Genomic DNA, 230,686 nt, shown 5'->3' on the forward strand with positions numbered 1-230,686 from the left:
TTACCTTCGCCTTCGGGTGAAGCGCTCCCGGCATTTTTGACCTCATGCTGGAAGCCTTTTACCGCATCCGGGTTGGCATGGTCGAGGATCGCCTGTAGCGCCTGCTGGGCTTCCTGCTCTGTATCGCGGGCGATGACGAAACCGTTAACACCGATTTTGACCTGATGCTGGTTCTCTTCCGCTTTCTGGCGGATATCATCTACCTGCTGGCGGATACCTTCGACAGTGTTGCCGTTGGTGAAGTACCAGTCAGATACCCGTGCCGCCATATCCCGGGCGGCGCGTGAACTCCCCCCCTGGAATATTTCCGGCAATGGATCGAGCGGTTTTGGCTTCATCGAATAGTCGCGATAGCGATAGAAATCGCCGGAAAAGTTGAAGACATCCTGTTGCCAGATACCACGCAGGCAGCGAATAAACTCTTCTGAACGCAGATAGCGCTCTTCATGATCCAGCCACGGCTCACCAATCGCCTTGAACTCCCCACGAAACCAGCCGCTGACCACATTCACGGCAATACGCGCATTCGACAGATGACTGATCGTCGCAATTTGTTTCGCAGCCAGCGTGGGATTCCACGGTCCGGGCAGCAAGGCGGCGATGACTTTCAGTTTTTCAGTCGCGCCGAGCAATGCCTGCGAGAAGCTGACCGACTCATGCTGATTATCTGCACCGTATCCGGCCGTAAAACGTATCTGCGTCAGCGCATAGTCAAAACCGGCTTTTTCCGCGATTTGTGCCAGCTTGCGGTTATAGTCAAAATCCCAGCCAGTACGCTGGGGAATGTTACTGATCACCAGCCCGCCAGAAACGTTAGGCACCCAGTAAGCAAACTGTATTGGTTGATGACTCATCGTTCTCTCCTCAGCTGGCGCTGCTGTTTTTCGCCGGACGGCGGTCGCCGCCGATCGTTTCACCAAATGGACCGGTATTGACCGTACGCTGACGTTTTTCCGCATTCGATGCCAGTGGCAGCAGCGGCATCACCAGTTCGGCAAAACGGTGGGCTTCTTCCAGATGCGGATAGCCCGACAGAATAAAGTTCTCAATGCCCAGCGCCTGATATTCGCGGATGCGGTCCGCCACCTGCTGCGGACTGCCCACCAGCGCCGTGCCTGCACCGCCACGGACCAGGCCAACACCGGCCCACAGGTTCGGGCCAATCACTAAGTCATCACGCGAACCGCTGTGCAGCGCACTCATGCGGGCCTGGCCGGTGGAGTCCATACGGGCAAAAATCTTTTGAGCCGCAGCGATGGTGTCTTCATCCAGATGAGAAATCAGACGGTCAGCGGCAGCCCAGGCCTCTTCTTCCGTTTCCCGCACAATGACGTGCAGACGGATGCCGTAGCTCAACTGGCGGCCTCGCTCTTCTGCACGTTTCCGTACTACCGCCAGCTTTTCAGCCACCTGCGCCACGGGCTCACCCCATGTGAGGTAGGTATCGATCTGGCTGGCGGCAACATCAATCGCCTCATCGGAAGACCCCCCAAAGTAGAGTGGCGGGCCATCTTCCTGCACGGGCGGGAACAGGATTTCCGATCCTTCCACGCGAATATGATCACCGTGGAAATCGACCTTTTCACCCTTCAGCAGGCGTGAATAGACTTCAAGGAATTCGCGCGTCACCTGGTAGCGGTCCGCATGGCTGAGGAAGATGCCGTCACCTTTGTTCTCCACCGGATCGCCCCCGGTCACCACGTTGATCAGCAGGCGCCCTTCGGACAGTCGGTCCAGCGTGGCGGCCATTCGTGCGGCAAGGCTGGGTGGTTGCAGGCCTGGACGCACGGCAACCAGATAGCGCAGTCGTTTGGTGATCGGTGCCAGCGCAGCAGCGACCAGCCAGGAGTCTTCACAGCTTTTTCCGGTCGGGATCAGCACGCCGTAATAGCCGAGGTTGTCGGCGGCCAGCGCCACCTGTTGCAGATACGGCAGGTCGACGGGACGCCCGCCTTCGGTGGTGCCGAGATAGCGGCCGTCTCCGTGGGTCGGGAGAAACCAAAATACGTTGATATTGTCCTGCGCTGACTCGCTCATTATCTGTTTCCTATATAACTATATCTGAATTTATTCGATACAAAATTACGCTTTGGTTATAAAACCATTAGCAGGAAGTGTGCCAACTGTTATCGGTGTAAAAATCGTTATTTATCATCGCATTGCCGTTCATAAAAATCGGCTTTCTCTGCTGCAAATGCAGCAGTCACTGACGGAAGTCTGTTGCATTTGCAGCAATCATGCCGGTTACCCCCTCGCCCCGGATGGCGCGCCAGGATACTCTTTTCCTCTCTTCTCTCGTCAGGAATACAGCATGTCGCATCCCGGCCCGTTACTGATTGATCCCGCCTCCATTGCGTTTCAAAGCGTACTGGATCGGCTGGCACCCACCGACGCCACGGTGCTGATTGTTGGTGAAACTGGCACCGGCAAAGAAGTGGTGGCGCGCTATCTGCACCATCACAGCCTGCGTCAGTCACAGCCCTTTGTGGCGGTGAACTGCGGGGCGTTGACCGAGAGCCTTGCGGAGTCGGAACTGTTCGGCCATGAGAAAGGGGCATTTACCGGGGCGACTGAACGTCATCAGGGCTGGTTTGAAGCGGCTGAGGGCGGCACGCTGTTGCTGGATGAGATCGGTGAGCTGAGCCTGCCGTTGCAGGTCAAACTGCTGCGTGTTTTGCAGGAGCGGGAGGTCACGCGCGTGGGTTCACGCCGCCCGGTGAAGGTCAACGTTCGGGTGATTGCTGCCACGCATGTCGACCTTGCCCATGCCATTCGCGAGCGCCGTTTCCGTGAAGACCTGTTTTATCGTCTTAATGTGGCAGCGGTCACCCTGCCCCCGCTGCGTCAGCGACGCGAAGATATTCCCCTGCTGGCCGACCACTTTCTGACGCTGTATGCCCGCCGTCTGGGGCGTCCGCAACTACGGCTGAGCGAAGAGAGCATCGCCACGTTGATGGATTATGCCTGGCCGGGCAATGTGCGTGAGCTGGAAAATACCCTGCATAACGCCGTACTGCTGAGTAAAGAGTCGCTGATCTCGCCGCATCAGCTCCGGCTGAACACCGAAAGACTCGAACCGCACCCCGTCAGCGAACAGGCGCTGGATACATTTCTGCGCCAGCAGTTACAGGGTGATGGCGGCCCCTTGTATCAACGGGTACTGAATGCGCTGGTGCGCAATGCATTTGAACTGAGCGGAGAAAATCAGCTGCAGGCCGCTGCGCTACTGGGGATCAGCCGTAATACCCTGCGCACTCACTTAGGCCATCTTGGCCTGATTAAAGCCCGCCGTAGCCTGGTCAGCACAGCAAGACACGATGCCTCACGCCAGGGCCAGCAGGATCGTGAACTGCGTATCGGCTATCAGAAGTTTGGCAATCTCGGCATCCTGAAAGCGCGCCAGAGCCTTGAAGCTGAATTTACCCAGCGAGGGATCAGCGTGCTGTGGAGCGAGTTTCCCGCCGGGCCACAGCTGTTACATGCGCTGGATAATCGCGAAATTGACTTTGGTACCACGGGTGAAGTGCCGCCTGTATTTGCCCAGGCGGGCAACAGCCCGCTGCTGTACGTTGCCTGGGAACCCGCGGCACCGCAGAGCGTCGCCCTGCTGGTGACACCGGACAGCCCAATCCAGACGATTGCCGATCTGCGTGGTAAGCGCATCGCGGTGAATAAAGGATCTAATGTGCATTACCTGCTGGTGCAGATGCTGGATGAAGCGGGTATGACATTGAATGATGTCCGTGTGCTGTACGCACCGCCCAAATATCCTCTGACCCCCAGCGATCATCATGCCGTGGATGCCTGGATGATGTGGGACCCGCTGCTGAGCGATGCGGAACTGAGCGGTCAGCTGCGCGTGATTGCCGATGGACGCGGACGGGTGAACAACCATCAGTTCTATCTGGCGCATCGCGATTTTGCCGCCCACTCCGCAGATTTGTTGCATCAGCTGCTGGCGGCGCTGGTACAAACTGGCAGCTACATTGATGCCCATCGCCCGGAGGCGGCCGCCCTGCTCTCTGCTGAGCTCGGCCTCTCCCCGCAGGCGGTGTCACATGCTTTACAGCGCCGCAGCCATCAAACCCGCCGCATGGATTTGTCGGTGATCCGCGCCCAGCAGGCGATTGCTGACCGTTTCTTTGCGCTGGGGTTACTGCCGAAAGCGGTGCATGTACGTGATGCCGTGTGGCGTGGATAAAGCCAATGATTAGCAAAGCTTACTTGTCACAAAATTTGTCTGAATAATTTCAACTTTCTGATAATGTTTCCAATGGTAACCGATAGCTTTATGTAAGATTATCGTTATAAATCAGAAAGATAATAATCGCCATTTCGGCGAGAAAACATCAAATAAACTGATAAATTAGTCATACCAAGCTAATGAGTTTATTCCGCCACCCTGCGAGTTATTCCTAAATACTTCCTGACAATAGTTTACCTTTGGAATTCATCTCCCTGTTGGAGTAAAGTTTATTCGCCGTAGCCTGTCAGATCGCCATGATCCGAGATGATATGCGGTTGCGCAATAACACCAGGGAATCGTTCCTCCATAGCAGACTTATAGAATTGGCTGTTATTAGCCCTCTTTTGCCTTAATTTTATTTAAGAAGATTAAATTTTACATCCTTGCTATTGAGTGATTCCTGGAAATTTAAAAATCCGAGGGGGTTGTCGGTGAAAACAAATATCCTGTCGATTACTTATCTACGGGCCATTGCCTGTATGCTGGTAGTCGTTTGTCATGCTGAAAGTTTTTCTGCCAAACTGAGTCCGGCTTATTTTTCCGGTCTGTTTGGTTACGGCGGCGCCGTGGGGAAACTCGGCGTATACCTGTTCTTTATGATCAGCGGTTACCTGATGGCCTGCGTGCACTGGGAGGACTTTGGTAAGGGCAAGATGGGGTTGTTTGTCAAAAAACGTCTCGTGCGTATTTTGCCAATGTACTATCTGTTCACCCTGCTGACGATTGTGGCCTGGGTCATTAATCCGGGTTGGTTCCCGTCGACGGTATTAACGCCGCTGGATGATATTCTCTCCTTGCTGTTTATTCCCTCTGTATATATTAAAGAACTGGACACACTGACACCGGTATTATCAGTAGGCTGGACATTGTGTTATGAAATGCTGTTCTATCTGGTGTTTGCCATTGGTATGTTATTCAATCGTCGCAGTGGAATGTGGTTTATTTTTATCACTATTTTCGCCTTGATTGCGATCGGATCAGTGGGCGATTCACAGCGGCCTTATTTCCAGTTTTATACCGATGAGATCATGCTTTATTTCCTCAGTGGCATTGTCTGTTTTATGCTGCAAAAACGATTCAGTCAACGTTATGCCCATAATGTTTTATCTCTTGCCGTGATTACTGGATTACTGGCGGTATCGACGCTGTGGTTGCAGGGCTATCCGCAATTACTGCTGCTGTCGCTCAGTTTCTTCATGCTCACCGGGATGGAGTTCGCCTCGCAGCGTCAGACCCACTTTACGCGTCTCGTTACTGGCATTGGCCTGGCCTCTTACTCTATCTATCTTTGCCACCGTCTGTTTATGGGCGCGCTGCAGAAGGTACTCCATGTATTGTTGCCGACCCCCAGTACTGCCACGATGTATCTGGCGATGGTGATCCTCAGCGCGGCGTCGGCCGTAGTCGGTTATCTGATTTACTGGATGATTGAGAAGCGTGCCACAATGACCTTCCGCGTTAAAACCAGCTAAAGCAAAAGGGCCGGATAATCCGGCCCTCTCGCAGCTTAACGCCCTACCCGGTACTGACTTTTAAACAGTGCCACCGCACTGAATACCGCCAGCAGCATCAGATAATAGCTCGGTGCCAGACTGGACCCCGTCATGCTAATCAACAGCGTACAAATCAGCGGGGCAAAACCACCAAACACCGTTACCGCAACGTTGTAGCTGATGGCCATGCCGCTTGCGCGGGTCGACATCGGGAACAGGTCAGCCATCATCGACGGCACGGTAGAGAAGTAGACCGATTTCAGTAAGGCCATCCAGCCAACCAACAGGATCAACGTTGTTGGCGTGGTGTTATCTACCACCATCTTAAAGGCAGGATAAATGGTCAGCGCCAGCAGAATAAGCGATCCCCACATCAGCGGCACGCGCCCCACTTTCTCGGCCCACAGCCCCATCAGCGGCGTGACCACCGTCAGAATAATCCCGGCGACCAGCGTGGCGGTAAAGGCCACTGAACCTGGCAGATGCAGCGTTTTCGTTGCATACGTTGGCACATAGTTGAGCATGTAGTTAACGCCCGTTGAGATCACCATCAGCCCGATGGCCAGCAGCAGCAATGTTTTCTGGCGCCCCATCAGGTCCTTCAGCGGGGCATGTGATTTAGGCTGGGCAACAAAGCTGGCTGGCTCATGCACATGACGGCGAATATACAGACCCACCGGACCAATCAGCAGACCAAACGCGAACGGAATGCGCCATCCCCAGTCCTGGATCTGTGCCTCTGTCAGCCAGGCGGTCAGCCCCAGGCCAAACGCCGACGCCATCAGGGTACTGGCACCCTGGGTAGCAAACTGCCAGCTGGCAATAAATGCGCGACGTTCCGGGAAATGCTCCACCAGGAAAGCCGTCGAACTGCCGAATTCCCCACCGGCCGAGAAACCCTGAATCAGACGCGCCAGCAGGATCATGATCGGTGCCAGCAGGCCAATGCTTTCATATGACGGCATCACGGTAATCATCAGACCCCCCAACATCATCAGGGTGATCGACATCAGCAACGCTTTTTTACGTCCGACTCTGTCCGCATACGCCCCCAGCACAACGGCCCCCAGAGGACGGATCAGGAACGCGACACCAAAGCTGCCGAAGGTCAGCAGCATGGAGACTGAGGCGTCCTCCGTCGGGAAAAAGGCATGGGAAATATAGTTGGCAAAAAAACCGTATACCGCGATATCAAACCACTCCAGCGCGTTACCGACGCAGGTGGCAAACAGGGTTTTATACAGGTTCGGTGTGACCGCCTGTTGTTGCTGTACGATAGTGCTCACTGGCATTCCCCCTGTGCGCGATGCGCACGATGACGGGCCAGCAACGTGCCGCCCTGTTCGCCTAAATCCCAGAACAGCCGGGTCATGATTTGTAATCCTTCGCGGGCAATGGATTTCAGCATATGTTCATCCACCGCATGCTGACCGCAGGCCGGATAGGAGTGCGGGATCCACAACGTCGGTAATCCCAGCGCGTGGGCGAAGACATCATTCGGCAGTGAACCGCCAAGATTCGGCAGCAGCGCCGGTTTTTTGCCACTGGTGTTGGCAATCACCTCCAGCGCCCAGTCCACCAGCGGGTCGCTCGGGTCAAGACGTGTCGCCGGGGAACCGCGCAGCACCTCCACCGTCACCTGCGGAAAACCGTGCGCATCCAGATGGTTGCGCAGATGCGTGGCAATATTTTGCCAGTCGGTGTCCACCACAAAACGCAGCTGGCAGACGGCGGTCGCTTTGCCGGGAATGGCATTCATTGGTCGTGCCGGATTTCCGGCGAGGAATGAGAGTACCTCAAGCGTGTTCCAGCCATACAGGCGCTCTGTTGGCGTCAGACCGGCTTCACCCCAGTTCGGATCAATCTGCGGGCCATTTTCATCGCCCACTTCAATGTCGCTGAGGATCGCTTTGACCGCCGCGCTGATCGCGGGCGGCTTCAGCGCTGACACCTGCAACTGGCCGTGCTGATTGACCAGGCAGGCCAGCGCACTGGCCAGTTGGGTGCCGGGGTTGGTCAGCAGGCCGCCCCAGTTGCCTGAGTGGTAGTCACGGTCGCGGGCCTGAATGCTGAGGCGGAAGTTCACCGCTCCCCGTGAGCCAAGGAACAGCGTGGGACGCACGGCGTTCAGGCGCGGGCCATCGGAGGCGATAAAGATATCGGCTTTCAACTGCTCGCCGTGGCGCTGGCAAAGCTCCATCAGGCCTGGGGAGCTGATCTCTTCGCCCATTTCAAACAGGAATTTACAGTTAAAGCCCAGCGTGCCGCCGCGCGCGGCTGCAACCTGCTCCAGCGCGGCGATATTCACCGAGTGCTGGCCTTTATTATCCGCGCTGCCACGTCCGTACCAGCGGTCGCCCTCTTCCACCAGTTCCCAGGGCGTCAGGCCGCTGCGCCAGTTTTCATCATCACCAAACACCACATCACCGTGGCCGTAGCAGAGCACGGTCGGCAGTTCCGGGTCTTCTATGCGGGTTGCCAACAGGAAAGGCCGTAACGGTGCCTGCGGGTTCGCCAGCTGTTGCGTGGTGAAGCCCAGCGCCTGCATCACTGGCGCCATCTCTTCATCAAGATAGCGCTGGATCACCTCATCGCGATCGTCACGCTGGCTTTCGCTGCGCAGGGCGACGCGGCGTGCCAGCACCTGTTTGAATTTGCCACTGTCAAAGTACGCCGTGGCCAGCGCTACCGCCTGTTCACCTGTCATATGTCGGTCCGTTTTTATTGTGTTTACTTTTTGTGTTTGCCCCTCCGTTTTAAGCTAGAATCGCTCTTTGCCACAATCATCAAATAATCAAGTTAGCGTTGCTTTAAAAGCAATGCTGTTCTGCACGATCAGTGAACATGCACCATAACGAGGCAGCCCGATGCACAGCAGTGAAATTCGCTATTTTCTTGCCGTCGCCAACAGTGGATCGCTGAGTGCCGCCAGTCAGCAGCTGTTTGTTGCCGTGTCGGCAATCAGCCGCCAGATCCAGCGTCTGGAGGCGCGGGTCGGCGCTCCGCTGTTTGAACGGCATGCACGGGGCATGGTGCTGAATGATGCCGGGCAGATTTTCGAAAACCACGTGCGCAAGAGCATGATGGATATGGAACATGCCATCGCCGAGATCAAAGGACTGAAAGCCATTCGCCGCACCGCGCTGCGGGTGGCCTGCACCGACGGCATGGCGTTCAGCCTGCTGCCTGTGCTGTGCACCCAGTTTCGTCAGTTGCATCCCGGCGTCAGTTTTCATCTGACGGTCGCCAGTGCCCTGGAGGTGGCCGAAATCATGCGGCGTGGCGAATGTGACGTGGCGTTTCAGTTCAGTCTTCACCCGGAACGCGGCGTGGAGGTGGTGGCCGCCTGGCCCGCCCCGGTGTTGCTGGTGATGCATGAAAGTCACCCGCTGGCGCAACAGCAGATACAGCTCAGTGACCTGATGGCGTACCCGCTGGCATTACCGGATGCGGGAACCACGGTACGCCAGCTGTTTGACCTCTCCTGCCGTATGAGCGGGACGTTTGTTGAACCTGTGCTGACCTGCAATAACTTCAGCACGCTGTATACGTTCCTGTTACAGACCCCCACGGCAATCACCATTTGCAGCCAGTTCACGGTGATGTACCAGGCGGTTGAACACGGATTGATGCTGAAATCGGTCGGTGCTGAGCAGCTCAGCCAGCGCTCATTGCAGGTTCAGACCGCCATTGGCCGTAAACCGGGGACGGCGCTGACGCTGTTTCTGGAATTTGTGCGGCATGAGTTGAAGCAGAAGGATGAGAGTATCCGGGCGGCGTTTGATTTTTAATGTGGCACGGGGTGTATTGGCTGACAGCCTGGCTTCAGGTCTGGGGCCAGTTTGAGCACGCCGGAGCGGCAACGGCCGCATCCCTGCGGGCCTCGGCACGCGGCGTCCCTGCCGCGTGACGTCCGGCTTACCTCAAACTGGCCCCATCCCCGCAAAAACTGTGCTCGCTGTGGGTTTTAAAATAGCGACAACATGATAATTTCTGTGGATTAATTTGAATTTGGTTTTGACCTGGGTTTTGACGTTGAGGCGGCATTCAGCAGCGCTGAGGAAGCGCAGTGAACCAGGACGAACCGCCAGGACGGCGGTGAGAGGGAGAGCCGGCACAGGGAGGTGCCGTCACGACCAGTCCGTCGGTGAACCGCGCTTGCGAAGGCATCCACGCAGTGGACGCAGCGCCTGCCGCAAAGCCCGGGTCCCCAGGGCGGCGGCGACTGGCCGCCCTGGGTCGCTCAGCCCGCGCAGCGGGTAAGCGAAACGCCCTTGACGTTGACGTTGACCTTGACGTTGACCTGGACAATCGCGCAGATCAGCATCACGGCGTTTTATTTCACATCCACCTGATAGAAGATGTGTTTGCCAAACGGGTCCACTTCATAACCCGTCACTTCTTTGCGTACCGGTTCAAAGATGGTCGAGTGGGCAATCATCACCGCTGGCGCCTGATCGTGCATGATCTGCTGCGCTTCGCGGTACATCACTACCCGCTTGTCGTGATCCTGTTCGGCACGCGCCTTGGTAATCAGCTGATCAAACGGCGCATAGCACCACTTCGCTGAGTTGGAACCGCCGTTGGCAGAGGTGCAGCTGAACAACGGGCCGAAGAAGTTATCCGGGTCGCCCGTTGCCGTGGTCCAGCCCATCAGTGCCGCCTGATGTTCGCCGTTTTTCACCCTTGAGAGATATTCGCCCCACTCAAAGCTGACGATATTGGCTTTGATGCCGACCTTCGCCCAGTCCGCCTGGATCATCTCCGCCATACGCCGTGCATTCGGGTTGTAAGGCCGCTGAACCGGCATCGCCCACAGGTCAATGGTGGTACCCGGTGCAATGCCCGCCTCTTTCAGCAAAGCCTTCGCCTGATCTGGCGCATAGTCGTAATCTTTCAGATCTTTATCCGCGCTCCATACGCCCGGCGGCAGCAGGTTTTTTGCTGCGGTGCCCGTCCCCTGGAATACCGCCTCGATAATCGCAGATTTGTTAATCGCCATGCTGAGTGCCTGACGCACTTTGACATTATCCAGCGGGGCTTTTTGCGTATTGAACGCGAGGAATCCGGTGTTCAGCCCTGCTTTTTGCATCATGGTGATATTCGGGTTTTCCTCCAGGCGCTTCAGATCGGCCGGATTCGGGAACGGCATCACCTGACACTCGTTTTTCTCCAGCTTGGCCGCGCGCACTGAGGCATCCGGCGTAATGGTGAAGATCAGACGGTCCAGCTTCGCCTTACCCTGCCAGTATTGCGGGAACGCACGGTACAGGATGCGCGAATCTTTCTGGTATTGCGCCAGTTCAAAGGGCCCGGTGCCGATCGGTTCACGATCCACTTTTTCCGGCGTGCCCGCTTTCAGCATCGCATCGGCATATTCGGCCGAGAGAATCGAGGCAAAGTACCAGCCGAGATCGGCGAGGAATGGCGCCTCCGCATGGGCAAGCGTAAAGCGCACGGTGTGATCGTCAATCTTATCGATGCCTTTCAGCAAGGTGCCGAACTCCAGGCTTTCGAAGTTGGTGTAACTGCCGTTAGACACCTTGTGATAAGGGTTGGCGGGATCTTTCTGGCGCATAAACGAGAAGATGACATCGTCGGCGTTAAAATCACGCGTTGGTTTGTAGTTTTTATTACTATGGAATTTCACGCCCTTACGCAAATGGAAGGTGTAAACCGTGCCGTCCGGGCTGATATCCCAGCTTTCGGCCAGCGAGGGGATCAACTGGGTGGTGCCGGGGCTAAAATCGACAAGCCGGTTATAAATCGGCACCGCGCTGGCATCCACGCTGGTGCCTGAGGTGTACAGCTGCGGGTTAAAGTTTTCTGGCGATCCCTCAGAGCAGAACACCAGCGTTTTTGCCGAAACCGCTGAAGTGACGGTCAGCGCCAGAGCCGCCAGAACCGTGCGTAATACCGCTTTCTTCATCTCCATCCTCGCTTTTTATTTGACATTATCAGGGGGTGGTGCGTAAACCTGTAAATAACCTGTTCATGAATAACATGATTTTGCACATTACCGAAATCATACCGCTCGAGACAAATAAGGAAAGCTTATGACTGATTTACTGGCACGTCAGCTGACTCAACGTTTTTACCGCTATCTGGCGGTCACCAGCCAGAGTGACGCCGCGTCCACCGTGCTGCCCAGCACGCCTGAACAACATGATATGGCACGGCTGCTGGCGGATGAACTGCGTCAGCTGGGGTTACACAACGTGGTGATTGATGAATTCGCCACCGTGACCGCCGTGAAACCCGGTAATCGCCCTGGCGCCCCGCGCATCGGTTTTATTACGCATATTGATACCGTGGATGTCGGCCTCTCGCCGCATATTCACCCGCAGACCCTGCGCTTCGAGGGCGAAGATCTGTGCCTGAATGCAGAACAGGATATCTGGCTGCGCCAGGCGCAACACCCGGAGATCGCCGCTTATCACGGGCAGGACATTATTTTCAGCGATGGTACCAGCGTGCTGGGTGCCGACAATAAAGCCGCCGTGACGGTGGTGATGACGCTGATGGAAAACCTGAACGATGCGCAGCCGCACGGCGATATTGTGGTGGCGTTTGTGCCGGATGAAGAGATCGGCCTGCGCGGCGCGAAAGCACTGGATCTGAAGACGCGCTTTGATGTGGACTTTGCTTATACCATCGACTGCTGCGAACTGGGCGAAGTGGTGTATGAGAACTTCAATGCCGCCGCCGCTGAGATCATCCTGACGGGCGTTACCGCCCACCCGATGTCAGGCAAAGGCGTACTGGTGAACCCGCTGCTGATGGCCTGGGACTTTATCGGCCACTTTGATCGCCAGCAGACGCCGGAACATACTGCCGGACGTGAAGGTTACACCTGGTTTAATGATATGCAGGCCAACGCCAGCGAAACGCGCCTGAAGGCCTCGATTCGTGATTTCGATCTGGCAAGCTTTGAGCAACGTAAACAGCAGATGCATCAGGTGGCGGAAATCATTCGCCAGGCGTATCCAACGGGCAAGGTGGAGGTCAGTATTTCGGATACCTACAGCAATATCAGCAACGCGATTGGCGCCGATAAGCGCCCGATTGACCTGATTTTTGCCGCGATGAAACAGCTGGATATTGAACCGAAGGTGATCCCGATGCGCGGCGGCACGGATGGTGCAGCGCTGTCTGCAAAAGGGTTATTAACGCCGAACTTCTTTACTGGCGCGCATAATTTCCACTCAAAGTTTGAGTTCCTGCCGATCCCGTCCTTTGTGAAGTCTTACCAGCTGGCTGAGAAAATCTGCCTGCTGGCAGCGGAGTAATTTCTAGTGGGCCTACCGGGAAATACGGCCTTCCGTGGGGCTCAAGAATCCCTTTTTTTGTGGCTGACAGTTTGGCTTCAGGTCTGAGGCCAGTTTGAGCACGCCGGATCGGCAAAGTCCGCATCCCTGCGGGCCTCGGCACGCGACGTCCTGTCGCGTGACGTCCGGCTTACCTCAAACTGGCCCCATCCCCGCAGCACCGTTGCACGCTGTCGGTTTTAAAACCGGCAACCCGATGTGCCGTTAACAACCGGTGCGTCGGTGAACGAAGCTGACGAAGGGATTCGCTGCAAGTGTACGATGTGCCTGACGCAAGCCCTCGACCGCTCCGCCCACTTCGGGTGAAAGCGAAACACCCTTGACGTTGACCTGCACCCGCGAGTACGCCTCACTCCTCATAAACATACACACGCAGACGATGCCCGTCCGGGTCGCAGGCGGTAAAGGTATATCCGAAATCCAGCGTTGCTGGTGGGTCGAGGCTCTCAACGCCCCACGCCTGCCATTGGCTGAAGAGACTATCCACCTCTTGACGACTTTCGGCAGTAAACACGAGCTCCGACTGGCTGGCTCCGGTATTCACCGGTGGCGTCACTCCTGATGTAAGCCACAACCCGAGACGACCGCCGGAAGGCAGGATAAACATCGCAAAGGTGGGCGAAAATTCGACGGCATCAACGTTCAGTATCCGCTGGTAAAAATCGGCGCTGTTAGCCGGGCTGGCAACATACAGAATGGTGAAATCAAGTGCTTTCATTTGGGGTTTCCCGTTTAGTGACTGGACGGGAACAGACTAGGCGATGCGACTGACAGTTTTTGTCAGTAGCCAAATCCCTGAGCAGAAATATTATGGCGTTCCCGCCACGCTTTCATCAGTTGTGTGCGAGCACGTGGATACCGCTGCGCGGTGACCTGCAGGTGGGTGAAACGATCAAGGCGAAAATGGCGGTAATCATCGCGTGTTTCGCACCAGGCTACGAGCACCTGAACAGAGTCAAAAAAACCAATCGCAATGGGCCAGACTCTGCGCCGGGAGCTAACGTCTTTCAGATCAAGGTAGTCGATTTCTATGATGTTCTGCCGGCTGATAGCCTGACGTAATGCGCCAACGTCGATACTGATAGCCAACTCCGCCTTCGCCGGGCCAACCATCAGCGGGGATAGTTCCAACTGCGAACGCAGTTCGGGTGGCAAAACGTCGGCAATCTTGCTTAATGCGGAGTGCGCCGCCGCCGCGAGTTCATTATCGGTCCGGCGCGCAACCCAACGGGAACCGAGTACCAGCGCCGCAATTTCCGCGGTGTTAAACATTAACGGCGGCAGGGTAAATCCGGGTCTTAAAACATAGCCCAATCCGGGTTCACCCACGATATCCGCCCCTTGTTGCTGCAAAGTGGCAATATCACGGTAAAGCGTTCGCGTACTGACACGCAATTCGCTGGCAAGTTGTTCAGCCGTAATGGGGAAACGGTGGTTACGCAAAAGTTGCAGCAGATCGAGCAGACGTTGAGCACGTGACATAGTGGCTTTCGGCGGTTTGGGGAGGATGTCAGGGGCGGCCAGCAGGGCTGGCCGCCGGAGTGGCGTAACGTTATTTCACTGCCACATCAATACCTGGGAAGAACTTCGCGGCCAGTTTGGTGACGGTGCCGTCGTTCTGCACTTTCACAATGGCGGCATCCAGCGCTTCTTTCAATTTGGCATCGTCTTTACGCAGACCAAAACCAATGCCGACGCCCAGTACTACCTGATCTTCCACGGCCTTACCGGCAAAGCTAAATTCCTTACCCTGCGGTTTTTCCAGGAAGCCAGACTGCCCGGCAGCCGACATCACCAGCGTACCGTCAAGGCGGCCCGCGACCATGTCGTTGTAAACCTGGTTCTGATCCTGGTAAGGCGTCACAGTCACACCCTGTGGCTCCCAGTGTTTTTTGGCGAAGGTTTCCTGAACGGAACCCTGCAACACACCAATGCTTTTGCCTTTCAGGCTGTCAACGGTTGGCAGCAGACCGGAACCGGTTTTCGCAATCAGCATGCTCGGGATACGGTAAATAGGATTGGTGAAACCGATGCTTTTCATACGCGCTTCGGTGATGTTCATCGCCGAGTTGATGGCATCGAATTTCTTCGCGGCCAGCGCCGGGATCAGGGCATCAAAACTGCTTTCCACCCAGCTGCATTTGAAATTTCCCACCTGGCAAATCGCTTTGCCCAGTTCGATATCAAACCCTTCCAGCTCGCCTGAGGCGTTGCGGCTTTCAAACGGTGGGTACTGTGACTCCAGACCGTAACGCAGTGTGTCCTGCGCCAGCGCTGACATGGACGTCAGCAACCCTACTGCCACAAACAACGCATTCAGTTTTTTCATTCATTTACCCTCAGAGTGGTGCTGTTAGCGAGGCTTGACCTGACAGAGTGCGCGCGCGCCCGCCTGCAAGGTGGCTTCGTCTTTTGCGAAAGAAAGACGGATTAATTTATTGTCGGTGCCATCGGTATAAAACGCCGACAGCGGAATGGTGGCCACACCGTGATCAACAATCAAACGTTTTACCATTTCACTGTCAGTCTCGTCACTGAAATCTGCATAACTGGCTAACATAAAGAACGATCCGGCCGAAGGCAGCAGCGTAAACGGTGAATCTTTCAGCAGGCTGGCCAGCGTATCGCGTTTACGCTGGTAAAATTCCCCCAGGCCCAGATAGTTAGCGGGCTGATGCAGATAGTCGGCAAACGCCACCTGCATGGGGGTGTCGGCGGAGAACATCATAAACTGATGCACTTTCACCACTTCATCCATCAACTCAGCCGGGGCCAGCAGATAACCGACGCGCCAGCCGGTCACATGGAAGGTTTTTCCAAAGGACGAAACAATCACACTGCGCTGCGCCAGCTCAGAGTGGGTTGCCATTCCGTGGTGTTGACGGCCATCAAACAGAATATGCTCATAGACTTCATCCGACAGCACCACGATATCCGTGTTGCGGGTCAGTAATGCCAGACGGTCGAGATCGTCACGGCTGAGGACCTGTGAACTCGGGTTATGCGGGGTATTGATAATGATCATGCGCGTTTTCGGCGTGATCGCCGCACTGACTTCATCCCAGTTGATGGCGAAATCAGGTACCTGTAATTTCAGGCCGATGGGCGTTGCACCTTGCAGACGCACAATAGGCGCATAGCTGTCGAACGCTGGTTCGAAGAAAATCACTTCATCACCCGGATGAACCAACCCGGCAATGGCCGAGTACAGCCCTTCGCTGGCGCTGGCGGTGATCAGCACTTCGCTGGCAACGTCATACTTCTGGCCGTACAGCGTTTCAACTTTTTTTGCCAGCACCTCACGCAGCGCCGCCAGGCCGGTCATCGGGGCGTACTGGTTATGACCCTGCTGCATGGCGCGGGTCACACCGTTCACCAACTGAGGATCACACGGGAAGTTAGGGGCGCCCTGCGACAGGTTAATCGCGTTGTACTGTGCAGAGAGCTGGCCGATCACCGAAAAAATCGTGGTACCGACATCGGGTAATTTAGAACGTTGCTGCACCGAAGAGGTGATGGTCATGGAAGCTCCAGGTCAGGACATTAGCCAAACAGGGTAAAATTCGTTAGCCCTATTCAACGCGGCGGCACTTGAGGCGACAAGCGAATTGTTGTCATAATAGCCATGACGTTTAATCATAGCTCAGAGAACCCCATGCCTCAGCGCCCGCTGCCGTTAAATGCCATCCATGCTTTTATTGTGACCGCCCGTCATCTCAATCTGACGCGTGCCGCCAGCGAACTCTGTATTACCCAGGGTGCCGTGAGCCGTAAAATTGCCGCGCTGGAAGCCTGGCTGGGTTTTGCGCTATTTGACCGCCATGCACGCGGTCTGACGCTGACCCCGCAGGGCGCCAGCCTGCTGCCCGCGCTGCAAAGTGGCTATCAGCAGATGCACGAAGCGGCGCAACAGGCCAGCAGGCAGAATGCGATGATCCGTCTGAAAGCCCCGACCTGCGCGATGCGCTGGCTGGTGCCAAAGCTGGTGGCGCTGGAGAAAGCACGCCCGGAACTGCACGTCTCCCTGACCACGACCGTGGATCACAGCAGCCAGCTGGATAACTTTGATGCGGCCATTCTGTATGGCAGCAGCCCGCGCAACAGCGTGTTGTTGTTTGAAGAGGCGCTGACACCGGTCATGGCCGCCTCCCTGCTCCCCGACGGGCCTGCGACAGCGACATCCCTGGCAGACATGACGTTTTTGCATCCCACTGCCGACAACCGCGACTGGCAACTGTGGTTACAGGCACAGCAACAGCCGCTGGCGATGAAACGGAATCAGCATTTTTCAACGATGGATTTGGCGATTAGCGCAGCCATTCAGGGGTTTGGCGTGACCGTGGCCGATGTCACACTGATAGCGGAAGATCTGACGATGCAGCGTCTGGTCGCGCCCTTTGCGGGCAGTGTAAAAACGGGCGCGGTCTACAGCCTGATCCGTCGCCCGCCTTCAGTATCGCCACCGCTGCTGGATGAGCTGGTGGCGTGGTTATGTGAACAGCCTTAAGCGGGTTTTTGGCGCGCCCTACCAGGCGTTTTGTCGGATCATTATATTTTAACTGCGTTTCCAATTTTGGGTTAACACGATGAAAAAATACGAATCGATAAGGATTTTTTTTCGGTTTTTTTTTGGCCCCGACTGGGGAGACAGTTACCAAGAAATCGTGGATACATATATTGACGATCAGGATGAGGTTGATAATAACTTGATTGAGGAAATTGACGACTTTCTAGAACACTATCCTGATGATGACTCTGCAAACCGGGCCCTTGAGCAAGTGTGCAGTGTGAGTATGGCTTTTTTACGCCCCTCCCCGGTAGCGTTCCTGTCCTGATTATCTCACTATCTAAAACAGCAACGCGACAGCCGCTGACAAAGAAGCGAAATTAACATTTTCGACGAAATATCTGGCGATTAGCACATGGTCACGCTGTTTGCGAACAATGTAAAAACGGGCGCGGTCTATAGCCTGAGCCGTCGCCCGCCTTCAGTATCGCCACCGCTGCTGGATGAGCGGGTGGCGTGGTTATGTGAACAGCCTTAGAAAGACACCCACTCGTCAGCAGAGGCGGCGCGGGTTTTTGGCGCACCCAGGGCTTTCAGCGGGCTTTTCAACGCTGCCGGTGCAGCGGCAGAATGACTGGCAGGGGCACTGTTGGCGGAAAGGCGGAACTTCGACACCGACCGCGTCAGCTCTTCCGTCTGGCGCTCCAGCGCGCTGGCTGCCGCAGAAACCTGTTCAACCAGCGAGGCGTTCTGCTGGGTGACGCTGTCCATTTCTGAAATCGCGGTGCCCACCTGAGAAATGCCTTTGCTCTGCTCTTCGGAAGCTGACGCGATCTGCTTCATGATTTCGGTAACTTCAGCCACCGATGTCAGGATGTCGCCCATCGTGCTTCCGGCTTCACCGACCAGTTTTGAACCGGTATCGACGCGGGAAACAGAGTCCGCAATCAGCGTTTCGATCTCTTTCGCTGCACCGGCACTACGCTGTGCCAGGTTGCGCACTTCGCTGGCCACCACGGCAAAACCACGCCCCTGCTCTCCGGCGCGGGCGGCTTCTACCGCTGCGTTCAGTGCAAGGATATTGGTCTGGAAGGCAATGCTGTTAATGACCGTGGTAATTTCGGCAATTTTCTTCGAGCTGCCGGCAATGCCCTGCATGGTGTTAACCACTTCATTGACCAGCTTGCCGCCTTTGCTGGCCGTTACAGAGGCAGTATCCGCCAGTGAGCTGGCCTGACGCGCGTTGTCGGCATTGAATTTCACCGTGGCGGTCAGTTGCTCCATGCTCGCTGCCGTCTGCTCCAGCGCCGAGGCCTGTTCTTCTGTTCGCGAGGAGAGATCATTGTTGCCGGAGGAGATTTCTGCCGCTCCGCGATGGATATTTTCCGTACCGCTGCGAATAGCGCTGACGGCGTCACGCAGGCTGTCCTGCATTGCCCGCAGCAGTGGCACCAGCTTGCCAACACAGTTACGGCCAAAGTCGTTGACCGGTTGGGTCAGATCCCCTTCGGCAATCACCCGGAAGTGTTCGCGGATGGTGTCCAGTGGGCGTACCAGCATCACCACCAGATAGCGGTCGGTAAACACCAGGATCAGCAATCCGGCAATCACCGCCAGTACCAGCACGGTTTTGGTGACGTGGGTCAGATGGTCGACCGTAACACGAGTCGCATCGAGTTTAGCCGCCGCCGCCACGTTGAATTTCTCCACGCTGGCGCCAAAATCACGGCTCAGGGCTGGCGTAATGCTGGCGGCATGGCGACGGTAGTCATCCGGTGAGCCCTGCTGCGCCAGTCGGACCTGCGGTTTAACACCGTCATCCAACAGTTTCTGCCAGCTGGCAATGGCGCCGGAAGCGTACTGCTGATCCAGCGGGCCCGGCGACTGTTGTTTGAACTCAGCCAACAGCGTGGTCATGTTATCCAGTGCTTTCTGCACCGACGCCATGTCTTCCGGTTTTTTGGAATCTATTGCACGCGTTAAACGGGTGATCACGCGGAAATACTGATCGTTACCTTTGCTTAATGTGCTCATCTGTCCGACCAGATGGCGATCGACGGCATTGCCGTCACTCAGTTGATCCAGTGAATACACGCTGTACGTACCGACAGCGCCCCAGAGCAGGCAGAAAAAGCCTAAGATCCACAGCAAAACTGCGCGGATGGTATAATTTTTTAATAATTTCATAATGACTCCGTGACCTGGTGATACCGATAAAAGTATTGTTATCTGGGGCTATCAGGCAAGTTATCGGCACGGAGACTTTAAAAAATTAAGAAATTAACACGATTTATATTGCTGCGTTTTATTACTCATACTTTCCATGGTAAATCATAAGTTATTGCTATGATGCCGTTTTCTGACGATTTAGGTCATTTAAAATACAGCAGTAAAAATTAACTATCCCCTGAGCAACCCTAATTAATCGTGTCTGAGATGCACAAATGCCCGCATCAGCAGACGAAACACCTGCATTCTGCGTCGCATAAAGCGTTTTTCAGGGGCAATACAGGCCAGGCCGTGACGACCAAAGCGTAGCGTGATGTCACTCCAGGGATGCCAGGCGGGCCAGTCGGTTTCCCCGTTTATCTGATGCGAGAATACCGTCGCATCGCGGGCAAAACGCAGCCAGTATTCGCTGACACGTTGGGAAAAATCATGGTCTCCCTCAGTGAAAGATCGTGCGGTGTCAACGGGATCTAACTGGCCCAGCGTGTTGAGGACGTACGGAATTTCATTGCCATGCCAGGTGCCATGAGGATAGAGATCATGCGCGTTTTCAGAGACATAATCAAAATAGTAGCGCCAGCCCGGCACACCAGCACGGTGCTGCGCCAGGGCGACAATGTACCCCTGCGTGGTGAAGGTCATGTCACGAGCCACCTGCCTGCCGAGTTCGCCATCATCCCAGACGTCCGGGTACAGCAGCTTGATCAGTCGGAGCGCCAGCGGATGCTTGCGGCGCATATCGGCAATCACCTTAGCCGCATCCACACCAAAATAAGCCAGTACGCTGGCTTCATCACTGTTGCTGCCAATCATCAACGGCAGGCGCTGCTGTCTGGCTGCGGCAAACACGCTGAGCATCGGCTGCGGCAGCACGCGGTCGCCGTGAATCGCCACCGGCCCGATGTTTAGCGCGCGATCCAGCGGCCAGAATGATTCAGCGGGTAAGGCACGTAGCTGTTCCGCGCTGGCATCAGGGAGATTAAAATGACTGGCCAGCGCCTGCCCTTTTTTGAGTGCCTCTGTACGTGACACATCCGGTACACCGTAGGCACTCTGGACAATGCCTTTATGGAATAACCCCTCGGCCAGCGGTGAGGCAAACAGCGAGAGTACGCTGCGGGCACCGGAGGACTCTCCCATCAGCGTGACGTTTTTCGGGTTTCCACCAAAGGCACGGATATTGCGCTGCACCCACTGCAAGGCGGCAATCTGATCGAGTAAGGCGAAGTTATTGACCACTTCACCGTCGGCATATTCGCGGTCCAGCGCCGGGTGAGCAAAAAAGCCCAGTTGGCCCAGGCGATAGTTTATCGTCACGATCACCGCACCACGCTGCGCCAGCGGTTCCCCCAGATACGGGGTTAATCCACCGGAGCCGACGGCGTAGCCGCCACCGTGAATCCACACCATGACCGGCAGCGGTGTTGCCGGGGCGATATCCGGGGTCCAGACATTGAGGTACAGGCAGTCTTCATGAAAACGGCCGGGGTCGCCGCCGCCTACCGCCAGGCAATACTCCCGACTCTGCCAGCTGGCCGGTCCCCAGTCTGTGGCGTCTTTATCTCCCTGCCAGGCATTCAGTGGTTTCGGCGCCTTCCAGCGAAGTTCGCCCACGGGCGGTGCCGCATAAGGAATCCCTTTGAAGACGAAAATCCCCTCTTCCACACTCCCAAGCAGGCTGCCTTCCGCCGTCATAATCCGTAATGATCGTTCGTTTCTCATAGGTTTTTCCACATCATCTCTGGGTTAATTATTTGCAGACGAAGGGAGAAAGTCCATCACGGCTTCTGATTTGCAGATTATGCTGATATGACGCGTATTTTACTCAGTGCGATGATCGACACACCGCTTCATGCGCATGCCGCCTTTACCTTCAAGGATTACGTTATGTTTACCGCGATTAATAATGGATTTTCCCGCCTCAGCGATCACCCGGATTTGGGCAAGCTGGTTTTACGCGTTTCGCTCGGTGCACTGCTGCTGTTTCATGGTGTGTTTAAAGTGCAGCACGGCGTTGGCTGGATCGCCAGACTGCTTCATGCGCATGGCATCCCCGGCTTTGTGGCTTATGGCGCTTATCTTGGTGAGGTGGTGGCACCGTTGATGATCATTATTGGCCTGATGACGCGCCCGGCGGCGTTCGTGATCGTCGTGAATCTGGCGGTGGCCACCCTGCTGGTGAAAACAGGCGCAGTGTGGGACCGCACTGGCGTGGGGGCCTGGGCACTGGAAGGGGAAGCGCTCTATTTCTTCGGCGCGCTGGCCGTGATGTTCCTGGGCGCGGGCCGTTTTACTGTGATCAGTAATAGTCAGTTGCAATAGTGTGCCTGGCGGGCTGGTGATCAGTTAATTTTCATGTTTTAAGGTCAACGGCCGGGTCAAAATAAAAAGAAAAACCAATCAAATAGACCAGACACAAAAAGCCTTTTTGGTTTTATTTAATCTTTTAGATTTTGGTTTTGATGTTGAGGCGGCAATTAAGCTGCGCTGAGAAAGTGATGTGAAACAGGATGAACCGCCAGGACGGCGGTGAAAGCTCGGGCCGGCACAGGGAAGTGCCGTCACGAGCGGTCCGTCGGTGAACGGAACTGACGAAGGCACCCGTGAAACGGGCGCGGCGCCTGCCGCAAGCGCGGGGTCAAGGGGCGGCGGCGACTGGCCGCCCCTTGTCGCTTCGCCCGCACAGCGGGAAAGCGAAACGCCCTTGACCTTAAGACGTTGACCTTAAGACCTTGACCTTAAGACCCTGGCCTTTCGGGTCGACCGCATACATCACGCCTCACGCTGATAACCATAACGGTATTTCGCCACCAGCATCAGAGTCGTCAGCACGGCCGGAATCGCCAGGAAAGAGAAAACATCCGTGATATTCCAGCCGAGCGACAGCATTTGTGCACCCGCGAACGCACTCAGGATGGCCCCGATACGCCCCACGCCGTGCATCCAACTGGAACCCGTGGCACGGGCATGGGTAGGATAGTAACTGGCTGACAGTGCATTCATGCCAGTATTCGCCCCGTTCAGACAAAAACCGCTGCAAAAGGCCACTGACCCCAGTACCCATACATCCGCTGGCGCATAGCCAATGCACACCGTGGCAATTGAGCCAGTGAAATAGATCGCCGCCAACGCCAGATTGGCGTTAAAACGATCCATCATCCAGCCCGCAAACAACGACCCTACGGTGCCACCCGCCTGATACATCGCCGTAACCAGCGCCGCCTGCGTCACCGTCATACCGACATCCTTCACCAGCGACGGCAGCCAGGAACCAATCAGATAGACCAGAAACAGCCCCATAAAATAACTGCCCCATAGCATCATGCTGCCGAAGAAGTAACGGCGCGACAGCACCACTTTTACCGCACCTTCACTGGTGGCGGCTTCGCTGCGCGTGAAGATGCACGCTTCTCCTATACTGCCGGGATGCATCTTCTCAACGATTTGCCGGATCTGCGCCGCCGGGGCGTTACGGGTGATCATAAAACGCACGGATTCCGGCAGCCAGCGCAGCAGCAAGGGCACCATCAGCAGCGGCAGAATACCGCCCATCACCAGCACCGCATGCCAGCCTAAGTTCGGGATTAACCATGAGGCGGCGAACCCACCGCTGGCGGCACCAAAGGTAAAGCCGCAGAACACCACGGTGATGAGAAAGGCACGTTTTCGTTCGGGAGAGTATTCCGCTACCAGCGTGCCGACATTGGGCATGGCAGCGCCCAGCCCAAGCCCTGTGAGAAAGCGGAACAACATGATCTGGTCAAGGTTTTGCGAAAAGGCGGTGGCCAGCGTCCATAAGCCAAAGAAGAACACGCTGCAAATGATGATCACCCGGCGGCCAAAGCGATCGGCCAGCGGCCCGGCAAACATCGCGCCTAGCGCCAGCCCGATCAGCGCGGCACTGATGACGGCACCTAACTGATGGTTCGTCACTCCCCATGCGCTTTTCAACGCCGGGGCAATGAAACCCATCAGGGCAATATCCATACCATCCATTGCCACCACGGCAAAACTCAGGGCGATGATGCGTTTTTGATAACGACTCAACGACCCCTGATTTATCAACGTACGGATATCGATCGCTGCGGTACTGTCCACTTCGCGCTCCATAACAGGCCAGTGTTAACCCCGCCCGGATGACAACGTTGCAGAGGTTTACAGAAAAAGTGCCGGCTATCATAACGGATTGTTATGGAATTCTCCTGGGAAAATATGTCCGTTTTATCCTGAAAAGTGACAGAAATGATCTCAATACGGTATTCAGGTATTCGCTCACTTTTTCAAAGGATTAATAATCTCTGCAATACCCTTTCGCTCTGTAGTCATACCAGAAGTAATGGATAACGTCGGAAAAGCGGTAAATGTTAATTAAATTTTGCAATAAGGTTAACAAAATACTCAGAGAAAACTTGCCAGTTTATCCGGGCCGTTATTATTCTGCGTAATGGATAAAAAATATCAGTTTAATCAGCGTATTCGTCTGCGCCATTTACATACCTTCGTCGCCGTTGCACAGCAAGGGACGCTGGGACGTGCCGCCGAAACGTTGTCACTCAGCCAGCCCGCTCTGTCGAAGACACTTAACGAGCTGGAGGATTTGGCGGGTGTGCGGCTGTTTGAACGCGGGCGTTTGGGTGCACAGCTAACCACAATGGGAGAACAGTTTCTCACGCACGCGGTACGTGTTCTTGATGCACTTAATCATGCCGGTCAGTCGTTTACATTACCGCACGAAAAATCCCCTGAAGTGATGCGCCTTGGCGTGCTGACCACTGTGGCGCTGGGAATGTTGCCGTCAATTCTCGATCGCTTTCACCAGCAACAGCCACAGGCGATTGTGCAAGTGGCAACGCTGCACAACAATGTACTGATCGCTGCGCTTAAAGCCGGAGAATTTGACGTTGGGATTGGGCGCATGGCCGATCCCGATTTGATGGCCGGGTTGACCTACGAACTGCTTTTTCTGGAGTCCTTGCGCCTGGTGGTACGGCCAGATCATCCACTATTAAGTGACAATGTCACGCTTTCTAAAGCGCTCTCCTGGCCCGTGGTCATTTCACCGGAGGGCACCGCCCCGCGTCGCATTGCCGAAGCCATGCTGAAAGAACAAGGTTGCACGTTGCCAGGCACCCTGGTGGAGACATCCTCAACGTCGCTGGCCCGCCAACTGGCGTTGCGTTACAACTATGTGTGGTTTGTGCCATCGGGCGCGATTAAAGAAGACTTGCTGCATAATGCGCTGGCTGCGCTGCCGATTGCCTCACATGGCCCCGGCGAAGCGGTCGGCATCATGACCCGCTCTGGTGCGCCTCTGACACTGAGTGCCGAGATCCTGCTGGCCACGATCCGAAAATCCCATTCAGGCTGACATATCATCGACTGCGTTTGGCATGACGTTCACGGTTTTCCAGCCGTGCCTGTTCATTCTTACGCAGCCCAACGTAGCAGGCCCCCGTGCCGCCATCCTGTGACCGGGCGCAGCAAAATGCCTGTACATCCTCAAACTGCGGCAGCCAGCGCATCAGATAGCTGCGCACGATATTGGCATGTGAGGCATCATCACGCCCTTTTCCATGCACGATCAACACATTGCGCAGACCATCCTGTACGCACTGCAACATAAACAGATACAGGGCCTGACGGCACTGTTCGACGGTGTAACGAATGAGATTCAGCGTGGCCTGCGGCGGGTATTTTCCCTGAAAGAGTTTGTCCAGCACGCCCTGTTGAATTCCTTCCGCTTTGTATTCCAGCGGCGTGGTCAACGGGACGATATCCAGCAGGCCAGTGGTCAGCGGATTATCCAGCTGTGGATCGAGCACCTGGCGCACTTTATTTTGTGAAGAAGGTAACCATAAGGTGCTGGAACAGGCTTTCAGTGGCTTAACGTCTCCCATCGCCTGTTTAAACAGCTCCAGCTCATCAGCGTTGTTGCTCATCACGTTATCCCCGATCAATACGCGCCCTGCGCGCGTTTTCTGCATTTTTCTACCGCTGTGAGTTTAGCAAAAAACGGACAGGCTTCATCCGGGTTGTGTTTGTCCGCTTATTGATACGGATCATGGAGGTGGATTCTGTGGTGAGCTTAACTAAAAAAATCGGATATCAAGCCTATTTGGCGGAGGTTAGCCTGCGAATCATCTGATTACAGATTGTTTTTCACACAACTTTTACAAAGATGACGATTATTAATAACGTCCACATATTTATTGTGCCTAAAACTGCTCAGATGAGTTCCCTTGTGTGCGGGAAAAATGGTAAATTGATGTCAGTCAATTATCATCGAGCGTACATTATGATTCCGGAAAAGCGAATTATCACTAGACGCATACAATCGGGTGGTTGCGCCATTCACTGCCAGGATTGCAGCATCAGTCAGCTCTGTATTCCCTTCACGCTTAACGAGCATGAGCTGGACCAGCTTGATAACATCATCGAGCGTAAAAAACCGATTCAGAAAGGACAAACGCTGTTTAAAGCGGGTGACGAACTGCGTTCACTGTACGCGATTCGCTCCGGGACCATTAAAAGCTACACCATCACCGAACAGGGTGATGAACAGATTACCGGCTTCCATCTGGCAGGTGACCTGGTCGGCTTTGATGCTATCAGCGGTAACCAGCACCCCAGCTTTGCTCAGGCGTTAGAAACCGCCATGGTTTGCGAAATTCCTTTCGAAACCCTCGACGACCTTTCCGGTAAAATGCCCAGCCTGCGTCAGCAGATGATGCGCCTGATGAGCGGCGAAATTAAGGGCGACCAGGAAATGATCCTGCTGTTGTCGAAGAAAAATGCGGAAGAACGTCTGGCCGCCTTTATTTACGGTCTGTCGCGCCGCTTCGGCCAGCGTGGTTTCTCACAGCGTGAATTCCGTCTGACCATGACCCGTGGTGATATTGGTAACTACCTTGGATTGACGGTAGAAACCATCAGCCGTCTGCTCGGTCGCTTCCAGAAAAGCGGCATGCTGGCGGTGAAAGGAAAATACATCACCATCGAAAATCATGAAATTCTGTCAGAACTGGCAGGCCAGAGCCGTGCCATCGCCTGACCCGTGCCGGATCGATATTTCTTATTTTATTGATCCGGCAACAACTTTTCCCCTTCTTCCTTTGCCTCGATTGGGCTATCTTTAAGCTGACACGCTCAGTGTAAGGAGAAACCGTTATGGCTCAATATCAAAACATTCTGGTGGCGATCGATCCGCAACAGGACGACCAGCCCGCACTTCGTCGTGCTGTTTACCTTAATCAGCGGCTTGGCGGTAAGATTACCTGTTTTCTTCCCATTTACGACTTCTCCTATGAGATGACCACGCTGCTTTCACCCGATGAACGCGTCACCATGCGTAAAGGGGTGATCAGCCAACGCACTGAGTGGATCCGTGAACAGGCGCAGGCCTATCTTGCGGCCGGCGTGCAGATTGATATCAAGGTGATTTGGCATAATCGTCCGTTCGAAGCGATTATCCAGGAAGTGCTGAACAGCAAACACGATCTGGTCATTAAGATGGCCCACCAGCATGACCGCTTACAGGCGGTGGTGTTTACCCCAACCGACTGGCACCTGCTGCGCAAATGCCCGTGCCCGGTCTGGATGGTGAAAGATCAGGCCTGGCCAGAAGGCGGCAAGGCGGTAGTCGCAGTAAACCTCGCCAGCGAAGAGCCACATCACGATCCGTTAAACAGCAAGCTGGTCAGAGAAACGCTGGAGCTGGCCGAACGGGTTAACCATACCGAAGTGCATCTGGTCGGCGCATACCCTGTTACACCAATCAATATCGCCATTGAGCTGCCAGACTTTGATCCGAGCGTTTATAACGATGCCATCCGTGGTCAGCATCTGGTGGCGATGAAGGCGCTGCGTCAGTCATTCTCCATTGATGAGAAGTTCACCCATGTGGAGAAAGGGCTGCCTGAAGAGGTGATACCAGAGCTGGCCGCACACCTTGATGCCGGTGTGGTGGTGCTCGGCACTATCGGCCGTACCGGGCTATCGGCAGCGTTCCTTGGGAATACCGCCGAGCAGGTTATTGACCACCTGCGCTGTGACCTGCTGGCGATCAAGCCTGACGGTTTCGCCTCTCCGGTCGAACTGGATGATGACGAAGACGATTAATGACCACGGGCGAGCCTGATCCCAGGCTCGCCCTCTCCCTTCCCTCCGCTATGATGACGTTGCCGTTTCCACCACGTCCTTTTTCAGGAACCACAGAATTAACGCCGTCAGCAGTGACCCTGCAGCAATAGCCAGCAGATACGCGGCCAGATTAGCGATCACATTCGGAATAAACATCACAAAAATACCGCCATGAGGTGCACGCGATGCACAACCCAGCGCCATCGATAACGCACCGGCCAGCCCAGAGCCCGCCACAATCGCCGGGATCACCCGTAGCGGATCGGACACCGCATAGGGAATAGCCCCTTCAGTAATAAACGACAGCCCCAGCACCCACGTCACTTTGCCCGTCTCACGTTCGCTGCGGCTGAATTTACGCCGGAACAGCACTGTGGCGAGCGCTATCCCCAGCGGCGGCACCATTCCGGCAGCCATACAAGCGGCAATCGGCCCGTAAATGCCGCTGGACATCAGGCCGATGGCAAACATACACACGGTTTTATTCAATGGCCCGCCCATATCAAAGGCTACCATCATGCCAAACAGCAGGCCAAGAATGGCCGAGTTGGTGTGCCCCAATGCATTGAGGAAGTCCGTCAACCAGCCAAGCAGTAATTTAATCGGCTCGCCAATCAGCCACACCATCAGCGCCCCGGTAATCAGCACGCTCAGTAACGGCACAATCAAAATCGGCTTCAGCCCGGCAATCACCTCTGGCAGACGAATGTAGCGGACAATCATCAGCGTGACGTAACCCGCTAAAAAACCCGCCAGCAGTGCGCCCAGAAAGCCCGACCCGGTGTGAATGGCCATCATGCCGCCCACCGCACCGGAGACAATCCCCATTTTCCCGCTGATGGACTGGCTGATTCCCAGTGACAGGATCGGCAGCATCAGGGCAAATGCCGATCCCCCGCCGATATCGGACAGCATTTTCGCCAGCGGGCTGAAGTTGGCATCACCCGGCGTGGCAGCGGTGATCCCAAATGAGAAACTGAGAGCAATCAGTATCCCTCCGGCAACCACGAATGGGATCATCAGATTGACCCCGGTAATAAGGTGGACATAGATGCTGGAATACCAGCTGTTGCCACTGACAACGGGCACCACATCACCCTCTTCGCTGGCAATCTCCAGCCGGTGTGGGGCTAATTCCCCGGCGGTGATGGCATTGAGCAGCCCTTCGGCGTCTCTTGCCGCCCGGGCTACCGGGACTTCGACGATGTTCTTGTTCTGAAAACGCGCCATATCAACTTTTTTATCGGCGGCGATCAGAACAATATCTGCGGCAGAAATATCATCAGGGCTGAGGATGTACTTGCTCTCAATAGCACCCTGAGTCTCCACTCGCAGGGAAAGGCCCAGCTTTCTGGCAGCTTTTTTCAAATTACTTTCGGCCAGATAAGTGTGGGCCACCCCGGTGGGACAGGCGGTGATGGCGATAATATTCATGGGTGTTCTCCGGTAACAATAAAATAACTGTCGGTTCCGGCCGGAGTCTTATCTAAACAGAGCCCGATGGGAAAAACACTACCAAACACTGTCCCACTGGCGGGACAAACCCTGTACTGTCACTCAACAGCACAGGCTATTTATCGCGGGTATTCACCCTGTAATGAGATTCATTAAAAAATAAAACAGCAAGAAGATGATTAATTAAATTTCCCATTAACATCGTGAATAAAAATCGCTACACTTCATCTATCTTTTCACTCTGCTATAGGTTGACTGTTGGTTTCTTTTTATCGCCTGTCGCAGCGTCGAATACCGGCATTTATCGCTATTATGGCGATCCTGCTGCTGTTCATTGCACCGGATGTCTCTCAACGTCTGGAACATCAGCGTGTATCAACACCGGATGCCTCTGCCCGTGAAGATCACTCATCGATGGTGTCGATGCATCATGGAGACATGAGCGGCATAACGATGGATGAGATGGCTACCCTGCACTCAGCGCCACCGTCGATGGCAGCAACGCCCCCGTCCGATTACGCTCAGCATCATGCGATGCCTGCCGGTATGGATATGATGGATGACGTTGCCTGCGGTTATTGCCAGCTGCTGGCACATTTCCCCGTACTGCTCATCGTCTTTATCCCGCTAGTTTGGCTACTGTACCGTCTGACGTTACGGATGCCACCCTCACGCTATGAATCCTGGCTCCCCTCCGCCTTCTTCCCGGGTATTGTACAACCGCGCGCACCGCCTGTTTTTTCATTCTCTTTCTAAGGTTGTTATTTTTATTTTAGTCACTGCTTACGCCTGAAATGAATATGCGACACTCGCAGGAATGTAATTTCAGCGCTTTCGGCCCGCGTGGAAGAAACGCTACAATGTCCACATCAGTCGGGCGGGTAACGTTGATGCCACTTGACGTTAAATTTTAGAAAACAGTAAAGGAGTACACATCATGTCACTATTCCCTCCGGGCAAAAAACGCCGGAATTTCTTTATCGCACAGGCCTGCCTGTGGGTGTGCGCCGCTATCGTGATGACCAAAGCGATCATCGGTGGTGCCATCGATGAATATAATATGCCCTTCTCTACCTGGCCGGTGGAGCTGTATGTTTCTGAGTTCTTTATGATCCTGATATACAGCTCGGTGTTTACCGTGCTGCTGTCTATCCCGCTGTGGTACTGGTTTATCGGCGAGCAGAACCCGGATAGCCGGGGCTAGATCACCGGCAAAAAAAAGAGCTGACCCGTATCAAGGGTCAGCTCTTGGTGTAGGGGGCCAAGTTGGTTCTGTCGCCCCACGGTTTGTTACAGCGCTTTCAGAATCGCTTCTACCGTTGCTTTCGCATCACCGAACAGCATCTGGGTGTTCTCTTTGAAGAACAGCGGGTTCTGCACACCGGCATAGCCGGTATTCATCGAACGCTTAAACACCACCACATTCTGCGCTTTCCACACCTCCAGCACGGGCATACCCGCGATTGGGCTGCGTGGGTCTTCCTGTGCCGCCGGGTTGACGGTGTCATTGGCGCCGATAACCAGTACGGTATCCGTATCGCTGAAATCATCGTTGATCTCATCCATTTCCAGCACGATGTCATACGGCACTTTGGCTTCGGCCAGCAGGACGTTCATGTGACCAGGCAGACGACCCGCTACCGGGTGAATACCGAAACGCACCTTGATGCCGCGCTCACGCAGTTTGGCGGTGATTTCTGCCACCGGATACTGAGCCTGCGCCACCGCCATGCCGTAGCCTGGGGTGATAACCACCGTGGTGGAGTTTTTCAGCAGTTCAGCGGTGCCCGCGGCATCGATTTCGCGATACTCGCCCATCTCTTCGCCTTCACCGGTTGAGCTGCTGTCAGTACCAAACCCGCCTGCAATCACGCTAAAGAATGAACGGTTCATCGCCTTACACATAATGTAAGAGAGGATGGCACCGCTCGAACCGACCAGCGCCCCGGTGACGATCAGCAGGTCGTTGCTGAGCATAAAGCCCGCCGCCGCCGCTGCCCAGCCCGAGTAGGAGTTCAGCATGGAGACCACGACAGGCATATCCGCACCGCCGATAGACGCCACCAGATGCCAGCCGAACGCCAGAGCGATCAGCGTCATTACCACCAACGCAAAGGCCTGGGTTCCGGTGCTGTCACTGCGCACAAACATAATCAACAGCGCCAGTGAAACCACCAGTGCCAGCAGGTTGAGCTTATGACGATGTGGCAACGCCAGCGGGCGGGAAGAAATTTTGCCGCACAGCTTACCAAAGGCCACGATAGAACCGGTAAAGGTCACCGCACCGATAAAGATACCGATGAAGATCTCGGTCAGATGGATGTTTTCCATCACCGGAAGCAGGCCCGGGCCGTGGTCCAGGTAGCTGTTAACACCGACCAACACGGCAGCCAGCCCCACAAAGCTGTGCAGCATGGCCACCAGTTCTGGCATTTCGGTCATTTCGACTTTCTTCGCCAGACGAACACCGATAGCACCGCCGATCACCATCGCCAGCAGGATCCAGGCAACGTTGCCCGTATCCGGACCGAAGATGGTTACCACCAGCGCCAGCGCCATTCCGCTTACGCCAAAAATATTCCCCTGCTTCGAGGTCTCATGTTTAGACAACCCGGCAAGGCTGCAAATAAACAGGATCGCAGCGATGATATAAGCTGCTGTCACTAATCCGCCAGACATGGACTTCCCCTCAGTTTTTACGGAACATTTTCAGCATGCGCTGGGTGACGGTAAAGCCACCAAAGATATTGATGCTGGCAATCAGCACCGCAACGAAGGACAGGAAGCTGACCCAGCCGCCATGACCAATCTGCAACACGGCACCGACGACGATAATGCCTGAAATGGCATTGGTCACCGACATCAGCGGCGTATGCAGAGCATGACTGACGTTCCACACCACGTAGTAACCCACCACGCAGGAGAGCGCAAAGACGGTGAAGTGCGAAAGGAACTCAGGTGGAGCCACATTGGCCAGCCAGCCAAACAGCACAATCGCCAGCACCAGCAGCCCGTATTTACGCAGCGGTGAGACAGGTTTTTCCACCGGTTTTTCGATCGGGGTTTCCACTTTGGCCGCTTTCGGCGCAGCAGACACCTGAATTGGCGGTGCAGGCCAGGTGATTTCGCCATCACGGATCACGGTCACACCGCGGATCACCACATCGTCAAAGTCGATGGTGATTTCACCGTTCTTCTCTTTGCACAGCAGCTTCATCAGGTTCACCAGATTGGTGCCATAAAGCTGAGAAGACTGAGTCGGCAGACGACTTGGCAGATCGGTGTAACCGATGATTTTCACCCCGTTCGGGCTGGTGGTGATGGTATCGGCCACGGTCAACTCACAGTTACCGCCGTTTTGCGCAGCCAGATCGACGATCACGCTGCCCGGTTTCATGGAGGCAACCATTTCTGCGGTGATCAGCGTCGGTGCCGGTTTGCCCGGGATCAGCGCGGTGGTGACAATGATGTCCACTTCTTCCGCCTGAGCCGCAAACAGCGCCATTTCGGCCTTAATAAAGGCTTCCGACATGACTTTGGCATAACCATCACCGCTGCCCGCTTCTTCCTCAAAATCAAGTTCGAGGAACTCCGCGCCCATACTCTGGACCTGCTCTTTCACTTCAGGGCGAGTATCAAAGGCACGTACGATAGCGCCCAGGCTGCGGCCTGCGCCGATAGCGGCCAGACCGGCCACTCCGGCACCAATCACCATCACTTTCGCAGGCGGCACTTTACCGGCGGCGGTAATCTGCCCGGTAAAGAATCGGCCAAATTCATGCGCAGCCTCAACAATCGCACGATAACCGGCGATGTTTGCCATCGAACTGAGCGCATCAAGAGACTGCGCACGCGAGATACGCGGCACGGCATCCATAGACATCACGGTGACGTTACGCGCGGCCAGTTTTGCCAGCAGTTCCGGGTTTTGCGCAGGCCAGATAAAGCTCACCAGCGTGCTTCCGGCACGCGTCAGAGCAATCTCTTCGTCGGTCGGCGCATTCACTTTTAATACGATATCGGACTGCCAGACATTCACCGAATCGGTAATGGTTGCGCCAGCCGCTTCAAAGGCCGCGTCTTCAAAACTGGCGAGTTTACCCGCGCCGCTTTCTACAGCGACGCTAAAACCCAGAGCTAATAACTGTTCAACCGTTTTTGGTGTCGCAGCAGCACGGGCTTCGTTGGGCAACCGCTCTTTGGTAATACCAATAAGCATAATCTTCCCTTTTCTTCAGAGAGTACGATGGTTTGTTCTCATCGTCCCGGCCCTTATGACCGAAACGTAACAGGTTCAAACTGGTTATAACCTACTGAAAATAAGTGTTCCGATCCACCCACAGTCAGTGTCTGGTGATGACTAACCGATAAAAAAGCAGTACAGACCCCCTCCAGCGATATATTGAGCCTGAATCAGGATGTAAAGAACGCATTATCTGCTACGATAAAATTTAACATTTACCGACAAACGTTATCAAAAAACATTGATTAACAATGTGTTAACGATATAAGTGTTAACAATTACCAGCTTAAGTGGTTAATGTTTGAAAAATGACACGATTCAGCCAGCTTTCTTCATTATTCTGAAAACGGGAATTGTACTGACATCAAATCCCCACAAAATGGCTGAGACAGCGAACATTATTACATGCAATAATCATCCGCTAATCTGTTACACATCAAGAGTCCAGCACGTTTTTGTACTCATTTTTTGCGTAAGGCGAAGGATTAATTTTTATGAAGCTGAAGAATACCATTCTTGCATCAGCCCTGTTGTCACTCACAGCATTGACCGCCCATGCGGCGCAGGAACTGACGCCGGAGAAAGCCGCTGCGCTGAAACCGTTTGATCGGATCACCATTAGCGGGCGTTTTAATGCCATCTACGAGGCCAGCGATGCCGTATCAAAACGTGCTGATGCGCTTGGTGCAGCCTCTTACTATATTCAGGGTATCAACGATACCAACGGCAACGGCGGCAACTGGAATGTGACGGCCGATCTCTATCATGCCGATGCGCCTGTTGCGCCGAAAAATAAAGATCGCATCATTAATGGCGTACGTGAGCTGACCAAAGCAGAAGCGTTTACTATTGAGCCTTACGACACCGTCAGTGCCAGCGGCTTTTTCCGCAGCCAACCTGATGTCAATGATGCCATTACCCGTGCAGCAAAAGAGAAAGGCGCAGAGTCTTTCTTTATCGTGCGTCAGATCGACACCAACAGCGGTGGCAATCAGATTATCACGGCTTACATCTATAAAGCCGATGCGCCTAAGCGTCAGGTGCAGTCTCCTAACCTGATCCCGGCGGATTCCGAAGCAGGTAAAGCCGCGCTGGCAGCGGGCGGTGCGGCAGCGAAAACGGTTGAACTACCGGGTGTGGCATCCAATGAAACCCCAAGCAACAAAGTGGGCCGTTTCTATGAAACCCAAAGCTCAACCGGTAAGCGTTACACCGTGACTCGCCCGGATGGCAAAAGTGTGCAGGAAGTGAATGCCATTACTGCGGCGCAGATGCAGCCGTACGATAGCGTGACCTTCACCGGCCACTACAGCACCCCGACTGAAGTGTCTGAAGAAGTGGGTCGCCGTGCGATCGCTAAAGGTGCCAAGTATTATCACGTCACCCGTCAGTGGTCGAATCAGAGCGGCGGTAACCTGACCGTCTCTGCGGATCTCTTTAAGTAACGTCTCTTTGCGGGGCAACTGCCTGGTTGCCCCGTCGTTATGAATAATTCCCGTCTCTTTTTGCATAGTAAGTCATTGCATCCTGCCGCCGCTATCCGTAAAATCCCCCGCCACTTTCAGGCGTTTCGTTGCTTTTTCCGGCCTCACATCCTGAGTTAAAACCAACATGGTCGTTACAACTGGTGTTTTATTCTGTAACCGGAGTTTTTCTTGGACAAAAAGTTAGGTCTCACCGCGCTGACGGCGCTTGTACTCAGTTCTATGTTAGGCGCGGGCGTGTTTAGCCTGCCACAAAATATGGCGGCGGTCGCCAGCCCGGCTGCCCTGCTGATTGGCTGGGCCATCACCGGTGTGGGGATCGTGCTACTGGCGCTGGCCATGCTGCTGCTGAGCCGCTTGAAACCCGAGTTAGATGGCGGCATTTTCACTTATGCAAAGGCGGGATTTGGCGAACTGATTGGCTTCTGTTCTGCCTGGGGTTACTGGCTGTGTGCCGTGATTGCCAATGTGTCCTACCTGGTGATCGTTTTCTCCGCCATGAGCTTCTTTACTGACTCTCCCGGCCATATCATTTTTGGCGATGGCAACACCTGGCAGGCCATGCTTGCAGCCTCAATCCTGCTGTGGCTGGTGCATGCGCTGGTGCTGCGCGGTGTGCAGACGGCGGCCAGCATTAATCTGATCGCAACGTTGGGCAAACTGCTGCCGTTGGGCTTATTTGTCCTGCTGGCCATTGCCGCGTTCCATTACGATCGTTTTCGCTTCGATTTCAGCGGCGTCGCACTGGGGAAACCGGTCTGGCAGCAGGTGAAAGACACCATGCTGATTACGCTGTGGGTATTTATCGGTATTGAAGGTGCGGTGGTCGTTTCATCGCGTGCGCGAAACCGTCATGACGTGGGACGTGCCACGCTGCTGGCGGTCACGGCGGCGCTGGCGATCTACCTGCTGGTGACGCTGCTGTCACTCGGGATCGTCCCGCGTGCCGAACTGGCTGAAATGCGCAATCCCTCAATGGCCGGATTGATGACCGCCCTGATCGGCCCCTGGGGCAACCTGGTGATTGTCAGCGGCCTGATTGTTTCTGTCTGCGGAGCTTATCTGAGCTGGACCATCATGGCAGCGGAAGTGCCGCTGGTGGCGGCACAGCATGGCGCGTTCCCACGCGGTCTGAGTCGGCAGAATGTACGGGGCGCTCCTTCTGCATCGCTGTGGCTGACCAATGGCTGTGTGCAGGTGTGTCTGATCCTGATCTGGCTGACCGGCTCCGATTACAACACATTGCTGACCATTGCTTCTGAGATGATTCTGGTGCCCTATCTGCTGGTCGGTGCTTATCTGTTTAAGGTCGCGCGTGAATTAAATAAACCCGGGGCGATGATGGTGGCGCTGGGTGCCAGCGTCTATGGTGTGTGGCTGCTGTACGCGTCGGGCCCGATGCATCTGCTGCTGTCGGTAGTGCTGTACGCGCCGGGGATGGTGTTGTTTCTGTTTGCCCGCCGTGGCGGCCGCGCCGGGACGTCATTGCACCGCGTTGAAAAATCGATCATGGTGCTGCTGGTGATCACCGCCCTGCCTGCCGTCTGGATGCTGACCCGTTAAGGGTCAGTGTGTCAGCTGCGGGAGTATCACGCTAAGGCGATCGTCGAGCTGCTCAAGCTTGAGCGGCCTGGCGTACTCCTGGCGAATAGCAACCAGCTGTGATTCGGACAAGGGGTAAGGCATCAGGATATCAAACTGCCCAATGTGCTGCTGTTGCGCCAGGGTGATCAGACGGGCGATATTGATTTCATCGCTGACCTGGGTCGAGATGATTTGCAGCGCGAGGTCTTTCAGCGGTTCGGATGATGAAGGCGGGCTGGTGGCTGACTTGCGGGTAATCATGCCAAAAAACGGGATCACACCATAGATGGCGTCAACAAAGCTCCAGCGTTTTTTACAGGATGCGGAGAGGAAATCGATATAGTTGAGGCAGATACGATCACTGTACTCTGCTGCAGCCAGCTTCTCTTCTGACACTCTTATCTCCTTATCCATTTCGACGCAAGAACAGCCCTGACCGGGCTCGACACCGCACACCCTTTCAGGCGCGGGATATAATGACATATTCGACTGAGTTTGTACTACATTCCCCCTAACATTTAGCGCTGATTAATGGTCGTTGCGACCAGGAAAGGATAAGCTACGGTTTCCAATAGCCTGATACCCGGCCCTATGAACAAAATTGTATTTGTCGAAGATGATAAAGATGTTGGTGAACTGATTGCTGCCTATCTGGGCCGGCATGACATTGACGTTATTGTAGAAAGCCGTGGCGATCGCGCGGAAGAGACTATTGCTGCCGCGAATCCTGACCTGGTGATGCTGGACATTATGCTGCCAGGCAAAGATGGCATGACGCTGTGCCGCGATTTGCGTACGCGTCACAGCTGGTCAGGCCCTATCGTGCTGCTGACGTCGCTGGACAGCGATATGAATCATATTCTGTCGCTGGAGATGGGGGCAAACGACTATATTCTCAAGACCACGCCGCCTGCGGTGCTCCTTGCACGTCTGCGGCTGCATCTGCGCCAGGCAGGGATCAATAGCCAGCATGAAGAGATAGCCCCTGGGATTGCGGGTCAGAAAGCCCTGCGGTTTGGCACCTTAAGCATCGATCCGATTAACCGTCAGGTCACGCTTTCCGATGAGATTGTCGCCCTCTCCACCGCCGATTTCGATCTGCTCTGGGAGCTGGCAACCCATGCAGGCACCATTCTTAATCGTGATGCGCTGCTAAAAACGCTGCGCGGCGTCAGTTATGACGGTATGGACCGCAGCATTGATGTAGCGATTTCTCGCCTGCGTAAGAAGCTGCTGGACAGCGCCACCGAGCCTTACCGGATTAAAACCATCCGTAATAAAGGCTATCTGTTTGCGCCGCACGCCTGGGATGCACAATGAAAAAACTGTTTATCCAGTTTTACCTGCTGCTGTTTGTCTGTTTCCTGGTGATGGCAATGCTGGTTGGGCTGGTGTACAAATTTACCGCCGAGCGCGCCGGGCGACAGTCGATGGACGATCTGATGAAAAGTTCGCTGTACCTGATGCGCAGTGAGCTGAGGGAGATCCCCCCGCGCGACTGGAATAAAACCATCGACAACCTCGACCTCAATTTGTCATTTAAGCTGCATATTGAGCCAATGAGCAAATACCAGCTAGACCCCGGGACGCTGCGCCGCCTGCGTTCGGGTGAGATCGTGGCGCTGGACGATGAATACACCTTCTTACAGCATATTCCGCGCAGCCACTATGTGCTGGCCGTCGGCCCCATTCCCTACCTGTTTTACCTGCATGAGATGCGCATTCTGGATATCGCGCTGCTGGCGTTTATCGGTATTTCACTGGCGTTGCCCGTGTTTATCTGGATGCGACCGCACTGGCAGGACATGTTAAAGCTGGAGAATGCCGCGCAACGCTTTGGTCAGGGGCACCTCGAGGAACGTATTCATTTCGACAGCACCTCCAGCCTGCTGCGCCTTGGCGTGGCATTTAACCAGATGGCCGATAATATCAACACGCTGGTCACCAGTAAGAAACAGCTGATTGACGGCATCGCGCATGAATTACGCACCCCGCTGGTTCGCCTGCGTTACCGCCTGGAAATGAGTGATAACCTGACGGAAGCCGAGTCTGCGGCGCTTAATCGCGATATCGGCCAGCTGGAGTCACTGATCGAAGAACTGTTAACCTATGCCCGCCTGGACCGTCCGCAGGTTAACCTGAATCTGCAAACACTCGATCTGGCCCAGTGGCTGCATGAACGACTGGACGATATCCGTTCGGTGAAGCCGGCGTTTGATATTGCGCTGGATACACCGCAGCGCGAGAATATTGGCGTTGCGGATACCCGTCTGATGGAGCGCGTGCTCGATAATCTGGTGAATAATGCCATGCGTTATGCCGATCAACGTCTGCGGGTCGGCCTGTGGTTTGATGGCGATATGGCGTTCTTGCAGGTTGAGGATGACGGTCCGGGGATCCCACTGGACGAACGTCAGCGGGTCTTTGAACCCTTTGTACGCCTTGATCCCAGCCGCGACCGCGCGACCGGAGGCTGTGGACTTGGTCTGGCCATTGTCCACTCGATCGCCCAGGCTTTTGGCGGCTATGTCATCATCGACAGCAGTCCGCTTGGGGGTGCCAGCGTGCGTTTTTGCTGGCCAGTGACCCCCACTCTGCACTCTTAAACTCTCAATAAGGAAATCTATGTCTTCTTCCTATGCACACCTGACACGTACCTTCCAGCGCCTTTCCCGCTTCGGCCATCTGTCGGCCATTGCAGGCTGGGATATGATGACCATGATGCCCGCGGGCGGCAGCCGCGCGCGCGGTGAAGCGCTGGCGGAGCTGAGCGTCCTGCGCCATGAAATCCTCACCGCGAAAGAGGTGGGTGTCTGGCTGCAACAGGCACAGCAGGAAGATCTGGATGATGTGGCACAGGCCAACCTGGCTGAAATGCAGCGCGCCTGGCAGCAGGCCTCGTTGCTGCCAGCTTCATTGGTAGAAGCCAAGTCTATTGTGGGATCGCGCTGTGAACATGCCTGGCGCCAGCAGCGTCCGGCCAATGACTGGACCGGGTTTTCCGCCAATCTGAAAGAAGTGGTAAAGCTGAGCCGTGAGGAGGCTGAAATCCGCGCTCAGGCCAGTGGAAAATCGCGTTACGATGCCCTGCTGGATGTGTTCGAACCCGGTATGACCAGCGCCAAACTGGATAAAACCTTTGGTGACCTGAAGCAGTGGCTGCCGAATCTGTTACAGCAGATCGTTGAACAGCAGGCTGGCGAAATTGTCGATCGCCCTGAAGCGCCTTTCCCCCAGGCATCACAGCAACAGCTGGGTCTGGCGATTATGCAACAGTTGGGTTTTGATTTTAACGCCGGGCGCCTTGATATCAGTGCGCATCCCTTCTGTGGTGGCGTACCCGAGGATGTACGTATCACCACGCGCTATAACGAAGCCGAGTTTATCAGCGCCATGATGGGAGTTATCCATGAAACCGGGCACGCGCGCTACGAGCAAAATCTGCCTAAGCAGTGGGCCAATCAACCCGTGGCGCTGGCGCGTTCAACCGCCATTCACGAATCGCAAAGCCTGTTCTTTGAAAAGCAGCTCGGCCGCAGCCCTGAATTCCTCAGCCTGATCCGCCCGCAGGTACAGTTGCTGCTGGGCGACCGCCCGGAACTCAATGAAGCGAACTTTATTGCTCTGAACCAGCGTGTGAAGCCTGGGTTGATCCGCGTGGATGCCGATGAGGTCAGCTATCCGGCACACATTATTCTGCGCTATGAAATTGAACGTGCCCTCATTAGCGGCGAGATTGAAGTCGAGGATATCCCGGCGCTGTGGGACGAGAAAATGCTGGCCTGGCTGGGCCTGGATACGCGTGGCAATTACCGTGACGGTTGTATGCAGGATATTCACTGGACGGACGGTGCATTCGGTTACTTCCCAACGTATACACTGGGCGCGATGTATGCTGCACAGTTGTTCCAGGCCGTGAAGCGGGCGATCCCGCAGGTTGATGAACAGATCCGTCAGGGTGACCTCCAGCCGGTGTTTGACTGGTTACAGCAGAATATCTGGCAGCATGGCAGCCGTTTCAGCACCCGCCAGTTGATTGAAAATGCCACCGGGGAAGATCTGAATCCGCACTATTTCCGCCAGCACCTGGAAAGCCGTTATTTGAAGTAACCTGCCTGTGGGTCAGGCGTGCCTGCCCCCTACACGTTCCTGCCCCTGGCCGAGGCATGCCTGACCCCTACACGTTTCTACCCCTGGTCGAGGCGTGCCTGACCCCTACACGTTTCTGCCCCTGGTCGAGGCATGCCTGACCCCTGCGCGTTTCTACCCCTGGCCGAGGCGTGCCTGACCCCTACACGTTTCTGCCCCTGGTCGAGGCATGACTGACCCCTGCGCGTTTCTACCCCTGGTCGAGGCATACCTCGACCTTTTTCTGCGTATCGCCCCTCTTGTACAATCGGTTACACGCCGATACCAATCACTCACGGAAAGCCCTCACTGATTCCCTTATAGTCTTTTCACCGGCCCCAGAGTGGGCTGACACCTGAACTAAAAACACCTTGAGGGTTTTGCAATGAAAAAATTATTTGCTCTGGTTGTCGCTGCTACAATGGGTCTGTCTTCTGTTGCTTTCGCGGCTGAAACAACGGCTGCTCCAGCTACCACCGCTGCACCGACTGTGGCTGCTGCTACCAACACCACCGCTGCTCCAGCACCAGTGAAAGCGTCTGTTAAGCATGTGAAAAAACACAAGAAAGCGGCTGTGCAGAAAGCCCAGGCCGCTAAAAAGCACCACAAAGCGAAAAAAGCAGCTGCACAGAAAGCTCAGGCGGCTAAAAAGCACCACAAAGCGGCTAAAAAACCTGTAGCTCAGAAAGCTCAGGCTGCTAAAAAACACCACAAAGCAGCAACCAAACCTGTAGCTCAGAAAGCCCAGGCTGCTAAAAAACACCACAAAGCAGCAACCAAACCTGTAGCTCAGAAAGCTCAGGCTGCTAAAAAGCACCATAAAGCAGCAACCAAACCTGCTGCTCAGAAAGCCCAGGCTGCTAAAAAACACCACAAAGCAGTGAAGAAAGCCGCTCCTAAAGCGTAATGACTGACGGCCGGGGTGTTATACCTCACGTACATTAGTTCACTCAAACACCCGGTTCTACCGGGTGTTTCTTTAAGGAGTTTCGGATGATGGTTCGTCGCTATTTATTCGAAATCATTCTGGCTGTGATGATCTTATGTGGCCTGGTAGCCGCCAGCTTTTACCTGTAATCAGGGTTGCTGTAGCGTGCTGATATTCCAAATTAATCTCCCTTTTCCAGCACTATCCGTCTATAGTTACTGCACTAGCATAATCACTGATATCAACGTTTTTCCAGCCTGAGAAAAATATGCGTCTGACCGCTGTGTTATTGATAGGTTTCCTTACCGTGTCCTGTTACACCCATGCCGAAGATCCCGAGCGGAGCGACGCTGACACGCAAACACTGTTTTTTGGTAAAGATGACCGCCAGCCCGTCAGCGAGACAGCTTCTGTACCCTGGGAAGCCATTGGCCAGCTGGAAACTGAAAGCGGCAACCTGTGCAGCGCGACGCTGATTGCTCCTCATCTTGCGCTGACCGCCGGACACTGCCTGCTTGCCCCACCGGGAAAACCCGACAAAGCCGTTGCCCTGCGTTTTATCTCCAGTGATAACGGCAGCTGGCGTTATGAGATCCACGATATTGAAGCGCGTGTTGATCCGGCCCTGGGGAAAAAACTGAAGGCTGATGGTGATGGCTGGATTGTCCCGGCTTCCGCTGCGCCTTATGATTTTGGCTTGATTATTCTGCGTAATCCCCCTTCCGGGATTGTCCCTATTCCATTGTTTTCCGGGTCGCGCAAAGATCTCACTGCCGCGTTAAAAATGACAGGTCGCCGCGTCACACAGGCGGGTTATCCGGAAGACCATCTCGATACGCTCTACTCTCACAACGACTGTCTGATCACCGGTTGGGCGCAAAAAAATGTGCTTTCACATCAGTGTGATACGTTACCGGGTGACAGCGGTTCACCGTTATTGTTAAAGGTTGATGGCAACTGGCAGCTGATCGCGGTGCAGAGTTCGGCCCCGGCGCCCAAAGATCGTTATCTGGCGGATAACCGGGCCATTGCTGTGACCGCATTTCGTGACAGCCTGGAAGCACTGGCACAATAAGGATGACACGGTAAAAAATGCGCTGGCATAGCATCGCCGTTTTTATCGCTATTTAGTGGATATTTCTATTTAAGTCCCTCGTCGATAATGTCACTGACTTTTCAGTGTTCAAGGATGAGGTATGAAAAAAATAGCGTTGATGAGCCTGATTTTCTTCATCGCAGGCTGCACCAAAAACCAAAGTCTTCCGCAATCAGGTAATCCGCTCCAACGGACGGGTTATCTGGTTAACATACAACACCCTTCCCAAAGCCAGAATGAGCGTGTGCGATTTCTGATCCTGCATTACACCGCCGCCAATGATATTGACTCAATGCGTCTGCTCACCCAGGGTAATGTCAGTGCACATTATCTCGTGCCCTCTGCCAACAACCCGTTACTGAGCAAAAATACGATTTATCAATTGGTTGCCGAAGATAAGCGCGCATGGCATGCCGGTGTTAGCGCCTGGAATGGTCGCACGAACCTGAATGACAGCGCTATTGGCGTCGAAAATGTGAATCTGGGCTATGAACAGAATTTAATGGAGCGGGAATGGTATGCGTGGGATGCCAGGCAAATCAAACTGCTTGCCCGCCTCGCCAGCGATATCATCAAACGCTATGATATTACGCCGGATAACGTGCTCGGTCACAGCGATGTGGCCCCCACACGAAAAGTTGATCCTGGCCCACTCTTTCCGTGGAAACAGTTAGCCGATGAAGGTATCGGTGCCTGGCCGGACAGCAGCACCGTACAGCAGTTTCTGGCGGGCCGTGCACCCAGTGATACCGGTTCACCCGTTAAAATTCAGGCTTATCTGGCCCGTTATGGTTATTCAATCCCGCAAACGGGCGTCATGGATACCACTACCCGACAGGTCATTGCGGTGTTTCAGATGCACTTTCGTCCGTCTGATTACAGCGGCATCGCCGATGCAGAAACCGAGGCCATTGCCGCTGCGCTGGTGGAAAAATATCGCGGCGATACGCAACGTATCGCTTCCCAGCAGGAGAGTAATACCGATTTATAACGTTGTCCCTGCCAGCATGAACCGGCTGGCAGGGTAATGATTACTCAACACCTCGTTACAACGTCACTTGCTCCATCGCCTGTAGGATACGTTTTTCCGAGATAGGGAAAGGCGTCCCTAACTGTTGAGCAAAGAAGCTGACACGCAGCTCTTCAATCATCCAGCGGATATCCTGCACTTCCTCATCATCTTTACGTTCCGGCGGCAGCTTGTTGAACCACTGTGTCCACGCCTGCTGAACGGATTCGACTTTAAGCATACGCGCACGATCGCTGTGCGGATCGACCGCCAGCTTTTCCATACGGCGTTCAATCGCCTGTAAATAACGTAAGGTATCAGCCAGGCGCTTCCAGCCGTTGCCCGTCACGAAGCCGCGATACACCAGGCCACTCATTTGCGCTTTGATATCCGACAGCGCCAGCGCCATCGTGATATCGACGCGCCCTTTCAGACGTTTATTGATATTGAATACCGAGGTCAGGATCTGCTCGACCTTTTTGGCGATGGCTACTACTGTGTCGTTCAGTTCAGCACGCACTTTATCATGCAGCTTCGCGTATCCCTGTTCCTGCCAGCTTGGGCCACCCGACTCAGCGATCAGTTTATCGACCCCACAGGCAATACAGTCATCAATTAAATCCAGCACCTTACCGTAAGGGTTAAAATACAGCCCCAGCTTGGCTTTATTCGGTAATTTTTCGTGCAGATACTTAATCGGTGAGGGAATATTCAGCAGCAGTAAACGCCGCTGCCCGCGCCACATCGCTTTTTGCTGTTCATGCTGAGAGTCAAACAGGCGGATCGCCACGCTGTCTTTCTCATCCACCAGCGCAGGCCAGGCTTTCACACTGTAATTGCCGCGCTTCTGCTCGAAATGGTCCGGCAGATCGCCAAAGCTCCAGATATGCAGCCCACTCTGTTCCAGTCCGTCATCGGCCACTTTAGACAGCGTTTCCTGAACCTTACCTTTGAGCTGCAGTTTCAGCGCAGAGAGATCTTTGCCTTCGGCCAGTTTGTGGTTATTTTCGTCAATAATGCGGAAGGTAATTTTAAGATGATCGGGCACCTGTTCCCATTGCCAGGCTTCGCGATCCAGCGTGACGCCCGACATGCGGCGGAACTCACGTTCCATCGACTCCAGCAGCGGCAGCTCCAGCGGCGTGGCTCGTCCGAGAAATGCTTCAGCGTAATTGGGCGCCGGGACAAAGTTACGACGCAGCGGTTTAGGCAGTGATTTGATCAGCGCAATCACCAGTTCCCGACGCACGCCCGGGATCTGCCACTCAAAGCCCTTCTCTTCAACCTGATTGAGCAGCGGCAGCGGAACATAAACCGTGACTCCATCCGCGTCGGCACCCGGTTCAAACTGATAGCTCAGACGCAGCTTCAGGTTGCCCTGATGCCAGAAGTTCGGATAGTCGAGCTTACTGACGTTCTCCGCGCCCTGCTTGATCAACATCTCGCGGGCAAAATTAAGGCGGTCCGGCTCTTCGCGACTGACGGTTCGCCACCAGCTGTCAAAATGCCGGGCAGAGACCACCTCGTGGCTAATGCGCTGGTCGTAAAAATCAAACAGCGTTTCGTCGTCAACCAGAATGTCGCGGCGGCGGGATTTGTGCTCCAGCTCTTCCACTTCCGTGCGCAGCTTGAGGTTGGCCTTGAAGAACGCATGGCGCGTTTGCCAGTCGCCTTCGACCAGCGCATGACGGATAAACAGCTCACGCGACAGCACCGGATCAATCTGGCCGTAATTCACCTTGCGCGCCGCGACAATCGGCAGCCCGTAAAGCGTCACTTTTTCATTGGCCATCACCGCGCCCTGGCCTTTTTCCCAGTGCGGTTCACTGTAGTTGCGTTTGAGCAGATGCTGTGCCACCGGCTCTATCCACTCCGGCTCAATACGGGCAGCAATGCGCCCCCACAGGCGGCTGGTTTCTACCAGTTCGGCCACCATCGTCCACTTGGGCGGCTTCTTAAACAGGCCAGAGCCAGGGAAAATGGCGAAACGCGCATTACGCGCACCGGTAAACTCCTGTTTATCAGCGTCTTTCTGGCCAATATGAGACAGTAATCCGGTGAGTAGCGCAGTATGGATCTCGCGAATTTCAGCGGGAGCACTGTTCACTGGCAGCCCCAGTTCACGCACCACCTGACGCAGTTGCGTGTAGATGTCCTGCCATTCGCGCACCCGCAGGTAGTTCAGGTAGTCCGTTTTACACTGACGGCGGAAATGGCTGGAAGACAGCGCTTTCTGCTGCTCCTGCACGTAGTTCCACAGGTTAACAAAGGCGATGAAATCAGAGTCTTTATCGGCAAATCGCTGGTGCTTTTCGTCTGATGCCTGCTTTTTCTCGGCCGGACGTTCACGCGGGTCCTGAATCGACAGCGCGGCGGTAATGATCATCACTTCACGCACGCAGCCATATTTCTGGGCTTCCAGCACCATTTTTGCCAGACGCGGGTCAACCGGGAGTTGGGCCAGCGCACGACCCGACGTCGTCAGTTGATAGTGCTGGCTCTCATTCAGAGTGATCGCACCCAGCTCTTCCAGCAGGCGCACACCGTCCTGAATATTGCGTTGGTCAGGGGCTTCCACAAACGGGAAGGCGGCAATATCACCCAGCCCCAGCGCAGTCATTTGCAGGATGACGGAGGCCAGGTTGGTACGCAGAATTTCCGGATCGGTGAAGGCCGGACGGCTGAGGAAATCATTTTCATCATACAGACGAATACAGATCCCTTCGGATACGCGCCCGCAACGCCCTTTACGCTGATTGGCTGACGCCTGTGATATCGGCTCAATCGGCAAGCGCTGCACTTTAGTACGGAAGCTATAGCGGCTAATACGCGCCGTACCCGGGTCAATCACATATTTAATGCCCGGCACCGTCAGTGACGTTTCGGCTACGTTAGTGGCCAGCACAATGCGCCGTCCAACGTGGGACTGGAACACACGGTTCTGTTCTGCATTCGACAGACGCGCGTAGAGCGGTAATACCTCAGTGTGCGGCAGGTCGCGTTTCATCAGGGCATCAGCGGTGTCGCGAATTTCGCGTTCGCCGCTCATGAAAATCAGGATATCGCCACGACTCTCTCTGCCCAGTTCATCCACCGCATCAAAAATAGCCTGAAGCTGATCGCGGTCAGTATCGTCAGCATCTTCCACCACCGGGCGGTAGCGTACTTCCACCGGGTAAGTGCGGCCAGAAACTTCAATCACGGGTGCGTTGTGGAAATGTCGGGAAAAACGCTGCGGGTCGATGGTCGCTGACGTGATGATCACTTTCAGATCAGGGCGTTTTGGCAGCAGCTCGCGCAGATAGCCCAACAGAAAATCGATATTCAGGCTGCGCTCGTGCGCTTCATCGATGATGATGGTGTCGTACTGCATCAGCAGGCGATCCTGCTGAATTTCAGCCAGCAGTATGCCGTCGGTCATCAGTTTGACCTGCGTGGTGTCGCCAACCTGATCGTTGAATCGCACCTTATAACCCACACAGCCACCCAGCGAGGTTTCCAGTTCGGCGGCGATACGATCGGCCACGGTACGCGCTGCCAGGCGGCGCGGCTGGGTGTGACCAATCAGCCCGCGAATACCGCGTCCCAGCTCCATGCAAATCTTCGGCAACTGCGTGGTTTTACCTGAACCGGTTTCCCCCGCCACAATCACCACCTGGTGATCGCGGATCGCGTCAGCAATATCCTGTTTCTTCTGGCTAACGGGTAAATTTTCCGGGTAGCGGATAGTTGGCCTGGCGGCAAGACGTGCACTGACCCGCAATTCTGAGGCCGCAATATCGCCACTCAGTTCCTCAATCAGCGCATTCAGCGCCGTTGGATTTTTAATTTTTTTTGCCCCCTGAAGGCGGCGCTGCAGACGCTGGCGGTCGCGCAGCATCAGCGAATCCAGCCGCGAATAAAGAGGCGTCAGGGCAGATTGTGGCGTATCAGACATGGTAGTAAAGCTCGCTTTGTCGCCGTGACATCGGGCGACATGGATTAAACAGGGGATAATAATTTTGCGTAGTGTAACACAGACAAGCACTTAGGGTTTTAATTGCCCGGCGCGTCTTATTCAAGATTTTCGAACATTGCTATCGAAAACTCGCACTTACACTGTCGGCAATTTATCCGTAAAGTGTTCCTTATTGAGCGGTATGTGATCCGCGTGACAAAACAGGAAAAAAGAACCATGAGCAAAGTATTAGTACTGAAATCAAGTATTCTTGCTGGTTATTCACAGTCTGGCCAGCTGGCAGACCACCTGGTTTCCGAATGGAAAGCGGCCCACCCTGGCGATGAAGTGACCGAGCGCGATCTGGCCGCTAACCCAATCCCGGTACTGGACGGTGAGCTGGTTGGCGCACTGCGTCCATCCGATGCCGCACTGACCCCGCGTCAGCAGGAAGCGCTGGATCTGTCCAACGAACTGATTGCTGAACTGCAGGCCCATGACACCATCGTGATCACGGCGCCAATGTACAACTTCAATATCCCCACTCAGCTGAAGAACTACTTCGACCTGGTGGCCCGTGCTGGCGTGACGTTCCGTTACACCGAACAGGGTCCTGAAGGCCTGATCAAAGGCAAAAAAGTCGTGGTTCTGTCAAGCCGTGGTGGTATCCATAAAGACACCCCAAGCGACCTGCTGACCCCTTACCTGACCCTGTTCCTTGGCTTCCTCGGTCTGACTGACGTGCAGTTCGTGTTTGCGGAAGGTATCGGTTACGGTCCTGAAGTGGCAGCGAAAGCCGCCAGCGATGCGAAAGCGGTGATTTCTCAGATCGTGACTGCCTGATTACCCGAAAAAACAGGTTGAGCTAACCCTCCTCAACCTGCGCGGTGGCACTGTGTCGGTGCCGCCGCTACTTCTTCAACCACTGACCGTTTATTCCTCGTACATATTCCCCTGATTTTGCTCTCTCAACCAGTTTGGAACCCGCAATACTGGCAACGTCGCGCGTGGTCATATTATTTTGCTGCGCCAGCAGCTGATATTGACGTGTACGCGCCTCATTAATCTGTTTAACCAGCGTGAGGGTTTCCGCATCCTGCTGAACCGCCGCAATGTAGCCATTCAGCGTTTCACCCACACGTCCCTGTTGGCGGGCTTCATCCAGCGTCAGCGCCATCACAGCAGGTGACAGCAGCAAACAACCCAGCAATATACCGCAGTTAAGTCGTTTCATATGCCCCGTCCTCAGAACAGACCACTCTGGGTTTTTAATAACGCTTCAACGTCCTTATCCACTTTGATATGAATTTCATGCTCGATTTTTACATTCATATTAATGGTGATCGGCTCTTTTGGGGCGGCCACTTCAATGCGCGGGATACACCCGCAAAGCAGCATCGTTCCACCCGTTATCCAAAGGCTACTGAGGGGTTTCATCACTGTTTTCCTTTTGCGACGGCAAGGTGGCATTCTGTTCCACCCAAGATTGCAGGTTATCGCCAAAGCGCAGACTGCGCCACAGTTGGAACAAATTTTCCTGCTGGCTGTAGTTCAGCGATACGCGTTGATTTCTGTTGCTGAAACGGCTGGTGCCATCGACTTTAGCGGTCATGTTCATCACGCCTAAATTATCGAGATCGATTGTTGCCCAGCTTCGGGAAATTTCCATATAACGCAGCCAGTCGATGGCAGCCCCGGCGGCAAAATTATTACGACTGATGGCATCGGCCATGTCTTTATCCATACGCACGGTGAGTGGCCCGCTGTTAGCAACCCAGCCCTCTTTCACCAGCCAGTGTGAATTATTCAGCCACAGCGGCAACGCACCGTTGATGTAGCCCGACATCGCCAGCTGTTTAAGCTTCATGGTGGTGACCAGTTCGGACAAGCTCAGATGCGTGACATGGATCGTGGCTGCCTCCGTTTGTGGCATCTGCAAGCTGGCCATACTCAACTGCCCGCCGAGCAGCTCAAGGTTCACGTTACTCAGTGTGAGCGGCTGCCTGTCACTCCAGGGATACCAGCCCTGAAGATCGGCCGTGACATTGTGCATCGCAAACTGGTTGTTAATCTTTTTTATCCGTAATGATACGGGCCCGTGAGCGCCGAAATACCAGCGATGAGATTCCAGGCGGAAAGGTAGCGAGAAGTCGATACCCTCAAATTCATTATCCGGCAGTAGCACGCTGCCATTGCTCACCAGCCAGTGACCACCGGCTTTCAGCCCCTGATCGCTGGCCGCAGAGAAAGCCACCTGAGCTTTTAACATGCCCCCCTGAATCGCCAGTTTCAGCTCCGGACTGATCAGCGGCTGAAACACGTTTAATGGCTGTTCCGGCCACCACATTTGACCACGCAGACGTTCTCCATCCCAGCGGCCCCGTACCTGAACCGGGCCAATTTTCTTCGCCTGCAGACTCCCCTTGTACAAAAACGCCTCCGGGTCGCGCCCTTTGACAGTCAGCGTCAGGGTCGATGGGGGCAAATAGCCGCCGCTACTGAAGTGCGTCTCCCTGGCGTTCAGGCTTAATTGCCCGTTGAATGAGGGTGACTCAGGGTCACGTTGCCAGCGAACAGGCTGGTCCAGCGTTAATCGTGGGGCATCCATCGTGACGCTGCCATAGGCAAGATGATCAAACCCGGTCGACAGCGAGGTTAATTCAATCAACCGATCCTGCCAGCGTCCCTGACCTTTGACATCCCATTTTGCGTTCAGCGGGGCCAGATAACCATCCCCCCAGTAACGCCATAACCACGTGCCTTTGTCCGGCCAGAAGTCACTGGCCCGTCCGTCCAGATGCAGGCGAAACCGCCCCATTTCGCGATCATGAGCACTGAGGATCGCCTGTAGGCGCCCATCAATACCGGCAGAAGAAAGCGAGACGCCCGCCAGCGGCCAGCGTGCTTCATCCACTTCCAGGGTGGAGAGCAACCGCCCTTTCATACGCAGTAATGCACCCGGCAGCATCACTATCTGTGGGTCAAGCATCGGCCCACGTAACTCTCCCGGCAAGCCGGCAAAGAATTGCAGGCTGTCGAGTTTGGTCTCTCCTGTCAGCCGGAACGGCAGCTGACTGTTCTGCCAGTCCAGATTTCCCGGTCCCAGCGTTAATACCACATTACCTTTCCCGCCACGTCCCTCGGTCAGCATATTAAAGCGGCCGTTTAGTTCCGTGGCGGGTAACCCCTGCTGCCAGCCTTTTGCCGTCAGCGCGAAACCACCAGAAAGCGGTTGCACCGCCCAGGGCCAGTTCCACTGCCCCTGTTGCACCACGATGTTCTCACGTGTGATGTTCCAGGGCAGCGTTAACAGCGGTTTTTTTTGATCCTTTGCGGTCACGACCAACGTGCCGACCTGCTGCTGCCAGTCAAGGCGCAGATGCAGCGGCTCAGGAACACTATCCAGCGCCAAATCGCCCTGTAATGCACCACCTTCAGGTAAGGAGTCAGGGATGCGCGGTAACGTCAGCGTGCCGCTCAGGCTCACGGGCTTCGGCACGCCAGGTGCCTGAATGTTCAATGATGTGAGCGTCAGCTGCTGTCCGTTGAGTTCGGCATCCAGTGACAGGTTTTTTCCCTGATAGTGCAGGTGCTGACGTTGAGGATCGAGATTAAGCTGAAGCTGCCCGGCCCAGTTCTGCCAGGGCGTAATCGTGAGTTGTCGGAGAGTGACGTTGGCGGCGGGAAGCATCTGCTGCCATTCTGCCAACGTACGTGGTGCATCGTGATTGTCGGCGCTGGTAAGGTTAGCTGCGCATGAAGTATCCACGGTGGCGTCATCGACAATCAGTTGCCAGCGGCTCTGGTGGTAACTGAGCGCCACGCCTTTTACGCTCGCCAGCTCGCAGTCTCCCACCCGATAATGCACACCCGGCAGGCGTAACGCGCCCTGATGCCAGCCGGGGTTACCGTCAAGGACGACGGAAGTTTTTGCGGGCAGCCAGAGGCCGGCCAGTCGCGGCAGCCACTGGGTAACAGTAAGAAGTATGCCGGTCAGCAGCAGGATAACTGCCATCAGCACAGCAAGCGCTATTTTCCAGCCCCGGTTCATGGCGGTGACATCCTGTTCATTCCGTGATTATCCCTGAATGATGGCATGGAATCCCTGAAGGGTGAAGTTTTTCGCCTGTAATCAATCGATTCGCTGCTTTTAACACCAGCTAAACAGCGGTCCTCTCCCGCGTAGGGATAAATTATTGTTACACTGCTTTATCACTGACGCACGGCGAAAGGAAAAGGCGATGAAACTTGCGGTATATAGCACCAAGCAGTATGACCGGAAATACCTCACACAGGTCAATGAGGACTTTGGTTTTGAACTGGAGTTTTTCGACTTTCTGTTGAGTGAACGTACGGCGAAAAACGCCGTGGGCTGCGATGGCGTTTGCATTTTCGTCAACGATGACGGCAGCCGCAAGGTGTTAGAGGAGCTGGCCGAACTGGGCGTGAAGTTTGTTGCGCTGCGCTGCGCGGGTTTCAATAACGTCGATCTCGACGCGGCGCGTGAACTGGGTATTCAGGTGGTACGTGTTCCTGCCTACTCACCGGAAGCGGTGGCTGAACATGCGGTCGGCATGATGATGACCCTGAACCGCCGTATTCATCGCGCCTACCAGCGTACGCGTGATGCGAACTTCTCCCTCGAAGGGCTGATTGGTTTCAACATGCACGGACGTACCGCCGGGGTGATCGGCACCGGGAAAATTGGTATCGCTGCGATGCGTATTCTGAAAGGCTTCGGTATGCGTCTGCTGGCGTTCGACCCTTATCCAAGCCCGCAGGCACTGGAGCTGGGTGCGGAATATGTCGACATTAAAACGCTGTTTAGCCAGTCCGATGTCATCACCCTGCACTGTCCACTGACGGCGGATAATCATCACCTGCTGAACAGCAGTGCGTTTGCACAGATGAAAGATGGCGTCATGGTGATCAACACCAGCCGGGGTGCTCTGATTGATTCCCAGGCAGCCATTGAGGCGCTGAAGCAGCAAAAAATCGGCGCACTGGGCATGGATGTTTACGAAAACGAACGTGATTTGTTCTTTGAGGATAAATCTAACGACGTGATCCAGGATGATGTGTTCCGTCGTTTATCAGCCTGCCATAACGTCCTGTTTACCGGCCACCAGGCTTTCCTGACTGCGGAAGCCCTGACCAGTATTTCTGAGACCACGCTGGAAAATCTGCGCCGCCTTGAGAAAGGTGAACCTTGTGACAATGTGCTGACCGTGTAATCCACACGCGTACCCTGCACAACCCCGGCATAGCCAACCTCCCCGGCTATGCCTTTTCGCCTTTTATCCTGTAGAAAAAAAAGAGCTCGGTGGTGCTGGCATCGTTTTTTTTCGCGCCATTAGTATGTTGTAACTAATGCGGGGTGAAGTAAGCCGTAACGCCCACGTATTACTGGCCGTCAAGACCACGAATAGGTTTAACGGAGGACCAGGCACGGCACGACGGGCAATGCCAGTAAAGCGCATGAGCCGTAAAGCCGCACTTGTGGCACCGATAACGAGGTTTGGTTCGGATCTGCTCGCCGACCATATCGCGCAGCACCATCAGGCTATCTTTCGCACGGCCATCCTCGGCTTCCTGCAAGTTGAAATCCATCAGCCGATGGAAAACACGCATCGTTGGATGGCGCTGAAGCTGGCGGGTAATATAAGTTTGTGCAACCTCGGCGCCCTCTTCACGGTCAAGGATCCCCGCCAGGTAGAGTTCGGCTGCAGCACCGGTATTTTCTTCCACGCAGCGTTTAAGGTATTCGGACCAGGCCTGAGGCTGATTAAGATGTTCATAACAGCCTTCCAGCATCTCAAGCGTTTCACTGACCAACTCTTTATCCTGTTCGATTACCCGCTGCAAATGCACCACGGCTTTGGCAAACTCATTCTTCGCCATATGGATGCGGCCCATCATAATGGAGACGCGGGCACTGTTGCGGTCGGCTGACTCCCCTTTCTTCAGCAGATTCATGGCACGATCGAGATCATCACTGCTGATAGCCTGCAAGGCCAGCTCACAGTAGAAATGCGCGATTTCCATCTTCAGGCGATCTTTGCCCTGTTTCACCAGTCGTTCAGCCACTTCAATGGCATTCGGCCAGTCACTGGTGGCCTGGTGGATAATCAGCAGTTGCTGCAAGGCGCTGATGCGGAAATCCGTTTCGTCCACCAGCTGACCGAACATCTGTTCAGCGCGATCGTAGAACCCCGCAGCCATATAATCGCGGCCCAGCTGTTGGATCGCCAGCAGGCGCTGGTCGTAAGTGAGGGAGGCGCTTTCCATCAGTGCCTGGTGAATGCGTATAGCGCGATCGACTTCACCTCGGGAGCGGAACAGATTGCCCAGTGTCAGGTGCGCTTCCACCGTGCCACTGTCCTCTTTTAACATATCGAGAAACAGGTCGACGGCTTTGTCCTGCTGGTTAGAGAGCAGGAAGTTCACCCCGGTCACATAGTCACGCGACAGGCGGCTGGCTTCCTGTTGCTTATCCTGTTGCGCACTTCTGCGCCCCATATACCAGCCATAGGCGGCAGCAATGGGAAGTAACAGAAACAGCAGTTCTAACATAAATGATTATTCCTTGACGGCAGGTGCCTGTGACGCTGTCACGGATGGCTCTGTCTGCCCCAGTTGCTGCTGAAGACGTTTAAGTTTACGTTGCGTATGTGCCAGTGATACCCGCACACGCAGCCAGAACAATCCACAAATCGCCCAGCCCAGTAAAAATCCAGCGGCAAACAGTGAAGCCAGCAACGTTGAAACACGGAACTCACCCTGCGCCAGCAGATAGTTAAACTTCACTACCTGGTCGTTGTGCGCGCCCAGCGTGACTGAAATGACGAAAATCGCCAGGACCACTAAAAAAATCAGCAAATATTTCACAGTTCATCCCATACCCTGGTGTTAACCAGATGAATTATGCCAAAAAAATCGGTCTGATGCTTGCATTGATGTCACGTGTTATTCCTCGCCCCATCACTTTTCCCTGCACTTCCTGCCATCAGGCAGCCATAAAAGAGCCGAACAAAAGATATGGGGACAGGATACCGTCTTTACAATCAGGAGGCCTCATTTTCCCGCTGCGCGATCTCCTGCTGCTCCTGCGGAGGCACCGTTAGAGGCCCACAGAACCGCTGAGCCAGCCAGGTTGCGAGGGTAATGAATAACCAGCTGATAAGCGTAGCGAAAACCAAATCACGCGGCCAGTGCATCCCCAGCACAAGGCGGCTACCCATTACCGCTATCGCCCAGCTCATCAGCAACACGATAGTGACGTAGCGCCTGCGTGGCCACAGCAGCCCCACGCCGAGCAACGCCCAACTGGCGGCAAACATGGTATGCCCCGAGGGGAAAGCAAAACCGGTTTCAAATGCCCAGTGTTTTTTTAGCCAGTCAGGTAACTGGCTATTCTTCGCAACGGCGGCGCTGACCATCTCACTGCGCTGTTTACGTTTCTGGTCATAGAATTGCTGCTCATTAATACCGTACGTTTTCTCCAGCCACAGAACATAGGGGCGCGGCTCCTGTACATGTTCTTTAATCAGGCTTTTGGTGTACTGCCCGGAGAGCAGTGTGGCAATAATGATCCCCAGAAGAAATACCGCGGGTTTCCAGCGAAAGCGCAGGCACCAGAGGAACCAGCCGCAAAGAATAGCACTGGTCAGCGTCCCCCAGGGGCTGGTGACTGTTTCGGTAAACCAGAAGAGCAGCTTGTGCCCCCATCCCATTGACACAGGCTGCCAGTGCCAGCCTGACAGCATCACCCCGAGTGGCATCATCAACAATACCAGCATGCCCAGGGTGGTACGTTTGAGGATCTCTGCCATTTATCTTCCTTTCGAACCGTTATGTTCACGAGTTTGTTATAAGATTATCTTAAAAAATAATAACATAAGGATTGTTATAGTGATAATTCTGCGTTATTAAAACAATCGCTCTAACGTGTTAACTGCCACGCGATATGTTGTGGCAAAATAGGCACAATTGTTTGCGTCAGGCAACTGACACAGCGATATCTGATGATAGCGCAACACCTGAAGTTTCTGGAGAGTCACATGCAGCTTAAACGGGTAGCAGAAGCCAATCTGCCCACGCCTTGGGGGGATTTCCTCATGGTTGGTTTTGAAGAACTCGCCACCGGGCACGATCATGTCGCCCTGGTGTTTGGCGATATTTCCGACAGCAAACCTGTGCTGTCACGCGTCCATTCTGAGTGTTTGACGGGCGATGCATTGTTCAGCCTGCGTTGCGATTGCGGGTTCCAGCTTGAAGCCGCCCTGGCGCAGATTGCTGAGCAGGGGCGCGGTATTCTGCTGTATCACCGTCAGGAAGGCCGTAATATCGGTCTGCTGAACAAGATCCGCGCTTATGCGCTGCAGGATAAAGGCTTTGATACGGTTGAAGCCAACAACCAGTTAGGTTTTGCGGCTGATGAGCGCGACTTCACCCTCTGCGCCGATATGTTCAAATTGCTGGGCATCCACGAAGTCCGCCTGCTGACCAATAACCCGCGCAAGGTTGAGATCCTCACTGAGGCGGGTATCAATATTGTTGAGCGTGTACCACTGATTGTGGGAAGAAACCCTAGCAATGCGCATTACCTGGATACGAAAGCCGCGAAAATGGGCCATCTGTTATCCAAATAGCCCTTCCGGGTTGACACTCTGGCGACCGGCATCATGCAGGTCGCCAGGGAAACACCGCGTGGGTTATTGCAACATATTGCGGATCACATAATGCAAGATGCCGTCATTCTGGTAGTACGTCAGCTCATTACCGGTATCGATACGGCAACGCGCTTCCATCACTTCCTGACGCCCATCAATGCGCGTCAACGTCACCTTCACCACGCATCCCGGTGTTAACTGCTTCAGATCCTGCACATCAATCTGCTCATCCCCGGTCAGCCCCAGCGTTTTACGCGTGACGCCTGATGGAAACTCCAGCGGCAAGATCCCCATACCAATAAGATTCGAGCGGTGAATACGTTCAAAGGATTCGGCAATCACCACCCTAACCCCTTGCAGACGTGGACCTTTCGCGGCCCAGTCGCGGCTGGAGCCCGAGCCGTACTCTTTCCCGGCGATCACCGCCAGCGGAATGCCAGCCTGCTGATAACGCATGGCGGCATCATAGATCGCCATCTGCTCATCGCCAGGAATGTAACGCGTCATTCCCCCTTCCACGCCCGGTACCATTTCGTTACGAATACGGATATTGGCAAAGGTGCCGCGCATCATCACTTCATGGTTACCACGGCGTGAGCCATAAGAGTTGAAATCCGTTCGCTCGACGCCGTGCTCCAGCAGGTAACGTCCGGCCGGACTGTCGGCTTTAATGCTCCCTGCCGGTGAGATATGGTCTGTGGTCACCGAATCACCGAGCATCGCCAGAATGCGTGCACCCTGAATGTCCTGAACTGGCTTCGGTTCTCTTTCCATATCATCGAAGAAAGGCGACAGCCGGATGTAGGTCGAACTGCCATCCCAGTCATAGGTCGCGGCTTCACTGACCTTGATCTGCTGCCATTCCGGGGTGCCCTCGAAGACTTCGGCATACTCTTTATGGAACATATCGGTAGAAACCATCTGCACGGCTTCGGCGATCTCTTCCGGCGAAGGCCAGATATCCTTGAGATACACTGGATGACCTGCTGCATCTTCGCCAAGTGGCTCCGTTTGCAGATTCAGGGTCATATTACCTGCCAGCGCATAGGCCACGACCAGCGGCGGTGACGCCAGCCAGTTGGTCTTCACATAGGGATGGATGCGTCCTTCGAAGTTTCGGTTTCCCGACAGCACCGCGCCGACGGTCAGATCGCCCTGTTTGATCGCGGATTCGATCTCATCCGGCAGCGGGCCGGAGTTACCGATACACGTCGTGCAACCATAACCGACCAGGTTAAAACCGAGTTTATCGAGATAAGGCGTCAGGCGCGCAGCGGCAAGATAGTCAGACACCACTTTGGAACCTGGCGCAAGAGACGCCTTTACCCAGGGCTTAGGAGCAAGCCCCAGATCCACCGCTTTTTTCGCCAGCAGACCCGCCGCCATTAATACACTGGGGTTGGAGGTATTGGTACAGGAGGTGATCGCGGCAATCACCACCGCGCCGTCATCCAGCTGATACTGTTGATGGGTTTTACTGTCCAGGTAGCTGACGGTTTTGTGGGCTTTCTGCGCGTGATTCACTTCCAGTTCATTACTGGCGCGGAAGGCCGCCGGGACGTCGCCCAATGCGACACGGTCCTGCGGGCGCTTCGGCCCGGCCAGGCTGGATTCGACTTCCCCCATATCCAACGCCAGCATGCTGGTAAAGACCGGTTCATCACCGGTATTGCGCCATAATCCCTGCGCTTTACTGTAAGCCTCAACAAGCGCTACCTGCTGCGTGCTGCGCCCGGTCAGTTTCATATAGCCCAGCGTTACGGCATCCACCGGGAAGAACCCGCAGGTCGCACCGTACTCCGGGGCCATATTGGCAATGGTGGCACGGTCGGCCAGCGGCAGATCATCCAGCCCGTCGCCGTAGAATTCAACAAATTTACCCACTACGCCGTGCTTACGCAGCATCTGCGTTACGGTCAGCACCAGGTCAGTGGCGGTGATACCCGCTTTCAGCTTACCGGTCAGTTTGAACCCGACCACATCCGGAATGAGCATTGACACCGGCTGTCCCAGCATCGCGGCTTCCGCTTCAATCCCGCCAACGCCCCAACCCAGCACGCCCAGCGCATTAATCATTGTGGTGTGTGAATCGGTCCCCACCAGCGTATCGGGGTAAGCCACCTCTTTTCCGCCCTGCTCTTCATGCCAGACGGCCTGACCCAGGTACTCCAGATTAACCTGGTGACAAATACCCGTCCCCGGTGGCACCACGCTAAAACGATTAAAGGCCTTCTGCCCCCAGCGCAGGAAGACGTAACGTTCATGGTTACGCTCCATTTCCAGACGCACGTTTTCTTCAAACGCATCGTCATCACCAAAGTGGTCAACCGTTACCGAGTGGTCAATGACCAGATCAACCGGCGACAGCGGGTTCACCCGGGCGACATCGCCACCCAGCCGTTTCACCGCCTCACGCATGGCGGCAAGATCAACCACAGCAGGCACGCCGGTAAAGTCCTGCATCAGGACACGTGCCGGGCGATAGGCAATTTCGCGGTCAGCATGCGCATTTTTCAGCCAGCCGGCCAGTGCATGGATGTCCTCATCGGTTACAGAGTCACCGTCCTGCCAGCGCAGTAGGTTTTCCAGCAACACTTTCATTGATTTCGGCAGGCGTGAAATATCGCCCAGTTCAGCCTCAGCCAGGTGAAGACTGTAATACTGGTAACGTTGCTCGTGGACAGACAGTACATCCTGACTGAGTTGGCGTAGGGTCGTCGACATTGCTCCTCCATTGCGTATTATTTTAACATTTACCTTAAGTCACCGGAGCCGTGCTGCGGGGATAAAAGGTAAAACCTTAGTAAGCACAAGGTTTGTTTAAACATAGCACAAGCGAATCGCAACGATTTGATAACAACACTAATTGACAACAGCTGAAACAAACTGAAATTAAAATACAAAAACGCCCCGCTGTACTGGCCAGCGAGGCGTTATTTGTTATTACGCGGGTGATGATTAAATAGTGCGATTAACGCACCATCATTCCAATCCATACCGCGCTGGTCCAGAACAATGCTGAGAATGTCCAGGTGCTGAACCAGGTAATTTGGGTTAAGTTCATGTTTATACTCCTGCAGGCCATCTCTGACCAAAACGTACCACATTAAACACTCTGCATTTAAAGCGAGGGTTTTACCGTTAAATGATGGGTTTAGCATCAAAAATGGGCGTCAAGATGCCCTGGCCAGTGAGTCGGCCTGAATGATAATTAACGCTGTTTTAATTTTGATTCTCAGCAAAACGCCGAGTGAATTTTAATAACTGCTTTATTTAACTTTCTTCTCTTCGAACATTGACTCAATAAAATTACGCTGCAGGTCATTCAAATCCCATGATGCCGGAATGGCGTCCTGAGTCTTGTTCTTGCCCTTACAGAAACGATCGTTCGTTTTGCGGACTTGCTGTGCTTTCTGCTCTGGCTGTCTCAGGTACATTGTTATCCCCATATACGCCATACGAATAAGCCAACCACTCCCCAAAACAGGGCTGAAGCAGCGAATACCGTCATCCAGGCTTTGCGTTTCAGATTGCTGTTACGCTCAACCTTGATGGTTTTGTCCCCGAAGCCGGGTTGTACAGATAATCTAGTCGCCATAGTTTTTGATAATCACTCTCATTAAAACGATTGTTTGAACCAATCAGAAATTAGGATGAATCCTAAACATTCTCTGTTGCAAAATCCAGTAATTTTTATTGAACAAAACGATTAACAGGATTAATCATCCATGAAGAAGATTAATTAAAAATGCTCACTCAACTCAGTCTCATTAATTATCACTTAACACAAATTAAGAACACCGAGTTCCATTACAGGTCCATTCTAAATTAGAGTTTTCTTTACTCCTCCTTTCGTTGCAGCTGTTCTCACCTGCTTTTAACTAGAGTATGAGAATCATCCTAACTGAGCGCAAAGGGGGACAATGAAAACTGTGTACTGTTTCTCATTTAAGAAATAACAATAGGAGAACATGTGATACATCTTTCATTTACGAAAAAATAATCAAAGGACATTAACGAATGGGGTGCCAACTGGCATCAATGGAAAAAAAAAGAGCCGCAAAGCGGCTCCGGACAGGTTTTTTCATCACCTGAGTGATTATTTTGCGGGCAATTTTATATCTTTAAACATCGCTTCAATATCTTCATTCGAACGCAAACCTACAGCAGTATCAACAACATCGCGCGTCAGATGTGGGGCAAAACGTTGAATAAAGTCATACATATAGCTGCGCAGGAATGTGCTGCGACGGAAACCGATTTTGGTCGTACTGAAGCTGAATACATCGGTTGCTTCGATACGCACCAGGTCCGGATCGGACACCGGATCGACCGCCATGCTGGCAATCACCCCAACGCCCAGTCCCAGCCGGACGTAGGTTTTGATCACGTCGGCATCGGTCGCAGTAAAGACAATACGCGGGGTCAGCCCGGCACGGTTGAATGCGGTATCCAGTTCTGAGCGGCCCGTAAAGCCGAAGGTGTAGGTCACTAATGGGTATTCTGCAAGTTCCTCAATGGAGACTTTGCTCTTCGCTGCGAGGGGATGATCGGGCGTGACGACGATGGCACGGTTCCAGTGGTAACACGGTAACATGATCAAATCGTCGTAAAGGTGCAGCGCTTCGGTGGCAATCGCGAAGTCGGCATTGCCTTTTGAAACCGCCTCTGCGATCTGCGTAGGCGATCCCTGATGCATATGCAGGGAGACGCGCGGATAGCGCTCAATAAACCCTTTAATCACATTGGGCAAAGCGTAACGTGCCTGCGTATGCGTAGTGGCAACGTACAGAGAACCCTTATCTGGCCAGGTGTGCTCTCCGGCGACAGATTTAATCGCATCCACTTTCGATAACACTTCTCGTGCAATGCGGATGATCTCCTGCCCGGCAGGCGTCACCTGAGTCAGATGTTTGCCACTACGGGCAAAAATCTGAATGCCAAGCTCATCTTCCAGCATACGTACTTGCTTACTGATGCCCGGTTGCGAGGTATACAGCCCTTCGGCCGTTGAAGAGACGTTGAGATTGTGATTCACCACTTCAACGATGTAGCGCAGCTGCTGCAATTTCATTTTTCGTTCCATCCAGGGTTTGAAACAATGCGCCGAAAACCGAGCAACAGTGTTCAACTCTGTGGCTGGCGCTCTAATCAGGCAATCGCTCTAATGCAATTAGATAATAAGAAAGGGGTTATCTATAACAACTATATCAAAAATGTGGGATATGTATAGCACAGCCAGGGGAATTCATCAGCGGGAACAGAAGAAAAGAAGGTGCGGGGGCAGCGATGACAGGCCGCCCCCGACGGGGATAATTCACGCAACGTTACTTCTTGGTGACTTCCCATTTACCATCAACAAAGAAAGCAGACCAGCCAGTGGCTTTTCCGTCTTTTTCTGTGCTGACGTACTGCTGTTTTGTTTTGCGACTGAAACGCACGACGGCTTTGTTACCTTCTTCATCGGTCGTTGGCGCATCGGCCAGGTAACGCAGTTTTTCCGGCAAACGGTCGCGGAAGCGTTGCAGCTCTTCCACCTGCGGCGCGCGGGTCTCACGCGATTTAGGGAACGTATTGGCCGCGAGGAATACACCAGCAGCACCATCACGTAGAACGAAATAAGCGTCTGACTTCTCACACGGCAACTCAGGTAACGGCACCGGATCTTCTTTCGGTGGCGCGACTTCGCCGCTGCGCAGAATTTTACGCGTATTTTTGCAATCGTCATTGGTGCAGGACATGTACTTACCAAAGCGACCCATTTTCAGGTGCATTTCGGAACCACATTTCTCACACTCAACGATCGGACCGTCATAACCCTTGATGCGGAACTCGCCCTGCTCGATCTCATAACCATCACATTCTGGGTTGTTACCACAGACGTGCAGCTTACGCTGAGGGTCGATCAGATAGCTGTCCATCGCAGTGCCACATTTCTGGCAGCGGCGACGGGCGCGCAGTGCGTTCGTTTCCGCGTCATCACCTTCGAGAATATTCAGTACTTCATTCTCAGGAATCAGGTTAATGGTCTGCTTACAACGCTCTTTCGGCGGCAACGCATAGCCAGAGCACCCGAGGAATACCCCGGTGCTGGCAGTACGGATACCCATCTGGCGGCTACAGGTTGGGCAGTCAATTGAAGTCAGGACCATCTGATTAGGCTGCATACCGCCTTCTTCAGGATCTTTCTCTGCCTGCGCCAGTTGATCGCTGAACTCACTGAAGAACTTATCCAGCACGGCTTTCCACTGGGCCTCATTCTTCGCGACTTTGTCGAGGTTGTCTTCCATGTGCGCGGTGAAGTCATAGTTCATCAGCTCACGGAAGCTCTCTTCCAGACGGTCGGTAACGATCTCACCCATTTTTTCCGCATAGAATCGACGGCTTTCTACCTTCACATATCCACGATCCTGAATGGTCGAGATAATAGAGGCATAGGTAGAAGGACGGCCGATACCGCGTTTTTCCAGCTCACGAACCAGCGAGGCTTCGCTGAAGCGGGCCGGTGGTTTGGTGAAGTGCTGGCTTGGCACCAGTTGCTGGAGACTGAGCTCACTCCCCACTTCCACAGCAGGCAGCACGCGATCTTCATCACCTTTACGCAGCGCAGCCATCACACGCGTCCAGCCGTCAAAGCGCAACGTGCGCCCTTTCGCCTTCAGTTTGAAATCGCCCGCTTCCACCGTCAGCGTGGTGGAATCGTATTGCGCCGGCATCATCTGGCAGGCAACAAATTGACGCCAGATCAGCTGATACAGCTTCTGCGCGTCGGTTTCCATATCTTTTAGCTGCTCAGACTGCACTTTCACATCCGATGGACGGATGGCTTCATGCGCTTCCTGGGAATTCTCTTTGCTGCTGTAGACGTTGGCGGCTTTCGGCAGGTATTTCGCGCCGAACTCATCTTCGATGTAGCCGCGCACCATGCCGACAGCATCCTGGCTCAGGTTGGTTGAGTCAGTACGCATATAGGTGATATGACCGGCTTCATACAGACGCTGGGCCATCATCATGGTTTTCTTCACGCCAAAGCCAAGACGGGTACTGGCCGCCTGCTGCAGCGTAGAGGTAATAAACGGTGCGCCGGGCTTGCTGCTGGTGGGCTTATCTTCACGATCGGCAACCACATAGCGGGCTTTCTCCAGCAGGCTGACAGCGGCGTAGGTCTGCTCGCGGTTTACCGGACGGAACGGTTTATCGCCCTGATGCGTCACCTGCATCGGCAAATCCACCCCTTTCGGCGTGGTCAGGTCTGCATTCAGATCCCAGTATTCTTCCGGAACAAACGCTTTGATTTCGCGCTCACGCTCAACCACCAGTCGAACGGCGACCGACTGAACACGGCCAGCGGAAAGACCACGTGCCACTTTTTTCCACAGCAGTGGAGACACCATGTAACCCACAACGCGGTCCATAAAGCGGCGCGCCTGCTGGGCATTAACACGGTCAATATTCAGTTCACCCGGCTTTTCAAATGCCTGGCGAATCGCATTCTTGGTGATTTCGTTAAACACCACGCGGCTGTAGCGCGATTCATCGCCACCGATCACTTCCCGCAGGTGCCAGGCAATGGCTTCCCCTTCGCGGTCAAGGTCCGTTGCGAGATAGATATGGTCAGCTTTCTCAGCCAGCGCCTTGAGTTCAGCGACAACTTTTTCCTTGCCCGGCAGGATCTGATAATTCGCATCCCAGCCGTGATAAGGGTCGACGCCCATACGGTTAACTAACGCCGTCTTTTCGTCTTTTTTGACCTTTTTGGTTGTTTTACTGGTTGTAGAGTCAGCGCTCTTTTTAACTGTTGATCCACTGGTCGGCAAATCACGGATATGGCCTACGCTGGATTTCACCACGAAGTCATTACCGAGATATTTATTGATCGTTTTGGCTTTTGCCGGGGACTCAACTATTACGAGAGCTTTTCCCATAGTTACCTTTACCTGATTAAAACATCCGAGAGTAAGTGTGCCGTTTTGCACTCGTCACATCGCGCACTAACGATAGGGTTATCGGGATAACAGATTCAACCCGGTTAACTTTTTATCCATTCCAACATAATAACGCACGTTGCAACCAGTTGATTAACGGTACTTTTTACCACCTGTTAAGCGAATCTCTAACAGAGCGTAAAGTCTGTTTTACGCCCGGAACCCGAAACGCCCACACTCTACCTGATAAAATCTGTTACGCAACTTAATTAGCATCAACCCCCCATTTACGCCAGGAAAGGCAGCAAAAAGAGATAAATTTGTGCTATTCGCCGCAACGCCCGGGCACCACGAAGCACAGCATTTGTTCACTGAGACGACTGCCTTATAAAGGAAGAAAAAAACGATTTGCCTGCGGATATGATATTTGGATAATCAACCGATTGATAAAAGCGAGATTTTTCCGCTTGAACCCCTTTCTGGCGTTGATTACATTGACCCACCGGTCTACCGCCGCTGCTGCAAAAAAAAAGTGACCGGAGGCAGAGAATCGCTTCTCTTTTACGGATATCGCTGCGCTATCGATGTCCTGTTCAACACAAATGGAAACCACATGACCACCTTGATTTATCAGGATGAAAAATCCCACAAATTCTGGACCATTGTACAAAAACAACAGGAACTCCATCTCAGTTGGGGACGTGTGGGAACTCAGGGGCAAAGCCAGATAAAAAGCTTTGATGATGATGAACAGGCCAGAAAAGCGTGCGAGAAGCTCATTAAAGAGAAGAGCCGCAAAGGCTATCTGGCAGCAGGTGAAGATAAACAACAGAGCATCGCTTCTGCTGGCAGTGCAGCCTCAGTCCAGGCCGTGCCACCCGCAGCCGTGGCGCCAGCCAGTCCGAAAAAAACACCGTCCGCCGCGCCAACGGCTGACGAGCCTCTCACCGCTTCCCCCGTAGCCGCTCCCCTCAGCGCCGTCGTCAACCCTGCGGCACCGCTGTGGCTGACAGAAGATGATGCCATTACGCTGCCGCAGAAGCTGTCGGTACTGGCACTCAGCCACCGTGACAGGCCACTCCCGACCATCGGTAAAGTCGAAGAACCCGCAGAACAGTTACGTCGTCTGAAGGTCTTGAGCCAGGAAACCAAAAAGAACGGCGGCATGGTCCTGGACGGCAGTCGCTGCGATAGCCGCTGGCAGCAGGCGTTCGCCATCGCGCAGGCCTGTCTCGCCGAGGCGAAACCGCTGCCGCAGGACTCCCCGATGGCCGCTGCGGCCCTGATGAAAATCAATCAGACCTATGCGGGGCGCGACACTTCGCTGCTGATCGATGCCATCGTGGCCAGCTATGGCCTGGAGTATGCCGTCGAGATGATCATCGCCAGCCTGCAGATTGGTCTCGACCGGGATTACCGCTCGCGCAACATCTCGTTTTATCCGGCGGATAACCCACCTGCGGGTTACCAGCAGAATATCGTTGATTATGAAATGCGTCTGCGCTGGCACCTCTCTGCGGCACAGCCAGACCTGTGGCAACGCTGCGCAGACCGCCTGGTCGCCGCCCTGCCGCTGATCCCACTCTGGCGTCAGCCGCTGGTGTCATTGCTGCTGCCGGAGCGCCCCGAACTGGCCGATGAAATCACCCTGCGTGCAGGACGCGACCAGGATCTGACGGCACTGGAGTGGCTGAAAATGACCGCGACGGATGCAGCGACCTTGCACGTGCTGGAGTATTACCAGGCGTTAGAACTGTTTGATAGCTGGTATTACGGCGAAATACTGACCAGCACTGTGCTGCTGGAGCAGGGTGTGTGCGCGCTACCGCGTCTGGCGCCCTATGCTCACGGCGATCGCTGTGGCGAAGTGCTGATGCACGTCAACCATCCGCAGGCACTCATGATGTTAATTGACGCTGCCGGTAAGGGAAAACGCAGCTATGAGCGCGCAGCAAAAGCCAGTAAACGCTTCCCTCACGCCGCGTTCGCGGCCCTGGTTCGCCTGCTAAACGGTAAAGAGGATGCGCTGTGGCGTAGTCAGCTTCATGCCCTGCTGCACACTCAGCCGCAGCTGGCTGCTGAGTGTGCCCCCTGGCTCTCCGCGGAGGAACGCGCTTTGGTGGAGAGCAGTCTTGCGCAGCTGAACGTTAAAACCGACTGCGCCAGCGCGGAGATGTTACCGGCGATCCTCGTGTCTCCGCCGTGGACCGTCAAAAAACAAGTCGGCACCATTCCGCAGTTGACGTTATCGGTGCAGCCTGTCGCGCCGCAGTTCGACGGCGTGCCAGAAGACCAGCTGTCGATGTGGTCGAATCATCGTAAGATCAAGGTGGAGGGTCTGAAGACAGAAGAGATCCTCGCGCGTTTTGGCTTCAATTCATGGAACCAGTCATTGCCAGACACAGCGGTGCAGGCCTATGACGAGGATAATTACAGTCAGCTTATTGCCGACTGGGCGACCAACCACTCGCATTACGCCAGTGACTGGAACCTCACTATTTTACCCGGGTTGCCGCGTGAAAAAGGCCTCAACCTGTGGAATGCGCTCAGTACGGAGCATCACACCGGTATTGCGCTGGTCATGGCACATTTCGGCCTGGACGGACTGCCCGGCTTTATCAACAGTGTTGGCCGCCAGCCGCAGGAAGCGCTGCCCGTCGCACTCTGCGTGGGTAGCACCGACCTCGCACCGCTGGTTTCACGGGCGTTTTCCAAACTGAAAACCCTGCGTGCAGAGGCGCGTAACTGGCTGCTGAAGTACCCGGAACATGCGGTAGCTGGCCTGCTGCCGGTGGCTTTCGGCAAAGCCGGAGAAGCGCAGGATCACGCGCGTCTGGCGCTGCGTCTGCTGCTGGATAACGGCTATCAGGAACTGCTGGAAGCGGTGGCTGGACGCTATGCGCAACCCGAGGTGCTGGCGGCGGTCAATGCCCTGGTGCAGCTTGACCCACTGGACGATTTCCCGGCAAAGCGCCCTGCATTGCCGGACTTCTGGCAACCCGTGCTGTGGACGCGTCCTCTGCTTCATAACGGTAAAGCCCTGCCGGAGGATGCCCTGATGCACCTCGGCACTATGCTACGGTTCCCGACGGAAAATGGCCTGTATCCGGGGCTGGTCCAGGTCAAAGAAGCTTGTACGCCGGACTCACTGGCCGCGTTTGCCTGGGATCTGTACACCGCGTGGATGGCCGCCTCTGCACCGTCAAAAGAGGGCTGGGCGTTCAGCACGCTCGGGCTGTTCGGCAACGATGATATCGCCCGTCAGTTAACCCCGCTAATCCGCAGCTGGCCGGGGGAATCTCAGCATAAACGTGCCGTTGCGGGCCTGGATATTCTGGCGGATATTGGCTCGGATATCGCGCTGATGCAGCTCAACGGCATTGCACAGAAGCTGAAGTTCAAAGCGCTGCAGGAGCGGGCGCGTGAAAAAATCAGCCAGATTGCCGAAAAACGCGAACTGAGTGTCGCAGAGCTGGAAGACCGTCTGGCACCAGACCTGGGGCTGGATGACAATGGCTCATTGCTGCTTGATTTCGGTCCGCGCCAGTACAGCGTCAGTTTTGATGAGTCGCTCAAACCTTTCGTACGTGACAGCAGCAGCAGCCGCCTGAAAGACCTGCCAAAACCGAACAAGAGTGACGATGCTGCGCTGGCGACAGAGGCGGTGAATCGCTTCAAATTACTGAAAAAAGATGCGCGCACCATCGCCAGCCAGCAGATCGCCCGTCTGGAAAGCGCAATGTGCCTGCGCCGCCGCTGGACAGAAGCCCAGTTCATCCAGTTCCTGGTGGGTCATCCGCTGGTCGGTCACCTGACCCGCCGCCTGGTGTGGGGTGCCTATGATGCCGATAACCAGTTGCTGAGCTGCTTCCGCGTCGCGGAAGACAACAGTTACAGCACCGCAGACGATGACCTGTTCACACTGCCGCATAACGCTGTTGAAATCGGTATTCCGCATATTCTGGAAATGCCGCCCGAAGATGCCGCCGCCTTTGGTCAGCTGTTTGCGGATTATGAGCTGCTACCGCCCTTCCGCCAGTTGGATCGTAACCGCTATCTGCTGACCGCTGAAGAGCGTGAAGCCACCGATTTACAACGCTGGCAGGGCAGGCTCTGCCCAAGTGGACGTCTGGCCGGACTGACCAGCAAAGGCTGGCTGCGTGGCGTGCCACAGGATGCGGGATGGATCTGCTGGATGTTAAAACCCCTGGGGAACCTGACGCTGGTGCTGGAAATGGGTGAAGGCCTGGGCGTTGGCATGGCACCGGATGAATTTAACAAGGAGCAGTCGCTGGCAAGCATCTGGCTGTGGCACGGCGATGCCCACCAGTATGGCTGGGGCCAGCAGCACCCGCAAAAGCATCCGTTCTCACAACTGCATCCGATTACCGCCAGCGAAATGCTGAGTGATATTGATGCGCTGTTTGATTAATGCCTGAACCCGTTTGTTAAGGAAAGACCATGTCTGATGTATTGCAGCGGCCCCCGGCCGCGGTACTTTACGCTGCGGAACTGGCGCGGCTGAAACAGGATGACAGTGGCCCCCTGCCCCCCGGCTGGCAACTCAGTCTGCCGGCAGCACGGGCATTTATCCTGGGCGATGATGCCCGGGATATCAGTGCAAAAGTCGTCACGTCGATCGCCAGCGTTGAGCGCATGCTGGTGACGCTGGCCACCGGGCGCGGTCTGATGCTGGTCGGTGAACCCGGCACCGCAAAATCGCTGCTGTCAGAGCTGCTGGCAACCGCCATCAGCGGTGATGCCGGGCTGACCATTCAGGGCGGCGCATCGGTGACAGAAGATCAGATTAAATACGCCTGGAACTATGCCTTACTGATTAACCAGGGGCCATCAACTGATGCCCTGGTCCCGGCCCCGCTTTATCAGGGCATGTGTGAGGGTAAAATCGTACGTTTCGAAGAGATCACCCGCGCACCGCTCGAAGTGCAGGACTGCCTGCTTGGGATGCTGTCTGACCGCGTGATGACCGTGCCGGAACTGAGCGGTGATGACAGCCAGCTGTATGCCCGTGAAGGCTTCAATATTATCGCCACCGCCAACACCCGCGATCGTGGCGTTAACGAGATGAGTGCCGCGCTGAAACGCCGCTTTGACTTCGAAACCGTGTTCCCGATTATGAATTTCGAGCAGGAGCTGGCGCTGGTCTCTTCTGCGTCTGCACGTCTGCTGACGCACAGCGGCATCCCGCATAAAGTGCCGGATGACGTGCTGGAACTGCTGGTGCAAACCTTCCGCGATCTGCGCAGCGGTGGAGAGAAAAAAAGCGCGATGGACAGCCTGAACGCCATTATGTCGACGGCTGAAGCGGTCAATGTGGCACATGCGGTGGGCGTACGCGCCTGGTTCCTGCAACAGCGCGCCGGTGAACCGGCTGACCTGGTTGACTGCATTGGTGGCACCATCGTCAAAGATAATGAAGACGATCGCGCACGCCTGCAACGCTACTTTGAGCAGCGCGTCGGTAACCGTAAAGAAGCGCACTGGCAGGCGTATTACCAGGCGCGTCACCGGCTGCCATGACCCTCCCGGCAACAGATCGTCCTCCAGTCACGATGCCCCCGGCCGGTGAACCGCTCATCCTCGGCATCCGCCACCACAGCCCGGCCTGCGCCAGGTGGGTTAAGCACAGCATCGAACAGCTACGCCCGGCCTGGGTATTGATTGAAGGCCCGGCGGATTTTAACCCTCGACTCGATGAACTGCGGCTGGCGCATCAGTTGCCGATCGCCATTTACGGTTACTGCCAGTTTCAGGATCACGATACGCCCGGTATCGGTGCCTGGACACCGTTTGCCGAATGGTCACCTGAATGGCAGGCACTGCTGGCCGCACAACGGCTGAAGGCCGAAACGCGTTTTATCGATGTGCCGATCTGGGCGCAGACAACCGACGATGACGAAGACGACAGCGACAGCGACAGCGACAGCGACAGCGACAGCGACAGCCAGCACTATCATCAGCGCCAGCAGGCGATGATGGCGGCCTGCGGGATGGAGAGCAGCGATGCGTTATGGGACCATCTGTTCGAAGATGACGATCAGCATAACGAACTCCCCCGCACGCTGGATCGCTGGTTTCAGCAACTGCGTGACGGTTGCCCTGGCAGCCCGCAGGATCGGCAGCGCGAAGCTTATATGGCTCGCTGGATCGCCTGGGCGATGGCACAGGATAACGGCCCGGTGCTGGTGGTCTGCGGAGGCTGGCATGCTCCAGTCCTTGCCCGTCTGTGGCGCAGCGTTTCAGATACCAGGGAACCCGGGCTGCCTGACCCACCCCTTACCGGTGCCGTCACCGGCAGCTATCTGACCCCCTACAGTGAAAAGCGGCTGGATGTGCTGGCAGGCTATCTCTCCGGGATGCCCGCGCCGGTGTGGCAGCACTGGTGTTGGCAATACGGGCTGCAACAGGCCGGGCAGCGTCTGCTGGAAACCGTTCTGACCCATCTGCGCCGCCAGCATCTGCCCGCCTCAACCGCGGATATGACCAATGTCGTCTCCATGGCGCGGGGGCTGGCGGCACTGCGCGGGCACCGGCTACCGCTGCGCAACGACTGGCTGGATGCGCTGGCGGGCAGTCTGATCAAAGAAGCCCTGCATACACCATTACCGTGGAGCTATCGCGGTCAGTTACAGGCGGGCACGGATCCGATTCTGATCACCCTGGTAGACGTGCTGGCAGGACATCGCTTTGGCGAACTGGCCGCCGACACACCACAACCCCCCTTACCCCAGGATGTGATACGCGAGCTTGCGCACGCCAGCATTACGCTCCCGTCCACCCTGACCCTTAACCGCTTTGATGCGGAAGGATTAGGGCAAAGTCAGGTGCTGCATCGCCTTGCGGTGCTGGATATCCCCGGCATTCTCTGCCAGCAGGGCCACACGCTGGCGCTTTCCGGTGACGGTGAAGAGCAGTGGACGCTGACCCGGCCATTGCAGCAACATGCCGCCCTGATCGAAGCCGCACGCTATGGCGCCACGCTGATCGAGGCCGCGCGCAACCGTCTGGAATCCGCGATGGCCGGGGCCGATGACATTGCGTCACTGGCCGCCTGGCTGCAACGCGCCGCCCTCGCCGGGCTGTCCACATTCAGCCTGCAACTGCTCTCCCGGCTGGAGCAGCAGATCGCGCTGGAGAGTCAGTTTGAGCAGATGGGCCCCGCGATGGAGATCCTCTACGCGCTGTGGCGCCACGACACCTTCAACGGAATGCGCGACGCCGCCATCCTGCACACCACTCTACGGGCAGCGATAGACCGCACATTGTGGCTGGCGGAGTCGACCGGGCTGATTGATGCCACGCAGATCAATGCCCATCTGCACAGCTGGCAGGCACTGTGCCATATTTTGCGCGATGAGCAGAGTCACCCGCAGCCCGATCGCGCTCTGGTGCTGTTGCCGCGTGCGCTTGCCGTGCTGGAACGCCGTTGCCGTGCAGCGGAGGCGAGTGCGCTCAGTCGCGGCGCGGCGCTGGGTGCGTTGATCCGTCTGGAGCACCCCAGCGCCGATGCAGAGGCGGCACTGGCGCTGCTGGCTGCACTGCCTGCGGCACGGCTGGGCGAGGCGCTGCATGGACTCATCGCGCTGGCACGCCACCAGCTGGCATCCCATCCGGCCTTTGTCGCCGGGTTTAATCAGCAACTGATGCAGCTGGCGGACGATCAGTTTATCGCCGCCCTGCCCGATCTGCGTGCCGCACTGGCGTGGCTGCCACCGCGCGAACGGGCAGCGCTTGCACGTCAGGTGCTGGCGCATTACCAGCTCTCCCACTTGCCAGAACATCTGTTACAAACGCCGCTGCCGGATGCCTGTGCTCCTGCCGATTTTCTTCGTCACCAGCAACAGGAGCAGCGCACCGTCGATGCGCTCCGCGCCTGGGGCATACTGTGAGGACCCCGGATGCCTGAACTCTCCGATATGTTAACCAGCACTGAACTACAACGCTGGCGGCTGATGCTCGGTGAGGCTGCGGAAAGCAGTCTTGGCGGGCTTGATGAACATGCCCGCGCGGTGGATAACGCCCTGGAGTGGCTGTACGGTCGCGATCCGCAGCGCCTGCAACGCGGTGAGCGCCACGGCGGCAGAGAGGGATCGCAGCTCACCACTCCGCAATGGATCAACGCCATCCATCAACTGTTCCCTGCAGAGGTGATTGAACGGCTGGAAAGTGACGCCGTATTGCGCTTCGGCATCGATGATGTGGTCACCAACATTGAGGTACTGGAACGCATCGCCCCCTCTGAGGGCCTGCTGCGCGCGGTGTTGCACACCAAACACCTGATGAATCCACAGGTGTTACAGGCCGCCCGACGTCTGGTGCGTCAGGTGGTGGAACAGATTATGGCGCGGCTGGCGACTGAGGTCCGGCAGGCGTTTTCCGGCACCCGCGACCGCCGACGCCGATCGCCGGTGGCCATTGCCCGTAACTTCGATTTTAAAGGCACACTGCGTGATAACCTGCACCGCTGGGACCCACAGCGCGGACGGCTGTTTATTGAATCCCCGGTCTTTATCAGCCGGGTAAAACGCCACAGCGAGAAATGGCAGCTCATTTTGCTGGTCGATCAGAGCGGATCGATGGTGGATTCGGTGATCCACTCCGCCGTAATGGCCGCCTGTCTCTGGCAGCTACCAGGGATCCGTACCCATCTGGTGGCATTCGACACCAGCGTAGTGGATCTGACGGCTGACGTGCAGGACCCGGTTGACCTGCTGATGAAAGTTCAGTTGGGTGGCGGCACCGATATTGGTAAAGCCATGCAGTATGCGCGGCAGCTAATCGAACAGCCGCAAAAAAGCGCGATTGTACTGGTCAGCGATTTCTTCGAAGGCGGATCCCCCTCACTGTTGGTCAACCAGGTCAGGCAGTGTGTGCAGAGCGGCAGCAAAGTGCTGGGACTGGCCGCACTCGACAGTAAAGCCGCCCCCAGCTATGACCGTGATATGGCCCAACGGCTGGTCAATGCCGGGGCACAGATTGCAGCCATGACGCCGGGTGAACTGGCGGCCTGGCTGGCGGAGAACCTGCAATCATGAGTGAGATGCTACGCAGCGAGCTGCTCGAACTGACCCCGCAGGCGTTAATCGCCCTCAGCAATGCGGGTTTCGTTAAACGCAGCCAGAAAGAGATCGCCGCCGGAAATCTGCCCTCGTTCAGCGATAAGGACGGCGTGCTGACAGCGCAGTTTAGCGATGGCATCCAGACCCGGTTGAGCCAGGGTCAGGCATTGAAAGAAGCACAGTGTAGCTGTGGGGCCAGCAACATGTGCCGCCATCGGGTTATGCTGGTGCTCGGCTATCAACAACGGTGTGCCACTGAAGCGCCAGTCCCCGCCGCCTCTGTCCGCTGGCAGCCCGGCGAGTGGCTGGCGGAACTACGCTCACTGCCTGCAGCAACGCTAAAACGCGCACAGCAACTGGCTGATAAAGGGCTGGTGATAGAACTCCAGTGCGAACCCGGAAAGGTGCCCGCAGCGAAACTGCCGATGAGCGATGTGCGTTTTTTTTCACGCAGCAGCATGCAGTTTGCCCGTTGCGACTGCGTTGAAGGCACGCTGTGCGAACATATCATTCTCGCGGTGCAGGCCTTTGCCGCGGCCGAAGCACAGCATCCGGGTTTTGAACACCTCGTCTGGCAATTACAGGGCGAACGGCAGGATGATGTGACTGACCTGGCGGAGAGTGAAGGCAATCTGGCAGAGCTTTGTCACCTGAGCCACCAGCTATGGAGCCGTGGGCTCAGCCAGCCTTCTGTCACCTTTGCTCAGCTACTGACTCAGGCACAACGCAGCGCTCAGCAGGCAAACTGGCGCTGGGTGACACTGTCACTCCAGCAGATTGCAGAGGGCATCGACCACTTTCATCAGCGCGCATCCCATTATCGCGCCGGGCTGTTTCTCAGCCAGTTCGCCGGGTTAACGGCTCGTGTGCTGGCTGCCCGCGAGATGGTACGCGTGGCCTCGGAGGGCAAAACGCCCGCACAACCCTGGCGCAACATTGTCGGCCTCGGGATTCAGGATCGGGTCAGACTCGACCATCTGCGGCTGGTGTCGCTGGGCATGGAATGCTGGCAGGACGACCAGCATTACGCGGTACGCATCTGGTTTACCGATCCGGATACGGGCAGCGTTCTGCATCTGTCCCGCCAGTGGCCGCTGGCTGAACAGCAAAATGCACCTGGCTGGCAGCGCCGTATTGCGGGTTTCCAGGCTTCAATCCTGGCAGGTGGGCAAATCATCTCGCAGGCGGCACAGCGCGATGCGCGCGGGGAATTACACCTGGCGGCGCGCGATCGTCTGACTAGCGTCGCGCCCCTGACGCCCTCGGCATGGGAGATGCCCGAGTTTCCCCTTTGCCAGCCGGGTGTCGAAGCCCTGCGGCACCATCTGCAACAACGCCCGCCCGCTTTCACCCGACCACTTAGCCACAGTGATAGCCTGTTTATCCTGCCGCTGGGTGAATGTATGGATATCCGCTGGGATGCCGGGCGACAAACGCTGGAAGCTGATGTTATCAGCGGTGCAGGTGAAGAAAATGTTCTGAGGTTATCACTGAGTGCATCGCCTTCGGCCCCACGCGCCATTGACTGTCTGACGGCCCTGCTGCAACAGCAGGATGATCCGCCCTGCAAGGTCTCCGGTCGGGTATCGGTGGTGGACGGTGTTCTGGTGCTGGAACCGCTGGTGATCATGACGCGCCAGCGTGCCTGGGTGCTGAATGCCGGGAACCCGCCATCTCAGGCGCTGCCTGTCAGCGCATCCCCTCCGGCATTACCGCTGCCTCTGGCCCTGCTACAGCAGTGCCAGCAGATGCTGATCCAGTGGCTACACAACGGGTTGTTCCACCAGGAACAGCGTGCCTGTCGTGAAGCGGAAACGCTGGCGCAGGCGCTGGATGGATGCGGCTTTGAACGGCTGGCACGTCTGCTGCGTCATCTGCCTGCATTACTGGCGGGTACGGATCATGAGCGGCTGGTGAATACGCTGAACGCGATTGTGTTGCTGCGGGATGAACTGGAACAACAGTGTCTACTGACGCCGCAGGACGCGAACGCCCGTTAAAAGTATCACGCCCGCAGACGCGGGCGTGATGAGGATTACAGCAGCGGTTTATCACCACGTTGCCAGAGACGCAGCAGCAGACGTTCAACACTACCCGTCGCGCTATCGGTAAAGCGGCTCATCACCCCTTTGCGGCGCGCATAACGCACCCCAATCACCTGGTGTTTCTCCATCTGAGCGATAATCAGATCATCACTGGTGCTGATGGCATCAACCAGGCCTTTATCCAGCGCCTGCGTCCCGTACCAGTGCTCCCCGGTCGCGACACTGTCAATATCCAGCGAAGGACGCATCTGGTGTACAAACTGCTTAAACAGCAGGTGCGTTTCATTCAGGTCCTCACGGAATTTCTCGCGTCCCTGCTCGGTATTCTCACCAAACAGCGTCAGCGTACGTTTGTATTCCCCGGCCGTGTGCAGCTCAACGTCAATCTCATTGCGCTTCAGCAGACGGTTAAAGTTAGGGATTTGCGCCACCACGCCAATGGATCCGATGATCGAGAACGGAGCGGCAACGATACGATCCGCCACACAGGCCATCATATAACCGCCGCTCGCCGCCACTTTATCAACGGCCACCGTCAGCGGGATTTTCTTCTCACGCAGGCGCTGAAGCTGAGAGGCTGCCAGGCCGTAACCATGCACCACGCCGCCAGGGCTTTCCAGACGCAGCAGGACTTCATCCCCGGCCGTCGCCACCGCCATGACCGCCGACACCTCCTCACGCAGCGAGGAGACTTCACCGGCATCCATGCTGCCTTTGAAATCGATCACATACAGCGTGGGTTTCGTCGCTGCCGGTGGACGCCCCAGCTTCGCCTGCTGTTTGGCGGTTTTTGCCTCCAGCTTCTCTTTTTTCTTCTGCTCTTTGTGCCACAGTTTTTGCTGTAACGGCTTCATCTTCGCCAGCCGCATCGTATCCTGCATTTCCGTGTAGCGTTCATCCAGGTGGGTCAGTTTTAGCTGGCCGCTCTGGGCGCGTTTCCGCATGGCAAGATTAGCGATCACCACGGCGATGGCCACAATCGCCACCACAACGGTGACGGTTTTTGCCAGAAAAAGTCCATAATAAGAGAGTAAGTCCACTCAAACCGCCTTGATTTACATTATGTTAGAGATTGACTTATTGTAGCGGAGTCGCGCTCAGGAGTCGCCTACTGACGTGACTTCACCGTAAATCCGGGCAGCGCGATTGAACTCATCACCGTTTTCAGGCATAAATCACTTTATTCAATCCGTGCAAAGGCTTACGTCAGCCAGGACCATTAGCCCGCGGATATCATCCCCATCGCCAGAGGATCTTTACGTGCATTATCAACCGAAAAGCGATCTGCTTAATCACCGAATTATTCTTGTGACCGGCGCCAGCGATGGCATCGGGCGCGAGGCCGCCCTCTCCTATGCCCGCTACGGCGCGCAGGTGGTGCTACTGGGCCGCAATGCCGAAAAACTGCAACGGGTCTGTAATGAAGTGAATCAGCACAGCAAAGCCCCGGCGTTGTGGTTTACTCTCGATCTGGAAACTGCGACGCCGGAAAGCTGCCATCAGCTGGCACAGTCGGTAGCAGCAGAGGTGCCGCGCCTGGACGGCGTGCTGCATAACGCCGGGTTGTTAGGTGACGTCGTACCGATGGATCAGCAGGACCCGGCGACCTGGCAGCAGGTAATGCGCGTCAATATCGACGGCACGTTTTTCCTGACCCAGGCCCTGCTGCCGCTGCTGCTGAAGTCCGATGCTGCTTCGCTGGTGTTCACCTCTTCCAGCGTTGGCCGCCAGGGGCGTGCAAGCTGGGGTGCCTATTCGGTGTCGAAGTTTGCCACCGAAGGCATGATGCAGGTGCTTGCCGAAGAGTACGATGCACGCCAGCTACGGGTGAACTGCATAAATCCCGGAGGCACCCGCACCAAAATGCGCGCCAGTGCCTTCCCACAGGAAGATGCCAATAAGCTGAAAACCCCTGCCGACATTATGCCGCTTTATCTCTGGCTGATGGGTGATGACAGTAAACGTAAAACCGGGATCAGCTTTGATGCGCAGCCTGGACGTAAACCAGGAGCAGCAGAATAATGGCCGCAGAAGATCGTCATCAACAGCGCCAGCAGCGACTGAAAGAGCAGGTGGACGCGCGCATTGCGGCGGCGACCGATGTTCGCGGTATTCTGATGGTATTTACTGGTAACGGTAAAGGAAAAACCACGGCGGCGTTTGGCACCGCCACGCGTGCCGTCGGGCATCAGAAGCGTGTCGGCGTCATCCAGTTTATCAAAGGCGAATGGCCCAACGGTGAGCGTAACCTGCTGGAGCCTCATGGCGTAGAGTTTCAGGTGATGTCCACCGGATTTACCTGGGACACGCAAAACCGTGAAACGGACACCGCCGCCTGCCTGAGCGTGTGGCAGCATGGCAAACGCATGTTGCAGGATCCCACGCTGGACCTGGTGGTGCTGGATGAGCTGACCTATATGGTGAGTTTTGACTATCTGCCGCTGGAAGAGGTGCTTGAGGCATTGCAACAACGCCCTGTTCATCAGAGTGTGATTATCACTGGCCGCGGCTGTCATCGGGACATTCTGGAGCAGGCGGATACCGTCAGTGAAATGCGCCCGGTTAAGCATGCCTTCGATGCCGGGATCCAGGCACAACAGGGCATTGACTGGTAAGCGCTATAACGCAAAAGGGACCCGAAGGTCCCTTTTGACATCACACAACTGCATCACGCAACGTTAGCCTTGCTGACGCTTAGACGAGCGGCGATTGCTGCCCGGCTTGCTGGTTTTCGTGGTCGTGGTGGTATGACGCTTGACCGCACGGCGGATCTGGTTCGCTTTAGTACGGCGGCGATCTTTTTCCACGGCGACTTTGGTGACCGTTTCCGGCGCCAGACCGACCAGCTCACGCAGGTAGTTGGTCGGCTGGAGTTCCAGCTCTGTCCAGCCGCCACGCGGCAGACCTTTCGGCAGGTCGATATCGCCATAGCGGATACGGATCAGACGGCTCACCTGCACGCCGACCGCTTCCCACAGACGACGTACTTCACGGTTGCGCCCTTCGGTCAGCGTGACGTTGTACCACTGGTTGATCCCTTCCCCGCCCGTAAACTTCAGAGTTTTAAAGGCTGCCGGGCCGTCTTCTAACTGCACGCCACGGCTTAACTGTTTGATCTTCTCGTCATCGACGGCACCAAATACGCGGACGGCATATTCGCGCTCAACTTCACGGCTCGGGTGCATCAGGCGGTTTGCCAGTTCACCATCGGTAGTGAACAACAGCAGACCACAGGTGTTCACATCCAGGCGGCCAACGGCCACCCAACGCGCACCGCGCAGCTTCGGCAGACGGTCAAATACTGTCGGACGGCCTTCCGGGTCATTACGGGTACAAAGCTCACCTTCCGGCTTGTAATACGCCAGTACGCGGCAGACTTCGGCAATGGATTCACTGACAGGAACAATGTGGCCGTCAACACGGATCTTCATTGAGGCACTTGGCTCAACACGGTCACCCAGTGTGGCCAGCTTGCCATCAACGCTGACGCGTCCGGCAGAGATCAGGGTTTCGATTTCACGACGGGAACCGTGCCCGGCGCGTGCTAAAACTTTTTGTAATTTCTCGCTCATGGAGCTACCTCTGTGTCGCCTTCCCAGGCGTCATGGTGAAAACAGAATTTCTTTTGTTTTCAATAACTTAAAGTGTGTATCGCGTGTCATTATACAGCCTTTTTACTGCGGTGTAACCTTCTTACACCGCGCAGGCCCAAAAAAAGCCCTACACCTCGTCCCCATAACCCGTGCGACCCATTGAAAGAGTGAGCATTGTTGGACTACACCAGCCGCTTTCCTTGTTTGTCGATCAGTTTTTCACCCCCTTCCTTGCTGAATTCGCCCTGCTGCGGGTCTGGCAATATTTCAAGAACGATTTCTGACGGCCTGCATAACCGCGTGCCAATCGGTGTGACAACAATCGGGCGATTAATCAGGATCGGATATGTCAGCATGGATGCAATCAATTCATCATCGCTGAAGCGCTCTTCGGCTAATCCCAGTTGCTCGTAAGGTTCCACGTTCTGACGAAGCAATGCACGGGGGCTAATCTGCATTGCAGTGATCAACTGTACGAGCTTATCGCGATCGGGCGGTGTCTCCAGATAGAGAATAATTGTTGGTTCAACACCGCTATTACGAATCAGCGCCAGCGTGTTACGTGATGTTCCACAGGCCGGATTATGGTAGAGGGTAATATCTGTCATGTTCATTCTCATCTCATTGGGTCAGCGCCAGACGCAAAGCTAGCGCACTCAGGGTGACAAGCAGCACGGGCAGTGTCATCACCACGCCAACCCGGAAGTAGTAACCCCAGCTAATCTTGATGTTTTTCTGGTCGAGTACATGCAGCCAAAGTAACGTCGCCAGACTTCCAATCGGTGTAATTTTCGGCCCCAGATCGCAGCCAATAATGTTGGCGTAAATCATGGCTTCTTTGATGACACCTTCCGCCGCACTTGCCTCGATTGAGAGCGCGCCGATCAAAACAGTCGGCATATTGTTCATCACTGATGAAAGCATCGCCGTGACCAGCCCAGTACCAAAGGTGGCACTCCACAGCCCCCCGTTTGCGAAGGTATTTAATAGTGAGGTGAGATACTGGGTGAGGCCCGCATTTTTCAGACCGTAGACAACCAAGTACATCCCCAGTGAGAAAATAACAATCTGCCACGGTGCACCGCGTAGCACTTTCCCGGTGTTAATGGCATGGCCGCGTTTAGCCACAACAAACAGAATGAGCGCACCAGACGCAGCTATAGCACTCACGGGAATGCCGAGCGGCTCAAGCAGGAAGAAGCCAACCAACAGCAGAACCAACACCAGCCAGCCCATTTTGAATGTCGCCGGGTCTTTGATGGCATTCGCAGGAGATTTCAACAGTGAAAGATCGTAGGTAGCGGGAATGTCTTTACGGAAGAAAAGATGAAGGACAATCAGCGTGGCAATGATAGCGGCGAGATCAACCGGCACCATGACTGACGCATAGTCACTAAACCCCAGTTGGAAAAAATCTGCAGAAACGATATTAACGAGATTGGAGACTATCAGCGGCACACTGGCGGTGTCAGCGATAAACCCGGCTGCCATAACGAAAGCCAGTGTTGTTCCTTTGCTAAAACCTAATGCCAGCAGCATAGCGATAACAATGGGTGTCAGAATGAGCGCTGCACCATCATTAGCAAATAGCGCGGCCACCGCAGCACCTAACAGCACGATATACGTAAAAAGCAATCGCCCTCGCCCGTTACCCCATTTGGCAACATGCAACGCACACCATTCAAAAAATCCTGATTCGTCCAACAGCAGGCTGATGATGATTACTGCGATAAATGCAGCCGTTGCGTTCCAGACGATATGCCAGACAGCCGGAATGTCATTCAACTGAATGACTCCGGTCACCAACGCAAGCACTGCACCTATTGACGCTGTCCAGCCAATGCTAAGCCCGCGAGGCTGCCAGATAACCAACACGATGGTCAGGATAAATATTGCGCCTGCGAGTAACATTGAAATCTCCCACCTCGAAAAAATACATACGTTTTTGTGAATGCGTTTTTGCGATCAGCTGCACACATTAGCGTTAGCGTTTTTGAGTGATTCACGTACTTCCTCACGCTGACTGCTCCATGCGGTATCAATAATCAAGGCAGCCCATGCCGGCATATGAGGTGAAAGACGATAATGAACCCATTTGCCCTCACGGCGATCCAGCACTAATCCTGCATCACGTAACAGGGCAATATGCCTGGAAATTTTCGGCTGCGACTGGTTTGTCACTGCGCAAAGGTCGCACACACACAACTCTCCCGCTTCCCGTAACAGCAAAATAATGGTTGTCCGCGTTTCGTCGGCAAGCAATTTGAAAAGTTGAACAGGATGCATAATCAAACGTTCCAGTGAAAACAAGACAAATATGATAATTCATATATGTTAAAAGTAAAAGTGGATTTCAATCACTGGAAAATTTCCTATGCCCGCATTTCCAGCCCTTGATGCTGAACACGTTGATCTGTTCTTCTCAGGAAAAAATGCTGGCAGTGACGCAGTTTGCGGCGGGTCGCCGTCGTTCAACGCCGTCAATCAGGCAAAGATTTGATTGCGCCCCGTGCCATTGGTCATCAAACCCAAAGGACGCAGTGCGTGACCGCGCCATTTTCATTACATTTAAAAGACTTAACAGTTACCCACCTGAATGAAAGTATAAATACTTATCATTTAGCGTATTTTTCATTCATTCGTTAAAAAATGAATTAACCGAAATAACAGCAGGTTACTGCCTTACACTCCCCTTATTTGTTGAACCTTTCAGCCCGCACCAGGCCTGGCGCCAGCACGAAAATCCCGTATCTACGCGCGAATACCAGCCCCCCACTCCAGTTTTTTTGGTTTTTTTAGTTTCAAATACCAGACTGAAACTATTTTACATTATATTATGCTGCCATAATCACTATCAACCGAGGATACAGGAGAATAAATACCAAATATTCAGTTAATTTACACAGCAGGTTGGGTTAATTCTGGATTATCCGGCATATTAAGATTAAGGCTCAGATATTAATTTGCTCAACTTATAAGTTTGTGTAGAATTCACTCAGGCAGAAGAGCGCCATATAAATAGATAGTTAAATAAATATTACAAATACACGTTTAACGTGAACATAAAAATTTCGTTTTTCTTTTCGTTGTTAGCAGTAAACGGGAGTGAATGCTCCTGAAAAAATACGCTGAGTCACACTCGGCATCGGCATTACACGTCATTACTCCTCACCAGGGATTTTACTGACGTGTCCGACAAAATGTGATTATTATGAAAATTAAAAACACCCTGCCGGCGTTGGCATTGCTAATGCTGACCGGCTGCTCTGTAGGCAAATATGACTACAGCAGCGAAGCTATGAAACGCGTAGATATGAACTTTACCGGCATTCCGACCATTCTCGGCATCGGCGCGCTGGGCACCAGTATCCCTATCACCCCGGAGTACAGCCTGACTGCAGCGCATGTGGCAAAGCTTTCCGTACAGAAAGTGAAGGCCTATCACCCTTACTGCGACCTGGCGATCATCTACCACAAGAACGACATCAAAACGCTGCCGAAATTTCGCGACGGTGCCATTGGCGAGTCAGTGAAAATGTACGGTTACAGCTTTATTTCCGCCATGCCCGTTGAATCAGCAGGCGTCAATCTGGCTCTGACGGGAATCCGCAATGAATGGAATAAACGACCTTGCGTAGCGATGGCATCCAATGCTGGCGTGGTAAAAGGCATGTCGGGGGGGGCGGTTTATAATAGCGATGACACCATTGGTGGCGTCATTGTTGGCTTTACTAGCGAAATAAAAAGACCGCGTAAATCTCCAGTTCCGCTTAAGGATGTTTCACTGTATATCCCGTATAAGGATTTTAAAGAGTGGCTGGGCAAATCAACATCGTAATAACAATGAATGAGAATAAATAACAGGCCCATTCTCAGCGGCCTGTTATTTAACGCTTAGAGAAAGGGTTGAATATCGCCCACACCCTCGCGGATCACTTCCGGGGTATTTTCCGTTAAATCAATGACGGTGGTTGGCTGCTGCCCGAGATACCCGCCATGAATAATCAAGTCCACCAGCTTGCCAATTTCATCCTGGATCGCTTCCGGATCGGACTCGGTAAAGTCATTTCCCGGCAGCATCAGTGACGTCGACATCATCGGCTCATTCAGTGCTTCCAGCAGTTCCAGCGCAATCGGGTTTGAGGGGACACGCAGACCGATCGTCTTACGTTTCTCGCTCATCAGACGGCGTGGCACCTCTTTGGTTGCCTTCAGAATAAACGTGTAGTTCCCCGGCGTGTTGTTCTTGATCAGGCGAAATGCGGTGTTGTCTACGTGCGCATAGGTCGACAGCTCTGAGAGATCACGACACATCAGGGTAAAGTTATGGTTCCCATCCAGCTGACGAATGCGACAGATACGCTCCATCGCACTTTTATCTTCCAGCTTACAGCCCAGTGCATAGCCAGAATCCGTCGGATAGACAATCACACTGCCCTTGTTGAGCATTTCAACCGCCTGCTTGATCAGACGCGGCTGGGGATTATCCGGATGAATATAGAAAAATTGACTCATTACACACCTCTTGTTTGCGCTTCACTGCCACAAACCTGATTGACAATTTCAGGAAAACGGTGCCATACCGCTTCGACACCGCCCGGCAGCCACAATTTTTTTCCCAGTTCAATCCAGGGACAGGCCTGATGGAAGTCAGAACCCTGCGAGGCCGCTAACTGGTAGTCCTGCGCATAGCGTGCCAGCTGCTGACGCTCATTGGGCGCCTGCTGACACTGAGCCACTTCCATCGCCTCGCCGCCCTGCTCACTGAAGTGAGCCAGCAGACGTTTCAGCCATTTTGCCGACAGACCGTAGCGGCCGGGATGGGCTACCACGGCACGGCCACCTGAATGATGAATAGCATCAATAGCTTGTTTAATTGTACACCACTGTGGCGGGGCATAACCGGTTTTGCCGCGTGCCAGATAATTTTTGAACACCTGTTGCATGGTGTCCGCTTTCCCGGCGTTAATCAGAAAGCGGGCAAAATGCCCGCGCGTCACGGCACCGCCTTCTGCCAGCGCCAGCGCACCCGCTAATGCACCGGGGATATGCGCTTTTTCCAGCCGTTCAGCGATCAGTTCTGCACGCGCCAGACGGCGCTGCCCCTGTTCAGCCAGGAAGGCCACCATCTGTGGGTGGTCAATATCAATACCCAGGCCAACGATATGGATTTCATGGTTCTCCCACAGCGTTGAGATCTCCACGCCATTGATCAACTGCAACGGCAACGCATGACGTGCAATCGCTTCACGCGCGGGTTTAATGCCCTCCGTTGTATCGTGGTCGGTGATGGCCAGCACGCCCACGCGCTGTTCCACCGCACGCAGAACCAGTTGCTCCGGGGTCAGTAACCCGTCGGAAGCCCGCGTGTGGCTGTGAAGATCGTAGATAGGGAAAGCGCTGAGTGAGGCGGCAACTGCGGTCAAAACGACTCCGGGAAAGACAGAAAAATATCGCAGCATGATACCGACATTTTGCCCTAAGGGAAAAAGAGTATTGACTTTTCTCCCGCGAACCAGTTAACTAGTACGCAAGTTCACAAGCAAGGTATCTGTATCATGACGTATTCATTCTCTCTGATGACTGGTTGGTGGCGTACTTCTCCCTGAAAGGGCGAGGTTGTCATGCATGGTCAATACGTAGTGCAGATACTCAAGCCCGCCTGATGCGGGCTTTTTTTTGAGCAAAAAACAGAGAACATCACATGCAAAATGCCAAACCTACAGTGAAGTTGATTACCGGCAACGCACCTTACCGCGAAGATCCGGCCGCTGTTTTTCATCAGCTGTGTGCCGCCCGTTCCGAGACTCTGCTGCTGGAATCTGCGGACGTTGACAGCAAGCGCAACCTGAAAAGCCTGCTGATTGTGGATAGCGCCCTGCGCATTAGCGCCCTCGATAACCGGGTACAGGTGCAGGCACTGTCTGAGAATGGTCGCGCACTCCTGCCGCTGCTGGATGCCGCGCTGCCCGAATCGGTTGAGAACAGCGTGCGCCCGGATGGCCGCGAACTGGTGTTCCCGATTAATCACGCTTTCCTCGATGAGGACGCCAATCTTCGTGCGCTGTCGGTCTTTGATGCATTACGCCTGATCCCACAGCTGGTTAATGCCCCGGCAGAAGAGCGTGAAGCCGTGTTGCTCGGCGGCCTGTTTGCTTATGATCTGGTGGCAGGTTTTGAGTCACTGCCGGAATTAAAGAATGAACAGCGCTGCCCGGATTACTGCTTCTATCTGGCAGAAACGCTGCTGGTGATTGACCATCAGACGCAAAGCGCGCGACTGCAGGCCAGCCTTTTCACCCATTCACCTTCAGAATTTATGCGCCTGCAAAGCCGCATTGAGCAGTTGCACGGTCAGATGCTGCAGCCTGCCAGCGCACTGCCGGTGAAGACCGTCGAAAGCATGACGCTCAGCGTCAGCCAGAGCGATGAGGATTACTGCCAGGTGGTGCGCCAGATGCAGGATGCGATCCGCATCGGCGAAATCTTCCAGGTGGTGCCATCCCGTCGCTTCTCACTGCCCTGCCCGTCCCCGCTGGCCGCCTATGACACGCTGAAGAACAGTAACCCAAGCCCGTATATGTTCTTTATGCAGGATCGCGAGTTCAGCCTGTTTGGCGCTTCGCCGGAAAGCTCACTCAAGTATGACGCCACCAGCAACCAGATTGAAATCTACCCGATTGCCGGCACCCGCCCACGCGGCCGCCATGCGGATGGCTCACTGGATCGCGACCTCGACAGCCGCATCGAGCTGGAAATGCGCACTGACCATAAAGAGATGGCCGAGCATCTGATGCTGGTTGACCTCGCCCGTAACGATCTGGCGCGTATCTGTGAGCCGGGAACGCGTTATGTGGCAGACCTGACCAAAGTTGACCGTTACACCTTTGTCATGCATCTGGTCTCCCGCGTGGTCGGCCAGCTGCGTGCGGATATTGATGTGCTGCACGCTTACCGTGCCTGCATGAACATGGGCACGCTGAGCGGCGCACCGAAAGTCCGCGCTATGCAGCTGATTGCCAAAGCCGAAGGCACCCGTCGCGGCAGCTACGGTGGCGCCGTCGGTTACTTCACCGCCAGCGGCGATCTGGATACCTGCATTGTGATCCGCTCTGCGTACGTCGAAGACGGCGTGGCAACGGTTCAGGCCGGTGCCGGGGTGGTTCTGGATTCCAATCCGCAGGCGGAAGCGGATGAAAGCCGTAATAAGGCGCGCGCGGTTCTGCGTGCCATCGCGACAGCGCACCACAGCAAGGAGATGTTCTGATGGCCGATATTCTGCTGCTCGATAACTTCGACTCATTTACCTACAACCTCGTCGACCAGTTACGTGCCTTTGGCCATAACGTGGTGATTTACCGTAACAACGTCCCGGCGGACCAGCTGATTGCCCGTTTGCAGCAGATGGAAAATCCGGTACTGATGCTTTCTCCCGGTCCGGGCGCGCCATCAGAAGCGGGCTGTATGCCAGCGCTGCTGCAGGCCTTACGCGGCCAGTTGCCGATTATCGGTATCTGCCTCGGCCATCAGGCGATTGTTGAAGCCTATGGCGGTCACGTGGGTCAGGCGGGCGAAATCCTGCACGGCAAAGCCTCTGCGATTGATCATGACGATCAGGGCATGTTTGCCGGGCTGAACAACCCGTTACCGGTAGCACGCTACCACTCGCTGGTCGGCAGCAATATTCCCGATGGATTAACGGTTAACGCCACCTATAACGGCATGGTGATGGCCGTCCGTGATGACGCCAACCGTGTCTGTGGCTTCCAGTTCCATCCGGAATCTATTCTTACCAGCCAGGGCGCACGCCTGCTGGAACAAACTCTTGCCTGGGCGCTGGCGTGATCAAGGAGACAGCAATGAACACTATTCTGGAAAAATTATACCAGGCCGAGATCCTGACGCAGGCAGAAAGCCACCAGCTGTTTTCGGCGATTATTACCGGGCAGTTGGAGCCAACCCAGCTGGCGGGAGCGCTGATCGCCATGAAAATCCGTGGTGAACGTCCTCAGGAGATTGCCGGGGCAGCCACCGCCTTGTTAGAAGACGCTAAACCTTTCCCGCGCCCGGACTATCCGTTTGCGGATATTGTCGGGACCGGCGGTGACGGCAGTAACAGCATTAATATTTCCACCGCCAGCGCATTTGTTGCCGCCGCGTGCGGATTGAAGGTGGCGAAGCACGGTAACCGCAGTGTTTCCAGTAAATCGGGTTCGTCAGATTTGCTGGCCGCTTTCGGTATCAGCCTGGATTTACCCGCAGTGCAGGCACGCCAGGCACTGGATGATTTAAACGTGTGTTTCCTGTTTGCCCCTCAGTATCACAGCGGTTTTCGCCATGCGATGCCGGTGCGTAAAGAACTGAAGACGCGTACCATCTTTAACGTGCTCGGCCCGTTGATTAACCCGGCACGTCCGCCGCTGGCAGTGATCGGTGTTTACAGCCCGGAGCTGGTGCTGCCGATTGCTCAGACGTTGAAAGTGCTGGGTTACCAGCGTGCGGCAGTCGTGCATGGCGGGGGGATGGATGAAGTGGCTCTGCACAGCGCCACTCATGTGGCCGAACTGCGTGACGGCGAGATCACCAGCTATCAGTTAACGGCTGAAGATTTTGGCCTGAGCTACCATCCGCAAGAGGCGCTGGCCGGGGGTTCACCGGAAGAAAACCGTGACATTTTAACCCGTTTACTCCAGGGTAATGGCGAGCTGGCGCACGAAGAAGCCGTCGCGGCAAACGTCGCCCTGTTGCTGAAAATTTTTGGTCATGAAGACTTACGACACAATGCCCAACAGGCGCTGAAAACCATTCGCAGCGGCAAAGCCTACGAGCACGTGGTCGCACTGGCAGCAAGAGGATAATCATGCAGGAAACCGTACTCACTAAAATCGTTCAGGATAAAGCAATCTGGCTGGCAGAACGTCAGCAGCAGCAGCCGCTGGCCACCTTTCAGAACGACATCACACCCTCCACGCGCAGCTTTTACGATGCGCTGAAAGGTGCGCGCACCGTCTTTATTCTGGAATGTAAGAAGGCTTCGCCCTCAAAGGGCGTGATCCGTGAAGACTTTGACCCGGCGGTGATTGCCGGCGTGTATAAGCATTATGCCTCTGCCATTTCGGTGCTGACGGATGAGAAATACTTCCAGGGAAGCTTCGATTTTCTGCCGATCGTCAGCAGTATTGTCACCCAGCCGGTACTGTGCAAAGACTTTATTATTGACCCGTATCAGATCTACCTGGCGCGCCATTACCAGGCCGATGCCATCCTGCTGATGCTCTCCGTGCTCAACGACGATCAGTATCGCCAGCTGGCTGCCGTGGCGCACAGCCTGAACATGGGCGTCCTGACGGAAGTGATCAGCGATGAAGAGTTGGAACGCGCCACCGCGCTGGGTGCCAAAGTGGTCGGCATTAATAACCGTGACCTGCGCGATCTCTCCATCGATCTGGACCGCACCCGCCGCCTGGCACCGAAAGTGGCGCATGGCGTCACGGTGATCAGCGAGTCCGGCATCAACAATTATGCGCAAGTGCGCGAACTGAGCCACTTTGCTAACGGCTTCCTGATTGGCTCGGCGCTGATGTCAGAAGATGACCTGGCTGCCGCCGTGCGTCGGGTGATTATCGGCGATAACAAAGTCTGCGGCCTGACGCGTGCCGAAGATGCCCGCAACGCGCTGGAGGCAGGTGCACTGTATGGCGGCCTGATCTTCGCCGAGGGTTCCCCTCGCCAGCTCAGTATCGAACAGGCTCAGCAGATTATCCCTGCCGCTGCACTGAAGTATGTCGGCGTGTTCCGTAACAATGTCATCAGTGACGTTGTCATCTGTGCGCAGCAGCTGAATCTCTCCGCCGTACAGTTGCACGGCGACGAAGACCGCGACTACGTCAGCCAGTTACGCAGCCAGTTGCCGGATACGGTAAAAATCTGGAAAGCGTTCAGCATCAGCGACAGCCTGCCCGACCGTGACTGGGCTGGCGTTGACCGCTACGTCTTCGACCACGGAAACGGGGGCAGCGGTCAGGCGTTTGACTGGTCACTGCTTGCCAACCAGTCGCTGGACAATGTGCTGCTGGCCGGTGGTCTGGGTGCAGAAAATTGCGTACAGGCGGCACAGCTTGGCTGTGCGGGCCTCGACTTCAACTCCGGCGTGGAAAGTGCCCCTGGAGTGAAAGATGCAGGTAAAATTGCTTCCGTGTTTCAGACACTGAAAGCCTACTGATAAAGAGAAACAACATGACCCGATTAAATCCGTATTTTGGTGAGTTTGGCGGCATGTATGTGCCGCAGATCCTGATGCCTGCACTGCTCCAACTGGAAGATGCCTTTATCAGCGCTCAGAGCGACCCGGCGTTCCAGGCGGAATTTACCGACCTGCTGAAAAACTATGCTGGCCGCCCTACCGCGCTTACGCTGTGCAAGAACCTGACGGCAGGCACCAAAACCCGCCTGTATCTGAAGCGTGAAGACCTGCTGCACGGCGGCGCGCACAAAACTAACCAGGTGCTGGGCCAGGCACTGCTGGCGAAACGCATGGGGAAAAAGGAGATTATCGCTGAGACGGGTGCCGGTCAGCATGGCGTGGCGTCTGCCCTTGCCAGCGCACTGCTTGGCCTGAAATGCCGCATCTATATGGGCGCGAAAGATATCGAACGCCAGTCTCCTAACGTATTCCGTATGAAGCTGATGGGTGCGGAAGTGATCCCGGTTCACAGCGGTTCCTCAACGCTGAAAGATGCCTGTAACGAAGCGCTGCGCGACTGGTCGGGCAGCTATGAAACCGCTCACTACATGCTGGGTACCGCAGCGGGCCCGCATCCGTTCCCGACCATCGTGCGTGAGTTCCAGCGCATGATTGGTGAAGAGACCAAAGCGCAGATTCTGGAAAAAGAGGGCCGCCTGCCGGATGCGTTGATTGCCTGTGTGGGTGGCGGCTCTAACGCCATCGGTATGTTTGCTGATTTTATTGATGACACCAGTGTTGGCCTGATTGGCGTTGAACCGGCGGGGCACGGGATTGAAAGCGGCGAGCACGGCGCGCCACTGAAGCATGGCCGCGTAGGCATCTATTTCGGGATGAAAGCCCCCATGATGCAAACCCATGACGGCCAGATTGAAGAGTCTTACTCTATCTCTGCCGGTCTCGACTTCCCGTCCGTCGGCCCTCAGCACGCCTATCTCAACAGCATTGGCCGCGCTGATTACGTTTCTATTACGGATGACGAAGCGCTGGATGCCTTTAAAACACTGTGCCGCAGCGAAGGGATTATCCCTGCGCTGGAATCGTCACACGCGCTGGCCCATGCCCTGAAAATGATGCGTGAGAACCCTGAGAAAGAGCAACTGCTGGTGGTGAATCTTTCCGGCCGTGGTGACAAAGACATCTTCACCGTGCATGACATCTTTACCGCTAAGGGAGAAATCTGATGGAACGTTACGACCTCTGTTTTAAACGCCTGGCAGAGCGTAAAGAAGGCGCTTTCGTGCCTTTCGTTACCCTCGGTGACCCGAATCCTGAGCTGTCATTGCAGATTATTGATGCGCTGGTGGCTGGGGGCGCGGACGCCCTTGAACTCGGCATCCCCTTCTCCGATCCGCTGGCGGATGGCCCGACCATTCAGAATGCCAATCTGCGCGCCTTCGCCGCCGGCGTGACGCCATCACAATGCTTCGAGATGCTGGCCGCCATTCGTCAGAAATACCCGGAACTGCCGATTGGCCTGCTGATGTACGCGAACCTGGTGTTCTCAAACGGCATCGATAATTTCTATGCCCGCTGCCAGCAGGCTGGCGTTGATTCCGTGCTGATTGCGGATGTACCGGTGGAGGAGTCCGCCCCCTTCCGTCAGGCGGCCATGCGTCATAACGTCGCCCCGATCTTTATCTGCCCACCGAACGCCAGTGACGATCTGCTGCGTGAAATCGCCTCGCACGGCCGGGGGTATACCTACCTGCTGTCACGTGCTGGCGTCACCGGCTCCGAAACCCGTGCCAATCTGCCGTTGAAACATCTGGTCGATAAGCTGCGCGAATACCACGCTGCGCCTGCCTTGCAGGGCTTTGGCATTTCTGAACCTTCACAGGTTAAAGAAGCGATCGCGTCCGGTGCCGCCGGGGCGATTTCAGGCTCGGCGATTGTCAAAATCATTGAGCGGAACGCCTCCCACCCCGACGTGATGCTGAAAGAGCTGACTGCCTTTGCCAGCTCACTGAAGGCCGCCACCCGCAGCTAATCTCTGTTAATGCCTTATTCCTGTGATAAGGCATTATTTTCTTTCTGTTTGTCACAATCCTGATTTGCTTTCTTTCCTTCTGTGAACAACTATTATTGTGAACCGCAATCACGCGGATGACTGCCTTTTGATGATGACAGGGAGAGATGCAATGAAATTGTTTAAAGTCTTATCGGGTATGGTTATTGCCGCTGTTGTGGCACTGTCCGTCAGCGCCTGCGCGCCTACGGCAACCAAAGAAGGTACTGGCGGGTATATTGACGATACGGTAGTAACGACTAAGGTGAAAGCCGGGTTGCTGAATGATAAATCACTGAAGTCCACGGAAATCAACGTTGAGACCTTTAAAGGCCGCGTGCAGTTAAGTGGTTTTGTCAGTTCACCGCAGGCGGCAAACCGCGCCGTACAGGTCACACGTGGTGTGGCGGGTGTGAAATCGGTGGTAAACAATATGCAGATTAAGTAACGAACTGTATAAAAGAAAAAGGCGCGAACTTCGCGCCTTTCTTGTTTCTGGCCCAGACAGGCTTAGAAACGGTAACCCGCCCCGAAGAAGAACACGAACGGATTAATGTGTGTATCAATACTCTGATGACCTGCCGTCTGAGAGTCGAAACTGACTTTAGTATTAATATCCATGTACCACAGTGACGCATTCAGCATCCAGTCAGGCGTTAATTGATAATCCAGGCCTAACTGCCCCGCCACGCCCCAGGAGTTTTTCACTTTCAGGTTACTCAGCCCTGCCGCTCGCCCGGTGTCGTTAAAGTCCGTGTCATAGAACATGGTGTAGTTAACACCAATACCGGCATAAGGCTGCCATTTGCTGGTATTGCCCATGAAGTACCACTGTGCCATTAACGTTGGCGGCAGTTGATGAACTGTTGCCAGTGTTCCGGTGGCCTGTAGTCCAACGTGATGTTTGAACGGTGTGGCACCCAGCAACTCAATACCAATGTTGTCCGTCGCCATATAGGTAAAAGTCAGACCAAGCTGGGTATTGTTATCAATATCGAACTCCCCCAGCCCCATCACATTATCTGAGCCACCGGTCGGGCGCACAGTCGCTGAACCGGCGCGCATAAAGAAGTCCCCGGCTTCGTGGGCGGAGGCAACAGCAGGCAGTAGGGTAACAAGGGCCAGTGCCAGTGCTTTCAGTTTCATAACCATTCCTTTTGTCGAATTGTTGTCAGCATGTGGCCTGCTACGAGGCCTTAGTGCGAAATCACGAACATATTTACGCTTATTTACGCAAAAGGTCATGTGAATCAATCCGTATAAACTTGATAAAAAACATAGGGTTGATTTAGATCAATTTTGCCCAATTAACCCCGGGATTAATCTTAGTGATTCAGAGAGGGAAAATGAGAAATGACACAACGTCAGCTCAGACGCAGGGAAATGTCACGCAGCAGCGCGTGAAAGCTGCGGTAATACCTTCTTAAATCGAAAGTTATGTCAATCTGAGTGCCAGCACCCCATGAGAGCATGTACAATCGCCGGGTCTATAACACCGGCCTTTCAAGGAGAGTACATGTCTATCACGGCGGGTTCGCTATACCGTGACACGGGGAATTTTTTCCGTCATCAGTTGGTTACCATTACACTGATGGCGCTACTGACCTCATTTATCACCATGATGCTCGGCAAGGCTTTTACGCCTGATGCCGATCAAATGCAGATCCTGGGTGACGGTGCTGCAGGTTCGGCCGGCAGCCTGATGGAAATGATTCAAAACATGTCGCCGGAACAACAAAAGGTGCTGCTAAAAGCCTCCGCTGCGGGGACTTTTGCTTCACTGGTAGGGAATGTGCTGCTGCTGGGCGGCATGCTGTGCCTGATCCCGATGGTATCATCCGGTCAGCGTGTCAGTGCACTGCGGGCCATTGGTGCTTCAGCTCCGCTATTACCGCGCCTGCTGCTGCTGACGTTCCTGATGACGTTAGTGATCCAGCTTGGCTTTATGGTGCTGGTGGTGCCGGGTGTATTGCTGGCCGTGACGCTGGCGTTGTCACCAATCATCATGAACACAGAGAAAATCGGCGTTTTTGCGGCCATGCGCACCAGCGTTCGCCTCGGATGGAGCCAGATGAAACTGGTGGCACCGGCTGTTGTTCTGTGGATTGTGGCGAAACTGGTTGTGCTGCTGCTGGCATCTTCATTGCTGTGGTTGCCACCTGACGTCGCCTCCGTCCTGTTGAACGCCATTAGCAATCTGATTTCAGCCATACTGATTATCTATTTGTCACGCCTGTATATGCTGTTACGTTAATTCATCGGGAATGCCTCGACAGAGTCATTCCCGATTCATAATATTCCGGTTTAGTCTGTTATTTGGAAGCCGCTATGAAGCAGTTACTCGACTTTCTTCCGCTTGTAGTGTTTTTTGTTTTCTACAAGTTGTACGACATTTTTGTTGCCTCTGGTGCACTGATCGTTGCCTCAGGTCTGGCGCTGGTCGCCAGCTGGCTGCTGTATCGCAAGCTGGAAAAAATGTCGCTGATCACCTTCGCACTGGTGGCTATTTTTGGCACCCTGACGATTGCGTTGCATAACCCGGACTTTATCAAATGGAAAGTCACCATTATTTACGGTCTGTTTGCTGTCGCACTGCTGTTCAGCCAGTGGTTTATGAAACAACCTCTTATCCAGAAAATGCTGGGCAAGGAGATTCAACTGCCAGAATTTGCCTGGCGACGTCTGAATATCGCCTGGGCGCTCTTTTTCCTTGCCTGCGGACTGGCCAATATCTACGTGGCGTTCTGGCTTTCCCAGGACATCTGGATGAACTTTAAAGTCTTCGGTCTGAGTGCGTTAACGCTGCTGTTCACATTATTAAGCGGTGTCTATATTTACCGTCTGATGCCACAACAAGAAGAAAAATAAGCGTTAAATGCCCGACGGAACCCCCGATCGGGCAAGTGGGTTATTTGAAATCAGCAATGTCAGGAACATAACAATGAGCGAAGAACTAAGAACACCGCAGGGTGAGATGGTGCTGCGCACCCTCGCCATGCCAGCAGACACCAATGCCAACGGTGATATATTCGGTGGCTGGCTGATGTCGCAGATGGATATGGGCGGCGCTATTCTGGCCAAAGAGATTGCCGGGGGACGTGTGGTCACCGTGCGCGCTGACGGGATGACCTTTCTGAAGCCGGTCGCGGTGGGTGATGTCGTCACCTGCCATGCACGCTGCATTCGCACCGGCACCAGCTCCATCACCATTAATATTGAAGTGTGGATAAAGAAAGTGTCGTCAGAACCCATCGGGCAACGCTACTGCACCACCGAAGCCGTGTTTATTTACGTCGCCGTCGACCCGGACGGAAAACCGCGCTCCCTGCCGGATGATAAAATCAATTTCACGCTAGATATCCAGCAGTAACTCACTTTAAAAATTGATTTTTGGCAGAACACTTTAATTAGCGAGTAGATTTTGCATTACAGCAAGGCGGCAATTGAGCTAATCCCCGGGAGCTTGCATCAGTAAGTGACCGGGGTTAGCGAGAGCAGCCATACCCTTCATACTTCAAGCGGCAGGTGCGTTGGCGGCAAACGAGCTAATCCCCGGGAGCTTACATCAGTAAGTGACCGGGGTTAGCGAGAGCAGCCAACGCCGCTATGGTACAAAAGATACTGGCTAATTTTATTCGATGCTGGTGCCGCCGTTAATCTTGAAGACAATATTCATCGTAATGTCCTTGCCGGGCTTGCCTGCTTCATAGCGCCATTTGCGCATCGCCAGCTTCACCTCCCGCTCAAACATGTTACGAGGTTCGGCAGACAGGATACGAATGTTATCGACCTGTCCTGAGCTATCGACGTCAAACTGCACGCGTACACGCCCTTCCACACGCAGCGCAAAGGCGCGTGACGGATAGGACGGCTTACCGACGGTCAGCGCCCGTGGGCCTGTTGAAACGGCCGTAGACGGCGCCTGAGAGGTCTTCGGTGCCGTGGATGGCTTTGTCTGCTCGGTCGGCCGGGTTTCCACCGGGGCAGCAGGACGCGGTTTCACTTCCTGCTTCGGCTTCACCACTTCTTTCTTCACCGGCTTCGGTTTAGGTTTCGGTTTCGGTTCCGGTTTCGGGATCGGCACGGGTTCAGGCTTGGGTGGCTCCGGGGCAGGTTCAGGTTCCACTACCGGCTCTGGTTCAGGTTCAACAACAGGGGGGGCGGGTTGCGGTTCCGGCTGCACCTCAGGTGCCACCATCGACACGCTAATCGGCTGAGACGCTTTGGGCATTTCGACCACCTGATGAAATGAGGCGTACAGCAGTGCCCCGATCACCGAACCATGCAGTACGATCGAGATCAGCAATGGCAAAGGTGAGCGGCGAGGTAGATCAGTTGTTAGCGTCGTCATAATCTTTCTGGTCAAAATGTGAAGGGGTGATTTTAAATGCAAATAGCAATCAATTTCAATAACCGCTCACGATCAATCGCGGATTTACGCTTTTAAGGGCAACAACCTGACCTTTATCAAGGGCAAATTATCTTTCATTTGCACAAATGTTAACGATCACTTAACGTGATGCCGAATCTCATCCCCGACAGGAGTTCTGAAGGTGCTCTACGTAATTTACGCTAAAGATAATGCTGACTCACTGGATAAACGCACCGCTGTGCGCCCTGCTCACCTTGCACGCCTGCAGTTACTGCGTGATGAAGGTCGTCTGATTATTGCTGGCCCAATGCCTGCGGTGGACAGTAATGAACCTGGCGTGGCGGGTTTTACCGGGTCGACGATTATCGCCGAGTTTCCTTCACTGGAAGCAGCACAATCCTGGGCTCAGGATGACCCTTATATCGCTGCTGGCGTGTACAAAAAGGTGGATGTTAAGCCTTTCAAACGCGCGTTTTAATCTCGGCCGGCGGTTCGGTGAACCGCCGGAAGCACGGCGAGCATCAGTGATGCTGAGTAATAAACAGAATTGAACGACGCTGCAGTTGGCTGACCAGATGTCGGAAAGAGTGCATGCGGCCATAACGACGTGACTGCCCTTCTAACCAACGTGCCCGGCGACGCTGAACCTGGCGACTCATGCGCCAGCGCGCAACTTCATTTCTGCTTCGTCTCATTACACCCTCAGTCTGTTGCTCTGTGTACGGTAAAAACTCGCGACGCATTATAGACCTTTCTTTTCCCTCACAAGGTCCGATGTCTTTAGGCTGATGATGGTTTAAAGGTTCCCAGCGTTGTCATCTGCACGTAAACTCCAAAGACTTTCGCGTGAACAGGACTTTCACTTAATGACCACTTTTTACACCGTGATGAGCTGGCTGCTGGTATTTGGTTACTGGTTACTGATTGCCAGTGTGACCTTGCGCATTCTGATGAAGCGCCGCGCGGTGCCCTCTGCCATGGCATGGCTGCTGATTATCTATATCCTGCCGCTGGTGGGTATTATCGCTTATCTCTCATTCGGTGAACTTCATCTGGGGAAACGCCGTGCAGAGCGCGCGCGCACCATGTGGCCTTCCACGGCCCGTTGGCTCGCCGAATTGAAATCCAGTCATCATATTTTTGCTGAAACCAACAGTGACGTTGCCCGTTCACTGTTTCAGCTGTGTGAGAACCGTCAGGGGATCGCCGGGGTAAAAGGCAATCAGCTGCAACTGCTGACCAGCACTGACGATACCCTGCTCACGCTGGTGCGTGATATCCAGCTGGCACGCCATAACATTGAAATGGTGTTCTATATCTGGCAGCCCGGCGGACAGGCCGATGAAGTGGCGGAAGCACTGATGGCAGCGGCACGCCGGGGTGTTCACTGTCGTTTAATGCTCGATTCCGCAGGCAGCGTCGACTTTTTCCGCAGTCCGTGGGCGGCCATGATGCGCAACGCCGGGGTCGATGTGGTGGAAGCGCTGAAAGTCAGCCTGCTGCGTGTTTTCCTGCGCCGTATGGACCTGCGCCAGCACCGGAAAGTCGTTTTAATCGATAACTATATTGCCTACACCGGCAGCATGAACCTGGTCGATCCGCGTTACTTTAAACAGGATGCGGGCGTCGGCCAGTGGGTGGATTTGATGGCGCGGATGGAAGGCCCGGTCGCCACCACAATGGGAATTATCTACTCCTGCGACTGGGAAATTGAAACCGGTAAGCGTATTTTACCGCCACCGCCCGATGATAATGTGATGCCGTTTGAAGCCGAGAGCGGCCACACCATTCAGGTGATCGCCTCAGGCCCCGGTTTCCCGGAAGATATGATCCATCAGGCGCTGCTCACTGCGGTCTACTCTGCGCGCGAACAGCTGATCATGACCACGCCCTATTTCGTACCCAGTGACGATTTGCTGCATGCGATCTGTACGGCCGCGTACCGGGGCGTTGAAGTCAGCATTATTGTGCCACGGCACAATGACTCCGTACTGGTCGGCTGGGCCAGCCGAGCCTTCTTTGGCGAACTGCTGGACGCCGGTGTGAAAATCTATCAGTTCGAAGGCGGTCTGCTGCATACCAAAAGTATTCTGGTGGATGGGCAACTTAGCCTGGTGGGGACGGTAAACCTGGATATGCGCAGTCTGTGGTTGAATTTCGAGATTACTCTGGTGATCGATGATGACGGCTTTGGCAGCGATCTGGCACGCGTGCAGGATGATTATATCGCCCGTTCACGTCTGGTTGACGGAAAACGCTGGTCACGCCGTGCTTACTGGCAGCGCATCGTTGAACGACTGTTTTACTTCTTCAGTCCATTGCTGTAAAACGAGCGAAAATGCACAACCTCCCGGACATATTATGGATTTGAACAACCGCCTTACCGAAGACGAGACGCTGGAACAGGCTTACGATATTTTCCTTGAGCTGGCGGTCGATAATCTCGATCCTGCCGACGTCATTCTGTTCAACCTCCAGTTTGAAGAACGCGGCGGCGCAGAGCTGTATGATCCTGCTGAAGACTGGGCAGAACATGTCGATTTCGACCTGAACCCTGACTTTTTCGCTGAAGTCGTGATTGGACTGGGCGAAGAAGACGGCGAACCGATTACCGACGTGTTTGCCCGCGTGCTTCTCTGCCGCGAGAAAGACCATAAACTCTGCCATATTTTGTGGAAAGAGTAAGCCCTCTTACGGCTATCAGGCCCGGTTAATCCGGGCCTTCTTTATTTTTATCGCCCAGTCTCCCCCCGCACCCTTTGCAGAAATGCGCATCATCCTCATGGCCCGTCTGCTTACACACGGTGCAGTGACGCCGGTGACGATTACGCTGCATTACCTCCGTCATATACGAGCTCATCACCCCAGTCGGTATAGCGATCAGTGAATAACCGAGCAAGATCAGTATTGATGAGATCATCCGGCCCAGCGGTGTATGTGGCGTAATGTCTCCATAACCGACCGTGGTCATGGTCACCACCGCCCAGTAGACGGCAACCGGCAGGCTGGTAAAGCCGTTCTCCGGCCCTTCAATGACATACATCAATCCGCCAAAAACGCAGAGCAATATCATTACCCCGCCGAAGAACAGCGAGAGCTTTTTCCGCGCACTGACCAGACTGTCCCACAGCACATTGGCAGAGCCCATATAGCGCAGTAGCTTTATCAGCCGAAGCAGGCGCAACACACGCAGCAGCCTTATCGCCATCATGTAACGTAGGGCGATATCCGGCCAGAGCCAGAAGATATACAACGGCAGCGTGGTGATCAGATCGACAATGCCAAAAAAACTGAAAACATACCGCATGGGGCGTTCCGTGGTCAGTAACCGCAGCACATATTCCAGACTGAAAAGCAGGGTAAAAGCATACTCAAGCAGGAGAAACACCGAGGCTTCTTTCAACTGCAGGGTTATTTTGTGTGGTTCCGCCGACTCAATAAACAGCGTCATCACACTGACCAGCGTCGTAATAACCCAGAAAATTTCAAACCGGCGACCCGCCGGGCTGCTCACATCAAACAAAAAAATATAGAGGCGCTGACGCCAGCTCCGATCCTGTTTAGCCATCTGCATGCCCTCCGGCCATCCTTTGCGAATCTGTATTACTAGAAGGGGCCAGATGGAAGATCAAGCAATATGCGGATAAACAAAAAAAACCCGCATTGAAAGCTCAATGCGGGAAGATAACGAGAGGGTTGTGACGAACGGTCAGAGCGGATCTACTTTCAGGCAGGAGACAGCGTGACGGAAACTGCCCTCCAGCAATGGCCGTGTTTTCGCGCACTCCGGCCCGGCAATCGGGCAACGTGTGCGGAACACGCACCCGGATGGCGGGTTGATCGGTGATGGCAGTTCCCCTTCCAGCAGTTGAATCACCTTCTGCTTTTCCAGATCGGGGTCGGGAATGGGTACCGCTGACATCAGCGCCCGCGTATAAGGATGCTGCGGATTCTGATACACCTCATCATAGGTGCCCAGCTCCACGGCATGCCCGAGATACATCACCAGCACGCGGTCAGAAATATGTTTTACGACAGCCAGATCGTGCGCGATAAAGATCAGCGACAGCCCCATCTCACGCTGCAACTTTTGCAGCAAATTCACCACCTGCGCCTGAATAGAAACATCCAGTGCCGATACCGGTTCATCACAGATAATCAGTTTTGGTTCGAGGATCAACGCGCGTGCAATACCGATACGCTGACACTGTCCGCCCGAAAACTCATGAGGATAACGGTTGATCAGGTTAGGCAGCAGCCCCACCTTCAGCATCATCTCTTTCACGCGGTCTTTCACTTCCTGGCGCGGCATACGCGGGTGATAGGTGCGCAGCGGCTCCGCAATAATCTCTCCGATATTCATACGCGGATTCAGCGATGCCAGCGGGTCCTGGAAGATCATCTGGATATCGCTTCGCGCGGCACGCCATTCGTCTGCACTCTGCCCTAACAGATCGCGCCCCAGCCAGGCCACCCTGCCGTCTGTCGCTTTCACCAACCCGATAATCGCGCGCGCCAGCGTGGATTTACCGCAACCGGACTCACCCACCACGCCCAGGGTTTCTCCCTCGTACAAACGCAGGCTGACGCCATCAACGGCTTTCAGCGTTTTTGGCGGCTGCCAGAACCACTGACGCCCGTCTTTGATATCAAAATGCACCTTCAAATCGGCGATTTCGAGCAACACTTTTTTCTCAGCAACCGTTGTCATACCAACGCCTCCACGGGCTTAAAGCAGGCACGCAGCCGTCCATCACCGAACGCCTCAAGAGGCGGCGCGCTGGCACAGATATCCATCGCATGCGGACAGCGTGGCTGGAACGGGCAGCCTTTCGGCAGACGTGACAGATTTGGCGGATTACCAGGAATGGTCATCAGTGTGTCGCCCTCATCAGCATCCAGACGCGGGACTGCATTCAACAGGCCAATGGAGTAAGGGTGTGACGGATGATAGAAGACGTCACGCGCTTTTCCATACTCCATCGTACGCCCTGCGTACATCACCATCACCTGGTCACAGATCCCTGCAACCACACCCAGATCGTGGGTGATCATAATAATCGCGGTGTTAAATTCGCGCTTCAGTTCGTTCAGCAGGGTCATAATCTGCGCCTGCACCGTCACATCAAGCGCGGTCGTCGGCTCATCCGCAATCAGCAGCTTTGGCCGACACAGCAGCGCCATGGCGATCATCACACGCTGACGCATTCCCCCTGAGAATTCGTGGGGAAACATTTTCATGCGTTTGCGGGCTTCCGGCATTTTTACCGCATCGAGCATACGGACTGACTCTTCAAACGCCTGTGCCCCGCTCATGCCTTTATGCAGTTGCAGCACTTCCATCAGTTGCTCACCGACACGCATATACGGGTTCAGCGAGGTCATCGGGTCCTGGAAGATCATCGCAATTTGTTCGGCACGCAGCTTGTTGAGCTGTTTTTCCGGCAGATTAAGGATCTCACTACCGTTGAAACGTGCTGAACCACCGATGCGGCCGTTGCTGGCCAGCAGCCCCATCAGGGCAAATGCGGTCTGCGATTTTCCCGATCCGGACTCGCCGACAATGCCAAGGGTTTCACCCGCACTCAGGCTGAAATTCAAATCGTTCACTGCCGTGACATCGCCATCGGGAGTGCTGAACGTCACACGCAGATCTTTCACATCCAGCAGCCGTTCGCTTCCCTGGGTCTTTGCCATTGCTGGCTGAAGTTCAATTACGCTCATAGGGAAACTCCTTAACGGTCTTTCGGGTCGAGGGCATCACGCAGGCCATCGCCAATAAAGTTGAAACAAAACAGGGTAATCACCAGAAAACCGGCCGGATAAAGCAGCAGCCAGGGTGAAACCTCCATCGAGTTAGCACCGTCGCTGAGCAACGCACCCCAGCTGCTCAGCGGTTCCTGCGTGCCGAGGCCGAGGAAGCTCAGGAAGGATTCAAACAGGATCATGCTCGGCACCAGCAGTGAGGCATACACCACGACCACGCCCAGTACATTGGGAACGATATGGCGCAGCACGATATTCAGCGTCGACACGCCGCCCACTTCCGCCGCTTCAATAAACTCTTTACGTTTCAGGCTCAGGGTCTGTCCACGCACAATACGTGCCATATCCAACCACGACACCATACCGATGGCGACGAAAATCAGCAGAATATTTTGACCAAAGAAGGTGACCAGCAGGATAACGAAGAACATAAACGGGAAGGAGTTGAGGATCTCCAGAACACGCATCATCACGGAGTCGATTTTACCGCCCAGGTAGCCCGCCAGTGTGCCGTAAAGTGTTCCCAGCACCACCGCCACCAGCGCCGCAGCAATCCCCACCATTAAGGAGATACGCCCGCCAATGGCGACACGCACCAGCAGATCACGCCCTGACGAATCGGTGCCCATATAGTGGCCCGAACTCATGTCTGGTGCCGCGGACATCATTGCCCAGTCGGTGTCGTCATAAGTAAACGCAGACAACATCGGAGCGAAAATGACAAACAGTGCGACCAGCAGCAGCACAAACAGGCTGGCGACCGCCGCACGGTTATGGATAAAACGGCGGCGCGCGTCCTGCCACAGGCTGCGTCCTTCGATCTCTAGCTTTTCACTGAAGTTATCCAGAGCTTCGCTGTTTTTCTTAACAAAAATCATCTCCAGCTCCTGGATCAGTAACGAATTTTTGGATCGATGACCGCATACAGCACGTCAACAATCGCATTGAACAGAATGGTCAGCGCCCCGACCAGGATCGTCAGGCTTAATACCAACGAATAATCTCGATTCAGCGCGCCGTTAACAAATAGCTGACCAATACCTGGCAGACCATAAATGGTTTCAATCACCATTGAACCGGTAATGATGCCGACAAAGGCCGGGCCAAGGTAAGACAGGACAGGCAACAGCGCGGGTTTCAGCGCGTGGCGCAAAACGATGCGGTGCATCGGCAGCCCTTTGGCGCGTGCGGTGCGAATAAAGTTGGAGTGCAGCACTTCGATCATCGAACCACGAGTAATACGCGCGATGCTGGCAATATAGGCCAGCGACAGCGCCACCATCGGCAGGATCATAAATTTCAGCGCCCCGCCATTCCAGCCTCCTCCGGGCAACCACTTCAAGGTAATGGAGAACAGCAACACCAGGAGCGGCGCGACCACGAAACTGGGGATGACGATCCCGGTCATTGCCACGCCCATAACGGCATAATCCCATTTGGTGTTTTGTTTCAGCGCGGCAATCACGCCAGCACTGACGCCCAGTACCAGTGCAAACAGAAACGCAGCCGCCCCCAGCTTAGCCGACACAGGGAATGATCCGGCCACCAGGTCGTTGACCGTATAATCTTTGTATTTAAACGATGGACCAAAATCCCCGTGCGCAAGCTGCTTCAGATAACTGAAGTACTGCGTCAGGATCGGATCGTTTAAATGATATTTGGCTTCAATATTTGCCATGACTTCAGGTGACAGCGTGCGCTCGCCGGTAAACGGACTTCCGGGAGCCAGACGCATCATAAAAAAGGAGATGGTGATCAGAATAAATAACGTCGGGATCGCTTCAAGAAAACGACGAAAAATAAATTTTAACATTGCCCTACCTGCCCGGCTTACTGCCTCAGCACTGCTCTATAAAAGATCTGCCGGGGAGAGTTCCCCCTCCCCGGGAACGACCATTAATGTTTAATGATGTACAAGTTTTTATCGTAGACGTTATCCAGCGGATCTTTACCGGTATAGCCGCCGACGTAAGGTTTCACCAGACGGGCATTGACGTAGTAATAGACCGGCACGATGACGGAATCCTTATCGAGGATTTTCTCAGCATCGGCATAACGGGTAGCGCGGGTCGCTTCGTCCGGTGATGCCAGCGCGTCATCCATCGCCTTATCGAAGGCCTCACTCTTATAGTGGGAGGTGTTGTTGCTGCTGTTTGACTGCATGGTGCCTAAGAAGGTGGTCGGTTCGTTGTAGTCAGCGCACCAGCCTGCACGAGCTACATCAAAGTTGCCCTGGTGACGGGTGTCGAGGAAGGTTTTCCACTCCTGATTCTCCAGTTTAACGTTCACACCCAGGTTTTTCTTCCAGATCGACGCAGCAGCAATAGCCAGCTTCTTATGCAGATCGGAGGTGTTATACAGCAGGTTGAAGGTCAGTGGTTTATCCGCTGTGTAACCGGCTTCAGCCAGTAATTTTTTCGCTTCTTCGTTACGTTTTTCCTGCGACCAGCCAAACCACTCTGGTGGCGTCAGCTTAATACCTTCGGTGTAAGGCGGAGTGTAGCTGTAGGCAGGCAGATCGCCCTGTCCTTTCACTTTGTTAACGATAATGTCGCGATCAATACCCAGTTTCAGAGCAGCACGAACGCGAGGATCGTTGAACGGAGCTTTCTGGTTATTGATTTCGTAGTAGTAAGTACAGAGATAAGGGTCAACATGCACTTCGGTCGGGATATCTTTTTTCAGCTTCTGGAATAACTCAATCGGCATGTTGTTGTAGGTCATATCGCTGCCGCCGCTGCGGTAGCGGTTAACATCGGTCACTTCAGAAGAGATCGGCAAGAAGGTGACTTTATCCAGTTTGGTTTCTGCGTTGTCCCAGTAATCGGTATTACGTACCAGAACAATACGTTCGTTCACTACCCACTCGGAGAGTTTGAAGGCGCCGTTGCCCACCCAGTTAGCGGGCTGAGTCCACTTATCACCAAATTTGTCTACTGCCGCTTTATTCACCGGAGACATGGAAGGATGGATCAGCAGCTTATAGAAATAAGGTACAGGTTCGCTCAATGTAACTTCCAGCGTATGCGCATCGATCGCCTTCACGCCCAGCGTGTCCGGGCTTTTTTTACCCGTAATGATATCGTCGATGTTCTCAAGATGGCCGTACTGCAGGTAACTGGCGTAAGGAGAAGCTGTTTTCGGATCGGAGAGGCGCTGCCAGCTGTAAACGAAGTCCTGTGCCGTTACCGGCTCACCATTGGACCATTTAGCATTATTGCGCAGGTGGAATGTCCACACCTTGCCATCTTTATTGTCCCAGCTCTCGGCCACGCCTGGAATCGGGTGCCCCTGCGGGTCACTGATAACCAGACCTTCAAGCAGGTCGCGGTTGACGTTAGATTCAGGCACGCCTTCTATTTTATGCGGGTCCAGCGACTGTAATTCAGCACCGTTACCTTTAACCAACTCCTGCTTAGCAGCCAGTTCGACTCCTGCTGGCACGGAGGCTGCAAACGCCTGCTGTGCTGTCATTGATCCCAGAGCCGCCATCACGCCAGCGGCGATCAGACTCTTCTTCGTGATGTTGATCATTTTTTACCTACTCCAGTTTTTATTAATACCAACGAGTGACAGGCACCGCGGTTACCCTATTTTCGGGAAAACTTAACCGGGCAGCGGAACGAGGCCGCCCGGCTTGTTTTTTTATACTTTGTACTGCTGAGAACTGCTGCTATCACCTTTCAACGCGCGGCGTTGCCGCACGTTGTTGTGTTCGTTCAATCATGGGATCTGAAACGCTTCAGAACGCTCCCCTTCGGATTGCATTTCCAGTGCCACTTTTTATCAAAGCCACTAAAAAATTATCAGAAGGGCTCCATTTCCGCTAAAGCTAAATAGCAAAAATGTTAACCATTTCTCTTTTATCATGATCAAAAGCAGGGGCAAAGCGTTATTTATTATTGAAAAATAACAGATAACTTGATGATAAATAGGAATAAAGACGAGTTACACCGTGAGAGTTTTCAAAAAAAGAACTTTTTTTGAGTGATTTTTAAACAAATATCGTAAAAATATGAGCAATAATTACATTAAAACTACCAACCAACGAAAAACCAGCATTAACAACCATAAAGATACAAAATCGCACTATGTTGTAATGTTAAAAAAATCACACCCCCTACAATTGCATGGATAATCATATTGTTTTCAGTAATTACATTAATAATCGATGCACCAATGTAAGAGAAATGAATAAATGCACCAAAATAATCCACCAAAATGGTGTATTGCACTTTTATAGTGCATTGCAATGTAGGGATGTTTAAAAAAAGCGCATTAAATGCGCTTTATATTCACCAATTCAGAATTTTAACCGGGTTAATTTGTGAGCCCCGGAAACAGTGCGCGAATGCCTGTGACGACGAATTCAATCCCCAGCGCCATCAATAGTAAGCCCATAATACGTGTGACGACATTTATACCCGTTTGACCCAGTACTCTGACCATCAAAGGGGCTGCGCGGAATAACAGCCAACAGCAAAAAGCAAACAACGCAATCGCCAGGGTAAAGCCCAGTAAGTTTTGCCAGCTATGGTAGCGGGTGCTCCAGACAATGGTTGAGCTGATAGCGCCTGGCCCGGCCATCAGCGGCAGCGCCAGCGGCACGACGCCAATACTTTCACGGTTAGCGCTTTCTGACTTCTCCTGCTTGTTCTGTTTGTCCTCGCCCAGCTTCCCACTGATCATCGACATCGCGATAGTGACCACCAGAATGCCGCCCGCGATACGAAAAGAATCAATAGAAATGCCAAAAATATGCAGGATGCCGTCTCCGAGAAACAGCGCCGTCCACAGAATGATCGCCACTGACAGATTGGCCGTCAGATTGGTTTTATTCCTCACTGCCGGAATCTGGTAGCTGGTCATACTGATAAACACCGGAATGATCCCAATGGGGTTGACCAGTGCAAACAGACCAACGAAAAATTTGATATAGCCAGAGAGATCTAAAAGTGCAGGATTCACATGCGCTCCTGTGGGGGACGGTTGATGGCGGCTAATGTAATGGAAATTGCCGATAATGACTATCCCCTCAAGGCTGGAATATCACACCAAATTATCAGCATAAACCCAGCGATTCTGACTACCTTGACATCACATTTCAGCACAATAAAAAACAAAAATGCGCAGTTTTTTTTCGTAACAGACGACTTTGCTTTAGACCGGATTATTCCTACAGCTGAATGGTATCAGCTTACATAATTAATGATCTAAATCATGTTTTCACCCCTGCACAACCGCTATGCTCAAGGACATCAAAGGGAAGTGATAACGTACCGAAAGGGGTCTGTAATGACCTGTACCACAGACTCTTTTAGTAAACCTATTAGAACGTTTTTAGCCATTCGGCAAGCCCTGACGGGCAGTGTTCTCCGACATGACTATAATTGCTAATTCTGACTTGTTTACTAATAGAGTTTAACTTTCAGGAGAGCCACATGGCCGTTACTAATATCGCTGAACTTAATGCACTGGTTGAACGTGTTAAACAAGCACAGCGTGAATATGCCAACTTCACCCAAGAACAAGTAGACAAAATCTTCCGCGCCGCCGCGCTTGCCGCAGCAGATGCCCGTATCCCACTGGCTAAAATGGCCGTTGCCGAATCTGGCATGGGTATCGTTGAAGATAAAGTGATCAAAAACCACTTCGCTTCCGAATACATCTATAACGCCTACAAAGACGAAAAAACCTGCGGTATTCTCGCCACCGATGACACCTTCGGTACGATCACTATCGCAGAGCCCACCGGCATAATCTGCGGTATCGTCCCAACGACTAACCCAACCTCGACCGCTATCTTTAAAGCACTGATCAGCCTGAAGACCCGTAATGGGATCATTTTCTCGCCGCACCCCCGTGCTAAAAACGCCACGAATAAAGCCGCAGATATTGTTCTGCAGGCCGCCATTGCTGCGGGTGCTCCAAAAGATATTATCGGCTGGATTGATGTCCCTTCTGTTGAGCTGTCCAATCAGTTGATGCATCACCCGGATATCAACCTGATTCTGGCAACCGGCGGTCCGGGTATGGTGAAAGCGGCCTACAGCTCGGGTAAACCTGCCATCGGCGTTGGTGCAGGTAACACCCCTGTCGTGATCGATGAAACTGCGGATATCAAACGTGCCGTAGCCTCTATTCTGATGTCAAAAACCTTCGATAACGGCGTTATCTGCGCCTCTGAGCAATCCGTTATTGTTGTCGACAGTGCTTATGAAGCCGTTCGTGAACGCTTCGCCAGCCACGGCGGTTATATGTTGCAGGGCAAAGAGCTGAAAGCCGTTCAGGACATCATTCTGAAAAATGGCGCACTGAATGCTGCCATCGTTGGACAGCCTGCGGTGAAAATTGCGGAAATGGCCGGCATCACCGTTCCGGGCACCACCAAGATTCTGATTGGTGAAGTGAAACTGGTCGATGAGTCAGAGCCTTTTGCCCACGAAAAACTGTCTCCGACACTGGCCATGTACCGTGCCAAAGATTTCAATGACGCGGTAAGCAAAGCAGAAAAACTGGTGGCAATGGGCGGTATCGGTCATACCTCTTGCCTGTACACCGATCAGGATAATGAACGTGAACGCGTGAACTACTTCGGCGATAAAATGAAGACCGCGCGTATTCTGATTAACACCCCTGCTTCTCAGGGGGGCATCGGTGACCTGTACAACTTCAAACTCGCCCCATCACTGACACTGGGCTGCGGCTCATGGGGTGGTAACTCGATTTCTGAAAACGTCGGACCAAAACATCTGATCAACAAGAAAACCGTGGCCAAGCGAGCAGAGAATATGTTGTGGCACAAGCTTCCTAAGTCTATTTACTTCCGCCGCGGTTCACTGCCTATTGCTCTGGACGAAGTGGCCACCGATGGGGCGAAACGCGCCTTTATCGTGACCGACCGCTTCCTGTTTAACAACGGCTATGCAGACCAGGTCGTTAACGTGTTGAAAGCACGTGGCGTTGAAACCGAAGTGTTCTTCGAAGTGGAAGCCGACCCGACGCTGAGTATCGTACGCAAAGGTGCTGAGCAGATGCTTTCGTTCAAACCTGACGTCATTATCGCCCTGGGCGGTGGTTCACCGATGGATGCAGCGAAAATCATGTGGGTCATGTACGAACACCCTGAAACCTCTTTCGAAGAACTGGCACTGCGCTTTATGGATATCCGTAAACGTATCTACAAGTTCCCGAAAATGGGCGTGAAAGCGAAAATGATCGCGGTGACCACCACCTCAGGGACCGGCTCAGAAGTGACACCGTTTGCGGTTGTTACCGACGATGCTACAGGCCAGAAATACCCACTGGCAGACTATGCGCTGACCCCGGACATGGCGATTGTCGATGCCAATCTGGTGATGGATATGCCGAAATCCCTGTGCGCCTTCGGTGGACTGGATGCCGTGACCCACGCACTGGAAGCCTACGTTTCTGTGCTGGCTAACGAATACTCTGACGGCCAGGCGCTTCAGGCGTTAAAACTGCTGCAGGAAAACCTGCCAGCCAGTTACAACGAAGGGGCGAAAAATCCGGTAGCACGTGAGCGCGTTCACAACGCCGCGACCATTGCAGGTATCGCCTTTGCCAACGCCTTCCTTGGGGTTTGTCACTCAATGGCCCATAAACTGGGTTCTGAATTCCACATCCCACACGGTCTGGCGAACTCGCTGTTGATTTGCAACGTCATCCGCTATAACGCTAACGACAACCCGACTAAACAGACCGCGTTCAGTCAGTATGACCGTCCTCAGGCGCGTCGTCGTTACGCCGAAATCGCCGATCACCTGCGTCTCAGCGCACCGGGCGACCGTACTGCGCAGAAAATCGAAAAACTGCTGGTCTGGCTGGATGGCATGAAAGCGGAACTGGGCATTCCTAAATCCATCCGCGAAGCGGGCGTCCAGGAAGCAGACTTCCTGGCAAAAGTCGACAAACTGGCCGATGATGCTTTCGATGACCAGTGTACCGGCGCTAACCCACGTTATCCGCTCATTGCTGAGTTGAAACAGATTATGCTGGATAGCTTCTACGGCCGTGACTTTGTTGAGCCCTTCGCCAATTTGGCCGAAGCGGTAACAGCGACTGATTCTGCCGCCGACGTTAAGAAAACAGAACGTAAAGTGAAACGTTAAATCCATCGTGACACAAAAAAACCCGCCATCTGGCGGGTTTTTTTATACATAAAGGGGCATAAAATAGTAAGCAATACTTATAAACGGAATAACGCGTACTACCTAAACCTTTAACGTAAAAGAATACTGTCAGACACTGTCTTCAGAATGACGATGTCCATAGATAGCCACCAAAGAGCCACTGTCCAGCGCTTCATAGTAGTGTTTACGACACACTGAAACGTAACGCTCATTGCCGCCAATCTCTACCTGAGCCCCTTCTTTAAAGGGTTTTCCTGTTTCATTAAGACGCAATACCATGCTGGCTTTCCTGCCACAGTGGCAGATGGTTTTTAATTCAACCAGTTTATCTGACCAGGCCAGCAGATACTGACTGCCGATAAATAACTCGCCGCGAAAATCTGTACGCAAACCATAACAAAGTACAGGTATATCTAAATTATCAACAACATCAGATAATGCTTTCACCTGATCGCGTGTCAAAAACTGACTTTCATCCACAAGCACACAGTGAATCGGTTCGATCTGATGCTCTGCGTTTATCTCACTAAACAGCGACGTGCTGTTATTATACAATTTAGCCGGAGAAGAAAGCCCAATACGTGAACTCACCCGGGCTGCACCAAAGCGATTATCAATCTCTGCGGTATACACCAGCGTGCGCATGCCGCGCTCATGATAGTTATATGAGGACTGCAGCAATGCCGTTGACTTACCGGCGTTCATGGCCGAGTAATAGAAATAAAGTTGAGCCATGAGCTCCGCTCCGAATGTCACTTAAGATGGCCGGAGTGTAACATAAACACGGTTGTTCACGCCCTGCCACATGTAATAACCAGGGGGTAAATAGTAGCAAAGTGGTATGTATCGCACAGTCCGTGCAGGGTTTAACAATTAACAAATGTTAACGAGAGAGTGTTCCATCTGTGCAATCATCGACTAAAAAGCGCATTATTTAGCTAGCACATCATATTTTGGCTCTCATTTTTTAACTCAACATTATGCTTTATTAGCTCATTCAGCTTTCTTACAAAATTAACTATTGCAGTTCCGAATGGCGAACACTATTATTATCAGGCAGAAACATCCCTATCAATATAATTTAGAGAATTGGACAATGAGCGAAGCACTTAAAATTCTGAACAACATCCGTACACTGCGTGCTCAGGCAAGAGAATGTAGCCTGGAAACTCTGGAAGAAATGCTGGAAAAACTGGAAGTTGTCGTGAATGAACGTCGCGATGAAGATAACCAGGCGCAGGCAGAAGTTGAAGAACGTACACGTAAACTTCAGCAATACCGCGATATGCTGATCGCTGATGGTATTGATCCAAATGAATTACTGTCTACTCTGGCCGCGGCTAAAGCACCAGGTAAAGCTAAACGCGCTGCGCGTCCTGCTAAATATTCTTACATCGATGAGAATGGCGAAAGCAAAACCTGGACAGGTCAGGGTCGTACTCCAGCAGTTATCAAAAAAGCCATTGAAGAGCAAGGCAAAAAGCTGGAAGACTTTCTTCTGTAATTCTGCTCAGGGTCCTTTTCTACTACCCCATAATTAAATGGGGTTTTTTTGGTCCTATTTTTAGTCGTTATCACCGGGCACGGATAAAAAAAGGAAGCCGATGGCTTCCTTTTTCTTTAGTTACGCAAACCCAAATTAAACCGGGTAAAAGCCTTTGTACCAGTCGACAAAGCTCGCCACACCCTCTTCTACCGACGTTTTCGGCTTAAAGCCGATAACCTGATATAAAGCCGTGGTATCGGCACTGGTTTCCATCACATCACCGGGCTGCATCGGTAACATATTTTTCTCAGCCACCTGCCCCAGTGCTTTTTCCAGCGCTTCAATATACGCCATCAGCGTCACAGGCTGGCTGTTGCCGATATTATATACCCGGTAAGGTGCAGAGCTGGTTGCCGGGCTGCCGGTTTCCACCGTCCAGTCTTTATCTGCGTGCGGAATGACGTCCTGCAGGCGTACAACCGCCTCGGCAATATCATCAATATAGGTAAAGTCGCGGCGCATCTGTCCGTGGTTATAAACGTCGATTTTTTCACCCGCAAGAATAGCGCGGGTAAACTTAAACAGCGCCATATCCGGACGTCCCCAGGGACCATATACTGTAAAGAAGCGCAGCCCCGTGGTGGGAATACCGTAGAGATGAGAATAGGTATGCGACATCAGCTCATTCGCCTTCTTGGTCGCCGCATACAGCGATACAGGATGGTCAACGGAGTCATCCGTCGAGAATGGCATTTTACGATTGAGGCCATAGACTGAACTGGAAGAAGCATACAGCAGATGTTCCACTTTATTGTGGCGGCACCCTTCCAGAATATTAAGATGGCCAATCAGGTTAGCGTCTGCGTAGGCCAGTGGGTTTTCCAGTGAGTAACGGACACCTGCCTGTGCGGCAAGGTGGATAACGCGTTGGAAGCGCTGGTTGCGGAACAGTTCGGCTATCCCTTCACGGTCGGCAAGATCGCCTTTCACAAAGGTGAATTCGGGGTGAGTATTAATCAAATCAAGACGTGCCATCTTGAGATTAACATCATAATAATCATTCAGGTTGTCGAGCCCGACAACCTGGTGACCGGCGGCAAGCAGACGTTGCGTGACATGAAAGCCAATGAAGCCTACTGCGCCGGTGACCAGATATTTCATACTACCCTCGTTTAATTATGCAATTTGTAGAGATGCTCCGCGGCCGATTGCATAATAAACAAAACCGCGTTTGCTGATTCTTTCTGGATCATACAGGTTACGACCATCAAAAATCACGGGTTCTTTCAGAGCATTTTTAATCACATCAAAATCAGGCGCACGGAAGTTTTGCCATTCAGTACAGATAACCAGGCCATCTGCTCCCTGAAGTGCCGCTTCTTTGGTTCCCATCAGCTTCAGATCGCTGCGGTGGCCATAGATGCGCTGTGCTTCGTCCATGGCTTCTGGATCAAAGGCCTGAACCGTTGCTCCTGCCTGCCATAATGCTTCCATCAGAACACGACTGGAGGCTTCACGCATGTCATCGGTGTTTGGCTTAAATGACAGCCCCCACACGGCAAAGGTTTTGCCCTGCAAATTTTCACCAAAATGACGCTTGATAAAGGTTGGCAGCTTATTTTTCTGCGAATCGTTAACGTCTTCCACGGCTTTCAACAGACGTGGCGTGTAGCCAATCTGCTCAGCGGTGCGAATCAGTGCCTGCACATCTTTCGGGAAGCAGGAACCACCGTAACCGCAGCCCGGATAGATGAACGAGTAGCCAATGCGCGAATCAGAACCAATTCCCTGACGGACTTTTTCAACATCTGCACCCAGGCGCTCGGCGAGGTTGGAGATTTCGTTCATAAAGCTGATTTTAGTCGCCAGCATGCAGTTTGCTGCATACTTGGTCAGTTCAGCACTACGAATATCCATCAAGATCATACGATCGTGATTACGATTGAACGGCTCGTACAGCTCACGCAGCAGCTCGACAACGTCATCATTGTCCGTACCGATAACGATACGTTCCGGGCGCATACAGTCGCTGACTGCCGCACCTTCTTTCAGGAATTCAGGGTTAGAGACCACATCAAAGGTCAGCGAAACGCCGCGCCCTTTCAGGGTTTCTTCCATGACCTGACGCACACGGTCAGCCGTACCGACTGGAACGGTTGACTTGTCCAGCACCACTTTGTGGTCTTTCATGTGCTGCGCGATAGTACGCGCAACCGCTGTAACATATTTCAGGTCAGCCGAACCATCTTCATCCGGAGGCGTACCAACAGCGATAAACTGCATAACACCATGGTTGACGCCATCTTCGGCGTTCGTGGAGAACTTCAGGCGACCCGCCTCATAGTTCTGCATAACCAGCGGCGTCAGGCCCGGTTCAAATATAGGAATGATCCCTTTCTTCAGATTCTCGACTTTGTTCTCGTCGACATCGATGCAAAGAACGTCATGTCCGACTTCGGCCAGAACTGCAGCCTGAACCAGACCAACATAGCCGATACCAAATACGGTGACTTTCATTGAATTGTCCCGGTTAGAAATTAAACTTACTTTTTATTACCGACGGTGGTTTCCAGCCAGGCTTTAAAATCGCTGCCCAGTGTGTTGTGACGCACACCGTACTCAACGAAAGCCTGCATGTAGCCCAGTTTGTTACCACAGTCGTGGCTCACACCTTTCAGGTGGTAAGCTTCTACGGTCTCTTTCTCCATCAGCATAGCGATAGAATCCGTCAACTGGATTTCATCACCCGCACCTGGAGGGGTTTTCGCCAGCAGTGGCCAGATATCCGCAGACAGAATGTAGCGACCTACAACCGCGAGGTTGGAAGGTGCTTTGTCCGCTTTTGGCTTCTCGACCACACCGACCATCGGGGCGCTGTCGCCTGGCTTCAGCTCTGCGCCCTGGCAATCAACAACGCCATAGGCCGTTACGTCCGCTACCGGCTCAACCATAATCTGGCTATGACCGGTTTCGTCGAAGCGCTTCATCATCTCTGCCAGGTTTTCTTTAGACAGGTCAGATTCGTATTCGTCGATAATCACATCGGGCAGGATCACCGCAACAGGCTCATTACCAATCACCGGCCAGGCACACATGACAGCGTGGCCCAGGCCTTTTGCCAGACCCTGACGGACCTGCATGATGGTGACGTGCGGAGGGCAGATGGACTGGATCTCTTCCAACAGCTGACGCTTAACACGTTTTTCCAGCATCGCTTCCAGCTCAAAACTGGTGTCGAAGTGGTTTTCGATGGAGTTTTTGGAAGAGTGCGTAACCAGCACAATTTCATTAATTCCTGCGGCGATACATTCGTTTACGACATACTGAATCAGCGGCTTATCAACCAGCGGCAGCATCTCTTTTGGAATCGCTTTTGTGGCAGGTAACATACGCGTTCCCAAACCAGCAACCGGGATAACCGCTTTTTTTACTTTGGACTTATAGGCAGACATCAAAGTACCTCTCTTTAGGCCGTTCAAGTTATTACTTGATATGTCGAGTTAAAAAACGAAGTGAGTATACCAGTTGAACCCACGCGGATTTATCCTGGTTAGACCATTTCAGCGCAAATTAAGACTATTACCCAAGTGTAAAGCTTATCTCTGGCCCTGTCTGCCAGGGCCAGATGAAAATAGTCACGGGGTGGTCATTCTGTAGACAACATCAGGCGCAGCCGACCTCCGGCGCCCCATACCTGACATTGCCAGGCATCACAACGCTGGCTAATTTGATTAAGATGTGTACCGCCGAGCGTGCCAAGAGGGACACCGTTGCTCAACTGAATTTGATGAGGATGAACATTGAGAGTGGCGTTTAAACCAGCAGAAACCAGAATCAGGTTCTTTAAACCCTGGTGGTAATAGCCAACCAGCAACGGAAATTGCCCTTTCAGGTTGGCCTGACGCAATAAAAGATTGACCTGTTTAAGTAATGCACCCAGTTCGGGTAAACGCGGTCCCTGCCCTGACAACTGTTCCTGCAACAGGCCATTAAACAGTGCCCGCAATAACAAGGCAGCCAGCACCCCGTTGTCGCCTGCCCGGGTGACATCCAGACAGTAGAAAGCCAGATCTTTCTCTGACAACGCTGCGACATCCAGCACCAGTCCTGGCTGTTCGGCCATGGTGAGCTGACGATAGTTCACCCGGCAGTGGGCAATCGTCTGTTGCACGGGGGGTTGCAGTTCTTTCAACAGTTTTGCGGCAGCCTTAGGATCGCTGACCAGCGCGTCCCAGTCCTGAAACAATTGCTCATCCTCTTCCACTTTAGAGGTAAACATTGAGGGATAGAGGCATTCAAAAACAGCTTCGCGCAGGCGCCCAAGGTCTTTTACAGGCTTAAGCAGGACATCTTGCACGCCCAGACGCAGAACATGCGCAATGTCCGACATGTTCTCCGTGGCTGAGATAACGAGGATAGGCAGTGTTCCGCCCTTGCTACGCACATGCTCAACCAGTTGAATGCCGCCCATGCGCGGCATGGCGAGGTCACAAATCATCAGGTCGGGAAGCGAATGCGTCATGGTTTCAAGAGCATGGACGCCGTCATCCGCCAGAGTGACAATAGCGCCCAATGCAGTGAGGAAATTATCCAGCAGGGACCGGAAAACGACTTCGTCCTCGACGATGAGAATATGTTTTCCGCTTAATGGCTTTTCCATTGTGTCCCCCTGCATGACAGATACCTCAATAGTGGTCTATAAACGCCTTTTGCGCCTCTCAGAATTGCCTGAAGTAGCATGCTTAATCGACCACGCTATTGTCTGTCACGCACCAGCGGTAACAGTTCGTCCATTTTTTTCTCAACGGATAATCTCCCCGCTTCAATCGCTTCCTCTGCCCGGTGAAAATCCAGAGTGGAGATTTGCGGACAGAGTGGTTGTATCAGTACATCAGGAGGATCCCCAGCCATGCGATTACGCTTAAGCCGGTTTTCCAGAACCTGAATAGAGGTGGACATGATCTCCATCGCGCCGGGCGTATACTGCATTTTACGCGACGTGATGCGCCCGATACGCTGGCGCAGTCTACCGCTCCAACTGTTTGGTGCAGGTAAGTGAGTATCGCCATCCGATTCTGGCGTTACGGAGAAAAGTTCCTGCTGCATAAGATGTGCATCATGCTGAAGGTCGACCGCAATAACGATATCTGCTCCCAACGCGCGCGTCAGAGAGATAGGAACAGGATTGACGACCGCACCATCCACCAGCCAGTAGCCATTCCAGCTCACCGGCGCCAGTAAGCCTGGCATACTACAGGAAGCACGTACGGCCTGATGCAGATCGCCTTCCGTCAGCCACAGCTCGCGCCCGGTGCTGAGGTTCGTCGCTACGGCACCAAAAGGCAGGTCGCACTGCTGGATAGTGTCGCAGTTTATCAAACTACGGACATGACTGAAGACGCGTTCGCCACGGATTAACCCGCCACGCTGCCAGGAGAAATCCATCAGGCGAATGACCTGCCAGTAGCTGAAAGAACGCACCCAGCGTTCCATCAGCGGCAGGCGCTGAGTGGCATAGGCAGCGCCCACCAGCGCGCCAACGGAGCATCCTGCTACCACGTCAATTCGAATTCCGGCACGTTCAAGGGCATTAATTACACCAATGTGCGCCCATCCTTTGGCTGCTCCCGATCCCAGCGCAAGCCCGATTTTTACCTGTCTCATTCCACCTCTGGCCAGTGCTCAACGAACAAAATGGCATCACCGCGTCTGCCCGGTTATCATGACGCCTGAAAATCTTCTTACCTGTTATAAAACTTCCGGAGTCAACGTGTCTGAACATTGTCCGTGCGGTAGCGGATTGCAGTATAGCCTATGTTGCGAATCGTATCTAAACGGGAACGCTCTCCCTGACACACCAGAAAGCCTGATGCGCTCGCGCTATAGTGCTTATGTGAAGCATGATACGGCTTATCTGGTGGCAACCTGGCATCCGTCGTGCCACGCAGAACGATTCTCAGCCAGTATTGAAGAGAGCTATGCTCACACTCACTGGCGGGGATTAACCATTCTTAGCAGTGAAATATTGCCGGATAAACCCCAGGGTTATGTGACATTTTTTGCCCGATTTACGGAAAATGGGCGTGAAAGTTTTATTCATGAACGTTCGCGCTTTCTTCGTGAGGAACAACGCTGGTACTATATTGACGGAACTTTCCCGCCAATCGGGCGTAATGACCAGTGCCCTTGTGGTTCTGGCAAAAAATACAAGAAATGCTGCGGTCAGTCGTGACCCGGATTTCCCTTTTGTATCGACAGGATTACCATCGCAATGCAAGCGCAAACACTGCAACGTAAAGTTCTACGCACTATCTGCCCTGATGCTAAAGGGTTGATCGCGAAAATCACCAATATTTGCTACAAACACGAACTGAACATTGTGCAAAACAATGAGTTTGTTGATCACCGCACCGGGCGCTTCTTTATGCGCACTGAGCTGGAAGGCATCTTTAACGACAGTACGCTGCTGGCCGATCTCGACAGCGCCCTGCCCGTTGGATCCGTGCGTGAGCTGCAACCCGCCGGCCGTCGCCGAATTGTCATTCTGGTGACGAAAGAAGCGCACTGCCTGGGCGACCTGCTGATGAAAAGCGCCTACGGTGGTCTGGATGTCGAAATTGCCGCCGTGATTGGTAACCATGACACGCTGCGCACGCTGGTTGAGCGTTTTGACATTCCCTTCGTTCTGGTCAGCCATGAAGGCTTAACCCGCGAAGAGCATGATAATAATATGGCTGCGGAAATTGACCGCTATCAGCCTGATTATGTTGTGCTGGCAAAATATATGCGCGTGCTGACGCCGGGCTTTGTGCAGCGTTATCCAAATCAGATTATCAATATCCACCACTCATTCTTGCCCGCCTTTATCGGTGCGCGCCCTTATCATCAGGCCTATGAGCGCGGTGTGAAGATCATTGGTGCAACGGCGCACTACGTGAATGACAATCTGGATGAAGGCCCGATCATTATGCAGGACGTGATCCATGTTGATCACACCTACACTGCTGAAGATATGATGCGTGCGGGTCGTGACGTTGAGAAAAATGCCCTGAGCCGTGCCCTCTATCAGGTACTGGCTCAGCGCGTGTTTGTTTACGGCAATCGCACCATCATTTTGTGAGCCGGATGATGCTGTTTTGTCTGACAAAACAGCATCCCGGGCAAAAAAACGGCAAACACGCTGTTTTATGCAAAACGGGGCTTTACAGCATCACTTCATTTGATATGATGCGCCCCGCTTAACAAGCACAGTAATCAGGCCAGTGGTGGGGTTCCCGAGCGGCCAAAGGGAGCAGACTGTAAATCTGCCGTCATCGACTTCGAAGGTTCGAATCCTTCCCCCACCACCATTTCTGGAGCGCGCAGCGACGCTGTTACGCTTCCCCAGCAAAGATACTGAACTTGTTAACACGCTTCCCCTGGTGGGGTTCCCGAGCGGCCAAAGGGAGCAGACTGTAAATCTGCCGTCATCGACTTCGAAGGTTCGAATCCTTCCCCCACCACCATCTTCAGATACCTAAACACCTCCAAACTTGTTCCACAATTCATATCCCCGTTGGGGAAGAATGAGAAGCTTCGACCGAAGGTTTGCGTCGAACGCAGTGAGACAACGCCATTTATGGCGGCCCGAAGGGTGAGGAGCGACGCGACGAATAATCCTTCCCCCACCACCATCTTCAGATACCTAAACACCTCCAAACTTGTTCCACACTTTCATATCCCCTTTATCAATCGCAGCAATATTTCTTTCTGCTGGCAAAACCTGCTACCATTCCGCCCACTTTTTCCACGCAAAATGGCCTGTGCTATGAAATTTCTTTCTTTTAATATCAATGGGCTGCGTGCACGCCCTCATCAGTTACAAGCAATCGTTGAGCAGCATCAGCCGGATGTCATCGGCCTGCAAGAAACGAAAGTTCACGACGATATGTTCCCCCTCGAAGAGGTCGCTAAACTCGGCTACCACGTGTTTTACCACGGGCAGAAAGGCCACTACGGCGTAGCGCTGATGACCAAAGCAGAGCCACTGGCCGTGCGCCGTGGCTTTGACGGTGATGATGAAGATGCTCAGCGTCGTATGATCATGGCCGATATCCCGACCGCATCCGGCATTGTGACCGTGCTGAATGGTTATTTCCCTCAGGGCGAAAGCCGTGACCATGCGACCAAATTCCCGGCAAAAGAGAAATTCTATCGCGACCTGCAAAGCTATCTCGAGCAGCAAAGCACCGACAATCAGATTCTGATCATGGGCGATATGAATATCAGCAGCACCGACCTGGATATCGGCATCGGTGAAGAGAACCGCAAGCGCTGGTTACGCACCGGCAAGTGCTCTTTCCTGCCGGAAGAACGTGAATGGATGGATCGTCTGATGAACTGGGGGCTGGTTGATACATGGCGTGCGCAGAATCCGGACGCTAACGACCGTTTCTCATGGTTCGACTACCGTTCTAAGGGTTTTGATGACAACCGCGGATTGCGTATTGATCTGGTGCTGGCCAGCAAACCACTGGCGGAGCGCTGCATCGCAACCGGGATTGATTATGATATTCGTGGGATGGAAAAACCGTCAGACCATGCGCCGATTTGGGCAGAGTTTTCACTGTAATTCATCGTACTGATGTCATGTTGCAGGGCGGCGGTCCATCGCCCTGCAACATCAACAATGATGCCTGTTACTTCACAATACGCCAGATAAGATTGTTTGTTCCCAGCGATTGCTCATCACGCACACACTGCAACAGCACCCCTTCACTTTTCAGTACTGCCCCCTCGGTATAGCTCTGGTTCTCATAGATACAGCAGCGTTGACACGGAGGTTGACTGTTGCGGCTACCCTGAGTCCAGACTTCCGGTGGCATATCGACCACGACGTCAGCATTTCCGCCACCGTTATTGCCATTATTATTACCATGACCGTTACTGATGTAACGTTCAGCCATCGTTGGGGCGCTGATAGCAAGCAGCAGTAACATAGCCAGACGCAATTTCATCACTCGCTCTCCTTCTCTTTTGCCGCCTTACGGCGCGGTTTTTTCGCTTTGTTCGTCGACGGTGCCGGTAAGCCCCGGAAGGCATGCGCAGCGGGTTGCTGCCGCGCCTGATGGATAAGACTGTGCAATGTCTCTACCAGCGGGAACATAAAGTCCTGATAGCGGCACTGCTTCTCACTGATTTTAGTCAGCGTTGACTCCCACTGCGCGGTCATATCCGGCCGCGCGGCCATCTCCGGCAGTGAATGGATTAACGCGCGTCCCGCCGGGCTGGAGTGGATAGAACGCCCTTTCTTAAATAAGAACGTGCGTTTAAACAACAGCTCGATAATGCCGGCGCGCGTAGCTTCCGTTCCTAAACCATCGGTCGCACGTAGCACTTTCTTGAGATCTTTATCCTGAACAAAGCGTGCAATGCCCGTCATCGCCGACAGTAACGTGGCATCGGTAAAGGGGCGCGGCGGCTGGGTTTGCTTATCGATCACTTCCCCGCGCTCGCACAGCAGCTCATCGCCCTTCGCCACCACGGGCAGCGGCGTGCCATCGTTCTCTTCATCACGCTCTTTGCTGCCCAGCAGCGCACGCCAGCCCGCTTCAGCAAGGAAACGCGCCTTCGCCACAAACTTGCCGCCTGCGATATCCAGCTCGATCACGCACTTACGATAGACCGCATCCGGGCAGAACTGCATCAGATACTGGGTGGCGATCAGCCGGTAGATCTGCTGTTCGTTCTCCGTCAAAGAGACCCGGCTGCTGCGTGCTGTTGGGACAATGGCGTGGTGAGCATCTACCTTTTTATCATCCCAGCAGCGATTTTTTTGATCGCTGTTGAAATCAGCGGGTGGTGTCAGATCGGGCTGATGGGCATTGATGGCATTCAGTACCGCCTGACGCCCGGCAAAGTGCTCGTCGGGCAGATAGCGGCTGTCAGAACGCGGGTAAGTGATCAGCTTATGGGTTTCATACAGACGCTGACAGGTATCGAGAACAACCTGCGCACTCAGCCCAAAACGTTTACCCGCTTCAATCTGTAATGCCGACAATGAGAACGGCAACGGTGCAGTATCGTTCTCACGCTTGTCGTTATAGCTGGTGACCAGCGCGGGCTGGCCATCAATACGCGCCACTACATGGTCCGCCAACGGGCGATGCAGCAAACGCCCCTCTTCATCCTGATAAGGCTCACAGGAGTCACTGGGCTGCCACAACGCGACAAATCGTTCATCCTTTGGCGTAACGATATGCGCTTTCACTTCAAAAAAATCTTTCGCCACGAAGTTTTCAATTTCTTCATCACGGCGGACCACCAGCCCGAGCACGGGTGTCTGGACACGCCCCACGGACAGTACGCCATCGTAGCCTGCATTACGCCCCAGCAGGGTATAGGCGCGCGTCATATTGATGCCGTACAGCCAGTCGGCGCGTGAACGCGCCAGCGCAGAAACGCACAGAGGAATAAATTCGCGGTTTTCGCGTAGTCGCGTAATGGCTCTTTCCACCGCCTGCGGGTTGAGATCGTTAATCAGGCAGCGTTGTACCTTTGCCCGCTTTTCTACCGGCATGGTGAGGTAGTCCAGCACTTCATCGACCAGGAGCTGACCTTCACGGTCCGGGTCCCCCGCATGAACCACTTCACTGGCCTGCTCCAGCAAGCCTTTAATCACATTGAGCTGTTTGGCGACGGATGGTCGCGGCTTCAACTGCCACTTCTCCGGCACAATAGGCAGATCCGCCAGCGACCAGCGGGCGAACCGGCTGTTATAACTGTCAGGTTGCGCCTGTTCTAACAGATGCCCCACGCACCAGGTCACCACCTGGTCGGGGCCACAGGCAATATAACCATCACCACGGCGATGCGGTTTCGGCAGGACATCCGCAATAGCACGGGCAAGGCTGGGTTTTTCGGCAATAAACAAACGCATCCGGGGGTGAATTCCTGCTCAGGGTTTGACTTCAATAACGGCCCTTCCGGCCTGCGCCGTCAGGAGTTCGCCAATCGGTGTTAGCGAAATAGCATGTGCGGTCGCCATCGCCTCAACGACGGCTTCCACGCCCGGTAAAACGGCGAGTAACAGGCCACCCGAGGTTTGCGGGTCGCACAACAGATGACGCTGCATATCGCTCATGGGCCCCACCAACTGACCGTAGCTGGCAAAGTTACGCCCGGTGCCACCAGGCACACATCCCAGGGAAATATACTCTTCAACGCCCGGCAAACGCGGGATCGCGTGGAACCACAGATCGGCATGCAATCCGGCACCCTGACACATCTCGCTCAGATGTCCCAGTAAACCAAAGCCGGTCACATCCGTCATGGCACTGACCCCCGCTTCAGCCGCGAAGGCCGCACCGATCTGATTAAGCTGGCACATGGTGGCCGTCGCAAGTCCCTGGTGCTCCTGACGCAGCAACGATTTCTTCTCTGCGGTGGTCAGGATACCAATCCCTAAGGGTTTGGTGAGATAAAGGCGGCAGCCCGGCAAGGCTTCGCTGTTGCGTTTTACCTGGTCGGTATTGACGATGCCCGTAACAGCCAGGCCGAAGATTGGCTCCGGCGCATCAATAGAGTGCCCCCCCGCCAGGCTGATCCCCGCCTGTTCACAGACGCTGCGCCCACCTTCTATCACTCTACGCGCAATTTCCGGTGCCAGTACGTTAACCGGCCAGCCCAGAATGGCAATCGCCATAATCGGTTTGCCGCCCATCGCCCAGATATCACTGATGGCGTTAGTCGCAGCAATACGCCCGAAATCGTAGGGATCGTCGACGATTGGCATGAAAAAATCGGTAGTGCTGACCACTGAGGTGCCGTTGCCCAGGTCGTACACGGCCGCATCATCGCGGGTTTCGTTGCCCACCAGCAAATTGGGATCTTTGCGCAGTGGGTGATCGCTGTGCAGAATACGGTCCAGCACCGCCGGGGAAATTTTACAACCGCAGCCTGCTCCATGGCTGTACTGCGTCAGACGAATGGTGTTCTCGTTCATCTGCATCACTCAGAAATAGCTGACGAATGGCGCGCTGTCTGGCGACTGGATAGTGGTAGAGGATTTCAACTGTGGCGTACCCAGATAGAGGAAACCGACAATCGCATCCTGTGCACGGCAACCAAATGCCTGACGTACCGCTTCGTCTTCTGTCCAGGCACCACTGCGCCAGATGCCGTTAAAACCCTGTGCCGCTGCGGCCATCTGCATTGCCATCACGGCGCAGCCAGCAGAAACCACCTGCTCCCAGCGCGGGACTTTTGGATGCTCTTCACAGTGAGCCACCACGGTAATAATCATCGGAGCACGGAACGGTGCCTGCTGCGCTTTTTCGATAGCTTTATCATCCAGCTGTGCATCACGCGAGACGTTTTCCAGCAGCGTACTGAAGCGGTCACGGCCTTCATTTTCAATGATGATAAAACGCCACGGCTGTAAGGTACCGTGATCGGGAGCGCGCATACCTGCCTGCAGAATGTTTTCCAGTGCCTCACCGGTCGGAGCTGGCGCAGCCAGACGGGATGCCGAGCGACGGTTAACCAGTAATTCCAGAGCGTCCATAACTTCCTCCTGATAATAATTTGTATCCCGCAGAAACTAGCACAGGATGATGTTTTGTTACAGCATTGCGCTTTTTCCTGCTGACAATTACGCCACTGCTAATTAGGATGTGAGCTATTACTGCCCGGTTTAGCGGTTACGCTGTCACCGACATCCCGCGTATCGGGTATTTCATTGCGATTATGGAGAGTTTATGCGCGTCTTGTGGCGAATTATCGCTAATTTTTTTAAGTGGACATGGCGGGTGCTGAATTTCGTACGCGAATTTATTCTCAACCTTTTCCTTATCCTGTTGATCCTGGTGGGCGCGGGTATCTGGTTCCAGTATAACAGTGCCAGTACGCCTGCCGATGTTCAGAAAGGCGCACTGACTGTGGACCTCAGCGGTGTGGTTGTCGACAAACCTTCTGTCAGCAACACCATGAGCAAACTGGGCAGCCAACTGCTGGGTGCCAGCAGCGATCGCCTGAAAGAAAACTCACTGTTTGACGTGGTGGATGCGATTCGCCAGGCCAAAGGCGATGCCAAAATTACCGGCATGGTACTGGATCTGCGCAACTTTGCTGGCGCGGACCAGCCGTCACTGCAATATATTGGTAAGGCACTGCGCGAGTTCCGCGACAGCGGCAAACCGATCTACGCTACGGGCGACAGCTATAGTCAGGCACAATATTATCTCGCCAGCTTTGCGAATAAGATTTACCTCTCCCCACAGGGTACGGTCGATCTGCATGGCTTTGCCACCAATGGTCTCTACTACAAAACGCTGCTGGATAAACTGAAAGTCAGTTCCCATGTCTTCCGCGTCGGGACCTATAAATCAGCGGTTGAACCTTTCCTGCGTGATGATATGTCACCTGCGGCACGCGATGCCGACAGTCGCTGGGTCGGTGAGCTGTGGCAAAACTATGTCAATACGCTGGCGGCCAACCGTCAGATCACGGCAGACCAGGTCTTCCCGGGTGCACAGGGCGTGCTGGATGGCCTGCAGAAAGTCGGTGGCGATACCGCTCAGTATGCCAAAGACACCAAACTGGTGGATGAACTGGCCTCTCCGTCCACCGTGGATCAGCAACTGGTGAAAACATTCGGCTGGGATAAACAGGCGAAAGACTATAACGGCACCAGTATTTATGACTATCCGCTGAAAAATGCCCCGACCACCGATGGCAACATCGCGGTGATCATGGCTAATGGCGCGATTATGGATGGCGAAGAGACACCAGGCAGCGTGGGCGGTGACACCACTGCAATGGAAATCCGTGATGCCCGCCTTGATCCGAAAATCAAAGCCATCGTCTTCCGCGTGAACAGCCCGGGCGGCAGCGTGACGGCCTCTGAAACTATCCGTGAGGAGCTGGCAGCTGCGAAGGCAGCCGGTAAGCCGGTAGTCGTTTCGATGGGCGGTATGGCAGCCTCAGGCGGTTACTGGGTCTCTACACCGGCTAACTACATCATTGCCAGCCCGAATACGCTGACCGGCTCCATCGGCATTTTCGGCGTGATCAACACCGTTGAGAACTCGCTGGATGCTATTGGCGTGCACACGGACGGCGTAGCGACCTCACCGCTGGCTGATATTGCCAGCACCAAGGCGCTGCCGACGGAAGTGCAGCAGTTGATGCAGTTAAGCATCGAGAACGGCTATAAAAACTTCCTTAACCTGGTGGCAACGTCACGCAACAAAACACCGGAACAGATTGACCAGATTGCACAGGGCCATGTCTGGACCGGCAGTGACGCGAAAGCGAATGGACTGGTCGATGCCCTGGGTGACTTTGACGATGCCGTCGCCAAAGCTGCAGAGCTGGCTAAACTCACGCAGCCGCAGCTCAGCTGGTATCAGAATGACCCCAGCCTGATTGAGGTGCTGTTCAGCCAGGTCGATGCCTCTGCACATGCGGCGTTACCTGAAACGCTGAAAGCCTGGCTGCCCGCTCCAATGATGGATGTGATGAATGCCATGAAGGATCAGCCAGGACTGATGAACGATCTGAATGATCCTCAGAACCGTTACGCATTCTGTCTGAGCTGCGGTAACGTCAAATAGCGGTGACCGCGATCACTATTCAGCCCGACGCCATCTGGTCGGGCTGCTTTTCCTCTCCTTTCCCCTTATACTGCGCTTTTTTGGCAAGTCTTGAGTTTACTAATGCAAAAGAAATCCATTTACGTCGCCTATACGGGCGGTACGATCGGTATGCAGCGCTCTGAACACGGCTTTATTCCGGTCTCCGGCCATCTGCAACGTCAGCTGGCCAATATGCCGGAGTTTCACCGCCCGGAGATGCCTGATTTCACCATCCATGAATACCAGCCGCTGATTGACTCCTCGGATATGACTCCGCAGGACTGGCAATCGATTGCGGAAGACATTCGTCAGAATTATGACAATTACGATGGCTTTGTCATTTTGCACGGCACCGACACCATGGCCTTTACGGCCTCTGCGCTGTCGTTCATGCTGGAAAACCTGGCCAAGCCGGTGATTGTGACAGGCTCACAGATCCCACTGGAGCAACTGCGCTCCGACGGCCAGCAAAATCTGCTGAACTCACTGTTTGTCGCCGCAAATTATCCGATTAACGAAGTGACGTTATTCTTCAATAACACGCTTTATCGCGGTAACCGCACCACCAAAGCGCACGCTGACGGTTTCAATGCCTTTGATTCGCCAAACCTCGCCCCGCTGCTGGAAGCCGGTATCCATATTCGTCGTCTGAATACCCCTGCCGCACCTGCAGGCCAGGGAGCGCTGATCGTGCATCCGATTACACCGCAGCCGATTGGCGTGGTGACAATCTATCCGGGCATTTCTGCTGCCGTGGTGCGTAACTTCCTGCAACAGCCGGTAAAAGCACTGATCCTGCGTTCTTATGGCGTCGGGAATGCTCCGCAGAACAAAGAGTTCCTGCAGGAGCTGAAAGAGGCTTCCGATCGCGGCATTGTGGTCGTTAACCTCACGCAGTGCATGTCGGGTAAGGTCAATATGGGGGGTTACGCCACCGGAAACGCTCTGGCCCTGGCTGGCGTGGTGAGTGGTGCCGACCTGACCGTTGAGGCTACACTGACCAAACTGCACTTCCTTCTGAGCCAGGACCTGACCAGCGACGAAATTCGTCAGCTGATGAAACAAAACCTGCGTGGTGAACTCACCCCGGACTAATCCAACGGAGTAACTGATGCGTGACCGCCAGGCGTTGTTGTTGATTGATCTGCAAAATGACTTTTGTTCTGGTGGCGCGCTGGCTGTCAGTGACGGCGATCAGACGATTGCGGTGGGAAACCGCCTCGCTGCCGAGTTCCACCAGCGCGGTGAGCCGGTGATTGCCACGCTGGACTGGCATCCGGCTGGGCACGGTAGTTTTGCCAGCAGCGCTGGCACGCAGCCTGGGACCCTCGGTGAGCTTCACGGCCTGCCGCAAGTGTGGTGGCCGGATCATTGCGTGCAGCACAGCCACGGCGCGCAGTTGCACCCTCAGCTTAACCAGGCGCTGCTGACACTGCAGGTATGCAAAGGCGAGAATCCGGATATCGACAGCTACAGTGCGTTTTATGATAACGGCCAGCGTCACCAGACGCCGTTACATGCCTGGCTCCAGGCGAACGGCATCACGGCGCTGACGGTCATGGGGCTGGCAACAGATTACTGTGTTAAATACAGCGTGCTGGATGCACTGGCGCTGGGCTATCAGGTCACTCTGGTGAGCGCCGGATGCCGTGGGGTCAATATGCAGGCTGATGACAGCCAGAAAGCCCTGGCCGAAATGGCCCTGGCGGGCGCGAAAATTATCTAAAGGTTACAAAATGACCGGGCGGGACTGAGGCCCACCCGGTCATACCACCAGGACGAATTATTCCGGAAGGAATAATTTACTGGAGTTTTATTCGCGTGATCGCATCGTCGCTGATCCCGAACTCTTCTTTGAGCTGTTTCTTACTTTTCATCACGATTTCCCCGCCTTTCGCGACACTCATATGTTGCGGGTTTTCATTGTGACGCGCCTGCCACAGCAAGACTAATTGTAAGCTGTTCTCTTTCTGCTCCGGCGTCAGTGCCACGCCATCAGCCCACTTGCCAGTCTCTACCGCCGTCACCAGTCGCTGATACACGTCTGGTGTCATACTGGCAATCATTTCATCCAGTTCCATCGCGACTCCTAGCCCTGAGTACTGTTGCCGTCTTCGTCAGTAAAACTCAACGAAGCGGAGTTGACGCAGAAGCGCTCACCCGTCGGCTGTGGGCCATCCGGGAACACATGACCAAGGTGAGAATCACAGCTTCCGCACCGGATTTCAATGCGTTGCATGCCATGAGTGTCATCTTCCAGATAGCGAATCGCATCATCACTGTAGGGCTCATAGAAGCTGGGCCAGCCGCAGCCTGAATCATATTTTGACCCGGACAGAAACAACGGTGCCTGGCAAACCAGGCAGTGATAAATGCCTTCGTGCTTGTTATGCAGCAATTTGCCGGAATACGGCGGTTCAGTGCCGCGCTGCTGGGTCACGTAGCGCTGCATCTCGGTTAACACATTTTCGGGTGAGAAAGGTGTATCATCTTTAGCCATGTTAGACTCTCTGGCAGTGTTATTCTGAAATTATCGGCTAGTATTCTAACAAATACTTAACAAGAGCAGGTGAATTTTTCGTATCGGGTGCACAAGGTGATCCAGTCAGCGTTGAATTTGTGACGCAGATCACCCTTTGGATCCATCACCCCTTTATATCCGGGCAACTTGCCCCAAGATCAATGGTGTTCATGCGTCAAGAAATAGGTTTTGTGTTGAATAATTCCTGGTCGACAGTTTGATTTGTCGCAACAATTGACACGATTCCGCTTGACGCCTGGTATGGTTTTTGTAATTTTACAGCCAACCTTTTATTCACTATCAACAAGCTGGTGGAATATATGACTATCAAAGTAGGTATCAACGGTTTTGGCCGTATCGGTCGCATCGTTTTCCGTGCTGCTCAGGAACGTTCTGATGTAGAAATCGTTGCAATCAACGATCTGCTGGACGCAGAGTACATGGCTTACATGCTGAAATACGACTCAACTCACGGCCGTTTCAAAGGCACCGTGGAAGTCAAAGACGGCCATCTGGTTGTTAACGGCAAAACCATCCGTGTTACCGCTGAGCGTGACCCGGCTAACCTGAAGTGGGATGCAGTAGGCGTCGATGTGGTTGCAGAAGCGACCGGTATCTTCCTGACTGACGAAACTGCACGCAAACACATCGAAGCTGGCGCGAAGAAAGTTGTACTGACTGGCCCATCTAAAGATGACACCCCAATGTTCGTTATGGGTGTAAACCACAAGTCATATGCTGGCCAGGATATCGTTTCTAACGCGTCCTGTACCACCAACTGCCTGGCACCACTGGCTAAAGTGATCAACGACAACTTCGGTATCGTTGAAGCACTGATGACCACTGTTCACGCAACTACCGCGACTCAGAAAACCGTTGATGGCCCGTCTCACAAAGACTGGCGCGGCGGCCGCGGCGCATCTCAGAACATCATCCCTTCTTCTACCGGTGCTGCTAAAGCGGTAGGTAAAGTGATTCCTGAGCTGAACGGCAAACTGACCGGCATGGCGTTCCGCGTTCCTACTCCTAACGTTTCTGTTGTTGACCTGACTGCACGTCTGGCTAAACCAGCATCTTACAAAGAAATTTGTGCTGTGATTAAAGCGGCTGCCGAAGGCGAGATGAAAGGCGTTCTGGGTTACACCGAAGACGAAGTAGTTTCTACCGATTTCAACGGTGAAACACTGACTTCTATCTTCGATGCGAAAGCGGGTATCGCACTGAGCGATACTTTCGTTAAACTGGTTTCCTGGTACGATAACGAAACTGGTTACTCCAACAAGGTCCTGGACCTGGTTGCTCACATCGCTAAATAAGCGACGTGAATGAGACTGAGGGCGACGGAAGTCGCCCTTTTTTTATGGTTAAATTTCAGAAGGCTGACTCATGAACGAGAAACTCTTTTCACTGCCCGTGATTAACCAGATTACCCCTTACCTCTCTCAGCGTCAGGTTGGCGAATTACCCGTTGTCGTCGTGGCGCATCCTAAAGTGCGTGCTGCCGTGACGTTACAGGGTGCCCAGCTGATTGCCTGGCAACCTGCCGGTGAAAAACCGGTGATCTGGTTAAGCGATAAAACCGCCTGGAATGTGGGTAAAGCTATCCGCGGTGGTGTGCCGATCTGCTGGCCGTGGTTTGGCCCGGCTGGCGAACCTGCGCATGGCTTTGCCCGTATCCTGCCGTGGACGCTGACCGCTCACGATGAAAATGAAAACAGCGTGATGCTGACCTTCGAATTAAAAAGCAGTGAACAAACGAAGAAATTCTGGCCGCACGATTTTACGCTGTTTGCCCGTTTCCGCTTCAGCGATCGCTGTGAGATTGAACTGGAAGCCCACGGTGACTTCGATGCCACCGCCGCACTGCACAGCTACTTTGAAGTGGCTGACATCGCCGGTGTTGAAGTCAGCGGCCTAGGTCCGAGTTATATCGACAAGGTCAACAACGGAGTCACCGGCACCTCAGCGGAAGGTAAGCAAACCTACCCGCAACGCATTGACCGCATCTATACCCAACCGGCAGATTGCAGCGTGATTGACGATAAGACGGGTCAGCGTGTAATTGAGGTTTACCACCATCATCAAAGTGACGTAGTCACATGGAATCCCGGCGCGGAGCTGTCATGCAGTATGAGTGATATGGCTAACGAAGGTTTTAAGACCATGGTGTGCGTGGAAACGGCCCATGTCAGTCAGCCGATGAAAAGCGCGGGTGAACAACCTGCCCGCCTGGCGACCACCTTCCGGGTGCGCAGTAAGCGTTAAGAATAGACCGGAGTGACCCTTTTCGGGCCGCCCCTGCTCTGCCTGCCCCGGACTCAGACCACATCCAGCGGTTGCTTTGTTTCTGGCGGTGGGAATGCCTGATTGATCAGTGCCAGTTCCTCGCTGGTCAGTACCACCCCGAGCGCCGCAGCATTGTCATCAACATGCGCAATGCTGCTCGCTTTCGGGATCGCCATCACTCCTTCTTTACGGATCACCCACGCCAGCAGCAGCTGCGCCATGCTGATGCCCTTTTGTTGTGCAATTCGGGTCAGCGTCGGGTGACTCATCAGCTCTGTGCGTAATCGACCCGCCTGCGCCAGGGGGCAATAAGCCATCAGCGGCATCGCCAGCTGCTGACAGTCAGGCAGCAAATCATACTCAATTCCACGGGATGCCAGATGGTAAAGCACCTGGTTAGTAGCGCACTGCGCGCCGCCTTCTTCAGCAAGTAACTCGTGGAGATCATCGCTGTCAAAATTAGACACTCCCCAGCGGCGAATTTTTCCCTGTTGTTGCAGTGTTTGCATCGCACGTAGCGTCTCTTCCAGCGGAATATTTCCCCGCCAGTGCAGAAGATAGAGATCGAGATAATCGGTGTTCAAGCGTGTCAGGCTGCGCTCACAGGCATCAACAGCATCCACCTCACTGGCATTCCACGGATAAACTTTGGAGACCAGATACGCCTGGTCACGACGCCCGCGCAAGGCCTCACCCACCACCCTTTCAGCGCCGCCATCGGCATACATCTCGGCGGTATCGATCAGCTTCAGGCCCCGCTCCAGCCCGGCTTGCAAAGCAGCGACCTCCTGATGATGTTGAGCAGCGTCTTCCCCCATAAACCATGTACCCTGACCTATCGCAGGCAGCTCGGTGCCATCGGCAAACGTGACGACTCGGTTCATCTTTCTCTCCATGCACTTTTTTAGGGCGCCACCATGATAAAAAAGGGCGCAGAGCGCCCTTTTTTAGTGCAGAGTGATGGCATCAGAAGGTATAGCTTACCCCGGTCCACAACAACATCTGTGAATCTCTATCCACCATCGGGCTGTTTTTAATTTCATCAGCAAGACGGCTGTAACGACCTGAAAGGGTCGCATTCCAGTTCTGACTGATGGCCCAGCCTGCGGTCAACTCAACGTACGGGCTCCAGCTGCTGTCCGGATCGTAACGATCCAGCCCGCTGCGGCGGGATTCCGCTGACGAGATACCATAATAATACCCGTTCTGGTTTGAGCTGTTCCATAACGCGCCGATACCCGGTGTCAGGTTAAACTGGCCGAATTCAAAGCGATACAGGTAGGTCAGGTCCCAGATAATGCCGTTACTGTTGTCCAGCATGTCACCCACCAGCGTGGTGCGCACGATGCCCCAGTCGGCTGAGTGACGATACGCCAGGCCACCCATCAGGGTCATATGGCGCTTATTCAGCGATTTCATATCCCCGTCATCGACATCATCCGGATCATAGTTCTGCGGCGAACCCAGGACGGTCAGAGACAGCTGGTCCTGCTGGTCTTTCCACAGGAAATACCCGGCCTGAAGGCTACGGATATAGAAGCTGTCGCCCTCATAATTGATGATGGGAACCGGATAGTAACGGTCCTGACCGCTTTTATAAGGGCTCTGGCTATAGAGCAGCGACGCGCCCAACGTTAACGGATTGGCTTGTGCGAGAGGCGCAGCAAAACAGACAGGTAAAAGTGCAGTAAGCGCTGTAAGTTTGAATTGGTTCACAATTTATTCAGTCCATTAATATAACAATCGGTCATTAGTCTAAACAGTATGGTCGTATTGAGTCATACATTTACATTATTAGTAGCACATATAATCAATAACCCGAAAGAATGCGGTTGCAGATGCCAGTTGTTGAGGTTTACAAAAACCCGTCAGCCCGCATCCACTAAGGGGATGGTATAGCTGGTTTATAACTTTGTTATTGAAATTTCATTGAAAATGCTCAGCAAATCAGGAAATTTCCTAAATGCGATCTACGCTTATTTATAAGACGCTAAATTCCAACGAGCAGAGTGACCAGCATTTTTGTGTTTCCCGATAAAAAAAGTCAGGTTGGCATAAGGGTTGCTGTACTCACTGTAAGTTCCTTCAGGGGCTGACCAAACTTAGGCTCCTGGTACCTGTGCTAAAAACGAAAGGACGGGCATCGCCATGAATATATTCGATCACTACCGTCAGCGCTATGAAGCTGCCAAGGACGAAGAGTTCACACTGCAGGAATTTCTTACGGTTTGCCGGCAAGATCGCAGTGCATACGCCAATGCGGCGGAACGACTGTTAATGGCTATTGGTGAGCCAGTAATGGTGGATACCGCGCTGGAGCCACGCCTTTCCCGCCTGTTCTCTAATCGTGTTGTTGCGCGCTATCCTGCATTCGAAGAGTTTTATGGTATGGAGGATGCGATTGAGCAAATCGTTTCCTACCTGAAACATGCGGCACAGGGCCTGGAAGAGAAAAAACAGATCCTGTATCTGCTGGGCCCGGTCGGTGGCGGGAAATCCTCTCTGGCCGAACGTCTGAAATCACTGATGCAGCGTGTGCCCATCTATGTGCTCACGGCAGATGGCGAACGCAGCCCGGTGAATGACCATCCGCTGTGCCTGTTTAATCCGCAGGAAGATGCCAACATTCTTGAAAAAGAATACGGCGTTCCACGTCGTTACCTTGGCACCATCATGTCGCCGTGGGCCGCCAAACGCCTGCACGATTTCGGTGGTGATATCACCCGCTTCAAGGTCGTGAAGGTCTGGCCGTCGATTCTTGAACAGGTCGCGATTGCCAAAACCGAACCTGGCGATGAAAACAACCAGGATATTTCGGCGCTGGTGGGTAAAGTGGATATCCGTAAACTGGAAAACCACGCGCAAAACGATCCTGATGCTTATGGTTATTCCGGAGCGTTATGCCGGGCGAACCAGGGGATTATGGAGTTCGTTGAAATGTTTAAAGCGCCTATCAAGGTGCTGCATCCGCTGCTGACGGCCACCCAGGAAGGGAACTATAACGGGACTGAAGGGATCTCTGCCCTGCCGTTTAACGGGATAATCCTCGCGCACTCCAACGAATCTGAGTGGGTGACATTCCGTAACAACAAGAATAACGAGGCGTTCCTTGACCGTGTTTACATTGTCAAAGTGCCTTACTGCCTGCGCGTGTCGGAAGAGATCAAAATCTACGACAAGCTGCTGGTTAACAGTGAACTGACCCACGCACCTTGCGCGCCGGGTACGCTGGAAACACTGGCTCGCTTCTCGATTCTGTCGCGCCTGAAAGAGCCGGAAAACTCCAGTACCTATTCGAAAATGCGCGTCTACGACGGTGAAAGCCTGAAGGATACCGATCCTAAGTCGAAATCCTACCAGGAATACCGCGATTACGCAGGTGTGGACGAAGGGATGAACGGGTTATCTACCCGCTTCGCCTTCAAAATTCTCTCCCGTGTGTTCAACTTCGACCATGCTGAGGTCGCAGCTAACCCGGTGCACCTGTTCTATGTACTGGAACAGCAGATAGATCGTGAGCAGTTCCCGCAGGAACAGGCTGAGAAATACCTTGAACACCTGAAAGGCTACCTGATCCCGAAATATGCCGAGTTTATTGGTAAAGAAATTCAGACGGCGTACCTGGAATCTTACTCTGAATATGGTCAGAACATCTTCGACCGCTATGTGACCTACGCTGACTTCTGGATTCAGGATCAGGAGTATCGTGATCCGGATACCGGGCAGTTGTTTGACCGTGAGTCCCTGAACGCAGAGCTGGAAAAAATTGAGAAGCCGGCCGGGATCAGTAACCCGAAAGACTTCCGTAATGAGATCGTCAACTTTGTTCTGCGCGCCCGTGCTCATAATAATGGCCGTAATCCGAACTGGACCAGCTATGAGAAGCTGCGCACCGTGATCGAGAAGAAAATGTTCTCGAACACCGAAGAGCTGCTCCCGGTCATTTCGTTTAACGCTAAAACATCCACCGACGAACAGAAAAAACACGACGATTTTGTCGACCGTATGATGGAAAAAGGCTACACCCGCAAACAGGTTCGCCTGCTGTGCGAATGGTATTTGCGCGTAAGAAAATCGTCCTGATTCGGAAGTCGCATCCATTCGGGTCAGGGCTGATGCCCTGACCCGAATGGCAACACTGTTTGGGGGAGCTATGGCCTATTTTATCGATCGGCGTCTTAACGGTAAAAACAAAAGCGCGGTCAATCGTCAGCGCTTTTTGCGCCGCTATAAATCGCAAATCAAACAGTCGATCTCCGAGGCCATTAATAAGCGTTCGGTTACCGACGTTGAGAGCGGTGAATCCGTCTCTATTCCAATTGAAGATATTAACGAACCGAGTTTTCATCAGGGACGCGGCGGCCAGCGCCATCGCGTTCATCCAGGTAATGACCACTTCGTCCAGAATGACCGCGTGGAGCGCCCACAGGGCGGTGGCGGAGGGAGCGGCAGTGGTCAGGGTAATGCCGGAAAGGATGGTGAAGGCCAGGATGAGTTTGTCTTCAATATCTCGAAAGATGAATATCTCGATTTGCTGTTTGAAGATCTCGCATTGCCGAATCTGAAAAAGAATCAGCATCGTCAGCTCAATGAGTATAAAACCCACCGTGCGGGCTATACCGCTAACGGTGTACCGGCCAATATCAGCGTGGTGCGCTCATTACAAAATTCGCTGGCGCGGCGTACCGCCATGACGGCGGGGAAACGGCGTCTGCTGGCCGAACTGGAAGAATCGCTGTTGCTGGTTGAAAACAGTGAGCCGGCTCAGTTGTTGGAAGAAGACCGGCTGCGGAAAGAAATTGAAGAGCTGCGTGCCCGCATCAAACGCGTGCCCTTTATTGATACCTTTGACCTGCGCTATAAAAACTTCGAAAAACGCCCGGAGCCATCCAGCCAGGCCGTGATGTTCTGTCTGATGGACGTGTCGGGTTCAATGGACCAGGCCACTAAAGATATGGCTAAACGTTTTTATATTCTGCTGTATCTTTTCCTCAGCAGGACCTATAAAAACGTCGATGTGGTGTATATACGTCATCACACTCAGGCAAAAGAAGTCGATGAGCAGGAATTTTTCTACTCACAGGAAACAGGTGGGACGATCGTGTCCAGCGCACTAAAACTGATGGATGAAGTCGTGAAAGAACGTTACGACCCGACCCAGTGGAATATCTATGCCGCACAGGCTTCCGATGGCGATAACTGGGCCGACGACTCACCGCTGTGTCACGAAATCCTGGCAAAAAATATTCTGCCCGTGGTGCGTTACTACAGCTATATCGAAATCACCCGGCGCGCTCACCAGACCTTGTGGCGTGAATATGAACATCTGCAATCGACCTTCGATAACTTTGCCATACAGCACATCCGTGAACCGGAAGATATCTATCCGGTGTTCCGTGCTCTGTTCCACAAACAGGCAGAAGAGAATTACTGATGTCTGTCCTCAGCCGACGTCTGCCGTCGGCTGAGAAATTTTGTATATAGTCCATTCCCCGCTTTTAACCCGTGTCATACTGCCCTCCTGCCAGGCTTTTATCTGGCTTTCACGCCTTTTTTTCGAGTCTGCATCGCTAATGCGTCAAATAAAGCCCATTTTGGTCGCACTCAGCGGCATTTACTTCTGGCTGTTTTGCGATATTTTATTCTGACTGACCTTTTCTTCTGTCCGTAAATGAATTGCGTACAGATTTTGTACCCTTCACACCGTGAAGTGGTTTTTTACTCATCACAGGAGAGATGCCCATTGGAAGCCAGCGCGATTTATAGTTTGTTCATTATTGGTTCTGTGCTGGTTGCGTCGAGCATTTTACTCAGCTCTTTTTCATCGAAACTGGGTATCCCGATTCTGGTTATCTTCCTGGCGCTCGGTATGCTGGCGGGTGTGGACGGTATTGGGGGGATCGCCTTTGACAACTACCCCGCGGCCTATCTGATCAGTAACCTGGCACTGGCAGTGATCCTGCTGGATGGCGGTATGCGCACCCAGGCCAGTTCGTTTAAAGTGGCGCTCGGTCCGGCGCTGTCGCTGGCAACGGTGGGCGTACTGATCACCGCGGGACTGACAGGTCTTGCCGCCGCCTGGCTGTTTGATCTCAACCTGATGAACGGTTTTCTGGTGGGGGCCATTATCGGTTCCACCGATGCCGCTGCGGTGTTTTCACTGCTGGGCGGTAAAGGCCTGAATGAGCGCGTCAGCGCCACGCTGGAAATTGAGTCCGGCAGTAACGACCCCATGGCCGTATTCCTGACCATCACCCTGATTGAGATGATTCAGCAGGGCCAGAGCGGATTAAGCTGGATGTTTGTGGTGCACCTGGTGCAGCAGTTTGGACTGGGCATTGTGCTTGGGCTCGGCGGCGGCTGGGCCTTACTGCAATTGATTAACCGTGTCTCTCTGGCCAGCGGTCTCTATCCACTGCTTGCCGTCAGCGGAGGCATTCTGGTCTTCGCCCTCACCACCGTTCTGGAAGGCAGTGGCATCCTCGCCGTCTACCTGTGCGGCTTTGTGCTCGGTAACCGCCCTATTCGCAACCGTCATGGCATTTTGCAAACCTTTGACGGCATGGCGTGGCTAAGTCAGATCGGCATGTTCCTTGTGCTCGGCCTGCTGGTCAATCCCATCGATCTCTGGCACATCGCTATTCCGGCCACGTTGTTATCACTCTGCCTGATTCTGGTCGCACGCCCGCTGTCGATAATGATTGGGCTGTTGCCGTTTCGCGGTTTCAATATTCGTGAAAGGATTTTTATTAGCTGGGTCGGGCTCAGAGGTGCCGTGCCGATTATTCTGGCCGTCTTCCCGATGATGGCCGGGCTGCCACATGCCTCCCTGTTCTTTAACATTGCTTTCTTTGTGGTGCTGGTGTCACTGATGGTTCAGGGCACGTCACTGGGCTGGGCAGCACGCAAAGCCAGGGTTGTCGTTCCGCCGATGGCTTCGCCTATTTCCCGCATCGGTCTGGATATTCACCCGGAGAATCCCTGGGAGCAGTTTGTTTATCAGCTCAGTGCCGACAAATGGTGTGTGGGTGCCGCGCTGCGTGACCTCAGAATGCCGCGAGAAACGCGTATTGCCGCGTTGTTCCGCGATAACCTGCTGTTACACCCGTCCGGCAGCACCCGCCTGAGAGAGAATGATGTGCTGTGCGTCATTGGCCGTGAGCGTGACCTGCCCGCACTCGGCAAGCTGTTCAGCCAGTCCCCGCCGGTGTCGCTGGATCAACGCTTCTTTGGTGACTTCATTTTGCAAGCCGATGCGCGCTTGCACGATGTCTCCGAGATTTACGGTATTGAACTGGATGCGGGCTCTGATACTCAGCAAACGCTGGGACAGCTGGTGCTGGGGATGATTGGCGGCGCACCCGTGGTCGGTGACCAGGTGGAATGGAAAAACATGGTCTGGACCGTGGCTGAGAAAGAGGCTAACGAGATCGTCAAAATCGGCGTCAGGGTTCAGGAAGAAAGGGAATAATTTTTCCTGATTTCATTCAGAACACGAATCCCACTCCACAAGATTTATCTGAAACCGTCATATTTAACCCTGGCGGTTTCAGATTCATCAAATAGTGATTTTTTGTTTATCGTATTGTCATATTTTTTATTTATATCTTTCATTTAGCATCAAAGCTTAAGATTAATCCCCTGTTTGATTTTTCATCTTCTTTTAGGATTATCCCGTATTAACTAACTCAAATAACTCCTGCATACTTATCACTTCATTATGTGACGGATATAGCGTGGTTATCTCATCTCCCACCGCTCCGCTGCCCTGAACACAGTTACGATAATGGCAATACCGACGTCAGTCTGATAAACCCAGAAGGTTTACTAAAGAGACTCCTGGACGCGTGCTTTATCCTCGTCAGGTCATTGATTTCTCATGATAAGAGAGCAGGCATTATGGCAAGTACTCTGGTACTGAATGAAAGTCGCCGGACATTCAGCGGCACACGAAAAAACATTATTGCGAAAGTTGCGTTAAGTTTCTCAGATTTACTCTCCATCAATCTGGCACTGTTTTTATCCGCAGCGACGCTGCAGGGTATTTGGGGTAATCTGGATATTTTTATCCCGCCGCAAGAAGTTGAAGTCCGCTTTATCGCGCAATTCATTATGTCAGTATTATGTACCGCATGGTTCTGGATGCGCCTGCGCCACTATACCTACCGCAAACCCTTCTGGTTTGAATTAAAAGACATTATTAAAACGCTGGTGATCTTTTCACTGTTAGACCTGGCACTGATTGCGTTTTCCAAATGGGATTTCTCCCGCATGCTCTGGAGTTTCACCTGGCTGTATGCCTTGATTCTGGTGCCTCTCCTGCGCTCATGCGTTAAGAATGCCATCCTGAAAGCGGGACAGTGGCAGAAACACACCATCATCATTGGTTCCGGTAAAAATGCCCGTGAAGCCTATGCCGCGCTGCAAAGCGAAGAGCTGCTGGGCTACGACGTGAAAGCCTTCGTTGCCCCGAGCGGTGAAAAGAACGGCGCTGATAGTTTCAATGGCATCCCGGTGATCACACACAAAGATATTGTCTGGGAGACTGTCGACCTCGATAACACCCAGTTTATTGTAGCGATGGAGAACGACCAGCGCGCCATTCGCGATAAATGGCTGAAACTGCTGTCGAAGAAAAAGTGCCGCTCAGTCTCCGTGGTGCCAACGCTACGTGGCGTGCCGCTGTACGGTACGGATATGTCCTTTATCTTTAGCCATGAAGTGATGCTGCTGCGCGTCAGCAATAATCTGGCGAAGCGCTCTTCACGCTTCCTCAAGCGCACCTTTGACGTTGTGGTGGCCTCACTGCTGTTGCTGTTCCTTGCTCCGGCATTTGGTTTGATCTGCTGGATGGTCAGCCGTGATGGCGGCAGCCCGATCTACGGTCACGAGCGCGTTGGTCAGGATGGGAAGAAGTTTAAATGCCTGAAATTCCGTTCGATGGTGATGAACTCGAAGGAAGTGTTGGAAACCCTGTTGGCCACCAGTGAAGAAGCACGCGCAGAGTGGGACAAAGACTTTAAACTGAAGAACGATCCCCGTGTCACCAAAATTGGCTCATTTCTGCGTAAGACCAGCCTGGATGAACTGCCGCAGCTGTGGAACGTGATTCGTGGTGAGATGAGTCTGGTGGGCCCACGTCCGGTGATTGAAGCAGAACTGGAGCGTTATGCCGGTGACGTGGATTACTACCTGATGGCGAAACCGGGTATGACAGGACTGTGGCAGGTGAGCGGTCGTAACGATATTGACTACGACACCCGTGTTTACTTCGACTCCTGGTATGTCAAAAACTGGGCGTTGTGGACCGATATTGCCATTCTGTTCAAAACAGCCGGTGTGGTACTGCGCCGCGACGGCGCGTACTAACCTGAGCTGAACAGTGCCAGCCATCGTCATTGCCGGCATCCGGCAATGACGATGGCCACATCCCCGAGCGCTTTTATCACTTTCTCCTTTTCTTTTCCCTCTGTTATCTCTACCCTGTCCGGCTTGCTTTAATCTGGACGCCACACCTGCTATGCAAAAATTTACGCTACTGTTACTCAGCCTGGTGCTGCTTGCACCGTTAGGCATTGACCTCTATTTGCCCACGCTGCCCGATATTGCTCTCGGTCTGAATACGCCCGTTTCTGCCATCCAGACAACGATCCCTTTGTTTTTACTGGTGATGGGCCTGGGGCAAATTATCGCCGGACCGCTGGTGGATAATCTGGGCCGTAAACCCATCGCGCTGATTGGTCTTCTGCTGTATGTCACCGGAAGCATCCTGGCCGCCACCGCCACCGGCTGGCCGCAGTTCCTCAGCGCCCGTGTCATTCAGGGCTGTGCCGTGTGCTGTACCGCCGTCGTGGCGTTCAGCGGCGTACGCGACCGTCTTAATGGTGAAGAAGCGGCGCGTGCTTATGGATTCTTAAACGGCGCGTTAAATATCGTCCCGGCCCTGGCACCGATGCTGGGTGGCTTCCTGGCCGATGCATTTGGCTGGCGGGCAAACTTTTGGTTCCTGACCGGTTATGCGCTGTTTATTGCCGTACTGGTGATGCTGTTCCTGCCGGAAACCCGCCCTGCTGATACGCAAAAGGTGAAAGGTTTACCCGTGCGTCAGTACTGGCAAATTCTGCGTCAGCCGCGTTTCCTCGCCTTTGCTTTTGCCAACGCGGGCGCACTGGGTATGGTGCTGACCTATGTTTCTCTGGCTCCGCAGGTTTTGATGACCGAAGGCAAACTCAGCGCACTGCAATTCTCCATCGCGTTTGGTGCTAACGGCTTCTGGATTATGCTGGTCAGCGTGCTGGTGAATAAGATGATCCGAAAACTGGGTCGCCCGATTTGTCTGGCAATTGGCGCACTGGCGATGACGATTGGTGCGATAACGTTAATGGGCGGTGTGATGCTGTTCCCGGCGGCCATGCAGACACACTGGGCGCTGTATATGCTGCCCGTTGCTATCTCCGTTGCCGGACTGGCCTTCACCGTGGGACCTGCAACCAGCTACGCCCTGGAGCCTTATCAGCAGCAGGCCGGTGTCGCCTCTGCACTGGCAGGTTTTATTCAGATGGCGGGAGGATCGTCGGCGGGTCTGTTAGTGATGGCGCTACCGATTGCGGAGAAATCCGCGCTGGCACTGATGATGGCGGCCGGTGCGCTGCTGGCACTGACCGCCTGGCGTATCAGTAAAAATGTGCGCGGTACGCTGACCTCGCTCTGAGGTTATTCAACGATCACCGGCACCCGGGGGGCGAGCGCGCACATCAGCTCATAGCCAACGGTGCCGGCGGCGGCGGCCACATCATCAATTTTGACGTTGTTGCCCCACAGCTCAACCTGGCTGCCTATGCCCGCCTGAGGGCACGGGGTTAAATCGACAGTGATCATATCCATTGAGACCCGCCCGACCGTCTGCGTCATCACACCATCAGCCAAAATCGGCGTTCCGGTCGGCGCATGACGGGGATAACCATCAGCATAGCCGCAAGCTACCACTCCGATACGCTGTTCACCTGATGCACGGTACTGGCCGCCGTATCCCACAGCAGAACCCGCCGTCAGCTGCTGAATGCCGATCACTTCGCTGGTCAATGTCATCACGGGTTGCAAACCACTGCTGGCAATGTCCTGCCACTGGCCGCTGGGGGATGCGCCATACAGGATAATACCGGGACGTACCCAGTCATGATGCGTTTGCGGATGCCACAACGTAGCCGCGGAGTTCGCCAGCGAACGCGCACAATTCAGCCCTTCAGCCGCCTGCTCAATGCGCTGCAAGGGTCCGGCAATACCTTCACTGGTTTCAGCGTCAGCAAAGTGGGCCATCAGCGTCATTTCACCAACGTTATCCAGGGAACGTAATTTTTGCCACGCGTTATGCACCTGATCGGGCTGGAAGCCCAGTCGGTTCATACCGCTGTTCATTTTGAGATAAATATCCAGTGGCGCCGAGAGCCTGGCTTTTGCCAGCGCCTGAATTTGCCAGTTACTGTGAACGCTGGTGGTCAGGCGATACTGGTCAATAATCGCCAGTTCATCCTGATGGAAGAAGCCCTCCAGCAGCAGGATCGGTTTTTTCCAGCCCTGTTCGCGTAACAGAATAGCCTCTTCCAGGTTGAGCAAGGCGAAACCATCCGTTTCCACCAGACTCTGCCAGACTCGCGCAATACCGTGTCCGTAGGCATTCGCCTTCACGACTGACCACAGGCGCGAACCACCCGCCGCCTGGCGCGCTACTGCCAGATTTTGCCTCAGCGCAGCGAGATTAATCGTTGCGAGAATAGGACGAGACATACTCTCTCCTTGTAAAAAAATACGATGAGTTAGCGAACATTGGCACTGTGCAGTGAGCGAGCCGGCGCCGGAATAAAACCTGGCAGATAGCGCATGACAGACAGATCGTCAGCGGAAATCGCGGGTGTCACACCGCTAATAATATCCGCAAGAAGCTGCCCTGAACCACAGGCCATTGTCCAGCCAAGAGTACCATGTCCGGTATTAAGGAACAGGTTTTTCAACGGGGTACGACCTACAATTGGCGTGCCATCGGGTGTCATTGGGCGTAAACCACTCCAGAAAACCGACTGCTCAATATACCCACCTTGCGGGAAGAGATCGCCGACAACCATTTCCAGCGTGCGACGGCGTGCCGGTAACAGTTTGGTGTTAAATCCGACAATTTCTGCCATTCCCCCCACACGAATACGATCGTCAAAACGGGTGATCGCCACTTTATAGGTTTCATCCAGCACCGTTGAAATCGGTGCCGCAGCCGCATCTTTGATCGGTATCGTCAGTGAATACCCTTTTAGGGGGTAAACAGGCACCTTAACAATATCCTCTAACAGCGCCGTCGAGAATGACCCGAATGCCACCACATAAGCATCCGCAGTCACCATCTCGCCGCCACATTTGACGCCGCTGATGCGATTACCATCCTGTACCAGAGCATCGACAGAGGTATTGAAACGGAAGGTGACTCCCGCGTCTGCCGCCATCGCCGCCAGACGCTGGGTAAACAACTGGCAATCACCGGTTTCATCATTGGGCAAGCGTAAACCGCCCGTCAACTTGTGCTGGGTTGCCGCCAGTGCCGGTTCTGCCTGCAACAGCTGCGTGGCCTCCAGCAGCTCGTAGGGGACTCCGGCTTCTTTCAGGACCGCGATATCCTTCGCTGCACTGTCAAACTGCTGCGCGGTGCGGAATAACTGCAATGTTCCTCCCTGACGCCCTTCATAGGCAATGCCCGTTTCCTGGCGCAATGCTTTAAGGCAGTCACGGCTGTATTCCGCAATTCGCACCATGCGGCTTTTATTCTGCTGGTAATGGCGCATATCGCAGTTACGCAACATCTGCCACATCCATTCCAATTGGAAGCGGCTGCCATCAAGGCGGATCGCGAGTGGAGCATGGCGCTGGAACATCCATTTTACGGCTTTAAACGGCACACCCGGTGCCGCCCAGGGGGCGGCATATCCGGGTGATATCTGCCCTGCATTCGCCGCACTGGTTTCCAGTGCTACTGCGGGCTGACGATCGATTACCGTCACCTCATGTCCGGCCTGCGCCAGATACCACGCACTTGCCACACCCACCACGCCACTACCCAGAATGACAACTCGCATACCCACCTCATAGAGACACATTATAGAATTATGCACTGGACATTCGACATCAACATGGATGAAAACACCAGTGATAACACTCACATTACGCTGACATATTTCACATCTTTTTTACCCTCCAGGTAAATAAAAACAAGATGCCCAGCTTAATTCAGTCAAAACCTCTGGTTTAATACATTAAGTAGCAGATAATAATTTAATCACAGCATATATGCGCAAACACCAGAACAATCCCACTCTGTCATAACTTAATGCTATAAACAGGATATTATCCTGCAAAATGCATGTTTTTATGAATTTATTGTTACGTAAAAATCTTTTTTTAAACAGCACTGGATTTTGTATCGAAGATTTCAATTGTTTTAACGAGAGGGATACGAGACAGTGAACTATCATTGAGATATTGGCTTTAATTCCAGGCTTATCAGCGCCTCATTTGTGCGGGTGAGCCGAGATGAAAACGGACATTCTGCCGTAAGGTAATCCGGTTTTATAAAAAGGGGTGCGCTATGACCACGATCTTTGACGATCCGATTAAGGACAGCAAACGACTCGATGATGGACCAGACTGGACCTTCGACCTGCTTGATGTGTATCTCAAGGAGATCGACCGCGTCGCTAAATCCTACCGACTGGATACCTACCCGCATCAGATTGAGGTCATCACCTCCGAACAGATGATGGATGCTTATTCCAGTGTCGGGATGCCAATCAACTATGCACACTGGTCATTCGGTAAGAAATTTATCGAGACAGAACAGCGCTATAAGCACGGCCAGCAAGGTCTGGCCTATGAAATCGTCATCAACTCCAATCCGTGTATTGCCTATCTGATGGAAGAAAATACCATGACGATGCAGGCGCTGGTGATGGCGCATGCCTGTTATGGTCACAACTCCTTCTTCAAGAATAACTATCTGTTCCGCAGTTGGACGGATGCCAGCTCCATCGTCGACTACCTGATCTTCGCCCGTAACTACATTACGCAGTGTGAGGAGCGCTACGGAGTGGAAAACGTGGAACGGCTGCTCGACTCCTGCCATGCGCTGATGAATTATGGCGTTGACCGCTACAAACGTCCGCAAAAAATCTCCTTGCAGGAAGAGAAAGCGCGGCAACAGAGCCGTGAAGAGTACCTGCAAAGCCAGGTGAACATGCTGTGGCGCACCTTGCCACGGCGTGAGCGCGAGGAAGCGCAATTCGCCAACACGCGCTACCCATCCGAACCACAGGAAAACCTGCTGTACTTTATGGAGAAGAATGCGCCGCTGCTGGAACCCTGGCAGCGTGAATGTCTGCGCATTGTCAGAAAGGTCAGCCAGTATTTCTACCCGCAAAAACAGACTCAGGTGATGAATGAGGGATGGGCTACGTTCTGGCACTACACCATTCTTAATCATCTGTATGACGAAGGGAAAGTCTCTGAGCGCTTTATGCTGGAGTTCCTGCATAGCCACACCAATGTGGTCTTCCAACCCCCTTACAACAGCCAGTGGTATAACGGTATCAACCCGTATGCGCTTGGCTTTGCGATGTTCCAGGATATTAAGCGCATCTGCGAGGAGCCAACGGAAGAAGATCGTCACTGGTTCCCGGATATTGCCGGTTCTAACTGGCTGGATACCCTACACTTTGCGATGAAGGAGTTTAAGGACGAGAGCTTTATCAGCCAGTTCCTTTCACCGAAGATCATGCGCGATTTTCGCCTGTTCACGGTGATGGATGACGATCGCAATAATTTCCTTGAAATTGCGGCCATTCATGATGAAGCGGGCTACCGGGCGATCCGTCAGCAGCTCTCCGCTCAATATAATTTGAGCAATCTCGAACCGAATATACAGGTTTATGACGTGGATCTGCGTGGGGACCGATCGCTGACCTTACGCTATGTTCCGCATAACCGCGCACCGCTGGATAAGAGTCGTCGGGAAGTGTTGAAGCATGTACATCGTCTGTGGGGCTTTGACATCAATCTGGAACAACAGAACGATGATGGCACAGTGGAGATCCTCGAACGCTGCCCGCCCCGCCCGGGCACCACTATCTGATCTGAGGCCAGCCTCAATGTGAAGAGGGCGACCCGCCATTGGGTCGCCCTCTTTTTCTGTTTCTTCGGGCTGACCGCATAAAGAGGTCAGCCCTTTTTATCGACTTAACGGCGAGCAGGCGGCAGATCGGTTGGCATACTGGTCTGCATGGCATGCCAGATTTCCCCGCTGCGACGACCATAGTCGCGCACGCTGTCTACAATCAGGTCATATTGCTGGGTATGAAGGATATTCAGCAGTTGCTGATAGAAAGCCTGTGCCAGACGTCGCGCTTCCGGGTTGGAGAAATAGTGACGCCCAACGCGCGTATACAGTCCTTTCAATCCATTGATGATCAAACCGTAAATAGGGTTACCCGAGGCGAACGCCAGCCCACGGAAGATGCTGTAATCGAGATTGGTATAGGCTTCTGCCTGGTCGTCCACATGGCTTGCGGTTTCCAGCACTTCACGCGCTTTATCCGGGTAAGTACGGATAGCACGACGAATAAAGATAGACGAAATATTGGTGCGAACTGACAGCAGGTTATCCACTAACTGCGGTACGCTGTCATGATCGAGACGGGCCAGTGTTTCCAGAATACTTAATCCGGAGGTTTCCCAGAAATTATTCACTTTGGTCGGTTTGCCGTGCTGAATGGTCAGCCAGCCATCGCGCGCCAGGCGCTGTAAGACTTCTCGTAGTGTGGTTCGGGTGACACCTATCAGTTCGGAGAGTTCGCGTTCAGCAGGCAGAATTGAACCTGGTGGGAAACGGTTATTCCAGATACTTTCAATGATGTACTCTTCCGCGAAACCCGCAGGGCTCTGCGCCTTAATAACCATAGCGTTCTTCTTCCGTTGCGTTCATTACGTCAAAAATTCGGCTCATCATACCAGAGGCACCAGGCATCACCTAGCCTGGCTGCCAGGGAAAAGACGATCGTCTGCAAAAAATATGACATTGCCGTCCTGGCAGCGAAACCACAATACAGCCTGTCCACAGACCTTCGTTTATCATCGGAAACATTATTTTAAGTCACTTTCCTGCTTAAATTTTTCCCTCCTGGCTGGATTGCAGACGCTTTTCGTTTACACTGCCGTCTAAATGTATTCCAGACGGATAAACTAATGTTGAGATACCTGAATAGCTGCTCCCGTGGCCGGGGCGCCTGGTTGCTGATGGCACTGACCGCTTTCGCTCTTGAGATGACCGCGCTCTATTTTCAGCATGTGATGCTGCTGAAGCCGTGTGTGATGTGTATTTATGAACGCTGTGCCCTGTTCGGCATTATGGGGGCGGGTATCGTCGGCGCTATCGCACCGAAATCACCTTTGCGCTGGGCCGCTATTCTGATCTGGTTATACAGCGCATGGGAAGGCCTGCGACTGGCGTGGGAACATACTATGATTCAGTTGCATCCCTCTCCGTTTGCGACCTGTGATTTTGCCGCCCGCTTTCCGTCCTGGCTGCCGCTGGATAAATGGTTACCTTCCGTGTTTGTCGCCAGCGGCGACTGTGCAGAGAAGTCCTGGTCATTTCTGACCCTGGGTATGCCGCAGTGGCTGGTCGGCATCTTTGCCGCATACCTGGTCGTTGGTGTGCTGGTGCTGATAGGTCAGCCCTGCAAACCTAAAAGACGCGACCTGTTCTCACGTTAAAAAAAAGCTCCGCCTTCGCGGAGCTTTTCTGCTTATCATACCCACTCTGAACGTCTATTTACCGTACCAGTGCGGGCGGTTGATAATATGCTCTTCCCAGTCAACCACTTCACTTTCATGCACGGCAATATGCCGTACCGAAATACGCGCAGCATGCATAGCTGCACGTGAACCACTTCGCAGCGGATGCCAGGGTGGCAGAGTTTTCCCTTCAGCCAGCACACGGTACGCGCAACTTGGCGGTAACCATTGAAAGGTGGGCAGATTTTCGCGCGTCAGCTTAATACAGTCCTCTTCCAGTTCGAAGCGGCGCTCATAGTTACGGCATTGGCAGCTTTTGATATTCAGCTGATTACAGGCAACGTTGGTGAAATAGATTTCATCGGTGTCGGCGTCCTGTAACTTATTCAGGCAACACTGGCCACAGCCATCACATAAGGACTCCCATTCCTCGTCGCTCATTTGTTCCAGCGTTTTACGCTGCCAGAAAGGGGTATCAGTCATGTTGGGTGTCCGGTAAAAGTAAAAGCCCGCACCTTATAGAGGGTTTAGGCTTCAGTTGCAAGTTTTACAGCACGCGCGTGGCAACACCGTGGCCGCCGAGCGACACTTCAAGACGATCGCCTGAGACCATCGGCCCCACACCTTCCGGTGTCCCGGTCAGGATCACATCGCCCGCGCGCAGGGTAAAGAACTGGCTTATATACGCAATCAACGGCAAGATTTTATGGATCATGTCAGCAGTCGTTCCCTGCTGGCGGACCTCTCCGTTGACGATCAATTTTAGCTCGACATCCTGAGGGGCGTGTTTGAATTCACTCACCGGAATAAAACCGGACAGCGGGCAGGAATTATCGAATCCCTTGGCTTTTTCCCAAGGCTGTCCGGCTTTCTTACAGCCTGCCTGAACATCGCGTAAGGTTAAATCCAACGCAACACCATACCCGGCAATCGCCTGCGCGACGTGTTCTTCGGTCGCATGCTTGAGTGTCGCGCCAATCAGTATCGCCAGCTCGACCTCGTGATGCACGGCACCGAGGTTTTTGGGAATAGAGAGCGGCTGGCGGATATCACACAGCGCAGTTTCCGGTTTAATAAACAGTACGGGTTCCGTTGGTGTCGCGCTGCCCATCTCTTTGATGTGATTTGCGTAGTTACTCCCGACGCAAACCACTTTGCTGACCGGAAAATCTAACAATGCGCCCTGCCAGTTATGGTGCTGATACATGCTTTTCCCCTGCTTCGTTAGAGTGGCTGCGCCGACATCATGCCGCCGCATATCTGCTGACTGTTCTTTTTACTGCGCTGCGATGGCATCGGCCATCATGCCAATACTGATAGCGAAATAATAAGACCGATTCCAGTGCATCAACGTTCGGAAATTGTCATAAACCATGAATGAACGACCGTCACCGTCCTGTGGCGTGATGATCCAGGCGCGCTGGCTGCTGCTGTTCTGTTCGGGATGCAGTACCTGTACGCCTGACTGCTGCCACTGCGACGAGGTTTTGGCCTGTGCCGTTTTTAATCCCGCCAGTTGCGCATTAAAATCAGCCGGCAACGTCACTTCCACGCCCCACCCCTGCCCGGCTCGCCAGCCTTCACGTTGTAAATAGTTCGCTGTGGAGGCAAAGACATCATCCAGATTGTTCCAGATATCAATTTTGCCGTCACCATCACCATCCTTTCCGTAATTCAGGAAGGAGCTGGGCATAAACTGGCTCTGACCCATCGCCCCTGCCCACGATCCTTTCAGCTCAGCGGCTGTCATCTGTTGGCGTTGGATGATTCGTAGCGCTGCCATCAGTTCTTTCGTGAAGAAGGCTTCTCTCCGGCCTTCAAAGGCCAGCGTGGCCAGAGCAGAGACCACCTCCTCCTTGCCCTGAATCCTGCCGAAGTGACTCTCAAGCGCCCACAGCGCGACAATATATTGTGTCTGAACGCCGGAGGCATCGGCTATCGGTTGCAGCTGGTTGTGGTATTGCTGCCAATATTCCCGGGCCTGAGCGATCTTTTCTGGCGTGATCACGCGGGTCAGATAATCGTTGAGGGTGACTTTGTTTTCCAGCTGTCCGCGATCGGATTTAATGACCCGGTCAACAAAATGCACGCCGGTAAACGCCGTCTCGATAGTCGCATCATCATAACCCTGCTGACGGGCCTGTGCTTTGAGCTGCTCAACGAAAGCAGGAAATTGTGCCGGGTCGCGGCCCTGCTGTGCCAGCGTGGTGTCTGACGTGTTTGTGCTGTTACCGGAGTTTAGGAAGGCGGCGTGGCTGGCAGAGCTCCCCACCAGAAAGAGAGAAAATACGAAGAAATTTCGGGCTGAGAGCTTCATGCGGGCATCCTTTTATCGCTATCTACACCGGTAATTTAAAATAAAAAGCGATCTCTGACCGGCGAAGATATATTTGCAGATGATTCCGAATTAATCTTTTTTAACATCGTTAAGATGCATCTTAAGCAGACTTTCCAGCGGCGGAGGCAATTGTAAATAAAACCCCTCATCGCGCAGCGCGGTTTTCACTTTTTCAATATCCGCCCCCACCAACTTCTTGCTGCCGTCCAACGGAAGCAACATCGCCAGTTTCGGCTTGCCAAAGCCCTTCAGCAACGCTTCAGGGACGCGTGAGAAATCGTCTTTTTTTTCAACATAAAGATAAGTCTGGTCACGCTGGGGACTTCTGTAGATCACACAAAACATATTTTTTACTCGAATTAACCTGGATGGTGACTTGCCTGAATATTACAGTAACTATAACATGCTTGCAGAACTTCGGAATATTGCCTGTCTTGATTTAACGCCTGAAAGTGGCGTTGATTTAGCCAGGATAGGAAATAACAGGACTGAGCGGGACAGATGTCACAATCGCCAATCGAGTTAAAGGGCAGCAGTTTTACGCTGTCAGTCGTTCATTTGCATCACACCGACCCTGAAACGGTGCGTAAAGCCATTCAGGAGAAAGTCAGTCAGGCTCCAGCTTTTCTGAAAAATGCCCCGGTGGTGATCAACGTATCCTCGTTAACCCGAGAGGTGAACTGGCGACAAATGCAGCAGGCAATCGCCGAAACGGGTCTGCACATTGTGGGTATCAGCGGCTGCAAAGATGAGCAGTTGAAACGCATGATTGCCCGGTCCGGCCTGCCGGTGTTGAGCGAAGGCAAAGAACAGAAGTTCAGCGCTGAGAGTGCACCGCCTGTGGCTATTCCTGTCGAACAACCCGCCATAAAAACCCGGCTTATCAGTACCCCGGTGCGTTCCGGTCAGCAGATTTATGCCAAAAACTGCGACCTGATCGTCACCAGCAGCGTCAGCGCGGGTGCCGAGCTGATTGCCGATGGCAATATCCACATTTATGGCATGATGCGCGGCCGCGCGCTGGCTGGCGCGTCTGGCGACAAGCAGTCTCAGATTTTTTGCACCAGTTTATCTGCAGAGTTGGTATCCATTGCTGGAAATTACTGGCTTATGGATCAAATCCCTGCTGAATTTTTCGGAAAAGCGTCTCGTCTTTGTCTCAAGGACGGCGCATTGACTATACAGACACTGAACTGAGCCAGGCTCTCGAGCCCTTTCTTTTCTTAAGGAAATTATTTTATGGCACGCATTATTGTTGTTACATCGGGTAAGGGAGGCGTGGGTAAAACCACGTCCAGCGCGGCCATCGCTACCGGTTTGGCGCAGAAAGGGAAAAAAACTGTCGTTATCGACTTTGATATCGGCCTGCGTAATCTGGATTTAATCATGGGCTGTGAGCGCCGCGTGGTGTATGACTTCGTTAACGTCATCCAGGGTGATGCCACGCTGAACCAGGCGTTAATCAAAGACAAACGCACTGAAAATCTGTTTATCCTGCCAGCCTCTCAGACGCGTGATAAAGATGCGCTGACCCGCGAAGGCGTGGAAAAAGTGCTGGATGACCTGGCGACCATGGATTTTGAGTTCATTGTCTGTGATTCACCGGCGGGCATCGAAACCGGTGCGCTGATGGCGCTCTATTTCGCCGATGAAGCGATTATTACCACCAACCCGGAAGTCTCTTCTGTACGTGACTCCGACCGTATTCTCGGCATTCTGTCCTCTAAATCACGCCGCGCTGAAAGAGGCCAGGATGCAATTAAAGAACACCTGCTGCTGACCCGCTACAATCCGGGACGCGTGAATCGTGGTGATATGCTGAGCATGGAAGACGTGCTTGAGATTCTGCGTATTCCTCTGGCCGGCGTTATCCCGGAAGATCAGTCAGTACTGCGTGCCTCGAACCAGGGTGAGCCCGTGATCCTGGATGCCGAATCCGACGCAGGTAAAGCCTATGCTGATACTGTTGACCGCCTGCTCGGAGAAGAACGCCCCTTCCGCTTCATTGAAGAAGAGAAGAAGGGTTTCCTGAAACGCCTGTTTGGGGGATAAACCATGGCCTTACTCGATTTCTTTTTATCCCGTAAAAAGAGCACAGCCAATATTGCCAAGGAACGGCTACAGATTATTGTGGCGGAGCGCAGAAGGGGCGATAGCGAGCCCCACTATCTGCCACAGTTGAAAAGGGATATTCTGGAAGTGATCTGTAAATACGTGAAAATTGATCCGGAGATGCTGACTGTGAAGCTGGATCAAAAAGATGATGATATTTCTATTCTCGAACTGAACGTAACGTTACCGGAAACGGAAACGGAAGAAGCACCGAAATGATCTTCTCCTGCTCATGATTTTCCCCTGCTATGGTGCAGGGGAAAATTGCAGGATTTAGTGTGCCGCTAAAATGTCAGCAATCCCGTCTTCAAGTAATGTCCCCCGCCAACCATCTACCAACTCCGGTTTACCGGCCTGTGGCTTCAATTTCCAGTGCCAGTTCAGCAACTGATTAATCTGACGACGCGATGCCAGCAACTCCTGGCTGACGCCATGCTGCTCCGCCGTTTCTGCCACCAGGGCTTTCAGACTTTTGAACACCTGCTTGTAGTTCGGGTAATCGATGAGATTCGGCACCGCTTCCGGCAGCTCATCTTCCCCGAGCGCATTCGCTTCAGCGACCATCGCCACCAGCGCCTTACCGTGGAAACGGATCTCCTGCCCCGGCAACCCCAGATGATCAAGTTCGCCAAGGGAACCCGGCATATAGCGTGCGACCTTCCACAGGTTCTCTTCACGCACCACAAAATTCACTGCCATATCTTTTTCGCGGGCCAGCGTCAGACGCCATGCCGCCAGCAGGCGCAATGCAGCAAGCTGACGCGGACGCAGTTGCCACGCATTGGCGATCTCACGATACGCTTCCTGCGGGTCAACCACGGTGGTACGGCGCTGGCACAGCAGACGACACTCATCCAGTGCAGCGGCCATTTGCCCGGCGTCTTCCGTTTCTGCCACCAGCTTGACGGCAATCGGTAGCAGATAGAAAACATCGGCTGCAGCATAAACGCACTGCTTTTCCGTCAATGGACGCGCGAGCCAGTCAGTGCGTGATTCGCTTTTATCCAGCGCGATCCCGGTGAAGGACTCTACGATGGTTGCAAAACCGCAGGAGAGCGGGCGGCCGCTGAACGCGGCGAGGATCTGTGTATCAATCATCGGCTGCGGCAACACCCCAAACTCATGCTGGAAGACTTCAAGGTCTTCACTGCCGGCATGCAGATATTTGACGACCTGCTGGTCCATCAGGAGGTCACGGAACGGCGTCCAGTCGGTAATCGGCAAAGGGTCAATCAGCGAGATGGTTTCACCGTCAAACAGTTGTATCAGACCCAGTCGCGGGTAATAGGTGCGGGTGCGAACAAATTCAGTATCCAGCGCCAGAGCAGGAACCTGGCGGGCACGCAGACAAACCTCAGCCAGCGCGTCATTAGTGGTGATCATGATGTAATTCAAAATAGCGTTCTCTCGCCACTGGCGGATGATGCCGGTGGTCAACTGTAATGGCGCAATAAAAATGCCGGGTAACCCGGCATGATAGATATCGGCAAAAAGCAACGCCCCTCAGTCTAAGGGGGGTTGGGCTTTTATCGCTTCCTCGCGCAGTTCACGGCGCAGGATTTTGCCGACGTTGGTTTTCGGAAGCTCATCCCGAAACTCAACAATTCTGGGTATTTTATAGCCTGTCAGATGCCGCTTGCAGTGGGTGATAAGCTCTTCTTTGGTCAGTGAATCATCTTTTTTCACCACACAAACTTTCACCGTTTCGCCCGCCACATCATTTGGAACACCGATGGCGGCGGCTTCACGTACTTTCGGGTGCAGCATCAGGACATCTTCAATCTCATTAGGATAAACATTGAAACCGGAAACCAGAATCATATCCTTTTTACGATCGATAATACGCAGGAAACCTTCGTGATCAACGGTAACAATATCACCGCTGCGAAGCCATCCATTTTTTAAAACTTCATCGGTCGCATCCGGGTGCTGCCAGTAGCCCAGCATGACCTGCGGCCCTTTTATGCACAACTCACCCGGCTCCCCTTCTGGCACTTCATTACCGTTATCATCCACCAGCATAATATCAGTAGAGGGAACCGGCAGGCCAATGCTGCCGTTGTGGCACTGAATATCATACGGGTTCACTGAAACCAGCGGGGAACATTCGGTCAGACCGTATCCTTCCAGCAGATAGTGACCTGTCAGCTTTTCCCAGCGTTCGGCAACCGCTTTTTGTACCGCCATCCCGCCGCCTGCGGATAACGTCAGCGTGGAGAAATCCAGTTTATTAAAGGCATCATCATTGAGCAGCGCATTAAACAAAGTATTCACCCCCGTAATAGCGGTGAAAGGATGTTTACTCAGTTCTTTGACCAGCCCCGGAATATCACGCGGATTGGTGATAAGCAGGTTAGCCCCCCCCAGTTCGATAAACAGCAGGCAGTTCACTGTGAGGGCGAAGATATGATACAGCGGCAATGCCGTTACCACGGTTTCTTCACCCGCTTTCAACAGCGAGCCGTAGGTGGCTTTTGTTTGTTCGAGGTTTGCCTGCATATTCCGGTGGGTCAGCATTGCCCCTTTCGCCACCCCGGTGGTCCCACCGGTATATTGCAGGAAAGCGAGATCGTCATTAATGATCGTCGGTTTGACATACTCCATCTGCGCACCGTTTTGCAGCGCCTGACGGAAAGATATCGCACCGGGAAGATAGTATTTCGGCACCATCTTTTTAATGTACTTCACCACGAAGTTAACCAATGTCCCCTTCGCAGGCGAAAGCTGGTCACCCAGGCGGGTGAGGATCACATGCTTCACTGTTGTCTTCGCCACCACTTTTTCCAGCGTATGGGCGAAGTTAGAGACAATCACAATAGCGCTGGCACCGCTGTCATTGAGCTGATGTTCCAGTTCTCGCGGGGTATAAAGCGGATTGACGTTAACCACGATCATTCCGGCACGAAGAATGCCAAACAGCGCGATCGGATATTGCAGCAGATTGGGCATCATCAGTGCGATACGGTCGCCTTTCTTTAGCCCTAATCCCTGTTGTAAATAGGCCGCAAAGGCCCGACTGCGGTCATCGAGCTGCTGGAAAGTAAGACTCTTCCCCATATTGATAAACGCCGTTTGCGTAGCGTAACGCAATACCGCGTGTTCAAACAGATCGATTAAAGAGCCATAACGATCAGGATTAATCTCCGCCGGAACATCCGCCGGATAACGGTTTAACCAAACCTTATGCAAGGAATCACCTCGAAAATGATAATTTGTCGTCATCGCAGCCTCAACCTTTCAGCGCCTGTTAACATTATTTTAACTCAGCGTACCAGTTTGCTCAGGTCTCTATTGAGAGGTTGCGAAGCCCATCACTAAATTTCTCTCATCCTGAGAGAATCAATTAAAAAAGGCCTATCCGCTGATATCCAGCGGATCTGCCGTGTCTCTTTTATACGATACGAATTATGGGGTAAGAATGGTCTGCACCTGAGCGGGACCGGGATTGTAGTAACCCCAGGGAGCGGGGCCCCAGTAGCCTCCGCGATGGCGGCCATAGCCTGGACCGTACCAGATCCACGGATCAATTGGCTGCGGCGGGGTAACGATCTGCTGGGACATATGCCAGCGCTGATAGCCTGTGACCTTGATGACCACAAAGTTATACTGCGCATCACCAATTTTGCCTTTCTCAGTCCCGCTAATAGTGCCGACAACGGTGACCATCTGCTGATTAAAATCGACCGGATCGACAAAGCCGTTCACATCGGCAAAAATGCGGCCAATAGACGGTGAACCCAGCGTCGGCCTGGCGCCTTCATCGAGGGGCATTGCGGCAATCTCCAGGCGTGTCATCCCGTTACGATTGTCCACCTTGAGGACCTTACCGCCAAAACGTGACTCCTGGCCAATAAACAGCTCAGGAGCATTCAGCACTCGCGCCAGATCCTGTTGCGGGGTCTCTGAATGCCCTTTTATCGAATCAGGCACGGTAACACAGCCGCTTAATACCAGCGACGCTAAGAACAGAACACTGCACTGCCAGACACTGGATTTACGCATAGAAACTCCCCCATTGTTATGCTACTTCGACTGCTACCGATTCAAATAGTTGCTGCCACTACTCGCGGCCCGGTAATTTTTTCCATGTCACTTCATTACGCAGATAGGTCGGTTCAGCATGTTCGGGGGCGACGGTCATACCGGCTGCCAGCGCCTGTTGTGCCAGCGGCAGCATATCTTCGGCGCAGGGCAGCGTCACGTCTGATAACGTCAATGCCAGCGCGCTGTTTTCTGCCAGCTGCGGCCAGGCTTGCCAGCCGGTGCCCACACAGGCCCACTGCCCGCTCAGCGCTGCCATCCGCGCCGCTGCGGCATCGGGTTTCAGCACGGCTTCTGTTTCTTCACCCTGCCAGTTGCCCTGCTCATCACGCTGATATTCGGCCCAATACACTTCGCCCATCCGCGCATCAATCGCCGCCAGAACACGGCTGGCACCGTGCAGACGCCAGGCGCTCTGCGCCATGGTTTTCAGTGTCGACACGCCGATTAACGGCAAGTTTGCCCCCAGCGCTAACCCCTGAGCAATGCCGATGCCAATACGCACACCGGTAAAACTTCCGGGCCCGCGGCCAAAGGCCAGCGCATCCAGGTCCTTCAGCGCAACGCCGCCTTCCTGCAAAATCTGCTGCACCAGCGGCAGAATACGTTGCGTATGTTCCCGGGCACAAAGTTCAAAATGTGCCAGCAACCGATCTTCATTCAGTAGTGCGACCGAACAGGCTTCCGTTGCCGTATCAATGGCTAAAATTCGCGTGGACATACCAACCTCAGGGGAGAAAATTTTCGGCGCGCATCATAGCACATCGCCGTTAGATTAATGACTGCTGCGTCGTTGACTGGAGAAAGTCCACGGCTTTTTGCAGATCGCGCGTGCGCGGCGTTGGCGGCAGGCTGTTAAGAAATACCGCCCCGTAAGGACGCATCACCAGACGATTATCACAGATCACCAGCACGCCACGGTCGTCAACGTCACGAATCAAACGTCCAACACCCTGTTTAAGCGCGATCACCGCATCGGGCAGTTGGACGTCGTCAAACGGTTCACCGCCCCGGACTTTACAGTCTTCCATGCGGGCTTTCAGCAACGGATCCTCTGGCGAGGTAAACGGCAGCTTATCGATAATCACCAGTGATAATGCATCGCCACGCACATCCACCCCTTCCCAGAAACTGTTCGTCGCCACCAGCAGCGCATTGCCTGCCGCAACAAACTGCTTGAGGATCTGTCCCTTGCTGGTTTCCCCCTGGAGCAAAACCGGAAGCGTCATCGAGGCACGGAACTCGGCCGCCAGCTCACGCATCACCTGATGTGACGTACAAAGGAAGAAGCAACGGCCATTATTGGCTTCAATCAGCGGCTTCATCATTCTGGCCAACTGGCGGGCACCGCCAGGCTGATTGGGTGAAGGCAGATTACGCGGCACGCAGAGGAGCGCCTGGCGGGCGAAATCAAACGGGCTGTTGAGGATCAACGTCTCCGCCTTCCCCACACCAAGCCGCTCAACAAAGTGTGTCATCTGTTCATTCACCGCCAGCGTCGCTGAGGTAAATATCCAGCTCGCCGGGCGCTCATCCATCACTTCACGAAAACGGTCAGAAACGGAGAGCGGCGTCAGCGCCAGCACAAAATTACGCGCGTTACATTCATACCAGTAGCTGAAACCTGGCTGTGTGGTGTCTTTCAGGCGCTTCAGGCGCCCGCGATAGAGTGACGCACGTTCGAATGCCGCATCCAATAGCGCAGAGCGCCCCAGTGAGAGTTTCGCCACGTCGTAACACAGTTCAAGTGCATCATCCAACAGCAGCAGGGCACGCTGGATCTGCGGGTTGCTCAGCAGCTCTCGCAGGTTACCGCGAAAACCGGGATCGCCTAATGACAGACGAAAATCCTGAGTGCTTTGCGCCAGGCGATCGGCCGACTTCTGGAGCTGCTGCATATCACGGACTTCGGTGCGGTAGGCAATGGTGATGTCTTTCGCCAGATCGAGCAGCTGGCGGCTGGAAAGTTGTTGCCCGAAATACTGGCTGGCGATATCCGGAACCTGATGTGCTTCATCGAAAATCATCACGTCGGCATCGGGGATCAGCTCGGCAAAGCCACTCTCCTTCACCACCATATCGGCCAGGAACAGATGATGATTGACCACCACCACATCAGCATCCATCGCTTTACGTCGCGCTTTCACCACAAAACAGTCTTTATACTGCGGGCAGTCACTGCCCAGACAGTTATCGTTGGTGCTGGTGACCAGCGGCCAGATGGTGCTGTCTTCCGCTACGCCACCGCAGGTGCTGATATCACCATCCACCGTTTCGTTTGACCAGCCGCGCAGATGAACGAGATCGCTCATTGCCTGCACCGCCAGCTCGCCCCCGGCCATCGACTGCTGCTCCAGTCGCTCCAGGCAGAGATAGTTGGACCGCCCTTTCAGCAGCGCCATGATGCCTTTGAATTTGAGCGCCTTCGCCACCGTTGGCAGATCGCGGCTGTAGAGCTGATCCTGCAACGCTTTTGATCCGGTCGAGACGATCACTTTTTTTCCCGAACGCAGCGCCGGGGCCAGATAGGCATAGGTTTTCCCCGTACCGGTTCCGGCTTCCACGACCAGCTCACTTTTGCTGTCAATGGCACGCGCGACCGCAGCCGCCATCTCACGCTGAGGTTCACGTGGCCTGAAGCCGGGAATCGCCTGCGCCAGAGCGCCATCTGCTGCAAAATCGTCTACCACATACCCTCACCACCTGGTTAAAACGACAGTGATTATGGCAGTATCCGCCAGCGCACTCCACCCTTTAGATGACAGACACGGCTAATCTGTGCCAGTCTGTCGCGGTTTTGAGTGCATTTAAAAGGAGCCAGCATGACCATTGAACGTATTGATCCTGAACACCGTATGTCCGAAGCCGTTATACATAACGATACGGTGTATTACACCAGCGTGCCGGAAAATCTGGATGACGATGCTGAAGCGCAGACGGCGAATGCCCTGGCGGTGATCGATAAACTACTGACCCGCGTCGGTTCAGACAAAAGCAAGATACTGGATGCCACCATTTTTCTGGTGAATAAATCGGATTTTGCGGCGATGAATCGCGCGTGGGATGCGTGGGTGTCTCCAGGTAACGCACCGGTGCGCTGCACCGTGCAGGCCAACCTGATGAACCCGAAATATCTGGTCGAAATTAAAGTGATTGCTGCCAGGTAATGCTTTCCCCCTGCCGGGCTGGCAGGGGTTAACCACTTATTCGTCGTACTCTTCTTCTTCGTCGTCGTGGTTGTTGTCACCCATGTAATCTTCTTCATCTTCATCGAACATCACCGGAACATTACCGCCAGTGTGGTTCTCACGGATTTCAGCTGCCACCAGGCCAATCGCCTCGCCGCTGCTCATTCCCTCTGACATCAGCTTATGAATGCGTTCAACCGCGTCCTGCTGCTCTTCGTGTGATAACGCGGGTAATCCTGTAGACATAGTGACTCCTGGGGTGATTTGCGGTGCGGATTATTCCACGGGCGACAAAGAGATGCCAGCAGCATAAAAATATGTCACGCTTGGCGTCTCATTGAAATTTTCTCTGCTGAAGAACCATGTCGCCTGTTTATCATCTTCTCAAGTATACGCCAGATGCCGTTGAGCATCATTTTGCCCGCCTGTCCCATCGGCCCTGGGCGATGCTGCTGCATTCCGGTTTCGCCGATCACAGTGATAACCGATTCGATATTATGGTCGCTGACCCCCGGGTGACGCTGACCACGCGCGGTATCCAGACCGTGATTGAACAGGATAGCACCTGCTGCGTCAGCGAAGACGATCCGCTGGCGCTGCTCCAGCAGCAGTTAACAGCCTGCGGATTACAGGCGCAGCAGCAGGATGACCTGCCTTTTCAGGGTGGCGCACTTGGCCTGTTTGGTTATGATCTGGGCCGCCGTTTTGAGCGAATACCCACGACGGCAGAGCAACAGTTGACCACACCGGATATGGCGGTGGGCATCTATGACTGGGCGTTAATCGCCGATCATCACAAGAAGACGCTAACGCTGGTGGTTCAGGGCGACCTCGCAGCGCGTCTGGCGTGGCTGGATGCCGGGCAGACAATACCCGCCGTCCCCTTCCAGCTCACCAGCGCGTGGCAGGCAAATATGACGCGTGAGCAATACGGCGAAAAATTTCGTCAGGTGCAACAGTGGTTACTGTCCGGTGACTGCTATCAGGTCAATCTGGCGCAGCGCTTCGCCGCCCGCTATTGCGGTGATGAATGGCAGGCCTTTTTACTGCTGTGCCGTGCTAACCGCGCGCCGTTTAGCGCCTTTATCCGTTTGCCAGGCAGCGTGCTCCTCAGTCTTTCTCCGGAACGGTTTATTAAACTGCGCCACCGGCAGATTGAAACCCGCCCGATTAAAGGCACACTCCCCCGCCTCGCGGACCCGGTGGCAGATCGCCTGCAAGGCGAGAAGCTGGCGCAGTCTCCGAAGGATCGCAGCGAGAATCTGATGATTGTGGATCTGCTGCGCAATGATATCGGTCGGGTAGCAACGCCGGGCAGTGTCAACGTCCCTGAGTTATTTGTCGTCGAGCCTTTCCCGGCAGTCCATCATCTTGTCAGCACCATTACCGCCGTGCTGAAGCCTGAACTGACCGCCTGTGATTTGCTGCGCGCCTGTTTCCCCGGTGGGTCGATTACCGGCGCACCAAAAGTACGGGCGATGGAAATTATTGAAACACTGGAACCTCAACGGCGTAATGCCTGGTGTGGCAGTATCGGCTATATCAGCGTCTGCGGGCGGATGGATACCAGCATCACCATTCGCACCCTGATTGCTGAAGACAGTACGCTATATTGTGCTGCCGGCGGCGGTATTGTCGCCGACAGCGATGAAGCCTCTGAGTATCAGGAGACGTTTGATAAAGTGAATCGCATTTTGCCCTGCCTGGAGTCACCGCCTGATGAACGCTGAGCATCCATCACTCACGCGCTTTCTGACGCGTTTCATGCTGCAACCGCCAGAGGCAGGCCAGCGCAATTTGCCTCGTCGACAGGCTGCAGTCCTGGTGCCGATTATTGCGCATCCTGAACCGACGTTACTGCTGACACGTCGCGCCGCGTCACTGCGCAAGCATGCGGGCCAGGTGGCTTTCCCCGGAGGCATGATGGACAGCAGCGATGCTTCTCTGGTGGCTACCGCCCTGCGTGAAGCGCAGGAAGAAGTCGCCATACCGCCCGATGCTGTGCGGGTTATTGGCGTGCTGCCCCCGGTGACCAGCAGCACCGGTTTTCAGGTCACGCCAGTGGTTGGCGTGCTGCCGCCGGGTCTTAACTGGCATGCAAATGAAGATGAAGTGGAATCGGTATTTGAGATGCCGTTGCGTGAAGCGCTGCGTCTCGGGCGTTATGCGCCGTTGGATATCCAACGCTCAGGACAGATGCACCGCGTCTGGCTTTCATGGTTCGATGACTACTTTATCTGGGGTATGACCGCCGGAATTATTCGCCAGTTGAGCCTGCAAGTGGCTAAATAACGACAAACAGGCTAAAATACAGCCATTAGTTGCTTCAAAAAGCGCCTTTACATTATTTTTCACCAGATTATTGCCACATGGCGATCCAAATCACTGCAATACGGCGTTTTTTCATTTATATTTCACGCAAATTGTGGGTACCCGAAATCTTCTCCCACTGCGTGATTAAAAATCCTCCAAGGAGCGTACAACGTGATTAGCGTTTTCGACATGTTTAAGATCGGCATTGGCCCGTCAAGTTCTCATACGGTTGGCCCAATGAAAGCCGGCAAACAGTTCGTCGACGATCTGGTGAACAATCGCCAGCTCTCTTCGGTGACGCGTATTGCTGTCGATGTCTATGGTTCTCTGTCCCTGACGGGCAAAGGCCACCATACCGATATCGCCATTATTATGGGGCTGTCTGGCGCCTCGCCGGAAAGCGTTGATATCGATGCTATCCCTGCCTTTATCCGTGATGTCGAAGAGCGCCAGCGCCTGCTGCTGGCCAGCGGTGCCCACGAAGTTGATTTCCCACGTGAAGGCGGCATGGTGTTCCGCAGCGATAACCTGTCGCTGCATGAGAATGGCATGACCATTCACGCTTTTGCTGGCGACCTGCGTATCTACAGCAAAACCTACTATTCTGTTGGCGGCGGCTTTATTGTTGACGAAGAGAACTTCGGTAAATCGGTGGTGAATGAAGTCGCCGTTCCTTATCCGTTCAACTCGGCAAAAGAGATGCTGGCCCACTGCCAGATGACCGGACTGTCGCTCTCCGGCATGATCATGAAGAACGAACAGGCCGTGCACAGCCGTGCCGATATCGAGCGCTATTTCACCGATATCTGGCAGACGATGCGTGAATGTATCGATCGCGGGTTGAACACTGAAGGCGTGCTGCCAGGCCCACTGCGTGTACCGCGCCGTGCTTCGGCGCTGCGCCGCCTGCTGGTGTCCTCTGATAAAATGTCCAGCGACCCGATGATTGTCATCGACTGGGTCAATATGTTTGCTCTCGCCGTGAATGAAGAGAATGCGGCCGGTGGCCGTGTTGTGACGGCACCGACTAACGGCGCATGCGGCATCGTCCCTGCGGTACTGGCTTACTATGACCACTTTATTGAGCCTGTCACCCCTGAAATCTTTACCCGTTACTTTATGGCCTCTGGCGCCATTGGCATTCTGTATAAAATGAACGCCTCTATCTCCGGCGCGGAAGTCGGTTGCCAGGGTGAAGTGGGCGTTGCCTGCTCCATGGCGGCGGCGGGTCTGGCAGAACTGCTGGGGGCTAGCCCGGAGCAGGTCTGTGTGGCGGCGGAAATCGGCATGGAGCACAATCTGGGGCTGACCTGTGACCCGGTTGCCGGACAGGTGCAGGTGCCGTGCATTGAACGTAATGCGATTGCCTCGGTAAAAGCGATTAACTCCGCCCGTATGGCGATGCGCCGTACCAGCGAAGCGCGCGTCTCACTCGATAAAGTGATCGAGACCATGTACGAGACGGGCAAGGATATGAATGCTAAATACCGCGAGACATCGCGCGGTGGACTGGCGATAAAAGTCCAGTGTGATTGATTCATCAACGCCACCTCCCCGGTGGCGTTTCTTTTTGCGCCATTCAGCAAAAATAGTTTAGCTCCCGGCTATCGCCAACAGCAGGAAATAGCTAAAGTGTTTTGGCGTGTCTTGTGAGAGTAAGTTCCTGTTTTTGAGCCATTCAGCTTTTCTCTTCAACACTACTAAACTTAATGCCTCAGTTGCCGATAATTGGTATTCGGTCTCTATATACGCGTCTTGATCTAAGGGTGGTTACTGATGCAAATGTCCCAGGAAGTATTCGGACAGTTTCGCCGTAAGCGGTTACTCATCGCTGCGGTTGTTGCCGCGTTGGTGCTCATTCTCACATTAACCTTCCGTTTTATGGAAGAGAAAGGCCGAATAGAGCAGCAGTCGCGCACATTTGCCGATAATGCCATCCAGCGTTTTGATCGCATGTTTTCGCCACTGGATGTGGCGGCGAATAACACCATTGGTCTGGTAGGGCTCACCTGTGGCGAAATCCGTTTCCCACTGATTGAGAAACTGGCGTCATTACAGACGGTCAGATCCATTTTACTGGTCGATGAAGACCGGATTTATTGTTCGAGCATTTATGGCAGTTCGGATATTCCATTTACTGATAACTACCCTGAACTGGCGGTGAATAACCAGCGAATGCTGCTGGCGGTGGATGAGCATCTGATTAAGGGGTCTCCGGTATTATTGTTCTGGACACCGCGTTCGCTGGATAACCGTTCAGGTATTATTCAGATCATCAACATTGAGCTGATGACCAACTATCTGTTGGAGCCAACGCTCCCCTGGGTAGAACGCGCCATTTTCAATGTCGGAGGGAAGAGTCTCGAATACGGCAACCCAATGATCGAAACGGCGGTGCCATCGGAAGATGAAGTCAGCTACGAAGAATCGTCGTTACGTTACCCGTTCTCTATTACACTTTTTGGGCCATCCCCTTCCCGTCTGGCATTGATGACGGTACCTTCGCAACTGCCACTGGCGCTGCTGTTAAGTTTACTGATGGGATACATTGTCTGGCTGGCAACCGCCAACCGCATGAGTTTGTCCTGGCAAATCAGCTATGGCATTACCGCACGTGAGTTTATGGTTTACTGTCAGCCGCTGATCAACGCTCGCAGCGGCGCCTGCGACGGTATTGAACTGCTGTTACGCTGGCATAATCCCCGTCAGGGATGGATACCGCCGGATGTGTTTATCCCGCTGGCTGAACGGCAGAATCTGATTGCTCCGCTGACACGTTTTGTTATCAGCGAGGTGGTTCGCCATCTGCCCGATTTGCCTGGCTGTAAGTCGTTCCATATTGCTATCAACGTTGCAGCTAGTCACTTCCACGATCGGGCGATTATTGATGATTTACAGCGTCTGTGGTGGCCGGCAAACCCGAAACCTCAGCTTATCGTTGAGCTGACAGAGCGTGATTCACTGCCGGTTGTTGATCAGCGCGTCGTCTCCCATCTGCATAAGATTGGGGTCAAACTGGCTATTGATGACTTTGGTACGGGGCACAGTTCGCTCTCCTACCTGAAGACACTCAGCCCGGACGTGCTCAAAATCGATAAGGTGTTCACAGCGGCGATTGGAACAGATGCGATTAATGCGACGGTGACCGACATGGTGATCTCGCTGGCGCAACGGCTGAATATCAGCCTGGTGGCCGAAGGGGTGGAAACCGCACAGCAGGCGGCTTATCTGCGTGAGAAAGGCGTGGATGTGTTGCAGGGTTACTTCTATGCCCGCCCGATGCCATTAGGGGATTTCCCTGACTGGTTGGTGAATCATGAAGAAACACTGGATGCCTGATCGAAAACGGGCAGACCTTTGCAGGTTCTGCCCGTAACAATATTGTTAAGGGGCGCCCGGTGAAGACCTGGCGCCCTTTTTTTATTGTTCGTCTTCGTCGTGCTCATCGCGCTGTTTCGTCACACGAACCAGGTCAATGCGATAATCAGTGGCTTCGATAATCTGAAAGCGCAGTGGCAGTAGCTCAATGACTTCACCAGGCTTAGGTAACTGCCCTTTCTGCTCAATCAACAGACCCGCCAGCGATGCATGATCGTCTTCCGGCCTTACCAGTTCCTGCGTATCCAGCAACTGCTGCAGCGAGTGCAGATCCGTACCGCCTTTCACCAGCCATCCATCACCATCTGCGATAATATCCGGGGTTTCATCTTCGTCAGGGAATTCACCCGCAATCGCTTCCAGCACATCCAGCGGCGTAATCAACCCCTGCACCACACCGAACTCATTGGTCACGACCACAAAGCTGCCTTTGGCGCGGCGCAGCACGCCCAGCAGATTAAGCGGGTCAAGCGTCTCCGGCACGATAATCGGCGGTGTGCCCGAGGCAAAGCTGGCAACATCAATACCATGATCGAGGGCAACCAGCAGCTCTTTGGCACGCACCACGCCGATGATTTCATCCAGCTCTCCACGACAGACCGGGAATAAGCTGTGCGGCGTGTCCAGAAGCTGGAGGCGAATTTCGTCCATCGGGCGCGTTGCATCCACCCAGGAAATCTCACCGCGTGGCGTCATAATGCTGCGTACAGAGCGTGAAGCCAGCGTCAGTACGCCATTGATCATGTAACGCTCTTCGTCTTTAAACGCTTCCTGCGGCATGATGGCGGCAACATCGCTGCTCTCACTGCTGTGATTTTCGCTCTGGCGGCGGCCACCCATCAGGCGCTGAATCGCCTCAGCGGTACGCTCACGCATTGGTCGTCTTTCCTGATGGCGCATAAAGTTATGGCGCGCAATCTGGTTGAACAACTCGATCAGGATTGAGAAGCCGATCGCAGCATACAGGTAACCTTTCGGTATATGGAAACCAAAGCCTTCTGCCACCAGGCTGAGACCAATCATCAACAGGAAGCTCAGACACAGCACCACTACCGTCGGGTGCGCGTTGACGAAGTTTGTCAGCGGCTTAGAGGCCAGCAACATCACCCCCATCGCGATCACCACGGCCGTCATCATAATCGCCAGATTGTTTACCATCCCGACCGCTGTGATCACGGCATCAAGCGAGAACACGGCATCAAGAATAACGATCTGCACTACCACCGCCCAGAAACTGGCATAACCTTTATTCCCGCCGGCGTTCATGTCGCGGTTTTCCAGCCGTTCATGGAGTTCCATCGTGGCTTTGAACAACAGGAAAAGTCCCCCGAGCAGCAGAATAAGGTCGCGTCCGGAGAAGCTGAACTCGCCAATGCTAAACAGCGGGGTGGTTAACGTCACAATCCATGAAATCAGCGACAGCAGTCCCAGACGCATAATCAGCGCCAGCGACAGGCCAATAAGACGCGCTTTATCGCGCTGCTTCGGTGGCAGTTTGTCGGCAAGGATGGCAATAAAGACCAGGTTATCAATACCCAGTACGATCTCAAGAACGATGAGCGTGAAGAGACCTGCCCAGATTGAGGGGTCTAAGAGAAATTCCATGACAGACTCCGGAAAAAGGAACGGCAATACGCAGCAGACGTTCGAATGAGCGTGCAGCAGGGATGACAACAAGAGGAATGTACGGTTACGTCAGGAGACGTTAAAAGCGGTACCGGAAAGCCCGGCGGCATCATTGAGCGACTTCGGTGACAGTCCATAGGGAGGGCTGAGGCCCGTTACTCCTGTATTGAAAAAGGATCCCTACTCTATCAGGTGAAACATGCGCGTCAAAATAATTTCTTACACTCCCGCGGCGTGCTGCACATTTCTGGATAATGTTTCATCAACGTTCCAGAAATCGCGATTAACGTCTAAATAGCTGAGCACCGTCACATAATTTATTTTTTCGCGTACTAAAATAATTCCCGTTACTACGCTGTGTGTTTAAAGGCGCTGATACATTCTCACCGCGCTGCACTAAAAGTTGGACCTCAATCATACTGGATGCAACAGGATTCAGGTGAACCTCGCGCGGCTTGCAGACAAAGCCGTTGCCAACTGATACAGGAGGTAGCAAGTGACTATTGCTATTATGATTGGCACGCACGGCTGGGCAGCAGAGCAACTGCTGAAAACCGCCGAAATGCTGTTAGGGGAACAGGAAAATGTCGGCTGGATCGACTTTGTCCCCGGGGAAAATGCCGAAACGCTGATGGAGAAATACCAGGCGCGGCTGGCTGAGATGGACAGTACGCAGGGTGTGCTGTTTCTGGTTGATACATGGGGAGGCAGCCCGTTTAACGCCGCCAGCCGCCTTGTTGTCGATAAACCAGGTTATGACGTTGTCGCCGGGGTCAATATTCCGATGCTGGTCGAAGTGCTGATGGCACGTGACGATAACCCCACGTTCGATGAACTGGTCGCACTGGCCGTTGAAACCGGGCGCGAGGGCGTCAAAGCACTGAAAGCCAAAATTCCTGAAGCGACACCTGCCGCTATAACGAAAGCCCCTGCCGCTCCGCAGGCTCCTCTTCAGCCCGGTGAGCATATGAAAATCGGGCTGGCACGCATCGATGACCGCCTGATCCACGGGCAAGTTGCTACACGCTGGACCAAAGAAACCAACGTCACACGTATTATTGTCGTCAGTGATGAAGTCGCCGCTGACAACGTCCGTAAAACGCTCCTCACCCAGGTTGCCCCACCCGGTGTCACCGCGCATGTGGTTGATGTCGCTAAGATGATCCGTGTGTGGAATAACCCGAAATACGGCAAAGACAAAGTCATGCTGTTATTCACCAATCCCACCGACGTTGTCCGCCTGGTCGAAGAAGGTGTCACCATCCCCTCAGTGAACATCGGAGGTATGGCATTCCGTCAGGGTAAAACCCAGGTGAACAATGCCGTTTCGGTAGATGCGAAAGATATTGAGGCGTTTAAAAAGCTGAACGATCGCGGTATCGAACTGGAAGTGCGCAAAGTGTCCAGCGATCAGAAACTGAAAATGATGGACCTGATCGGCAAAATAGCTCAGTAGCCCGTGGCCTGATGTTTCAGGTTGAACTCCGTTCTGGCATTAAAGAGGAAAAGTGTAATGGAGATTACCACGCTGCAAATTGTTCTGATTTTTATCGTCGCCTGTATTGCAGGTATGGGATCAATCCTCGATGAATTTCAGTTCCACCGGCCATTAGTGGCCTGTACGTTAATTGGCGCCGTTCTCGGCGATATGAAAACAGGCATTATCATCGGTGGTACGCTGGAGATGATCGCGCTGGGCTGGATGAATATCGGTGCCGCCGTGGCCCCGGATGCCGCACTGGCGTCTATCATCTCGACCATTCTGGTTATTGCGGGTGGGCAGAGCGTGGGTGCTGGTATTGCCCTTGCTATCCCGCTGGCAGCAGCTGGTCAGGTGCTGACCATCATCGTGCGTACCATCACCGTTGCCTTCCAGCATGCGGCCGATAAGGCAGCCGAAAAAGGTAATTTAACCGCTATCTCATGGATCCACGTCTCTGCGCTGGTATTGCAGGCGATGCGTATCGCCATCCCGGCACTGATTGTTGGCGTCTCTGTGGGCACCCACATCGTGCAGGAACTGCTGAACTCAATCCCAGACGTGGTGACTAACGGCCTGAATATTGCCGGTGGCATGATCGTGGTCGTCGGTTACGCGATGGTAATCAACATGATGCGTGCTGGTTATCTGATGCCGTTCTTCTACCTCGGTTTCGTGACCGCTGCATTCACCAGCTTCAACCTGGTCGCTCTGGGCGTGATCGGCGTGGTGATGGCCATCCTGTATATCCAGCTGGCACCGAAATATAACCGTGTAGCTGGTGCGCAGGCCTCAGGCCCGGCGAATAATGACCTTGATAACGAACTCGATTAAGGAAAGGTGAGAGAAATGGTTGATACAACTACCACTACGCAGAAGAAATTAACACCAGGCGACATCCGCGGTGTGTTCTTACGCTCAAACCTGTTCCAGGGTTCGTGGAACTTCGAACGTATGCAGGCACTGGGATTCTGTTATTCCATGGTCCCGGTGATCCGCCGTCTGTATCCGGAGAACAACGACGACCGTAAACAGGCGATCAAACGCCATCTGGAATTCTTTAATACCCATCCTTACGTTGCTGCCCCCGTGCTCGGCGTAACGATGGCGATGGAAGAGCAGCGTGCGAACGGTGCCGCCATCGATGATGCGGCGATTAACGGTATCAAGGTAGGTCTGATGGGGCCGCTGGCCGGCGTGGGCGACCCGATCTTCTGGGGAACCGTACGCCCGGTATTTGCGGCACTGGGTGCGGGTATTGCCATGAGTGGCAGCCTGCTGGGCCCACTGCTGTTCTTCGTACTGTTTAACCTGGTGCGTTTACTGGTACGTTATTACGGCGTGGCTTATGGCTACCGCAAAGGGGTGGATATCGTCAGTGATATGGGCGGCGGCTTCCTGCAAAAACTGACTGAGGGGGCGTCCATTCTCGGCCTGTTTGTGATGGGGGCACTGGTCAACAAATGGACCCACGTTAACGTACCGCTGGTGGTATCAAGGATCACCGACCAGACCGGAAAAACCACGGTCACCACTGTGCAATCCATTCTTGATCAGTTGATGCCGGGCTTAATTCCGCTGCTGTTGACCTTCGGGTGTATGTGGCTATTGCGTCGCAAAGTCAACGCGTTGTGGATTATTATGGGCTTCTTCGTCATTGGTATTTTCGGTTACTGGGTCGGCCTGCTGGGCGTTTAACAACGTATCACTCAACTCTACATCATTCGAGTCCCCTCCTGGGGACTTGAAGTATGACGAGTTCATCACATATTCTCTCAGGGGCCAGCACAGTCTGGCCCTTTTTTTGGACGCTGATATGTTTTTGACTGATTACCTGATTATTCTGTTTATTGTTTTGATTTTTCTTTATGGGCTTTACGACGAACTCATCATGGACCGTTTGCAGGGCCCAACGCGGCTGAAAGTCCTGTTGCAACGGCGTAATAAGCTCGACAGCCTGATTTTCATCGTCCTGTTGGGTATCCTCTTATACAAGAATGTGAGTGACCAGGGTCCGCAGATCACCACGCTGTTGCTCATGGCGCTGGGTGCGTTGACGGCGTGGTTATTCTGGATACGCGCACCGAAGCTGCTGCTTAAACAGCATGGCTTTTTCTACGCTAACGTTTTTATCCCCTGGGGGCGTATCAGCGCCATCAACCTGTCTGAAGATGGCGTGCTGGTGATTGCACTGGAAAACCGTCGTTTACTGATCCATGTGCGTCAGCTCGATGATCTGGAGAAGATTTATCAGGTTATGCTGGAGAGTCGCTAACGTCCATCGCGATGGCAGAAGCGCTGTCGCGCTGCCACAGACGCAGGGTGAAGTCGGTCTCACAGGAGAACTGTTCGGTGGTGGCCAGAATGCCCCACACTTCAGGGCGCGCACGCCAGGCGAAAGGCGTCATTTGTAACAGTGCGCCAGACTCTTCGCTGTTCAATGTCATGGGATAGCTTAGCTGCTGCTCTTCGACCAGCGTAAAGCCAGGCATCTCTTCAGGCGTGGTATCGTGCAACTGCACATCCTGGTAAATCAGCGCTTTAAACTGCATCAGATGGCGTGGACCGGGCGTCACTGTCAACACGTAGCCCTGAGGTCTGACTACGCGTGCCAACTCCTCAGCCTTGCAGGGTGCGTAGATGCGCAGCACGGCATCAAACTGATTATCACTGAACGGCAGACGATGGCTGGAAGCCACGCAGAACTCAACGTTGCCATAACGCTTTGCCCCGGCACGAACGGCAATCTTCGCCACATCCAGACCGTAGACTTTCGCCTCCCCCTGCGCTTCCAGGCGGTTGGCCACTTCATGGGTGTAATACCCCTCCCCACAGCCAATATCCAGCACGCTGACAGGCGGCTGTGGCAAAACACGCACCAGTAAATCACAGACCTGTTGTTGCAGCGGCTGGTAGTGCCCGGCATCCAGGAAGTTGCGTCTTGCCTGCATCATGTCAGCGCTGTCACCCGGCTGTTTAGAGCGTTTATGCTGTACCGGCAACAAATTGACGTAGCCCTCTTTCGCCTGATCAAACTGATGATGATTTGAGCAGCTGTAAATACGCTGATTAAACAGCAGCGGTTGCTGGCAGAGAGGACACTGGTACGACATAACAACACTCCATAAACAGATGACGCGGCAGTTTACTGTAAACCCCGATGAAAATCCCGCAGACAATGACGCAAAAAAGCCCCGTCATTTCTGACGAGGCTTTAGTATTCAGATTTCAGCCTGGATTACACGCAGGGCGGCAATGACAGGCTCAGATCGAAAATTAGATAGCGGTGACGTTCACAGCAGCAGGGCCTTTCTGGCCGTCCTGAATTTCGAACTCAACGTTCTGGCCTTCAGCCAGAGTTTTGAAGCCATTACCCTGGATTGCAGAGAAATGTACGAATACATCTTTGCTGCCGTCAGCAGGAGTGATGAAACCAAAACCTTTAGACTCGTTGAACCACTTAACCTGACCTTTAATCTTTGCCATTTTGCAAATTCCTTAGAGTGTTTATTCGCCCGTGGGCTTTACTTACAGAAAAACCAGAGACATAACTGCATGAGGCACTAAATTAAAGATCGGCAAGGAAGTGGAATTCAACGTCAACGTCTTTACTCAGAACTTCTTTACTGAAGATGCCATACATAAACAGAACTGTACCTCGTTTTACCCGAATGTTTTATCACATATCCGTTAATTAATGGCAAGTCATTTTTAAACAGAGATAGTGATGTCGCACACATTTGAAACGATAGCCGATACAGATTGCACGTACATGCATGACGCTTCATCAACGATGAACACACCAGCCCCCTGCTGACCCCTTTCACTGCCTGCTCAGGCTGAGCGATATTTTAAACCGCAGATGCCATGAAGTCTATGCTGATAAGGTGTAAACCTGATATTTTGCGCGAAAATTATTGCATAAATATGGCAAAGCATTGACGAAAGTTATCGTTGATAAACACACAATAACGGGAGTAAGGCCACCTCCACTTGTACAAAAATCCGGCATTAGCGCCAGTGTATATTTGTATTGCACCAAAATCATGAAAGTCGCTAACTCATTGCCCCATTTAAAAGCATTGATCTGACCCCGCGTATTATCACAATCAAATCACTCTATTTGCATTATTAGATCCGGGTTCTTAATTTTCACTGCAATATAAGAAAACAGGGTTAAGGTCAATCCGAATCGATATTATCCAGCAGCATTTTACCTCCGATTATCCACGGCTTAAAACGGGTCAAATCCAGCCCTGCGGACAGCATTGCCTGCTCCAGTACCTGAGGGGGTTCATCCAGTGATTCATCGGCAAGCTCAAATACCCCCCAGTGGATCGGGATCGTCACAGGCTCACCTATTGCATGATGGAGCGAGACGGCCTGGTCAGGGTCCATATGCTGAGACTGCATGAACCATTTTGGTGCATAAGCACCGACCGGCAAGGCAGCAAGTGTAAACGGCCCTAACCGTCTTGGGATCTCCAGTAACCCCTCCCAATAACCGCTGTCGCCGCTAAACCAGAAATTAAGCGTCTGACTTTTTATGACCCAGCCGCACCACAATGAACGATTTCGGTCCCACAGCGTACGCATACTCCAGTGGCGTGCAGGCACTGCGTGAAAGGTTAACCCGTACGCCTGAGTCTGCTGCCACCAGTCGAGCGGCACGACCTGACGTGCACCGCGATGCTTAAACCACGTTTCCAATCCTAGCGGCACCACAAAGGTGACCTGCGGAAAACGACGTAGAATTTTTTTTATCGTTGGACGATCAAGGTGGTCGTAATGATTGTGGGAGATCAGCACCACATCCAGCCGGGGTAAATCCTCAATCGCCAGCGCAGACGGCGTTTGACGCTGTGGACCATAAAAACTAAGGGGGGAAGCGCGTAATGAGAGCGCAGGATCGATCAGGGTATAATGTCCGGCGGTACGTAGCAGCATGCAGGCATGACCCAGCCACCAGACGGCATCCTGCTCACCGCTAAGATCGGCGGGCTGCCACCATTGCCTGATGAACTGTTCATAGCCTTGCGCCGGGGGCCGGGGTAATCCCTGCTGCTTACGTTCTTGCCGCCAGCGTTTGAGATCGCCGTTCTGGCGCAAATCTGGCTTCAGGTTACGAAACCCCTCCGGGGTATGGTGAGGTTTTTCAGGGTCGTACCAGGGATTCTGCCAGGCCATTGACGGCTCCTTGATGAAATTAACGCTCCGGAATCAGACGGGTAAAATCTTTGTTCTCAGCGGTATCCGTGGTTTTTTCTGCCTGCTCTTTACCCGCAACCGAATCGGTCAGACGGCGCAGCAACACATTTTGTTTTTTCTGCTCTTCCAGCAGCGCTTCCAGCAACTGAATTTGCTGATTTGCCCTGACGCTGGCCCGATTAACAAAAAACCAGACTACCAGCCCAATAATGACCAGGACAGTCACCACACCCATTGATGCGATATCCATCGCACCTGTCGTCATTTCGTTCATACATGCCTCAAAACTGAAAATGGGCTACCGAAGTACGTTAGCGCCGCCGAGATGATTTTACCTGCTCGGGCGTTAATTGATAGCTGCATCACAAAATACTCAACGTACTGCGACAGAAATGTTCCGCGCTTTCAGTATCCTCTTATCGTTTTTAGTACCAGCAACCTGCATGGTGCTATGCTTAGCGCGGGCAGTGAGGACACCGCCTGAACAATAATAAGGGGATACACATGAAATTTTTGCTACGGAGCGTTGCATTGCTGGTCATCATCTGGCTGGCAATGCTATTGACAGGCTATGGCGTTCTGACAGGCAGCAACAAAAATGTCGCGGGAATGGGGCTTCAGTGCCAGTATCTGACAGCACGCGGCATGGTGATTGCGCAGTATCTGCATACTGATAGCGGGATCATCGGCGTGACAGACTGTCCTCTGCTGAGGAAGAGCTCGGAAGTGGTCGACAACTGACAGACAATCGGGCCAGCGCACTGCTGGCCCGTTGAGGATTAGAAAGGATAGTCGTGGTAACCCATCTGCTCGGAGATGTTTTTCGCCGCCTGATGCAGCATCGCGACGTATCCTTTTTTATGTTCTTCTGAGAAACGAATGGTCGGGAATGAGATACTCAGACCGGCAATCACCACGCCAAAGCGATCAAAGACTGGTACTGCAATACAACGCAGCCCTTCTTCCTGCTCTTCATTATCCTCACCGAAACCCTGAGAACGCACCTGGTCCAGCGCAGGTAACAGTGCTGCAGCGCTGTCGAGCGTCCTTGACGTGCTGCGAGTAAACTCGACCCCCGTCAGAATCTCCTCGACTTCTGCGCGGTCTCGCCAGGCCAGCAGCACTTTACCAATTGCCGTACTGTGGAGTGGATTACGACGACCAATACGGGAATACATCCGCAGGTTGTATAATGAATCCACCTTATGGATGTAAACAATACTGTCTTCTTCCAAGGCCCCAAGGTGGATCGTTTCTTTCGTCTGACGCGAAATATCACGCATCTGTACATCGGCACTGCGGATCAGATCGACATTCTGTAATGCTTTTGCGCCCAGCTCGAACAGTTTAAGGGTCAGCGCATACTTCTCAGACTCCCCTTCCTGTGAGACGTAGCCCAGGGTTTTCATGGTCTGCAGAAAACGGTAAACGGTACTTTTCGACATCATCACCCGCTGCGAAAGCTCGGTGATACCATTTTCACGTTCCTCGCCCAGCGCCTGCAAAATGCCAAACACTTTCATGACCGAAGAGACGGAGTCTGGTTGTTTATCTGAATCGGCACTGATCATGTTTTACCTTTAAGTGTTTTATAAAAAATGGAACGCTATTTCCATTATACGGCCCGCACCCTGAGTGTGCAACGACCTGCGCGTGATGACGGACACATCCGGTGATAGTTTTCAGCCAGTTACAGACTGGAAAAAATCGTAAAAACCATTAGCATGGTGATATTCGCCCCTCTGACTATTTCATCACCATGCCGCCTGAATCACCGACTGACGGTTTACCGTTACCCCAACGCTACGGGGCCATTGTGGCCATTGCGCTCGGCATTACTGTCGCTGTGCTTGATGGTGCCATTGCCAACGTTGCACTACCGACCATCGCTCGCGAGCTTCATGCCAGCCCGGCACAGTCCATCTGGATTGTGAATGCCTACCAGCTGGCGATTATTGTCTCGTTGCTGTCGCTCTCTTTTCTGGGTGATATGCTGGGTTATCGCCGCGTTTACCAGTGCGGCCTGGTGCTGTTTACCTGCACGTCATTATTCTGCGCCCTCTCAGACTCGCTGAGCATGTTAACCTTCGCCCGCGTGTTGCAAGGGTTCGGCGGCGCAGCGCTGATGAGCGTCAACACCGCACTGATACGTATTATCTATCCCCAGCGCCACCTCGGGCGCGGTATGGGAATTAATTCGCTGATTGTCGCCGTCTCCAGCGCCGCGGGGCCAACGGTGGCCGCTGCGATACTGTCTTTCGCCTCCTGGCAGTGGCTGTTTCTGATCAATATCCCGGTTGGTATTGCCGCTCTGTATCTCGCCCTGCGTTTCCTGCCAGACAATCAGCAGAAGTCTCAGGGGCAGCGTTTTGACGTCGCCAGCGGTGTGATGAACGCTCTCACCTTCGGCCTGCTTATCTCGCTGCTGAGTGGGTTCGCCCAGGGGGTGGACGGCAGGCTACTGTTGGCAGAGCTGTTGTTGCTCCTGGTTGTTGGCACCCTGTTTATTCGCCGTCAGCTTAGAATGACATTTCCTCTGCTGCCGGTGGATCTTTTCCGCATCCCGGTCTTTGCATTGTCAATTGGCACATCGGTCTGTTCTTTCTGTGCGCAGATGCTGGCGATGGTTTCACTGCCGTTCTTTTTGCAAAGCGCACTGGGGCGGAGCGAGGTCGCCACGGGGCTTCTGCTGACGCCGTGGCCGCTGGCCACCATGGTGATGGCACCGATTGCTGGCAGGCTGATTGAACGCGTTCACGCCGGGCTGTTAGGCGCTATTGGGCTGGCAATGTTTGCCAGCGGGTTATTTGCTCTGGCTTTGTTACCTGCCAGCCCAACTGACGGCGATATTATCTGGCGCATGATATTGTGCGGTGCCGGATTTGGTCTGTTCCAGTCGCCCAACAACCACACCATTATCTCCTCTGCCCCGCGCCATCGTAGCGGTGGCGCCAGCGGAATGCTGGGTACGGCTAGACTGCTGGGTCAGGCCAGCGGTGCTGCGCTGGTGGCACTGATGTTTAACCTCTTTGCCACCCAGGGAACTCACCTTTCGCTGCTACTGGCAGGCAGCTTCGCTACCGTCGCCGCGCTGGTCAGCGCTCTGCGCATCACTCAGCCGCGTCACGTTTGAGCATAAAAAAACCCGCCAGAAGGCGGGTTTTTTACTTAGAAAGGTGGGCGGTTACTTCAGGTACTCACCACTGCGCAGCGCTTCAATACGTTTGTCCAGCGGCGGGTGAGACATAAACAGCTCACTCAGCGACTTAGACTTCCCGTTGATGCAGAACGCCATCATGCTGCTGGCTTCCTGTGGCTCATAACTGGTTTTAAGACGTTGCAGCGCGGCAATCATCTTCTCACGGCCGGCCAGACGTGCAGCCCCCGCGTCCGCATGGAACTCACGGTGACGTGAGAACCACATGGTGATGATGCTGGCAACAATACCAAAGACCAGCTCCAGTACCATTGAAACCACAAAATACACCATCGGGTTACCGTTGCTGCCCCCTTCTTCATCGCGGTTGCCAGACATAAAGCCTGCCGCCAGCTGCGCTAAAATACGCGAGATGAAGATCACAAAGGTGTTCACAATACCCTGAATCAGCGTCATGGTGACCATGTCACCGTTAGCGATATGGCTAATTTCATGTGCCAGCACCGCTTCTGCTTCATCACGGCTCATGTTCTGCAACAGGCCGGTTGATACCGCGACCAGTGAAGCATCACGACGCGCACCCGTTGCAAAAGCATTGATATCGGGCGCATGGTACACAGCCACCTGCGGCATCGCGATGCCTGCCTGCTGTGCCTGGCGGCCTACGGTTTCCATCAGCCAGCGTTCGGTTTCATTACGCGGCTGTTCAATCACTTCACCGCCGACGGAACGTAACGCCATCCATTTCGACATCAGCAGTGAAACAAACGCACCGCCGAAGCCAAACAGACCCGCCATGATCATCAGGCCCATAACACTGCTTGACTGGATCCCTGTCAGGCTGAGGATCAGCCCGAACACCACCATAACCCCAAGGTTGGTTAACAGGAAAAGAGCAATACGCATCATAAAATTTATTCTTCCTCAGTTATTCCGCTATTCGCGTAACACCATCGTAAGGTCAATACTGTGCATTTCAAGCACTCTTAATCTTTAAGTGCTTAAAAAGACATAACTTTACACTTTGTCTTACTTTTTACGCACCACGCCAGGAGGGAATAAAAAAGGCACAGCGAATGCTGTGCCTGTTGGGCTTATTTCGCCGCGGCTGGGGTCGCTGGCGGCTGCTGTTTTTCCAGCTGCGCCAGGTCTTCAGCAATCTTCACCGTTTCATCGAGATACGGGTCAGGCTCTTTATAATCTTTCGGCAAATCGTCCAGTTTCACCAGGGCCTTTTTGCCTTCTGCTTTCAGACGTGCATTGATGCGTTCCAGACGCAGCGCATCATCTTCCCGGTTCTCTTTTTCACGCTCGGCCAGATTGAGCGAGATGATATTGCGCTTCTCTTTATTCGCATTGAAACGAGCAATATCTTTGATGATGTACTGGAACTCTGCATCTTTCGCGATGCGATCCTGATGTTGCTGGATCAGTTTCGGTTCCAGCGGCTTGAGGTCACCCATTTTCACGTAGGTCGCGGCTTTAACGCTGTCCCACGGCAAGGCATTGTCCTCAAACTTCTCGCCGGTTTCCACCGCTTCCACGCCGGTCGGCATCAGCAGATCAGGGGTCACCCCTTTCCGTTGTGTGCTGCCGCCGTTGATACGATAGAACTTCTGAATGGTGTACTGTACAGATCCCAACGCTGGCCACTCAGGGCGCAACATCTGATCGTAGATACGGTTCAGTGAGCGATACTGCTGAACGGTGCCTTTACCGAACGTCGGTTCACCAACAATCAGCGCACGACCATAATCCTGCATTGCAGCGGCAAAGATTTCAGACGCTGACGCACTGAAGCGGTCAACCAGCACCACCAGCGCCCCTTTGTAATAGGTCACACCGTCGTTGTCGCTATCCTGACGAATTTTGCCGTTATTATCACGCACCTGCACAACAGGGCCGCCAGGGATAAACAGACCAGAAAGCGATACCGCTTCCGTCAGTGCCCCACCGCCGTTAGTACGCAGGTCGATAACAATACTGTCAACATTCTGCTTTTGCAGTTTCTGCAACTGCACTTTCACGTCATCGGTCAGACCAACATAGAAGCCGGGGATATCCAGCACGCCGACTTTCTGTTTGCCAACGTTATGCACGGTCATTTTCACCGCGCGATCTTCCAGACGGATTTTTTCACGCGTCAGCGTGACGGTACGGGTTTTGGTTCCTTTACCGGCAGGCAGGATCTCCAGGCGAACTTTGCTGCCTTTTGGCCCTTTAATCTGCGCAACCACATCATCCAGTCGCCAGCCGATCACATCGACCACCGGCTTACCTGGCTGGCCAACACCGACAATGCGATCGCCAACGGTGATCGTTTTGCTCTTGGCTGCAGGGCCACCCGCCACCATGGAATTGATCACGGTGTAGTCATCATCCATTTGCAGCACCGCACCAATACCTTCCAGAGACAGGCTCATTTCGGTATTGAACTGCTCGGTGTTACGTGGAGAGAGGTAGTTGGTATGCGGATCAATTTCGTGCGCAAATGCCGTCATTGCCAGCTGGAAGACGTCCTCGCTATTGCTTTGCGCCAGACGGCGTACCGCGAACTGATAACGTTTAGTCAGAACTTCACGGATCTCTTTCTCATCTTTACCGGCCAGCTTGAGGCTCAGCTCATCATATTTGACCTTCGCGTCCCACAGGGCGTTGAGCTCTGCGGTGCTTTTAGGCCATGGCGCTTTGCTGCGGTCGATATCAATGGTGTCATTGCCGGTGAAAACCATCGGCTTATTCAGCACGGAGAGTGCGTACTGATAACGTTCAAAACGGCGTTTCTGTGTCAGATTGTAGAGATCATAAAACGCCGAAAGCTGGCCGGTTTTTAACTCGTCGCCCAGCGTCGTTTTCTTGTCCGCATATTGCGTAATATCCGACTCCAGCAACACATTGTGGCTGTAGTCGAGCAAGTTCAGATAGCGCTCAAAGATTTTAACGGAAAAATCTTTGTCGAGATCGAACTGGCGATAATGGGAACGGGTGAAACGGGAGGTCACACGCTCACTGACAGTGGCATGCTGTGCTTCCTGATGTAACTGCGGGATTTGATCGGCGCGCGAGATATTGTCAGCCGCAAAAACATTGCCTGCGATAAACAGGCCCGCAATGATGGTGCTTTTAAAAAGAGTGTTCATGCCCTGATTAGCCTCCGTATCAGAACTGCAAGTGTTCTGCGCGTACTATCATTGCCAGGCCGGAAGCTAACTGCACCCGAACGCCATCTTTTGAAATTTCCAAAATAGTGGCATCCATTGCACTTTTACCTGCGGTAACTTTAATGCTCTGGCCAACTTGCAACGCTGATGTGTCGGTAACCGGTTTGCGTGGCTCCGGCTGAGTTTCTACACGAGGTGCGGAAGAGCCTGATTCGACCTGAGGACGAGCGGGTTTGCTGCGCACTTTACGTGGCTGCTCACCTTCTGCCGCAGGTTTACGAACAGGTTTGCGCGGACGACGCGGTGTGGTTTCTTCACCCGCTTCACGCTTTTTCGCCTGCTGCTGTTCGCGTTGTGCCTGCACACGCGCTTTGGCTTCTTCAAGCTGTTTACGCGCATGTTCAACATGCTGTTCGTCCAGTTGGCCACAGGCATTACCATCAAGGTCAACACGCGCTGCGCCAGCTTTGATGCCATAAAGATAGCGCCAGCTGGAAGTGTAAAGACGCAGTGCTGAACGAAGCTGAGTTTTGCTCAAGTTCATTTCGCCCTGCACGCGGTCGACTAAATCCTGAAAGATGCCGATTTTAAGTGGTCGTGCTTCCCCTTCTGCGCTAAAGCATTGTGGAAAACGCTCTGCCAGAAAGGCGATGACTTCTTTGGTGCTATTCAACTTAGGTTGATTTTCCATGAAATTTCCTGATTACAACGGGTTTGCCAATCAGCGCGGGCATGAACAGGCGTCATTATAATGACACCATCAGCAATTGCTACGTGATCCAGCGCTTTAGGTGCGTTTCATGTGAATAAATTTTTCCACATCCGATCCGGCAAGCACCTCACAAAGCCCGTCCGTCAACGCTTTTAGCCCCGCTTCATCCTCACTGTCAAAGCGGTTATATTCCACACTATCAATGTCCAAAACACCAATAACACTGCCATTAACCACCAGCGGCAACACAATTTCTGCATTACTGGCGGCATCACAAGCGATATGTCCGGGGAATGCGTGCACGTCATCAACGCGCTGAACGGTATTCTCTGCCACGGACGTTCCACAGACACCACGCCCCACAGGAATACGCACACAGGCGATTTTCCCCTGGAATGGCCCCAGAACCAGCGTTTTTTCTTCCGTTAACAAATAAAAACCTGCCCAGTTAACCCCATCAAGACGTTCGTATAAAAGCGCGCTACAATTGCCCATCACCGCCAGAAAGCTGGTTTCGCCACTGAGTAAGGCACGCATATCACGATTGAGGTCGGTATAAAATTCTGCTTTTGTCATTGTTTAACCATTGTAGAAACGAAGACGACACCGTCAGGCTGCATCGCCCGAAAAATTAAGCATTAAAAAACCAGCGGATCAGATGAATCATTCTGTTAGTTACTATAACCTTAGAATTATCCGAATACTGAAGCATGGCTATACTGAGTCTTGCTCTCATGGCGTTAATCAGCCTAACCCTGCCCTGCACCTGCGCTGTTTGGGCTAAAGCACGATCGGGAATATGAAAATACACGCCATCAGTCATGCTCTGCCACAGGCACGTTATCAGCGATGTCCCCAATGTGATACCCTTTTTTCCTTACCAGATGTGAAATCACGCCAGTCAGCACACTGCCCGCGTTGCAATGCGCTTATCCTTAATGGACGTGACTGGTCAATGACGCGTCTGGCGGCCATGGCCGTCACCATGATGTTGCTGATGCCGTTCGCATTTAATGAATCGTTAATGTCGGTGCGTCTGCTGGGAACCAATATTTATGCCAGCCTGCTGGGCGGCATCATGCAGATGGCGCAACAGGGCGATGTGATCACCGCTGCGATGGTGGCGTTTTGTACCATTGGTGCACCGGTGACGCTGGTCGCTTCCATTGCTTATCTCTATTTTGGTGAAAAACTGGGCATGAACCTGCGCCCGGTGCTCCTGATGCTCGACCGCTTAAAAGAGTGGGTGATGCTGGATATTTATCTGGTGGGCGTCGCCATTGCCTCCATCAAGGTTCAGGACTATGCGGCGATTACGCCAGGCATTGGGCTGATTGCTTTCATTATATTGACGCTACTGAGCCTGCTGACGTTAATTCACCTGAATGTTGAACAGCTGTGGCATCGTTTTTATCCGCAGCCAAACCCCAATGTCCCCCTCGTACAATTGCAGGTTTGTCTGAGCTGCCACCACACCGGAGTCGCCGATGATCGTGGACGTTGCACACGCTGCCACACTCCACTGCGTTTTCGCCGTCACTTCAGCCTGCAAAAATCCTGGGCATCACTGATTGCCTCCATCGTGTTGCTGATCCCGGCAAACCTGCTGCCGATCTCAATCATCTATTTGAACGGCGCGCGTCAGGAAGACACGATTCTTTCCGGGATACTTTCGCTGGCCACCGGTAATATTCCGGTGGCCGCCGTGGTGTTTATTGCCAGTATCCTGGTGCCCTTCACTAAGGTCATCGTGTTACTGACGCTGTTAATCAGCATTCACTTTAATTGCGAACAGGGGCTGAAAACCCGCATACGCCTGTTGCGCGTGGTGAAATGGGTTGGCCGCTGGTCAATGCTCGATCTCTTCGTTATTTCGTTAACCATGTCGCTGGTCAATCGCGACCAGCTTCTGGCTTTTACAATGGGACCCGCTGCGTTCTACTTTGGATCGGCGGTCATACTTACTATCCTTGCCGTTGAGTGGCTGGATAGCCGTTTACTTTGGGATGCTCATGCAACAGGAAACGCCGACTACACCGACTAGCGCACGCATCAAAAATCGGCGCAAAATATCGCCGTTCTGGTTGCTGCCCTTTATTGCGCTGCTGATTGCCGGCTGGCTGATCTGGACCAATTACCAGGAGCGCGGCACCACGGTCACCATCGATTTCGCTACCGCCGACGGTATTGTGCCCGGCCGCACGCCAGTGCGTTACCAGGGGGTGGAAGTCGGTCTGGTGCAGGGCATCAGCATGACTGACGATCTGCGCACCATTAAGATCAAGGCCAGTATTAAAAGCGATATGAAGGATGCGCTGCGTGAAGATACGCAGTTCTGGCTGGTCACGCCCAAAGCCTCACTGGCCGGTGTTTCCGGCCTGGATGCGCTGGTTGGCGGGAACTACATCGGGATGATGCCCGGTAAAGGCGAACCGCGCGAGAACTTTGTTGCGCTGGATACTCAGCCGAAATACCGCGTCAATACCGGTGAAATGATGATCCACTTGCATGCCCCGGATCTCGGGGCATTGAACAGCGGATCGCTGGTCTATTTCCGCAAAATCCCGGTCGGACGCGTCTACGACTATAGCCTGAATTCGGGCAACAAGGGCGTGACCATCGACGTACTGATTGAACGGCGTTTTACTAATCTGGTGAAAAAAGAGAGCCGCTTCTGGAATGTTTCGGGCGTGAAAGCGGATGTCGGCCTCAGCGGTGCAAAAGTGCAGCTGGAAAGCCTGGCCGCACTGGTCAATGGCGCCATTGCTTTCGATTCACCAGAAACATCGGAGGCCGCGAAATCCGACGACACCTATGCCCTCTACCCTGACCTGGCGCAAAGCCAGCGCGGCGTGATGATCTCGCTCGATCTGCCAGATGGTAAGAATTTGAAAGAAGGCAGTACTCCGCTGATGTATCAGGGGCTGGAGGTCGGCACACTGACAAAAATGACGCTGCTGGACAGCGGCAAAGTCAGCGGTGAACTGACCCTCGACCCGTCCGTGACCAGCCTGATGCGCACGGGAACCCGCATTGAAATGCGTAGCCCGAAAATCAGCCTGAGCGATAGCAGCCTCAGCAGCCTGCTGACAGGCAATACGCTCGAGCTGATCCCGGGTGACGGTGAGCCACAAAATCATTATACGGTCTTGCCAAGCAATGAATCGCTGTTACAGCAACCCAACGCGCTTGAGCTGACGCTCAATGCCCCGGAAAGCTACGGCATTGATGCCGGGCAGCCGCTGATGCTGCACGGAATGCGCATTGGACAGGTGATCAAGCGTACCCTGAATGAAAAAGGCGTAACCTTTAATGTGGCCGTGGCGGCTGAATACCGCCACCTGGTGCATGGTGACAGCAAATTTATCATTAACAGTCGCCTGGATGTGAAGCTCGGCATCGACGGGATGGAAGTACTGGGTGCCAGCGCCCGCGAGTGGGTCGACGGGGGCATTCGCCTCGATCCGGGTAATAAAGGCGCGGTGAAAGCCCGTTATCCGCTGTATGCCAACAGTGAGAAAGCGGAGGAAGGCATCCTCGGTGACACTCTGCCCACCACCCTCACCCTGACCGCCAGCAGTCTGCCCGACATCCAGGCAGGTTCTGTGGTGCTTTTCCGTAAGTTCCAGGTCGGTGAGATTGTCAGCGTGAACCCGCGCTCCGATGCTTTCGACGTCAACGTACATATCAAGCCGGAGTACCGACGCCTGCTGACGCAAAGCAGTGTCTTCTGGGCCGAAGGCGGTGCGCGCGTGCAGCTTAACGGTAGCGGCCTGACCGTGCAGGCCTCGCCGCTGAATCGTGCACTGAAGGGCGCCATCAGCTTTGATAATTTATCCGGTGCGGGCGTCGGTTTAACCCGTCAGGATAAACGCGTTCTGTATGATTCAGAAACCACAGCCCGCGCCGTGGGCAGCCAGATCACCCTGCGGACTTATGATGCCAGTAAGCTGTCAGCGGGTATGCCGATTCGTTATCTCGGCATCACCATTGGGCAGTTAGAATCACTGGCACTGGGGGCCGATAATAATCAGGTGATCGCCAAAGCGGTGCTCTACCCTGAATACGTGCAGGATTTCGCCCGTCTTGGCACCCGCTTCTCCGTGGTATCGCCGCAGATTTCGGCTGCCGGCGTTAACCACCTGGAAACCCTGCTTCAGCCTTATATCAACGTAGACCCGGGCAAAGGCCGTGCTCAGCGCACCTTTGAGCTCCAGGAGTCCACCATCACCGATGCGCGTTATCTTGACGGACTGAATGTGGTGATGGACGCACCGGAAGGCGGTTCACTGTCGGTCGGTACGCCAGTGCTGTTCCGCGGCGTGGAAGTCGGTACGGTGACAGGGACATCACTGGGAGCAATGGCCGACCGCGTACAGATTACGCTGCGCATCAGTAAGAAATATCAACACCTCGTGCGTAATAACTCGGTGTTCTGGCTGGCATCGGGCTACAACCTGAAATTTGGGCTGATCGGTGGGGTGGTGAAAACCGGAACCTTCCAGCAGTTCATTCAGGGTGGTATCGCCTTCGCCACACCACCAACCGTGCCGCTGGCTCCGCAAGCCTCTTCCGGTAAACACTTCCTGTTGGAGGAAGAGGAACCGAAAGAGTGGCGCAAATGGGGTACCGCACTGCCACAGTAGTGGTGTAAACAGGGCAAAACACAGCGGGGCCTTATGTCGCAACATAAGGCCCCGCTCTTTATCCGCGACATTTTATAGGAAAAAAACAGATTTTTTTGGCTTCTTATTTTTTACCACTGTCATGACCATGCTAAACTGCAAGCACTTATTTCCCCTGGATTCAGCCTGTGTCTCACTCTTCCCGCGTCTATTTTCCGCAAGCCTTTCTCGATCAAATGCAGCAGTTACTGCCAGATAACACCGAATACCAACGTTTTCTCGCCATCAGTGAACAACCTCTTCGCCGCAGCCTTCGCGTCAATACGTTAAAAATCAGCGTGGCGGACTTTCTCGTACAGGTGGCGCCGTATCAGTGGGCATTAACGCCGATTCCCTGGTGTGCAGAAGGATTCTGGATCAGCCGTGACGATGCCGACACGCTGCCGCTGGGCAGCACCGCTGAACACCTCGCCGGGCTGTTCTACATCCAGGAAGCCAGCTCGATGCTACCGGTCAGCGCACTGTTTTCCGGTGATACATCTCCTGAGCGGATTATGGATATGGCGGCAGCGCCAGGTTCAAAAACCACGCAGATTGCTGCCAGGATGAAGAATCATGGCGCCATCCTTGCCAATGAATTCTCCGCCAGCCGCGTGAAAGTGCTGCACGCTAACCTTAGCCGCTGCGGCGTGAGCAATACCGCAATGACCCATTTCGATGGACGCGTCTTCGGCCCGGCGCTACCCGAGTGCTTTGACGCTATTCTGCTGGATGCCCCCTGCTCGGGTGAAGGTGTCATCCGCAAAGATGCGGACGCCCTGCGTAACTGGTCTGAAACCAGCACCGCCGAGATTGCCGCCACGCAGCAAGATTTGATCAACAGTGCGTTTCATGCCCTGCGCCCGGGTGGCACGCTGGTTTACTCCACCTGCACCCTGAACCGCAGTGAAAATCAGCAGGTCATTACCTGGTTGCAGGAACAGTACCCGGATGCCGTAGAGATTGAACCCCTGAACTCGCTGTTCGAGGGAGCGGAAAAAGCGGCCACGCCGGAGGGTTTCCTCCATGTGTTCCCGCACATTTTCGACAGCGAAGGCTTCTTTGTTGCACGTCTGCGCAAAACGGCAAGCGTGCCTCCTCTGCCGGTGCCCGGCTATAAAGTGGGGAAACCGCCCTTCAGCCCGCTCAATCGTAAACAGCAGGAAGAGGTGATCGCCGCGGCGGCAAAATCGGGACTGCGCTGGGAAGATGACATGGCACTGTGGCAGCGTGACAAAGAGCTGTGGCTGTTCCCGCGCGCGATAGAAGCATTGCTGGGCCGCGTACGTTTCTCTCGAATCGGCCTGAAACTGGCAGAAACATTCCCGAAAGGTTACCGCTGGCAGCATGAAGCCGCTATCGCGTTGGCTGATCCGGCGGCACCTCATGCTGTTGAATTGAGCAGCAGTGAAGCGGAAGAGTGGTATCGTGGGCGGGATATCTATCCTGAGCGTGAACTGCCAGGTGATGAGCTGATCATTTGTTATCAGCAGCAGCCGATTGGTATGGCCAAAAAGGTCGGTAGCCGCATTAAAAATAGCTACCCCCGAGAACTGGTACGCGACGGCAAGCTGTTCAGCGTGTAACTCACTGGCGGTTTTTCGGAGCCGCCATTGACGTTATGGCACGGCCAATTGGCACGATATTGAGGCATGGTTTATCGCAATTGCTTTAAAATGATGTCTTTCTGACCTTCACGGATTTCACAGAGATGAGCAAACGCAGGCAGTTTTATCTGACGCTGGCCCTGATTACCACAGGCAGTTTATTAATTATTGAGGTGCTGGCGCGACTGGTACATTTGATTATCGTGGGATAGGCGAGATAAGCAGACAGGAATACAAGGGCCATCACAGCCCCGATAACAGAATTATTTCAGTGCGCGCGGATTTTTACGCAGCGAACCACTCCAGCTAAAATCTTTCACTTCGCTCTCTTTTGCCGCAGACGGTTTACGCGGTTTCTTAGCCAGTACCACTTTGCTGCTTTCGCGCACAACGCGCTCTTTCATCACTAACCGCTTGGCCTCTTTGAGGATTTCTTTCTCTTCTTTCTTACTGGCGACGTGACTGAGTTTATCGGTCAACGTTTTAACCCGCTGCTCCACCAATACTTTTTCATCATCCGTAAACTGGTCGATGGAAATTTCTTTCTCGCTTTTCATGCAACAGGCTCCTGGCCAGTCATCAGTGTTACGGTTATCCGCAGCACCGGGCCACCTGACATCGTAGAGTGCCGGGCGATGATGCACAAGCCATGATGGCAGAAAGTGAGGTTGAATCGTCCTTATTTCATCATGAAACCCTCATGCTACGATATTTTGCGTGATTTCTTGCGGGTAAAAACCGTCAGGGGCTGCCTTTATGCGAGCAACACGCATTGCTCTGCCCTGCGGTTAAATGTAAACATAGTATAAAAATGATCATCAAGGGCTCGGCTCCGGCTGAGAGCCACGGAATCACCATCATGTCTGACAACGATGTTTACACTTCTTCCATGCTGTTTCGCATTCGGGGCGACATTGTGGCCACCGCTGAGGATGCACACGGTGAGGTCACCGTGATCGATAACAAGGTCTACCGCCTTCTGAGCTTTGACCGGGTTTTCGAGCAAAGCAAAATGCAGAAAAGCAACCCGATGATCCCCGTACATAAATACATTTGTGCCATGTTGATGGCTACGGCGCTGACTCCCGCGAACCGCATTCTGGTGCTGGGTCTGGGTGGCGGATGCCTGATACGACCGCTGTTTGCAGGTAACCCACAGATCGTCATTGATGCCGTGGAGCTGCGTCAGGTGGTGCTGGATGTTGCCCTGGCGCATTTTCACCTGCCGGTAACCCCAGATATTCACTATCGGGTGGAAGATGCCGCCGATTTCATGGCGCAGGCAGACCCTGCCCGCTACTCACTGATTTTTTCTGACCTGTATTCCGCCAGCGCCATTGTGCCACTGCAGTCTTCACGTGAGTTTTTGCGTCAGTGCGCGCAAACGTTACAGCCCAACGGTTGGCTGGTACTGAACCATCCTCAGGCCCCGGATGAAGACTCCGCGTTTTCCGATGCACTCACAACCCTGTTTCGCACTGTGCTCTATTGCACCACGCCCAGTGGCAATGTGGTGATCTATGCCAGCGTCGGGCATTGCAGCACGCCGCTGACGCAACTGCGCGCCATGATGAAAGCCAGCGGCGAAGGGTATCAATCTGATTTCTCCCTGCTGGCGCATAAAATTTATCGCTGGCCTGGCCAACAGACCTGATACCGCTGCTTAGACTTCATTTCCTTTAAATTTTCCGGCGAACATTGCTGGTAACCGGAGCGTGGTCTATTTTTAGCGATCAAAGGGAATACGTTCATTACCGAGACCATAAACAGAGACAATAAAATGATCATTCAGGGCATTAGTAAGGGATTCTTTATCTTTATACTGGCGGCAACCACGCTGGCTTTTTTTCACATCCTGGGGCCTTATTTTTCGGCGATCCTCTGGGCCGCCATTCTGGCGATTATTTTCCATCCACTTAAAACCAAAATCAGAAAACATCTTGGCGATAAAAACGGCCTGGCATCGCTGCTGACGTTGTTGGTGATCTGCCTGATTGTATTTATCCCACTGGCCGTGGTCGCCTCCTCACTGGCGGTAGAGTTCAACGCCCTCTACAACCGTTTGCAGGGTAACCAGACCGAGCTCACCACGGTGGCAGCAAGCGTTATCAATCATTTACCCGACTGGCTGCGTCACTTCCTGCAAGAAAACAACATGAACGATGCCAGTGCCATTCAGGAAAAACTCTCTGGTGTGGCGATGAAAGGCGGCCAGTTCTTTGCGGGTAGCCTGATGATGATTGGTAAAAGCACCTTCAGCTTTGCCATCGGCTTTGGTGTGATGCTGTATCTGCTGTTCTTCCTTCTGAAAGATGGAGCCTATCTTGTCGGCCTGGCGCTGGATGCCATTCCGCTGTCGCAGTTTGTTAAACAACATCTGTTTGTGAAGTTTGCGGCGGTATCACGCGCAACGGTTAAAGGCACCATCGTCGTAGCTGCAGTACAGGGTGCGCTGGGTGGCATTGCATTCTGGTTTGCGGATATTCAGGGCAGTATTTTATGGGGGTCGCTGATGGCCTTCCTGTCACTGATCCCGGCGGTTGGTTCAGCGATTATCTGGCTGCCTGTGGTGCTGTATTTCTTCTTCACCGGTGCGATGGTGAAGGGCCTGGCACTGACGTTCTTCTTTGTGGTGGTCATCGGTCTTATCGATAACATCCTGCGCCCACTGCTGGTGGGGAAAGACACCAAGATGCCGGACTACCTGATTCTCATTTCGACCCTCGGTGGCATGGAAATCTATGGTCTCAATGGCTTCGTGATTGGTCCCTTGATTGCCGCGCTGTTTATCTCCTGCTGGAACCTGTTGTCCGGTAAGGACCATAAAGGCAATACCGATGGGATTGATCCTGACTTTATCGAGGAAGGACAGACACATCAGGAAAATCAGGAGAGAGAGGGTCAGGAAAGAGAACAGCTGGAAAAAGAGAAGCTCGAGCACAAGAGCAAACCATAAACAACAACGGGGCTGAATCAGCCCCACTTTTTTCTATCGTGTTCACAAGAACGCTGACCGTTAGCACAACGATGACGGCTGACGTATTTGGGCACCGTGTGCTTGTTGTCGGCGGCAACTCTCAGGTATCCGACTGGCTCAATTGCTGATTAAGCGAATCAACGTTCCATCATGATCCACCAGAGCCGCCATTTTCAGCCCCGAGGGTTGTTCCACGGGCGGATGAATACGCGGGAAATCTTCGCACTTCTCCTCAATACCGGCGTCCTGCAACACCGCATAAAACCCATCGAGATCATCCAGCCGCAGACAGCAGCTAAACCAGCTACTGTAAGGATCAAGATCCCTGTGCGGGAAGAACTCCAGCGTCAGATCCCCACGCAACATAATCAACCAGTGCTCATCTTTATATTGCGTGGTAAAACCCATCTGACGATAAAAATGTTCTGTCTCAGTGAAATTCCGCGAGGGCAGATTAGGCGTGGCGCGATCGGTCATCCGGGGCTCCTTAAGAGGCAGTGAGCAGCATTCCGCTGCAACGTCATTGCAGGGGCCAAATGTTGGCTTTACTCTTCGTTGGCGGCATCTTCTTTATAGACACGATTTCCGTACCACACCACCGCAGCCCCAATCAGCATCGCAACGATGACGTAGGGGATCTTGTCCTCTTCCGTGCCCCCTATCCCGCCTGCCGAGAGAAAATACAGCCCGGCAATCAGCGCAAGGATCACCTTCTTCACATTGTTAATGGGTTTCATACAGATACTGCGTACCGCCCATGCACCCAACATCAATCCCAGCAGCCCCAACATGGTTCCCATTGCAATACCCTTTTGTACATGTGATTTATTGATATCGGGCATCGGAACCCGTGGCAGCGTAACGCCGCAGTGCAAGTTGCCCATGTAGCGGCAAGCCGTTGAAGATACTGCGTTATGTTAGGGGGAAAAGCAAACGGAGGTGGGGATGTTGGGATTGGGGGCACGGTTATAGCGTCGATACAAAATCGCTTCCAAAAAAAGACCAAAGACGATTCCTGTCTTTGGTCCAGGGAAAGGGCTCTTTTCAGAGCCGTGCGCTAAAAGTTGGCATTATTGCAGGCGATTCGCCTTGCACTTTAAAAGATAGACCAGTTGTGGGGGTTTACCAGCCAGTTGTAAACAACGTAATAACTGATTGTTAGCATTGTGATCGCGGCGGCAGAAACGGGCGGGCTGCGCTTTTCAGCGAGAGTGGAATGGGAAATAACTGGCGCACCGAAAGGTATGCGCCAGCGTCGTGCAATCAGTTACAGAGCTTTTCGGCGCGCGCGATAATCGGGGCCAGGCTCTTCTTCTGGCCCGGGTTGGCCGGGTCGTCAGCCAGAATCTTACTGATTGGGAATCCGGCCTTTATCTGGCCCGCTTTGACTTTGGCTTCCGCCGCATCATTCAGCGGATATTGCACCAGCGTGCCATCGTTAATGGCGAGCAGCACGTTGCCTTTTTCACAGCTTAACATCATCTCTTCACGCACAAACGGCCAGTTCTCTTTGCCCATATCGAAACGGCTCACGGTTTCGATGCCAGCCATTGCACTGCTGCTGATGCCCAGTGCGACGCAAAATAATGCCAACTTTTTCATCTTGTTAGTACCTCAAACGATAAAACATAAACTGAATCGGGATAAGCGAAAACAGGTGTTGATCAGGCAGGTTCGAGTGTGGCAAAGATGCCCACCACCAGCAGTACCGCCGCCGCCAGAGCGATCTCCACCAGCGTGCTGGTGATAAACGACTGCTGTGCCCCTGCCCCGCTATGCTGAAAACGCGGTACCAGCCAGTAGCGGTTAAACAGAGCAATGCCCATCATTACGCCAACCAGCAGGGATTTCAGCACCAGCAGCTGGCTGTAGAGGCGGAAACTGGCAGGCGGCCAGCCGAGCAGCAGCAACGCATTGATCACTCCGCTGATGACCACCAGCATGACGGCCAGATGACCGTAGCGTGAAAAACGCATCATGGTGCTAATGGCATCGTAACGATGCTCGGGGCTCCGCGCTGCGCGCATCAGGTAAACGACAGGAAGCAGGCCACCCGCCCAGAATGCCGCGCTCAGCAGATGCACTGTCTGATTGGCGCGCTGGAATACACCGCTCCAGCCATCCAGCATCGCAGCATGTCCGGTAAAGGCCAGCCCGCTGAGCTGCAATATGGCTAACAGCAGCACCGTCTGCTGGCACCCTTGCCCACTCAGTCGTCTGCGAAACAACAGCACCAGACAACACAATACGGCCAGCGCCAGTTGCCACTGCCATGCGCGGCCAAACTGCGTCTGTAGCACCGCCAGCCAGATATCGCCTTCAAGCGTATCCTGCCAGCCGTCCCCCATCTGTCCTGTCTGTGCCGCCAGCAGCAGTAGCGCACTCAGCAACGTCAGCCAGGTACTCACCCGGATTAACGGCATCAGCCGCCGGGTAAGATCGGCGCGATAACGTGCCGGAGCCAGCAACGTCGTGGTGACTCCGGCCCCGACCAGCGACATCAGTGCGCAGAAATGCAGCCAGCGGCACAGAATATAGAAGCCGGTGAGTGACATATCACTTCACGCTGAAGGTGTAGTTCCCTTTGGTCTTATGCCCGTCAACTGACAGCACATGCCATGTCACCTTGTACTCACCACTGCTCAGCGGCTGTTTAAACTGTACCCGCAGGGTATTGCGCTGTTTCGGGTCAAGGGCGGCTTTGATCTGATCGACCGGCTTGTTGTCGGTACGGCTGACAACCACGCCGCTAAATGCTGGCTCGATATCTTCGCTGAAGGAGATGGTCAGTGACTCAGGCCATTCGCTACCGGCGGGATTAACCGCGGTATACTGGCTTTTAAGGTGGGCATGAGCGGAAACCTGTTGGGTAAACAGTGCGGCGAGTAAGAAGCCGGAAACCCTGAAGAAATGTCGCATATGTCGCAATGATCCTTAGCAAATCGCAGCGCCTTGCTGCCTGAGGGCGAAAGAATACTCCGCTTAAAAACGGGTGTCGAGGTGATAGCGACTATCAATGGGCCGTCAGACTTGCTAATCCGTGCCTTCTGCATTATTTTCTGCCACACACTAAGGGGGGGAATACCATGAGCTACAATCTGGCCACATTGCCGCAGACAGATAAAGACAAAATCAACGTTGATCTGGCCGCTGCCGGGGTGGCGTTTAAAGAACGCTATAACATGCCGGTTATTGCCGAAATGGTGCTGCGTGAGCAACCGCCAGCGCTGCAGGAGTGGTTCCGTGAGCGTCTGACTCACTACCGCCAGGCCTCCCTGTCACTCTCGCGTCTGCCGTACGAACCTAAACAAAAATAGTGGCTTGTTTTTTGCTCCCGCTTCGGTTGAGATGAAGGCCTTACTTTACTCTTCAGGGTGGTTTTTTTATGTCCAGCTGGACTATCGCGGCAGCACAGTCAGGTTCCCGTCCGGGCGATATCGCCTGGAATATTCAACACCACCTCGAATTCATCCAGCAGGCCGCGTCGCTGCGCGTTGAACTGCTGATGTTCCCTGAACTTTCGCTGACCGGTTATGAGCTTCCGCTGATGGCTGAACTGGCGCTCTCGCTGGACGACGAGCGACTGCAACCCTTTGCCCACGCGGCGTAGCAGCATCAGATGGGCATCAGCATCGGTCTGCCATTAAAGGCGGACGATAATGTTCGCCTCTCCGCACTGACATTCCTGCCGGACGGTACGCGCATCGCCTACAGTAAGCGCAATTTGTACGGTCAGGAAAAAGAGATTTTCGCGGCAGGTAATACGGTGCCGTTATTTGGATATCAGCATCATCAGGTGGCGATGGCCATTTGTGCCGATATCAGCGTGGAAGCCTTTGCCCGTGATGCCTCCGTTCGCGGTGCCGATCTCTATGCCACCAGCGTGCTGGTTTCCGAGCAGGGATATGAAACCGACTGCAGCTACCTCGCCCGCTGGTCGCGTGATTATCAAATGGCCGTGGTGATGGCGAATCACGCCTGGCCCACGGGCGGCTACCAGTGTGCGGGTAAAAGTGCTTTCTGGGACGCGACCGGACGCCAGGTCATACGCGGGGGCGAAGGCGAGCAACTGATTATTGCCCGTCGTAGCGGTAATCATTGGCAAGGAGAGGCGCATTCGTTACCCTGCCCGTCAGTTCTGTAAACGGGAGAAGCTATGTTACGCGTGATAGACACGGAAACCTGCGGCCTGCAGGGTGGTATTGTCGAAGTGGCATCGGTGGATGTGATTGACGGACAGATCGTCAATCCAATGAGCGACCTGATCTCACCCGACCGCCCTATCAGCCATCAAGCCATGGCCATCCATAAAATTACCGAGGCCATGGTGCGGGGGAAACCCACCATTGAGCAGGCGATCGGCCGCTATCACGGCAGCCCTTATTATGTGGCACACAATGCCAGCTTTGACCGCCGTATGCTGCCAGAGATGCCCGGTGAATGGATCTGCACAATGGCGCTTTCGCGCCGCCTGTGGCCGGGCCTGAAATACAGTAATCTGGCGCTGCGCGAATCCTTACAGCTGGAGGTGACGCCGCCGGAAAATTTACATGCCCACCGTGCGCTATATGACTGCTACATCACTGCGGCGCTGCTGATCCGTATTATGTCGTTCAGCGGCTGGGATGCGCCAGAGATGATCCGTCGGATGCAGGTGCAGGGATCGTTTAATACCTTCCCGTTCGGTAAGTATCGCGGGCAGAAAGTGGATGATGTGGCGAAGAAAGATCCGGGATATTTAAAGTGGATGCTAAAAAATATCACGGATCTGAAGCCCGACTTACGCAGTGCCATGCAGCGGGCGTTGAGTGCGACGGATTAAGCCGCGGGTGTGGTCAGCAGGCCGCTGGCCAGCCCGATAAGAAATGCATACTCCAGCGCCACCCCTTCATAGGCTTTAAAACGGCCTGACTTTCCGCCATGACCAGAGTCCATATCCGTTTGCAGCAGCAGTAGATGATTATCGGTTTTCAGCTCTCGTAGCTTAGCCACCCATTTTGCCGGCTCCCAGTACTGAACCTGGGAGTCATGCAGACCGGTGGTGATCAACAGATGCGGATAATCCTGCGCCTTAATGTTGTCATACGGGCTGTACTGTTTGATGTAGTGATAATACTGCTCCTCAGCCGGATTGCCCCACTCGTCATATTCGCCAGTGGTAAGCGGAATGGTTTCATCCAGCATCGTCGTCACCACATCCACGAACGGCACCTGCGCGACGACCCCCTTGAAACGCTCCGGGGCCATATTAATGACGGTGCCCATCAGCAACCCACCGGCACTTCCGCCCATCGCATAGAGTTTTTCCGCATCGCCGTACTTTTTCTCCACCAGCGCATCGGTGATATCGATAAAGTCATGGAAGGTGTTCATTTTATTCAGCAGACGTCCATCGTCGTACCACTGCTGACCCATCTCACCGCCGCCACGAATATGCGTCAGGGCAAAGACAAACCCGCGATCCAACAGGCTGAGACGACTGGCGCTGAAATCAGCATCCATACTGCTGCCGTAAGAACCATAACCGTAAACCAGCAACGGGTTGGTTCCCGGCTGGTAGCTGTCTTTACGGTACACCAGTGAAACGGGGACCTCGACGCCATCACGCATGGTGATCCAGTGGCGTTCGCTGCGATAGCGAGCCGCATCAAACCCTTTCACTTCCGTCTGCTTAAGGACTTCACGCTCACCTGTGTCCAGGTCCAGTTCAAACAGCGTATCCGGCGTGGTCATGGATGAGTAGCCGTAACGGACTTTGCTGCTGTCCGGCGTCGGATTATGACCAATCCAGGTCACATAGGCCGGATCGTCGAAGGCAATGCTGGTGCTCTCACCGCTTTGCCAGTTTATCTGACGCAGGCTGGTCAGCCCCTGCTGACGCTCTTCCACCACCAGCCAGTCGCGGAACAGCGTATAGCCTTCCAGCACAGTCGTATCCCGTGGCGCAATCAGCGGCTGCCACTGTTGCTCATCTGCACTGTCGCTGCGGTACAACCCGAAGTTCTTGCCATCCCGGTTGGAACGCACATAGAACTGCCCCTGATAATGGTCCACGCTGTACTCATGATCTTTACGCCGCGCAGAGAACAGCTGGGGCTGAGCATCGGCATCAGCGGCATCCAGCAACAGGATCTCACTGGTGGTGCTGCTGCCGAGAGCAATCGCCACAAACTCTTCGGACGTGGTTTTGTAAACGCTGACGTAGAAGGTGTCATCTTCCTCTTCATACACCAACTGATCCTGCTGCTGCGGCGTGCCCAGCGTATGCCGCCATACCTGATACGGCAGCAGCGTCTTTTTATCTTTCAGCACATAGTAGAGGGTTCGCGAATCACTGGCCCACGTCATCGCGGAGGAGACGCCTTCCAGCACTTCCGGGTACCACTCGCCGTTCTCAAGGTTGCACAGACGAATGCCGTACACCCGGCGTGACAGGAAGTCTTCTGCCACGGCCATTTTCTGGTTATCCGGGCTGATCGCCACGCCGCCCAGGGTATAAAACTCATGGTCAGCAGCACGCTGATTTCCATCCAGCAGCGTATCCCAGTGGTCCGGCGTCTTCGTGTCGGCGGGCTGACGGGCGTAAATCGTGTATTCATTCCCCTCTTCATAGCGGCTCTGATAACGATATCCCCGCTTCACATAAGGCACCGAATGGTCACGGGCAGGAATGCGGTCGATGATCTCCTGCAACAGCTCCGCCTGTAAGGCCTGCTGCGGCAGCAACTGTTGCTGACAGTAGTCGTTCTCAGCCCGCAGATACGCAAGCACCTCTGGCGCTTCGCGCTCGTCGTCGCGCAGCCAGTAATAATTATCGATACGGGTATCACCGTGCAGGGTCATCTGATGGGGAATTTTATTCGCTTTAGGAGGTGTCATAGTCTCTTCGCAGTTGCTGTGCCTGTGTGTAAGGTTGGCAGCAACCAGACTGATTAACAAGACGTTATCAGTGCAACAACGTGCTTTTCAGGGGATTTTTTTGCGCGGGTGACAATGTTCACCCGCGAAGGATTAACTGATCTATCAGGCAGGGAGCTTCTGCTTCTCGGCACGAATGTCGGTTTCAATCGACTGACGCACGTCCTGTGGGATTTTCAAGGCATCGCCCAGCGCCTGCAAATAGCTGCGCTCCATAAAGTGGTCAACATCGATGACAAGGTTGCTGAGGAAATAGACCTCCAGCGCTTCTTCTTCGTTTTTCACATCGGCCGCCAGCTTCTGCGGATCAAGCGGAGAGTCAATGGCACGCTGCACCAGCTGCTCGCCCTGCGCACCTAAACCAGACTGGCGAATATGTTCATCAATGGCTTTACGCTCATCGTTGTCGATATGGCCGTCACTTTTGGCCGCAAAGACCAGCGCTTCAATCAGACGCTCGGCGCGACGGTCGACCGGGGAGCTCTGCTGACCAAACTCAGGCTGATCCTGATGGGTTTCACTGACACGCTGTTTGTACTTATTCCACAACAGCGCACCCGCAGCAGCACCGCCGCCGATGATTACGGCGTTCTTCCCGTACTTCATCAACAGGTTGCGGGAAGATTTACTGGCAATCAGCAATCCCGCCAGGCCACCGAGTGCACCGGGGGCCAGCATTTTGCTCAGCCCTTCTCCGCCAGAGGAGGATTTGCCTGCCTTGCCTAATACCGTCTGAATCTGTTGCAGCCAGTTGCTCATAGTCAGTCCTTCATTACCCGAAAACACCACAATAAAGCAGCCCACGTCAGGAAACGTCAAACGATGAAAAGGCTGTAAAATTTCCCGTTGTTTCCAGCGGCAGATGGACAGATATCCTGCAGTCAGTCGTGGATAAGTTGTTGGATGGTTGCATTGCCTCTACCCTGAAAAGGAAATTACGCAGAGGAGAATCGATACAAATGGCATTTTCGGCGAACCCATTGTTTATCAATACCATCCTGCTCGGTGGCAGCAGTGAAGAGAAACTGCGTGCAGCTGCAGCGGCGGGTTTCAGTCAGGTGGAATTGTGGCAGCAGGATGTGAGTGAAGCCGTGGGCGATGCCGCCGCGCTGGCCGATCTCTGCCAGCAGCTTTCCCTCGGGCTGACGGATTACCAGGTGTTGCTGGATTTTGATGGGGCGCCAGAGAGCCTGCGAGAAGATAAACAGCATGAAGCCTTACAGATGATGGCAACGGCGCAACGCCTTGGCGCATCAACGCTGTTGGTGCCGGCTTCCACTCATCCGCACTGTTGCACAGAACGTATCGAAGCGGATTTACGCTGGCTGGTGCAGCAGGCGGCAGATCATGGCCTGCGCGTAGCGTATGAGGCGATGGCCTGGAGCCAGCATATTAATAACACCGCCGAGGCATGGCAGCTTATCCAGCAGATTGACGCACCCAATCTGGGGCTGGTGGTGGATGCTTTTCATATTTTTGTACGCCAGAGAACGCTGGCAGACCTGGCCGGTATTCCGGCAGAGAGGATTTTTCTGGTGCAGTTGTCCGATCTGAATGAGCAGCCGGATGCAAAGCATCTGGTCGATACGGCCCGGCATCACCGATTGTTACCCGGTGAGGGCCAATACCCACTGAAGGCGCTGTTAGCGCATTTGCAGCAGATCGGTTACGAGGGGCCAATAGGCCTGGAAGTATTTAACGATCAACGCCACGCTGCTGACCCGCTGGCAACGGCACAGGCAGCGATGGCGTCATTGCGCAGTGTGCTGAGCACATAATGATCTGAACGGCTGATCAGAAAAAAGATCAGCCACAGCAGGGGCGGGTTACACCGCGCGCAGTTTGCCTTCATCAGATGCGTCGCTGTTATCAGCCGCACTGCTCTCTTCAGGCAGTTTACCGGTGCGGAGGATCTGTTGCAGCGCGTCTTTATTTTCCGCCATAAACAGCCCCAGCGCTTCACCCTGCTGTTCTTCCATTTCCAGCGGGCTGGCGGTCAGCCAGTCGGCAAAGACTTCCGCCAGGTCGAGCATCTTGTCGTAAGCATCGGCTTCTTTCTTGCTGGCAAATGTCATCTTTTCCTCACCTTTTCTGACGACAACGTATTTGATTTCAACAGCCATGATTTTCGTCCTGTTTAACTGTATTTTTATACAGTGTAGCAGCGTCGCTTTTTTCACTCAAGCGTAAAGTGCGGATGATTACGCAAACGTTTTCGTTTATACTTCGCGCGTTTTTTTCAATCCATTCAGGTAGAGATTATGACAACTCTTGGAACTGCGCTGCGCCCTAATGCAACCCGTGTAATGCTGCTGGGATCCGGTGAACTGGGCAAAGAAGTAGCGCTGGAATGCCAGCGTCTGGGTGTGGAGGTGATCGCCGTGGATCGCTATGCCGATGCCCCTGCGATGCACGTTGCCCACCGCAGCCATGTGATCAATATGCTGGATGGCGCAGCCCTGGCCGCACTGGTCGCGCAGGAAAAGCCGGACTTCGTGGTGCCGGAAATTGAAGCGATCGCCACCGATATGCTGATCGAACTGGAAAAACAGGGACAGCACGTAGTGCCGACCGCACGCGCCGCGAAACTGACCATGAACCGTGAAGGTATTCGCCGCCTTGCTGCGGAAGATCTGGCGTTGCCGACGTCATCCTACCGCTTTGCCGACAGCCGCGAGGCTTTCCTGGCCGCCGCTGATGAGATCGGTTTCCCGTGCATCGTAAAACCCGTGATGAGTTCTTCTGGTAAAGGGCAGAGTTTTATCCGTGAAGCCGCACAGCTGGATGCTGCATGGGAATATGCACAACAGGGTGGCCGTGCCGGTGCCGGTCGGGTGATCGTTGAAGGCGTGGTGAAGTTTGATTTCGAAATTACCCTGCTGACCATCAATGCTGTCGACGGCATTCACTTCTGCGCGCCTATCGGACATCGTCAGGAAGATGGCGACTATCGCGAATCCTGGCAGCCGCAGCAGATGAGCGAGCTCGCACTGAAACGTGCGCAGGAGATTGCTGAAAAAGTGGTGAATGCACTGGGTGGGCGCGGCCTGTTTGGCGTTGAGCTGTTTGTCTGCGGTGATGAGGTGGTGTTCAGTGAAGTGTCGCCACGCCCGCATGATACCGGCATGGTCACGCTGATTTCTCAGGACGTCTCCGAGTTCGCGCTGCATGTGCGCGCGTTCCTCGGTCTGCCAGTCGGCGGCATCCGCCAGTACGGTCCGGCAGCATCAGCGGTGATCCTGCCAGAGCTGGACAGCAATAATGTGCAGTTCGCCAACCTGTCTGCTGCACTGGGCGCCGGGCTGCAACTACGCCTGTTTGGCAAGCCAGAAATTCAGGGCAAACGCCGTCTTGGTGTGGCACTGGCAACGGGCAATGACGTGGAAGAGGCGGTGCAGCGTGCCATCAGTGCCGCTGCCAGCGTAAAAGTCAGCGGCTGACAGACCTGCAGATTATTCAAGGGGCGGAATTCCGCCCCTTGTGGTTTTATCGCGCCCCGGCAACGGCTTCCTGCGCCAGGCGGGTAATACGGTCATAATCCCCCGCTTCCAGCGCATCCGCTGGCACCAGCCACGACCCACCAATACACAGCACACTTTTCAGCGCCAGGTAGTCGCGGTAGTTAGCCGGCGAGATGCCGCCCGTCGGGCAAAAACGTACCTGTGGGAAAGGCCCGCCAATCGCCTGTAAGGCTTTCACGCCGCCGTTAGCTTCCGCCGGGAAGAATTTAAACTCACGCAGACCATAATCAAGACCGGTCATCAATTCAGACACGGTGCTGATTCCCGGGATCAACGGCACTGAGCCGTCTACAGCGGCTCTGAGCAACGGCTCGGTCAGGCCCGGGCTGATGATAAACTGCGCGCCCGCATCGGTGACTTCTTTCAACTGCTGCGCGTTCAACACGGTGCCTGCCCCAACAATCGCTTCAGGCACTTCTCTCACCATGGCCTTCAGCGCATCCATCGCGCAGGGCGTGCGCAGCGTCACTTCCAGCACACGCACACCACCCGCTACCAATGCTTTCGCCATCGGAACAGCATGCTCAAGCTTGTTCACCACGATCACCGGCACAACCGGGCCTGTTTTCAGAATCTGTTCAGCGCTTGTTTTCCAGTTACTCATCAACGACGTTCTCCTGTCTGGCCTGCCTTCCGTCCTGGTGGATCGTAGCAGGCAAAAGTGACGCTCGCGGCGTCAGGAAGTGATTATGCGATCTACCATACAGGAGAAGCACCGCGAGCGTCTACGCGATCGTTGTGTTTTTAAAATGCAGGTTCATTTTTTATGAAGCCGTATTTTGCCCACAAAAAAGCCCGCCGAAGCGGGCTTAACCTGTCAGGACAGATTACTCGAATTCATTCCACGAGCGACCATCACGGGTAATCATGGCCACGGAAGCCACAGGCCCCCATGTTCCCGCCTGATAAGGCTTAGGTGCTTCTTTATCGGAAGACCAGGCATCCATAATGGAGTCAACCCATTTCCAGGCTTCCTCAACTTCGTCACGACGCACGAACAGGGCCTGGATACCGCGCATGGTTTCCAGCAGCAGGCGCTCATAGGCATCCGCCAGATGCGACTGATTGAAGGTTTCTGAGAAGCTCAGATCCAGCTTGGTGGTTTGCAGGTTATGTTTGTGATCCAGCCCTGGCACTTTGTTCAGGATCTGAATATCCATGCCTTCATCCGGCTGCAGACGAATGGTCAGTTTGTTCTGTGGCAGTTCCTGCCAGGTGTCTTTAAACAGGTTCAGTGCCGGGTTTTTGAAATACACCACCACTTCTGAACACTTGGTTGGCAGACGCTTGCCGGTACGCAGATAGAACGGAACACCAGCCCAGCGCCAGTCGTCGATGTCCACGCGGATGGAAACAAAGCTTTCGGTGGTGCTGGATTTGTTCGCCCCCTCTTCTTCCAGATAGCCAGGGACTTTTTTGCCCTGTACAAAACCGGAGGTGTACTGACCGCGTACGGTTTTTTCACGCACGTTGGTGTGATCGATACGACGAAGGGAGCGCAGAACTTTCACTTTTTCGTCGCGAATGCGATCCGCAGAGAGATCGGCTGGCGGCGACATGGCCACCATGGTGAGCACCTGTAACAGATGGTTCTGGATCATATCGCGCATCTGGCCCGCTTTATCGAAGTAACCCCAGCGGCCCTCGATCCCCACTTCTTCCGCCACGGTGATCTGCACGTGATCGATGGTACGGTTATCCCAGTTAGAGGCAAACAGGGAGTTAGCAAAACGCAGCGCCAGCAGGTTTAGCACCGTCTCTTTACCGAGATAGTGGTCAATGCGGAACACCTGGTTCTCTTCGAAGTATTCACCCACCTGGTCGTTAATCTCGCGCGATGTTGCCAGAGACGTACCCAGTGGTTTTTCCATCACAACGCGTGCAGGTTGCGCATTCAGCTTCGCTTCACCCAGGCCCTTACAGATGGCTCCGAAGGTGCTTGGCGGCATCGCGAAGTAGTTAATGGTGACGCGTTTTTTCTGGTCGAGCATTTTTCCCAGACGAGGGAAATGGCTGCGGTCATCCACATCCAGGTTGCAGAAATCGAGACGGCTGCTGAGTTTATCCCACAGCGCTTCGTCGATCTTCTCCTTCATAAAGGTTTCCAGTGCCTCACGCACCACCTTGGTATAAGCAGCCTTATCCCATTCCGCACGGCCAACGCCGATAATGCGTGAATCTTCATGGATCTGACCGGCTTTTTCCAATTGATACAGAGAGGGCAACAGTTTCCGGCGCGCAAGATCGCCTTTGGCACCGAAAATTACCAGATCGCATGCCTGGGCTGTTTGTGTAACCGCCATTTCATTCTCCTCGTTGCAGGATTAGCCTGTCCCTGAGATTCCGTAGTCGGACAGACTCTTATTGTAATTTTGTTTCAATACAATGTACTGCTTTTGCCTGCTCCTCGTAAACCAGGGGGAGGCCACTGCGGCACAATGTATTCAATCAATGCTTAATTTAGTGGCAACCTTCGGAGGCCTACCATCAGATTGTGCGTAATTTTTCGTCATTTTTGTTACTGTTCTTACCATTCTGAAAATCAGACACAGCTCAAACTCTGGCAAAAAATGTAAATTAATGTCGTTATGCTACTGCCACCGAGGCTGTAGCGCATTGTATATTCTCTACAAAATGACATCGATTTCTCCTTTGATTGAAATCGTCAGAATGTATGAACGGGTAGCACTATGAATATGCTGGAAAAAATTCAATCACAGCTGGAAAATCTGAGCAAATCAGAGCGCAAAGTTGCCGAAGTCATTCTCGATTCTCCCACCACTGCCATGCACTCAAGCATTGCCCTGCTGGCTCGCGCGGCGGGCGTAAGCGAACCGACGGTGAATCGCTTTTGCCACCGGCTGAAAACCAAAGGTTTCCCTGACTTCAAATTGCAGCTGGCACAAAGCCTGGCCAGCGGAACGCCCTATGTCAGCCGTAACGTTGAACAGGACGACAGCGTTGAGTCTTACTCAGGGAAAATTTTCGAGTCCGCGATGGCCGGGCTGGATCGGGTGAAACAAAGTCTGGATGTCGGTGCCGTTAACCGTGCCGTCGATCTGCTGACCCAGTCAAAGAAAATTGCCTTCTTTGGTCTGGGGGCTTCTGCTGCCGTGGCACACGATGCAATGAATAAATTTTTCCGCTTCAATGTGCCGGTGATCTATTCCGATGACATTGTGATGCAGCGCATGAGCTGCATGAACAGCGGTGAAGGCGATGTGATGGTGCTGATCTCCCATACTGGTCGCACCAAAAATATGGTTGAGCTGGCGATGATGGCGCGGGAAAACGATGCCACGGTACTGGCCATCACCTCTCCCGGGTCGCCACTGGCGCGCGAGGCCACGCTGGCCCTGACGCTGGATGTTCCTGAAGATACCGATATTTATATGCCGATGGTGTCGCGCCTGGCGCAATTAACGCTGATTGATGTGCTGGCCACCGGCTTCACCCTGCGGCGCGGAGCAAAATTCCGCGATAATCTTAAGCGGGTTAAAGAGGCGCTCAGAGAATCCCGATTCGACAAAGACAGCACTGATTCTGTGCTGAAAGCGCATTGAGTGAGCCATTTTTATCGCGTCATCGCGTGGGGGACATTCATCTGGCCCCACGCTGGCTGCTATGAAACAAAAAAATGTCCTACCCTCAGAATGTAATCAACAGAGCAGATTGATACTGCCACTGTGTCGATGTATCCGCTCCCCCCACAGCGATAAGAACAGGTAATAATTTACTCATTTCACCTAATAATAAGATACGTATCTCAAAAAACCGCTTATCGGCATTATTGAGCAAAACTTAAATCTTTTTTTCAAACCATAAGAAATACGTATGATCGATTAAAACCATCGTGACCATATAAACAGCTAAATCTAAAAATAACGATAAAAATCAACTTACTGATAATGAATTGGATTCAAAAGTCACGTTAATAAATATCATCTATTTACCTCGTGGACAATCGCGAATCCCTACCTATAATTCATAAAAATTAATCGACCAATTGGTAAAAACAACTTACTGCCCGTCATGGCATGAAAATGCTTTTAAAAAAATTCAGTTTATTCATTTTCGTTAATCACTACATTTTGGCTCTGACAAAAAATACAAACTGAGCACAATGCATTAACAGCACATTTTTAGTACTAAAATTTCACCTGTGGAAATAAATACAAAATGAAAAAGATACTGAATAATATCAACCTGCCTGCAAAATTCATGCTCCTTGCTTTCTTTGTACTGATACTTTTTGCTGTACCTACCGCCTTATTTATTGATGAGGGAAATCAGCAGATCAGTGCAAAAGAGTTAGAACTACAGGGCATCCCCGTTGAAAAACAGATGCTGGTACTGCTGAATCTTATGCAGCGCCATCGTGCAGAAGCCGCCATCGCTATCGCTCAAAACACGCCCGATGCACCGGCAAGGCTGGCATTGAAAGAACAGATCAACGTATTAAGCGATGCCATTCAGGGCACATTGCGCTCCTCGGCCAGTGAAAGTGCTGCCCTGCAAAGTTTTAGCAGGCTGACCGGCCTTTGGCGTCAACTACAAACTGATATAGATAACCGAAATTTAACCCTGGCAACCAGTTTAACGCACCATGCCCAGCTGATACGTACATTGCTCGATACCAATATGCAGGTCGTCGATTTCTACGGATTATCACTGGATCCTGATTTAAATACTTATCAGTTTATCATCAGCACCTTTAACCGGTTGCCGGAATTGACTGAAACACTCGGGCAGATCCGTGCACGGGGTACCTCATTACTGGCAAGTAAGGAAGGTATTAACGACAGCGACTATGCCCGCATGGAGTTTCAGATACTGAATGGCAGAAATGCCCTGCGTCTTTATAATGACAATCTGCTGAAATCATTCGAGACCGATCATTCTTTGCGCACAAAATTCAGTACTCGCACGAGCAATGCTTTTAAACAAACCGATGAAGCATTGAAAATGGCAGAAGCTGTCTTTGTGAATCGTAGTCTGAATAATCTCAAACCGACCGAATTTGTTGCTGTTTTCACCAATGCTATCAATCAGTACTCTACCTTCGCCAATGAAGCAGCGGATGAATTAGATAACATGCTGTCGGCGCAGATAAGTGAACATAGATATAATCAATATGAACTGTTAGGCGTGCTGGCAACGATTATGCTTATCGTTGTGACACTGGCGATTTATATCATCCGTTCCATCACTGATCCGCTGCGTGATGTGGCACACGTTGCCAGAGAGGTTGCCTCGGGTAATTTGACGTCTCAGGTTCAGGTTAACGGCACCAATGAAATGGCGGCGCTAATTCACTCCTTAATGCAAATGCGTCACCGCCTCTCGGAACTCGTTGCCGATATAAAAAATAATGCGACAACCATCGCCACCTCCTCTGAAGAGATAGCACAGGGAAATGGCGATCTCTCAGCACGCACAGAAGAACAGGCCGCCTCTCTCGCTCAAACTGCTGCCAGCATGGAACAACTTTCATCGATTATTTTGCAGAATGCGGATAACACCCGCCACGCTGCCGGCATGGCCAGTTCAGCAACCGATGCTGCGCTGCTGGGCGGGGAAGCCATGGAGTCCGTTCTGGAGTCAATGCAAAAGATCAGCTCCAGTGCCGGTCAGATTGAAGAAATTATCCGTGTGATCGACAGTATCGCGTTTCAGACCAACATTCTGGCACTGAACGCTGCCGTTGAGGCCGCACGTGCGGGTGAACATGGAAAAGGGTTCGCGGTTGTGGCGGCCGAAGTCAGAGCGCTGGCTCAGCGCTCCGCCAGCGCGGCTAAAGAGGTCAAGCAGTTGATCACCCACTCGGTTGAAAATGCCCGTCAGGGTATTTCTATGGCGCAGGATGCAGGGGACAAAGTGAAGCAAAGTGTCTCAGCGATTGAGCAGACGGCCCAGTTGGTTAACGACATTGCCTCCTCCTCACAGGAGCAGAGTGCGGGTGTTGCGCAGATCAATATTGCGGTGAATCAGATGGATCAGGTCACCCAGCAGAACGCCGTTCTGGTTGAACAATCAGCGTCGTCGGCAGACGAGCTTGCCGCGCGTGCGAATCAATTACGCGAGCTGGTGGCGGTGTTCCGCACGGAGGAGAATCGGCTTTAGTCACATCAACACCTTTAGGCGCGCTCTTCTTTATCCTCGCGCGGCGTCAAGGTTATAGCAGGTTCCTGCACCACCAAGGTCATTCTTAAGGGAATGTCTTACGATAGGAGTGACTTTGGCGGGTTGTGTCAGTATTGTATCAGTCGAGGCCTTCACACTACGCCAGCCTTATTCGAATGCAGAAGAAGGCTGGCGTACGAGAATGAATAACTAAACCGTACATCTGAATAGATAATCATCTTTAGACCTCTTAAGTGAATACTCTACACCTCACTTTAGGTCTCCCTAGCTAAGGAAACTCTATGTCTCGTCGTCTCAGAAGAACCAAGATTGTAACCACCTTGGGCCCCGCTACCGATCGCGATAATAACCTCGAAAAAGTCATCGCTGCCGGCGCCAACGTCGTTCGTCTTAACTTCTCACATGGCACGCCAGAAGATCACCAAATGCGCGCCGACAAAGTGCGCGAGATTGCCGCTAAACTGGGACGGCATGTCGCGATTCTGGGTGACCTTCAGGGGCCGAAAATCCGCGTTTCTACCTTTAAAGAAGGTAAGGTTTTCCTGAATATTGGGGAAAAATTCCTGCTGGATGCCAGCATGGGCAAAGGCGAAGGCGACAGAGAGAAAGTGGGGATCGATTATAAAGGTCTGCCTGCCGATGTGGTACCGGGCGATATCCTGCTGCTGGATGATGGCCGTGTACAGTTGAAGGTACTGGAAGTCCAGGGCATGAAAGTCTTCACCGAAGTGACCGTTGGTGGGCCACTGTCGAACAATAAAGGCATCAACAAACTCGGTGGTGGCCTGTCAGCCGAAGCGCTCACGGAAAAAGACAAAGCCGATATCCTGACCGCCGCCAAAATTGGCGTCGACTACCTGGCCGTGTCCTTCCCGCGCTGTGGTGAAGATCTCAACTATGCACGTCGTCTGGCACGTGAAGCCGGCTGTGATGCAAAAATCGTCTCCAAAGTGGAACGTGCTGAAGCCGTTGCCAGCCAGGAAGCGATGGATGACATCATTCTTGCCTCGGATGTCGTGATGGTGGCCAGGGGCGATCTGGGCGTTGAGATTGGTGATCCGGAGCTGGTCGGTATTCAGAAGGCCCTGATCCGTCGTGCTCGCCAGTTAAACCGTTCTGTGATCACTGCCACCCAGATGATGGAATCGATGATCACTAACCCGATGCCGACGCGTGCAGAGGTCATGGACGTGGCTAACGCCGTGCTCGACGGCACCGATGCCGTCATGCTGTCTGCAGAAACGGCAGCAGGCCAGTATCCGGCAGAAACCGTTTCAGCGATGGCGAAAGTCTGCCTGGGCGCAGAAAAAATCCCAAGCATTAACGTCTCCAAACACCGTCTTGATGTGCAGTTCGATAACATCGAAGAAGCCATTGCGATGTCGGCGATGTATGCAGCGAACCATCTGCAGGGCGTCACGGCCATTATCACCATGACCGAGTCAGGCCGTACTGCGCTGATGACCTCACGTATCACCTCAGGTCTGCCTATTTTCGCGATGTCGCGCCATGAGCGCACGCTGAATTTGACCGCGCTGTATCGTGGTGTCACCCCGGTCTTCTTCGACAGCAATAATGATGGCGTTGTCGCTGCGCATGACGCGATCAATCTGCTGCGTGAAAAAGGCTTCCTGATGTCAGGTGACCTGGTTATCGTTACCCAGGGCGATGTGATGAGCACCACCGGAACCACCAATACCAGCCGTGTGCTGCGCGTTGAGTAATTCCGCCTGAATATATTGGGCCGCAAGGCCCAATATATTCCACTCCCACTTCGTGCTCGCTTTAGACTCACTCTGCAAAGCGTATTACCCCTCAACTCTCCATCATGTGATGCCGTTAAATGGCCACCTACCTCACCTTCATATTTATGCATTGTGATCGGGCGAGAATGCGTTATGTTAGCGCGGTTCCGAAAGCTGACACGCTGCTGCATTACACCACCCCCTGGAGGGAGCCAGAATGGCGTCATTTGTTCCACTGTCGAACCTGACCCGTCGACACCTGATATTCCCATTGTCATTAGTCCTCTTCGAGTTTGCGACCTATATCGCCCACGATATGATTCAGCCCGGTATGTTGCTGGTCACTCAGGAATTTAACGTTGGGCCAGAATGGGTATCAGCCTCTCTGACGGCCTATCTGATTGGCGGCATTGTGTTGCAGTGGTTGCTGGGCCCCCTGTCGGACAAGCTGGGTCGGCGCCCGGTGATGCTCGCCGGAGTGACCTTCTTCATGCTGACCTGTATGGCGACCCATTGGGTGCAGAGCATCGAGCAATTTATCCTGCTGCGTTTCCTGCAGGGAATCAGCCTGTGCTTCATTGGCGCCGTGGGGTATGCCGCGATACAGGAAGCCTTCGATGAAGCCCTTAGCGTGCGTATCATGGCGTTAATGGCCAACGTTGCGCTGCTGGCTCCGCTCGCGGGTCCGCTGGCCGGGGCTGCATTTCTGGAAATCAGTGACTGGCGTACCATGTTCTGGCTGTTTGGTGCCGTCACGGCCATTGCCCTTCTGGGCCTGTGGCGTACCATGCCGGAAACGGCCGGGGACCCGCAGATGTCGCTGTCACTTCCCTCTCTGGGCAAAGGGTATCTGGCCCTGCTGAAAGACCGTCAGGTGATGAGTGGTTCACTGGCAATAGGCCTGGTGACCATCCCGTGCCTGGCCTGGGTGGCGCTGTCGCCCGTGATCCTGATCCACGATGAGGGGCTGACACGGCTGGATTACGCACTGTTGCAGCTTCCCGTATTCGTCGCCATGATTGCCGGGAACCTGACCCTGGGCAAGCTTGCCTCTCGCGTGCCTATCGATCAACCGCTGCGCCTGGGCGCCTGGCCGATTTTACTGGGCCTTGGGATCGCCGCACTGGCCTCCGTTATCGACAAGCACAGCTACCTGTGGCTGACTGCCGGGCTCAGTCTCTACGGTTTTGGCACCGGACTGGTGAACGCGGGTCTGTACCGTTTGACGTTGTTTTCCAGCCAGGCAGGCAAAGGCAGTGTCGCCGCAATGCTCGGCATGGTGAGTATTCTGGTGTTTGCGTTGGGGATTGAGCTGGCGAAGTTTGCTTACTTTAGCGACGGTGCCCGCGCTTTCAGCCTGGCGAATCTGGCCTGCGGTCTGGTGTGGTGCGTGTTAGTACGGGCATTTCTGCGGGAATGGAAGCGTCGTTCCTCACTGAACTGATCGGCCAGGGGACAACAACATAGCGCGTTGTCCCCTGCCAGTATTACTTCTTTGGATAAAGTTCTTTGCGATCGTAAGGTTCTTTCTCACCGGGTTTGCGTGTTTTCAGCAACTTGAGTATCCAGGTGTACTGCTCCGGATGCGGACGCACAAAATCTTCCACTTCTTTATTCAACCGGCGAGCCTGTGAAGCATCATCAGAATCCGGCAGATCGTCCATCGGCGGACGTAGATAAATATCCAGACAGTGGCGTTTGCTGTCATACACCGGGAAGAGCGGTACCACTTTCGCCCGGCAGACTTTCATCATACGCCCTACCGCGGGTAGCGTAGCTTTGTAAGTATCGAAGAAATCAACGAATTCACTCTGCTCTGCACCGTGATCCTGATCCGGCAGATAATAGCCCCAGTATCCCTGACGGATAGACAGGACAAACGGTTTGATGCCGTCGTTACGCGCATGCATACGACCGCCAAAACGGCGTCTTACCCGGTTCCAGACGTAATCCATTACCGGATTGCTCTGGTTATGGAACATCGCCGCCATCGGCTGCCCTTCAGACGCCAGCACCATCGCCGGCAGGTCGACGGCCCAGGCGTGGGGTACCAGGAAAATGACATTCTGCCCGTTATTCTGCAAATCATCGATAATCTCACGTCCGTGCCAGCGAATACGCTTCTTTGCGTTCTTCGGCCGCAGGGCGAGTTCGGCCATCATCGCCATCGACTGCGGGGCAACGGCAAACATCTCGTCGATGATCGCTTCGCGTTCTTGCTCTGACTTATCCGTCATGCAGTACAACAGGTTAATCTGTGCACGACGGCGCGCACTGCGGGCAAATTTCCCTGCCAGACGACCTAATGCACCCAATAACGGGTCACGCAGACGTGGGGTCACCAGCGTCAGACTGGCAAATGCGCCAACACCCAGCCAGCTTCCCCAATAGCGTGGCAATAAGAAACTTTTGTTAAACGTGGGAATGAACTCAATTTGATTATTTTTTCTGTTTTCCATGCACTGGCCTCGAACAATAACGGGCTTATGATAGTGCTGACGGAAGATTTTGCAAAGTTATTGCCGTGAATGCGCCTGTTTAGGCTAAAAAAAAGCCGATGGCATCCACCATCGGCTTTTTTATGTGCAGCAATCTTACTTGAAGCGAAGTTGAGGCACGACTTCGCGCACTTTCGCCAGGTAATCGCGACGGTCTTTACCGGTCAACCCTTCCATACGCGGAAGTTTGGCCGTCAACGGGTTCACTGCCTGATTGTTAATCCAGATTTCAAAGTGCAGGTGTGGCCCCGTAGAACGCCCCGTATTACCGGAAAGCGCGATGCGATCGCCACGCTTCACTTTCTGACCGGGTTTCACCAGCAGCTTCTTCAGATGCATATAGCGCGTCATATACTGACGTCCATGGCGAACGGCAACGTAGTTACCCGCCCCACCGCTGCGTTTAGCAACGATAACCTCACCATCACCGACAGCCAGCACTGGCGTCCCCACTGGCAGAGCAAAGTCCACGCCTTTGTGTGGCGCAACACGCCCGGTTACCGGATTTAAACGACGCGGGTTAAAGTTCGATGACACGCGATACTGTTTCACGGTTGGGAAACGCATAAAACCACGCGCCAGGCCGGAACCGTTACGGTCATAGAACTTACCGTCTGCCCCACGGATCGCGTAATAATCTTTGTCACCACTGTTCAGGCGCACGCCAGCCAGTTCACTCTGCTCGCTTTTACCATTCAGCATTTCGCGCGACATCAGTACGGAGAACTTGTCGCCGTTACGCAGCTTGCGGAAATCCATCTGCCATTGCAGGGATTTAATCACCGCGCTGATTTCACTGCTGGACAGCCCCGCTTTCCTGGCACTGCTGACAAAACTGCCGTTGACCACACCGCTTAATACGCTGTTTTGCCACTCTCCCTTCTGAATGGCAGAAGAGGGTTTGAAGCCGTCACCGGAGCGGTCGTAAGTGCGCGTTTCACGGCGGGACACTTCCCAGGTAATGCGCTGTAAATCACCATTGTCGTTCAGCGACCATGAGAGTTGCTGCCCGACTTGCAGGTTGCGCAAATCTTTATCGCTTTTCACCAGCATGTTGATTTCCGACATATCAATGCCGTACTGGTTTAACACGCTGCTGAGGGTATCACCTGTTGAAACAACGTAATCGTGCGTGCCGCTTTCATCCGGAACGTCTTCATCGATTTCATCTTTCGGGGCATCGTCAGCCGGGGATGGGGTGTCCTGATCTATCGGCTCACTGGCTTCAGGAAGCAAGGTACGTAGTTGATTTTTATCGAGCTCGACGGTTTTAACAATCGGGCTTTCGTTACCCGGATGATAAACGTAAGGCCGCCACAGCGTGACGGCCAGCGTTACAACGGTCAGCGACCCCAACATAATGCGGTGGGGCCGGGGTAAATTATTAAACGCCATGGCGACAGCGCGGGATATCTGCTGCACTTAAATGTTCCTCTATTCTCCTTTCAGGCAGCTCTCATACTGGCTGGACAACTGTGAGAGGAATGTCACATAGCTGTCTTTACCTGGGGTGATGTCCGTCCCGAGTGGATCCAGTGTGCCCGAACGCACGGTGGTCCCTCTGGCAACGGCCTCTATCACGGCTGGCCTGAATTGTGGTTCAGCAAAAACGCAGGCTGCTTTTTGCTCAACCAACTGTGTTCGTATTTGATGTAAACGCTGCGCACCGGGTTGGATCTCAGGGTTGACGGTAAAATGACCTAATGGGGTCAGACCGAAGTGTTTTTCAAAGTAAGTGTAAGCATCATGAAAAACGAAATACCCTTTGCCTTTAACCGGGGCCAACTGTTTACTGATTTTCGCATCGGCTGACGCCAATTCTGCCTCAAAGTGCTGCAGGTTTGCGTCTAGTTTGTCCTTGCTTTGCGGCATAAGTTCCAACAATTTTCCATGGATTGCAATCGCCGTTTGCTTTGAGATCTCCGGAGACATCCACAGATGCATATTATACTCACCATGATGGTGGTGATCGTGGCTGTCAGCAGCCTCATGCGAATGCCCCGCATGTGCTTCATGCTCTTCTTCTTCTTCGTCTTCGCCGCCCTTCAGCAGCAAGCCTTTCACACCTGGGAGGGCACTCATTTCGACGTTCTTTTGTGCGGGCAAACTGGCGGCAGATTTGGTCATAAACGCTTCCATTTCCGGGCCAACCCAGACCACTAAATCCGCGCTTTTTAAGCGTTTAATGTCGGAAGGACGCAAGGCATAATCATGCTCTGAGGCACCATCGGGCAGCAAAACATTCACCGGTGTGACGCCATCCGCAATCGCGGCAGCGATAAATCCAACAGGTTTAACGGAGGCAACAACGTCTGCATGGGCAGGAAGCACAAGCGAAGCGGCAATGCTCATGCCTGCGAGCATTGATAAGGCACGTGTTTTTTTGTGTAACATAATGATTCAATCCATCGTGAAGAGCTGATGGATTGTGATATTATAACATTCGTAATTTTCTGCAACCAGTAATCGACATGTCATCTTTGATCACCCTTGAAAAAATTTCTGTGAGCTTTGGACAGCGCCGTGTCCTGTCCGATGTGTCACTTTCGCTGCAACCTGGCCGAATTCTGACCCTGCTCGGGCCGAACGGGGCCGGTAAATCAACGCTGGTGCGCGTGGTGCTCGGGCTGATTGCCCCCACCGCCGGTACCCTGCTGCGCCCGGCGCAACTGCGTATTGGTTACGTGCCGCAAAAAATCCATCTTGATGTCACCCTGCCCCTCACGGTTGCGCGCTTTATGCGTCTGCGACCTGGGGTAAAGTCAGACGATATTCTGCCCGCGCTGAAACGCGTGCAGGCGGCTCATCTGCTGGAATACCCGCTACAAAAACTCTCCGGTGGCGAAATGCAGCGTGTGCTGCTGGCACGAGCACTGCTCAACCAGCCGCAGCTACTGGTGCTTGATGAACCCACGCAGGGCGTTGACGTCAACGGTCAGGTGGCGCTGTATGACCTGATCGACCAGCTGCGCCGCGAACTCAACTGCGGCGTGCTGATGGTCTCCCACGACCTGCATCTGGTGATGGCGAAAACCGACGAGGTCTTGTGCCTCAATCACCATATCTGCTGTTCGGGTACGCCAGAAGCGGTGTCCAAACACCCTGAATTTATCTCGATGTTCGGCCAACGCGGTGCTGAACAGCTGGCGATTTATCGCCACCATCACAACCATCGTCACGATCTCCAGGGACGAATTATTTTGCGCAAAGGGACCGGCCGTCATGATTGAATTATTATTACCCGGCTGGTTAGCAGGCGTATTACTGGCGCTGGCAGCCGGGCCGCTGGGTTCATTTGTGGTGTGGCGTCGCATGTCCTATTTTGGCGACACGCTGGCACATGCCTCCTTGCTGGGCGTAGCTTTTGGCCTGCTGCTTAATGTCAGTCCGTTTTATGCAGTGATCGTAGTCACTCTGCTGTTGTCGCTGGTGCTGGTGTGGCTGGAGCGTCGTCCGCATCTGGCGATTGATACCCTGCTGGGCATTATGGCGCACAGTGCGCTGTCGCTGGGCATGGTGGTAGTCAGCCTGATGTCTGACGTGCGTGTGGATCTGATGGCCTATCTATTTGGTGACCTGCTGGCCGTGACACCAACCGATCTGTGGACGATTGTCGCGGGTGTGGCGGTGGTTCTGCTTCTGCTGGCGTGGCAATGGCGTGCCCTGCTGTCAATCACCATCAGCCCTGAGCTGGCGCAGGTGGATGGCGTCAATATTCAGCGGACCAAAATGATTCTGATGCTGATCACCGCGCTGACGATTGGGGTAGCGATGAAATTTGTCGGGGCGTTGATCATCACCTCACTGCTGATTATCCCTGCCGCCACCGCCCGCCGTTTTGCCCGCTCACCGGAGCAAATGGCCGCTCTGGCTGTGGTCATTGGCATTCTGGCCGTGACCATCGGTCTGACCTTCTCTGCCTTCTACGATACGCCAGCCGGCCCTTCTGTGGTGCTGGGGGCAGCGGTGATGTTTATGCTGAGTATGGTGAAGAAACCGGCGGTGTAACCCGCCGTTTTTGCACGGGCGAGGAGGCATCCCTCACCCCTACTTACTGTGATTCTGGTCGGTCGATGCCGAAGTGCTTGTAAGCATGCTGGGTGGCCATACGGCCACGCGGCGTGCGCTGAATAAAGCCCTGCTGGATCAGATACGGTTCCAGCACGTCCTCGATGGTTTCGCGCTCTTCACCGATTGCCGCAGCCAGGTTATCCAGCCCGACCGGGCCACCCATAAATTTATCGATAATCGCCAGCAGCAGTTTGCGGTCCATATAGTCGAAACCTTCGGTATCCACACTCAGCATATCCAGTGCTTTTGAGGTCACGTCACCGCTCATACTGCCGTTCGCACGCACCTCGGCAAAGTCACGCACGCGGCGCAGCAGTCGGTTAGCGATACGCGGCGTACCGCGAGCACGGCGGGCGATTTCCAGCGCGCCATCCTCACTCAATGGCAAACCGAGGCAGGATGCACTGCGGGCAACGATGTGCTGCAAGTCTTCTACCCGGTAAAACTCCAGACGTTGCACGATGCCGAAACGGTCACGCAACGGTGACGTCAGTGAGCCCGCGCGCGTGGTGGCGCCAATCAGGGTAAACGGCGGCAGGTCGAGTTTAATCGAACGCGCGCCCGGGCCTTCCCCGATCATAATATCCAGCTGATAGTCTTCCATCGCCGGGTACAGCACTTCTTCCACCACGGGCGACAGTCGGTGGATCTCATCAATAAACAGAACATCATGAGGTTCGAGGTTGGTCAGCATCGCCGCCAGATCGCCTGCTTTTTCCAGAACCGGGCCGGATGTGGTACGCAGGTTAACGCCCATCTCGTTAGCAACAATATTTGCCAGCGTGGTTTTTCCCAGGCCTGGCGGGCCAAAGATCAACAGATGGTCGAGCGCATCACCGCGATTCTTAGCGGCTTCGATGAAGATTTCCATCTGTTCACGCACCACCGGCTGACCAACGTACTCTGCCAGCATTTTCGGGCGGATAGCGCGATCGATAACTTCTTCTTCGGTGATGACCCCGGCGGAGACCAGGCGGTCGGCTTCAATCATGCTCTACCTCAAATCAAATAGCGGCGCGCAGGGCTTCGCGAATCAATGTTTCGCAGTCGGCGTTCGGTTTACCCACTTTGCTGACCATGCGGCTGGCTTCCTGAGGTTTATACCCCAGCGCCACCAGGGCAGAAACGGCTTCGCTTTCGGCATCGTTGGCGGCTTCTGTCGGCATTTCACTGGTCAGTGCAAACGGTGCATCGGTGGCAAACAGATCGCCGTGCATCCCTTTGAAGCGGTCTTTCATTTCCACCACTAAGCGCTCAGCGGTTTTCTTACCCACGCCCGGCAGTTTCACCAGCACAGCAATCTCTTCACGTTCAACGGCGGTGACGAACTGCTGCGCTGACATACCGGACAAAATGGCCAGTGCCAGCTTAGGCCCGATGCCGTTAACCTTGATCAGTTCACGGAACAGCGCCCGCTCCGGCTTGCTGTTAAAACCAAACAACAACTGCGCATCTTCGCGCACCACAAAGTGAGTAAAGATAATCGCTTCATGGTTGATGTCGGGAAGCTCATAAAAACAGGTCATTGGCATTTGCACCTCATAACCCACGCCGCTGGCTTCCAGTAACACCACGGGCGGCTGTTTTTCCAGGATAATGCCTCTCAGACGACCTATCACATTCGCTTCCTTCTGATAACAATTTAGAGGGGAGTTTATAGCATAAAAAAGGCTGGATGAATATCCAGCCTGTTGAGATTAGCGGGCCATTGTCCATTAACTCAGACGACCACGAGCGAGGTTAAGCTTGCCCTCTCCGATACGATTGACGTTCTGGCTCAGGTGACAATGCGTGATGGCAATCGCCAGCGCATCGGCGGCATCCGCCTGGGGGTTCGCTGGCAGTTTGAGCAAGGTACGTACCATATGCTGTACCTGGCTTTTCTCTGCACTACCGATGCCCACAACGGTCTGCTTCACCTGCCGCGCCGCATACTCAAACACCGGCAGATCCTGGTTAACGGCAGCAACAATGGCCGCACCGCGCGCCTGGCCCAGTTTCAGGGCTGAGTCGGCGTTCTTCGCCATAAAGACCTGCTCAATCGCGAAAAACTCAGGCTGAAACTGAGTAATAATCTCGCTGACACCCGCATAAATCAGCTTCAGGCGCGACGGCAGGTCAGCCACACTGGTGCGGATACATCCACTGCCCAGATACGTTAACTGCCGCCCCACCTGCCGAATCACACCGTAACCGGTGATGCGCGAACCGGGGTCGATCCCCAAAATAATAGCCATTACGCGCTCACCCGATGTGATGGACGGAGTGTCACAGGGTTTCCGCCACCTCGTCAGAAATTTCACCGTTATGGTAAACCTCCTGCACGTCGTCGCAGTCTTCCAGCATATCGATCAAACGCAGCAGTTTTGGTGCGGTCTCCACATCCATATCGGCTTTGGTCGATGGGATCATGGTGACTTCGGCACTTTCTGCCTTCAGACCCGCCGCGTCCAGCGCGTCTTTAACGGCCCCCAGGCTTTCCCATGCGGTGAATACGTCGATGGTGCCATCGTCCCAGGTCATCACATCGTCAGCACCGGCTTCCAGCGCCGCATCCATCACCTGGTCTTCTTCCAGGCCCGGTGCGAAGGTGATCACGCCTTTTTTGGTGAACAGGTAGGCCACAGAACCATCCGTCCCAAGGTTACCACCGGTTTTGGTGAAGGCATGACGCACTTCTGACACGGTACGGTTACGGTTATCACTCAGGCACTCCACCATCACAGCGGTGCCACCTGGGCCGTAACCTTCATAAATGATGGTTTCCATATTGCTGTCATCATCACCGCCCACGCCGCGTGCAATCGCACGGTTCATGGTGTCACGGGTCATGTTGTTTGACAGTGCTTTGTCCATCGCCGCACGCAGACGCGGGTTGGAGTTAGCATCACCACCGCCCAGTTTGGCAGCGGTCACCAGCTCACGAATGATTTTGGTGAAGATTTTACCGCGTTTGGAATCCTGAGCAGCCTTGCGGTGCTTGGTATTCGCCCATTTACTATGTCCCGCCATTTACTCTTAGTCTCCAAATTGGCACCGGACAGGCTATCTTGCTGGCGATTTTGTCCCCCGGCAGTGCTCGGAATGCTCACGTACAGCAGTACGCTCCGCTTCCTCTGCGCTGGCGGTGAACAAACTCACTGCGCCGATAACGCCTGAACGTTTAGCTAAGTTCAAAAGATAAAAATTAAACAAAATTACAGTACGAATTCTTCAATTGCCTGGCGGTTACTCCAGGACTTGGTGAGCGCGGCGGCGGCCGGGGCATCCAGCCACTGAAAAGCAAGATGCTCGCTCAATGTGATGCTGCACTCCGCAGGGAGCATGAGGCTAAACCAGTGTTCCCGATTATGGGTGGTGCCCGGTGCGTAACGATGAAGAAAGTGCGTAAAGATTTCGAATTCTATATGACGCTGGCAGTCCACTAATGTGAGCTGCCCGGCGTTTATATCAATGCCAATCTCTTCCATCACTTCCCGCTGCGCGGTCTGCGCCAGGCTTTCGCCCGGCTCCTGGCTGCCGGTCACCGACTGCCAGAAATCCACATCATCGCGTCGCTGCAACATCAGCACCCGCCGGGTATCCTGGGCATAAATCACCACCAGAACCGACACCGGATGCTTATACGCCATCAGTTATTCTCTGACGGCTGATCTTTCACTTTCTTGACCACTTCAATGCCCAACTCGGCCAGTGAGGCCGGGTTAGCAAAGTTTGGCGCTTCGGTCATCAGACAGGCCGCAGCGGTGGTTTTCGGGAAGGCAATCACGTCACGAATGTTATCCGTGCCGGTCAGCAGCATGACAAGGCGATCAAGACCAAAGGCCAGACCCGCATGCGGTGGCGTACCGTATTTCAGCGCATCCAGCAGGAAGCCAAACTTCTCACGCTGTTCGTGCTCTTCAATACCCAGAATGCCGAACACCGTCTGCTGCATCTGACCGTTGTGAATACGCACGGAACCGCCACCCACTTCATAGCCATTGATGACCATATCGTAGGCGTTAGCAATCGCGGTTTCCGGTGCGTTTTTCAGTTCTTCCGGCGTCATCTCTTTCGGCGCGGTGAACGGATGGTGCATCGCGGTCAGGCCGCCTTCGCCATCGTCTTCAAACATCGGGAAGTCCACGACCCACAGCGGCGCCCAGGAGGCCTCGTTGGTGATCTTAAGGTCACGACCCAGTTTCAGACGCAAAGCACCCAGGGCATCGGCCACCACTTTCGCGCTGCCCGCACCGAAGAAGATCATATCGCCATCGGCGGCGCCGTTACGTGCCAGAATCTCTTCAACGATTTCTGCATTAAGGAATTTCGCTACCGGGCTGGTGATCCCTTCCAGGCCTTTAGCACGCTCGTTGACCTTGATGTAAGCCAGGCCCTTCGCGCCGTAGATTTCGATAAATTTGCCGTAGTCGTCAATCTGCTTACGGCTCAGCGTCGCGCCACCCGGCACACGCAGTGTTGCAACACGGCCTTTGGCATCGTTAGCCGGGCCAGCAAAGACGCTGAACTCAATGTTTTTCACCAGGTCTGCGACGTCAACCAGCTCCATTGGGTTACGCAGGTCTGGCTTATCGGAACCAAAACGACGCATCGCTTCGGCGAAGGTCATGGTTGGGAAGTCACCCAGTTCAACAGACTTCACATCAACCCACAGATTGCGCACCAGACGTTCCATGATTTCACGCACCTGAGCGGCGGTCATGAACGAGGTTTCAACGTCGATCTGGGTAAATTCAGGCTGACGGTCAGCACGCAGATCCTCGTCACGGAAACATTTGACGATCTGATAGTAACGGTCAAAACCGGACATCATCAGCAGCTGTTTGAACAGCTGTGGCGACTGTGGCAAGGCGTAGAATTTGCCTTTATGCACGCGGCTTGGCACCAGATAGTCACGGGCACCTTCCGGCGTGGCTTTGGTCAGCATCGGGGTTTCGATATCGAGGAAACCGTGCTCATCCATAAAGCGGCGCACAAAGCTGGTAATTTTCGCACGGGCTTTCAGGCGGTTCGCCATATCAGGGCGACGCAGGTCAAGATAGCGATACTTCAGACGCGCTTCTTCGCTGTTCGCCATATTGGAGTCTAACGGCAGCGGTTCTGAGCGGTTGATGATGGTCAGGTCGGTGGCGAACACTTCGATCTCACCGGTGGTCATATCTTTGTTTTTGTTCTTCTCATCACGCGGACGCACGGTGCCGGTGATCTGGATGCAGAACTCGTTACGCAGTTCAGACGCCAGATCGAAAGCCGCCTGACGGTCCGGGTCGAAGAACACCTGCACGATGCCTTCACGGTCACGCATATCAATAAAGATCAGGCTGCCCAGATCGCGACGGCGATTAACCCAACCGCACAGTGTCACTTGCTGGCCTACATGAGACAGATTGATCTGCCCACAATACTCAGTACGCATAACGATATCCTTTTAACTTCAGCGCTGCTGCCGCAGCTTTATAATCACTATCCTGCTCTGAGGAGCGCTGCTGCCGCGAAAAATGGCTGCCATTATAATGGAAAATGGCTCACAGGATAAGTGCTGTCATCAGGGGAAAGTGGCAGAAAAACGCTGCGATGTGCTGCCACCGGACGCTGTGGTTAACAAAACATCATCACCACGACATAACCGCTAACAAATCTCAGCGCTTTACCCACATTATTTTCATCGCCTCGTTTAACTGTTCCTTTGTATTCTCAATGGTTTTCCCCCTTATCCCGGAGAAACGCATGCTCAATCTCAATCCCCAGACCACCGCACTGGTGCTGATCGACTTACAGGAAGGTATTCTGCCGTTTGGCAAGGCACCACACGCGGCCAGTGATGTCGTGCCACGTGCCGCGAAACTGGCCGACCACTTTCGTGCACACAACGCCCCGGTCGTGCTGGTACGTGTAGGCTGGTCAGCGGATTTTGCCGATGCGCCAAAACAACCGGTTGATGCCGCCCATGCCGGAGGCGCACTGCCGGATAACTGGTGGGTCTACCCTGAAGCGCTGGGTGTTCAGGAGAGCGATCTGCACGTCATCAAACGCCAGTGGGGGGCATTCCACGGTACCGATCTGGAACTGCAACTGCGCCGTCGTGGCATTGACACCCTTGTGCTGGGTGGCATCGCCACCAACATTGGCGTTGAGTCCACCGCACGTAACGCCTGGGAACTGGGTTTCAATCTGGTGATTGCCGAAGATATCTGTAGCACCGCCAGCACTGAGCAGCATCAGGCCAGCGTCGAGTGGATCTTCCCACGTATTGCCCGCGTGCGTCAGTCAGATGACGTCATCGCCGCGCTGTCTTAACCTGCGCATGACCGGAGGGAACCGGTCTTTCTCCCCACTGCCTGCCTTGCACTCCCCTGTATCCACACGGTAAAGTTGCCCGCAACTGACTGAATGTGGATAAACAATGAAGCCGTTGTATCTTGGCCTGCCACAGTGGCAGCACCCGCAATGGAAAAAACTGGGGATGACCACCCTGGAAGATTATGCCCGTCACTTTAACTGTGTCGAAGGCAATACCACGCTGTATGCACTGCCGCGCCCGGAAGTGGTACAGCGCTGGCGGGCAATGACGCACGATGACTTCCGCTTCTGTTTTAAATTTCCGGCGACCATCAGCCATCAGGCCGCGCTGCGCCAGTGCGGCGATCTCAGCGCAGAGTTTTTTGATCTGCTCTCTCCGCTGGCCGATCGCATCGGACAGTTCTGGTTACAGCTTCCCGCGGCTTTTTCGCCTGCTGACCTGCCTGCTCTCTGGCAGTTTCTCGATAACCTGCCCACGGAATTCCGCTACGGTGTGGAAGTGCGGCATCCGGAGTTTTTTGCCAAAGGCGAGGCCGAGCAGGCGCTGAATCGCGGATTGCATCAGCGCCGCGTCAACCGGGTGATCCTCGATACCCGCGGCGTGCACAGTGCCCATCCTTCAACGGCCGCGATTATTGAGGCACAACGCAAAAAACCTAAACTTCCAGTCCATGCGGTGATGACCGCAGACGCCCCGATGATCCGTTTTATCGGCGGCGACAACGTCGAGGCTAACCTGAGCTGGTTCAACGCCTGGCGAGATCGGTTACCGCAGTGGTGCGAAACGGCCCAGCCGTGGCTGTTTATACATACCCCGGATGTCGGCTTCGCGCCGGATTTGGTGCGCGCGCTGTGGCCCGGATTACAGCAGGTGCTCCCGCATATCGGTGATGCCCCTGAATGGCCGCAGCAGGAGATGTTATTCTGAACCGGTTCATGCTGATGCCTGGCGACAGTGTCAGCATTGTTCGATACCCTACTCAATAAGATCATTATTACATCATGGAGTGAGTCATGGTCAGTGCGCTTTACGTGGTCCTTGGTACGCTTTTTATCCTGAAGTTTTTACTCGACGTGGTGCGCTTACGTCGTCAGTACCGGGTCTCGATCGGTGATGGTGGGGTGTCTGATTTACAGCTGGCCATTCGCATCCACGGTAATGCGGTCGAAAATATCCCCATCGCACTCTTTCTGCTGGTAATGATGGAGATGAACGGTGCCGATATCTGGATGCTGCATCTGCTCGGGCTGTTTTTCTTTTTCGGCCGTCTGATGCATGCGTATGGTTTACGCAGCCGCACCGTGCTGTGGCGCCGTAACGGCATGCTCCTGACGCTGCTTTCGCTCTTCGGCATGGTGGTCGTCAATCTGCTGTTCCTGCCCTGGGACCTGGTTCTCGGCACTTCCTGACCGTTCTACTGGCAGAAAAGGTGCAGCCCGCCGCGCTTTCTGCCAGAATATGCCCTTTCCGTTAGCTTCCCCGGACTTACCACTATGTCTAACCGCGATACGCTGTTCTCCGCGCCAATTGCCAAGCTGGGCGACTGGACGTTTGATGAGCGCGTGGCTGAAGTCTTCCCCGACATGATTCAGCGTTCTGTGCCCGGCTATTCCAACATTATTTCCATGATTGGCATGTTAGCCGAGCGCTTTGTCCAGCCCGACTCCCGTGTTTACGATCTCGGCTGTTCGCTGGGCGCGGCCACGCTGTCAGTGCGCCGCAATATTACTGCCGCTGGCTGCAAGATTATTGCTGTTGATAACTCACCCGCCATGGTTGAGCGCTGCCGCCGCCACATTGATGCCTTCCGTGCCGATACGCCGGTCGAGGTGATTGAAGCGGACATCCGCCAGATCCCGATTGAGAATGCCTCCCTGGTGGTACTGAACTTCACGTTACAGTTTCTGGCACCGGAAGAGCGGCAGCAGTTGCTGAATACCATTTATCAGGGACTGAAACCCGGCGGTGCGCTGGTGCTGTCTGAAAAGTTCAGCTTTGCTGACTCTGACGTGGGTGAACTGCTGTTCAACATGCATCACGACTTTAAACGTGCGAACGGTTACAGCGAACTGGAGATCAGCCAGAAGCGCAGCATGCTGGAAAATGTCATGCTAACCGACAGCGTGGAAACCCATAAACAGCGTCTGCACAATGCGGGTTTCCAGCATGCAGAGCTGTGGTTCCAGTGTTTTAACTTTGGCTCTCTGGTGGCCTTAAAAGCAGGTCATCCCTGATGGATTTCGGAAATTTTTATCAACTGATTGCCAAAAGCCCGCTGTCTCACTGGCTGGAAACCCTGCCTGCGCAGATCGCGGCCTGGCAACGCGAGTCACTGCACGGTCACTTTAAAAACTGGCACCGTTCCGTTGAACACCTGCCCGCACTGACCCCGGAGACGCTGGATTTACTGCACAGCGTCACCGCCGACAGCAGCCATCTCTCCGCACGTCAGCGTGACGGCATTGAAAAACTGCTGCGTAATCTGATGCCATGGCGTAAAGGGCCGTTCTCACTGTACGGCGTGACTATCGATACAGAATGGCGTTCTGACTGGAAGTGGGAGCGGGTGCTGCCGCATATTTCCTCACTGGCCGGACGTACGGTGCTGGATGTCGGTTGTGGCAGCGGCTACCACATGTGGCGCATGCTGGGCGCGGGTGCCAACCTCGTGGTCGGCATCGACCCGATGCAGCTGTTCCTGTGCCAGTTTGAAGCCGTGCGTAAACTGCTGGGCAACGATCAGCGTGCGCACCTGCTGCCGCTGGGCATCGAGCAACTGCCCGAGCTGAAGGCGTTCGACACCGTATTTTCAATGGGCGTGCTGTATCATCGCCGCTCCCCGCTCGACCACCTTTTCCAGTTGAAAAATCAGCTGGTCAGCGGCGGCGAACTGGTGCTGGAAACCCTGGTGGTCGAAGGCGATGACCTGCAGGTACTGGTGCCGGGTGAACGCTATGCGCAGATGCGTAACGTCTACTTCATCCCGTCAACCGGGGCGCTGAAAAACTGGCTGGAGAAGTGTGGATTTGTTGACGTCCGTATTGCTGATTACTCGGTCACCAGCACGGATGAACAGCGTCGTACCAGCTGGATGACCAGCGAGTCCCTGGCCGAGTTCCTCGACCCGAACGACCCAACGAAAACCGTCGAAGGTTATCCTGCCCCCCTGCGTGCCGTGTTGGTGGCGACCAAGCCATAAGTCGAACAGGGTTGGCCGCCGGCTGGCCCTGTATTCCCCCTGTGTTATTCCCCAGCGCCTTCCTGCGCTTAACGTGCGGAACAAAATCCTGATCTCTGTCATTGAGAATGATAATTCTTATTAAATCACTCTTTTTGATCAAATGGCCTAATACTTACGGGTTAGTGTGGGATCAGTTGTGCGTTAAATTCACCTGAAAGGAGTATCTGGTATGAGTAAATTTGTTTTTTCATCACCACGGAAATACATTCAGGGCGCGGGTCAGCTAGCCCACCTGGGCGAGCATCTGGCCGAACTGGGCAGCAATGCGTTCCTCGTTGCTGACAAGATTGTCTGGGGGCTGATCGGAAAAGACGTTAAAGCCTCCCTGATCGCGAACAAGGTCGAATTCCACTACGAAGAGTTTAACGGTGAAGCCTCCAGCAATGAGATCACCCGCCTGGCTAAACTGGCGAAAGCCAACGGGACAAGTATTGTGGTCGGCCTCGGTGGCGGTAAAACCCTGGACACTGTAAAAGCGGTTGCCGATGAGTTGAAACACCCCGTTGCCGTCGTGCCCACTATCGCCTCTACCGATGCCCCCTGCAGTGCGCTGTCAGTGATCTACTCGGATACCGGCGTGTTCGAAAGCTACCGTTTCTACAGTAAAAACCCGGATCTGGTGCTGGTGGATACGCAGGTCTGCGTGCGCGCGCCGGTGCGTCTGTTTGCCTCCGGTATTGCGGATGGCCTGGCGACCTATGTTGAAGCGCAGGCGGTGAAACGTTCACACAGCAAATCGATGGTCAACGGTGACCCGACCATTGCCGGAATGGCGATCGCCGAAGCCTGTGAAAAAACACTCCTGACCTGGGGGCTGAGTGCCTATCAGGCCGTGGAGAAACAGCTGGTGACACCCGCGGTGGAAGCCGTGGTGGAAGCCAATACGCTGCTTTCAGGGCTGGGGTTCGAAAACGCCGGTCTGGCCGGTGCCCACGCTATCCACAACGGTTTTACTGCGATTGAGGGCGATATTCACCACCTGACGCACGGTGAAAAAGTGGCTTACGGCACCCTGACCCAGATGGTGCTGGAGCAGCGGCCTGATGAGGAGATCGCACGCTACGTGCGTTTCTACCGAGCCATCAAGATGCCGACCACGCTGAAGGAGCTGCATCTGGACAACGTAAGCTGGGACGATCTGGTGAAAATCGGCGCGCTGGCCAATAACGAAGGGGACACGTTGAAAAACCTGAACCCGGGACTGAGCGCTGAGGATGTGGCGAACGCCATTCTGGCCGTAGATGCCTTTAGTCTGTCAGTGAAATAACCGTATTGTAGTGAAGGCCGATCCGGGCGATCGGCCTTATTTTTCTGCCGCGGTTTATTCCCAATATTCGTAGCGGTAAGCGGCAGTAATATTGCGCCGGATAATCCCGGAGGGGAACACTTCCATTTCACGCGTATAGCTCAACGTACAGTTCCCCTGGTCATCCCACAGCTGGCACTCCTCCAGCGTTGTCATACTGCTCATCGCTGTATCCGAGCGGCTGCTCAGACGTAACTCACGCTGATCCCGGTCGTAGTCCAGCGTCATTTTTTCTCGATCAGACGCCAAAGCCACCAGCAGGTTCTGTTTGTTCCAGCGGTAGGTGAATTTACCGTTACTGTTGCTATCCGATCCCCGCGCAATACTGCTAATCAGCCGCGACTGGCGGTCGAAATGGTGGGTGGTTTCCGTGAAGCCTTTTTCACCATTGAGGACGAACGTATCCGCCGAGCTAATGATATTACCGCGGCTTCCCGTCCGATAATGTGTGGTGCCACGTTTATCATTGATCACCACCGGCTGGCCGTTACGTAATTCAGCAACGGTCATTTCATAGCTTGAAAGCCAACCATCCCTGACATGTTCAATACTCTGCACCAGTGAGATCTGGAGCTTGCCTTCCTGTTTATCGAAGCGCAAATCGGCACGTTTCAGCGTTCCGCAGCGATCAAACTCGCCAATCATGCGTTTTTGCTGATTAACATCCTTACCAAATTCGCCGAGGACAAACTGTTTAACCGGGCCTCTGGCCGTTCCCCCCAACATCACAATGCTGTTATTACTGGCCACCTGCTGAAAGCCCGGCGTGCAGTCTGTTGCCGCCTGTGCAGCCGGAGTCAGCAAAAAGGCCAGCGTCATCATCAGCGTACAACCCGAAAACGGAATCTTCATCACAGCTCTTATGGCAGATTAAGGAGATGACTCAGTGTAGTTTTTTTTGGGTACAACACGCATTACAAACCCGCACCAGGAGCAAAAAAAACCCCAACAAAAGGCGCTGGGGTCTGGTACTTGCAAACACCACGTCTGAGAACGGCGTGCTGCGCGGCAAAATCGGCACGTTACCGCCAGGCGGCAACGGATTTAGGCAACGTGAAGCGGTGCGCCGAGCGACATCACGCTTTTCATCGCGGCGACCACATCACCATCAACGCAGGTGCGGGTAAATTCGTCATTTTCAGCATCCGAACACATAGACACACCGGCTTTACGGTAACGCATCGATGAGGCAATACGTTGGCTGGCGGAGCTGTGCAACTCAAGCAGGCCAGCATCGATAAACTTTTGCACATTGCTCAGGCGCACACCCGCACCGGCCATCACTTTTACGCCCTTCGCCATGCGGGTAAGCTCCCTCAAGAGGGGTAAGCCGCTTTCTGCACTCTGCTGCTGTCCGGAAGTGAGGATGCGCGACACGCCTAAATCAGTCAGTTGCTTAAGTGCCATGACCGGGCTGTGGCACAAATCGAAGGCACGATGAAAGGTCACCTCCATCCCCTGGCACAGCTGCATGACGTAGCGCATGCGCGGCAGATCAATATGCCCGTCCACATCCAGCAACCCGATCACCAGCCCCGGAAACCCCTGCTCCCGGATAAACGCAATATCTGACTTCATCTGCTCAAATTCGATATCGCTGTAACAAAAATCTCCCCCCCTGGGACGCACAATCGGATGGACCGGGATCGCGACACGACGACGAGCTGACATCAATGTCCCCGCCGATGGTGTTAATCCCCCTTCCGTTGGCGCAGCACATAACTCCACGCGATCGGCTCCCGCTCGTTCCGCCGTCACGGCACATTCCACTCCGTAGCAGCATATTTCCAGTTTTCGCATCCCATCCTCCGGTTATCACTGCTGTCTGGTTGTTTATTTTCATGCCGATGATTAGTCTGATCGACATTACTGGTATTTATCTTAACGGGAATCATCAGCATGGCATTCAATTTTGACCAACGGATAGACCGCCGTCACAGCGATAGCCTGAAATGGCAAAAATATGGTGATCGGGATATCCTTCCGTTGTGGATCGCAGACACGGATTTTCGCGTAGCTGATTGTATTACTGAAGCATTACAGACTCGTGTCTCACACGGCATCTTCGGCTATGGTGTCCCGCCGCAGGCTTTTATTGAGGTCGTCATTGAGCGCATGAACACACGTTTTGGCTGGAAAATTCAACCCGAGTGGCTGGTCTTTCTACCGGGCGTCGTTACCGGACTGAATCTGTGCGTACGCGCGTTTACCGAGCCACATCAGGGCACCATTGCGCCCATACCGATTTATCCCCCTTTCCGCCTGGCAGCAAAGCTGGCCGGACGCGCGCAGGTCAGCGCCCCGTTACAGCTTCAGAATCAGCGCTGGGTGCTGGATCTGGATGCTCTGGAACCTGAGCTTAAGGGCAACGAAAAACTGCTGCTGTTGTGTAACCCGCAGAACCCGGGTGGTACCGTTTATCGCCGTGAGGAACTGGAGGCACAGCTGCGCTTTGCCCAGCGACATGACCTGATAGTGTGTTCTGATGAAATTCACTGCGACCTGCTGCTGGAGCCGGGCGCTGAACATATCCCGTTTGCCAGCCTGAGTGAAGATGCCGCCCAGCGCTCCATTACCCTGCTGTCTCCGTCGAAAAGCTTCAACATTGCTGGCCTCGGTGCGTCTGTGGCCATCATTCCTGACCGCGAACTGCGTGACCGTTTTAACCGGGAACGTAAAGGGATGGTGCCGGATGTCGATGTTCTGTCCTATGTTGCCGCGACGGCCGCCTGGCAGGACGGGCAACCGTGGCTGGATGCGCAGGTGGAGTACCTGCGCAGCAACCGTGACGCACTAACGCAGCACGTAAATGCGCTACCGGGAATGAGCATGGTGGCACCAGAGGGCAGCTATCTGGGCTGGATTGATGCCAGCAAACTGAAGGTTGCCAGCCCGGCCCTGTTTTTTGAAAAACACGGGCTGGGCTTTTCACCGGGGCGTGACTTTGGTGATGATAAGTTTATCCGTTTCAACTTTGGCTGCCAGCGTGCGATGTTAGACGAAGCCTTGCGCCGCATGACGCTGGCGCTGGCTATCGGCCACTAGGTTTAGCGCGCCACTTCACTGGCGACGATCTCTTTCAGGCTCCACGGATGGAACTTGATGGTCACCTGCCCGTCAGTTACCGCCAGCGTTGGATTAGGCAGGCGTTCGCCGTCACCCTTTGGTGCACTGGTTTTAATCGAAATTCCCTGCTGTGTCAGGCCTTCGTCACCCATCAACGCCAGAGCACGTGCGCCGAGCGTCTCTTCGTCGCCGCGCAGAACCACTTCGACATGTTCCCAGCCTTCATGGCGATAAAGCCGCTGCCCTGGCCAGGGGAGTTCCACCACGCCGATCTTCCACGGACCCACTTCAAGCGCTGTAGCCAGCTCAAACAGGGCGACGGGACGTCCGGCAATCTCTTTTTCCGAAAACAGCGAACCGCAACGCAGAAACCCCTGTTTCCACCGCGCTGCGGTGGTGTTCTGGTGACATCTGACCGCAATGTGATCAACCTCAAGAACATCAAGATCAAGGCTTAATCGCTCAGCCAATTGGTAAAGGGATTGTAAAAAACGCGGTAAATCATTAGCTAAATCGCTTAATTCTTCTGCATTGTTTATGGATAACATCTCAAAACCCTTCATTTACAGTAATTTCACTTATCATTTTCACTTAAAGCATATGATTTTACAGACCAGATAATGGAATAGAAACTTAGCATTTCATCGGAATTATTCATATAAATTGCCCGCTTAGAAAACATTTCATCCAGCATCTGGTGGTTCAGTACCAGTGATTTTTTTAGAAAATGGCCTTTAACTTTATGTTTTAGTTTAGTTAAATTTATACAATGCGACAATTCCTAAATCATCAGGGGTGCATTGTAGGCTATTCTGCTTTCTTATAGATTTATCCCGACCATCAACACAAGGAAAAGCTTAATGCTTATGTTATTACTTGTCGCCGTGCTGATCGCGATGATGGGATTGGCGATTGTACGCCACTGGAAGGTACGGAACGGAAAAACGACGGTGGCAAGTCCCCACCGCCCGCAACGTCGCCGCTAATCTGACTTTCCGTGGAAGACAGCCTCACAGCACTGTTTTCCCGCGCGCAAAACACAAGTTATCCAGGGGCTCAGGTTCCTGGATAACTTGTTCCTAAATGCAGTATACTTTTCCCCTTCTTTTTTAGGCGCTGCCACCCTGGGTGAATGTCCCCCGGAATGCGGCGGCGTCGAGACCATGGCCTGCACCTCTGCGTGTGGGTTTAAAAAAATTAAGGTAACTCGGTGAATATTCAGGCCCTTCTCTCAGAAAAAGTCAGTCAGGCGATGATCGCAGTGGGTGCACCCGCAGATTGCGAACCTCAGGTGCGTCAGTCGGCAAAAGTGCAGTTTGGTGATTATCAGGCCAACGGCATGATGGCCGTGGCCAAAACCCTGGGTATGCCGCCACGACAACTGGCCGAAAAAGTGCTGGAGCAGCTGGATCTCACGGGGATTGCCAAAAAAGTTGAGATCGCCGGGCCGGGCTTTATCAATATCTTCCTGGCTCCTGAATGGCTGTCTGCACAGATCGACAGCGTGCTGGCCGCCCCGAAACTGGGTGTGGCCGCTGTGGAGCCGCAGACCGTGGTAGTTGACTACTCTGCACCGAACGTGGCGAAAGAGATGCACGTGGGTCACGTGCGCTCCACCATCATCGGGGATGCGGCAGTGCGTACGCTGGAGTTCCTCGGCCATAACGTTATCCGTGCCAACCACGTTGGCGACTGGGGCACCCAGTTCGGTATGTTGATTGCGTTCCTTGAGAAACAGCAGAACGAGAATCACGAAGAGATCGCGCTGGCAGACCTGGAAGTCTTCTACCGTGAAGCCAAACGTACCTACGATGAAGACCCGGCCTTTGCCGAGCGCGCACGCGGTTATGTCGTTAAGCTGCAGGGCGGCGATGAATACTGCCGCAAGATGTGGAAGCGACTGGTCGACATCACCATGGCACAGAATCAGCTGATTTATGACCGTATGAACGTCACCCTGACGCGCGACGATGTGATGGGTGAAAGCCTGTATAACGATATGCTGCCGGGCATCGTTGCTGACCTGAAAGCCAAAGGTCTGGCGGTAGAGAGCGAAGGCGCCACCGTTGTGTTCCTTGATGAGTATAAAAACAAGGAAGGCGAACCGATGGGCGTGATCATCCAGAAAAAGGATGGCGGCTACCTTTACACCACAACGGATATTGCCTGCGCGAAATATCGCTACGAGACGCTGAAAGCGGACCGTGTGCTGTATTACATCGATTCACGTCAGCATCAGCACCTGATGCAGGCCTGGACTATCGTGCGCAAAGCGGGCTATGTACCGGCGTCCCTGCCACTGGAACACCACATGTTCGGCATGATGCTGGGTAAAGACGGTAAGCCGTTTAAAACCCGTGCTGGTGGCACCATCAAGCTGTCCGACCTGCTGGATGAAGCCATTGAACGCGCAACGGCGCTGGTTGCCGGTAAAAACCCGGATATGCCTGCCGATGAGCTGAAAGCACTGGCCAACATCGTCGGTATCGGTGCCGTCAAATACGCCGACCTGTCG

Annotated in this window: 205 protein-coding genes, 2 tRNA genes, 1 other RNA gene, 3 pseudogenes and 1 other annotated feature (2 of these 212 running past the window's edge); of the genes and pseudogenes, 104 read left to right on the top strand and 107 right to left on the bottom strand. The window is 53.8% G+C overall.

The genetic code is table 11. The features are described from left to right. A protein-coding gene (gene sfnG / locus LJN55_RS12405) for a dimethylsulfone monooxygenase SfnG (protein WP_133841955.1) crosses the window boundary here: on the bottom strand, nucleotides 1-854 show its 5' portion. 238 nt of this gene lie to the left of the window's left edge; only the first 854 of its 1,092 coding nucleotides appear in the window; the start codon lies at nucleotides 852-854; the stop codon falls past the left edge of the window. A 10-nt stretch (nucleotides 855-864) separates the two neighbouring features. Beyond that, on the bottom strand, nucleotides 865-2,037 hold the full coding sequence (gene ssuD, locus LJN55_RS12410) for an FMNH2-dependent alkanesulfonate monooxygenase (RefSeq protein WP_227534558.1): 1,173 nt from the start codon (nucleotides 2,035-2,037) through the stop codon (nucleotides 865-867). Nucleotides 2,038-2,311: 274 nt separating this feature from the next. Between ssuD and LJN55_RS12415 the strand changes: the two genes are divergently transcribed. Together LJN55_RS12415 and LJN55_RS12420 are read left to right on the top strand one after the other, a co-directional pair. Then, a complete protein-coding gene (locus LJN55_RS12415; RefSeq protein WP_227536390.1) occupies nucleotides 2,312-4,201 on the top strand; it encodes a sigma-54-dependent Fis family transcriptional regulator in 1,890 nt (629 codons plus the stop codon). A 476-nt stretch (nucleotides 4,202-4,677) separates the two neighbouring features. Further along, the gene (locus tag LJN55_RS12420) at nucleotides 4,678-5,718 is read left to right on the top strand and encodes an acyltransferase family protein (RefSeq protein WP_227534559.1); all 1,041 of its coding nucleotides are present in this window, start codon (nucleotides 4,678-4,680) and stop codon (nucleotides 5,716-5,718) included. Between the two features lie 35 nt (nucleotides 5,719-5,753). On the opposite strand, the gene LJN55_RS12425 is transcribed toward LJN55_RS12420, so the two are convergent. After that, nucleotides 5,754-7,025 carry an MFS transporter gene (locus LJN55_RS12425; protein WP_227534560.1) on the bottom strand — a complete coding sequence of 424 codons (1,272 nt, stop codon included), beginning with the start codon at nucleotides 7,023-7,025 and terminating at the stop codon, nucleotides 5,754-5,756. Beyond that, nucleotides 7,022-8,446, bottom strand: coding sequence for a M20 family metallopeptidase (locus LJN55_RS12430; protein WP_227534561.1), 1,425 nt, complete (start codon nucleotides 8,444-8,446; stop codon nucleotides 7,022-7,024). The genes LJN55_RS12425 and LJN55_RS12430 overlap by 4 nt, the downstream gene beginning before the upstream one ends. A 160-nt stretch (nucleotides 8,447-8,606) precedes the next feature. Between LJN55_RS12430 and LJN55_RS12435 the strand changes: the two genes are divergently transcribed. Beyond that, nucleotides 8,607-9,530: a LysR family transcriptional regulator gene (locus tag LJN55_RS12435; protein ID WP_159336580.1), complete on the top strand. Its 924-nt coding sequence runs from the start codon at nucleotides 8,607-8,609 to the stop codon at nucleotides 9,528-9,530. 545 nt (nucleotides 9,531-10,075) lie between these two features. Here LJN55_RS12435 and LJN55_RS12440 read toward each other — a convergent pair. After that, nucleotides 10,076-11,668: an ABC transporter substrate-binding protein gene (locus tag LJN55_RS12440; protein ID WP_227534562.1), complete on the bottom strand. Its 1,593-nt coding sequence runs from the start codon at nucleotides 11,666-11,668 to the stop codon at nucleotides 10,076-10,078. Between the two features lie 127 nt (nucleotides 11,669-11,795). Between LJN55_RS12440 and pepT the strand changes: the two genes are divergently transcribed. Further along, nucleotides 11,796-13,028: a peptidase T gene (gene pepT / locus LJN55_RS12445; RefSeq protein ID WP_167863813.1), complete on the top strand. Its 1,233-nt coding sequence runs from the start codon at nucleotides 11,796-11,798 to the stop codon at nucleotides 13,026-13,028. Between the two features lie 388 nt (nucleotides 13,029-13,416). On the opposite strand, the gene LJN55_RS12450 is transcribed toward pepT, so the two are convergent. The 4 genes from LJN55_RS12450 to LJN55_RS12465 all read right to left on the bottom strand — a co-directional run bounded on the left by LJN55_RS12450 (nucleotide 13,417) and on the right by LJN55_RS12465 (nucleotide 16,590). Then, nucleotides 13,417-13,785 carry a VOC family protein gene (locus LJN55_RS12450; RefSeq protein ID WP_227534563.1) on the bottom strand — a complete coding sequence of 123 codons (369 nt, stop codon included), beginning with the start codon at nucleotides 13,783-13,785 and terminating at the stop codon, nucleotides 13,417-13,419. 62 nt (nucleotides 13,786-13,847) lie between these two features. Next, the gene (locus LJN55_RS12455) at nucleotides 13,848-14,549 is read right to left on the bottom strand and encodes a helix-turn-helix transcriptional regulator (protein ID WP_133841946.1); all 702 of its coding nucleotides are present in this window, start codon (nucleotides 14,547-14,549) and stop codon (nucleotides 13,848-13,850) included. A gap of 70 nt (nucleotides 14,550-14,619) precedes the next feature. Further along, entirely contained in the window at nucleotides 14,620-15,396 is a 777-nt protein-coding gene (locus LJN55_RS12460; protein ID WP_159336576.1) for a transporter substrate-binding domain-containing protein, read from the bottom strand. A gap of 24 nt (nucleotides 15,397-15,420) precedes the next feature. Beyond that, on the bottom strand, nucleotides 15,421-16,590 hold the full coding sequence (locus LJN55_RS12465; protein ID WP_227534564.1) for a pyridoxal phosphate-dependent aminotransferase: 1,170 nt from the start codon (nucleotides 16,588-16,590) through the stop codon (nucleotides 15,421-15,423). Between the two features lie 132 nt (nucleotides 16,591-16,722). On the opposite strand from LJN55_RS12465, the gene LJN55_RS12470 reads away from it, so the two are divergent. The 3 genes from LJN55_RS12470 (at nucleotide 16,723) to LJN55_RS23915 (ending at nucleotide 18,112) form a co-directional block, all read left to right on the top strand. Then, the gene (locus LJN55_RS12470) at nucleotides 16,723-17,574 is read left to right on the top strand and encodes a LysR family transcriptional regulator (protein WP_133841943.1); all 852 of its coding nucleotides are present in this window, start codon (nucleotides 16,723-16,725) and stop codon (nucleotides 17,572-17,574) included. A 79-nt stretch (nucleotides 17,575-17,653) separates the two neighbouring features. Beyond that, nucleotides 17,654-17,902, top strand: coding sequence for a contact-dependent growth inhibition system immunity protein (locus LJN55_RS12475; RefSeq protein ID WP_227534565.1), 249 nt, complete (start codon nucleotides 17,654-17,656; stop codon nucleotides 17,900-17,902). Nucleotides 17,903-17,989: 87 nt separating this feature from the next. After that, nucleotides 17,990-18,112 (top strand): hypothetical protein, encoded by a 123-nt coding sequence (locus tag LJN55_RS23915; protein WP_265105952.1) that lies wholly within the window; start codon nucleotides 17,990-17,992, stop codon nucleotides 18,110-18,112. Here LJN55_RS23915 and LJN55_RS12480 read toward each other — a convergent pair. Further along, nucleotides 18,109-19,761 carry a methyl-accepting chemotaxis protein gene (locus LJN55_RS12480; RefSeq protein WP_171148420.1) on the bottom strand — a complete coding sequence of 551 codons (1,653 nt, stop codon included), beginning with the start codon at nucleotides 19,759-19,761 and terminating at the stop codon, nucleotides 18,109-18,111. The genes LJN55_RS23915 and LJN55_RS12480 overlap by 4 nt on opposite strands. Nucleotides 19,762-19,995: 234 nt before the next feature. After that, entirely contained in the window at nucleotides 19,996-21,525 is a 1,530-nt protein-coding gene (locus LJN55_RS12485; RefSeq protein ID WP_227534566.1) for a carboxylesterase/lipase family protein, read from the bottom strand. A gap of 165 nt (nucleotides 21,526-21,690) precedes the next feature. On the opposite strand from LJN55_RS12485, the gene LJN55_RS12490 reads away from it, so the two are divergent. Continuing rightward, nucleotides 21,691-22,125, top strand: coding sequence for a DoxX family protein (locus LJN55_RS12490; protein WP_159336720.1), 435 nt, complete (start codon nucleotides 21,691-21,693; stop codon nucleotides 22,123-22,125). A gap of 450 nt (nucleotides 22,126-22,575) precedes the next feature. On the opposite strand, the gene LJN55_RS12495 is transcribed toward LJN55_RS12490, so the two are convergent. Further along, nucleotides 22,576-23,901, bottom strand: a complete 1,326-nt coding sequence (locus LJN55_RS12495) for an MFS transporter (protein WP_133841940.1) — start codon at nucleotides 23,899-23,901, stop codon at nucleotides 22,576-22,578. 346 nt (nucleotides 23,902-24,247) lie between these two features. On the opposite strand from LJN55_RS12495, the gene LJN55_RS12500 reads away from it, so the two are divergent. Beyond that, the gene (locus LJN55_RS12500) at nucleotides 24,248-25,171 is read left to right on the top strand and encodes a LysR substrate-binding domain-containing protein (RefSeq protein ID WP_133841939.1); all 924 of its coding nucleotides are present in this window, start codon (nucleotides 24,248-24,250) and stop codon (nucleotides 25,169-25,171) included. Between the two features lie 4 nt (nucleotides 25,172-25,175). Here the strand turns inward: LJN55_RS12500 and smrA are convergent, their stop codons facing one another. After that, on the bottom strand, nucleotides 25,176-25,787 hold the full coding sequence (gene smrA, locus LJN55_RS12505) for a DNA endonuclease SmrA (protein WP_407647747.1): 612 nt from the start codon (nucleotides 25,785-25,787) through the stop codon (nucleotides 25,176-25,178). Between the two features lie 311 nt (nucleotides 25,788-26,098). On the opposite strand from smrA, the gene LJN55_RS12510 reads away from it, so the two are divergent. Beyond that, entirely contained in the window at nucleotides 26,099-26,854 is a 756-nt protein-coding gene (locus tag LJN55_RS12510; protein WP_133841937.1) for an FNR family transcription factor, read from the top strand. A 116-nt stretch (nucleotides 26,855-26,970) separates the two neighbouring features. Beyond that, nucleotides 26,971-27,921, top strand: a complete 951-nt coding sequence (gene uspE / locus LJN55_RS12515) for a universal stress protein UspE (protein WP_133841936.1) — start codon at nucleotides 26,971-26,973, stop codon at nucleotides 27,919-27,921. A gap of 48 nt (nucleotides 27,922-27,969) precedes the next feature. On the opposite strand, the gene LJN55_RS12520 is transcribed toward uspE, so the two are convergent. Further along, nucleotides 27,970-29,376: a PTS fructose transporter subunit IIC gene (locus LJN55_RS12520; RefSeq protein WP_133841935.1), complete on the bottom strand. Its 1,407-nt coding sequence runs from the start codon at nucleotides 29,374-29,376 to the stop codon at nucleotides 27,970-27,972. A 279-nt stretch (nucleotides 29,377-29,655) separates the two neighbouring features. Here LJN55_RS12520 and LJN55_RS12525 point away from each other — a divergent pair, with 279 nt between their 5' ends. Both LJN55_RS12525 and LJN55_RS12530 read left to right on the top strand, forming a co-directional pair. Then, complete coding sequence (locus LJN55_RS12525) at nucleotides 29,656-30,153, top strand: DUF2946 domain-containing protein (RefSeq protein ID WP_227534567.1); 498 nt, start codon at nucleotides 29,656-29,658, stop codon at nucleotides 30,151-30,153. A gap of 181 nt (nucleotides 30,154-30,334) precedes the next feature. Continuing rightward, complete coding sequence (locus tag LJN55_RS12530) at nucleotides 30,335-30,601, top strand: DUF2534 family protein (RefSeq protein WP_133841934.1); 267 nt, start codon at nucleotides 30,335-30,337, stop codon at nucleotides 30,599-30,601. Nucleotides 30,602-30,687: 86 nt separating this feature from the next. Here the strand turns inward: LJN55_RS12530 and pntB are convergent, their stop codons facing one another. Together pntB and pntA are read right to left on the bottom strand one after the other, a co-directional pair. Next, nucleotides 30,688-32,076, bottom strand: a complete 1,389-nt coding sequence (gene pntB / locus LJN55_RS12535; RefSeq protein WP_227534568.1) for a Re/Si-specific NAD(P)(+) transhydrogenase subunit beta — start codon at nucleotides 32,074-32,076, stop codon at nucleotides 30,688-30,690. Between the two features lie 10 nt (nucleotides 32,077-32,086). Continuing rightward, nucleotides 32,087-33,616, bottom strand: a complete 1,530-nt coding sequence (gene pntA, locus LJN55_RS12540; protein WP_167863807.1) for a Re/Si-specific NAD(P)(+) transhydrogenase subunit alpha — start codon at nucleotides 33,614-33,616, stop codon at nucleotides 32,087-32,089. A 518-nt stretch (nucleotides 33,617-34,134) separates the two neighbouring features. Between pntA and ydgH the strand changes: the two genes are divergently transcribed. Together ydgH and LJN55_RS12550 are read left to right on the top strand one after the other, a co-directional pair. After that, entirely contained in the window at nucleotides 34,135-35,085 is a 951-nt protein-coding gene (ydgH, locus tag LJN55_RS12545; protein WP_133841931.1) for a DUF1471 family protein YdgH, read from the top strand. A gap of 210 nt (nucleotides 35,086-35,295) precedes the next feature. After that, nucleotides 35,296-36,687: an amino acid permease gene (locus tag LJN55_RS12550; RefSeq protein WP_227534569.1), complete on the top strand. Its 1,392-nt coding sequence runs from the start codon at nucleotides 35,296-35,298 to the stop codon at nucleotides 36,685-36,687. Nucleotides 36,688-36,690: 3 nt separating this feature from the next. Here LJN55_RS12550 and LJN55_RS12555 read toward each other — a convergent pair whose 3' ends face one another. Beyond that, nucleotides 36,691-37,122 (bottom strand): hypothetical protein, encoded by a 432-nt coding sequence (locus tag LJN55_RS12555; protein ID WP_133841929.1) that lies wholly within the window; start codon nucleotides 37,120-37,122, stop codon nucleotides 36,691-36,693. 177 nt (nucleotides 37,123-37,299) lie between these two features. Between LJN55_RS12555 and rstA the strand changes: the two genes are divergently transcribed. The 7 genes from rstA to LJN55_RS12585 all read left to right on the top strand — a co-directional run bounded on the left by rstA (nucleotide 37,300) and on the right by LJN55_RS12585 (nucleotide 43,851). After that, complete coding sequence (gene rstA / locus LJN55_RS12560; RefSeq protein WP_133841928.1) at nucleotides 37,300-38,028, top strand: two-component system response regulator RstA; 729 nt, start codon at nucleotides 37,300-37,302, stop codon at nucleotides 38,026-38,028. Further along, nucleotides 38,025-39,314: a two-component system sensor histidine kinase RstB gene (rstB, locus tag LJN55_RS12565; RefSeq protein ID WP_227534570.1), complete on the top strand. Its 1,290-nt coding sequence runs from the start codon at nucleotides 38,025-38,027 to the stop codon at nucleotides 39,312-39,314. Before rstA ends, rstB begins: the two co-directional genes overlap by 4 nt. 19 nt (nucleotides 39,315-39,333) lie before the next feature. Beyond that, a complete protein-coding gene (locus LJN55_RS12570; RefSeq protein ID WP_227534571.1) occupies nucleotides 39,334-40,818 on the top strand; it encodes a carboxypeptidase M32 in 1,485 nt (494 codons plus the stop codon). 403 nt (nucleotides 40,819-41,221) lie between these two features. Continuing rightward, nucleotides 41,222-41,743: an acid resistance repetitive basic protein Asr gene (gene asr / locus LJN55_RS12575; protein WP_133841925.1), complete on the top strand. Its 522-nt coding sequence runs from the start codon at nucleotides 41,222-41,224 to the stop codon at nucleotides 41,741-41,743. Nucleotides 41,744-41,832: 89 nt separating this feature from the next. Then, entirely contained in the window at nucleotides 41,833-41,913 is an 81-nt protein-coding gene (gene ydgU, locus LJN55_RS24120) for a small membrane protein YdgU (RefSeq protein WP_455819901.1), read from the top strand. 119 nt (nucleotides 41,914-42,032) lie between these two features. Continuing rightward, nucleotides 42,033-42,839 (top strand): trypsin-like serine peptidase, encoded by an 807-nt coding sequence (locus tag LJN55_RS12580; RefSeq protein ID WP_159336566.1) that lies wholly within the window; start codon nucleotides 42,033-42,035, stop codon nucleotides 42,837-42,839. A 121-nt stretch (nucleotides 42,840-42,960) separates the two neighbouring features. Further along, nucleotides 42,961-43,851: an N-acetylmuramoyl-L-alanine amidase gene (locus LJN55_RS12585; RefSeq protein ID WP_227534572.1), complete on the top strand. Its 891-nt coding sequence runs from the start codon at nucleotides 42,961-42,963 to the stop codon at nucleotides 43,849-43,851. 55 nt (nucleotides 43,852-43,906) lie between these two features. Here the strand turns inward: LJN55_RS12585 and hrpA are convergent, their stop codons facing one another. Further along, a complete protein-coding gene (hrpA, locus tag LJN55_RS12590; protein WP_227534573.1) occupies nucleotides 43,907-47,806 on the bottom strand; it encodes an ATP-dependent RNA helicase HrpA in 3,900 nt (1,299 codons plus the stop codon). A gap of 237 nt (nucleotides 47,807-48,043) precedes the next feature. On the opposite strand from hrpA, the gene LJN55_RS12595 reads away from it, so the two are divergent. Then, a complete protein-coding gene (locus LJN55_RS12595) occupies nucleotides 48,044-48,649 on the top strand; it encodes an FMN-dependent NADH-azoreductase (protein WP_133841921.1) in 606 nt (201 codons plus the stop codon). Nucleotides 48,650-48,716: 67 nt separating this feature from the next. Here LJN55_RS12595 and LJN55_RS12600 read toward each other — a convergent pair whose 3' ends face one another. From LJN55_RS12600 to LJN55_RS12610, 3 genes are read right to left on the bottom strand one after another with little or no spacing between them, the layout of a single operon-like run. Next, nucleotides 48,717-49,040, bottom strand: coding sequence for a YdbL family protein (locus LJN55_RS12600; protein ID WP_227534574.1), 324 nt, complete (start codon nucleotides 49,038-49,040; stop codon nucleotides 48,717-48,719). An 11-nt stretch (nucleotides 49,041-49,051) separates the two neighbouring features. Continuing rightward, nucleotides 49,052-49,243 (bottom strand): YnbE family lipoprotein, encoded by a 192-nt coding sequence (locus tag LJN55_RS12605; protein WP_133841919.1) that lies wholly within the window; start codon nucleotides 49,241-49,243, stop codon nucleotides 49,052-49,054. Continuing rightward, nucleotides 49,227-51,857: a YdbH family protein gene (locus LJN55_RS12610; RefSeq protein ID WP_227534575.1), complete on the bottom strand. Its 2,631-nt coding sequence runs from the start codon at nucleotides 51,855-51,857 to the stop codon at nucleotides 49,227-49,229. Before LJN55_RS12610 ends, LJN55_RS12605 begins: the two co-directional genes overlap by 17 nt. A gap of 190 nt (nucleotides 51,858-52,047) precedes the next feature. On the opposite strand from LJN55_RS12610, the gene LJN55_RS12615 reads away from it, so the two are divergent. After that, nucleotides 52,048-53,040 (top strand): 2-hydroxyacid dehydrogenase, encoded by a 993-nt coding sequence (locus LJN55_RS12615; RefSeq protein ID WP_133841917.1) that lies wholly within the window; start codon nucleotides 52,048-52,050, stop codon nucleotides 53,038-53,040. Nucleotides 53,041-53,209: 169 nt separating this feature from the next. Here LJN55_RS12615 and lapB read toward each other — a convergent pair whose 3' ends face one another. The 3 genes from lapB to pgpB all read right to left on the bottom strand — a co-directional run bounded on the left by lapB (nucleotide 53,210) and on the right by pgpB (nucleotide 55,638). Continuing rightward, entirely contained in the window at nucleotides 53,210-54,379 is a 1,170-nt protein-coding gene (lapB, locus tag LJN55_RS12620; protein WP_133841916.1) for a lipopolysaccharide assembly protein LapB, read from the bottom strand. Between the two features lie 6 nt (nucleotides 54,380-54,385). Beyond that, nucleotides 54,386-54,694, bottom strand: coding sequence for a LapA family protein (locus tag LJN55_RS12625; RefSeq protein ID WP_133841915.1), 309 nt, complete (start codon nucleotides 54,692-54,694; stop codon nucleotides 54,386-54,388). A 176-nt stretch (nucleotides 54,695-54,870) separates the two neighbouring features. Continuing rightward, entirely contained in the window at nucleotides 54,871-55,638 is a 768-nt protein-coding gene (pgpB, locus tag LJN55_RS12630; protein ID WP_227534576.1) for a phosphatidylglycerophosphatase B, read from the bottom strand. Between the two features lie 228 nt (nucleotides 55,639-55,866). On the opposite strand from pgpB, the gene ribA reads away from it, so the two are divergent. After that, the gene (ribA, locus tag LJN55_RS12635; protein ID WP_159336561.1) at nucleotides 55,867-56,457 is read left to right on the top strand and encodes a GTP cyclohydrolase II; all 591 of its coding nucleotides are present in this window, start codon (nucleotides 55,867-55,869) and stop codon (nucleotides 56,455-56,457) included. A 63-nt stretch (nucleotides 56,458-56,520) separates the two neighbouring features. Here ribA and acnA read toward each other — a convergent pair whose 3' ends face one another. The 5 genes from acnA to topA all read right to left on the bottom strand — a co-directional run bounded on the left by acnA (nucleotide 56,521) and on the right by topA (nucleotide 64,403). Further along, complete coding sequence (gene acnA / locus LJN55_RS12640; RefSeq protein WP_227534577.1) at nucleotides 56,521-59,202, bottom strand: aconitate hydratase AcnA; 2,682 nt, start codon at nucleotides 59,200-59,202, stop codon at nucleotides 56,521-56,523. A gap of 545 nt (nucleotides 59,203-59,747) precedes the next feature. Then, nucleotides 59,748-59,915 (bottom strand): AraC family transcriptional regulator, encoded by a 168-nt coding sequence (locus LJN55_RS12645; protein WP_227534578.1) that lies wholly within the window; start codon nucleotides 59,913-59,915, stop codon nucleotides 59,748-59,750. A gap of 2 nt (nucleotides 59,916-59,917) precedes the next feature. Continuing rightward, entirely contained in the window at nucleotides 59,918-60,076 is a 159-nt protein-coding gene (locus tag LJN55_RS12650; RefSeq protein WP_133841910.1) for a YmiA family putative membrane protein, read from the bottom strand. 501 nt (nucleotides 60,077-60,577) lie between these two features. After that, the gene (gene cysB / locus LJN55_RS12655) at nucleotides 60,578-61,552 is read right to left on the bottom strand and encodes an HTH-type transcriptional regulator CysB (RefSeq protein WP_062743153.1); all 975 of its coding nucleotides are present in this window, start codon (nucleotides 61,550-61,552) and stop codon (nucleotides 60,578-60,580) included. A 253-nt stretch (nucleotides 61,553-61,805) separates the two neighbouring features. Continuing rightward, the gene (gene topA / locus LJN55_RS12660; RefSeq protein ID WP_227534579.1) at nucleotides 61,806-64,403 is read right to left on the bottom strand and encodes a type I DNA topoisomerase; all 2,598 of its coding nucleotides are present in this window, start codon (nucleotides 64,401-64,403) and stop codon (nucleotides 61,806-61,808) included. Between the two features lie 613 nt (nucleotides 64,404-65,016). On the opposite strand from topA, the gene LJN55_RS12665 reads away from it, so the two are divergent. From LJN55_RS12665 to LJN55_RS12685, 5 genes are read left to right on the top strand one after another with little or no spacing between them, the layout of a single operon-like run. Then, the gene (locus LJN55_RS12665) at nucleotides 65,017-68,835 is read left to right on the top strand and encodes a DUF4132 domain-containing protein (RefSeq protein ID WP_227534580.1); all 3,819 of its coding nucleotides are present in this window, start codon (nucleotides 65,017-65,019) and stop codon (nucleotides 68,833-68,835) included. Between the two features lie 29 nt (nucleotides 68,836-68,864). Beyond that, on the top strand, nucleotides 68,865-69,944 hold the full coding sequence (locus tag LJN55_RS12670) for an ATP-binding protein (protein WP_227534581.1): 1,080 nt from the start codon (nucleotides 68,865-68,867) through the stop codon (nucleotides 69,942-69,944). A gap of 32 nt (nucleotides 69,945-69,976) precedes the next feature. Next, nucleotides 69,977-72,313, top strand: a complete 2,337-nt coding sequence (locus LJN55_RS12675) for a DUF5682 family protein (RefSeq protein ID WP_227536391.1) — start codon at nucleotides 69,977-69,979, stop codon at nucleotides 72,311-72,313. Between the two features lie 9 nt (nucleotides 72,314-72,322). Further along, a complete protein-coding gene (locus LJN55_RS12680) occupies nucleotides 72,323-73,459 on the top strand; it encodes a vWA domain-containing protein (RefSeq protein WP_227534582.1) in 1,137 nt (378 codons plus the stop codon). Continuing rightward, nucleotides 73,456-75,483 carry an SWIM zinc finger family protein gene (locus LJN55_RS12685; protein WP_407647751.1) on the top strand — a complete coding sequence of 676 codons (2,028 nt, stop codon included), beginning with the start codon at nucleotides 73,456-73,458 and terminating at the stop codon, nucleotides 75,481-75,483. Before LJN55_RS12680 ends, LJN55_RS12685 begins: the two co-directional genes overlap by 4 nt. Before the next feature lie 35 nt (nucleotides 75,484-75,518). On the opposite strand, the gene sohB is transcribed toward LJN55_RS12685, so the two are convergent. Further along, a complete protein-coding gene (sohB, locus tag LJN55_RS12690) occupies nucleotides 75,519-76,568 on the bottom strand; it encodes a protease SohB (RefSeq protein WP_133841904.1) in 1,050 nt (349 codons plus the stop codon). Between the two features lie 220 nt (nucleotides 76,569-76,788). On the opposite strand from sohB, the gene LJN55_RS12695 reads away from it, so the two are divergent. Both LJN55_RS12695 and cobO read left to right on the top strand, forming a co-directional pair. Next, the gene (locus LJN55_RS12695) at nucleotides 76,789-77,550 is read left to right on the top strand and encodes a YciK family oxidoreductase (RefSeq protein WP_227534583.1); all 762 of its coding nucleotides are present in this window, start codon (nucleotides 76,789-76,791) and stop codon (nucleotides 77,548-77,550) included. Next, nucleotides 77,550-78,143 carry a cob(I)yrinic acid a,c-diamide adenosyltransferase gene (gene cobO, locus LJN55_RS12700; RefSeq protein WP_200642473.1) on the top strand — a complete coding sequence of 198 codons (594 nt, stop codon included), beginning with the start codon at nucleotides 77,550-77,552 and terminating at the stop codon, nucleotides 78,141-78,143. The genes LJN55_RS12695 and cobO overlap by 1 nt, the downstream gene beginning before the upstream one ends. 63 nt (nucleotides 78,144-78,206) lie before the next feature. Here cobO and rluB read toward each other — a convergent pair whose 3' ends face one another. The 4 genes from rluB to LJN55_RS12720 form a co-directional block, all read right to left on the bottom strand. Continuing rightward, entirely contained in the window at nucleotides 78,207-79,100 is an 894-nt protein-coding gene (rluB, locus tag LJN55_RS12705; protein ID WP_227534584.1) for a 23S rRNA pseudouridine(2605) synthase RluB, read from the bottom strand. Between the two features lie 203 nt (nucleotides 79,101-79,303). Next, complete coding sequence (gene arsC / locus LJN55_RS12710; RefSeq protein ID WP_133842147.1) at nucleotides 79,304-79,729, bottom strand: glutaredoxin-dependent arsenate reductase; 426 nt, start codon at nucleotides 79,727-79,729, stop codon at nucleotides 79,304-79,306. A gap of 13 nt (nucleotides 79,730-79,742) precedes the next feature. Beyond that, nucleotides 79,743-81,032 carry an arsenic transporter gene (locus tag LJN55_RS12715; protein WP_227534585.1) on the bottom strand — a complete coding sequence of 430 codons (1,290 nt, stop codon included), beginning with the start codon at nucleotides 81,030-81,032 and terminating at the stop codon, nucleotides 79,743-79,745. Between the two features lie 54 nt (nucleotides 81,033-81,086). Then, nucleotides 81,087-81,410 (bottom strand): metalloregulator ArsR/SmtB family transcription factor, encoded by a 324-nt coding sequence (locus tag LJN55_RS12720; protein WP_320443528.1) that lies wholly within the window; start codon nucleotides 81,408-81,410, stop codon nucleotides 81,087-81,089. Nucleotides 81,411-82,332: 922 nt separating this feature from the next. On the opposite strand from LJN55_RS12720, the gene LJN55_RS12725 reads away from it, so the two are divergent. Beyond that, a complete protein-coding gene (locus LJN55_RS12725) occupies nucleotides 82,333-82,959 on the top strand; it encodes a serine protease family protein (protein ID WP_159336556.1) in 627 nt (208 codons plus the stop codon). A gap of 56 nt (nucleotides 82,960-83,015) precedes the next feature. On the opposite strand, the gene LJN55_RS12730 is transcribed toward LJN55_RS12725, so the two are convergent. Both LJN55_RS12730 and rnm read right to left on the bottom strand, forming a co-directional pair. Continuing rightward, nucleotides 83,016-83,636 (bottom strand): L-threonylcarbamoyladenylate synthase, encoded by a 621-nt coding sequence (locus tag LJN55_RS12730; RefSeq protein WP_133841897.1) that lies wholly within the window; start codon nucleotides 83,634-83,636, stop codon nucleotides 83,016-83,018. After that, nucleotides 83,636-84,547 (bottom strand): RNase RNM, encoded by a 912-nt coding sequence (gene rnm, locus LJN55_RS12735; RefSeq protein ID WP_159336555.1) that lies wholly within the window; start codon nucleotides 84,545-84,547, stop codon nucleotides 83,636-83,638. The genes LJN55_RS12730 and rnm overlap by 1 nt, the downstream gene beginning before the upstream one ends. 156 nt (nucleotides 84,548-84,703) lie before the next feature. Next, nucleotides 84,704-84,802: a sequence feature (Trp leader region), on the top strand. A gap of 23 nt (nucleotides 84,803-84,825) precedes the next feature. On the opposite strand from rnm, the gene LJN55_RS12740 reads away from it, so the two are divergent. From LJN55_RS12740 to LJN55_RS12765, 6 genes and pseudogenes are all read left to right on the top strand, one after another. Continuing rightward, nucleotides 84,826-86,388 carry an anthranilate synthase component 1 gene (locus LJN55_RS12740; protein ID WP_133841895.1) on the top strand — a complete coding sequence of 521 codons (1,563 nt, stop codon included), beginning with the start codon at nucleotides 84,826-84,828 and terminating at the stop codon, nucleotides 86,386-86,388. Further along, nucleotides 86,388-87,979 (top strand): annotated as a pseudogene (gene trpD, locus LJN55_RS12745) (bifunctional anthranilate synthase glutamate amidotransferase component TrpG/anthranilate phosphoribosyltransferase TrpD). The gene LJN55_RS12740 and the pseudogene trpD overlap by 1 nt, the downstream one beginning before the upstream one ends. 2 nt (nucleotides 87,980-87,981) lie before the next feature. Then, nucleotides 87,982-89,343, top strand: coding sequence for a bifunctional indole-3-glycerol-phosphate synthase TrpC/phosphoribosylanthranilate isomerase TrpF (gene trpCF / locus LJN55_RS12750; RefSeq protein ID WP_227534587.1), 1,362 nt, complete (start codon nucleotides 87,982-87,984; stop codon nucleotides 89,341-89,343). A 14-nt stretch (nucleotides 89,344-89,357) separates the two neighbouring features. Further along, the gene (trpB, locus tag LJN55_RS12755; protein WP_133841891.1) at nucleotides 89,358-90,548 is read left to right on the top strand and encodes a tryptophan synthase subunit beta; all 1,191 of its coding nucleotides are present in this window, start codon (nucleotides 89,358-89,360) and stop codon (nucleotides 90,546-90,548) included. Further along, nucleotides 90,548-91,354 carry a tryptophan synthase subunit alpha gene (gene trpA, locus LJN55_RS12760; protein WP_159336553.1) on the top strand — a complete coding sequence of 269 codons (807 nt, stop codon included), beginning with the start codon at nucleotides 90,548-90,550 and terminating at the stop codon, nucleotides 91,352-91,354. Before trpB ends, trpA begins: the two co-directional genes overlap by 1 nt. A 151-nt stretch (nucleotides 91,355-91,505) precedes the next feature. After that, nucleotides 91,506-91,820, top strand: coding sequence for a BON domain-containing protein (locus LJN55_RS12765; protein ID WP_133841889.1), 315 nt, complete (start codon nucleotides 91,506-91,508; stop codon nucleotides 91,818-91,820). A gap of 62 nt (nucleotides 91,821-91,882) precedes the next feature. Here the strand turns inward: LJN55_RS12765 and ompW are convergent, their stop codons facing one another. Then, nucleotides 91,883-92,518 carry an outer membrane protein OmpW gene (gene ompW, locus LJN55_RS12770; protein ID WP_133841888.1) on the bottom strand — a complete coding sequence of 212 codons (636 nt, stop codon included), beginning with the start codon at nucleotides 92,516-92,518 and terminating at the stop codon, nucleotides 91,883-91,885. 370 nt (nucleotides 92,519-92,888) lie between these two features. On the opposite strand from ompW, the gene LJN55_RS12775 reads away from it, so the two are divergent. The 3 genes from LJN55_RS12775 to yciA all read left to right on the top strand — a co-directional run bounded on the left by LJN55_RS12775 (nucleotide 92,889) and on the right by yciA (nucleotide 94,742). Further along, nucleotides 92,889-93,626, top strand: a complete 738-nt coding sequence (locus tag LJN55_RS12775) for a YciC family protein (protein ID WP_133841887.1) — start codon at nucleotides 92,889-92,891, stop codon at nucleotides 93,624-93,626. A 74-nt stretch (nucleotides 93,627-93,700) separates the two neighbouring features. Next, nucleotides 93,701-94,240, top strand: coding sequence for a septation protein A (locus LJN55_RS12780; protein WP_159336551.1), 540 nt, complete (start codon nucleotides 93,701-93,703; stop codon nucleotides 94,238-94,240). Between the two features lie 73 nt (nucleotides 94,241-94,313). Continuing rightward, entirely contained in the window at nucleotides 94,314-94,742 is a 429-nt protein-coding gene (gene yciA / locus LJN55_RS12785; protein WP_133841885.1) for an acyl-CoA thioester hydrolase YciA, read from the top strand. A 261-nt stretch (nucleotides 94,743-95,003) separates the two neighbouring features. Here the strand turns inward: yciA and tonB are convergent, their stop codons facing one another. After that, nucleotides 95,004-95,723: a TonB system transport protein TonB gene (tonB, locus tag LJN55_RS12790; protein WP_202879929.1), complete on the bottom strand. Its 720-nt coding sequence runs from the start codon at nucleotides 95,721-95,723 to the stop codon at nucleotides 95,004-95,006. A 202-nt stretch (nucleotides 95,724-95,925) separates the two neighbouring features. Between tonB and LJN55_RS12795 the strand changes: the two genes are divergently transcribed. Continuing rightward, nucleotides 95,926-96,222 carry a YciI family protein gene (locus tag LJN55_RS12795; protein ID WP_133841884.1) on the top strand — a complete coding sequence of 99 codons (297 nt, stop codon included), beginning with the start codon at nucleotides 95,926-95,928 and terminating at the stop codon, nucleotides 96,220-96,222. A gap of 43 nt (nucleotides 96,223-96,265) precedes the next feature. On the opposite strand, the gene LJN55_RS12800 is transcribed toward LJN55_RS12795, so the two are convergent. Continuing rightward, on the bottom strand, nucleotides 96,266-96,439 hold the full coding sequence (locus tag LJN55_RS12800; RefSeq protein WP_133841883.1) for a YciY family protein: 174 nt from the start codon (nucleotides 96,437-96,439) through the stop codon (nucleotides 96,266-96,268). A gap of 171 nt (nucleotides 96,440-96,610) precedes the next feature. Between LJN55_RS12800 and cls the strand changes: the two genes are divergently transcribed. Together cls and LJN55_RS12810 are read left to right on the top strand one after the other, a co-directional pair. Further along, on the top strand, nucleotides 96,611-98,071 hold the full coding sequence (gene cls / locus LJN55_RS12805) for a cardiolipin synthase (RefSeq protein WP_227534588.1): 1,461 nt from the start codon (nucleotides 96,611-96,613) through the stop codon (nucleotides 98,069-98,071). 34 nt (nucleotides 98,072-98,105) lie between these two features. Then, a complete protein-coding gene (locus LJN55_RS12810; RefSeq protein ID WP_048915935.1) occupies nucleotides 98,106-98,429 on the top strand; it encodes an HI1450 family dsDNA-mimic protein in 324 nt (107 codons plus the stop codon). A gap of 25 nt (nucleotides 98,430-98,454) precedes the next feature. Here the strand turns inward: LJN55_RS12810 and LJN55_RS12815 are convergent, their stop codons facing one another. The 7 genes from LJN55_RS12815 to LJN55_RS12845 all read right to left on the bottom strand — a co-directional run bounded on the left by LJN55_RS12815 (nucleotide 98,455) and on the right by LJN55_RS12845 (nucleotide 106,478). Continuing rightward, nucleotides 98,455-99,312, bottom strand: a complete 858-nt coding sequence (locus tag LJN55_RS12815) for an ion transporter (RefSeq protein WP_133841881.1) — start codon at nucleotides 99,310-99,312, stop codon at nucleotides 98,455-98,457. A 141-nt stretch (nucleotides 99,313-99,453) separates the two neighbouring features. Further along, on the bottom strand, nucleotides 99,454-100,455 hold the full coding sequence (gene oppF, locus LJN55_RS12820) for a murein tripeptide/oligopeptide ABC transporter ATP binding protein OppF (protein ID WP_133841880.1): 1,002 nt from the start codon (nucleotides 100,453-100,455) through the stop codon (nucleotides 99,454-99,456). Then, nucleotides 100,452-101,468, bottom strand: coding sequence for an ABC transporter ATP-binding protein (gene oppD, locus LJN55_RS12825; protein ID WP_133841879.1), 1,017 nt, complete (start codon nucleotides 101,466-101,468; stop codon nucleotides 100,452-100,454). The genes oppF and oppD overlap by 4 nt, the downstream gene beginning before the upstream one ends. Nucleotides 101,469-101,479: 11 nt before the next feature. Then, the gene (gene oppC / locus LJN55_RS12830) at nucleotides 101,480-102,388 is read right to left on the bottom strand and encodes an oligopeptide ABC transporter permease OppC (protein WP_133841878.1); all 909 of its coding nucleotides are present in this window, start codon (nucleotides 102,386-102,388) and stop codon (nucleotides 101,480-101,482) included. 14 nt (nucleotides 102,389-102,402) lie between these two features. Further along, nucleotides 102,403-103,323, bottom strand: a complete 921-nt coding sequence (gene oppB, locus LJN55_RS12835) for an oligopeptide ABC transporter permease OppB (protein ID WP_062743122.1) — start codon at nucleotides 103,321-103,323, stop codon at nucleotides 102,403-102,405. Between the two features lie 83 nt (nucleotides 103,324-103,406). Continuing rightward, complete coding sequence (oppA, locus tag LJN55_RS12840) at nucleotides 103,407-105,044, bottom strand: oligopeptide ABC transporter substrate-binding protein OppA (RefSeq protein WP_133841877.1); 1,638 nt, start codon at nucleotides 105,042-105,044, stop codon at nucleotides 103,407-103,409. Between the two features lie 786 nt (nucleotides 105,045-105,830). Next, nucleotides 105,831-106,478, bottom strand: a complete 648-nt coding sequence (locus LJN55_RS12845; protein ID WP_227534589.1) for a YchE family NAAT transporter — start codon at nucleotides 106,476-106,478, stop codon at nucleotides 105,831-105,833. 24 nt (nucleotides 106,479-106,502) lie between these two features. On the opposite strand from LJN55_RS12845, the gene LJN55_RS12850 reads away from it, so the two are divergent. Together LJN55_RS12850 and adhE are read left to right on the top strand one after the other, a co-directional pair. Continuing rightward, nucleotides 106,503-106,715, top strand: coding sequence for a hypothetical protein (locus LJN55_RS12850; protein ID WP_159336550.1), 213 nt, complete (start codon nucleotides 106,503-106,505; stop codon nucleotides 106,713-106,715). Nucleotides 106,716-106,951: 236 nt separating this feature from the next. Continuing rightward, entirely contained in the window at nucleotides 106,952-109,642 is a 2,691-nt protein-coding gene (gene adhE, locus LJN55_RS12855; protein WP_133841875.1) for a bifunctional acetaldehyde-CoA/alcohol dehydrogenase, read from the top strand. Between the two features lie 129 nt (nucleotides 109,643-109,771). Here the strand turns inward: adhE and tdk are convergent, their stop codons facing one another. Further along, nucleotides 109,772-110,398, bottom strand: coding sequence for a thymidine kinase (gene tdk / locus LJN55_RS12860; protein WP_133842145.1), 627 nt, complete (start codon nucleotides 110,396-110,398; stop codon nucleotides 109,772-109,774). Between the two features lie 361 nt (nucleotides 110,399-110,759). On the opposite strand from tdk, the gene hns reads away from it, so the two are divergent. Beyond that, nucleotides 110,760-111,167: a histone-like nucleoid-structuring protein H-NS gene (hns, locus tag LJN55_RS12865; RefSeq protein WP_133842144.1), complete on the top strand. Its 408-nt coding sequence runs from the start codon at nucleotides 110,760-110,762 to the stop codon at nucleotides 111,165-111,167. Nucleotides 111,168-111,302: 135 nt separating this feature from the next. On the opposite strand, the gene LJN55_RS12870 is transcribed toward hns, so the two are convergent. The 5 genes from LJN55_RS12870 to rssA all read right to left on the bottom strand — a co-directional run bounded on the left by LJN55_RS12870 (nucleotide 111,303) and on the right by rssA (nucleotide 116,813). Beyond that, nucleotides 111,303-112,310, bottom strand: a complete 1,008-nt coding sequence (locus LJN55_RS12870) for an NAD-dependent epimerase (protein ID WP_227534590.1) — start codon at nucleotides 112,308-112,310, stop codon at nucleotides 111,303-111,305. A 15-nt stretch (nucleotides 112,311-112,325) separates the two neighbouring features. Continuing rightward, nucleotides 112,326-113,666: a UDP-glucose dehydrogenase family protein gene (locus tag LJN55_RS12875; protein WP_133841873.1), complete on the bottom strand. Its 1,341-nt coding sequence runs from the start codon at nucleotides 113,664-113,666 to the stop codon at nucleotides 112,326-112,328. Between the two features lie 26 nt (nucleotides 113,667-113,692). Further along, a complete protein-coding gene (galU, locus tag LJN55_RS12880; RefSeq protein WP_133841872.1) occupies nucleotides 113,693-114,601 on the bottom strand; it encodes a UTP--glucose-1-phosphate uridylyltransferase GalU in 909 nt (302 codons plus the stop codon). A 194-nt stretch (nucleotides 114,602-114,795) separates the two neighbouring features. Beyond that, entirely contained in the window at nucleotides 114,796-115,809 is a 1,014-nt protein-coding gene (rssB, locus tag LJN55_RS12885) for a two-component system response regulator RssB (RefSeq protein WP_133841871.1), read from the bottom strand. 95 nt (nucleotides 115,810-115,904) lie between these two features. Then, nucleotides 115,905-116,813, bottom strand: a complete 909-nt coding sequence (rssA, locus tag LJN55_RS12890; protein ID WP_159336549.1) for a patatin-like phospholipase RssA — start codon at nucleotides 116,811-116,813, stop codon at nucleotides 115,905-115,907. Between the two features lie 106 nt (nucleotides 116,814-116,919). Between rssA and LJN55_RS12895 the strand changes: the two genes are divergently transcribed. The 6 genes from LJN55_RS12895 (at nucleotide 116,920) to xthA (ending at nucleotide 119,760) form a co-directional block, all read left to right on the top strand. Then, the gene (locus tag LJN55_RS12895; protein WP_133841869.1) at nucleotides 116,920-117,381 is read left to right on the top strand and encodes a YchJ family protein; all 462 of its coding nucleotides are present in this window, start codon (nucleotides 116,920-116,922) and stop codon (nucleotides 117,379-117,381) included. 39 nt (nucleotides 117,382-117,420) lie between these two features. Beyond that, entirely contained in the window at nucleotides 117,421-118,269 is an 849-nt protein-coding gene (purU, locus tag LJN55_RS12900; RefSeq protein WP_133841868.1) for a formyltetrahydrofolate deformylase, read from the top strand. Nucleotides 118,270-118,413: 144 nt separating this feature from the next. Beyond that, nucleotides 118,414-118,498, top strand: a tRNA-Tyr gene (locus LJN55_RS12905). A gap of 71 nt (nucleotides 118,499-118,569) precedes the next feature. Then, nucleotides 118,570-118,654, top strand: a tRNA-Tyr gene (locus LJN55_RS12910). 39 nt (nucleotides 118,655-118,693) lie between these two features. Beyond that, a non-coding RNA gene (locus LJN55_RS12915) (RtT sRNA) lies at nucleotides 118,694-118,822 on the top strand. Between the two features lie 134 nt (nucleotides 118,823-118,956). After that, entirely contained in the window at nucleotides 118,957-119,760 is an 804-nt protein-coding gene (gene xthA / locus LJN55_RS12920) for an exodeoxyribonuclease III (RefSeq protein WP_133841867.1), read from the top strand. A gap of 67 nt (nucleotides 119,761-119,827) precedes the next feature. On the opposite strand, the gene LJN55_RS12925 is transcribed toward xthA, so the two are convergent. Genes LJN55_RS12925 through LJN55_RS12940 form a run of 4 tightly spaced genes read right to left on the bottom strand, consistent with a single transcriptional unit; the run spans nucleotide 119,828 to nucleotide 123,693 of the window. Then, nucleotides 119,828-120,145 (bottom strand): YnjH family protein, encoded by a 318-nt coding sequence (locus LJN55_RS12925; RefSeq protein WP_133842143.1) that lies wholly within the window; start codon nucleotides 120,143-120,145, stop codon nucleotides 119,828-119,830. Further along, nucleotides 120,145-122,067, bottom strand: coding sequence for a DNA topoisomerase III (locus LJN55_RS12930; protein ID WP_227534591.1), 1,923 nt, complete (start codon nucleotides 122,065-122,067; stop codon nucleotides 120,145-120,147). The genes LJN55_RS12925 and LJN55_RS12930 overlap by 1 nt, the downstream gene beginning before the upstream one ends. Before the next feature lie 18 nt (nucleotides 122,068-122,085). Continuing rightward, the gene (gene selD / locus LJN55_RS12935; protein WP_227534592.1) at nucleotides 122,086-123,132 is read right to left on the bottom strand and encodes a selenide, water dikinase SelD; all 1,047 of its coding nucleotides are present in this window, start codon (nucleotides 123,130-123,132) and stop codon (nucleotides 122,086-122,088) included. A 9-nt stretch (nucleotides 123,133-123,141) separates the two neighbouring features. Continuing rightward, the gene (locus LJN55_RS12940; protein ID WP_200642444.1) at nucleotides 123,142-123,693 is read right to left on the bottom strand and encodes an NAD(P)H nitroreductase; all 552 of its coding nucleotides are present in this window, start codon (nucleotides 123,691-123,693) and stop codon (nucleotides 123,142-123,144) included. A 193-nt stretch (nucleotides 123,694-123,886) separates the two neighbouring features. On the opposite strand from LJN55_RS12940, the gene sppA reads away from it, so the two are divergent. From sppA to pncA, 3 genes are all read left to right on the top strand, one after another. Further along, nucleotides 123,887-125,743 (top strand): signal peptide peptidase SppA, encoded by a 1,857-nt coding sequence (gene sppA / locus LJN55_RS12945; protein ID WP_227534593.1) that lies wholly within the window; start codon nucleotides 123,887-123,889, stop codon nucleotides 125,741-125,743. A 102-nt stretch (nucleotides 125,744-125,845) separates the two neighbouring features. Beyond that, nucleotides 125,846-126,859: an asparaginase gene (gene ansA / locus LJN55_RS12950; RefSeq protein WP_227534594.1), complete on the top strand. Its 1,014-nt coding sequence runs from the start codon at nucleotides 125,846-125,848 to the stop codon at nucleotides 126,857-126,859. A 16-nt stretch (nucleotides 126,860-126,875) separates the two neighbouring features. Beyond that, on the top strand, nucleotides 126,876-127,490 hold the full coding sequence (pncA, locus tag LJN55_RS12955) for a bifunctional nicotinamidase/pyrazinamidase (RefSeq protein WP_227534595.1): 615 nt from the start codon (nucleotides 126,876-126,878) through the stop codon (nucleotides 127,488-127,490). Between the two features lie 76 nt (nucleotides 127,491-127,566). Here pncA and LJN55_RS12960 read toward each other — a convergent pair whose 3' ends face one another. Then, entirely contained in the window at nucleotides 127,567-127,845 is a 279-nt protein-coding gene (locus LJN55_RS12960; protein ID WP_133841861.1) for a YeaC family protein, read from the bottom strand. Between the two features lie 8 nt (nucleotides 127,846-127,853). Further along, nucleotides 127,854-128,264 (bottom strand): peptide-methionine (R)-S-oxide reductase MsrB, encoded by a 411-nt coding sequence (gene msrB / locus LJN55_RS12965; RefSeq protein ID WP_159336546.1) that lies wholly within the window; start codon nucleotides 128,262-128,264, stop codon nucleotides 127,854-127,856. A 341-nt stretch (nucleotides 128,265-128,605) separates the two neighbouring features. Between msrB and gapA the strand changes: the two genes are divergently transcribed. Next, entirely contained in the window at nucleotides 128,606-129,601 is a 996-nt protein-coding gene (gapA, locus tag LJN55_RS12970) for a glyceraldehyde-3-phosphate dehydrogenase (protein WP_166653688.1), read from the top strand. A gap of 70 nt (nucleotides 129,602-129,671) precedes the next feature. Then, nucleotides 129,672-130,550 carry a D-hexose-6-phosphate mutarotase gene (locus LJN55_RS12975; protein WP_133841858.1) on the top strand — a complete coding sequence of 293 codons (879 nt, stop codon included), beginning with the start codon at nucleotides 129,672-129,674 and terminating at the stop codon, nucleotides 130,548-130,550. A gap of 53 nt (nucleotides 130,551-130,603) precedes the next feature. Here LJN55_RS12975 and LJN55_RS12980 read toward each other — a convergent pair whose 3' ends face one another. Then, complete coding sequence (locus tag LJN55_RS12980; RefSeq protein ID WP_133841857.1) at nucleotides 130,604-131,455, bottom strand: aldo/keto reductase; 852 nt, start codon at nucleotides 131,453-131,455, stop codon at nucleotides 130,604-130,606. An 82-nt stretch (nucleotides 131,456-131,537) separates the two neighbouring features. Then, nucleotides 131,538-132,287, bottom strand: a complete 750-nt coding sequence (locus LJN55_RS12985) for a MipA/OmpV family protein (RefSeq protein WP_227534596.1) — start codon at nucleotides 132,285-132,287, stop codon at nucleotides 131,538-131,540. A 432-nt stretch (nucleotides 132,288-132,719) separates the two neighbouring features. Between LJN55_RS12985 and yeaG the strand changes: the two genes are divergently transcribed. The 5 genes from yeaG to LJN55_RS13010 all read left to right on the top strand — a co-directional run bounded on the left by yeaG (nucleotide 132,720) and on the right by LJN55_RS13010 (nucleotide 141,282). Next, nucleotides 132,720-134,654, top strand: coding sequence for a protein kinase YeaG (yeaG, locus tag LJN55_RS12990; RefSeq protein ID WP_133841855.1), 1,935 nt, complete (start codon nucleotides 132,720-132,722; stop codon nucleotides 134,652-134,654). A gap of 70 nt (nucleotides 134,655-134,724) precedes the next feature. Continuing rightward, entirely contained in the window at nucleotides 134,725-136,005 is a 1,281-nt protein-coding gene (locus LJN55_RS12995; RefSeq protein ID WP_133841854.1) for a YeaH/YhbH family protein, read from the top strand. Nucleotides 136,006-136,314: 309 nt separating this feature from the next. Further along, entirely contained in the window at nucleotides 136,315-138,042 is a 1,728-nt protein-coding gene (locus LJN55_RS13000) for a potassium/proton antiporter (RefSeq protein WP_133841853.1), read from the top strand. 428 nt (nucleotides 138,043-138,470) lie between these two features. Further along, nucleotides 138,471-139,940, top strand: a complete 1,470-nt coding sequence (gene wbaP, locus LJN55_RS13005; RefSeq protein WP_133841852.1) for an undecaprenyl-phosphate galactose phosphotransferase WbaP — start codon at nucleotides 138,471-138,473, stop codon at nucleotides 139,938-139,940. A 151-nt stretch (nucleotides 139,941-140,091) separates the two neighbouring features. Continuing rightward, a complete protein-coding gene (locus LJN55_RS13010; RefSeq protein ID WP_159336545.1) occupies nucleotides 140,092-141,282 on the top strand; it encodes a multidrug effflux MFS transporter in 1,191 nt (396 codons plus the stop codon). 2 nt (nucleotides 141,283-141,284) lie between these two features. Here LJN55_RS13010 and dadX read toward each other — a convergent pair whose 3' ends face one another. Further along, the gene (gene dadX, locus LJN55_RS13015) at nucleotides 141,285-142,355 is read right to left on the bottom strand and encodes a catabolic alanine racemase DadX (RefSeq protein ID WP_227534597.1); all 1,071 of its coding nucleotides are present in this window, start codon (nucleotides 142,353-142,355) and stop codon (nucleotides 141,285-141,287) included. Between the two features lie 29 nt (nucleotides 142,356-142,384). After that, nucleotides 142,385-143,686 carry a D-amino acid dehydrogenase gene (locus tag LJN55_RS13020; RefSeq protein ID WP_133841849.1) on the bottom strand — a complete coding sequence of 434 codons (1,302 nt, stop codon included), beginning with the start codon at nucleotides 143,684-143,686 and terminating at the stop codon, nucleotides 142,385-142,387. A 509-nt stretch (nucleotides 143,687-144,195) separates the two neighbouring features. Between LJN55_RS13020 and LJN55_RS13025 the strand changes: the two genes are divergently transcribed. Next, nucleotides 144,196-145,734: a SpoVR family protein gene (locus tag LJN55_RS13025; protein ID WP_133841848.1), complete on the top strand. Its 1,539-nt coding sequence runs from the start codon at nucleotides 144,196-144,198 to the stop codon at nucleotides 145,732-145,734. Nucleotides 145,735-145,838: 104 nt separating this feature from the next. Here LJN55_RS13025 and fadR read toward each other — a convergent pair whose 3' ends face one another. Further along, nucleotides 145,839-146,558, bottom strand: coding sequence for a fatty acid metabolism transcriptional regulator FadR (fadR, locus tag LJN55_RS13030; RefSeq protein WP_133841847.1), 720 nt, complete (start codon nucleotides 146,556-146,558; stop codon nucleotides 145,839-145,841). Nucleotides 146,559-146,843: 285 nt separating this feature from the next. Here fadR and dsbB point away from each other — a divergent pair, with 285 nt between their 5' ends. After that, complete coding sequence (gene dsbB / locus LJN55_RS13035) at nucleotides 146,844-147,374, top strand: disulfide bond formation protein DsbB (protein ID WP_133841846.1); 531 nt, start codon at nucleotides 146,844-146,846, stop codon at nucleotides 147,372-147,374. A gap of 54 nt (nucleotides 147,375-147,428) precedes the next feature. Here dsbB and LJN55_RS13040 read toward each other — a convergent pair whose 3' ends face one another. The 4 genes from LJN55_RS13040 to LJN55_RS13055 all read right to left on the bottom strand — a co-directional run bounded on the left by LJN55_RS13040 (nucleotide 147,429) and on the right by LJN55_RS13055 (nucleotide 150,078). Continuing rightward, nucleotides 147,429-147,878: a YcgN family cysteine cluster protein gene (locus tag LJN55_RS13040; RefSeq protein ID WP_133841845.1), complete on the bottom strand. Its 450-nt coding sequence runs from the start codon at nucleotides 147,876-147,878 to the stop codon at nucleotides 147,429-147,431. A gap of 64 nt (nucleotides 147,879-147,942) precedes the next feature. Continuing rightward, nucleotides 147,943-148,602 carry a fumarylacetoacetate hydrolase family protein gene (locus LJN55_RS13045; RefSeq protein ID WP_227534598.1) on the bottom strand — a complete coding sequence of 220 codons (660 nt, stop codon included), beginning with the start codon at nucleotides 148,600-148,602 and terminating at the stop codon, nucleotides 147,943-147,945. 69 nt (nucleotides 148,603-148,671) lie between these two features. Continuing rightward, nucleotides 148,672-149,712: a lytic murein transglycosylase gene (locus tag LJN55_RS13050; RefSeq protein ID WP_159336544.1), complete on the bottom strand. Its 1,041-nt coding sequence runs from the start codon at nucleotides 149,710-149,712 to the stop codon at nucleotides 148,672-148,674. A 90-nt stretch (nucleotides 149,713-149,802) separates the two neighbouring features. Further along, complete coding sequence (locus LJN55_RS13055; protein WP_133841842.1) at nucleotides 149,803-150,078, bottom strand: YcgL domain-containing protein; 276 nt, start codon at nucleotides 150,076-150,078, stop codon at nucleotides 149,803-149,805. 156 nt (nucleotides 150,079-150,234) lie between these two features. On the opposite strand from LJN55_RS13055, the gene minC reads away from it, so the two are divergent. From minC to minE, 3 genes are read left to right on the top strand one after another with little or no spacing between them, the layout of a single operon-like run. Beyond that, nucleotides 150,235-150,930 carry a septum site-determining protein MinC gene (minC, locus tag LJN55_RS13060; protein ID WP_133841841.1) on the top strand — a complete coding sequence of 232 codons (696 nt, stop codon included), beginning with the start codon at nucleotides 150,235-150,237 and terminating at the stop codon, nucleotides 150,928-150,930. A gap of 42 nt (nucleotides 150,931-150,972) precedes the next feature. Beyond that, on the top strand, nucleotides 150,973-151,785 hold the full coding sequence (minD, locus tag LJN55_RS13065; protein WP_062746173.1) for a septum site-determining protein MinD: 813 nt from the start codon (nucleotides 150,973-150,975) through the stop codon (nucleotides 151,783-151,785). A 3-nt stretch (nucleotides 151,786-151,788) separates the two neighbouring features. Continuing rightward, entirely contained in the window at nucleotides 151,789-152,064 is a 276-nt protein-coding gene (gene minE, locus LJN55_RS13070) for a cell division topological specificity factor MinE (protein WP_133841840.1), read from the top strand. Nucleotides 152,065-152,118: 54 nt separating this feature from the next. Here the strand turns inward: minE and rnd are convergent, their stop codons facing one another. The 5 genes from rnd to LJN55_RS13095 form a co-directional block, all read right to left on the bottom strand. Further along, on the bottom strand, nucleotides 152,119-153,228 hold the full coding sequence (gene rnd / locus LJN55_RS13075) for a ribonuclease D (protein WP_133842141.1): 1,110 nt from the start codon (nucleotides 153,226-153,228) through the stop codon (nucleotides 152,119-152,121). 120 nt (nucleotides 153,229-153,348) lie between these two features. Then, a complete protein-coding gene (gene fadD / locus LJN55_RS13080; RefSeq protein WP_133841839.1) occupies nucleotides 153,349-155,034 on the bottom strand; it encodes a long-chain-fatty-acid--CoA ligase FadD in 1,686 nt (561 codons plus the stop codon). 216 nt (nucleotides 155,035-155,250) lie between these two features. Then, nucleotides 155,251-155,847, bottom strand: a complete 597-nt coding sequence (locus LJN55_RS13085; protein ID WP_133841838.1) for a Slp family lipoprotein — start codon at nucleotides 155,845-155,847, stop codon at nucleotides 155,251-155,253. 58 nt (nucleotides 155,848-155,905) lie between these two features. Then, on the bottom strand, nucleotides 155,906-156,607 hold the full coding sequence (gene tsaB, locus LJN55_RS13090) for a tRNA (adenosine(37)-N6)-threonylcarbamoyltransferase complex dimerization subunit type 1 TsaB (RefSeq protein WP_171148401.1): 702 nt from the start codon (nucleotides 156,605-156,607) through the stop codon (nucleotides 155,906-155,908). A 49-nt stretch (nucleotides 156,608-156,656) separates the two neighbouring features. Further along, nucleotides 156,657-158,576, bottom strand: coding sequence for an ATP-dependent DNA helicase (locus LJN55_RS13095; protein WP_159336542.1), 1,920 nt, complete (start codon nucleotides 158,574-158,576; stop codon nucleotides 156,657-156,659). A gap of 132 nt (nucleotides 158,577-158,708) precedes the next feature. Between LJN55_RS13095 and LJN55_RS13100 the strand changes: the two genes are divergently transcribed. Beyond that, the gene (locus LJN55_RS13100; protein WP_133841835.1) at nucleotides 158,709-159,053 is read left to right on the top strand and encodes a RidA family protein; all 345 of its coding nucleotides are present in this window, start codon (nucleotides 158,709-158,711) and stop codon (nucleotides 159,051-159,053) included. Nucleotides 159,054-159,089: 36 nt separating this feature from the next. On the opposite strand, the gene LJN55_RS13105 is transcribed toward LJN55_RS13100, so the two are convergent. After that, the gene (locus tag LJN55_RS13105) at nucleotides 159,090-159,320 is read right to left on the bottom strand and encodes a YoaH family protein (protein ID WP_159336541.1); all 231 of its coding nucleotides are present in this window, start codon (nucleotides 159,318-159,320) and stop codon (nucleotides 159,090-159,092) included. A gap of 116 nt (nucleotides 159,321-159,436) precedes the next feature. Between LJN55_RS13105 and pabB the strand changes: the two genes are divergently transcribed. The 4 genes from pabB to LJN55_RS13125 all read left to right on the top strand — a co-directional run bounded on the left by pabB (nucleotide 159,437) and on the right by LJN55_RS13125 (nucleotide 164,726). Beyond that, complete coding sequence (gene pabB / locus LJN55_RS13110; protein WP_227534599.1) at nucleotides 159,437-160,804, top strand: aminodeoxychorismate synthase component 1; 1,368 nt, start codon at nucleotides 159,437-159,439, stop codon at nucleotides 160,802-160,804. Beyond that, nucleotides 160,794-161,366 (top strand): CoA pyrophosphatase, encoded by a 573-nt coding sequence (locus LJN55_RS13115; RefSeq protein ID WP_133841832.1) that lies wholly within the window; start codon nucleotides 160,794-160,796, stop codon nucleotides 161,364-161,366. The genes pabB and LJN55_RS13115 overlap by 11 nt, the downstream gene beginning before the upstream one ends. Nucleotides 161,367-161,558: 192 nt before the next feature. Then, nucleotides 161,559-162,923: an L-serine ammonia-lyase gene (locus LJN55_RS13120; RefSeq protein ID WP_133841831.1), complete on the top strand. Its 1,365-nt coding sequence runs from the start codon at nucleotides 161,559-161,561 to the stop codon at nucleotides 162,921-162,923. Between the two features lie 240 nt (nucleotides 162,924-163,163). Then, entirely contained in the window at nucleotides 163,164-164,726 is a 1,563-nt protein-coding gene (locus LJN55_RS13125) for an EAL domain-containing protein (RefSeq protein WP_227534600.1), read from the top strand. An 81-nt stretch (nucleotides 164,727-164,807) separates the two neighbouring features. On the opposite strand, the gene LJN55_RS13130 is transcribed toward LJN55_RS13125, so the two are convergent. Further along, on the bottom strand, nucleotides 164,808-166,370 hold the full coding sequence (locus LJN55_RS13130) for a TerC family protein (RefSeq protein WP_227534601.1): 1,563 nt from the start codon (nucleotides 166,368-166,370) through the stop codon (nucleotides 164,808-164,810). A 517-nt stretch (nucleotides 166,371-166,887) separates the two neighbouring features. On the opposite strand from LJN55_RS13130, the gene manX reads away from it, so the two are divergent. The 4 genes from manX (at nucleotide 166,888) to LJN55_RS13150 (ending at nucleotide 170,146) form a co-directional block, all read left to right on the top strand. Beyond that, on the top strand, nucleotides 166,888-167,847 hold the full coding sequence (gene manX, locus LJN55_RS13135) for a PTS mannose transporter subunit IIAB (protein ID WP_133841828.1): 960 nt from the start codon (nucleotides 166,888-166,890) through the stop codon (nucleotides 167,845-167,847). 57 nt (nucleotides 167,848-167,904) lie between these two features. Further along, nucleotides 167,905-168,705 (top strand): PTS mannose/fructose/sorbose transporter subunit IIC, encoded by an 801-nt coding sequence (locus tag LJN55_RS13140; RefSeq protein WP_133841827.1) that lies wholly within the window; start codon nucleotides 167,905-167,907, stop codon nucleotides 168,703-168,705. Nucleotides 168,706-168,720: 15 nt separating this feature from the next. Beyond that, nucleotides 168,721-169,569, top strand: coding sequence for a PTS mannose transporter subunit IID (locus LJN55_RS13145; protein WP_133841826.1), 849 nt, complete (start codon nucleotides 168,721-168,723; stop codon nucleotides 169,567-169,569). Between the two features lie 118 nt (nucleotides 169,570-169,687). Then, entirely contained in the window at nucleotides 169,688-170,146 is a 459-nt protein-coding gene (locus tag LJN55_RS13150) for a DUF986 family protein (RefSeq protein ID WP_133841825.1), read from the top strand. On the opposite strand, the gene rlmA is transcribed toward LJN55_RS13150, so the two are convergent. From rlmA to LJN55_RS13175, 5 genes and pseudogenes are all read right to left on the bottom strand, one after another. Further along, a complete protein-coding gene (gene rlmA, locus LJN55_RS13155; protein ID WP_133841824.1) occupies nucleotides 170,127-170,984 on the bottom strand; it encodes a 23S rRNA (guanine(745)-N(1))-methyltransferase in 858 nt (285 codons plus the stop codon). The two genes, LJN55_RS13150 and rlmA, sit on opposite strands and share 20 nt — an antisense overlap. Nucleotides 170,985-171,147: 163 nt before the next feature. Continuing rightward, nucleotides 171,148-171,357: a transcription antiterminator/RNA stability regulator CspE gene (gene cspE / locus LJN55_RS13160; RefSeq protein ID WP_001062678.1), complete on the bottom strand. Its 210-nt coding sequence runs from the start codon at nucleotides 171,355-171,357 to the stop codon at nucleotides 171,148-171,150. 88 nt (nucleotides 171,358-171,445) lie between these two features. Further along, nucleotides 171,446-171,514, bottom strand: a pseudogene (locus LJN55_RS13165) (DUF2627 domain-containing protein); the annotation flags it as partial. A 539-nt stretch (nucleotides 171,515-172,053) separates the two neighbouring features. Next, complete coding sequence (locus tag LJN55_RS13170; protein ID WP_227534602.1) at nucleotides 172,054-173,058, bottom strand: MBL fold metallo-hydrolase; 1,005 nt, start codon at nucleotides 173,056-173,058, stop codon at nucleotides 172,054-172,056. A gap of 19 nt (nucleotides 173,059-173,077) precedes the next feature. Beyond that, nucleotides 173,078-173,353 (bottom strand): YebO family protein, encoded by a 276-nt coding sequence (locus LJN55_RS13175; protein WP_133841822.1) that lies wholly within the window; start codon nucleotides 173,351-173,353, stop codon nucleotides 173,078-173,080. Nucleotides 173,354-173,583: 230 nt separating this feature from the next. On the opposite strand from LJN55_RS13175, the gene LJN55_RS13180 reads away from it, so the two are divergent. After that, nucleotides 173,584-173,820 (top strand): YobH family protein, encoded by a 237-nt coding sequence (locus LJN55_RS13180; protein WP_227534603.1) that lies wholly within the window; start codon nucleotides 173,584-173,586, stop codon nucleotides 173,818-173,820. A 38-nt stretch (nucleotides 173,821-173,858) separates the two neighbouring features. Here LJN55_RS13180 and kdgR read toward each other — a convergent pair whose 3' ends face one another. Further along, on the bottom strand, nucleotides 173,859-174,650 hold the full coding sequence (gene kdgR / locus LJN55_RS13185) for a DNA-binding transcriptional regulator KdgR (RefSeq protein WP_133841820.1): 792 nt from the start codon (nucleotides 174,648-174,650) through the stop codon (nucleotides 173,859-173,861). Nucleotides 174,651-174,838: 188 nt separating this feature from the next. Here kdgR and LJN55_RS13190 point away from each other — a divergent pair, with 188 nt between their 5' ends. After that, nucleotides 174,839-176,212, top strand: a complete 1,374-nt coding sequence (locus LJN55_RS13190; protein WP_227534604.1) for an MFS transporter — start codon at nucleotides 174,839-174,841, stop codon at nucleotides 176,210-176,212. Between the two features lie 51 nt (nucleotides 176,213-176,263). Here LJN55_RS13190 and htpX read toward each other — a convergent pair whose 3' ends face one another. The 4 genes from htpX to LJN55_RS13210 form a co-directional block, all read right to left on the bottom strand. Then, nucleotides 176,264-177,145 carry a protease HtpX gene (gene htpX, locus LJN55_RS13195; RefSeq protein ID WP_133841818.1) on the bottom strand — a complete coding sequence of 294 codons (882 nt, stop codon included), beginning with the start codon at nucleotides 177,143-177,145 and terminating at the stop codon, nucleotides 176,264-176,266. Between the two features lie 185 nt (nucleotides 177,146-177,330). After that, nucleotides 177,331-179,376, bottom strand: a complete 2,046-nt coding sequence (gene prc, locus LJN55_RS13200; RefSeq protein WP_167863786.1) for a carboxy terminal-processing peptidase — start codon at nucleotides 179,374-179,376, stop codon at nucleotides 177,331-177,333. A gap of 19 nt (nucleotides 179,377-179,395) precedes the next feature. Beyond that, nucleotides 179,396-180,088 (bottom strand): RNA chaperone ProQ, encoded by a 693-nt coding sequence (gene proQ, locus LJN55_RS13205; RefSeq protein ID WP_133841816.1) that lies wholly within the window; start codon nucleotides 180,086-180,088, stop codon nucleotides 179,396-179,398. 96 nt (nucleotides 180,089-180,184) lie between these two features. Continuing rightward, the gene (locus LJN55_RS13210; RefSeq protein WP_227534605.1) at nucleotides 180,185-180,685 is read right to left on the bottom strand and encodes a GAF domain-containing protein; all 501 of its coding nucleotides are present in this window, start codon (nucleotides 180,683-180,685) and stop codon (nucleotides 180,185-180,187) included. A 223-nt stretch (nucleotides 180,686-180,908) separates the two neighbouring features. On the opposite strand from LJN55_RS13210, the gene yebS reads away from it, so the two are divergent. From yebS to rsmF, 3 genes are all read left to right on the top strand, one after another. Continuing rightward, nucleotides 180,909-182,153: a membrane integrity lipid transport subunit YebS gene (yebS, locus tag LJN55_RS13215; protein WP_227534606.1), complete on the top strand. Its 1,245-nt coding sequence runs from the start codon at nucleotides 180,909-180,911 to the stop codon at nucleotides 182,151-182,153. Beyond that, nucleotides 182,122-184,755 (top strand): PqiB family protein, encoded by a 2,634-nt coding sequence (locus tag LJN55_RS13220; RefSeq protein ID WP_227534607.1) that lies wholly within the window; start codon nucleotides 182,122-182,124, stop codon nucleotides 184,753-184,755. Before yebS ends, LJN55_RS13220 begins: the two co-directional genes overlap by 32 nt. Nucleotides 184,756-184,922: 167 nt before the next feature. After that, nucleotides 184,923-186,359, top strand: coding sequence for a 16S rRNA (cytosine(1407)-C(5))-methyltransferase RsmF (gene rsmF / locus LJN55_RS13225; RefSeq protein ID WP_227534608.1), 1,437 nt, complete (start codon nucleotides 184,923-184,925; stop codon nucleotides 186,357-186,359). A gap of 284 nt (nucleotides 186,360-186,643) precedes the next feature. Here the strand turns inward: rsmF and LJN55_RS13230 are convergent, their stop codons facing one another. Then, the gene (locus tag LJN55_RS13230; protein ID WP_133841811.1) at nucleotides 186,644-186,937 is read right to left on the bottom strand and encodes a hypothetical protein; all 294 of its coding nucleotides are present in this window, start codon (nucleotides 186,935-186,937) and stop codon (nucleotides 186,644-186,646) included. 302 nt (nucleotides 186,938-187,239) lie between these two features. Between LJN55_RS13230 and LJN55_RS13235 the strand changes: the two genes are divergently transcribed. Next, nucleotides 187,240-188,034, top strand: coding sequence for a spermidine synthase (locus LJN55_RS13235; protein ID WP_159336531.1), 795 nt, complete (start codon nucleotides 187,240-187,242; stop codon nucleotides 188,032-188,034). A gap of 126 nt (nucleotides 188,035-188,160) precedes the next feature. Further along, on the top strand, nucleotides 188,161-189,336 hold the full coding sequence (locus LJN55_RS13240) for an AI-2E family transporter (RefSeq protein ID WP_167863783.1): 1,176 nt from the start codon (nucleotides 188,161-188,163) through the stop codon (nucleotides 189,334-189,336). 138 nt (nucleotides 189,337-189,474) lie between these two features. Here the strand turns inward: LJN55_RS13240 and LJN55_RS13245 are convergent, their stop codons facing one another. From LJN55_RS13245 to copC, 5 genes are all read right to left on the bottom strand, one after another. Beyond that, complete coding sequence (locus LJN55_RS13245; protein WP_227534609.1) at nucleotides 189,475-189,834, bottom strand: bleomycin resistance protein; 360 nt, start codon at nucleotides 189,832-189,834, stop codon at nucleotides 189,475-189,477. A gap of 68 nt (nucleotides 189,835-189,902) precedes the next feature. Continuing rightward, nucleotides 189,903-190,157 (bottom strand): hypothetical protein, encoded by a 255-nt coding sequence (locus tag LJN55_RS13250; protein ID WP_227534610.1) that lies wholly within the window; start codon nucleotides 190,155-190,157, stop codon nucleotides 189,903-189,905. A 463-nt stretch (nucleotides 190,158-190,620) separates the two neighbouring features. Next, complete coding sequence (locus tag LJN55_RS13255) at nucleotides 190,621-190,959, bottom strand: YebY family protein (RefSeq protein ID WP_133841807.1); 339 nt, start codon at nucleotides 190,957-190,959, stop codon at nucleotides 190,621-190,623. Nucleotides 190,960-191,021: 62 nt separating this feature from the next. Further along, complete coding sequence (gene copD / locus LJN55_RS13260) at nucleotides 191,022-191,912, bottom strand: copper homeostasis membrane protein CopD (protein WP_227534611.1); 891 nt, start codon at nucleotides 191,910-191,912, stop codon at nucleotides 191,022-191,024. Nucleotide 191,913: 1 nt separating this feature from the next. Further along, nucleotides 191,914-192,276 carry a copper homeostasis periplasmic binding protein CopC gene (gene copC / locus LJN55_RS13265; RefSeq protein ID WP_227534612.1) on the bottom strand — a complete coding sequence of 121 codons (363 nt, stop codon included), beginning with the start codon at nucleotides 192,274-192,276 and terminating at the stop codon, nucleotides 191,914-191,916. Between the two features lie 167 nt (nucleotides 192,277-192,443). On the opposite strand from copC, the gene LJN55_RS13270 reads away from it, so the two are divergent. From LJN55_RS13270 to exoX, 3 genes and pseudogenes are all read left to right on the top strand, one after another. After that, entirely contained in the window at nucleotides 192,444-192,674 is a 231-nt protein-coding gene (locus tag LJN55_RS13270; RefSeq protein WP_133841804.1) for a DNA polymerase III subunit theta, read from the top strand. 68 nt (nucleotides 192,675-192,742) lie between these two features. Next, nucleotides 192,743-193,501: pseudogene (locus LJN55_RS13275) on the top strand (carbon-nitrogen hydrolase family protein). Nucleotides 193,502-193,513: 12 nt separating this feature from the next. Next, nucleotides 193,514-194,179, top strand: a complete 666-nt coding sequence (gene exoX, locus LJN55_RS13280) for an exodeoxyribonuclease X (RefSeq protein WP_133841802.1) — start codon at nucleotides 193,514-193,516, stop codon at nucleotides 194,177-194,179. Here the strand turns inward: exoX and LJN55_RS13285 are convergent. Next, entirely contained in the window at nucleotides 194,176-196,236 is a 2,061-nt protein-coding gene (locus LJN55_RS13285; protein WP_167863772.1) for a S9 family peptidase, read from the bottom strand. The genes exoX and LJN55_RS13285 overlap by 4 nt on opposite strands. A gap of 144 nt (nucleotides 196,237-196,380) precedes the next feature. Then, the gene (locus LJN55_RS13290) at nucleotides 196,381-197,034 is read right to left on the bottom strand and encodes a tellurite resistance TerB family protein (protein WP_159336498.1); all 654 of its coding nucleotides are present in this window, start codon (nucleotides 197,032-197,034) and stop codon (nucleotides 196,381-196,383) included. 200 nt (nucleotides 197,035-197,234) lie between these two features. Between LJN55_RS13290 and LJN55_RS13295 the strand changes: the two genes are divergently transcribed. Beyond that, complete coding sequence (locus tag LJN55_RS13295; RefSeq protein ID WP_227534613.1) at nucleotides 197,235-198,053, top strand: sugar phosphate isomerase/epimerase family protein; 819 nt, start codon at nucleotides 197,235-197,237, stop codon at nucleotides 198,051-198,053. 48 nt (nucleotides 198,054-198,101) lie between these two features. On the opposite strand, the gene LJN55_RS13300 is transcribed toward LJN55_RS13295, so the two are convergent. After that, entirely contained in the window at nucleotides 198,102-198,398 is a 297-nt protein-coding gene (locus LJN55_RS13300; RefSeq protein ID WP_133841798.1) for a YebG family protein, read from the bottom strand. Nucleotides 198,399-198,536: 138 nt separating this feature from the next. On the opposite strand from LJN55_RS13300, the gene purT reads away from it, so the two are divergent. Further along, nucleotides 198,537-199,715 (top strand): formate-dependent phosphoribosylglycinamide formyltransferase, encoded by a 1,179-nt coding sequence (gene purT, locus LJN55_RS13305; RefSeq protein ID WP_227534614.1) that lies wholly within the window; start codon nucleotides 198,537-198,539, stop codon nucleotides 199,713-199,715. Between the two features lie 46 nt (nucleotides 199,716-199,761). On the opposite strand, the gene LJN55_RS13310 is transcribed toward purT, so the two are convergent. Together LJN55_RS13310 and zwf are read right to left on the bottom strand one after the other, a co-directional pair. After that, nucleotides 199,762-200,400, bottom strand: coding sequence for a bifunctional 4-hydroxy-2-oxoglutarate aldolase/2-dehydro-3-deoxy-phosphogluconate aldolase (locus LJN55_RS13310; protein WP_133841796.1), 639 nt, complete (start codon nucleotides 200,398-200,400; stop codon nucleotides 199,762-199,764). A 223-nt stretch (nucleotides 200,401-200,623) separates the two neighbouring features. Beyond that, a complete protein-coding gene (gene zwf, locus LJN55_RS13315; RefSeq protein ID WP_133841795.1) occupies nucleotides 200,624-202,099 on the bottom strand; it encodes a glucose-6-phosphate dehydrogenase in 1,476 nt (491 codons plus the stop codon). 387 nt (nucleotides 202,100-202,486) lie between these two features. On the opposite strand from zwf, the gene LJN55_RS13320 reads away from it, so the two are divergent. From LJN55_RS13320 to LJN55_RS13335, 4 genes are all read left to right on the top strand, one after another. Continuing rightward, nucleotides 202,487-203,359, top strand: coding sequence for a MurR/RpiR family transcriptional regulator (locus LJN55_RS13320; RefSeq protein WP_133841794.1), 873 nt, complete (start codon nucleotides 202,487-202,489; stop codon nucleotides 203,357-203,359). 616 nt (nucleotides 203,360-203,975) lie between these two features. Beyond that, nucleotides 203,976-205,919, top strand: coding sequence for a methyl-accepting chemotaxis protein (locus tag LJN55_RS13325; RefSeq protein ID WP_227534615.1), 1,944 nt, complete (start codon nucleotides 203,976-203,978; stop codon nucleotides 205,917-205,919). A gap of 302 nt (nucleotides 205,920-206,221) precedes the next feature. Further along, entirely contained in the window at nucleotides 206,222-207,664 is a 1,443-nt protein-coding gene (pyk, locus tag LJN55_RS13330) for a pyruvate kinase (protein ID WP_133841792.1), read from the top strand. Between the two features lie 238 nt (nucleotides 207,665-207,902). After that, nucleotides 207,903-209,129: an MFS transporter gene (locus LJN55_RS13335; RefSeq protein WP_133841791.1), complete on the top strand. Its 1,227-nt coding sequence runs from the start codon at nucleotides 207,903-207,905 to the stop codon at nucleotides 209,127-209,129. Between the two features lie 43 nt (nucleotides 209,130-209,172). Here the strand turns inward: LJN55_RS13335 and lpxM are convergent, their stop codons facing one another. The 3 genes from lpxM to znuA all read right to left on the bottom strand — a co-directional run bounded on the left by lpxM (nucleotide 209,173) and on the right by znuA (nucleotide 212,577). Next, on the bottom strand, nucleotides 209,173-210,144 hold the full coding sequence (gene lpxM / locus LJN55_RS13340; RefSeq protein ID WP_133841790.1) for a lauroyl-Kdo(2)-lipid IV(A) myristoyltransferase: 972 nt from the start codon (nucleotides 210,142-210,144) through the stop codon (nucleotides 209,173-209,175). A gap of 135 nt (nucleotides 210,145-210,279) precedes the next feature. Further along, on the bottom strand, nucleotides 210,280-211,605 hold the full coding sequence (gene mepM, locus LJN55_RS13345; protein ID WP_133841789.1) for a murein DD-endopeptidase MepM: 1,326 nt from the start codon (nucleotides 211,603-211,605) through the stop codon (nucleotides 210,280-210,282). Nucleotides 211,606-211,617: 12 nt separating this feature from the next. Continuing rightward, a complete protein-coding gene (gene znuA, locus LJN55_RS13350) occupies nucleotides 211,618-212,577 on the bottom strand; it encodes a zinc ABC transporter substrate-binding protein ZnuA (protein WP_133841788.1) in 960 nt (319 codons plus the stop codon). A 77-nt stretch (nucleotides 212,578-212,654) separates the two neighbouring features. Between znuA and znuC the strand changes: the two genes are divergently transcribed. After that, nucleotides 212,655-213,413 carry a zinc ABC transporter ATP-binding protein ZnuC gene (gene znuC, locus LJN55_RS13355; RefSeq protein ID WP_133841787.1) on the top strand — a complete coding sequence of 253 codons (759 nt, stop codon included), beginning with the start codon at nucleotides 212,655-212,657 and terminating at the stop codon, nucleotides 213,411-213,413. Beyond that, complete coding sequence (znuB, locus tag LJN55_RS13360; protein ID WP_133841786.1) at nucleotides 213,406-214,191, top strand: zinc ABC transporter permease subunit ZnuB; 786 nt, start codon at nucleotides 213,406-213,408, stop codon at nucleotides 214,189-214,191. The genes znuC and znuB overlap by 8 nt, the downstream gene beginning before the upstream one ends. Before the next feature lie 43 nt (nucleotides 214,192-214,234). Here the strand turns inward: znuB and ruvB are convergent, their stop codons facing one another. The 6 genes from ruvB to aspS form a co-directional block, all read right to left on the bottom strand. Next, nucleotides 214,235-215,245, bottom strand: a complete 1,011-nt coding sequence (gene ruvB / locus LJN55_RS13365; protein ID WP_133841785.1) for a Holliday junction branch migration DNA helicase RuvB — start codon at nucleotides 215,243-215,245, stop codon at nucleotides 214,235-214,237. Between the two features lie 13 nt (nucleotides 215,246-215,258). Further along, the gene (gene ruvA, locus LJN55_RS13370) at nucleotides 215,259-215,873 is read right to left on the bottom strand and encodes a Holliday junction branch migration protein RuvA (protein WP_133841784.1); all 615 of its coding nucleotides are present in this window, start codon (nucleotides 215,871-215,873) and stop codon (nucleotides 215,259-215,261) included. 96 nt (nucleotides 215,874-215,969) lie between these two features. Continuing rightward, nucleotides 215,970-216,491 (bottom strand): crossover junction endodeoxyribonuclease RuvC, encoded by a 522-nt coding sequence (gene ruvC, locus LJN55_RS13375; protein ID WP_133841783.1) that lies wholly within the window; start codon nucleotides 216,489-216,491, stop codon nucleotides 215,970-215,972. A 31-nt stretch (nucleotides 216,492-216,522) separates the two neighbouring features. Beyond that, nucleotides 216,523-217,266 (bottom strand): YebC/PmpR family DNA-binding transcriptional regulator, encoded by a 744-nt coding sequence (locus LJN55_RS13380; RefSeq protein WP_133841782.1) that lies wholly within the window; start codon nucleotides 217,264-217,266, stop codon nucleotides 216,523-216,525. A gap of 185 nt (nucleotides 217,267-217,451) precedes the next feature. Then, entirely contained in the window at nucleotides 217,452-217,886 is a 435-nt protein-coding gene (nudB, locus tag LJN55_RS13385) for a dihydroneopterin triphosphate diphosphatase (RefSeq protein ID WP_133841781.1), read from the bottom strand. Further along, nucleotides 217,886-219,673 (bottom strand): aspartate--tRNA ligase, encoded by a 1,788-nt coding sequence (gene aspS, locus LJN55_RS13390; protein WP_227534616.1) that lies wholly within the window; start codon nucleotides 219,671-219,673, stop codon nucleotides 217,886-217,888. Before aspS ends, nudB begins: the two co-directional genes overlap by 1 nt. Before the next feature lie 311 nt (nucleotides 219,674-219,984). On the opposite strand from aspS, the gene LJN55_RS13395 reads away from it, so the two are divergent. The 6 genes from LJN55_RS13395 to LJN55_RS13420 all read left to right on the top strand — a co-directional run bounded on the left by LJN55_RS13395 (nucleotide 219,985) and on the right by LJN55_RS13420 (nucleotide 225,066). Next, complete coding sequence (locus tag LJN55_RS13395; RefSeq protein WP_159336490.1) at nucleotides 219,985-220,554, top strand: hydrolase; 570 nt, start codon at nucleotides 219,985-219,987, stop codon at nucleotides 220,552-220,554. Between the two features lie 106 nt (nucleotides 220,555-220,660). Continuing rightward, complete coding sequence (locus LJN55_RS13400) at nucleotides 220,661-221,485, top strand: DUF72 domain-containing protein (protein WP_133841778.1); 825 nt, start codon at nucleotides 220,661-220,663, stop codon at nucleotides 221,483-221,485. 86 nt (nucleotides 221,486-221,571) lie between these two features. After that, a complete protein-coding gene (locus tag LJN55_RS13405; RefSeq protein WP_133841777.1) occupies nucleotides 221,572-221,967 on the top strand; it encodes an MAPEG family protein in 396 nt (131 codons plus the stop codon). Nucleotides 221,968-222,051: 84 nt separating this feature from the next. Next, nucleotides 222,052-222,792: a carboxy-S-adenosyl-L-methionine synthase CmoA gene (gene cmoA, locus LJN55_RS13410; protein ID WP_133841776.1), complete on the top strand. Its 741-nt coding sequence runs from the start codon at nucleotides 222,052-222,054 to the stop codon at nucleotides 222,790-222,792. Continuing rightward, nucleotides 222,792-223,757, top strand: coding sequence for a tRNA 5-methoxyuridine(34)/uridine 5-oxyacetic acid(34) synthase CmoB (gene cmoB / locus LJN55_RS13415; protein WP_227534617.1), 966 nt, complete (start codon nucleotides 222,792-222,794; stop codon nucleotides 223,755-223,757). Before cmoA ends, cmoB begins: the two co-directional genes overlap by 1 nt. Nucleotides 223,758-223,968: 211 nt before the next feature. After that, nucleotides 223,969-225,066 (top strand): glycerol dehydrogenase, encoded by a 1,098-nt coding sequence (locus tag LJN55_RS13420; protein ID WP_133841774.1) that lies wholly within the window; start codon nucleotides 223,969-223,971, stop codon nucleotides 225,064-225,066. 54 nt (nucleotides 225,067-225,120) lie between these two features. On the opposite strand, the gene LJN55_RS13425 is transcribed toward LJN55_RS13420, so the two are convergent. Both LJN55_RS13425 and cutC read right to left on the bottom strand, forming a co-directional pair. Then, nucleotides 225,121-225,957 (bottom strand): hypothetical protein, encoded by an 837-nt coding sequence (locus LJN55_RS13425; RefSeq protein ID WP_133841773.1) that lies wholly within the window; start codon nucleotides 225,955-225,957, stop codon nucleotides 225,121-225,123. Between the two features lie 192 nt (nucleotides 225,958-226,149). Further along, nucleotides 226,150-226,905 (bottom strand): copper homeostasis protein CutC, encoded by a 756-nt coding sequence (cutC, locus tag LJN55_RS13430; RefSeq protein ID WP_227534618.1) that lies wholly within the window; start codon nucleotides 226,903-226,905, stop codon nucleotides 226,150-226,152. Between the two features lie 99 nt (nucleotides 226,906-227,004). Between cutC and LJN55_RS13435 the strand changes: the two genes are divergently transcribed. Continuing rightward, nucleotides 227,005-228,150, top strand: coding sequence for a MalY/PatB family protein (locus tag LJN55_RS13435; RefSeq protein ID WP_227534619.1), 1,146 nt, complete (start codon nucleotides 227,005-227,007; stop codon nucleotides 228,148-228,150). Nucleotides 228,151-228,152: 2 nt separating this feature from the next. Here the strand turns inward: LJN55_RS13435 and LJN55_RS13440 are convergent, their stop codons facing one another. Then, nucleotides 228,153-228,719 carry a VOC family protein gene (locus LJN55_RS13440; protein WP_227534620.1) on the bottom strand — a complete coding sequence of 189 codons (567 nt, stop codon included), beginning with the start codon at nucleotides 228,717-228,719 and terminating at the stop codon, nucleotides 228,153-228,155. Nucleotides 228,720-229,381: 662 nt separating this feature from the next. Here LJN55_RS13440 and argS point away from each other — a divergent pair. Next, nucleotides 229,382-230,686, top strand: partial view of an arginine--tRNA ligase gene (argS, locus tag LJN55_RS13445; protein WP_133841769.1) — the 5' portion only. 426 nt of this gene lie beyond the right edge of the window; 1,305 of the gene's 1,731 nt are visible here — the first part of the coding sequence; its start codon is at nucleotides 229,382-229,384; its stop codon lies beyond the right edge, outside the window.

It is taken from the genome of Erwinia rhapontici, from assembly GCF_020683125.1.
Classification (GTDB): domain Bacteria; phylum Pseudomonadota; class Gammaproteobacteria; order Enterobacterales; family Enterobacteriaceae; genus Erwinia; species Erwinia rhapontici.

Excerpts from the sequence above, each read along its gene's own strand:
- LJN55_RS12520 (WP_133841935.1), bottom strand. The coding sequence starts at position 29,376 with ATGAATATTATCGCCATCACCGCCTGTCCCACCGGGGTGGCCCACACT.
- kdgR (WP_133841820.1), bottom strand. The coding sequence starts at position 174,650 with ATGATCAGTGCCGATTCAGATAAACAACCAGACTCCGTCTCTTCGGTC.
- LJN55_RS12730 (WP_133841897.1), bottom strand. The coding sequence starts at position 83,636 with ATGAGTCAATTTTTCTATATTCATCCGGATAATCCCCAGCCGCGTCTG.
- LJN55_RS13240 (WP_167863783.1), top strand. The coding sequence starts at position 188,161 with ATGATCATTCAGGGCATTAGTAAGGGATTCTTTATCTTTATACTGGCG.
- ansA (WP_227534594.1), top strand. The coding sequence starts at position 125,846 with ATGCAAAAGAAATCCATTTACGTCGCCTATACGGGCGGTACGATCGGT.
- oppA (WP_133841877.1), bottom strand. The coding sequence starts at position 105,044 with ATGATCAACATCACGAAGAAGAGTCTGATCGCCGCTGGCGTGATGGCG.
- LJN55_RS13145 (WP_133841826.1), top strand. The coding sequence starts at position 168,721 with ATGGTTGATACAACTACCACTACGCAGAAGAAATTAACACCAGGCGAC.
- LJN55_RS12850 (WP_159336550.1), top strand. The coding sequence starts at position 106,503 with ATGGCGGCTAATGTAATGGAAATTGCCGATAATGACTATCCCCTCAAG.
- LJN55_RS13210 (WP_227534605.1), bottom strand. The coding sequence starts at position 180,685 with ATGACAAAAGCAGAATTTTATACCGACCTCAATCGTGATATGCGTGCC.
- lapB (WP_133841916.1), bottom strand. The coding sequence starts at position 54,379 with ATGTTAGAACTGCTGTTTCTGTTACTTCCCATTGCTGCCGCCTATGGC.
- trpCF (WP_227534587.1), top strand. The coding sequence starts at position 87,982 with ATGCAGGAAACCGTACTCACTAAAATCGTTCAGGATAAAGCAATCTGG.
- LJN55_RS12675 (WP_227536391.1), top strand. The coding sequence starts at position 69,977 with ATGCCCCCGGCCGGTGAACCGCTCATCCTCGGCATCCGCCACCACAGC.
- LJN55_RS12800 (WP_133841883.1), bottom strand. The coding sequence starts at position 96,439 with ATGAGACGAAGCAGAAATGAAGTTGCGCGCTGGCGCATGAGTCGCCAG.
- LJN55_RS13325 (WP_227534615.1), top strand. The coding sequence starts at position 203,976 with ATGAAAAAGATACTGAATAATATCAACCTGCCTGCAAAATTCATGCTC.
- minE (WP_133841840.1), top strand. The coding sequence starts at position 151,789 with ATGGCCTTACTCGATTTCTTTTTATCCCGTAAAAAGAGCACAGCCAAT.
- minC (WP_133841841.1), top strand. The coding sequence starts at position 150,235 with ATGTCACAATCGCCAATCGAGTTAAAGGGCAGCAGTTTTACGCTGTCA.
- LJN55_RS13400 (WP_133841778.1), top strand. The coding sequence starts at position 220,661 with ATGAAGCCGTTGTATCTTGGCCTGCCACAGTGGCAGCACCCGCAATGG.
- galU (WP_133841872.1), bottom strand. The coding sequence starts at position 114,601 with ATGTCTGCCTATAAGTCCAAAGTAAAAAAAGCGGTTATCCCGGTTGCT.
- LJN55_RS12740 (WP_133841895.1), top strand. The coding sequence starts at position 84,826 with ATGCAAAATGCCAAACCTACAGTGAAGTTGATTACCGGCAACGCACCT.
- nudB (WP_133841781.1), bottom strand. The coding sequence starts at position 217,886 with ATGGCGTATAAGCATCCGGTGTCGGTTCTGGTGGTGATTTATGCCCAG.
- ompW (WP_133841888.1), bottom strand. The coding sequence starts at position 92,518 with ATGAAACTGAAAGCACTGGCACTGGCCCTTGTTACCCTACTGCCTGCT.
- cls (WP_227534588.1), top strand. The coding sequence starts at position 96,611 with ATGACCACTTTTTACACCGTGATGAGCTGGCTGCTGGTATTTGGTTAC.
- LJN55_RS12815 (WP_133841881.1), bottom strand. The coding sequence starts at position 99,312 with ATGGCTAAACAGGATCGGAGCTGGCGTCAGCGCCTCTATATTTTTTTG.
- LJN55_RS12775 (WP_133841887.1), top strand. The coding sequence starts at position 92,889 with ATGTCTATCACGGCGGGTTCGCTATACCGTGACACGGGGAATTTTTTC.
- prc (WP_167863786.1), bottom strand. The coding sequence starts at position 179,376 with ATGAACACTCTTTTTAAAAGCACCATCATTGCGGGCCTGTTTATCGCA.
- LJN55_RS13405 (WP_133841777.1), top strand. The coding sequence starts at position 221,572 with ATGGTCAGTGCGCTTTACGTGGTCCTTGGTACGCTTTTTATCCTGAAG.
- LJN55_RS13010 (WP_159336545.1), top strand. The coding sequence starts at position 140,092 with ATGCAAAAATTTACGCTACTGTTACTCAGCCTGGTGCTGCTTGCACCG.
- LJN55_RS12975 (WP_133841858.1), top strand. The coding sequence starts at position 129,672 with ATGAACGAGAAACTCTTTTCACTGCCCGTGATTAACCAGATTACCCCT.
- pntA (WP_167863807.1), bottom strand. The coding sequence starts at position 33,616 with ATGCTTATTGGTATTACCAAAGAGCGGTTGCCCAACGAAGCCCGTGCT.
- LJN55_RS12765 (WP_133841889.1), top strand. The coding sequence starts at position 91,506 with ATGAAATTGTTTAAAGTCTTATCGGGTATGGTTATTGCCGCTGTTGTG.
- LJN55_RS13335 (WP_133841791.1), top strand. The coding sequence starts at position 207,903 with ATGGCGTCATTTGTTCCACTGTCGAACCTGACCCGTCGACACCTGATA.
- purU (WP_133841868.1), top strand. The coding sequence starts at position 117,421 with ATGCAAGCGCAAACACTGCAACGTAAAGTTCTACGCACTATCTGCCCT.
- LJN55_RS12435 (WP_159336580.1), top strand. The coding sequence starts at position 8,607 with ATGCACAGCAGTGAAATTCGCTATTTTCTTGCCGTCGCCAACAGTGGA.
- cutC (WP_227534618.1), bottom strand. The coding sequence starts at position 226,905 with ATGCGAAAACTGGAAATATGCTGCTACGGAGTGGAATGTGCCGTGACG.
- LJN55_RS12580 (WP_159336566.1), top strand. The coding sequence starts at position 42,033 with ATGCGTCTGACCGCTGTGTTATTGATAGGTTTCCTTACCGTGTCCTGT.
- LJN55_RS13250 (WP_227534610.1), bottom strand. The coding sequence starts at position 190,157 with ATGGGAACCATGTTGGGGCTGCTGGGATTGATGTTGGGTGCATGGGCG.
- LJN55_RS13310 (WP_133841796.1), bottom strand. The coding sequence starts at position 200,400 with ATGAGTAACTGGAAAACAAGCGCTGAACAGATTCTGAAAACAGGCCCG.
- copD (WP_227534611.1), bottom strand. The coding sequence starts at position 191,912 with ATGTCACTCACCGGCTTCTATATTCTGTGCCGCTGGCTGCATTTCTGC.
- LJN55_RS12585 (WP_227534572.1), top strand. The coding sequence starts at position 42,961 with ATGAAAAAAATAGCGTTGATGAGCCTGATTTTCTTCATCGCAGGCTGC.
- znuB (WP_133841786.1), top strand. The coding sequence starts at position 213,406 with ATGATTGAATTATTATTACCCGGCTGGTTAGCAGGCGTATTACTGGCG.
- ruvB (WP_133841785.1), bottom strand. The coding sequence starts at position 215,245 with ATGATTGAAGCCGACCGCCTGGTCTCCGCCGGGGTCATCACCGAAGAA.
- rssB (WP_133841871.1), bottom strand. The coding sequence starts at position 115,809 with ATGGAAAAGCCATTAAGCGGAAAACATATTCTCATCGTCGAGGACGAA.
- LJN55_RS23915 (WP_265105952.1), top strand. The coding sequence starts at position 17,990 with ATGGTCACGCTGTTTGCGAACAATGTAAAAACGGGCGCGGTCTATAGC.
- LJN55_RS12925 (WP_133842143.1), bottom strand. The coding sequence starts at position 120,145 with ATGAAATTGCGTCTGGCTATGTTACTGCTGCTTGCTATCAGCGCCCCA.
- rnd (WP_133842141.1), bottom strand. The coding sequence starts at position 153,228 with ATGATCACCACTAATGACGCGCTGGCTGAGGTTTGTCTGCGTGCCCGC.
- LJN55_RS13435 (WP_227534619.1), top strand. The coding sequence starts at position 227,005 with ATGGCATTCAATTTTGACCAACGGATAGACCGCCGTCACAGCGATAGC.
- smrA (WP_407647747.1), bottom strand. The coding sequence starts at position 25,787 with ATGCAGAAAACGCGCGCAGGGCGCGTATTGATCGGGGATAACGTGATG.
- LJN55_RS13125 (WP_227534600.1), top strand. The coding sequence starts at position 163,164 with ATGCAAATGTCCCAGGAAGTATTCGGACAGTTTCGCCGTAAGCGGTTA.
- pgpB (WP_227534576.1), bottom strand. The coding sequence starts at position 55,638 with ATGGCAGAGATCCTCAAACGTACCACCCTGGGCATGCTGGTATTGTTG.
- LJN55_RS13055 (WP_133841842.1), bottom strand. The coding sequence starts at position 150,078 with ATGTTTTGTGTGATCTACAGAAGTCCCCAGCGTGACCAGACTTATCTT.
- LJN55_RS12490 (WP_159336720.1), top strand. The coding sequence starts at position 21,691 with ATGTTTACCGCGATTAATAATGGATTTTCCCGCCTCAGCGATCACCCG.
- LJN55_RS13420 (WP_133841774.1), top strand. The coding sequence starts at position 223,969 with ATGAGTAAATTTGTTTTTTCATCACCACGGAAATACATTCAGGGCGCG.
- znuC (WP_133841787.1), top strand. The coding sequence starts at position 212,655 with ATGTCATCTTTGATCACCCTTGAAAAAATTTCTGTGAGCTTTGGACAG.
- LJN55_RS12595 (WP_133841921.1), top strand. The coding sequence starts at position 48,044 with ATGAGCAAAGTATTAGTACTGAAATCAAGTATTCTTGCTGGTTATTCA.
- oppB (WP_062743122.1), bottom strand. The coding sequence starts at position 103,323 with ATGTTAAAATTTATTTTTCGTCGTTTTCTTGAAGCGATCCCGACGTTA.
- LJN55_RS12530 (WP_133841934.1), top strand. The coding sequence starts at position 30,335 with ATGTCACTATTCCCTCCGGGCAAAAAACGCCGGAATTTCTTTATCGCA.
- LJN55_RS12600 (WP_227534574.1), bottom strand. The coding sequence starts at position 49,040 with ATGAAACGACTTAACTGCGGTATATTGCTGGGTTGTTTGCTGCTGTCA.
- LJN55_RS13180 (WP_227534603.1), top strand. The coding sequence starts at position 173,584 with ATGAAATTTTTGCTACGGAGCGTTGCATTGCTGGTCATCATCTGGCTG.
- LJN55_RS12930 (WP_227534591.1), bottom strand. The coding sequence starts at position 122,067 with ATGCGTTTGTTTATTGCCGAAAAACCCAGCCTTGCCCGTGCTATTGCG.
- LJN55_RS13285 (WP_167863772.1), bottom strand. The coding sequence starts at position 196,236 with ATGACACCTCCTAAAGCGAATAAAATTCCCCATCAGATGACCCTGCAC.
- LJN55_RS12670 (WP_227534581.1), top strand. The coding sequence starts at position 68,865 with ATGTCTGATGTATTGCAGCGGCCCCCGGCCGCGGTACTTTACGCTGCG.
- fadR (WP_133841847.1), bottom strand. The coding sequence starts at position 146,558 with ATGGTTATTAAGGCGCAGAGCCCTGCGGGTTTCGCGGAAGAGTACATC.
- LJN55_RS13255 (WP_133841807.1), bottom strand. The coding sequence starts at position 190,959 with ATGAAAAAGTTGGCATTATTTTGCGTCGCACTGGGCATCAGCAGCAGT.
- cysB (WP_062743153.1), bottom strand. The coding sequence starts at position 61,552 with ATGAAATTGCAGCAGCTGCGCTACATCGTTGAAGTGGTGAATCACAAT.
- lpxM (WP_133841790.1), bottom strand. The coding sequence starts at position 210,144 with ATGGAAAACAGAAAAAATAATCAAATTGAGTTCATTCCCACGTTTAAC.
- LJN55_RS12645 (WP_227534578.1), bottom strand. The coding sequence starts at position 59,915 with ATGTACCTGAGACAGCCAGAGCAGAAAGCACAGCAAGTCCGCAAAACG.
- LJN55_RS12725 (WP_159336556.1), top strand. The coding sequence starts at position 82,333 with ATGAAAATTAAAAACACCCTGCCGGCGTTGGCATTGCTAATGCTGACC.
- proQ (WP_133841816.1), bottom strand. The coding sequence starts at position 180,088 with ATGGAAAATCAACCTAAGTTGAATAGCACCAAAGAAGTCATCGCCTTT.
- pntB (WP_227534568.1), bottom strand. The coding sequence starts at position 32,076 with ATGTCTGGCGGATTAGTGACAGCAGCTTATATCATCGCTGCGATCCTG.
- LJN55_RS12960 (WP_133841861.1), bottom strand. The coding sequence starts at position 127,845 with ATGGAACTGGATGAAATGATTGCCAGTATGACACCAGACGTGTATCAG.
- LJN55_RS13085 (WP_133841838.1), bottom strand. The coding sequence starts at position 155,847 with ATGCGTAAATCCAGTGTCTGGCAGTGCAGTGTTCTGTTCTTAGCGTCG.
- asr (WP_133841925.1), top strand. The coding sequence starts at position 41,222 with ATGAAAAAATTATTTGCTCTGGTTGTCGCTGCTACAATGGGTCTGTCT.
- LJN55_RS13020 (WP_133841849.1), bottom strand. The coding sequence starts at position 143,686 with ATGCGAGTTGTCATTCTGGGTAGTGGCGTGGTGGGTGTGGCAAGTGCG.
- ydgU (WP_455819901.1), top strand. The coding sequence starts at position 41,833 with ATGGTTCGTCGCTATTTATTCGAAATCATTCTGGCTGTGATGATCTTA.
- LJN55_RS13150 (WP_133841825.1), top strand. The coding sequence starts at position 169,688 with ATGTTTTTGACTGATTACCTGATTATTCTGTTTATTGTTTTGATTTTT.
- LJN55_RS13025 (WP_133841848.1), top strand. The coding sequence starts at position 144,196 with ATGACCACGATCTTTGACGATCCGATTAAGGACAGCAAACGACTCGAT.
- LJN55_RS12430 (WP_227534561.1), bottom strand. The coding sequence starts at position 8,446 with ATGACAGGTGAACAGGCGGTAGCGCTGGCCACGGCGTACTTTGACAGT.
- znuA (WP_133841788.1), bottom strand. The coding sequence starts at position 212,577 with ATGTTACACAAAAAAACACGTGCCTTATCAATGCTCGCAGGCATGAGC.
- LJN55_RS12460 (WP_159336576.1), bottom strand. The coding sequence starts at position 15,396 with ATGAAAAAACTGAATGCGTTGTTTGTGGCAGTAGGGTTGCTGACGTCC.
- sppA (WP_227534593.1), top strand. The coding sequence starts at position 123,887 with ATGCGCGTCTTGTGGCGAATTATCGCTAATTTTTTTAAGTGGACATGG.
- LJN55_RS13300 (WP_133841798.1), bottom strand. The coding sequence starts at position 198,398 with ATGGCTGTTGAAATCAAATACGTTGTCGTCAGAAAAGGTGAGGAAAAG.
- oppC (WP_133841878.1), bottom strand. The coding sequence starts at position 102,388 with ATGATTTTTGTTAAGAAAAACAGCGAAGCTCTGGATAACTTCAGTGAA.
- LJN55_RS13140 (WP_133841827.1), top strand. The coding sequence starts at position 167,905 with ATGGAGATTACCACGCTGCAAATTGTTCTGATTTTTATCGTCGCCTGT.
- LJN55_RS12715 (WP_227534585.1), bottom strand. The coding sequence starts at position 81,032 with ATGTTACTCGCAGGCGCAATATTTATCCTGACCATCGTGTTGGTTATC.
- oppF (WP_133841880.1), bottom strand. The coding sequence starts at position 100,455 with ATGACAACGGTTGCTGAGAAAAAAGTGTTGCTCGAAATCGCCGATTTG.
- wbaP (WP_133841852.1), top strand. The coding sequence starts at position 138,471 with ATGGCAAGTACTCTGGTACTGAATGAAAGTCGCCGGACATTCAGCGGC.
- ssuD (WP_227534558.1), bottom strand. The coding sequence starts at position 2,037 with ATGAGCGAGTCAGCGCAGGACAATATCAACGTATTTTGGTTTCTCCCG.
- cspE (WP_001062678.1), bottom strand. The coding sequence starts at position 171,357 with ATGGCAAAGATTAAAGGTCAGGTTAAGTGGTTCAACGAGTCTAAAGGT.
- LJN55_RS13320 (WP_133841794.1), top strand. The coding sequence starts at position 202,487 with ATGAATATGCTGGAAAAAATTCAATCACAGCTGGAAAATCTGAGCAAA.
- LJN55_RS13440 (WP_227534620.1), bottom strand. The coding sequence starts at position 228,719 with ATGTTATCCATAAACAATGCAGAAGAATTAAGCGATTTAGCTAATGAT.
- LJN55_RS13270 (WP_133841804.1), top strand. The coding sequence starts at position 192,444 with ATGAGCTACAATCTGGCCACATTGCCGCAGACAGATAAAGACAAAATC.
- LJN55_RS12500 (WP_133841939.1), top strand. The coding sequence starts at position 24,248 with ATGGATAAAAAATATCAGTTTAATCAGCGTATTCGTCTGCGCCATTTA.
- adhE (WP_133841875.1), top strand. The coding sequence starts at position 106,952 with ATGGCCGTTACTAATATCGCTGAACTTAATGCACTGGTTGAACGTGTT.
- tonB (WP_202879929.1), bottom strand. The coding sequence starts at position 95,723 with ATGACGACGCTAACAACTGATCTACCTCGCCGCTCACCTTTGCCATTG.
- LJN55_RS12465 (WP_227534564.1), bottom strand. The coding sequence starts at position 16,590 with ATGACCATCACCTCTTCGGTGCAGCAACGTTCTAAATTACCCGATGTC.
- LJN55_RS13050 (WP_159336544.1), bottom strand. The coding sequence starts at position 149,712 with ATGAAGCTCTCAGCCCGAAATTTCTTCGTATTTTCTCTCTTTCTGGTG.
- acnA (WP_227534577.1), bottom strand. The coding sequence starts at position 59,202 with ATGTCGACGACCCTACGCCAACTCAGTCAGGATGTACTGTCTGTCCAC.
- yeaG (WP_133841855.1), top strand. The coding sequence starts at position 132,720 with ATGAATATATTCGATCACTACCGTCAGCGCTATGAAGCTGCCAAGGAC.
- LJN55_RS13380 (WP_133841782.1), bottom strand. The coding sequence starts at position 217,266 with ATGGCGGGACATAGTAAATGGGCGAATACCAAGCACCGCAAGGCTGCT.
- ribA (WP_159336561.1), top strand. The coding sequence starts at position 55,867 with ATGCAGCTTAAACGGGTAGCAGAAGCCAATCTGCCCACGCCTTGGGGG.
- LJN55_RS13115 (WP_133841832.1), top strand. The coding sequence starts at position 160,794 with ATGAACGCTGAGCATCCATCACTCACGCGCTTTCTGACGCGTTTCATG.
- LJN55_RS12940 (WP_200642444.1), bottom strand. The coding sequence starts at position 123,693 with ATGGACGCTCTGGAATTACTGGTTAACCGTCGCTCGGCATCCCGTCTG.
- LJN55_RS12480 (WP_171148420.1), bottom strand. The coding sequence starts at position 19,761 with ATGAAATTATTAAAAAATTATACCATCCGCGCAGTTTTGCTGTGGATC.
- LJN55_RS13170 (WP_227534602.1), bottom strand. The coding sequence starts at position 173,058 with ATGGCCTGGCAGAATCCCTGGTACGACCCTGAAAAACCTCACCATACC.
- pyk (WP_133841792.1), top strand. The coding sequence starts at position 206,222 with ATGTCTCGTCGTCTCAGAAGAACCAAGATTGTAACCACCTTGGGCCCC.
- oppD (WP_133841879.1), bottom strand. The coding sequence starts at position 101,468 with ATGAGCGTAATTGAACTTCAGCCAGCAATGGCAAAGACCCAGGGAAGC.
- LJN55_RS12470 (WP_133841943.1), top strand. The coding sequence starts at position 16,723 with ATGCCTCAGCGCCCGCTGCCGTTAAATGCCATCCATGCTTTTATTGTG.
- LJN55_RS12485 (WP_227534566.1), bottom strand. The coding sequence starts at position 21,525 with ATGAGAAACGAACGATCATTACGGATTATGACGGCGGAAGGCAGCCTG.
- LJN55_RS12450 (WP_227534563.1), bottom strand. The coding sequence starts at position 13,785 with ATGAAAGCACTTGATTTCACCATTCTGTATGTTGCCAGCCCGGCTAAC.
- cmoA (WP_133841776.1), top strand. The coding sequence starts at position 222,052 with ATGTCTAACCGCGATACGCTGTTCTCCGCGCCAATTGCCAAGCTGGGC.
- LJN55_RS12810 (WP_048915935.1), top strand. The coding sequence starts at position 98,106 with ATGGATTTGAACAACCGCCTTACCGAAGACGAGACGCTGGAACAGGCT.
- LJN55_RS13295 (WP_227534613.1), top strand. The coding sequence starts at position 197,235 with ATGGCATTTTCGGCGAACCCATTGTTTATCAATACCATCCTGCTCGGT.
- msrB (WP_159336546.1), bottom strand. The coding sequence starts at position 128,264 with ATGGCTAAAGATGATACACCTTTCTCACCCGAAAATGTGTTAACCGAG.
- LJN55_RS13235 (WP_159336531.1), top strand. The coding sequence starts at position 187,240 with ATGTCTGACAACGATGTTTACACTTCTTCCATGCTGTTTCGCATTCGG.
- rluB (WP_227534584.1), bottom strand. The coding sequence starts at position 79,100 with ATGAGCGAGAAATTACAAAAAGTTTTAGCACGCGCCGGGCACGGTTCC.
- LJN55_RS13100 (WP_133841835.1), top strand. The coding sequence starts at position 158,709 with ATGACCATTGAACGTATTGATCCTGAACACCGTATGTCCGAAGCCGTT.
- LJN55_RS13045 (WP_227534598.1), bottom strand. The coding sequence starts at position 148,602 with ATGTATCAGCACCATAACTGGCAGGGCGCATTGTTAGATTTTCCGGTC.
- htpX (WP_133841818.1), bottom strand. The coding sequence starts at position 177,145 with ATGATGCGTATTGCTCTTTTCCTGTTAACCAACCTTGGGGTTATGGTG.
- LJN55_RS13190 (WP_227534604.1), top strand. The coding sequence starts at position 174,839 with ATGCCGCCTGAATCACCGACTGACGGTTTACCGTTACCCCAACGCTAC.
- LJN55_RS12685 (WP_407647751.1), top strand. The coding sequence starts at position 73,456 with ATGAGTGAGATGCTACGCAGCGAGCTGCTCGAACTGACCCCGCAGGCG.
- purT (WP_227534614.1), top strand. The coding sequence starts at position 198,537 with ATGACAACTCTTGGAACTGCGCTGCGCCCTAATGCAACCCGTGTAATG.
- hns (WP_133842144.1), top strand. The coding sequence starts at position 110,760 with ATGAGCGAAGCACTTAAAATTCTGAACAACATCCGTACACTGCGTGCT.
- yciA (WP_133841885.1), top strand. The coding sequence starts at position 94,314 with ATGAGCGAAGAACTAAGAACACCGCAGGGTGAGATGGTGCTGCGCACC.
- LJN55_RS12440 (WP_227534562.1), bottom strand. The coding sequence starts at position 11,668 with ATGAAGAAAGCGGTATTACGCACGGTTCTGGCGGCTCTGGCGCTGACC.
- ruvC (WP_133841783.1), bottom strand. The coding sequence starts at position 216,491 with ATGGCTATTATTTTGGGGATCGACCCCGGTTCGCGCATCACCGGTTAC.
- LJN55_RS12650 (WP_133841910.1), bottom strand. The coding sequence starts at position 60,076 with ATGGCGACTAGATTATCTGTACAACCCGGCTTCGGGGACAAAACCATC.
- topA (WP_227534579.1), bottom strand. The coding sequence starts at position 64,403 with ATGGGAAAAGCTCTCGTAATAGTTGAGTCCCCGGCAAAAGCCAAAACG.
- LJN55_RS12980 (WP_133841857.1), bottom strand. The coding sequence starts at position 131,455 with ATGAACCGAGTCGTCACGTTTGCCGATGGCACCGAGCTGCCTGCGATA.
- aspS (WP_227534616.1), bottom strand. The coding sequence starts at position 219,673 with ATGCGTACTGAGTATTGTGGGCAGATCAATCTGTCTCATGTAGGCCAG.
- pabB (WP_227534599.1), top strand. The coding sequence starts at position 159,437 with ATGTCGCCTGTTTATCATCTTCTCAAGTATACGCCAGATGCCGTTGAG.
- uspE (WP_133841936.1), top strand. The coding sequence starts at position 26,971 with ATGGCTCAATATCAAAACATTCTGGTGGCGATCGATCCGCAACAGGAC.
- rlmA (WP_133841824.1), bottom strand. The coding sequence starts at position 170,984 with ATGTCGTACCAGTGTCCTCTCTGCCAGCAACCGCTGCTGTTTAATCAG.
- tdk (WP_133842145.1), bottom strand. The coding sequence starts at position 110,398 with ATGGCTCAACTTTATTTCTATTACTCGGCCATGAACGCCGGTAAGTCA.
- LJN55_RS13130 (WP_227534601.1), bottom strand. The coding sequence starts at position 166,370 with ATGGAATTTCTCTTAGACCCCTCAATCTGGGCAGGTCTCTTCACGCTC.
- pncA (WP_227534595.1), top strand. The coding sequence starts at position 126,876 with ATGCGTGACCGCCAGGCGTTGTTGTTGATTGATCTGCAAAATGACTTT.
- exoX (WP_133841802.1), top strand. The coding sequence starts at position 193,514 with ATGTTACGCGTGATAGACACGGAAACCTGCGGCCTGCAGGGTGGTATT.
- LJN55_RS12475 (WP_227534565.1), top strand. The coding sequence starts at position 17,654 with ATGAAAAAATACGAATCGATAAGGATTTTTTTTCGGTTTTTTTTTGGC.
- xthA (WP_133841867.1), top strand. The coding sequence starts at position 118,957 with ATGAAATTTCTTTCTTTTAATATCAATGGGCTGCGTGCACGCCCTCAT.
- ydgH (WP_133841931.1), top strand. The coding sequence starts at position 34,135 with ATGAAGCTGAAGAATACCATTCTTGCATCAGCCCTGTTGTCACTCACA.
- cobO (WP_200642473.1), top strand. The coding sequence starts at position 77,550 with ATGGCCGCAGAAGATCGTCATCAACAGCGCCAGCAGCGACTGAAAGAG.
- cmoB (WP_227534617.1), top strand. The coding sequence starts at position 222,792 with ATGGATTTCGGAAATTTTTATCAACTGATTGCCAAAAGCCCGCTGTCT.
- LJN55_RS12510 (WP_133841937.1), top strand. The coding sequence starts at position 26,099 with ATGATTCCGGAAAAGCGAATTATCACTAGACGCATACAATCGGGTGGT.
- rstA (WP_133841928.1), top strand. The coding sequence starts at position 37,300 with ATGAACAAAATTGTATTTGTCGAAGATGATAAAGATGTTGGTGAACTG.
- selD (WP_227534592.1), bottom strand. The coding sequence starts at position 123,132 with ATGAACGAGAACACCATTCGTCTGACGCAGTACAGCCATGGAGCAGGC.
- hrpA (WP_227534573.1), bottom strand. The coding sequence starts at position 47,806 with ATGTCTGATACGCCACAATCTGCCCTGACGCCTCTTTATTCGCGGCTG.
- LJN55_RS13220 (WP_227534607.1), top strand. The coding sequence starts at position 182,122 with ATGCAACAGGAAACGCCGACTACACCGACTAGCGCACGCATCAAAAAT.
- LJN55_RS12605 (WP_133841919.1), bottom strand. The coding sequence starts at position 49,243 with ATGAAACCCCTCAGTAGCCTTTGGATAACGGGTGGAACGATGCTGCTT.
- tsaB (WP_171148401.1), bottom strand. The coding sequence starts at position 156,607 with ATGTCCACGCGAATTTTAGCCATTGATACGGCAACGGAAGCCTGTTCG.
- LJN55_RS12780 (WP_159336551.1), top strand. The coding sequence starts at position 93,701 with ATGAAGCAGTTACTCGACTTTCTTCCGCTTGTAGTGTTTTTTGTTTTC.
- pepT (WP_167863813.1), top strand. The coding sequence starts at position 11,796 with ATGACTGATTTACTGGCACGTCAGCTGACTCAACGTTTTTACCGCTAT.
- trpA (WP_159336553.1), top strand. The coding sequence starts at position 90,548 with ATGGAACGTTACGACCTCTGTTTTAAACGCCTGGCAGAGCGTAAAGAA.
- dsbB (WP_133841846.1), top strand. The coding sequence starts at position 146,844 with ATGTTGAGATACCTGAATAGCTGCTCCCGTGGCCGGGGCGCCTGGTTG.
- LJN55_RS12570 (WP_227534571.1), top strand. The coding sequence starts at position 39,334 with ATGTCTTCTTCCTATGCACACCTGACACGTACCTTCCAGCGCCTTTCC.
- LJN55_RS12875 (WP_133841873.1), bottom strand. The coding sequence starts at position 113,666 with ATGAAAGTCACCGTATTTGGTATCGGCTATGTTGGTCTGGTTCAGGCT.
- LJN55_RS12455 (WP_133841946.1), bottom strand. The coding sequence starts at position 14,549 with ATGTCACGTGCTCAACGTCTGCTCGATCTGCTGCAACTTTTGCGTAAC.
- rstB (WP_227534570.1), top strand. The coding sequence starts at position 38,025 with ATGAAAAAACTGTTTATCCAGTTTTACCTGCTGCTGTTTGTCTGTTTC.
- LJN55_RS13040 (WP_133841845.1), bottom strand. The coding sequence starts at position 147,878 with ATGACTGATACCCCTTTCTGGCAGCGTAAAACGCTGGAACAAATGAGC.
- LJN55_RS12415 (WP_227536390.1), top strand. The coding sequence starts at position 2,312 with ATGTCGCATCCCGGCCCGTTACTGATTGATCCCGCCTCCATTGCGTTT.
- rssA (WP_159336549.1), bottom strand. The coding sequence starts at position 116,813 with ATGAGACAGGTAAAAATCGGGCTTGCGCTGGGATCGGGAGCAGCCAAA.
- LJN55_RS12615 (WP_133841917.1), top strand. The coding sequence starts at position 52,048 with ATGAAACTTGCGGTATATAGCACCAAGCAGTATGACCGGAAATACCTC.
- LJN55_RS13230 (WP_133841811.1), bottom strand. The coding sequence starts at position 186,937 with ATGAAAAGCGAGAAAGAAATTTCCATCGACCAGTTTACGGATGATGAA.
- gapA (WP_166653688.1), top strand. The coding sequence starts at position 128,606 with ATGACTATCAAAGTAGGTATCAACGGTTTTGGCCGTATCGGTCGCATC.
- LJN55_RS12680 (WP_227534582.1), top strand. The coding sequence starts at position 72,323 with ATGCCTGAACTCTCCGATATGTTAACCAGCACTGAACTACAACGCTGG.
- LJN55_RS12665 (WP_227534580.1), top strand. The coding sequence starts at position 65,017 with ATGACCACCTTGATTTATCAGGATGAAAAATCCCACAAATTCTGGACC.
- zwf (WP_133841795.1), bottom strand. The coding sequence starts at position 202,099 with ATGGCGGTTACACAAACAGCCCAGGCATGCGATCTGGTAATTTTCGGT.
- LJN55_RS13425 (WP_133841773.1), bottom strand. The coding sequence starts at position 225,957 with ATGAAGATTCCGTTTTCGGGTTGTACGCTGATGATGACGCTGGCCTTT.
- LJN55_RS13245 (WP_227534609.1), bottom strand. The coding sequence starts at position 189,834 with ATGACCGATCGCGCCACGCCTAATCTGCCCTCGCGGAATTTCACTGAG.
- LJN55_RS12995 (WP_133841854.1), top strand. The coding sequence starts at position 134,725 with ATGGCCTATTTTATCGATCGGCGTCTTAACGGTAAAAACAAAAGCGCG.
- trpB (WP_133841891.1), top strand. The coding sequence starts at position 89,358 with ATGACCCGATTAAATCCGTATTTTGGTGAGTTTGGCGGCATGTATGTG.
- LJN55_RS13105 (WP_159336541.1), bottom strand. The coding sequence starts at position 159,320 with ATGTCTACAGGATTACCCGCGTTATCACACGAAGAGCAGCAGGACGCG.
- dadX (WP_227534597.1), bottom strand. The coding sequence starts at position 142,355 with ATGTCTCGTCCTATTCTCGCAACGATTAATCTCGCTGCGCTGAGGCAA.
- yebS (WP_227534606.1), top strand. The coding sequence starts at position 180,909 with ATGAAAATACACGCCATCAGTCATGCTCTGCCACAGGCACGTTATCAG.
- LJN55_RS13290 (WP_159336498.1), bottom strand. The coding sequence starts at position 197,034 with ATGAGCAACTGGCTGCAACAGATTCAGACGGTATTAGGCAAGGCAGGC.
- arsC (WP_133842147.1), bottom strand. The coding sequence starts at position 79,729 with ATGACAGATATTACCCTCTACCATAATCCGGCCTGTGGAACATCACGT.
- LJN55_RS13395 (WP_159336490.1), top strand. The coding sequence starts at position 219,985 with ATGCTCAATCTCAATCCCCAGACCACCGCACTGGTGCTGATCGACTTA.
- LJN55_RS13175 (WP_133841822.1), bottom strand. The coding sequence starts at position 173,353 with ATGAACGAAATGACGACAGGTGCGATGGATATCGCATCAATGGGTGTG.
- LJN55_RS12610 (WP_227534575.1), bottom strand. The coding sequence starts at position 51,857 with ATGAACCGGGGCTGGAAAATAGCGCTTGCTGTGCTGATGGCAGTTATC.
- copC (WP_227534612.1), bottom strand. The coding sequence starts at position 192,276 with ATGCGACATTTCTTCAGGGTTTCCGGCTTCTTACTCGCCGCACTGTTT.
- LJN55_RS12555 (WP_133841929.1), bottom strand. The coding sequence starts at position 37,122 with ATGGATAAGGAGATAAGAGTGTCAGAAGAGAAGCTGGCTGCAGCAGAG.
- LJN55_RS12870 (WP_227534590.1), bottom strand. The coding sequence starts at position 112,310 with ATGAAATATCTGGTCACCGGCGCAGTAGGCTTCATTGGCTTTCATGTC.
- minD (WP_062746173.1), top strand. The coding sequence starts at position 150,973 with ATGGCACGCATTATTGTTGTTACATCGGGTAAGGGAGGCGTGGGTAAA.